216 protein-coding genes, 2 tRNA genes, 1 other RNA gene and 2 pseudogenes are annotated in these 228636 nt (G+C 63.1%); 115 read left to right on the forward strand and 106 right to left on the reverse strand.

What is annotated here, in order from left to right; genetic code table 11:
• From C9427_RS11305 to C9427_RS11330, 6 genes and pseudogenes are all read right to left on the reverse strand, one after another.
• A partial coding sequence (locus C9427_RS11305; RefSeq protein WP_107649267.1) for an ABC transporter ATP-binding protein occupies window positions 1-824 on the reverse strand: 824 nt, incomplete at its 3' end.
• 3 nt (window positions 825-827) lie between these two features.
• Window positions 828-1034: a hypothetical protein gene (locus tag C9427_RS11310; protein ID WP_097576794.1), complete on the reverse strand. Its 207-nt coding sequence runs from the start codon at window positions 1032-1034 to the stop codon at window positions 828-830.
• A complete protein-coding gene (locus C9427_RS11315) occupies window positions 1031-1981 on the reverse strand; it encodes a carbohydrate ABC transporter permease (RefSeq protein WP_107649268.1) in 951 nt (316 codons plus the stop codon). Before C9427_RS11315 ends, C9427_RS11310 begins: the two co-directional genes overlap by 4 nt.
• The gene (locus C9427_RS11320) at window positions 1978-2925 is read right to left on the reverse strand and encodes a carbohydrate ABC transporter permease (RefSeq protein ID WP_097576806.1); all 948 of its coding nucleotides are present in this window, start codon (window positions 2923-2925) and stop codon (window positions 1978-1980) included. Before C9427_RS11320 ends, C9427_RS11315 begins: the two co-directional genes overlap by 4 nt.
• Before the next feature lie 110 nt (window positions 2926-3035).
• Window positions 3036-4367 (reverse strand): ABC transporter substrate-binding protein, encoded by a 1332-nt coding sequence (locus tag C9427_RS11325; RefSeq protein ID WP_107649269.1) that lies wholly within the window; start codon window positions 4365-4367, stop codon window positions 3036-3038.
• A 295-nt stretch (window positions 4368-4662) separates the two neighbouring features.
• Window positions 4663-4992, reverse strand: a pseudogene (locus C9427_RS11330) (PIG-L deacetylase family protein); the annotation flags it as partial.
• Between the two features lie 26 nt (window positions 4993-5018).
• On the opposite strand from C9427_RS11330, the gene C9427_RS11335 reads away from it, so the two are divergent.
• The 5 genes from C9427_RS11335 (at window position 5019) to nhaA (ending at window position 11959) form a co-directional block, all read left to right on the forward strand.
• Window positions 5019-5909, forward strand: coding sequence for a DMT family transporter (locus C9427_RS11335; protein ID WP_107649271.1), 891 nt, complete (start codon window positions 5019-5021; stop codon window positions 5907-5909).
• 55 nt (window positions 5910-5964) lie between these two features.
• The gene (gene hrpB, locus C9427_RS11340) at window positions 5965-8421 is read left to right on the forward strand and encodes an ATP-dependent helicase HrpB (protein WP_425351644.1); all 2457 of its coding nucleotides are present in this window, start codon (window positions 5965-5967) and stop codon (window positions 8419-8421) included.
• Window positions 8422-8491: 70 nt separating this feature from the next.
• Window positions 8492-9817 (forward strand): ActS/PrrB/RegB family redox-sensitive histidine kinase, encoded by a 1326-nt coding sequence (locus C9427_RS11345; RefSeq protein WP_167434319.1) that lies wholly within the window; start codon window positions 8492-8494, stop codon window positions 9815-9817.
• A 76-nt stretch (window positions 9818-9893) separates the two neighbouring features.
• Window positions 9894-10457, forward strand: a complete 564-nt coding sequence (locus tag C9427_RS11350) for an ActR/PrrA/RegA family redox response regulator transcription factor (protein ID WP_107649274.1) — start codon at window positions 9894-9896, stop codon at window positions 10455-10457.
• Window positions 10458-10774: 317 nt separating this feature from the next.
• Window positions 10775-11959: a Na+/H+ antiporter NhaA gene (gene nhaA / locus C9427_RS11355; RefSeq protein ID WP_107649275.1), complete on the forward strand. Its 1185-nt coding sequence runs from the start codon at window positions 10775-10777 to the stop codon at window positions 11957-11959.
• Window positions 11960-12224: 265 nt separating this feature from the next.
• On the opposite strand, the gene C9427_RS11360 is transcribed toward nhaA, so the two are convergent.
• Complete coding sequence (locus C9427_RS11360; protein WP_107649276.1) at window positions 12225-12725, reverse strand: MmcB family DNA repair protein; 501 nt, start codon at window positions 12723-12725, stop codon at window positions 12225-12227.
• 114 nt (window positions 12726-12839) lie between these two features.
• Here C9427_RS11360 and C9427_RS11365 point away from each other — a divergent pair, with 114 nt between their 5' ends.
• The 6 genes from C9427_RS11365 to C9427_RS11390 are packed head-to-tail and all read left to right on the forward strand — an operon-like array spanning window position 12840 to window position 16006.
• Window positions 12840-13766, forward strand: a complete 927-nt coding sequence (locus C9427_RS11365) for an IS1595 family transposase (RefSeq protein ID WP_107649277.1) — start codon at window positions 12840-12842, stop codon at window positions 13764-13766.
• 8 nt (window positions 13767-13774) lie between these two features.
• Entirely contained in the window at window positions 13775-14629 is an 855-nt protein-coding gene (locus C9427_RS11370; protein WP_107649278.1) for a hypothetical protein, read from the forward strand.
• Window positions 14622-15128, forward strand: a complete 507-nt coding sequence (locus C9427_RS11375; protein ID WP_107649279.1) for a type II toxin-antitoxin system VapC family toxin — start codon at window positions 14622-14624, stop codon at window positions 15126-15128. Before C9427_RS11370 ends, C9427_RS11375 begins: the two co-directional genes overlap by 8 nt.
• A complete protein-coding gene (locus C9427_RS11380) occupies window positions 15125-15316 on the forward strand; it encodes a hypothetical protein (RefSeq protein ID WP_107649280.1) in 192 nt (63 codons plus the stop codon). Before C9427_RS11375 ends, C9427_RS11380 begins: the two co-directional genes overlap by 4 nt.
• Entirely contained in the window at window positions 15313-15714 is a 402-nt protein-coding gene (locus tag C9427_RS11385; RefSeq protein ID WP_107649281.1) for a hypothetical protein, read from the forward strand. The genes C9427_RS11380 and C9427_RS11385 overlap by 4 nt, the downstream gene beginning before the upstream one ends.
• Window positions 15704-16006, forward strand: coding sequence for a hypothetical protein (locus tag C9427_RS11390; RefSeq protein WP_107649282.1), 303 nt, complete (start codon window positions 15704-15706; stop codon window positions 16004-16006). Before C9427_RS11385 ends, C9427_RS11390 begins: the two co-directional genes overlap by 11 nt.
• 68 nt (window positions 16007-16074) lie before the next feature.
• Here C9427_RS11390 and C9427_RS11395 read toward each other — a convergent pair whose 3' ends face one another.
• The 4 genes from C9427_RS11395 to cueR form a co-directional block, all read right to left on the reverse strand.
• On the reverse strand, window positions 16075-16326 hold the full coding sequence (locus tag C9427_RS11395; protein WP_107649283.1) for a hypothetical protein: 252 nt from the start codon (window positions 16324-16326) through the stop codon (window positions 16075-16077).
• 66 nt (window positions 16327-16392) lie between these two features.
• A tRNA-Cys gene (locus C9427_RS11400) sits at window positions 16393-16466 on the reverse strand.
• Between the two features lie 136 nt (window positions 16467-16602).
• On the reverse strand, window positions 16603-17022 hold the full coding sequence (locus C9427_RS11405; RefSeq protein ID WP_107649284.1) for an OsmC family protein: 420 nt from the start codon (window positions 17020-17022) through the stop codon (window positions 16603-16605).
• 50 nt (window positions 17023-17072) lie between these two features.
• Window positions 17073-17495, reverse strand: coding sequence for a Cu(I)-responsive transcriptional regulator (gene cueR, locus C9427_RS11410; RefSeq protein WP_107649285.1), 423 nt, complete (start codon window positions 17493-17495; stop codon window positions 17073-17075).
• A 226-nt stretch (window positions 17496-17721) separates the two neighbouring features.
• Between cueR and C9427_RS11415 the strand changes: the two genes are divergently transcribed.
• Window positions 17722-18339, forward strand: a complete 618-nt coding sequence (locus C9427_RS11415) for a L,D-transpeptidase (protein WP_107649286.1) — start codon at window positions 17722-17724, stop codon at window positions 18337-18339.
• 111 nt (window positions 18340-18450) lie between these two features.
• Here C9427_RS11415 and C9427_RS11420 read toward each other — a convergent pair whose 3' ends face one another.
• From C9427_RS11420 to trpS, 3 genes are all read right to left on the reverse strand, one after another.
• Window positions 18451-19020 carry a NifU family protein gene (locus C9427_RS11420; protein WP_097576905.1) on the reverse strand — a complete coding sequence of 190 codons (570 nt, stop codon included), beginning with the start codon at window positions 19018-19020 and terminating at the stop codon, window positions 18451-18453.
• Between the two features lie 141 nt (window positions 19021-19161).
• Window positions 19162-19653 carry a universal stress protein gene (locus C9427_RS11425; RefSeq protein ID WP_107649287.1) on the reverse strand — a complete coding sequence of 164 codons (492 nt, stop codon included), beginning with the start codon at window positions 19651-19653 and terminating at the stop codon, window positions 19162-19164.
• 105 nt (window positions 19654-19758) lie between these two features.
• Entirely contained in the window at window positions 19759-20826 is a 1068-nt protein-coding gene (gene trpS / locus C9427_RS11430; RefSeq protein WP_107649462.1) for a tryptophan--tRNA ligase, read from the reverse strand.
• A 259-nt stretch (window positions 20827-21085) separates the two neighbouring features.
• On the opposite strand from trpS, the gene C9427_RS34065 reads away from it, so the two are divergent.
• On the forward strand, window positions 21086-21253 hold the full coding sequence (locus tag C9427_RS34065) for a hypothetical protein (RefSeq protein ID WP_167434318.1): 168 nt from the start codon (window positions 21086-21088) through the stop codon (window positions 21251-21253).
• Window positions 21254-21268: 15 nt separating this feature from the next.
• Here C9427_RS34065 and murJ read toward each other — a convergent pair whose 3' ends face one another.
• The 3 genes from murJ to C9427_RS11445 are packed head-to-tail and all read right to left on the reverse strand — an operon-like array spanning window position 21269 to window position 26600.
• Complete coding sequence (murJ, locus tag C9427_RS11435; RefSeq protein ID WP_107649288.1) at window positions 21269-22867, reverse strand: murein biosynthesis integral membrane protein MurJ; 1599 nt, start codon at window positions 22865-22867, stop codon at window positions 21269-21271.
• A gap of 46 nt (window positions 22868-22913) precedes the next feature.
• A complete protein-coding gene (locus C9427_RS11440) occupies window positions 22914-25715 on the reverse strand; it encodes a [protein-PII] uridylyltransferase (RefSeq protein WP_107649289.1) in 2802 nt (933 codons plus the stop codon).
• Window positions 25716-25748: 33 nt separating this feature from the next.
• Window positions 25749-26600 (reverse strand): glycosyltransferase family 25 protein, encoded by an 852-nt coding sequence (locus C9427_RS11445; RefSeq protein WP_107649290.1) that lies wholly within the window; start codon window positions 26598-26600, stop codon window positions 25749-25751.
• Between the two features lie 201 nt (window positions 26601-26801).
• Between C9427_RS11445 and C9427_RS11450 the strand changes: the two genes are divergently transcribed.
• From C9427_RS11450 to C9427_RS11465, 4 genes are all read left to right on the forward strand, one after another.
• Window positions 26802-29306, forward strand: coding sequence for a heavy metal translocating P-type ATPase (locus C9427_RS11450; RefSeq protein WP_107649291.1), 2505 nt, complete (start codon window positions 26802-26804; stop codon window positions 29304-29306).
• A gap of 42 nt (window positions 29307-29348) precedes the next feature.
• Window positions 29349-29738, forward strand: a complete 390-nt coding sequence (gene copM / locus C9427_RS11455) for a CopM family metallochaperone (protein ID WP_107649292.1) — start codon at window positions 29349-29351, stop codon at window positions 29736-29738.
• 82 nt (window positions 29739-29820) lie between these two features.
• Entirely contained in the window at window positions 29821-30666 is an 846-nt protein-coding gene (locus C9427_RS11460; RefSeq protein WP_107649293.1) for an aldo/keto reductase, read from the forward strand.
• A 97-nt stretch (window positions 30667-30763) separates the two neighbouring features.
• Window positions 30764-31522, forward strand: coding sequence for an MBL fold metallo-hydrolase (locus tag C9427_RS11465; protein WP_245437057.1), 759 nt, complete (start codon window positions 30764-30766; stop codon window positions 31520-31522).
• A 5-nt stretch (window positions 31523-31527) separates the two neighbouring features.
• On the opposite strand, the gene C9427_RS11470 is transcribed toward C9427_RS11465, so the two are convergent.
• The 3 genes from C9427_RS11470 to mutS all read right to left on the reverse strand — a co-directional run bounded on the left by C9427_RS11470 (window position 31528) and on the right by mutS (window position 35363).
• Window positions 31528-32082, reverse strand: a complete 555-nt coding sequence (locus C9427_RS11470) for a TetR/AcrR family transcriptional regulator (RefSeq protein ID WP_107649295.1) — start codon at window positions 32080-32082, stop codon at window positions 31528-31530.
• A gap of 7 nt (window positions 32083-32089) precedes the next feature.
• A complete protein-coding gene (locus C9427_RS11475) occupies window positions 32090-32554 on the reverse strand; it encodes a nuclear transport factor 2 family protein (protein WP_107649296.1) in 465 nt (154 codons plus the stop codon).
• A gap of 76 nt (window positions 32555-32630) precedes the next feature.
• Window positions 32631-35363 (reverse strand): DNA mismatch repair protein MutS, encoded by a 2733-nt coding sequence (gene mutS / locus C9427_RS11480; protein WP_107649297.1) that lies wholly within the window; start codon window positions 35361-35363, stop codon window positions 32631-32633.
• A gap of 136 nt (window positions 35364-35499) precedes the next feature.
• Here mutS and C9427_RS11485 point away from each other — a divergent pair, with 136 nt between their 5' ends.
• Together C9427_RS11485 and C9427_RS11490 are read left to right on the forward strand one after the other, a co-directional pair.
• Entirely contained in the window at window positions 35500-36693 is a 1194-nt protein-coding gene (locus C9427_RS11485; protein WP_107649298.1) for a glycosyltransferase, read from the forward strand.
• Window positions 36694-36828: 135 nt separating this feature from the next.
• On the forward strand, window positions 36829-39108 hold the full coding sequence (locus tag C9427_RS11490) for an NADP-dependent malic enzyme (RefSeq protein ID WP_107649299.1): 2280 nt from the start codon (window positions 36829-36831) through the stop codon (window positions 39106-39108).
• Between the two features lie 85 nt (window positions 39109-39193).
• On the opposite strand, the gene C9427_RS11495 is transcribed toward C9427_RS11490, so the two are convergent.
• The 4 genes and pseudogenes from C9427_RS11495 to C9427_RS11505 form a co-directional block, all read right to left on the reverse strand.
• Complete coding sequence (locus tag C9427_RS11495) at window positions 39194-40789, reverse strand: ATP-dependent nuclease (RefSeq protein WP_245437058.1); 1596 nt, start codon at window positions 40787-40789, stop codon at window positions 39194-39196.
• Between the two features lie 78 nt (window positions 40790-40867).
• Window positions 40868-41026: pseudogene (locus C9427_RS35400) on the reverse strand (AAA family ATPase); the annotation flags it as partial.
• Between the two features lie 275 nt (window positions 41027-41301).
• Complete coding sequence (locus tag C9427_RS11500; RefSeq protein ID WP_107649301.1) at window positions 41302-41979, reverse strand: hypothetical protein; 678 nt, start codon at window positions 41977-41979, stop codon at window positions 41302-41304.
• A gap of 211 nt (window positions 41980-42190) precedes the next feature.
• Window positions 42191-43183, reverse strand: a complete 993-nt coding sequence (locus C9427_RS11505; RefSeq protein ID WP_107649302.1) for an adenosine kinase — start codon at window positions 43181-43183, stop codon at window positions 42191-42193.
• Window positions 43184-43445: 262 nt separating this feature from the next.
• Here C9427_RS11505 and C9427_RS11510 point away from each other — a divergent pair, with 262 nt between their 5' ends.
• Together C9427_RS11510 and C9427_RS11515 are read left to right on the forward strand one after the other, a co-directional pair.
• Window positions 43446-44348 (forward strand): DMT family transporter, encoded by a 903-nt coding sequence (locus C9427_RS11510; RefSeq protein WP_107649303.1) that lies wholly within the window; start codon window positions 43446-43448, stop codon window positions 44346-44348.
• Window positions 44349-44444: 96 nt separating this feature from the next.
• Window positions 44445-45215, forward strand: a complete 771-nt coding sequence (locus tag C9427_RS11515) for a sulfate transporter family protein (RefSeq protein ID WP_107649304.1) — start codon at window positions 44445-44447, stop codon at window positions 45213-45215.
• On the opposite strand, the gene C9427_RS11520 is transcribed toward C9427_RS11515, so the two are convergent.
• The 6 genes from C9427_RS11520 to C9427_RS11545 all read right to left on the reverse strand — a co-directional run bounded on the left by C9427_RS11520 (window position 45146) and on the right by C9427_RS11545 (window position 49687).
• Window positions 45146-46144 carry a proline racemase family protein gene (locus tag C9427_RS11520; RefSeq protein ID WP_107649305.1) on the reverse strand — a complete coding sequence of 333 codons (999 nt, stop codon included), beginning with the start codon at window positions 46142-46144 and terminating at the stop codon, window positions 45146-45148. The two genes, C9427_RS11515 and C9427_RS11520, sit on opposite strands and share 70 nt — an antisense overlap.
• A 14-nt stretch (window positions 46145-46158) precedes the next feature.
• A complete protein-coding gene (locus C9427_RS11525; protein WP_107649306.1) occupies window positions 46159-46962 on the reverse strand; it encodes an isocitrate lyase/PEP mutase family protein in 804 nt (267 codons plus the stop codon).
• A 79-nt stretch (window positions 46963-47041) separates the two neighbouring features.
• A complete protein-coding gene (locus C9427_RS11530) occupies window positions 47042-47896 on the reverse strand; it encodes a hypothetical protein (protein ID WP_107649307.1) in 855 nt (284 codons plus the stop codon).
• Window positions 47897-47976: 80 nt separating this feature from the next.
• The gene (locus C9427_RS11535) at window positions 47977-48633 is read right to left on the reverse strand and encodes an HAD family hydrolase (RefSeq protein WP_107649308.1); all 657 of its coding nucleotides are present in this window, start codon (window positions 48631-48633) and stop codon (window positions 47977-47979) included.
• 13 nt (window positions 48634-48646) lie between these two features.
• Complete coding sequence (gene dut, locus C9427_RS11540) at window positions 48647-49132, reverse strand: dUTP diphosphatase (protein WP_107649309.1); 486 nt, start codon at window positions 49130-49132, stop codon at window positions 48647-48649.
• An 84-nt stretch (window positions 49133-49216) separates the two neighbouring features.
• Entirely contained in the window at window positions 49217-49687 is a 471-nt protein-coding gene (locus C9427_RS11545; RefSeq protein WP_107649310.1) for an Lrp/AsnC family transcriptional regulator, read from the reverse strand.
• A 116-nt stretch (window positions 49688-49803) separates the two neighbouring features.
• Here C9427_RS11545 and C9427_RS11550 point away from each other — a divergent pair, with 116 nt between their 5' ends.
• The 3 genes from C9427_RS11550 (at window position 49804) to C9427_RS11560 (ending at window position 52355) form a co-directional block, all read left to right on the forward strand.
• The gene (locus C9427_RS11550; RefSeq protein ID WP_107649311.1) at window positions 49804-50058 is read left to right on the forward strand and encodes a DUF6356 family protein; all 255 of its coding nucleotides are present in this window, start codon (window positions 49804-49806) and stop codon (window positions 50056-50058) included.
• Window positions 50059-50074: 16 nt separating this feature from the next.
• Window positions 50075-50869, forward strand: a complete 795-nt coding sequence (locus tag C9427_RS11555) for a class II glutamine amidotransferase (RefSeq protein WP_107649312.1) — start codon at window positions 50075-50077, stop codon at window positions 50867-50869.
• 112 nt (window positions 50870-50981) lie between these two features.
• Window positions 50982-52355 carry an amidase gene (locus C9427_RS11560; RefSeq protein WP_107649313.1) on the forward strand — a complete coding sequence of 458 codons (1374 nt, stop codon included), beginning with the start codon at window positions 50982-50984 and terminating at the stop codon, window positions 52353-52355.
• A gap of 94 nt (window positions 52356-52449) precedes the next feature.
• On the opposite strand, the gene C9427_RS11565 is transcribed toward C9427_RS11560, so the two are convergent.
• The gene (locus C9427_RS11565) at window positions 52450-53517 is read right to left on the reverse strand and encodes an NAD(P)/FAD-dependent oxidoreductase (protein WP_107649314.1); all 1068 of its coding nucleotides are present in this window, start codon (window positions 53515-53517) and stop codon (window positions 52450-52452) included.
• 141 nt (window positions 53518-53658) lie between these two features.
• On the opposite strand from C9427_RS11565, the gene C9427_RS11570 reads away from it, so the two are divergent.
• Window positions 53659-55251, forward strand: a complete 1593-nt coding sequence (locus C9427_RS11570; protein WP_107649315.1) for a peptide chain release factor 3 — start codon at window positions 53659-53661, stop codon at window positions 55249-55251.
• A gap of 148 nt (window positions 55252-55399) precedes the next feature.
• Here the strand turns inward: C9427_RS11570 and C9427_RS11575 are convergent, their stop codons facing one another.
• Entirely contained in the window at window positions 55400-55870 is a 471-nt protein-coding gene (locus C9427_RS11575; RefSeq protein ID WP_107649316.1) for a VOC family protein, read from the reverse strand.
• A 256-nt stretch (window positions 55871-56126) separates the two neighbouring features.
• Here C9427_RS11575 and ilvD point away from each other — a divergent pair, with 256 nt between their 5' ends.
• Window positions 56127-57971 (forward strand): dihydroxy-acid dehydratase, encoded by a 1845-nt coding sequence (ilvD, locus tag C9427_RS11580; protein ID WP_107649317.1) that lies wholly within the window; start codon window positions 56127-56129, stop codon window positions 57969-57971.
• Window positions 57972-58136: 165 nt separating this feature from the next.
• On the opposite strand, the gene C9427_RS11585 is transcribed toward ilvD, so the two are convergent.
• A complete protein-coding gene (locus tag C9427_RS11585; RefSeq protein WP_107649463.1) occupies window positions 58137-59891 on the reverse strand; it encodes an ABC transporter ATP-binding protein in 1755 nt (584 codons plus the stop codon).
• Window positions 59892-60068: 177 nt separating this feature from the next.
• Between C9427_RS11585 and C9427_RS11590 the strand changes: the two genes are divergently transcribed.
• The 3 genes from C9427_RS11590 (at window position 60069) to C9427_RS11600 (ending at window position 62815) form a co-directional block, all read left to right on the forward strand.
• Window positions 60069-61352: an amidohydrolase family protein gene (locus C9427_RS11590; RefSeq protein ID WP_107649318.1), complete on the forward strand. Its 1284-nt coding sequence runs from the start codon at window positions 60069-60071 to the stop codon at window positions 61350-61352.
• A gap of 121 nt (window positions 61353-61473) precedes the next feature.
• A complete protein-coding gene (locus C9427_RS11595; protein WP_107649319.1) occupies window positions 61474-61728 on the forward strand; it encodes a hypothetical protein in 255 nt (84 codons plus the stop codon).
• 163 nt (window positions 61729-61891) lie between these two features.
• The gene (locus C9427_RS11600; protein ID WP_107649320.1) at window positions 61892-62815 is read left to right on the forward strand and encodes a DMT family transporter; all 924 of its coding nucleotides are present in this window, start codon (window positions 61892-61894) and stop codon (window positions 62813-62815) included.
• On the opposite strand, the gene C9427_RS11605 is transcribed toward C9427_RS11600, so the two are convergent.
• Window positions 62812-63714 (reverse strand): phosphotransferase family protein, encoded by a 903-nt coding sequence (locus tag C9427_RS11605; protein WP_107649321.1) that lies wholly within the window; start codon window positions 63712-63714, stop codon window positions 62812-62814. The two genes, C9427_RS11600 and C9427_RS11605, sit on opposite strands and share 4 nt — an antisense overlap.
• Window positions 63715-63829: 115 nt before the next feature.
• Between C9427_RS11605 and C9427_RS11610 the strand changes: the two genes are divergently transcribed.
• Window positions 63830-64462 (forward strand): class I SAM-dependent DNA methyltransferase, encoded by a 633-nt coding sequence (locus tag C9427_RS11610; protein ID WP_107649464.1) that lies wholly within the window; start codon window positions 63830-63832, stop codon window positions 64460-64462.
• Window positions 64463-64464: 2 nt separating this feature from the next.
• On the opposite strand, the gene C9427_RS11615 is transcribed toward C9427_RS11610, so the two are convergent.
• Complete coding sequence (locus C9427_RS11615) at window positions 64465-66918, reverse strand: GcvT family protein (protein ID WP_107649322.1); 2454 nt, start codon at window positions 66916-66918, stop codon at window positions 64465-64467.
• Window positions 66915-67802, reverse strand: a complete 888-nt coding sequence (locus C9427_RS11620) for a phosphotransferase family protein (protein ID WP_107649323.1) — start codon at window positions 67800-67802, stop codon at window positions 66915-66917. The genes C9427_RS11615 and C9427_RS11620 overlap by 4 nt, the downstream gene beginning before the upstream one ends.
• Window positions 67803-68238: 436 nt before the next feature.
• On the opposite strand from C9427_RS11620, the gene C9427_RS11625 reads away from it, so the two are divergent.
• Window positions 68239-69015, forward strand: a complete 777-nt coding sequence (locus C9427_RS11625; RefSeq protein ID WP_107649324.1) for a DeoR/GlpR family DNA-binding transcription regulator — start codon at window positions 68239-68241, stop codon at window positions 69013-69015.
• On the opposite strand, the gene C9427_RS11630 is transcribed toward C9427_RS11625, so the two are convergent.
• Window positions 69012-69929: an NAD(P)/FAD-dependent oxidoreductase gene (locus tag C9427_RS11630; protein WP_107649325.1), complete on the reverse strand. Its 918-nt coding sequence runs from the start codon at window positions 69927-69929 to the stop codon at window positions 69012-69014. The two genes, C9427_RS11625 and C9427_RS11630, sit on opposite strands and share 4 nt — an antisense overlap.
• Window positions 69919-70368, reverse strand: a complete 450-nt coding sequence (locus C9427_RS11635; protein WP_107649326.1) for an RrF2 family transcriptional regulator — start codon at window positions 70366-70368, stop codon at window positions 69919-69921. The genes C9427_RS11630 and C9427_RS11635 overlap by 11 nt, the downstream gene beginning before the upstream one ends.
• Before the next feature lie 88 nt (window positions 70369-70456).
• Here C9427_RS11635 and C9427_RS11640 point away from each other — a divergent pair, with 88 nt between their 5' ends.
• Window positions 70457-71362 carry a LysR family transcriptional regulator gene (locus C9427_RS11640; RefSeq protein ID WP_107649327.1) on the forward strand — a complete coding sequence of 302 codons (906 nt, stop codon included), beginning with the start codon at window positions 70457-70459 and terminating at the stop codon, window positions 71360-71362.
• Window positions 71363-71368: 6 nt separating this feature from the next.
• On the opposite strand, the gene C9427_RS11645 is transcribed toward C9427_RS11640, so the two are convergent.
• Window positions 71369-71851 (reverse strand): helix-turn-helix domain-containing protein, encoded by a 483-nt coding sequence (locus C9427_RS11645; RefSeq protein WP_107649328.1) that lies wholly within the window; start codon window positions 71849-71851, stop codon window positions 71369-71371.
• A gap of 31 nt (window positions 71852-71882) precedes the next feature.
• Between C9427_RS11645 and C9427_RS11650 the strand changes: the two genes are divergently transcribed.
• From C9427_RS11650 to C9427_RS11680, 6 genes are all read left to right on the forward strand, one after another.
• A complete protein-coding gene (locus C9427_RS11650; RefSeq protein ID WP_245437059.1) occupies window positions 71883-72770 on the forward strand; it encodes a class I SAM-dependent methyltransferase in 888 nt (295 codons plus the stop codon).
• Between the two features lie 138 nt (window positions 72771-72908).
• Window positions 72909-74063 (forward strand): ABC transporter substrate-binding protein, encoded by a 1155-nt coding sequence (locus C9427_RS11655; protein WP_107649465.1) that lies wholly within the window; start codon window positions 72909-72911, stop codon window positions 74061-74063.
• 189 nt (window positions 74064-74252) lie between these two features.
• Window positions 74253-75251, forward strand: coding sequence for an ABC transporter ATP-binding protein (locus C9427_RS11660; protein ID WP_107649330.1), 999 nt, complete (start codon window positions 74253-74255; stop codon window positions 75249-75251).
• Between the two features lie 235 nt (window positions 75252-75486).
• Window positions 75487-76452: an ABC transporter permease gene (locus C9427_RS11670; protein WP_107649331.1), complete on the forward strand. Its 966-nt coding sequence runs from the start codon at window positions 75487-75489 to the stop codon at window positions 76450-76452.
• Complete coding sequence (locus C9427_RS11675) at window positions 76442-77257, forward strand: ABC transporter permease (RefSeq protein WP_107649332.1); 816 nt, start codon at window positions 76442-76444, stop codon at window positions 77255-77257. Before C9427_RS11670 ends, C9427_RS11675 begins: the two co-directional genes overlap by 11 nt.
• 41 nt (window positions 77258-77298) lie before the next feature.
• Complete coding sequence (locus tag C9427_RS11680; protein ID WP_107649333.1) at window positions 77299-78726, forward strand: gamma-aminobutyraldehyde dehydrogenase; 1428 nt, start codon at window positions 77299-77301, stop codon at window positions 78724-78726.
• Between the two features lie 186 nt (window positions 78727-78912).
• On the opposite strand, the gene C9427_RS11685 is transcribed toward C9427_RS11680, so the two are convergent.
• The 9 genes from C9427_RS11685 to C9427_RS11730 form a co-directional block, all read right to left on the reverse strand.
• Window positions 78913-79227 (reverse strand): hypothetical protein, encoded by a 315-nt coding sequence (locus tag C9427_RS11685; RefSeq protein WP_107649334.1) that lies wholly within the window; start codon window positions 79225-79227, stop codon window positions 78913-78915.
• Between the two features lie 57 nt (window positions 79228-79284).
• Window positions 79285-79707 carry a nuclear transport factor 2 family protein gene (locus C9427_RS11690; protein WP_245437060.1) on the reverse strand — a complete coding sequence of 141 codons (423 nt, stop codon included), beginning with the start codon at window positions 79705-79707 and terminating at the stop codon, window positions 79285-79287.
• On the reverse strand, window positions 79685-80077 hold the full coding sequence (locus C9427_RS34765; RefSeq protein ID WP_245437061.1) for an alpha/beta fold hydrolase: 393 nt from the start codon (window positions 80075-80077) through the stop codon (window positions 79685-79687). Before C9427_RS34765 ends, C9427_RS11690 begins: the two co-directional genes overlap by 23 nt.
• Before the next feature lie 130 nt (window positions 80078-80207).
• Window positions 80208-80516: a formate dehydrogenase subunit delta gene (locus tag C9427_RS11705; RefSeq protein ID WP_107649335.1), complete on the reverse strand. Its 309-nt coding sequence runs from the start codon at window positions 80514-80516 to the stop codon at window positions 80208-80210.
• A complete protein-coding gene (fdhD, locus tag C9427_RS11710) occupies window positions 80506-81336 on the reverse strand; it encodes a formate dehydrogenase accessory sulfurtransferase FdhD (protein ID WP_107649336.1) in 831 nt (276 codons plus the stop codon). Before fdhD ends, C9427_RS11705 begins: the two co-directional genes overlap by 11 nt.
• Window positions 81337-81338: 2 nt before the next feature.
• Complete coding sequence (gene fdhF, locus C9427_RS11715) at window positions 81339-84251, reverse strand: formate dehydrogenase subunit alpha (RefSeq protein ID WP_107649337.1); 2913 nt, start codon at window positions 84249-84251, stop codon at window positions 81339-81341.
• 10 nt (window positions 84252-84261) lie between these two features.
• On the reverse strand, window positions 84262-85818 hold the full coding sequence (locus C9427_RS11720) for a formate dehydrogenase beta subunit (RefSeq protein WP_107649338.1): 1557 nt from the start codon (window positions 85816-85818) through the stop codon (window positions 84262-84264).
• Window positions 85815-86294, reverse strand: coding sequence for a formate dehydrogenase subunit gamma (locus C9427_RS11725; RefSeq protein ID WP_107649339.1), 480 nt, complete (start codon window positions 86292-86294; stop codon window positions 85815-85817). The genes C9427_RS11720 and C9427_RS11725 overlap by 4 nt, the downstream gene beginning before the upstream one ends.
• A gap of 135 nt (window positions 86295-86429) precedes the next feature.
• Complete coding sequence (locus tag C9427_RS11730) at window positions 86430-87329, reverse strand: LysR family transcriptional regulator (RefSeq protein WP_097574772.1); 900 nt, start codon at window positions 87327-87329, stop codon at window positions 86430-86432.
• Window positions 87330-87517: 188 nt separating this feature from the next.
• Between C9427_RS11730 and C9427_RS11735 the strand changes: the two genes are divergently transcribed.
• The 3 genes from C9427_RS11735 (at window position 87518) to C9427_RS11745 (ending at window position 90494) form a co-directional block, all read left to right on the forward strand.
• Complete coding sequence (locus C9427_RS11735; RefSeq protein WP_107649340.1) at window positions 87518-88738, forward strand: sensor domain-containing diguanylate cyclase; 1221 nt, start codon at window positions 87518-87520, stop codon at window positions 88736-88738.
• Window positions 88739-88844: 106 nt separating this feature from the next.
• A complete protein-coding gene (locus C9427_RS11740) occupies window positions 88845-89486 on the forward strand; it encodes a DUF47 domain-containing protein (RefSeq protein ID WP_107649468.1) in 642 nt (213 codons plus the stop codon).
• A 3-nt stretch (window positions 89487-89489) separates the two neighbouring features.
• Entirely contained in the window at window positions 89490-90494 is a 1005-nt protein-coding gene (locus C9427_RS11745; protein ID WP_107649341.1) for an inorganic phosphate transporter, read from the forward strand.
• A 30-nt stretch (window positions 90495-90524) separates the two neighbouring features.
• Here the strand turns inward: C9427_RS11745 and C9427_RS11750 are convergent, their stop codons facing one another.
• Complete coding sequence (locus tag C9427_RS11750) at window positions 90525-90902, reverse strand: VOC family protein (RefSeq protein ID WP_107649469.1); 378 nt, start codon at window positions 90900-90902, stop codon at window positions 90525-90527.
• Between the two features lie 240 nt (window positions 90903-91142).
• On the opposite strand from C9427_RS11750, the gene C9427_RS11755 reads away from it, so the two are divergent.
• Complete coding sequence (locus C9427_RS11755) at window positions 91143-92324, forward strand: Mrp/NBP35 family ATP-binding protein (protein ID WP_107649342.1); 1182 nt, start codon at window positions 91143-91145, stop codon at window positions 92322-92324.
• 16 nt (window positions 92325-92340) lie between these two features.
• On the opposite strand, the gene C9427_RS11760 is transcribed toward C9427_RS11755, so the two are convergent.
• Window positions 92341-92790, reverse strand: a complete 450-nt coding sequence (locus tag C9427_RS11760) for an SRPBCC family protein (RefSeq protein ID WP_107649343.1) — start codon at window positions 92788-92790, stop codon at window positions 92341-92343.
• Window positions 92791-92940: 150 nt separating this feature from the next.
• Here C9427_RS11760 and C9427_RS11765 point away from each other — a divergent pair, with 150 nt between their 5' ends.
• Window positions 92941-94746 carry an IlvD/Edd family dehydratase gene (locus C9427_RS11765; RefSeq protein WP_107649470.1) on the forward strand — a complete coding sequence of 602 codons (1806 nt, stop codon included), beginning with the start codon at window positions 92941-92943 and terminating at the stop codon, window positions 94744-94746.
• Between the two features lie 70 nt (window positions 94747-94816).
• Here the strand turns inward: C9427_RS11765 and C9427_RS11770 are convergent, their stop codons facing one another.
• The 3 genes from C9427_RS11770 to C9427_RS11780 all read right to left on the reverse strand — a co-directional run bounded on the left by C9427_RS11770 (window position 94817) and on the right by C9427_RS11780 (window position 96097).
• A complete protein-coding gene (locus tag C9427_RS11770) occupies window positions 94817-95236 on the reverse strand; it encodes a GFA family protein (RefSeq protein ID WP_107649344.1) in 420 nt (139 codons plus the stop codon).
• Between the two features lie 65 nt (window positions 95237-95301).
• Window positions 95302-95769 (reverse strand): SRPBCC domain-containing protein, encoded by a 468-nt coding sequence (locus C9427_RS11775; protein WP_107649345.1) that lies wholly within the window; start codon window positions 95767-95769, stop codon window positions 95302-95304.
• Complete coding sequence (locus C9427_RS11780; protein ID WP_107649346.1) at window positions 95753-96097, reverse strand: ArsR/SmtB family transcription factor; 345 nt, start codon at window positions 96095-96097, stop codon at window positions 95753-95755. Before C9427_RS11780 ends, C9427_RS11775 begins: the two co-directional genes overlap by 17 nt.
• Window positions 96098-96359: 262 nt before the next feature.
• Here C9427_RS11780 and C9427_RS11785 point away from each other — a divergent pair, with 262 nt between their 5' ends.
• The 3 genes from C9427_RS11785 (at window position 96360) to C9427_RS11795 (ending at window position 99049) form a co-directional block, all read left to right on the forward strand.
• Window positions 96360-97178: a chromate resistance protein ChrB domain-containing protein gene (locus tag C9427_RS11785; RefSeq protein WP_107649347.1), complete on the forward strand. Its 819-nt coding sequence runs from the start codon at window positions 96360-96362 to the stop codon at window positions 97176-97178.
• Complete coding sequence (gene chrA / locus C9427_RS11790; protein WP_107649348.1) at window positions 97175-98572, forward strand: chromate efflux transporter; 1398 nt, start codon at window positions 97175-97177, stop codon at window positions 98570-98572. The genes C9427_RS11785 and chrA overlap by 4 nt, the downstream gene beginning before the upstream one ends.
• Window positions 98573-98650: 78 nt before the next feature.
• The gene (locus C9427_RS11795) at window positions 98651-99049 is read left to right on the forward strand and encodes a hypothetical protein (RefSeq protein WP_107649349.1); all 399 of its coding nucleotides are present in this window, start codon (window positions 98651-98653) and stop codon (window positions 99047-99049) included.
• A gap of 19 nt (window positions 99050-99068) precedes the next feature.
• Here the strand turns inward: C9427_RS11795 and C9427_RS11800 are convergent, their stop codons facing one another.
• Both C9427_RS11800 and pdxR read right to left on the reverse strand, forming a co-directional pair.
• Window positions 99069-100658 (reverse strand): trimethylamine methyltransferase family protein, encoded by a 1590-nt coding sequence (locus C9427_RS11800; protein ID WP_107649350.1) that lies wholly within the window; start codon window positions 100656-100658, stop codon window positions 99069-99071.
• Between the two features lie 197 nt (window positions 100659-100855).
• Window positions 100856-102349 (reverse strand): MocR-like pyridoxine biosynthesis transcription factor PdxR, encoded by a 1494-nt coding sequence (gene pdxR / locus C9427_RS11805; RefSeq protein ID WP_107649351.1) that lies wholly within the window; start codon window positions 102347-102349, stop codon window positions 100856-100858.
• Between the two features lie 271 nt (window positions 102350-102620).
• Here pdxR and pgi point away from each other — a divergent pair, with 271 nt between their 5' ends.
• Entirely contained in the window at window positions 102621-104270 is a 1650-nt protein-coding gene (pgi, locus tag C9427_RS11810; RefSeq protein ID WP_425351643.1) for a glucose-6-phosphate isomerase, read from the forward strand.
• 4 nt (window positions 104271-104274) lie between these two features.
• Window positions 104275-104997 carry an HAD family hydrolase gene (locus C9427_RS11815; RefSeq protein WP_107649353.1) on the forward strand — a complete coding sequence of 241 codons (723 nt, stop codon included), beginning with the start codon at window positions 104275-104277 and terminating at the stop codon, window positions 104995-104997.
• Here the strand turns inward: C9427_RS11815 and C9427_RS11820 are convergent.
• Both C9427_RS11820 and C9427_RS11825 read right to left on the reverse strand, forming a co-directional pair.
• Window positions 104981-105703, reverse strand: coding sequence for a class I SAM-dependent methyltransferase (locus C9427_RS11820; protein WP_245437062.1), 723 nt, complete (start codon window positions 105701-105703; stop codon window positions 104981-104983). The two genes, C9427_RS11815 and C9427_RS11820, sit on opposite strands and share 17 nt — an antisense overlap.
• Window positions 105704-105711: 8 nt before the next feature.
• A complete protein-coding gene (locus C9427_RS11825; RefSeq protein WP_208636361.1) occupies window positions 105712-107415 on the reverse strand; it encodes a long-chain fatty acid--CoA ligase in 1704 nt (567 codons plus the stop codon).
• 4 nt (window positions 107416-107419) lie between these two features.
• Between C9427_RS11825 and C9427_RS34415 the strand changes: the two genes are divergently transcribed.
• The 6 genes from C9427_RS34415 to C9427_RS11850 all read left to right on the forward strand — a co-directional run bounded on the left by C9427_RS34415 (window position 107420) and on the right by C9427_RS11850 (window position 113410).
• Window positions 107420-107929 carry a hypothetical protein gene (locus C9427_RS34415; protein WP_208636362.1) on the forward strand — a complete coding sequence of 170 codons (510 nt, stop codon included), beginning with the start codon at window positions 107420-107422 and terminating at the stop codon, window positions 107927-107929.
• A gap of 194 nt (window positions 107930-108123) precedes the next feature.
• Complete coding sequence (locus C9427_RS11830; RefSeq protein WP_107649355.1) at window positions 108124-109716, forward strand: ABC transporter substrate-binding protein; 1593 nt, start codon at window positions 108124-108126, stop codon at window positions 109714-109716.
• Window positions 109717-109775: 59 nt separating this feature from the next.
• Window positions 109776-110783, forward strand: coding sequence for an ABC transporter permease subunit (locus tag C9427_RS11835; protein ID WP_107649356.1), 1008 nt, complete (start codon window positions 109776-109778; stop codon window positions 110781-110783).
• Between the two features lies 1 nt (window position 110784).
• Window positions 110785-111702 carry an ABC transporter permease subunit gene (locus C9427_RS11840; protein ID WP_107649357.1) on the forward strand — a complete coding sequence of 306 codons (918 nt, stop codon included), beginning with the start codon at window positions 110785-110787 and terminating at the stop codon, window positions 111700-111702.
• A 5-nt stretch (window positions 111703-111707) separates the two neighbouring features.
• Window positions 111708-112583 (forward strand): ABC transporter ATP-binding protein, encoded by an 876-nt coding sequence (locus C9427_RS11845; protein WP_107649358.1) that lies wholly within the window; start codon window positions 111708-111710, stop codon window positions 112581-112583.
• Window positions 112580-113410: a dipeptide ABC transporter ATP-binding protein gene (locus C9427_RS11850; protein WP_097574789.1), complete on the forward strand. Its 831-nt coding sequence runs from the start codon at window positions 112580-112582 to the stop codon at window positions 113408-113410. The genes C9427_RS11845 and C9427_RS11850 overlap by 4 nt, the downstream gene beginning before the upstream one ends.
• A 37-nt stretch (window positions 113411-113447) precedes the next feature.
• Here the strand turns inward: C9427_RS11850 and C9427_RS11855 are convergent, their stop codons facing one another.
• The 18 genes from C9427_RS11855 to C9427_RS11945 all read right to left on the reverse strand — a co-directional run bounded on the left by C9427_RS11855 (window position 113448) and on the right by C9427_RS11945 (window position 132714).
• Entirely contained in the window at window positions 113448-114728 is a 1281-nt protein-coding gene (locus tag C9427_RS11855; protein WP_107649359.1) for a cysteine desulfurase-like protein, read from the reverse strand.
• 41 nt (window positions 114729-114769) lie between these two features.
• Complete coding sequence (locus C9427_RS11860; RefSeq protein ID WP_107649360.1) at window positions 114770-115444, reverse strand: amino acid ABC transporter permease; 675 nt, start codon at window positions 115442-115444, stop codon at window positions 114770-114772.
• 190 nt (window positions 115445-115634) lie between these two features.
• Window positions 115635-116432: an ABC transporter substrate-binding protein gene (locus C9427_RS11865; RefSeq protein ID WP_107649361.1), complete on the reverse strand. Its 798-nt coding sequence runs from the start codon at window positions 116430-116432 to the stop codon at window positions 115635-115637.
• 98 nt (window positions 116433-116530) lie between these two features.
• The gene (locus C9427_RS11870) at window positions 116531-117670 is read right to left on the reverse strand and encodes an aminotransferase class V-fold PLP-dependent enzyme (RefSeq protein ID WP_107649362.1); all 1140 of its coding nucleotides are present in this window, start codon (window positions 117668-117670) and stop codon (window positions 116531-116533) included.
• A gap of 170 nt (window positions 117671-117840) precedes the next feature.
• A complete protein-coding gene (locus tag C9427_RS11875; RefSeq protein WP_107649472.1) occupies window positions 117841-118569 on the reverse strand; it encodes a GntR family transcriptional regulator in 729 nt (242 codons plus the stop codon).
• 247 nt (window positions 118570-118816) lie between these two features.
• Window positions 118817-119215 carry a RidA family protein gene (locus C9427_RS11880; RefSeq protein ID WP_107649363.1) on the reverse strand — a complete coding sequence of 133 codons (399 nt, stop codon included), beginning with the start codon at window positions 119213-119215 and terminating at the stop codon, window positions 118817-118819.
• An 81-nt stretch (window positions 119216-119296) separates the two neighbouring features.
• Window positions 119297-120445, reverse strand: coding sequence for an acyl-CoA dehydrogenase family protein (locus C9427_RS11885; RefSeq protein WP_107649473.1), 1149 nt, complete (start codon window positions 120443-120445; stop codon window positions 119297-119299).
• 237 nt (window positions 120446-120682) lie between these two features.
• Window positions 120683-121495 carry an enoyl-CoA hydratase family protein gene (locus tag C9427_RS11895; protein WP_107649364.1) on the reverse strand — a complete coding sequence of 271 codons (813 nt, stop codon included), beginning with the start codon at window positions 121493-121495 and terminating at the stop codon, window positions 120683-120685.
• A complete protein-coding gene (locus C9427_RS11900; protein WP_107649365.1) occupies window positions 121492-121962 on the reverse strand; it encodes a MarR family winged helix-turn-helix transcriptional regulator in 471 nt (156 codons plus the stop codon). Before C9427_RS11900 ends, C9427_RS11895 begins: the two co-directional genes overlap by 4 nt.
• A complete protein-coding gene (locus C9427_RS11905) occupies window positions 121956-122729 on the reverse strand; it encodes an SDR family NAD(P)-dependent oxidoreductase (protein ID WP_107649366.1) in 774 nt (257 codons plus the stop codon). The genes C9427_RS11900 and C9427_RS11905 overlap by 7 nt, the downstream gene beginning before the upstream one ends.
• Window positions 122726-125020, reverse strand: a complete 2295-nt coding sequence (locus tag C9427_RS11910) for a bifunctional salicylyl-CoA 5-hydroxylase/oxidoreductase (protein WP_107649367.1) — start codon at window positions 125018-125020, stop codon at window positions 122726-122728. The genes C9427_RS11905 and C9427_RS11910 overlap by 4 nt, the downstream gene beginning before the upstream one ends.
• A gap of 163 nt (window positions 125021-125183) precedes the next feature.
• Window positions 125184-125783, reverse strand: a complete 600-nt coding sequence (locus C9427_RS11915; protein ID WP_107649368.1) for a VOC family protein — start codon at window positions 125781-125783, stop codon at window positions 125184-125186.
• Between the two features lie 84 nt (window positions 125784-125867).
• Window positions 125868-126698 (reverse strand): ATP-binding cassette domain-containing protein, encoded by an 831-nt coding sequence (locus tag C9427_RS11920; RefSeq protein ID WP_107649369.1) that lies wholly within the window; start codon window positions 126696-126698, stop codon window positions 125868-125870.
• Window positions 126691-127572: an ABC transporter ATP-binding protein gene (locus C9427_RS11925; RefSeq protein ID WP_107649370.1), complete on the reverse strand. Its 882-nt coding sequence runs from the start codon at window positions 127570-127572 to the stop codon at window positions 126691-126693. Before C9427_RS11925 ends, C9427_RS11920 begins: the two co-directional genes overlap by 8 nt.
• Window positions 127569-128417, reverse strand: coding sequence for an ABC transporter permease (locus tag C9427_RS11930; RefSeq protein ID WP_107649371.1), 849 nt, complete (start codon window positions 128415-128417; stop codon window positions 127569-127571). Before C9427_RS11930 ends, C9427_RS11925 begins: the two co-directional genes overlap by 4 nt.
• Entirely contained in the window at window positions 128410-129417 is a 1008-nt protein-coding gene (locus tag C9427_RS11935; RefSeq protein ID WP_107649372.1) for an ABC transporter permease, read from the reverse strand. The genes C9427_RS11930 and C9427_RS11935 overlap by 8 nt, the downstream gene beginning before the upstream one ends.
• A gap of 63 nt (window positions 129418-129480) precedes the next feature.
• A complete protein-coding gene (locus C9427_RS11940) occupies window positions 129481-131007 on the reverse strand; it encodes an ABC transporter substrate-binding protein (RefSeq protein WP_107649373.1) in 1527 nt (508 codons plus the stop codon).
• Between the two features lie 132 nt (window positions 131008-131139).
• Entirely contained in the window at window positions 131140-132714 is a 1575-nt protein-coding gene (locus C9427_RS11945; RefSeq protein ID WP_107649474.1) for a phytoene desaturase family protein, read from the reverse strand.
• Window positions 132715-132835: 121 nt separating this feature from the next.
• On the opposite strand from C9427_RS11945, the gene C9427_RS11950 reads away from it, so the two are divergent.
• The 5 genes from C9427_RS11950 (at window position 132836) to C9427_RS11975 (ending at window position 139782) form a co-directional block, all read left to right on the forward strand.
• Window positions 132836-133627, forward strand: a complete 792-nt coding sequence (locus C9427_RS11950; RefSeq protein WP_107649374.1) for a cyclase family protein — start codon at window positions 132836-132838, stop codon at window positions 133625-133627.
• 306 nt (window positions 133628-133933) lie between these two features.
• Window positions 133934-135505, forward strand: coding sequence for a phytoene desaturase family protein (locus C9427_RS11960; RefSeq protein ID WP_107649375.1), 1572 nt, complete (start codon window positions 133934-133936; stop codon window positions 135503-135505).
• Window positions 135505-135987, forward strand: a complete 483-nt coding sequence (locus tag C9427_RS11965) for a MarR family winged helix-turn-helix transcriptional regulator (protein WP_107649376.1) — start codon at window positions 135505-135507, stop codon at window positions 135985-135987. The genes C9427_RS11960 and C9427_RS11965 overlap by 1 nt, the downstream gene beginning before the upstream one ends.
• Window positions 135988-136034: 47 nt before the next feature.
• A complete protein-coding gene (locus C9427_RS11970) occupies window positions 136035-138188 on the forward strand; it encodes a thiamine pyrophosphate-dependent enzyme (protein ID WP_107649377.1) in 2154 nt (717 codons plus the stop codon).
• Window positions 138181-139782 (forward strand): indolepyruvate oxidoreductase subunit beta family protein, encoded by a 1602-nt coding sequence (locus C9427_RS11975; RefSeq protein WP_107649378.1) that lies wholly within the window; start codon window positions 138181-138183, stop codon window positions 139780-139782. Before C9427_RS11970 ends, C9427_RS11975 begins: the two co-directional genes overlap by 8 nt.
• A 90-nt stretch (window positions 139783-139872) precedes the next feature.
• Here C9427_RS11975 and C9427_RS11980 read toward each other — a convergent pair whose 3' ends face one another.
• A complete protein-coding gene (locus C9427_RS11980) occupies window positions 139873-140667 on the reverse strand; it encodes an FkbM family methyltransferase (RefSeq protein WP_107649475.1) in 795 nt (264 codons plus the stop codon).
• Window positions 140668-141000: 333 nt separating this feature from the next.
• Between C9427_RS11980 and C9427_RS33785 the strand changes: the two genes are divergently transcribed.
• Window positions 141001-141261 carry a GCG_CRPN prefix-to-repeats domain-containing protein gene (locus tag C9427_RS33785; RefSeq protein ID WP_146172532.1) on the forward strand — a complete coding sequence of 87 codons (261 nt, stop codon included), beginning with the start codon at window positions 141001-141003 and terminating at the stop codon, window positions 141259-141261.
• A 59-nt stretch (window positions 141262-141320) separates the two neighbouring features.
• On the opposite strand, the gene C9427_RS11990 is transcribed toward C9427_RS33785, so the two are convergent.
• Both C9427_RS11990 and C9427_RS11995 read right to left on the reverse strand, forming a co-directional pair.
• Window positions 141321-142328: a LacI family DNA-binding transcriptional regulator gene (locus C9427_RS11990; protein WP_167434321.1), complete on the reverse strand. Its 1008-nt coding sequence runs from the start codon at window positions 142326-142328 to the stop codon at window positions 141321-141323.
• Window positions 142328-143212 (reverse strand): alpha/beta hydrolase, encoded by an 885-nt coding sequence (locus C9427_RS11995; RefSeq protein WP_107649381.1) that lies wholly within the window; start codon window positions 143210-143212, stop codon window positions 142328-142330. The genes C9427_RS11990 and C9427_RS11995 overlap by 1 nt, the downstream gene beginning before the upstream one ends.
• Before the next feature lie 195 nt (window positions 143213-143407).
• Between C9427_RS11995 and C9427_RS12000 the strand changes: the two genes are divergently transcribed.
• From C9427_RS12000 to C9427_RS12025, 6 genes are read left to right on the forward strand one after another with little or no spacing between them, the layout of a single operon-like run.
• On the forward strand, window positions 143408-144400 hold the full coding sequence (locus tag C9427_RS12000) for a nucleoside hydrolase (protein WP_167434322.1): 993 nt from the start codon (window positions 143408-143410) through the stop codon (window positions 144398-144400).
• 15 nt (window positions 144401-144415) lie between these two features.
• Entirely contained in the window at window positions 144416-145429 is a 1014-nt protein-coding gene (locus tag C9427_RS12005) for a BMP family lipoprotein (RefSeq protein WP_167434323.1), read from the forward strand.
• 58 nt (window positions 145430-145487) lie between these two features.
• The gene (locus C9427_RS12010) at window positions 145488-147026 is read left to right on the forward strand and encodes an ABC transporter ATP-binding protein (RefSeq protein ID WP_167434324.1); all 1539 of its coding nucleotides are present in this window, start codon (window positions 145488-145490) and stop codon (window positions 147024-147026) included.
• The gene (locus C9427_RS12015; protein WP_107649385.1) at window positions 147026-148054 is read left to right on the forward strand and encodes an ABC transporter permease; all 1029 of its coding nucleotides are present in this window, start codon (window positions 147026-147028) and stop codon (window positions 148052-148054) included. Before C9427_RS12010 ends, C9427_RS12015 begins: the two co-directional genes overlap by 1 nt.
• A gap of 6 nt (window positions 148055-148060) precedes the next feature.
• Window positions 148061-149023 carry an ABC transporter permease gene (locus C9427_RS12020; protein WP_107649386.1) on the forward strand — a complete coding sequence of 321 codons (963 nt, stop codon included), beginning with the start codon at window positions 148061-148063 and terminating at the stop codon, window positions 149021-149023.
• A 17-nt stretch (window positions 149024-149040) separates the two neighbouring features.
• On the forward strand, window positions 149041-149967 hold the full coding sequence (locus C9427_RS12025) for an acetamidase/formamidase family protein (RefSeq protein WP_107649387.1): 927 nt from the start codon (window positions 149041-149043) through the stop codon (window positions 149965-149967).
• A 38-nt stretch (window positions 149968-150005) separates the two neighbouring features.
• Here the strand turns inward: C9427_RS12025 and C9427_RS12030 are convergent.
• Window positions 150006-150081: transfer RNA gene (locus C9427_RS12030), tRNA-Thr, on the reverse strand.
• Between the two features lie 333 nt (window positions 150082-150414).
• On the opposite strand from C9427_RS12030, the gene C9427_RS12035 reads away from it, so the two are divergent.
• Entirely contained in the window at window positions 150415-151623 is a 1209-nt protein-coding gene (locus tag C9427_RS12035) for a hypothetical protein (protein ID WP_107649476.1), read from the forward strand.
• 5 nt (window positions 151624-151628) lie between these two features.
• Here C9427_RS12035 and C9427_RS12040 read toward each other — a convergent pair whose 3' ends face one another.
• Window positions 151629-153227: a cisplatin damage response ATP-dependent DNA ligase gene (locus C9427_RS12040; RefSeq protein ID WP_107649388.1), complete on the reverse strand. Its 1599-nt coding sequence runs from the start codon at window positions 153225-153227 to the stop codon at window positions 151629-151631.
• A gap of 226 nt (window positions 153228-153453) precedes the next feature.
• On the reverse strand, window positions 153454-154464 hold the full coding sequence (locus tag C9427_RS12045) for a ligase-associated DNA damage response exonuclease (RefSeq protein WP_107649389.1): 1011 nt from the start codon (window positions 154462-154464) through the stop codon (window positions 153454-153456).
• A 105-nt stretch (window positions 154465-154569) separates the two neighbouring features.
• Between C9427_RS12045 and C9427_RS12050 the strand changes: the two genes are divergently transcribed.
• Window positions 154570-155487 (forward strand): methyltransferase domain-containing protein, encoded by a 918-nt coding sequence (locus tag C9427_RS12050; protein ID WP_107649390.1) that lies wholly within the window; start codon window positions 154570-154572, stop codon window positions 155485-155487.
• 98 nt (window positions 155488-155585) lie between these two features.
• Window positions 155586-155945, forward strand: a complete 360-nt coding sequence (locus tag C9427_RS12055; protein ID WP_107649391.1) for a hypothetical protein — start codon at window positions 155586-155588, stop codon at window positions 155943-155945.
• On the opposite strand, the gene C9427_RS12060 is transcribed toward C9427_RS12055, so the two are convergent.
• The 8 genes from C9427_RS12060 to C9427_RS12095 form a co-directional block, all read right to left on the reverse strand.
• Window positions 155942-156883, reverse strand: a complete 942-nt coding sequence (locus C9427_RS12060; RefSeq protein WP_107649392.1) for a 2-hydroxyacid dehydrogenase — start codon at window positions 156881-156883, stop codon at window positions 155942-155944. The two genes, C9427_RS12055 and C9427_RS12060, sit on opposite strands and share 4 nt — an antisense overlap.
• 40 nt (window positions 156884-156923) lie before the next feature.
• Window positions 156924-158555 carry an ABC transporter ATP-binding protein gene (locus C9427_RS12065; protein ID WP_107649393.1) on the reverse strand — a complete coding sequence of 544 codons (1632 nt, stop codon included), beginning with the start codon at window positions 158553-158555 and terminating at the stop codon, window positions 156924-156926.
• Window positions 158552-159691 carry an ABC transporter permease gene (locus tag C9427_RS12070; RefSeq protein WP_107649394.1) on the reverse strand — a complete coding sequence of 380 codons (1140 nt, stop codon included), beginning with the start codon at window positions 159689-159691 and terminating at the stop codon, window positions 158552-158554. The genes C9427_RS12065 and C9427_RS12070 overlap by 4 nt, the downstream gene beginning before the upstream one ends.
• Complete coding sequence (locus C9427_RS12075; RefSeq protein WP_107649395.1) at window positions 159691-160788, reverse strand: microcin C ABC transporter permease YejB; 1098 nt, start codon at window positions 160786-160788, stop codon at window positions 159691-159693. Before C9427_RS12075 ends, C9427_RS12070 begins: the two co-directional genes overlap by 1 nt.
• Window positions 160788-161081 (reverse strand): hypothetical protein, encoded by a 294-nt coding sequence (locus tag C9427_RS12080; RefSeq protein WP_208636363.1) that lies wholly within the window; start codon window positions 161079-161081, stop codon window positions 160788-160790. The genes C9427_RS12075 and C9427_RS12080 overlap by 1 nt, the downstream gene beginning before the upstream one ends.
• Window positions 161068-162945 carry an extracellular solute-binding protein gene (locus C9427_RS12085; RefSeq protein WP_107649396.1) on the reverse strand — a complete coding sequence of 626 codons (1878 nt, stop codon included), beginning with the start codon at window positions 162943-162945 and terminating at the stop codon, window positions 161068-161070. The genes C9427_RS12080 and C9427_RS12085 overlap by 14 nt, the downstream gene beginning before the upstream one ends.
• Window positions 162945-164822, reverse strand: coding sequence for an extracellular solute-binding protein (locus C9427_RS12090; protein WP_107649397.1), 1878 nt, complete (start codon window positions 164820-164822; stop codon window positions 162945-162947). The genes C9427_RS12085 and C9427_RS12090 overlap by 1 nt, the downstream gene beginning before the upstream one ends.
• A gap of 158 nt (window positions 164823-164980) precedes the next feature.
• Entirely contained in the window at window positions 164981-165685 is a 705-nt protein-coding gene (locus C9427_RS12095) for a c-type cytochrome (RefSeq protein ID WP_107649398.1), read from the reverse strand.
• Between the two features lie 193 nt (window positions 165686-165878).
• Between C9427_RS12095 and C9427_RS12100 the strand changes: the two genes are divergently transcribed.
• Together C9427_RS12100 and C9427_RS12105 are read left to right on the forward strand one after the other, a co-directional pair.
• On the forward strand, window positions 165879-166607 hold the full coding sequence (locus tag C9427_RS12100; RefSeq protein WP_107649399.1) for a 3-deoxy-manno-octulosonate cytidylyltransferase: 729 nt from the start codon (window positions 165879-165881) through the stop codon (window positions 166605-166607).
• A 24-nt stretch (window positions 166608-166631) separates the two neighbouring features.
• Window positions 166632-167495: a prephenate dehydratase gene (locus C9427_RS12105; RefSeq protein WP_107649400.1), complete on the forward strand. Its 864-nt coding sequence runs from the start codon at window positions 166632-166634 to the stop codon at window positions 167493-167495.
• Window positions 167496-167543: 48 nt separating this feature from the next.
• On the opposite strand, the gene C9427_RS12110 is transcribed toward C9427_RS12105, so the two are convergent.
• The 3 genes from C9427_RS12110 to C9427_RS12120 are packed head-to-tail and all read right to left on the reverse strand — an operon-like array spanning window position 167544 to window position 169264.
• Window positions 167544-167846 carry a Dabb family protein gene (locus tag C9427_RS12110; protein ID WP_107649401.1) on the reverse strand — a complete coding sequence of 101 codons (303 nt, stop codon included), beginning with the start codon at window positions 167844-167846 and terminating at the stop codon, window positions 167544-167546.
• 15 nt (window positions 167847-167861) lie between these two features.
• Window positions 167862-168803, reverse strand: a complete 942-nt coding sequence (gene nudC, locus C9427_RS12115) for an NAD(+) diphosphatase (RefSeq protein WP_107649402.1) — start codon at window positions 168801-168803, stop codon at window positions 167862-167864.
• Window positions 168804-168844: 41 nt separating this feature from the next.
• Entirely contained in the window at window positions 168845-169264 is a 420-nt protein-coding gene (locus C9427_RS12120; protein WP_107649403.1) for an HIT domain-containing protein, read from the reverse strand.
• Window positions 169265-169682: 418 nt separating this feature from the next.
• On the opposite strand from C9427_RS12120, the gene ffs reads away from it, so the two are divergent.
• The 13 genes from ffs to C9427_RS12190 all read left to right on the forward strand — a co-directional run bounded on the left by ffs (window position 169683) and on the right by C9427_RS12190 (window position 182687).
• Window positions 169683-169779: signal recognition particle sRNA small type (ffs, locus tag C9427_RS12125), an RNA gene on the forward strand.
• A gap of 106 nt (window positions 169780-169885) precedes the next feature.
• Window positions 169886-171727 carry a DNA polymerase III subunit gamma/tau gene (locus tag C9427_RS12130; protein WP_107649404.1) on the forward strand — a complete coding sequence of 614 codons (1842 nt, stop codon included), beginning with the start codon at window positions 169886-169888 and terminating at the stop codon, window positions 171725-171727.
• 31 nt (window positions 171728-171758) lie between these two features.
• Window positions 171759-172082, forward strand: a complete 324-nt coding sequence (locus tag C9427_RS12135; RefSeq protein ID WP_097576964.1) for a YbaB/EbfC family nucleoid-associated protein — start codon at window positions 171759-171761, stop codon at window positions 172080-172082.
• A 15-nt stretch (window positions 172083-172097) separates the two neighbouring features.
• A complete protein-coding gene (locus C9427_RS12140; protein WP_167434325.1) occupies window positions 172098-172517 on the forward strand; it encodes a hypothetical protein in 420 nt (139 codons plus the stop codon).
• Between the two features lie 132 nt (window positions 172518-172649).
• A complete protein-coding gene (locus C9427_RS12145) occupies window positions 172650-173618 on the forward strand; it encodes a cell wall hydrolase (protein ID WP_107649405.1) in 969 nt (322 codons plus the stop codon).
• Between the two features lie 105 nt (window positions 173619-173723).
• On the forward strand, window positions 173724-174329 hold the full coding sequence (gene recR, locus C9427_RS12150) for a recombination mediator RecR (RefSeq protein ID WP_107649406.1): 606 nt from the start codon (window positions 173724-173726) through the stop codon (window positions 174327-174329).
• 173 nt (window positions 174330-174502) lie between these two features.
• A complete protein-coding gene (locus C9427_RS12160; RefSeq protein WP_107649407.1) occupies window positions 174503-175777 on the forward strand; it encodes a lytic murein transglycosylase in 1275 nt (424 codons plus the stop codon).
• Window positions 175778-176028: 251 nt separating this feature from the next.
• On the forward strand, window positions 176029-177672 hold the full coding sequence (locus C9427_RS12165) for an ABC transporter substrate-binding protein (RefSeq protein WP_107649408.1): 1644 nt from the start codon (window positions 176029-176031) through the stop codon (window positions 177670-177672).
• 18 nt (window positions 177673-177690) lie between these two features.
• Window positions 177691-178758, forward strand: a complete 1068-nt coding sequence (locus C9427_RS12170) for an ABC transporter permease (RefSeq protein ID WP_107649409.1) — start codon at window positions 177691-177693, stop codon at window positions 178756-178758.
• Entirely contained in the window at window positions 178755-179675 is a 921-nt protein-coding gene (gene nikC / locus C9427_RS12175; RefSeq protein ID WP_107649410.1) for a nickel transporter permease, read from the forward strand. Before C9427_RS12170 ends, nikC begins: the two co-directional genes overlap by 4 nt.
• The gene (locus tag C9427_RS12180) at window positions 179672-180517 is read left to right on the forward strand and encodes an ABC transporter ATP-binding protein (RefSeq protein ID WP_107649411.1); all 846 of its coding nucleotides are present in this window, start codon (window positions 179672-179674) and stop codon (window positions 180515-180517) included. The genes nikC and C9427_RS12180 overlap by 4 nt, the downstream gene beginning before the upstream one ends.
• A complete protein-coding gene (locus C9427_RS12185; RefSeq protein ID WP_107649412.1) occupies window positions 180514-181263 on the forward strand; it encodes an ABC transporter ATP-binding protein in 750 nt (249 codons plus the stop codon). Before C9427_RS12180 ends, C9427_RS12185 begins: the two co-directional genes overlap by 4 nt.
• Window positions 181264-181409: 146 nt before the next feature.
• Window positions 181410-182687 (forward strand): 4-aminobutyrate--2-oxoglutarate transaminase, encoded by a 1278-nt coding sequence (locus tag C9427_RS12190; protein WP_107649413.1) that lies wholly within the window; start codon window positions 181410-181412, stop codon window positions 182685-182687.
• 233 nt (window positions 182688-182920) lie between these two features.
• On the opposite strand, the gene C9427_RS12195 is transcribed toward C9427_RS12190, so the two are convergent.
• Window positions 182921-183151 (reverse strand): type II toxin-antitoxin system ParD family antitoxin, encoded by a 231-nt coding sequence (locus C9427_RS12195; RefSeq protein ID WP_107649414.1) that lies wholly within the window; start codon window positions 183149-183151, stop codon window positions 182921-182923.
• A 36-nt stretch (window positions 183152-183187) separates the two neighbouring features.
• The gene (locus C9427_RS12200) at window positions 183188-184438 is read right to left on the reverse strand and encodes an NAD(P)/FAD-dependent oxidoreductase (protein WP_107649415.1); all 1251 of its coding nucleotides are present in this window, start codon (window positions 184436-184438) and stop codon (window positions 183188-183190) included.
• Window positions 184439-184881: 443 nt separating this feature from the next.
• Between C9427_RS12200 and C9427_RS12205 the strand changes: the two genes are divergently transcribed.
• From C9427_RS12205 to trmB, 18 genes are all read left to right on the forward strand, one after another.
• A complete protein-coding gene (locus C9427_RS12205; RefSeq protein ID WP_107649478.1) occupies window positions 184882-186171 on the forward strand; it encodes an imelysin family protein in 1290 nt (429 codons plus the stop codon).
• A gap of 96 nt (window positions 186172-186267) precedes the next feature.
• Window positions 186268-186579, forward strand: coding sequence for a (2Fe-2S)-binding protein (locus tag C9427_RS12210; RefSeq protein ID WP_006338010.1), 312 nt, complete (start codon window positions 186268-186270; stop codon window positions 186577-186579).
• Window positions 186545-187030 (forward strand): bacterioferritin, encoded by a 486-nt coding sequence (gene bfr / locus C9427_RS12215; protein WP_107649416.1) that lies wholly within the window; start codon window positions 186545-186547, stop codon window positions 187028-187030. Before C9427_RS12210 ends, bfr begins: the two co-directional genes overlap by 35 nt.
• Window positions 187031-187042: 12 nt before the next feature.
• The gene (locus C9427_RS12220; protein ID WP_107649417.1) at window positions 187043-188650 is read left to right on the forward strand and encodes a di-heme oxidoreductase family protein; all 1608 of its coding nucleotides are present in this window, start codon (window positions 187043-187045) and stop codon (window positions 188648-188650) included.
• A complete protein-coding gene (locus C9427_RS12225) occupies window positions 188650-189729 on the forward strand; it encodes an imelysin family protein (protein ID WP_107649418.1) in 1080 nt (359 codons plus the stop codon). Before C9427_RS12220 ends, C9427_RS12225 begins: the two co-directional genes overlap by 1 nt.
• Before the next feature lie 11 nt (window positions 189730-189740).
• Complete coding sequence (locus C9427_RS12230; RefSeq protein WP_107649479.1) at window positions 189741-190847, forward strand: DUF1513 domain-containing protein; 1107 nt, start codon at window positions 189741-189743, stop codon at window positions 190845-190847.
• Window positions 190848-191009: 162 nt separating this feature from the next.
• Window positions 191010-191702, forward strand: coding sequence for a tRNA (adenosine(37)-N6)-threonylcarbamoyltransferase complex dimerization subunit type 1 TsaB (gene tsaB / locus C9427_RS12235; RefSeq protein WP_107649419.1), 693 nt, complete (start codon window positions 191010-191012; stop codon window positions 191700-191702).
• Complete coding sequence (gene rimI, locus C9427_RS12240) at window positions 191702-192196, forward strand: ribosomal protein S18-alanine N-acetyltransferase (RefSeq protein WP_107649420.1); 495 nt, start codon at window positions 191702-191704, stop codon at window positions 192194-192196. The genes tsaB and rimI overlap by 1 nt, the downstream gene beginning before the upstream one ends.
• Before the next feature lie 57 nt (window positions 192197-192253).
• A complete protein-coding gene (gene olsA / locus C9427_RS12245) occupies window positions 192254-193054 on the forward strand; it encodes a lyso-ornithine lipid O-acyltransferase (RefSeq protein ID WP_107649421.1) in 801 nt (266 codons plus the stop codon).
• Between the two features lie 63 nt (window positions 193055-193117).
• Window positions 193118-194527: a tRNA (N6-isopentenyl adenosine(37)-C2)-methylthiotransferase MiaB gene (gene miaB / locus C9427_RS12250; RefSeq protein WP_107649422.1), complete on the forward strand. Its 1410-nt coding sequence runs from the start codon at window positions 193118-193120 to the stop codon at window positions 194525-194527.
• An 83-nt stretch (window positions 194528-194610) separates the two neighbouring features.
• The gene (locus C9427_RS12255) at window positions 194611-195603 is read left to right on the forward strand and encodes a PhoH family protein (RefSeq protein ID WP_245437063.1); all 993 of its coding nucleotides are present in this window, start codon (window positions 194611-194613) and stop codon (window positions 195601-195603) included.
• A gap of 17 nt (window positions 195604-195620) precedes the next feature.
• Entirely contained in the window at window positions 195621-196127 is a 507-nt protein-coding gene (gene ybeY / locus C9427_RS12260) for an rRNA maturation RNase YbeY (RefSeq protein ID WP_107649424.1), read from the forward strand.
• A gap of 27 nt (window positions 196128-196154) precedes the next feature.
• Complete coding sequence (locus C9427_RS12265) at window positions 196155-197228, forward strand: hemolysin family protein (protein ID WP_097574343.1); 1074 nt, start codon at window positions 196155-196157, stop codon at window positions 197226-197228.
• Window positions 197229-197242: 14 nt separating this feature from the next.
• Window positions 197243-197713 (forward strand): VOC family protein, encoded by a 471-nt coding sequence (locus tag C9427_RS12270; RefSeq protein WP_107649425.1) that lies wholly within the window; start codon window positions 197243-197245, stop codon window positions 197711-197713.
• A 93-nt stretch (window positions 197714-197806) separates the two neighbouring features.
• Window positions 197807-199399 (forward strand): apolipoprotein N-acyltransferase, encoded by a 1593-nt coding sequence (gene lnt / locus C9427_RS12275; RefSeq protein WP_107649426.1) that lies wholly within the window; start codon window positions 197807-197809, stop codon window positions 199397-199399.
• 141 nt (window positions 199400-199540) lie between these two features.
• Window positions 199541-199960, forward strand: coding sequence for a helix-turn-helix domain-containing protein (locus tag C9427_RS12280; protein WP_107649427.1), 420 nt, complete (start codon window positions 199541-199543; stop codon window positions 199958-199960).
• A gap of 352 nt (window positions 199961-200312) precedes the next feature.
• Window positions 200313-201590 carry a methionine adenosyltransferase gene (gene metK / locus C9427_RS12285; RefSeq protein WP_107649428.1) on the forward strand — a complete coding sequence of 426 codons (1278 nt, stop codon included), beginning with the start codon at window positions 200313-200315 and terminating at the stop codon, window positions 201588-201590.
• 11 nt (window positions 201591-201601) lie between these two features.
• Window positions 201602-202318, forward strand: a complete 717-nt coding sequence (gene trmB / locus C9427_RS12290) for a tRNA (guanine(46)-N(7))-methyltransferase TrmB (RefSeq protein WP_107649429.1) — start codon at window positions 201602-201604, stop codon at window positions 202316-202318.
• 75 nt (window positions 202319-202393) lie between these two features.
• Here trmB and C9427_RS12295 read toward each other — a convergent pair whose 3' ends face one another.
• The gene (locus C9427_RS12295) at window positions 202394-202558 is read right to left on the reverse strand and encodes a hypothetical protein (RefSeq protein WP_107649430.1); all 165 of its coding nucleotides are present in this window, start codon (window positions 202556-202558) and stop codon (window positions 202394-202396) included.
• A 330-nt stretch (window positions 202559-202888) separates the two neighbouring features.
• Between C9427_RS12295 and rimP the strand changes: the two genes are divergently transcribed.
• The 10 genes from rimP to C9427_RS12345 all read left to right on the forward strand — a co-directional run bounded on the left by rimP (window position 202889) and on the right by C9427_RS12345 (window position 215390).
• The gene (gene rimP / locus C9427_RS12300) at window positions 202889-203536 is read left to right on the forward strand and encodes a ribosome maturation factor RimP (RefSeq protein WP_107649431.1); all 648 of its coding nucleotides are present in this window, start codon (window positions 202889-202891) and stop codon (window positions 203534-203536) included.
• Between the two features lie 46 nt (window positions 203537-203582).
• On the forward strand, window positions 203583-205178 hold the full coding sequence (gene nusA, locus C9427_RS12305) for a transcription termination factor NusA (RefSeq protein ID WP_107649432.1): 1596 nt from the start codon (window positions 203583-203585) through the stop codon (window positions 205176-205178).
• A 38-nt stretch (window positions 205179-205216) separates the two neighbouring features.
• Window positions 205217-205867: an RNA-binding protein gene (locus C9427_RS12310; RefSeq protein WP_107649433.1), complete on the forward strand. Its 651-nt coding sequence runs from the start codon at window positions 205217-205219 to the stop codon at window positions 205865-205867.
• Complete coding sequence (infB, locus tag C9427_RS12315; protein ID WP_107649434.1) at window positions 205864-208434, forward strand: translation initiation factor IF-2; 2571 nt, start codon at window positions 205864-205866, stop codon at window positions 208432-208434. Before C9427_RS12310 ends, infB begins: the two co-directional genes overlap by 4 nt.
• A 189-nt stretch (window positions 208435-208623) precedes the next feature.
• A complete protein-coding gene (rbfA, locus tag C9427_RS12320; protein WP_107649435.1) occupies window positions 208624-209061 on the forward strand; it encodes a 30S ribosome-binding factor RbfA in 438 nt (145 codons plus the stop codon).
• Entirely contained in the window at window positions 209061-210041 is a 981-nt protein-coding gene (gene truB, locus C9427_RS12325; protein WP_107649436.1) for a tRNA pseudouridine(55) synthase TruB, read from the forward strand. The genes rbfA and truB overlap by 1 nt, the downstream gene beginning before the upstream one ends.
• A 45-nt stretch (window positions 210042-210086) precedes the next feature.
• Window positions 210087-211181: a magnesium/cobalt transporter CorA gene (gene corA / locus C9427_RS12330; protein WP_107649437.1), complete on the forward strand. Its 1095-nt coding sequence runs from the start codon at window positions 210087-210089 to the stop codon at window positions 211179-211181.
• Between the two features lie 297 nt (window positions 211182-211478).
• Entirely contained in the window at window positions 211479-211748 is a 270-nt protein-coding gene (gene rpsO, locus C9427_RS12335) for a 30S ribosomal protein S15 (RefSeq protein ID WP_006337962.1), read from the forward strand.
• Between the two features lie 406 nt (window positions 211749-212154).
• Window positions 212155-214302 carry a polyribonucleotide nucleotidyltransferase gene (pnp, locus tag C9427_RS12340; RefSeq protein WP_107649438.1) on the forward strand — a complete coding sequence of 716 codons (2148 nt, stop codon included), beginning with the start codon at window positions 212155-212157 and terminating at the stop codon, window positions 214300-214302.
• A gap of 74 nt (window positions 214303-214376) precedes the next feature.
• Entirely contained in the window at window positions 214377-215390 is a 1014-nt protein-coding gene (locus C9427_RS12345) for a class I SAM-dependent methyltransferase (protein ID WP_107649439.1), read from the forward strand.
• Between the two features lie 12 nt (window positions 215391-215402).
• On the opposite strand, the gene C9427_RS12350 is transcribed toward C9427_RS12345, so the two are convergent.
• The 4 genes from C9427_RS12350 to fabA form a co-directional block, all read right to left on the reverse strand.
• Complete coding sequence (locus C9427_RS12350) at window positions 215403-216944, reverse strand: putative bifunctional diguanylate cyclase/phosphodiesterase (RefSeq protein ID WP_107649440.1); 1542 nt, start codon at window positions 216942-216944, stop codon at window positions 215403-215405.
• A gap of 84 nt (window positions 216945-217028) precedes the next feature.
• Window positions 217029-217841 (reverse strand): enoyl-ACP reductase FabI, encoded by an 813-nt coding sequence (gene fabI / locus C9427_RS12355; protein WP_107649441.1) that lies wholly within the window; start codon window positions 217839-217841, stop codon window positions 217029-217031.
• A gap of 15 nt (window positions 217842-217856) precedes the next feature.
• A complete protein-coding gene (gene fabB, locus C9427_RS12360) occupies window positions 217857-219077 on the reverse strand; it encodes a beta-ketoacyl-ACP synthase I (RefSeq protein ID WP_107649442.1) in 1221 nt (406 codons plus the stop codon).
• 31 nt (window positions 219078-219108) lie between these two features.
• Window positions 219109-219627: a 3-hydroxyacyl-[acyl-carrier-protein] dehydratase FabA gene (gene fabA, locus C9427_RS12365; RefSeq protein ID WP_107649443.1), complete on the reverse strand. Its 519-nt coding sequence runs from the start codon at window positions 219625-219627 to the stop codon at window positions 219109-219111.
• 345 nt (window positions 219628-219972) lie between these two features.
• Between fabA and irrA the strand changes: the two genes are divergently transcribed.
• On the forward strand, window positions 219973-220404 hold the full coding sequence (irrA, locus tag C9427_RS12370; RefSeq protein ID WP_006337949.1) for an iron response transcriptional regulator IrrA: 432 nt from the start codon (window positions 219973-219975) through the stop codon (window positions 220402-220404).
• 10 nt (window positions 220405-220414) lie between these two features.
• Complete coding sequence (locus C9427_RS12375; RefSeq protein WP_107649444.1) at window positions 220415-220783, forward strand: DUF4260 domain-containing protein; 369 nt, start codon at window positions 220415-220417, stop codon at window positions 220781-220783.
• 39 nt (window positions 220784-220822) lie between these two features.
• Here the strand turns inward: C9427_RS12375 and C9427_RS12380 are convergent, their stop codons facing one another.
• Window positions 220823-221380, reverse strand: a complete 558-nt coding sequence (locus tag C9427_RS12380) for an SH3 domain-containing protein (protein WP_107649445.1) — start codon at window positions 221378-221380, stop codon at window positions 220823-220825.
• 158 nt (window positions 221381-221538) lie between these two features.
• Here C9427_RS12380 and C9427_RS12385 point away from each other — a divergent pair, with 158 nt between their 5' ends.
• A complete protein-coding gene (locus C9427_RS12385; protein ID WP_107649446.1) occupies window positions 221539-222540 on the forward strand; it encodes a 2-hydroxyacid dehydrogenase in 1002 nt (333 codons plus the stop codon).
• Between the two features lie 39 nt (window positions 222541-222579).
• On the opposite strand, the gene C9427_RS12390 is transcribed toward C9427_RS12385, so the two are convergent.
• The 6 genes from C9427_RS12390 to C9427_RS12415 form a co-directional block, all read right to left on the reverse strand.
• Window positions 222580-223068 (reverse strand): GNAT family N-acetyltransferase, encoded by a 489-nt coding sequence (locus C9427_RS12390; protein WP_107649447.1) that lies wholly within the window; start codon window positions 223066-223068, stop codon window positions 222580-222582.
• 3 nt (window positions 223069-223071) lie between these two features.
• On the reverse strand, window positions 223072-223821 hold the full coding sequence (locus C9427_RS12395) for a molybdopterin-synthase adenylyltransferase MoeB (RefSeq protein ID WP_167434327.1): 750 nt from the start codon (window positions 223819-223821) through the stop codon (window positions 223072-223074).
• 31 nt (window positions 223822-223852) lie between these two features.
• Entirely contained in the window at window positions 223853-224998 is a 1146-nt protein-coding gene (recF, locus tag C9427_RS12400; RefSeq protein ID WP_107649449.1) for a DNA replication/repair protein RecF, read from the reverse strand.
• Between the two features lie 199 nt (window positions 224999-225197).
• Window positions 225198-226316: a DNA polymerase III subunit beta gene (dnaN, locus tag C9427_RS12405; protein ID WP_097574385.1), complete on the reverse strand. Its 1119-nt coding sequence runs from the start codon at window positions 226314-226316 to the stop codon at window positions 225198-225200.
• A 346-nt stretch (window positions 226317-226662) separates the two neighbouring features.
• Entirely contained in the window at window positions 226663-228207 is a 1545-nt protein-coding gene (gene dnaA, locus C9427_RS12410; protein WP_107649450.1) for a chromosomal replication initiator protein DnaA, read from the reverse strand.
• A gap of 26 nt (window positions 228208-228233) precedes the next feature.
• Window positions 228234-228518, reverse strand: a complete 285-nt coding sequence (locus tag C9427_RS12415; protein ID WP_107649451.1) for a hypothetical protein — start codon at window positions 228516-228518, stop codon at window positions 228234-228236.
• Between the last annotated feature and the right edge of the window lie 118 nt (window positions 228519-228636).

Genomic DNA, 228636 nt, shown 5'->3' on the forward strand with positions numbered 1-228636 from the left:
TCGGCCGGCGCGATATCCTCGCGCACCTCCGGCACTGCCACCTTGGCGCCCTGCACGACGATCTCCCTGGATCCTTTCGCCAGCCCGCCGCCGAAGCCCAGGAAATTCATCGGTGGCGAACCGATGAAGTCCGCGACGAACATGGTCGCCGGCCGGTCGTAGATCTCGCGCGGCGTGCCGAACTGTTCGATGACGCCGTGGTTCATCACCGCGATCTTGTCGGCCATCGACATCGCTTCCATCTGGTCGTGGGTGACGTAGACGGTTGTGGCGTGGATGCGGTTGTGCAATTCGCGCAATTCGTGGACCATGAGATCGCGGAATTCGGTGTCGAGCGTGCCAAGTGGCTCGTCCATCAGGAAGCATTTCGGCCGCCGCACGATGGCGCGGCCGAGCGCCACGCGCTGGCGGTCGCCGCCGGCAAGGCCGGAGACGGATTTGTTGAGCAGATGATCGATGCGCAACAGCTTGGCCGTCTCTTCCACGCGCTGGCGGATTTCGGCCGACGGCATGCCCTGCGCCAGCAGTGGGAAGCCGATGTTCTTCCTTACATTCATGTGCGGATAGAGCGCGAAGAGTTGGAAGACGAAGGCGATGTCGCGCTCGCGCGCGCGCCGCATGGTGACATCCTCGCCGCCGAGCAGGATCTTGCCGCCGGTTGGCAGTTCGAGCCCGGCGATCATCCTCAGCGTTGTCGTCTTGCCGCAGCCCGATGGCCCCAGCATGACGAAGAACTCACCGTCCTCGACGACGAAGTTGGAATCCTGCACGGCGACGAAATCGCCGAACGCTTTCCTCAGATGCTCAACGCGGATTTCAGCCATCGTCTACTCCGGAAACTTCGAGACGATGATGAACATCACCGTGCCGGCCAGCATGGTGACGAAGGAATAGGTGTAGAGCGACAGCGCGAAAGGCTGGAACAGCATCAGGAAGCCGATGGCGATGATCGCCGTGGCGATGTTTTCCATCAGCCCGCGCCTTGCCCACACCGGCCAGCGCGATTTGCGTTTTGCGGGTTGGGACAGGCTCATTTGCGCACCGCGCCGAAGGTGATGCCGCGCAGCAATTGCTTGCGCAGCAGGATGGTGAAAACCAGGATCGGCACCAGGAAGATCGTCGTGCCGGCGGCCACCGCTGGCCAGTCCTGCCCGCCTTCACCGATGATGGTCGGGATGAAGGGGGGCGCGGTCTGCGCCGTGCCCGACGTCAGGAGCGCGGCGAAGGCATATTCGTTCCAGGCGAAGATCAGGCAGAAGATTGCGGTCGCGGCAATGCCGGTGGTCGCCTGCGGCAAAACCGTGCGCCAGAAGGCCTGCAGCCGCGTGTAGCCGTCGATCATCGCCGCTTCCTCATATTCGCGCGGGATCTCGTCAATGAAGCCTTTCAAGAGCCAGACGGCGAGCGACACGTTGACCGCCGTGTAGAGCAGGATCATGCCGAGCGCGGTATCGGAGAGGCCAAGCTCGCGATACATCAGGTAGATCGGAATCGCGACCGCGATCGGCGGCATCATGCGCGTCGACAGGATGAAGAACAAAAGATCGTCGGCCAGCGGCACCTTGAAGCGCGAGAAGCCATAGGCCGACAGCGTGCCGAGGAACACCGCGCAGAAGGTCGAGCCGAAGGCGATGATCAGCGAATTGACGAAGCGCGGCATGAAGTTGGACGGTCCGGCGATCACCATGTTGCGCTTGCGCACGGTCTCGTCGCAGAAGCCGGTCGCCGGCCCGAGCGAGTTGATGTATTCCGGCGTCTGCCGCGTGCGCGTCGTGAACAAATTGCAATAGCCCTCGATGCTCGGCTGGAAGACGATCTTCGGCGGATAGGCGATCGAGTCCGGTGGCGTCTTGAAGCTGGTGGCGAAGATCCACAGCAGCGGCACGATCGAGATCAGCGCATAGGCAACGATGATCGTGCCGGCGATAAGCTTCGCATTTGCCGAAGGTGCAACGACCGAATGGGCTGTGGTCAGGCTCATCTCTGCTTCACCTTGTTCAGCGCCTTGACGTAGATGTTGGCCAGCCCGAACACGGCGACGAACAGGATGATGGCGAAGGCCGAGGAATAGCCGGTGCGCCAGCTTTCGAAAGCCTGCCGCTTCAGCGTGATCGAGGCGACTTCCGTCGTCGAGCCCGGCCCGCCGCCGGTCAACAGAGTGACCATGTCGAACATCTTGAAGTTCTCGATGCCGCGAAACAGCACCGCCAGCATGATGAAGGGCAGCGCCATCGGCAGCGTGATCGACCAGAACTGCCGCCAGTTGGAGGCGCGGTCGACCTCGGCCGCCTCATAGATGTATTCGGGGATGGAGCGTAAGCCCGCGAGGCAGATCAACATCACGTAGGGCGTCCACATCCAGGTGTCGACGATGATGATCGACCACGGCGCCAGCGAGACATTGGACAGCATCTGGATATCGGTCGGCGGAATGCCCGACACGAAGGAGATGGCGTAGGCGAACAGCCCGATCTGCGGCTCGTAGAGGAAGCGCCAGAAATTGCCGACCACGGCCGGCGACAGCATCATCGGCACCAGGATGATGGTCGTCCAGAAGGCGTGGCCGCGAAACTTGCGATCGATCAGCCAGGCGAGGGTAAAACCGATCAGCGTCTGCAGAAGAATGGTCCAGAACACGAAATGCGCCGTCGTCTGCATGGCGATCCAGATGTCCTGGTCTCCGAGGATGCGCTTGTAATTGGCAAGGCCGACATTCTTCACCACCTCGTTGGGGCGGTTGGCGCGGTAGTTGGTGAAGGAAAGATAGATCGCCCAGAACAGCGGGAAGATATTGATGGCGAGCAGCAACAGGATCGTCGGCGATATGAACAGCCAGGCGAGGCCCTTGTCGCTGATGCCCCGTACCTTGCGGGCCAACGGCTCAGGCGTGGCCCGGGCAACGCTGTCCGCCGTCCGATTGAGCATGGTCAGTCCCGCTTCGGTCACTTCAAGTCGTCTCGACATTGGAATTTATCTGAACTGCGTCCCGTGCCAAGGGCGGCACGGGACGCGCGGGTCTAGGCTCGGGAGGAGCCTTACATCTTGCCATCGTCCTGGAAGACCTCGGTCCAGTCCTTGACCAGGCCGTCAAGCGCATCCTTGGCCGATCCCTGGCCGGCGACGACATAGTCGTGGAAGCGCTTTTGCGACGCCTGCAGCAGCGGCGCGTAGCTGGGCTCGGCCCAGAAGTCCTTCACGATGGCCATCGAGTCGAGGAAGGTCTGCGCATAGGGCTGGCTCGCCGGGAAGCTCGGGTCTTTCACCACGGCGTTGAGGCATGAATAGCCGCCGAGCGACCACCATTTGGCCTGCACGTCCTTGTTGGCGAACCATTTGATATATTTGAGCGCCGCCTCCTGCTTGTCGGAATAGGACACCACCGAGATGCCCTGGCCGCCGAGCTGGGCGAACTGGTCGCCGTCTGGGCCCTTGGGATTGACGAAATAGCCGATCTTGTCGCCGCCGACATTCTCGTCCTTCTGCAGGCCTGGCCAGGTGAAGGCGAAGTTCATGTGCATCGCGACCTGGCCGGATTTGAAGGCATCGACGCCTTCGCCCATATAGCTGTTCGAGGCGCCGGGCGGGGTGCAGCAGTCATAGAGCGCCTTGTAGAATTCCAGCCCCTTCACCGATTTCTCGGAATTGACGAAGCCTTCCATCTCGTAGGGCTTCTTGGGGTTCTCGTACTGGAAGCCGAAGCTGTAGAGCACGTCCATGGCGCCCATGGTGATGCCTTCGGAGCCGCGCTCGGTATAGATCGAGGCGCCATAGACGGTCTTGCCGTCGATCTCGCGTTTCTGGAAGAACTCGGCGATCTGCTTGAGTTGGTCGAAGGTCGTCGGCGCGGCGAGATCCCAGCCATACTTCTCCTTGAATTCCTTCTGCAGTTCCGGCTTGGAGAACCAGTCCTTGCGATAGGTCCAGCCGACGACGTCGCCCATCGCCGGCAGCGCCCAGTAGTTCGGCGTGTTCTTCGGCCATTCCGAATAGCCGACGACGGTTGCGGGCACGAAGTCGTCCATGCTGATCTTCTCCTTGTCGAAGAAGTCGTTCAGCTTGACGTAGTGGCCGTTCTCGGCCGCGCCGCCGATCCACTGGCTGTCGCCAATGATCAGGTCGCACAGCTTGCCCTTGGAATTCAGCTCGTTGAGAAAACGGTCGGCATAGTTGGTCCACGGCACGAACTCGAACTTCATGCCGATGCCGGATTCCTTGGTGAAGTCCTTGGACAATTCCACAAGCGCGTTGGCCGGGTCCCAAGCTGCCCAGCAAAGCGTCAGGTCTTCCGCATGCGCGACGTTCGAGACGGCTGTCGACGCCAACATCGCCGAGGCCAGACCCAACGTCAGTTTCAAGGTCGATTTCATGCCTTCCTCCCATTTGCGAAACGCGTCCGGATGACGGTTTCAAGAAACCTTGACCCCCCTCCTCAGGGGCCCAAACACGGCGGCGCGATCGCGCCGCCAATGTTTAGTAATTTGTTTAGTGATGCAATTTTTACTAAACAAGGCAAGCGAATTCGTTGCTGCGCCGCAGCAAACTCGCGGAACCTTGGTGCCGGCTAAGGAGAGTTGGCTGTCAGCGCGTTCGGCCGGCTCAGGTCACCGTCCTGGTGCTCACGGTTACAGGCCGGATCGCAGGCGCCGGCGGCAGCAGGGCGCCATGATAGTCGTTCGGCGCATGGGTGATCGCCAGATCCGGCTGCAAATCGCCGATCAGCGCCTTGAGGGCCGCGATCAGGGCGGCATCGGCAATCAGCGCACCATCCGGGAAATCGAGAAAGTGCGGCGTGGCGCCAAGCAGGCCCGCCGCGGCAGCCGCTTCCTCGCGGCGGACGCGGGCGAGCGCTGCCGGATCGCTCTTGCCACCCTTGGCCCCATCCGTGGCTATCGCAAAAATCAATTCCGCGCCTTGCGTGGCATAGGCGGCCATCGTACCGAACATGAAGATCTCGATGTCGTCGGGATGCGCACCCAGCGCCAATATTTTCACTGCTCTCTCCCCGGAAATGGAAGAACGTGACGAACGGAATCCTGCTCGCCCTGATCGCCTATGCAAGCTATTCGTGCAACGACGCCGTTGTCAAAAGCCTCGGCGGGCAGTTCACCGTGTTCGAGATCGGCTTCTTCTCGACGCTGTTTGCCGGCTTTTTCATGCTCTTCACCAGGCCGAATGGCGAGCGCTGGCGCGATTTCTGGCGCACGAAGCGGCCCTGGGCGGTGCAGGCCCGCGCCTGGGCGGGCATATTCTCCGGCGTGCTCAGCGTCTATGCCTTCACCACCATCCCGCTGACTGACGCCTATGCGCTGATCTTCCTGGCGCCGCTCTGCGTCACCATCCTCTCCACCGTCATTCTCAAGGAGAAGGTTGGCCCCTGGCGCTGGCTGGCGGTGGTCGCCGGCTTTGTCGGCGTCATGCTGGTGGTCAGGCCTGGCTTTCGCGAACTGCATCTCGGCCACCTTGCCGCCTTCTGCGTCGCTTTCCTTGCCGCCGCCAGCATCATCCTGATGCGCTCGCTTGCCCAGCAGGAGAAGCGCACGACCATACTCGGCGTGCTGATCGGCTATGGCCTGATCTTCAATGGCGTCGGCGCCGCGGCCACCTCGTTCACGCTGCCGGACGCTAGGCAATTGGTATGGTTCGTCATATCGGGCGCCTTCACCTCCTGCGGGCAATTGCTGCAGCTGCTCGCGGTCAAATATGCGCCCGCCAACCGCATCGCGCCGACGCATTATTCGCAGATCGTCTGGGCGGTGATCCTCGGCGCGCTGTTCTTCCAGGAGTATCCGGACGCGCTGTCGCTGGTCGGCCTGGCGATCGTCGGCGCTTCCGGGCTGCTGACCATGGTGCGCGAGGAGGTGCGGCTGGGTACGGTGCGCTGGAATCCGTTCACGCGCACGAGGCTGTAAGTTACCCCGCCGGTTGCGCGCCGGCCATGGCCGCTGATATGCGGGCGCGATGAAGATGAGAGCCTTGCCGGACCTTCCGGTGTCCGCCGTGCTGCCGGCCCTGAGCGAAGCGCTCGGCAGCGGCAACGCCGCCGTGCTGGTGGCGCCGCCCGGCGCCGGCAAGACGACGTTGGTGCCGCTGGCGCTGCTCGACGCGCCATGGCTTGGCACCGGCAAGATCGTCCTGCTCGAGCCGCGCCGGCTCGCCGCCCGCGCCGCCGCCCGCCGCATGGCCGAGCTTATCGGCGAGGAGCCTGGCGAAACCGTCGGCTATGCCATGCGCATGGAAAACCGCATTTCGGCGCGGACAAAAATCCTCGTCGTCACCGAAGGCGTCTTGTCGCGCATGATCCTCGACGATCCGGAGCTACCCGGCGTCTCGGCGGTGATCTTCGACGAATTCCACGAGCGTTCGCTCGACGGCGATTTCGGTCTGGCGCTGGCGCTCGACGTGCAGGGCGCGCTCAGGCCCGATCTGCGCCTGCTGGTGATGTCGGCGACGCTCGACGGCGCGCGCGTCGCCAGGCTGCTGTCCGCAGCGCCGGTGATCGAGAGCGAGGGCCGCGCCTTCCCGGTCGATGTCCGCTACGACGAGCGACCGGCCGGCATCGCTATTGAGGACGCCATGGCCAAGGCGATCCGTTCGGCACTTGCCGAGGAAAGCGGCAGCGTGCTCGCCTTTCTGCCCGGCCAGCGCGAGATCGAGCGCACCGCCGAGCGGCTGGCGGGCAGGGTCGGCGCCGACACCGATATCGTGCCGCTCTATGGCCAGCTCGACGGCAAGGCGCAGGATGCGGCGATCAGGCCGGCACCGCCGGGCCGCCGCAAGGTGGTGCTGGCAACCTCGATCGCCGAGACCTCGATCACCATCGACGGCGTGCGCGTCGTTATCGATTCCGGCCTGTCGCGTCTGCCGCGCTACGAGCCGGCCAGCGGCCTGACGCGGCTGGAGACGGTGCGTGTTTCGCGTGCATCGGCCGATCAGCGCGCCGGCCGCGCCGGCCGCACGCAAGCTGGCATCGCCATCCGGCTGTGGCGGGCCGAGCAGACGTCGGCACTGCCCGCCTTCACCCCGCCGGAGATCCTCGAGGCCGATCTTTCCGGCCTGCTGCTCGATTGCGCCGCCTTCGGCGTTGCCGATCCGGTAAGCCTCGCCTTCCTCGATCCGCCGCCGGCCCCGGCGCTCAACGAGGCAAGGGCACTGCTGCGCGCGCTCGACGCCATCGACGAAGCAGGGCGCCTGACGGACGCGGGTGCCGCGATGCGCAAGCTGGCGCTGCCGGTGCGGCTGGCGCATATGGTTGCCGAGGCCGCCAGGACCGGGCAGGCCTATGAGGCGGCCATGCTGGCCGTGCTGCTCACCGAGCGCGGTCTCGGCGGTGATGGCGCCGACCTCGAACGGCGGCTGATGCGGTTTCGCACCGAAAGATCGCCGCGCGCTACAGCGGCGCGGCAGCTTGCAGAGCGGCTGGCGAAACAGGCCGGTGGCGGGAGAAACAATGAGCAGGCCTTCGCCGGCGCCCTCCTCATCCATGCCTGGCCGGACCGCGTGGCGAGGGCGCGTGGCGAGCGTGGCCGGTTCGTGCTGGCCAACGGCTCCGGCGCCATGCTGGACGCCGCCGATCCGCTGGCCGGCGAGGCCTGGCTGGTCGTCGCCGACCTGCAGGGCAAGGCGCAGAACGCCCGCATCACCGCGGCAGCCGCGGTCGATGAGGCCGATATTCGTGCGGCACTCGCGGAGAAAATCGAGACCCGCCGGGAAACCGGCTTCGACCGCGACAGGCGTGCAGTGCGCATGCGCGAGATCGTCCGCCTCGGCGCCATCACGCTCTCCGAGCGCATGCTGCCGGCGCCATCGGGCGCAGATGCGGATCGCGCCATCCTGGACGCCTTGCGCGAACATGGCCTCTCGCTTTTGCCGTGGAGCAAGGAGGCGCAAACGCTGCGCCAGCGGCTTGGCTGGCTGCATCGCGGCCTTGGCGCGCCCTGGCCCGACATGTCCGATGCCGCACTTCTCGAACGCCTCGACGACTGGTTGCTGCCGTTTCTTGCCGGCGCTGCATCCTTCGCCGCGATCGATCAGGGCGTGCTTTCGGCCGGCCTCATGACCCTGGTGCCGCACGACCTCCAGCGCAAGGTCGAGGCGCTGGCGCCGACCCATTTCGACGCGCCGTCAGGCAGCCATGTACCGATCCGCTATGACGGGGAATGGCCGGTGCTGGCGGTCCGTGTGCAGGAGCTTTTCGGTCTCGATCGGCATCCGGCGATCGCCAATGGCACGGTGCCGCTGACGCTCGAACTCTTGTCGCCGGCGCACCGGCCGATCCAGACGACGCGCGACCTGCCCGGCTTCTGGCGCGGTTCCTGGGCCGATGTTCGCACCGACATGCGCGGCCGCTACCCCCGCCATGTCTGGCCGGAGAACCCGCTTCTCGCCACCGCCACCAGCCGCGCCAAGCCGCGCGGGACGTGATGTCCCAAACAGGAGATCGAAGCATCATGGACCATCGCACCATTCACTTTCCCGGCTATAATCCCTGGCCATGATCAACCTCCTGCGCGCGCCCGACTTCCAGCAAAGCCAGCGGCTGCGCCTCAACACGCTGATCAGGCTGCGCTGGCTGGCCATCGTCGGCCAGAGTCTGACGGTGCTCGTCGTTGCCTATGGGCTGAAGTTCCCGCTGCCGGTCAGCCTGTGCTTCGCGCTGATCGCCTGTTCGGCCTGGATGAACCTGCTGCTGACCTTCCGCTATCCGGCGGCGCATCGCCTGACCCCGCTTTCGGCCTTTGCCATCCTGACCTTCGACAGCCTGCAGCTCGCCGGCCTGCTCTACATGACCGGCGGCCTCACCAATCCCTTTTCCGTGCTGGTGACCGTGCCCGTGGTCATTTCGGCGGCGTCGCTGCCGCTGCGGCTGACCGCCGTCCTCGGCGCGCTGGTGATGGTGGCGGTGAGCCTTTTGGTCTTCTTCCATTTGCCGCTGCCCTGGCACGAGGGCGCGCCGCTGGAGATGCCGTTCATCTATGTCGCCGGCATGTGGATGGCGGTGTTTTCCTCGATCGCCTTCACCGCGATCTATGCCTTCCGGGTGGCCGAGGAAGCGCGCCTGCTCGCCAACGCGCTTGCCGCAACCGAACTGGTGCTGCAGCGCGAGCAGCATCTGTCGGCGCTCGACGGTCTTGCGGCCGCCGCCGCGCATGAGCTTGGCACGCCGCTCGCCACCATCGCACTGGTCTCCAAGGAGATGGAGAAGGCGCTCGGTAAAGACCCGAAATATGGCGAGGACGTCACGCTGCTGCGTTCGCAGAGCGAGCGCTGCCGCGAAATCCTGAAACGCCTCACCAGCCTGTCCTCCGAGGGCGAGGCGCATCTCTCCCGCCTGCCGCTGACCTCGCTGGTCGAGGAAGTGACGGCTCCGCACCGCGACTTCGGCATTTCAATCAAGCTTCGGCCCGGGGAGCGCATCGGCCCCGAGCCGGTCGGGCGGCGCAATCCCGGCGTCATCTACGGCCTTGGCAATCTGGTCGAGAACGCTGTCGACTTCGCTCGCAAGACCGTCACCATAAGCTGGAGCTGGGACGAGGCCGCGGTCACCTTCTCGATCATCGACGACGGGCCCGGTTTCCCGCCTGAAATCATCGACCGCATCGGCGAGCCCTATATGTCGACACGCCAGGGCACCGAAGCCGGCGGCGGCCTGGGTCTCGGCCTGTTCATCGCCAAGACCTTGCTGGAGCGCTCGGGCGCCACGCTCGATTTCCGCAATTCGAGCGGGCTGGGCGAGGGCGCCATCGTGCAGATAGCCTGGCCGCGCAGCGTCTTCCTCAATCCCGAGCAGGCTCCGGCCACCATGTTCGACACGGCCTGACAAGTGCTAAGAATTGGACATTGGCGCTTCAAAACTATATCTGCGTAAAATTCAGGCAGCAGGAATTCCAGAGACGATGAGTGGCGACGAAACGATTGGCGCAATGGTTGAAGGCGAGGACACCTCGCTGTTGATCGTCGATGACGACAAGCCGTTCCTGACGCGCCTTGCCCGCGCCATGGAAACCAGGGGTTTCCTGGTCGAAACGGCAGAGAGCGTCGAGGAGGCGGTGGCCAAGGCGCGCGCCAATCCGCCCGCCTATGCGGTGGTCGACATGCGGCTTGCCGACGGCAACGGCCTCGATGTCGTCGCCGCCATCCGCGAGAAGCGCGACGACGCCCGCACCATCATCCTGACCGGCTACGGCAACATCGCCACGGCGGTGACGGCGGTGAAGCTCGGCGCCGTCGATTATCTGTCGAAACCGGCCGATGCCGACGATGTTTTTGCCGCACTCACCCGCACGGCGGGCGAACGCGCAGCACCGCCGGAAAATCCGATGTCGGCCGACCGCGTGCGCTGGGAACACATCCAGCGCGTCTACGAAATGTGCGACCGCAACGTCTCCGAGACCGCGCGCCGGCTCAACATGCACCGCCGCACGCTGCAGCGGATACTGGCCAAGCGCGCCCCGCGCTGAACCCGGCTTCGTCATCCTTGGGCGTAGCGACGCGAAGCGGAGCGAAGACCCGAGGATCCATGCCGTGATGTCAGGCGCGGAACGCAACGGAGCAGAATTCTGTACCGTAGCAGCGCTCTGAAGGCCCGGCATGGATCCTATGGTCTGCGCTGCGTCGCTTCGCTCCTTGCTCCGCCATAGGATGACGAACTGATGGGCGTTTCGGCCAATCTCCGAGGCGCGATCTGCCAAGGTGAAGAGGCGACCTTGCGTCGTCTGCTACGCTTGCGCATCATCCCGCGAAGTGATTCCGTCCGACCGGGAACATGAGAGGCGACATGCAGGACGACAAACCGCGGCCGGTCTCCATTTTCCGCGAATTCCTCGACAGCGAGGCGGCCGGCGGCATCGTCCTGATGGCGGCCGCCGCCCTTGCCCTGATCGTCGCCAATTCGCCGCTGGCCGAGACCTATTTCTCCGCCCTTCACGCCTATCTCGGGCCGCTCAGCGTCTCGCACTGGATCAATGACGGCCTGATGGCGGTGTTCTTCCTGCTGGTCGGCCTGGAGATCAAGCGCGAGATGCTGGACGGCCAGCTTTCGACTTGGCCCAGGCGCGTCCTGCCCGGCGTCGCCGCCGCCGGCGGCATGCTGGTTCCCGCACTGGTCTATGTCGCCATCAACAGCGGCAATCCAGCCGCTCTGTCCGGCTGGGCGATCCCGACCGCCACCGACATCGCCTTTGCGCTTGGCGTGCTGTCTCTGCTCGGCAGCCGCGTGCCGGCCTCGCTGAAGATATTCCTCACCGCGCTCGCCATCATCGACGATCTCGGCGCGGTCATCATCATTGCGATCTTCTACACCAGCGGCCTGTCGCTCGCCTATCTGGGTGCGGCCTTCGCCGTCATCGCCGTGCTCATCGTGCTCAACCGCATGCGGGTGATGCATCTGCTGCCCTATCTCGTGCTTGGCGTCATCCTGTGGGTGCTGGTGCTGAAATCGGGCGTACACGCCACGCTGGCCGGCGTCGCGCTGGCGCTGACCATCCCGCTCGAGCGCTCGCCCGGCATCGGTCATGATCTCGACCATTCGCCGCTGCACCGGCTCGAACACGGCCTGCACGGCATAGTGCCGTTCGTCGTCATCCCGATCTTCGGCTTCGCCAATGCCGGCGTCTCGCTCGCCGGCCTCAGCCCCGCCGCCTTGGTCGAGCCGCTGACGCTGGGGGTGGCCGCCGGCCTCGTCGCCGGCAAGCTGGTCGGCGTGTTCGGCTCCTCCGCGCTTGCCATTCGCTTCGGCCTTGCCGATCTGCCGGTCAATGCCACCTGGCTGCACATGGTCGGCATTTCGCTGCTCTGCGGCATCGGCTTCACCATGAGCCTGTTCATCGGCCTGCTAGCCTTCGCCAACGACGTGGCGCTGCAGGACGCGGTCAAGGTCGGCATCCTCGCCGGCTCCTTCATCGCCGCCATCCTCGGCGCGGCGGTCTTGCTGATGGCGCCGGCGGTGGCGGACGAGGAGTAGAGCCGGTCGCAGCTCTTGGGTTCCTCGCCCCCGCCAAGCGGGGGAGAGGTGGCCCGGCGAAGCCGGGACGGAGAGGGGGGACGACGCTCGCGACATCAGAACCGATGACGGATAGAGCGCCTGACTGGCCGCGATACGAAGCCTGTCATCAACTCTTAAGGCGATGAAACTTCCGGTCGCCGCGAAGACCCCTCTCCGTCCCGGCTTCGCCGGGCCACCCCACTTCGTACCCACTTCGTGGGGCGAGGAATTCGAGTGCTGCCAACTACTCGCTCTCCCCGTCCAGCGCCGGCACCGACACGCCTGCCAGTTCCGCCGCCAGGAGCCGCGAAGCACCCGCCCGCGCGATCCGCAGCATCAGCGCCTTGCGCGTTGCCGCCGCCATGCGGTGCTCCGGCGCATCGCGCAGGATTTCCGCGCCATAGCCGTCGGAGAGGATGAAGCCGCACTCCTGGGGAAAGATCTCCGAGGGCACGCCGGGATGGGTGGCGAAGAAAAAGCGGTCGGAATGCAGCCGGTAGTCAGGCCATTTGCGGTCGACCCTGAAATCCTCGATCGAGGATTTGATCTCGATGATCCAGATGTCGCCCTGGCGGGTCAGCGCAACGAGGTCGGCGCGGCGACCGGTGGCCAGAGAGATTTCGGGCAGCACATGCGCACCCATTTCCCTGAGCAGCCCCTGCACGCCGCGCCGCACCAGCATGGCGCGTTCCGACTGGCGGCCGTCGATCAGGGGATTGAGGGGAATCGGGGAAATGATTGGCATAGCGAAACCATGCCAGATTTTGTTCACGGTTTGAACTCTTTTATCCAGGGCGATTATGTACTTTACAAACACGGCGAACGCTGATACCTTGATTTCACAGTAGGAATCCGGTTTATGAGCGTCCTTTCCGAGCCACATTTCCACAACGAAGAAGCTGCTTTCGAGCGGCTGGAAGCGATTGTGTGGCCGGAAGGTCCGGTTTGCCCGAAGTGCGGGAACTGCGAACAGAACCGCATTACCCGCGTCACCGGGACGACCGCTCGCACCGGCCTTCGCCGCTGCCTGGAATGCAAGAAACAGTTCACCGTGAAGGTTGGAACGGTGTTCGAAAGCAGCCATGTGCCGCTGCATAAATGGTGGCAGGCGGCGCATCTTCTGGCGTCCAGCAAGAAGGGTATTAGCGCTCATCAGCTGCACCGGACTTTGCAGGTCCAGTACAAGACAGCTTGGTTCATGTTTCATCGCTTGCGCGAGGCTATGCGCGATGGCGTCCTTTCCCCGATGGGCGGCGAAGGCAAGCATGTCGAAGTTGACGAGACTTACATTGGCCGTCTGAAAGGCGCGCCGGTAAAGGCTGGCGGCTCTCATAAGAACACGGTCGTTACGCTTGTCGAGCGCGGCGGCCGTGCCCGTTCCTTCCACGTCGATACCGCCCGCATGGGCAATGTCATGCCGATAGTTCGCGCCAACATCGCTCGCGAGAGCGCCTTGATGACTGACGAGAGCGGCATCTATCGCCGCGCCGAACAGGATTTCGCTTCCCACGATTTTGTCACGCACTCCAAAGACGAGTATATTCGCGGTGACGTAAATACGAATACCGTGGAAGGCTACTATTCGATCTTCAAGCGTGGCATGAAGGGCATCTATCAGCATTGCGGTGAGCAGCACTTGCACCGCTATCTTGCTGAATTCGACTTTCGCTACAGCAACCGCATCGCGCTTGGCGTCGATGACAACAACCGGACGGTAAGGGCTATGGCTGGCATCGTTGGAAAACGACTGAAGTACCGGGACTCATCGGGCGTCGGGGCGGAATAGGCGAGAAAATGGACCGTGTCGTCATAACGGTGCACCCCACCGTCTCCGACGAAAAGTTGCTGAGCGTCACCGACGCCATGCAGCAGGTTCTCGACCACATGAAGCTATTTGAGGCCGCTCAGCAGTCGATGGGCGACCCGCACTCGCGTTTTGAGTGGAGGCTAGAGAAAGCCAGCACCAATAGCCCGTTTACTGTCGTTGCCGTTGCGCAAGCGTCCAATCCTTCGGTCAATGTGTCGGCCATGGCTAAGCTCGTCAAAACCGAAGTCTCGCAAGGTCTTCGAAGCCTCATGACGCGCGGCACTCCTCCGGAATGGATGACGCAAGATACCTTCGCTGTTGCCAAAGGCATCTTCGCCAGAAATCTAAACGGCATCGGTGAGACTTATATTGATTTTGAAGACGGTGACGTGATCTCGATCACGCCCGATCAGGCGAAAGCCGGTATCAACACGCTTGATGCTTTCAACGTGATGGATTTCGAGCAAGATCTAGTGCCGCGACAGTCGTTCGGCGAGATTGAAGGAGTGATGCTTGCGGCTGGTCGTTATCGCAATAGAGAGGCTATCCAGATCAAAAACGAAATGTATGGCTTCATCTGGTGCACTCTTTCCAGAGACATAATCGAAAGGTTCGGTGACGAGCATTCCATGAGCGATATTTGGAAGGGAAAGACCCTTGGGGTACATGGGCGGCTCAACTACATCGCCGGCGGAAAATTGCAGACCATAGACGCGGTCGAAGTGCGGGAAATAGAGTTTGCCCCTCTTGTGAATTTGGAAGCGATACTTGATCCTGATTTTACGGCGGGGATGGACCCTCACGAATATTTAGAGCAATTGCACGAAGGGCGGCTTGGCTAAAAGAGTGTATTGGGATTCCTGTACGTTTCTCGGCCTCATAAACCAGGAGCCGGGCAAGCTGAATAATTGTGCCGCAGTGTGGAAGGAAGCCGAAGTCGGCGACGTACTGATCTACACGTCATTCTTCACCTTTGCGGAGGTCTTCAAGGCGAAGTGCGAGGACGCCGGCAAGCCGCTTTCTGAGGATGGCGATAAGCAAATCGAATTGTTGCTGCGGCAAAAATGGATTCGCGCGGTCGTCGTTGACGAAAAGATTGGTGTCGCCTGTCGAAGGCTTATGAGACATCACACCGAATGCAAGAAGCCATCCGATGGCATCCATTTGGCAACGGCGCTGGCCTTGAACGTCGATGAGATGCACACGTTCGATGGGGCCGATTTGCTCATGCTGGACGGTAAGGTGAACCGCGCTGATGGCAAGCCGCTGAAAATCTGCCCTCCAAAACCAACGCCTAAGCCACCTAAGCCGCAGCACGATATATTTGAGGGCGCCCAATGACCGCGAAGCACAAGTCCGCAGAGCGGGATGACGCAACACAGTCGCGCGCGTTCATAGAGAAGGCGCGCGAGATTGAAGCGGACGAAGGGAAATCCGATGCCGATGCCCTAATGGGCAAGCTGGCGCGGACGCCACCCAGTCAAAAGAAGGTTATGCCTTCGAAACACGGATCAAAGCAAAATAAATGATACGACATGACGCAAAGATCGATGACTTGGAGGTGCTAACGTCTGGAGTCCTTGTTTTCTATAAGGATCAAACTGTTGAAATATATCCGTTCGTGGAAGACGGGGATACGGACTATAAATTGGTTGTAACCGTCGCGCTATCTGACGACGCAGATGAAAGAGCAAATATAAAAGTCATTCCGGATACTGGAAAAGAGTCTATTGTGAATGTCACTGTATCTAGGGGATTCAAGCCCGGACCATTCTCTACAACCAGGCCGGTTGGTATCGCCAATGACAAAGATTCAGACTTTCTGCTGTCTTGTGTTGTAGATATTGTAGGGAAGAGTGCCGATCGATACACTGTTATTTTTACGTATACGGTCTTGAAGAAGGGCAGGGCGGGCGATGGTCGCTAAAAAAGTCGCCGGTCCGGCCAAGAGCGAAGTTCCTGTAAACACGCAAGTGACGGAAACCGACCTCAAGCATCACTCTCAGGAACTTGGCTACTTCGGGAGTCTATTTGGTTCCAAAGAGAATGCCCCGGTATATATCGCCGGCCTAATAGCCGTCATCGCGCTTTTCGGTGCCATTGGGGTCGGCATTTGGGGACCAACTCCAGAACGTGCGGAATATGTGAAAATGCTCGGCGGCATAGTTATTGCGGCGTTATCATTTATCGGCGGTGCGTCCGGACGCAATCAGAGTTGAACTGCGTTTGTTTGTAAAGTACATAATCGCCTTATCCAGGGCGATTATATATTTGACAGACCAAGTCCTCAACTCTCGGTCAGTTCCTTCCGGGCTCGCTGCCACTCTTCCCAGCAATTTTCTGGATCAATATCGCGGTAGCCTCGTGACTCATCCACCTGTCGAGCAACGTCGGGAGGCATCGCGATCGCCGGACAGGTGTCGCGGATTTGGATCACCTCTTCCTCTGTCAAAGGACTACCCTTTGTTCGCTCCCGGTTAAGCAGGGTCGCGACAAGGCTGGGTACCGGATATATAATAAGGCCGACGTTCTCGCTCATTGGACGCCCTAGCTGTCAGTCCTTTTTGCCCACGATACTTCCGCGGAACAAATCAGCGCCGGTGTATGGAGGTCTGAGTGGGAATTGAACCCACTCCGTCGGTTTTGCAGACCGGTGCGTCACCGTCCCGCCCTCAGACCTTGGTGCCTCTATGCCCAATCCATCAGCGCCTAGTCAACCTGGTCGATGCCCAGATGACGCTGGCAAAACTGGCGCGACGGCTTAACGCTCGGTTTCCCTCTTATGGCGCGCCAGGTCCTTTATGGCTTTCGGGCCTCAAGTCCTTCCGTCCCCCGCCATCTCGATCTCCACCGGCACGCCCCGCCGCAGCGAGTTGCCGACCGCGGTGATCGCGTTGGCGCCGTCGATGATTGTCCTGGGGTCGGAGCCGTCCAGTGTCTCGCAGGAAACCGTCATCCTTGCCGATGTCGCCAGCAAGGGCTTGCCTTCGAGGTTCACCGTAACGGTGACACCGACCTTTCCGAGCTTCACGCCCATGTCCTCGGCGACATAGCGAAGGTCGTTGCAGAAGCATCCGCCGATCGCCAGCGCCAGCAACTGGGCGCCATTGAAGCCGAGGCCCATGCCGCCTGCTCTGCCTTCGGGCCGGTCGACGACGATCGTGTGTCCGCCGGCCCAGCCCATCGCGGCTTGCGTGCCTTCCACCGTGCGCAGTTCGACGGTCATGGAAACCATGTGTGGATATCCCCCTCGTTGCGGATCTTCAACGCGTTGGCGTGCAGCACTTATACTGCCGACGAAGCGCCCTTGTCGCCATCCTGCGCATCACCCGCAATATCATCCAGGATCGGGCAGTCCGGCCGGTCGTCGCCGTGGCAGGCGTAGATCAGCTTCTGCAGGGTCGAGCGCATCGATTGCAGCTCGCGCACCTTCTCCTCTATTGCCGTGACATGGGCGGCCGCGATCTCGCGTACATCGTGGCTGGCGCGGCTGCGATCCTGGTAGAGCGCCATCAGCTGACGGCAATCGTCGATGGAAAAGCCCAGGTTGCGCGCGCGGCGCAGGAAAGCCAGCCGGTGGATGTCCTCGCCCGTATAATCGCGGTAGCCGTTACCGGCGCGCCGGGGACGAATCAGGCCGATCTCCTCATAGTAGCGGATGGTCTTGGCCGGCAGGCCGGAACGGTGGGCGGCATCCCCGACATTCATGGTGACTTCCTCGAATTCGGCAGCCCTAATGGGTTGCCCCATTGATTTTGCTTCACAATCCTGTGAGGCCTGTTGCCAAAATGCCATAGTAACGGGGTTACCGGCACGTAAGCTCTCGCATATAGGCATCGGGCGCTTGGCAAGCAAAGCAAATGCCAGCATGAATGATGACGACAAAGCGGCCGTAACGAGCCGCGCTATTTTAGGCGGGGCATCGGACCTTTTTATGCGCTTGAAGTCATTTGCAATCCTCGCCGCCCTCGCGCTGTCGACCGCTATCACCGGTTGCAGCACCATCGGCTCGCGGGTGTTCTCCAACGACTACGGCGCGATGACCGATGCCGGCTATTCATTGCCGCGTATTCCGATCGAAAAGGTGCCGTTCAAGTACCGCCGGCAAGTGGTGGAGTACGACACCAGGGAAAAGCCGGGCACCATCATCGTCGATACGCAGAACAAGTTCCTCTATTTCGTCATGGGCGACGGCGAGGCGATGCGCTACGGCATCGGCGTCGGCCGCGAAGGCTTTGAATGGCATGGCACCGCCCGCATCGCGCTGAAGCGCGAATGGCCGACCTGGACACCGCCTGGTGCGATGATCAAGCGCCAGCCGGAGCTCGCAAAGTTTGCCGGCGGCATGGAGCCGGGGTTGAAGAACCCGCTCGGCGCGCGCGCCATGTATCTTTTCAACAGGGGTGGCGATTCAGGCTATCGCCTGCATGGCAGCCCGGAATGGAACTCGATCGGCAAGGCGATGTCGTCAGGCTGCATTCGGCTGATGAACCAGGACATTATCGACCTCTACGACCGCACATCGGTCGGCGCCAAGGTCATCGTCTTGTAAGACCAATTCTACGCGGACCGTCTAGGCAACAACTGACGTCCAAAACAGAAAACCGGGCAATTCGGCCCGGTTTTTTGTTTTTGCCCGAAGGGCGAATTGTTACCGAGTCTCTCAGGAGACCTGTTCGACCTGCTGCACCTCGGGCACAAAATGCCGCAAAAGGTTCTGGATGCCGTGCTTCAACGTCGCCGTCGATGACGGGCAGCCGGCGCAGGCGCCTTTCATGTGCAGGAATACCGTGCCGTTCTCGAAGCCGCGGAAGGTGATGTCGCCACCATCCTGGGCGACGGCCGGGCGCACCCTGGTATCGAGCAGTTCCTTGATGGTGATGACCAGTTCCTCGTCGGCCTTGTCGTAGAATTCGCCGGTCTGGCTGGTTTCGGCGGCGGGGCCGGCCTTGACCATGACCGGCGCGCCGGACATGAAATGCTCCATGATGGCGCCGAGGATCGCCGGCTTCAAATGCTGCCAGTCGGGGCCGTCTTTGGTCACGGTGACGAAGTCATAGCCGAAGAAGACGCCGGTGACGCCCGGGATCTCGAACAGCCGGCCGGCCAGCGGCGAGGCAGCCGCGGCAGCGGCGGCGTCGCGGAAATCGGCGGTGCCTTCGACAAGCACTTCCTTGCCGGGCAGGAATTTCAGCGTCGCCGGGTTCGGCGTCGATTCGGTCTGGATGAACATGGCCGTCTCCATACCCGTTTCGGGCAATAGTTTGGAATAATTCTAAATAGGCTTTATCGGCTGGACATTCAAGCGAAACGCATCGCCGGAATGGCTGGCTGGCGGAATGTTTTGCCAGGGGTTCTAATCCCTGCGCCCGCACTAAGCGAGGCTGTCGATCTCCTCATCGGAAAGGTTCTGCGGCACCACGGTCACTGGAATCGGGAAGGCGGCGCCCTTGCCGGCTACCGCGCCGACCAGCGGCCCCGGCCCCTCCTTGCCGGCGCCGGCCGCCAGCACCAATATGGCGATGTCCTGGTCTTCCTCGATCAATTTGTGGATCTCTTCCGTCGGCTTGCCTTCGCGCACCACCAGTTCCGGCTCGATGCCAAGCTTCTGGCGCACCTTGTTGGCATAGCTGTCGAGAGCCGCGCGCGCCGTCGCGGTAGCTTCCTCGCGCATGATCTTCTCGACGCCCAGCCAGTGCTGGAAATCGTCCGGCTCGATCACATAGAGCAGCACCAGCACGCCGCTCGTGCTCTGCGCGCGCTTCGAGGCGTAGGCGACGGCGCGTTCGCATTCCGGCGTGTCGTCGATGATCGCCAGGAACTTGCGGCGATGACCGGCTTCGCGGCTGAGGCGTTTTGAGACCATGTCTATCTACTCGGTGGTTTTTCGACCGCAATCTGCCACCGCCGCAGACCGGCCGCAAGCGGCCGGCCATTGTGGCTGTGTTGGGTGGCAATGCCAGGACAGAGATCAGGCCTGCAGCAGCCCGATAATGTCGCGCACGGTCTTCATCGTCGTCTCGGCCAGGACGCCGGCGCGTTCGCCGCCATCCTTCAAGACGGCGTCGACATAGGCGCGGTCGCCGGAAATCCGGCGCATCTCGCTGGCGACCGGCGCCAGCCTTTCCACGGCAAGGTCGGCCAGCGCCGGCTTGAACACGGAAAACTGCTGGCCGCCGAACTCCTGGAGCACCGCCTCCTTCGACATTTCGGCGAGACCCGCATAGATGCCGACGAGATTTTCCGCCTCGGGCCGGCCGGCCAGGCCGTCCAACTCGCCCGGCAACGCTTCGGGATCGGTCTTGGCCTTGCGGATCTTCTTCGAGATGGCGTCGGCATCATCGGTCAGATTGATGCGCGACAGGTCCGACGGGTCCGATTTCGACATCTTCTTCAAGCCGTCGCGCAGGCTCATAATGCGCGCCGCCGGCCCGCCGATGACCGGTTCGGTCAGCGGGAAATAGCCATTCACCGTCTCCTCGCCGACCTGCATCTCGACGCCGACGCCAAGGCGCGCGATGCGGTCCGAGAAGTCATTGTTGAATTTCTGCGCGATGTCGCGGGTCAGCTCCAGATGCTGCTTCTGGTCCTCACCCACCGGCACGTGGGTGGCGCGATAGAGCAGGATGTCGGCAGCCATCAGGCTCGGATAGGCTAGCAGCCCGAGCGAGGCGTTCTCGCGGTCCTTGCCGGCCTTGTCCTTGAACTGCGTCATGCGGTTCATCCAGCCGATGCGCGCCACGCAGTTGAAGATCCAGGCAAGCTCGGCGTGCTGCATGACCCGCGACTGGTTGAAAACGATGTGTTTCTTCGGGTCGATGCCGGAGGCGAGGAAGGCAGCGGTGATCGAGCGCGTCTGGTCGGCAAGATCATCATAGACGAGCTGCGCGGTCAGCGAATGCAGGTCGACGACGCAATAGATGCAGTCGGACGTGTCCTGCAGGGCGACGAATTTCTTGATGGCGCCGAGATAGTTGCCGAGATGCAGGTTGCCGGTCGGCTGGACGCCGGAAAAGACGAGTGGCTTGAAGGCGGTCATGATGTCCTCATGGCTTGTGGAGGGCCGTTTCGCGCGCGGCGAAAGTCTTGCGACGGCGCGCTTATGGACGAGAGCGATGAGAGGATCAAGAGGCTGTAGGCGATCGCGGCGGAGCAATTGCTTCAGGCCGGATTGCTTGTTCCTTGTTGTTGGGCGTCGCGCTTGTGCGCCTGTCTCGTGCAGATACAAGGGGCGGCGCCGACATCGACATGTATGATATAGTTAGACGTGTCTTGCATATCATCTGATGAGAAAATGGATGACCATCACCATCAACAATGAGAAAGCTCTGGAGCGCCGACACGACCGCGAAACGCCGCTGGAGACGGCAGCACGGCTCCGGGCCGAGTTCGGCATTGAGTTGAGCGAGCAGGCGCGCAACCCGCTGCCACGCTCTGTCTACGACGAGTTGTCCGGCGAAGACTGATGTTTGAATTCCGGCTTACGGATCTGGAGACTGTTCCGTAACCGGCGGCGCACCCTTGCGTTTGATATTCCTCCGGATCATGCCGAAATCGGCGCCGCCGGTAGCGAAGGCGGTGACGAAATAGAGCAGCGCCCCGCCGGCGACGAGCCCGAGCACCGTCGTCGCCTTGATCAGCAGCGGCGACCCGGGGCCGATCCTGGCCGCGAACCAGTGCTCGGCGAAATAGAGCGCCGCCGCCATCACCGCCGCCGACAGCACCAGCCGCGGAATGCGTTTCAAAAGCGGCACGTCGCGGCCCCAATGGCCGCGCCGGATCAGCACGCCGAGCAGCATCAGCGCATTGACCCAGCCGGCCACGGCTGAGGCCACCGCTATGCCTGGCGCACCCATCGACGGGAACAGCGTCAGCGCGGTCGTCACGTTCACCGCCACCGAGATGGCGGCGAAGATCATCGGCGTGCGCGTGTCCTCGCGGGCGAAATAGCCTGGGGTGAACGCCTTGATCAGCACGAAGGCAGGCAGGCCGAGGCCGAAGATCGCCAGGATCGCCGCCACGGTGGGGGTCGAGTTGTTGGCGGCGAACGCACCGCGCTCATAGACCAGCCGCACGATCGGCTCGGACATGACCAGCAGTGCGGCGGCGGCCGGCAGGGTCATGAACAGCGTGAACTCGACCGAGCGGTTCTGCAGATTGGCCGCTTCGATGAGATTGCCCGACTTCAGCGCCCGCGACAGTTCCGGCAACAAAACGATCGCGACGGCGACGCCGACGACGCCGAGCGGCAACTGGTAGATGCGGTCGGCATAGGCAAGCGACGAAACCGCGCTGTCCTGCGCCGACGCGATCGCCGTGCCGATCAGCTGGTTGATCTGCGTGATGCCGCCGGTGATCGCCGCCGGCAGCGCCAGGACCAGGAGCCGCTTGACGCTGGGCGTCATCTTCGGCCGGCGAAAGCCGATCGAGATGCCGGCATGGCGCACCGCGACCCAGACGATGGCGAGCTGCACCAGCCCCGCCGCCAGCACGCCCCAGGCCAGCCCGAAGCCGACCGTGCGGGCGTCCGACCCCTTGTACCAGGCATAGGCGAGCACGCTGATCAGGATGATGTTGAGGAACACCGGCGCCACAGCGGCCGCGAAATAGCGGCGCAGCGAATTCAGCATGCCGGCCATCATGGCGCCCAGCGACATGCAGATCAGGTAGGGAAACATGACGGTCGCAAGCTCGACCGTCGTCTCGAACTTCCCCGGCGTGTCGGCAAAGCCCGGCGCCACCAGGTAGCGCACGATCAGCGGCATCGCCAGTTCCATCGCGATGGTCAGCGCCAAAAGTGCCGTGAACAGCACGCCGAACACTTCTTCGGAAAAGCGCTTGGCGCCGTCGGTGCCGTGGGTTTCGATCTCCTTGGCAAAGAGCGGCACGAAGGCGGCGTTGAAGGCGCCTTCGGCGAACAGCCGGCGGAAGGTGTTGGGGAACTGGAAAGCGGCGTTGAAGGCGTCGGCGACCGGCCCGGTGCCGAGTGCTGCGGCCATCAGCATCTCGCGGCCGAAGCCGAGGGCGCGGCTCATCAGCGTGCCGGAAGCGACGGTGGCGAATTTCTTGACAAGGCTCATTTGCGTGGAGATTGCCTGCGTGACGGGGAAAAATCGAGGACGGCGTTCACTCGGCCGCGGCCTTGGTCTTGCCGCCACGCTCGGGCGCTTTGCCTTCGAGTGCCGCGATCAGCCGGTTATGGATGGCGGCGATGCGCGCCGGGCTGTCGATCTTCTGGCCGGTGAGATCGGTGACGTAGAAAGTGTCGATGACCTTTTCGCCGAAGGTGGTGATATGGGCCGACGCGATGTCGAGCGACAGGTCCGACAGCGCCCCGGTGATCTCCGAAAGCAGGCCCGGCCGGTCCAGCCCCTCGACCTCGATCACGGAAAACCGGTTCGACAGCGTGTTGCGGATTTCGGCGCGCGGCGGGATGCGGAACACCTTGGAGCCACGCCGCGGCTTGGTGCGCTTTTCGATCATCTCGGGCAGCCAGCTCTTGCCCGACAGCACGTCCTCGATCAGCCGGCCGACGCGCTCGGCGCGACGGCGCTCGTCCTCGTCGCGGTCGAATTCGCGCGAGATCAGGATGGTGTCCAGCGCGCGGCCGTCCGAAGTGGTGAAGATCTGCGCATCGACGATGTTACCGCCGGCCCCGGCACAGGCGCCGGCAATGACCGAAAGCAGCCGGGGATGGTCCTGCGCCAGAACGGTGATTTCCGTCACCGCCTCGAACTGGTGGGTCTTGACCATGGTGGCGAGCTTCTTGCCCGCGGCATCCGCCTCGCGGATGAACTCGGCATGACGGAGCTGGTCGGCGAGATCGACCGTCAGCAGATAGTTCTCATAGTGCAGGCCGACATAGCGCTTGCGGGCCTTGTCGGGCCATTCGGCGAGCGCTTCGGCCAATAGCTCGCGCGCCGCCGCCGTCCGCTTGGCGCGCGACACTTCCGAGAACCCGCCGGTCAACAACAGCTCGGTCTCGTAGTAGAGCGTTCGCAGCAATTGGCCTTTCCAGCCGTTCCACACGCCCGGGCCGACGCCCCTGATGTCGCAAACGGTGAGGATCAGCAGCAGCTTGAGCCGCTCGACCGACTGCACGACCGCCGCGAAATCCTCGATCGTCTTGCGGTCGTTGAGGTCGCGGGTCTGCGCCGTCATCGACATCACGAGATGGTTCTCGACCAGCCAGGCGACCGTTTCGGTGTCGGCTGGCGAGAGCCCCATATGCGGACAGATGCGCCGCGCGATCCGGGCGCCCGCTTCCGAATGGTCCTCCGGCCGTCCCTTGGCGATGTCGTGCAACAGCACCGCGACATAGAGCGCCTCGCGGCTTTTCCGCAAGCCCGGCATCAGTGTGTGCGAGAGCGGATGGAGCTTTTCGCCGTCGCCGCGCTCGATCTCGGCCAGCACGCCGATGCAGCGGATCAGGTGCTCGTCCACCGTATAGTGGTGGTACATCGAGAACTGCATCATGGCGACGATCTTGCCGAAATCCGGGATCAGCTTGCCCAGCAGGCCCGCCTCGTTCATGCGCCTGAGATTGAGCTCGGCATTGCGGTCCGAGGTCAATATGTCGAGGAACAGCCGGTTGGCCTCCTCGTCGCGGCGCAGCGACTTGCCAACAAGGCCAAGCGACCGGGTCAGAAGCTTCAGCGCATCGGGATGGAATTCCAGCCCGTGCTTGTCGGCGAACCAGAACAGCCTCAACAGGTTGACCGGATCGCGCTCGAACACCTGGTCGTCGGCGATGTTGATGCGGTGATTGTCGACAATGAAATCGGAGGTGCCGGCAAGCTTGCGCTTGCGGCGCGAGAAAGTGAGGAAGATGCGGTTGAAACCCGGCACATGCTTGGCCTGTTCCTCCTCGAGCGCCGCGCAGAAGATGCGGGTGAGGTCTCCGACATCCTTGGCGACGAGGAAGTAGTGCTTCATGAAGCGTTCGACCGCCGACAGGCCCGGATGGGTGGTGTAGCCCAGCCGCTCGGCGATCTCGCGCTGGATGTCGAAATGCAGCCGCTCCTCAGCCTTGCCGGTGAGGAAATGCATGTGGCAGCGCACGGCCCAAAGGAAGTCCTCGGCCTTCTGGAATTCCCGGTATTCGGCATCGGTGAAGACACCTTTGTCGACCAGTTCCTCGCCGGTGCGCACCCGGTAGAAATATTTGCCGATCCAGAACAGCGTCTGCAGGTCGCGCAGTCCGCCCTTGCCGTCCTTGACGTTGGGTTCGACCAGATAGCGACTTTCACCGGCCTTGGCATGGCGCTCGTCGCGTTCGGCGAGCTTGGCCTGCACATATTCGGGGCCGGTCGTGCGCACCACCTCGCGGTCGAAGCGCAGCAGGAGCTCGTCATAAAGCTTCTGCTCGCCCCACAGGAAGCGTGCTTCCAGGATCGAGGTGCGGATGGTGATATCGGTGCGCGACAATCTCAGGCATTCGTCGATGTTGCGGGTGGCATGGCCGACCTTCAGCCCGAGATCCCACAGCATGTAGAGCATGTATTCGACGATCTGCTCGCCCCACGGCGTCTGCTTGTAGGGTAAGAGGAACAGGAGGTCGATGTCGGAGCCCGGCGCCAGCGTGCCGCGGCCATAGCCGCCGACCGCAACGACGGCCATGCGTTCGGCCGATGACGGGTTTTTCACGCGATAGACATGGTTGGCGGCGAAATCGTAGAGCGCGCGGATGATCTCGTCCATGAGATGCGACAGCCGGGCGGCGCAGGCGCTGCCGCTGCCATCCTCCATCAGCATGCGTTCGGCGATTGTGCGGCCCTCGTTGAGCCGGCTTTTGAGAAGCTGGAGCACGCCACTGCGCACTGCCTGCCCGGCGCCATTGCCTGCCGTGGCCGCGGTCAGAGCTGTCATGTCACGGCGCAAGGCTTCGCCGTCGATCAAATCGTCGAGTTTCAGGGCTATTTTTGCCATAAGTGCTGTTCGGCCTCGCCGTTTCGGCGGCGTCTATAGCGCGTTTTCGCGGCGCTGGGTATGGGGCGGGCGGATACGTTCTCCGCGATAGTCGAATGGGATGATTGTCTCTTGCCGCAGCCGGCAGAGGTCGGAAATCTGTTCGACTATCCGCTTGATCTCGGTGCTGATTTTGTTCAGTCCCGTCTTCCTGCGTCTTTTGATCATCTCGATTACGTCACGCTGCTCGCCGCGTTCCTGCTTGAGCATGCTCGGCAATCCGACAGCCCGCTCACCCAGGAACTGATCCTGCAGGCACAGTGCCGGAACGAGCTGATAGATGGTCTTGCTGGACGACGTTGCCAAGGCCGGATTGAAGACGACGTGGTCGACCGGTATACCGATATCCTCGGTGCCGGCGACGAGGTCGCGCGCGGCTTGCCTTGAAATTATGTAGCCCGCTGTCCCGATATGGAGCCCGTAGAGCCTGGAGACGGAAAAACCGTGGCCGGCCGAAACGCGCTTTCGGGCGACCTTGGTTTTCTTGAAGAATGTCTCCAGCTTGACGATGTCGGCGTCGGCCGGAATCCAGCCGGTATCGGCAAGCAATGCGCCGGCCTTTGCGGAAAAGACGATATCGTCTTCGAAGATGGCGCCGTAGGCATCGTCGCCGGCCGCGACGATCGCCCAGCAGGCCTTATGGCTGAGCAGGCAGCCGATCTCGGCGTCCGTCATGCGAAGCGGCGATTTGCGCTTGACGCGCAGCGGCATAAGGGCGAGGTCGGGCCGGTCCTGGGCGTCGATCGCCGCCAACCGCTCGAACCCAACGCCGATCCGGGCAAACTCGGCCGTCATATGGGCGAGCCTGTCGCCGGACCGATCGAGATTGATGACCAGACATTTCATTTGCCAGGCACTTCGTTTGGATGGGATCGACGCGGTTGCCCTAAAGTGGTCGCGTCCATAGCACACCGGCACAAATGCGTGCGGTTTTTTCCGCCATGCGGTTCTGCGAGGAGTAGGCTCGAAAAATTGTGACTGGCCCTTGACCTTCCAGTTACTGGAAGCACTACCTCCGCATCGTATCGAGACACCGAGGCAATTCGCATGACGCATTCCGACCACGATCATCACGCGCACAGCGGCTGCTGCTCGACGAAAGCAGCTCCATCCGCCGCGGAAGCCGTCATCCGCGATCCGGTCTGCGGCATGACCGTCGATCCAGCCGCCGGCAAGCCGACGGCCGAGCATGGCGGCCAACTCTATCATTTCTGCAGCGAGCGCTGCCGCCAGAAATTCGTCGCCGAGCCGGAGAAATATTTGACGGCCACCGATCCCGTGTGCGGCATGAGCGTCGACCGCGCCACCGCGAAGCACTTTTCCCGACACGAGGGCCAGGGCTTCTATTTCTGTTCGGCCGCTTGCCAGGCGAAATTCGAGGCGGAGCCGGCAAAATATCCTGGCGATCGGCCACAGGCACCGGCGATGCCGAAAGGCACGCAGTACACCTGCCCGATGCATCCCGAAATCGTTCGCGACAAGCCAGGCTCCTGCCCGATCTGTGGCATGGCGCTGGAGCCGATGGGCGTACCGACCGGCGATGAAGGCCCGAATCCGGAGCTGGTCGACTTCACCAGGCGCTTCTGGGTAAGTGCGGTGCTGTCCGTGCCATTGCTGATCACTGCCATGGCGCCGATGCTCGGTCTGACCTTTCAAGCCTTCATCGACGATCGGACGAAGGTCTGGGTGGAACTGGCGCTGGCCAGCCCGGTGGTGCTGTGGGCCGCTTTCCCCTTCTTTCATCGCGGTTGGGATTCGGTTCTCAACCGCAGCCCCAACATGTGGACGCTGATTTCGCTCGGCGTCGGGGCCGCGTATGTCTACAGCGTCGTCGCCACGCTGTTTCCGGACATCTTTCCGCACCAGTTCCGCGGTCATGGCGGCACGGTGCCGGTCTATTTCGAGGCGGCCGCCGTCATCGTGGCGCTGGTGTTCCTGGGCCAGGTGCTGGAACTGCGCGCCCGGGAAAAAACCGGCTCGGCGATCCGCGCGCTGCTCGACCTGGCGCCGAAGACGGCGCGGCGGATCTTCGAGGACGGTACCGAAAACGATGTGCCGCTCGATGCGGTCAAGGCCGGCGACCGCCTGCGCATCCGTCCCGGTGATGCCGTGCCGGTCGACGGCATCGTGCTCGAAGGTCGCTCTTCCATCGACGAATCGATGATATCGGGCGAGCCGCTGCCGGTCGAAAAAACCGAAGGCGATGCCTTGACCGGCGGCACGCTCAACAAGAACGGCTCGCTGGTCATGCGCGCCGACAAGGTCGGCGCCGAGACCACACTGGCCCGGATCGTCGAGCTCGTCGCCAAGGCGCAGCGGTCGCGCGCGCCGATTCAAGGGTTGGCCGACCGCGTCTCCTTCTATTTCGTCCCGGCCGTCGTGCTGGTCGCGATCATTGCCTTCATCGCCTGGGCGGTCTTCGGCCCGCAGCCCAGCCTCATCTTTGCCATCGTCTCGGCGGTCTCGGTACTGATCATCGCCTGTCCCTGCGCACTGGGCCTAGCGACGCCGATGTCGATCATGACCGCCACTGGGCGCGGCGCGCATGCCGGCGTGCTGATCAAGGAAGCGGCGGCGCTCGAAAGTTTTGCCTCCGTCGACACGTTGATAGTAGACAAGACCGGAACGCTGACCGAAGGCCGGCCGCGGTTGACCGATGTTGTCGCCCTCGACGGCATGCCGGACGATGAATTGCTGGCGCTTGCCGCTGCTTTGGAGAAGGGCTCGGAGCATCCGCTGGCCGAGGCGATCGTCGATGGCACCGGCGAGCGGGGATTGAAAATCGCCGACGCCAATGACTTCGAGGCGGTCACCGGCAAAGGCGTTTCCGGCACGGTGTCGGGCAAGAAGGTCGCGCTCGGCAATACGGCCATGATGGCCGATCTCGGCATCGACACCGCGCCGCTCGGTGAACAGGCCACGGCGCTGCAGGCGGACGGCAAGACGGTGATGTTCGTTGCCATAGGGAAAAAGCTGGCCGGCATTGTCGCCGTCGCTGATCCAGTCAAGGCGACGACTGCTGAGGCAATCAAGGCGCTGCACGACAGGGGCTTGAGGATCATCATGGCGACCGGCGACAATGAGCGTACGGCCAGGGCTATCGCCGGCAAGCTCGGCATCGACGAGGTTCGCGCTGGCCTGCTGCCGGAACAGAAGGCGACACTTGTCGAGGAATTGCGCTCGAAAGGCGCCGGCGTCGCCATGGCCGGCGATGGTGTCAATGATGCACCGGCGCTGGCCGCCGCCGATGTCGGCATCGCCATGGGTACCGGCGCCGACGTGGCGGTCGAAAGCGCCGGGATCACGCTGGTCAAGGGCGATCTCAACGGCATCGTCCGGGCCCGAACGCTCGCACAGGCAACGATCCGCAACATCCGCCAGAACCTGTTTTTCGCCTTCCTCTACAATGTGCTTGGCGTGCCTGTCGCGGCCGGTGTGCTCTACCCGCTCACCGGCACGCTGCTTTCGCCGATGATTGCGGCGGCGGCGATGAGCCTGTCTTCGGTTTCGGTCATCGCCAACGCTTTGCGGCTCAGGACGTTGAAACTCTGAGTGAAGCCCCCAAATACGAATCCATTCAACAGGAGATCATGGATGAGCTTGGCTAAAAAAATCGTGCTGTTGCTGATGGCGGCGGGGATGCTGGTTGCAGTGTTTCTCGAAAGCGTCCCAGCGCAGTCCGAAGAGATGAAACACGACATGGGCGCGATGGCGATGGGCGCCGATGGCCCCTCGACCGAAGGCTACAAGGCGGCGATGGACAAGATGCACACCGACATGATGATCGAATATTCCGGCGATGCCGATGTCGACTTCGTCCGCGGCATGATCCCGCATCATCAGGGCGCGATCGCCATGGCCAAGGTCGAATTGGCCAACGGCAAGGATCCGGAAATCCGCAAGCTGGCCGAGGCGGTCATTAAGGCACAGGAAGCCGAGATCAAGCAGATGCAGGATTGGCTCGCCGCTCATCCGGTGAAGTAGCCACCACGTTGAGTTCCGGGAAGGTCCTTTCCGGATTTCTCCCGCCGGCTATGATAGTTTCCGGCCCCGACTGGAGCACGTGATGCCATCAACGATTAGAACCACCACGCTGCCCTCTGGCGAAGCCGTTCAGGTGCTTGGCCAGGGCACGTGGAAGATGGGCGAGGACGCCCGCCGCCGTACCGATGAGGTCAACGCCCTCAAGCTTGGGCTGGACCTTGGCGTCACGCTGATCGATACGGCGGAAATGTATGCCAGCGGCGGTGCCGAGGAGGTGGTGGCGCAGGCTATTGCCGGGCGCCGCGACGAGACCTTCCTGGTCTCCAAGGTGCTGCCGTCCAACGCCTCGCGCGCCGGCGTGGCGCGTGCCTGCGAGAACAGCCTGAAGCGCCTCGCCACCGACCGCATCGATCTCTATCTGCTGCATTGGCCCGGCAGCGTGCCGCTGGCGGAAACAGTCGAGGCGTTCGAGGCCTTGAAGAAGGCGGGCAAGGTCCGCCACTGGGGCGTCAGCAATTTCGACACCCACGAGATGGAGGAACTGGTCGGCCTGCCGGGCGGCAGCAATGTCCAGACCAACCAGATCCTCTACAATCTGTCCCAGCGCGGCCCCGAATTCGACCTTTCGCCCTGGAGCCGGCAGCGCGGCATTCCGCTGATGGCCTATTCGCCGGTCGATCAAGGCACGTTGGCGCGCAACCCCAGGCTCGAAGCCATCGCTGCCCGCCACAATGCGACGCCGGCGCAAATCGCGCTTGCCTGGGTGATGCGCCAAGACGGTGTCATCGCCATTCCCAAGGCCAGCCGGCAGGAGCATGTCCGCCAGAACGTCGCCGCGCTCGATATCAGGCTCACCCCGGAAGATTTCGCCGACCTCGACCGCGCCTTCCCGCCGCCGACCCGCAAGCGTGGTTTGGAGATGATCTAGAATCCGAAAATTGGGAATCGGTTTTCGGAAGATGAGAGAGTGAGCATTGGAACGAATTTCAGCCGGGCATCATCACACGGCGTACAAAATCGGGGATATGACGGTCACGTCGCTGCGCGACGGTTATGTCGACATGCCAACCAGGCGGCTGCGCCAGCCCGGAAACATCGTATTCGGTGATGACCTGCCATCGCAGGTGGCGCTTGTCGACGGCGCGCTCAGGCTATCCGTCAACGCCTTTGCCATTGATGACGGCGACGAAATCACGCTGATCGACACAGGGGCTTCGAACGCCTGGCACCCGACAATGGGGCATCTGCCCGAGGCGCTGCGCGAGGCGAAGATCGCCGTCGGCCGAATACGCACTGTTGCCTTCACCCACACCCATCTCGACCATATCCACGGGCTCATCCTTGCCGACGGTCGGGACGGCTTCCCGCAGCTCTCTCGCCTGCTTGTCCCGCGAGCCGAGCTCGACATGTTCCGGGCGGAGGCGAGGCTGGAACGTTTCCACGGTCGCGCCCGGCCCTTCGACCCTGGGCAGCGCCTCAGCGCGTCTATCGATACGATCGCCACCCCTGGCCATGAAGTCGGCCACACCTGCTTCCGCGTCATGAGTGGAGGCGAAACATTGTTGACCTGGGGCGACATCGTGCATGTGCCGTCGCTTCAATTCGACCACCCGGAGATCACGTGGGAGTTCGACGCCGACCAGGAACAGGCGCGGGCAAGCCGGCTGCAAATACTGGCGATGGCAACCGGCAACGGCTGCTACGTCGCGGGAGCGCATCTCGATTCGCCCGGCGTCGGTAGGGTTTCCCGCACCGAAACAACCTTCCGCTTCGAGCCCTTGTAAGAACTCTAGCCCAGTGCCGCCCGTGCTCGCTGCAGGGCGCGAGAAAAGACCGCCGTATCGTCGAAAGCGCGTCCCAGCGTGAGCGCGCCCTGGATGGCGCAGACCGTCTCTTCGGCCAGTTCGTCCGCCCTGGCCGGGCTATGTCCGGTGCGGGTCAGCGCTTCGGCTAGATGCGCCACCCAGCGGCCGAAATAGCTTTTGATCGCCTTGGCAAAAAGGTCGCGGGACTCGTCAAGCGCGAAGGCGCCGATCAGACACACCCGCCGACCGGAGCGGAAATAGCGGTCGGTGGCCTCCAGCATGCGTTCGATGCCGGCATGCGGGTCAGCCCTGTCCTGCAGCGGCACGAAGACATTTTCCTCGAACCATCCATCTATATGGGCGATGATGGCCGCCGCCATCTCTTCCTTGCCGCCGGGAAAGAAGTGATAGAGGCTGCCTTTGCCTAAGCCGGTCGCCGCGCCGATCAGCGCCAGGCTTGCCCCTTCATAACCGTGCTCGCGGAAAACTTCGCCGATGATGGAGAGCAAGTCGGCGCGATCGGGCGCGATCCTGCGCATGCGCCCGTTACAATCCGAGCTCGGAAAGGCCGGGATGGTTGTCGGGCCGGCGGCCGAGCGGCCAGTGATATTTGCGCTCGCTCTCGCTGATCGGCAGATCGTTGATGCTGGCGACGCGCCTACGCATCAGCCCGGCGGCGTCGAACTCCCAGTTCTCGTTGCCGTAGGAACGGAACCAGTGGTCGCTGTCGTCGCGCCATTCATAGGCAAAGCGCACGGCGATGCGGTTTTCGTTCCAGGTCCACACCTCCTTGATGAGGCGGTAGTCGAGCTCGCGGGCCCATTTGCGCGCTAGGAAGCCGACGATCTCCTTTCGCCCGCTGACGAATTCTGCGCGATTGCGCCAAGCGCTGTCCTCGGTATAGGCGAGCGAAACCCGTTCGGGATCGCGGCTGTTCCAGGCATCCTCGGCAAGCCGCGCCTTTTGTGTCGCGGTCTCAAGCGTGAAGGGCGGCAGCGGTGGACGGCTCATGGCATTATCCCATCGATTGAAGCGATGGGGAGTATTGTACCAATCGGTACAGTAGCGTCAAGGGCACTGAATGGTGCTATGGTTTCCCCGCCATCCCCTTCAGCCTGTACAGCGCCTCCAGCGCCTCTCGCGGCGTCATCTCGTCGGGGTTGATCGCGCCCAGCGCCTCACCCAGCGCATCGTTCCTGGCCTGCTTCGGCGCCTCCCGCTTCAGCGCCACCGAAAACAGCGGCAGGTCGTCGACCAGCCGGTTGGCCTTGCCCGAGACTTCGCCGGCTTCGAGCTGGTGCAGCACTTCCTTGGCCCGGCCGACCACGGCTTCCGGCAGGCCGGCCAGCCGCGCTACCTGCACGCCATAGGAGCGGTCGGCCGCGCCCTTGCCGACCTCGTGCAGGAAGACGACGTCGCCCTCCCATTCCTTGACCCGCATGGTGACGTTGTGCAGCCGCGGCAGCTTGCCGGCTAGCGCCGTCATTTCGTGGAAATGGGTGGCGAAGATCGCCCGGCAGCGGTTCTTCTCGTGCAGATATTCGACCGCCGCCCAGGCGATCGACAGACCATCGAAAGTGGCGGTGCCGCGGCCGATCTCGTCGAGGATGACCAGCGCGCGCTCGCCGGCCTGGTTGAGGATCGCCGCCGTTTCCACCATCTCGACCATGAAGGTCGAGCGGCCGCGCGCCAGGTCGTCGGAGGCGCCGACCCGCGAGAACAGCCGGTCGACGACGCCGATATGGGCTGATGTCGCCGGCACGAAGGAGCCGGTCTGGGCAAGGATGGCGATCAGCGCGTTTTGCCGGAGAAAGGTCGACTTGCCGCCCATGTTGGGCCCGGTCAGCAGCCAGATCGCGCCATTCTTCGCACCGCCTTCCGGTGACAGGTCGCAATCATTGGCGACGAACGGACCTTCGCCCGAACGCCGCAGCGCCTGCTCGACCACTGGATGGCGTCCGCCCGAAATCTCGAAGGCAAGGCTTGCATCGACCACCGGCCGGCACCAGGCCTCGCTTTCCGAGAGCAGGGCGAGCGCTGCCGAGACGTCGAGCACGGCAAGCGCTTCGGCGCCGGCGCGGATTTTATCCGCCTCGCCGACGGCTTCAGCTGTCAGCCGGTCGAAGGCGGCAAGCTCGATCGCCAGCGCCCGGTCGGCGGCATTGGCGATCTTCGATTCCAGCTCGGCCAGCTCCGTCGTGGTGAAGCGCATGGCATTGGCCATGGTCTGGCGATGGATGAAGCGCGCCTTCGCCCCGTCGCTGCCGGTCATGATCGAATGGTGGTTGGCGGTAACTTCGATGTAGTAGCCGAGCACATTGTTGTGCCGGATCTTCAGCGAGCGGATGCCGGTCTCCTCGATCAGCGAGCGTTCCAGCCCGGCAATCACCTTGCGCGATTCGTCGCGCAGCGCCCGCATCTCGTCGAGCTCGCCGTGATAGCCGGAGCGGATGAAGCCGCCGTCGCGCTTCAGCAGCGGCAACTCCTCGCCCAGCGCTTGCATCAGATGCGCGGCGAGCTCGCGTGGCAGCGCTTCGATCGCCGCCAGCGCCGACACCACCTCCTTGGGCAGGGTGGCTTCTCCAAACAGTTCGGCAATCGCGCCCGCCGCCTCGAACCCGGCGCGCAGCGCGCCGAGATCGCGCGGGCCGCCACGGTTGAGAGCCAGCCTGGACAGCGCGCGCGGCATGTCGGCGACACTCTTCAGCCTCGCCCGCACCGCCTGGCAGAGCCGCGTCTCGGAGCGGAAGAACGACACCGAGTCCAGCCTCGCGCCGATGGCCGCCGGATCGGTCAGCGGTGCCGTCAGCCGGTCGGCGAGCAGCCGTGCCCCGCCACCGGTCACCGTGCGGTCGATCGCCTTGAACAGCGAGCCTTCGCGGTTGCCGGACAAGGTGCGAAGCAGTTCAAGATTGGCGCGCGTCGCCGGGTCGATGAACAGCGTCGAGCCCTGCTCCTCGCGTTCGGGTCGCGACAATGGTGGCCGCTCGGCCTTCTGCGTCTTCTCGACATAGGCGATCGCGCCCGAGATCGCCGACAGCTCGGCGCGCGAAAACGTACCGAAACTGTCCGGTGTCGCCACCTCGAAGAAGCGGGCGATGCGCCCTGCCGCCGAGGCCGAATCGAACAGCGAAGGCGGCTGCGGATTGGCGACGCGGCCAAGCACGTCGAACACCGGTTTCAGCTCCGGGTCATAAAACACCGGCTCGGCGACGATCAACTCGCGCGGGTCGACGCGGAAGACATCGGCGAGCAGCCGGTCGGCGGTGGTCTCGGCGACGCGAAAGCTGCCGGTCGAGATATCGATCCAGGCAAGCGCGAAGGAGTGCTCCGCTCCGCCCTTCACCCGTCCCAGCGCCATCAGGAAACTCGATTCCGACGGCGCCAGCAATTTGTCCTCGGTGATGGTGCCGGGCGTCACCAGCCGCACCACGTCGCGGCGCACCACCGATTTGCCGCCGCGTTTCTTCGCTTCCGCCGGATCCTCGATCTGCTCGCAGACGGCGACGCGGAACCCCTGTCCGATCAATTTCTGCAGATAGTCGTCGGCCGCATGCACCGGCACGCCGCACATCGGAATGTCGTGGCCCTGGTGTTTGCCGCGCTTGGTCAGCACGATGCCCAGCGCCCGGCTTGCCTTTTCGGCGTCGTCGAAGAACAGCTCGTAGAAATCGCCCATGCGGTAGAACAGCAGCGAATCCGGGTTCGCCGCCTTGATCTCGATATACTGCTCCATCATCGGCGTGACGGCGCCGCCCGTTACGGGCGCGGGCGTCGCCGCCTCGGGGGGGTCGGGCTCGGTTGGCATGTGCATGTTCATGCCGGCACGCTAGCAGATGTGACTGCCGGGTTTAATGCCGGCGGCTCGAAAAGCAGGGGAAAGGGGCGCCGGGTTCGCCACGTTGCCTGAAATCCAAATCGCGAATACTGAGGGATCGGAGCTTGGGCAGGGCACAGTGGACAAGGACAGGCACGAGACATTCGAGGAGATGATCGGCCCTGTCGGGTCGCCGCTGCAGCGCGTGCTGCTCAAGGCGGCGCGCCGCGCCAACCGAACCGCGGACAAGCTCAGGCTCTCGGCGCGAAAGCGGTTTCCCTTCATTCTTCCGTCCCGTGGTCCGCTGTCCGACCTCGATGGCGGCATCCAGGTTTCCGTGCACGTGGTCAGCCGCGATCCGCTGGTCTTGTATACGCCGGTCGGCGGGCCGCGCCCGTTTTACTCCGTTGCCGCCATCGGCCGGCGCCTGGCGTCGCGGCGCGCGGCATTCCTGCTGATGCCGAGCTGGACTTTGGAGCGGCCGGCCGTCGTCGAGCAGATCGGCCGGGATCTCGCCTGGTATGCCAGGCTTTGCCCCGATCACGAGGTCATCTTCCTCTGCAACACCGAGGAGGAGCGCCGCCTGATCGCCGCGGTTGGCGGCACCGCGATCTTTTCCAACCACAATCTGATGATATCCGACGACGTGTTCCGGCCATTGCCGGATGTGCCGGTCGAGTTCGACGCCGTCTACACCGGCCGCATATCGCATACCAAGCGGCATTACCTTGCCTTCGACATCGAAAAGCTGGTTCACATCGCCACGTCGATCGGCGAACTGCCGCCTTCCAGCGCTCGCGCCTTCATCCGCCGCCTCCAAGCGCAGTCGCCGCTCCATCGCATCGCCAACCCGATCGTCGAGGGCATGACCGCAAGCCTGTCGCAGGCGGAAGTCAATCGCGTCTACAACCAGGCCGCGGTCGGGCTCTGCCTGTCGGCGGCGGAAGGCGCGATGTATTCCAGCATGGAATATCTGATGGCCGGGCTGCCGATCGTCTCGACGCCGAGCCTCGGCGGTCGCGACGTCTATTTCGATCCGGACTATTGCCTGATCGCCGAACCGGAGCCCGCGGCGATCAGGAAGGCTGTCGAGACGCTGCGCGACCGTCGGATATCGCGCCAGGAGGTCCGTGCCCGTACTCTTGAAAAGGTGCGCGCGCAGCGGCTGGAACTGATGGCCTATCTGTCGGCGCTGCTGCGGCGCATGGGCAGCGACGCACCGCCGCTCTCGCAATGGCCATTTCCCCCGACCTCTGCGCTGATGCGATGGGCCCCGGTGCGTGACCACGCGCGAGAGCTTGCCATGCTGGCCTCCCCGGCCGATCGGGCCTGACCAAAGACGCCGCGCTCAACCACGATTCCCTGTCGCTTGGCGGTTTACAGCGGCGGCGTGTGGCCTTAATTCGGAACTCCACAAAAAAGCACCCGTCTCAAGCGGTGCTGTACCGGCGAGGAAATCGAAAGCATCATGGCCAGGAAAACTGAAAACAACGGCCCCTCCGTCAGTGCCCAGGAGGCGCTGGAGTTCCACGCCATGGGCCGGCCCGGCAAGCTGGAGATCGTTGCCACCAAGCCGATGGCGACGCAGCGCGATCTGAGCCTTGCCTATTCACCGGGCGTCGCGGTGCCTGTCCTTGCCATTGCCGAGGACCCAAGCCGCGCTTTCGACTATACGACGCGCGGCAACATGGTCGCCGTCATCTCCAACGGCACCGCCATCCTCGGCCTCGGCAACCTTGGCGCGCTGGCCTCCAAGCCGGTCATGGAAGGCAAGGCGGTGCTGTTCAAGCGCTTCGCCGATGTCGATTCCATCGATCTCGAGGTCGATACCGAGGATGCCGACGAATTTATCAACTGCGTGCGCTATCTCGGCCCTTCCTTCGGCGGCATCAACCTCGAGGACATCAAGGCGCCGGAATGCTTCATCATCGAGCAGCGCCTGCGCGAATTGATGGATATTCCGGTCTTCCACGACGACCAGCATGGCACCGCCATCATCTCGGCCGCCGGCCTGATCAACGCGCTGGAGATCACCGGCCGCGACATGAAGACCACCAAAATGGTCTGCAATGGCGCCGGTGCGGCCGGCATCGCCTGCATCGAACTGATGAAGGCGATGGGTTTTTCGCCGGAGAATATCATCCTGTGCGACACCAAGGGCGTCGTCTTCCAGGGCCGCACCGAAGGCATGAACCAGTGGAAGTCGGCGCATGCGGTCAAGACCGAGGCGCGCTCGCTGGCCGAGGCGCTCGACGGCGCCGACGTCTTCCTCGGCCTCTCCGCCAAGGGTGCGCTGACCGCCAAAATGGTACAGTCGATGGCCAAAAACCCGATCATCTTCGCCATGGCCAATCCCGATCCGGAGATCACGCCGGAGGAGGTGGCCAAGATCCGCACCGACGCCATCATGGCCACCGGCCGTTCGGACTATCCGAACCAGGTCAACAACGTGCTGGGTTTCCCCTACATCTTCCGCGGCGCGCTGGATGTACGCGCCACCACCATCAACGACGACATGAAGATCGCAGCCGCACGAGCGCTCGCCGAGCTGGCGCGCCAGGACGTGCCCGACGACGTCGCCGCCGCCTATCAGGGCAACCGGCCGAAATTCGGCCCCAGCTACATCATCCCGGTGCCGTTCGATCCGCGCCTGATCGCGGCCATCCCGATGGCGGTGGCCAAGGCGGCGATGGACAGCGGCGTCGCCCGCAAGCCGATCCTCGATCTCGACCGCTACGCGCAGGAACTGTCGGCCCGCCGCGATCCGATCGCATCGACCTTGCAGCGCATCTACGACCGCGTCCGCCGCCAGCCCAAGCGCATCGTCTTCGCCGAGGGCGAGGAGGAGCAGGTCATGCGCGCCGCCGTCTCCTATGTGAACCAGCGGCTCGGCACCGCCATCCTGCTCGGTCGCGACGACGTCATCAAGGAGAACGCCAGGCATGCCGGCATCGAGCTCAACAAGCAGGGCATCGAGATCATCAACGCCAGGCTGTCGCGCCGCAACAGCGTCTACACCGACTATCTCTACGAGCGCATGCAGCGCAAGGGCTTCCTGTTCCGCGACTGCCAGCGCCTGATCAACAATGACCGCAACCATTTCGCCGCCTGCATGGTGGCGCTGGGCGACGCCGACGGCATCGTCACCGGCGTCACCCGCAACTATTCGACCGCGCTCGACGACATCCGCCGCGTCATCGACGCCAAGCCCGGCCACCGTGTCATCGGCGCCTCGATCGTGCTGGCGCGGGGCCGCACCGTGATCGTCGCCGATACCGCCGTGCACGACATGCCGAATGCCGAACAGATCGCCGACATCGCCGAGGAGGCCGCCGGCTTCGCCCGCCGCATGGGCTACGAGCCAAGGCTCGCCATGCTCGCCTATTCGACGTTCGGCCACCCGCAGGGCGAGCGCTCCGAGCGCGTCCAGGAAGCGGTGCGTATTCTCGACAAAAGGCGCGTCGATTTCGAGTATGACGGCGAGATGGCCGCCGACGTGGCGCTCAATTCGCGCGCCATGGCGCAATACCCGTTCATCAGGCTCACCGGCCCGGCCAATGTGCTGATCATGCCGGCCTTCCACTCGGCCTCGATCTCGACCAAGATGCTGCAGGAACTCGGCGGCTCCACCGTCATCGGCCCGCTGCTGGTCGGCTTGAACAAGCCGGTGCAGATCGTCTCGCTCAACGCCAAGGACTCGGACATCGTGAATATGGCGGCCATCGCGGCTTATACCGCGGGGGCCTGAAATGCCAAAAATTCAACAGACACCTAACGTCAGAAAGGCTCTCTTAGCAAAGACCAGGGGCGACAACAGATCAACAGATAGCACGTTAGACGTCATTTTTCCTTACTTGGTCAACGAGCTCCTTCACATATTTAACTAAGGGAGAAAGTTGGTCAGGTTTTTTTAAAAAAATGTATTTTAGAAGAAATAAAGAGTCTGCCTTCTTTGAAAAAGTGACTTTACATTCAGACGTCTCAGAGCATACACGATTTATAAACCTCGCAGCATCAAGCGCGCCAAGCCAATTGGGATCCGCAATATCTCCCCGCCATTTGCGATTATTGAATTCCTTTTGTGGGCCCAGCTCCAGAATTTTCTTCCTAATGATCTCACCTGAGACCGAGGTCGATCCATCAACATCCTTTTCGGCAATAAATGCCGCGATAGCTTCTGGGTCCACTAGGTAGCATTCCAAGTGACGTCTAGGCAAGAAATGGACTAAACCCCCAGATTCTCTTCGCATTTCGGCGCACTGTTCAGGCGAGAGTTTCTCGGTATCGAAGCTGAATACGACAGAAACTCTAAGAGGCGTAGTTGCAGAGCTAAGTCGTTTGTACACGTCATAGACCAGTGCGCGGCTACGACGGCCAGTCATAAAATCCCCTGTAGCGGAAACCGCTGTAAAAATGATACCTCTTAGTTCAGAACTACCGCTATGCTGATAGATAAGTGGGAAACACAGTTCTTCGGTGGGACCTTCAACCCAAATTATCCGTTCTGCTGCAAAGACATCCGCCATGGAAACGCCAAGGTGCTCGGCAACGTTGCGAAACGCGTCAACATCATCAAGCTTGAGGGGTTCAATGCTTGACTCGTAACCTGTTCGTTTCACAATGTGAATGGTATCTGGATCACAGAAACTTATGACTTCCGGCGCGTGCGTAGAAATTATATACTGATGGCTACCGTAATGGGTCTTGATGACACGTATAAGAGACTTGACCGCCGATGGATGAAGAAAACTGTTGATCTCGTCAATAATGATCACGGAATCATTAATAGTCATAATGGCGGTAAGTATTGCAATTGCTTGAGCTACACCGGTGCCACTGGCATTTAACGGAAAGCTGAGTTCGACGGCGTTCATTTCCTCGGTGGGCCAAACTCGTATTTCGAGTTGGTTGTTGTTGGGATTAGGCCTGACGCTCAAATTACCTACGGTGGGGAAGATATCTCGCAAATGACTTACCAGTTTTTGGAACATAGTTCCACGGCTTCCGATCAAGGTATGAAGGACAGCCGGAAGGTTCTGTGCATCTGGAGTCAATCTATCAGCATGGGAGTGAGCCGACTCGCCGATGGCGAAGCGCTCCGCTGAAAAGTAAAACATGTTTCTCTGCCACAGCTCCCAGACAATTTGTGCTCCGTCGTCGGTGTCAGATCGCGTAACTGTGTGATACTTTATCTCTCCATTGACGGCAGATAAGGATATGGAATTCTTCTTGTGTTGGCCTAGAGAAAAATTGCCGCATGCTGGATAAGCGCGCGATTGAAAATTCGTGCTTGAGTGATTAATCACATCAACAATAATAGTTGGCCAGCTAAAAAGGTTTTTAATTTGGTCAGCAGGACTGCCATTTTGCTCGCTTTGATGTAGCACAGGTAGATTCGCTGAACCTCTAATAAGAATCGTCTCTTCCAATTCGGCTCCTGTAACCCGAATTGTCAACTCGACCCTCGGTTGAGGGACTTGATGATTACTATATCTCTGAGGGGCGCGATGCCTGTCGTCTTTCAAGGCGGGTTGCAGAGCACGCAGAACAGAACTCTTGCCAGAGTTGTTTTGCCCAACTATTAGATTTATTCCGGATTGAAATAATATATTGCCCGAATCGCCAAATGACTGAAAGCCGTGAATTCGCGCTTTTGATATCCACATCTGCCCCTCATGGTCGTTCTATCTTGCTTGTCGCCATTAATCGGGCGGTCATTTTGCACCAGGCTTAGCTGTTGTAAAAATGCCGCAGAGCCATGCGACTAGGACGTGATTCAGAAGGCAACGCCAAAAAGAATTCGTTGAGCGAGGATCCAGTCATATACTTCGACTTGGGCAGCTTGACGAGACCGTCGTGGCTCGGCCACCCAACAGAGGCAAAAGCCTTCCCCGCATGCGGGGAAGGCCAGATACATCCAGATACATGGTGATGGGATAGCTTACTGCCAGCCGCGGCAGCTCTGATAGGCATGCCGCCAGTAGCGCCAGCCGGTCGTCTTCCATTTCCAGAATTCATAGCCGCAGCCACCATGGTCGGAAGCGACGATCGTCACGCCGCCCCAGAACCAGGAGCCGTGCTTGTGATGGCCGTGGTGACTGCCGTGCGGGCCGTCATGGTCCTTGCCGGGTTTGCATCCGAACACCTTGCAATGCAGCTTGGGCCTATGCTTCAGGATCGGCGGCTTGGCCTTGCAGCCAGTCACGGCGCAGTCGATTTTCGCATTTATCCTGGGGCGGATCTTGTCGCCAAGGGACGGCAGCTTGCCTGCTGGGCTGAAGGTTTGGGTGCGACGGGCGAGGCGCGTTTGCGGCATTGCCGAATTCTGCTTCACGGCCTGTGAAATGCCGTGTTTCATCTTGAACTTGTTTTCTTCGGCCTGGGCGCCGTTGGTGACGGCCATGGCTCCGATGATTGTCGCCAGCAGCAGGACGATGCCGGGGAGGCGACGTCCGATGCTGAACATCGATGTCAGGCGCGCCATGCCCTTGGTGGGCACGGCCGATCTTTCCTGACGCGCGCGAGCCATCGCGCCGGTGTAGAGTTTTTCATGCTGCGTCGGCGTCAACGCGCCGGGATCGACGCCGCTGAAAGCGTCGACTGCTGCGGGAGTAAACATCTTCCTGATCCTTCAGTTGGTTAGCGGCCTCGACCGCGGAGCCGTCCCGACGGGTTCGCTCCATGGCGCGGTTTTTCGCTGCCGCCTGTTTCGGATGAATGCCGAAACTCGACTGAAGTGTTTCAATTGTTGCGGTTCGACCATGCAGCGTGAGGGCAAAAAGCCGCCGCCGGTACGCCACAACGTCCCCTCAAGGGGGAGGCAAAAATCCCTAAATCAGCCCCGCCTGCTCGGCCTCGTGGCGCAAATTCTGGCGCGGCCTTGGCCCGATCTGCTGGATGACCAGCCCGGCCGCCAGCGAGCCGAGATCGCCGCACGCCTTGAGACTGCGGCCTTGCGTGTAGCCGTAGAGGAAACCTGCGGCATAGAGGTCGCCGGCGCCTGTCGTGTCGACCAATTCCCTGATTCTCGTCGCCTGGATGGTGACGGTTTCGTCGCCGCGCACGATCACCGATCCCTTTTCCGAGCGGGTGACGGCGGCGATCTTGCAGTCCTTGCGGATCCGCGCCAGCGCCTCGTCGAAGGAGGCGGTCTGGTAGAGCGACTTGATCTCGTGGCTGTTGGCAAAGACGATGTCGACGGTGCCCGAGCGCATCAAATCGAGGAACTCGTCGCGGTAGCGGTCGACGCAGAACGAATCCGACAGCGTCATCGACACTTCGCGCCCCGCCGCATGCGCGAGTTTCGCCGTCTGCCGGATCGCTTCCTTGGCGCGCGGCGGGTCCCACAGATAGCCTTCGAAATAGGTGACCGCCGCACCCGAAGCCTTGTCCGCCTCGACATCCTCCGGGCCGAGCTCGATACAGGCGCCGAGATAGGTGTTCATCGAGCGCTCGCCGTCGGGCGTCACGAAGATCATCGAGCGCGCCGTCGGCGGTTCGCCCTGAAGCGGCCTTGTGTCGAAGGCGACGCCCTGCGCATGGATGTCATGGGCATAGATCTCGCCGAGCGGGTCGTTCGAGACCTTGCCGAAGAAGGCGGCGCGTCCGCCGAAGGAGGCGACGCCCGCCGCCGTGTTGCCGGCGCTGCCGCCGGAGGCTTCGATCGCCGGCCCCATGCGGCTGTAGAGCAGTTCGGCGCGGTGGGTGTCGATGAGGTTCATCGCGCCCTTGATGATGCCGTTCGTCTCCAGGAATGCCTCGTCGCACTGGGCGATGATGTCGACAATGGCATTACCGATGCAAAGCACGTCATAGTCCGGCATCAATATCTCCGCCAAGAACCCACCGGCTTTTCTGCCACGCCGGCCGCAGGCGGGTCTAGCGATTTGCTGCTACTTTGCCTACCCCGAAAATCATCGCACGCTTGGCGGCGGCGGTTGGTCGCCGGCTGCTGCAGCCATCGCATCGAACTGGATCATATCAGCCGCCAAGCCTGCGGGTATGGTTGCATCCACATCGAAGCGTTTCGCTTGGGTGGTAGGCTAGAAGCAGACCGATCGAAGTTTCCGAAGGCGCGGACAAGCTATGCCAGTAAAGATCAACATGACGACGGAACTGGCCCTGCTCGGCGTGCTGGCCGTCCTATGGGGCGCGTCCTATTCTTTCATCAAGGTCGGCGTCGAGACGATCCCGCCCGTGACCTTCATCGCGGGACGGACCCTGATCGCCGGCGGCATCCTGCTCGCGCTCCTCCGCTGGCGTGGCCTTGCCATGCCGAGGGATGCGGCAACCTGGCGCCGGTTCATGTTTCAGGCTTGCATGAACAGCGTGGTGCCGTTCACGCTGATCGCCGCCGCCGAACGCACCATCGACGCGGGTCTTGCCACCATCCTCAACGCGACGTCGCCGATCTTCACCTTCCTCTTGACTGCGCTCATCACCCGCCACGAGCCTGTGACCATGCGCAAACTGTTCGGCGTCGGGGCGGGCATCGCGGGCATATGCCTCATTGTCGGCACCCAGGCGCTGGGCGGTCTTGGCCATCAGCTCTGGGCGCAGCTCGCCGTCATCGCCGCCACCGTCAGCTACGCGGGCGCCGCTATTTTCGGGCGCAACTTCAGGGGACTCGACCCCATGGTGCCGGCGGCCGGCTCGATGATTTGCGGCGCGGCAATCCTCATCCCGCTGAGCCTTGTTTTCGACCGGCCTTGGACGCTCTCGCCGTCGACGGCCTCAATCCTTGCGCTGCTAGGACTTTCGGTATTTTCGACCGCGCTCGCCTTCTCGATCTTTTTCCGGCTCATCCACACGCTGGGCTCGGTCGGCACCACATCGCAAGCCTATCTGCGCGTGCCGATCGGCGTCGGCATCGGCGCGCTCTTCCTTGGCGAGAGCCTCGGCCCGACAGCCTGGTTCGGCATGGCCTTCGTCGTCGCCGGCGTGGCGGCGATGACCATCCCCGCCCGCAAGCCCGCGCTCGCGCGGTAGGGGCCCTATCAGCCCTAGTTGCGTTGGTGGCCGGTCCTTCCTATCTCGGGAGCGTCCTGCCCGAAATGGGCTTCACACATTGGGTTCGACAACGCCGTGATATCAGACGCCGCCCGCGCCGCCTTGAGCCGGCTGTTCTCACCCGAATTCCGCTCGGTTTTTGTCAAGACGCTGGGGCTCACCTTGCTGGCGCTGGTGGCCTTGTGGTTCGGGCTGACCAGCCTCGTGGAATGGCTGGCCCTGCCATGGCTTGAGGCACTGATGCCTGGCCTGCCGTCCTGGGCCGGCTGGCTGGGCGGCATCATCGCCGCTATCGCTCTTGCCTTTGGGATGGCGCTGCTTATCGCGCCGGTGACGGCGATCATTGCCGGCCTGTTCCTCGACGATATCGCCGAGGTGGTCGAGCGCACCGACTATCCCGGCGATCCGCCCGGCCGCACCATGCCGGCACTGCGCTCGCTGGTGCTGGCGATAAAATTCTTCGGCGTCGTCATCCTCGGCAACATCTTGGCTCTGCTGCTGCTGCTGGTGCCGGGCATCAACATCGCCGCCTTCTTCATCGTTAACGGCTATCTGCTCGGGCGCGAGTTCTTTGAATTCGCCGCCATGCGCTTTCGGCCTGAGGCCGAGGCCCGGGCGTTGCGCCGGAAATATGCCGGCACGGTGTTCCTGGCCGGCCTTCTCATCGCTGCCTTCCTCGCTGTGCCGTTAGTCAACCTTGTGACGCCGCTTTTCGCCGCCGCCATGATGGTGCATCTGCACAAGGCGATTTCGGCACGGGAGGGGCGGGAGACCGCTCAGAACAGCAAGAAGCCGCGTCCCAACTCGTCGTCGGGCTCGACGATGAATTCGGCTCGGCCCGAATAGTAGGCGCGGCCGCCGACGCGGGCGATGACGGCGTCATGCGGTCCGGCTTTTGCCGTCCGTGTCACGCTGCCGGAAAAACGCGAGCCGGCGATGCTCTCGAAGGTCCGTGCCTGCCCGATCGCGATCTCGCCCCTGGCATACATTGCCGCCAGCCGCGCGGTGACGCCCGAGCCGGTTGGCGAGCGGTCGACCTGAGCCTCGGCGAAGACGCAGATGTTCTTTGTCGCCTCGCCGGAAAACGCGTCCATGCCGTCGGTCAGGATGCTGCCATAGAGAAAGGCGAGATCGGCATGGTCGGGGTGCGACAGCGGGAATTCCGTCTTCAGCGTCTCCGTCAGCACCGTTGCCGCATCGACGAAATCGCGCACGCGGCTCCTGCCGAATTCCAGGCCGAATTGGTGGCAATCGGCCAGCGCGTAGAACGCGCCGCCATAGGCGATGTCGAAGCCGATCGCCCCATAGTCCGGCAGCTCGATCTGTTGGTCGCGGGCGAACAGGAAGGCCGGCACGCTCTCGAACGACACCGCACCCGCCTTGCCATCCCTGACCTCCACCGAAGCCACAACCAGCCCGCATGGCGCCTGGATGTTGACTGTCGTTACCGGCTCCCGCCGGGCCACCAGCCCCTCGTCGACGGCATAGCGGCCGAGCGCGACCATGGCGTGGCCGCACATGGTCGAATAGCCCTCATTGTGCATGAACAGCACCGCGAGGTCGGCGCCGGGCAGGTCGGGCTCGACCAGCAGCGCGCCATACATGTCGTAATGGCCACGCGGCTCGAACATCAGTATCTTTCGGAGATGGTCGAGGTGATCGCGCACATAGGCGCGTTTTTCCAGGATGGTGCCCTTGGGTAGCGCGGGGTAGCCGCCGGTGACGATCCTGAGCGGCTCGCCGCCGGTATGCATGTCGACGACGGTGAGCGTCATGCGTCGGGGCCTATCTAAGCCAGGGATTTGGAGAACAGCTCTTGCAGCTTGCTGAAAGGCATGGCGGCGCGAGTGAAGCCGAACGTGCCGTCCTGCTGGATCTCGCGTGCCGCTGTCTCCAGCATGCCGAAAGCGAAATTGGTCAGCCAAGGCCCGAGCGAAATGCGCTTGACGCCTGCCAGGGCAAGATCGGCAACGGTGAAGCCGGGCCTCGCCATGACGTTGACCGGCTTGCTCACCGACGAGCAGATAGTCTGCACCGTCTCGATATCGCCGATGCCCGGCGCATACAGCACGTCCGCGCCGGCCTTTTCGAAGGCTTGCAGCCGCTTGATCGTGTCGTCGATGTCGGGCCTGCCCCAGAGGAAATTCTCGGCCCTCGCGGTGAAGACGAAATCGTGCTTCAGCGCCCGCGCCGCCTCCGCCGCGGCAGCAACACGCTCGACCGCATGCGAAAAATCGTAGATCGGCTTGTCGGGTTCGCCGGTATGGTCCTCGATCGAGCAGCCGGCGAGGCCCGCCGCTTCGGCCGCGAAGATGGTCTCGGCGGCACTTGTGGCGCTGTCGCCCTTGCCCTTTTCGAGATCGGCCGAGACCGGCAGGGCGGTCGCCGCCGTCACCTCGCGGCAGTGATGGATCATGGCGTCGAAGGTCACCGCGCCGTCGGGCAGGCCGCGCGAAAAGGCAAAGCCGGCGCTGGTCGTCGCCAGTGCCTGGAAGCCGAACGAGGCGAGCAGCTTCGTCGTGCCGACATCCCACGGATTGGGCATGACGAAGGTCGAGGCATGCAGGTCGCGAAAGATCTTGCCCTTGTCCATGAATGCTCCTCTTCAGATGCAAAGATGTGAAAAGGATTCTAGCGTGCCGATTTGCGCCGGGCAAACGAATGCGATTGGTTCAGAAGCGTTTGGCGTTTTCTGCTGACAAACGCTCGAACGCATCGGAGTCCTTCGCGTAACGCGATGCTGCCTTGTCCCAACGATAGGTGACGGAAATGTCGTGCGACGAAGCCTCGGGTGGCGCGTCGTCGCAGCTTTCTCCGCTCGGCGCGGTGGCTTCGGTGACCGTAGCCTTGATGGCGGCATAGGGCTGGTCGTCCGCAAGGGTACTGAAGGCGACGTTCTGCGTGCGTTTATAGGCGCACAAATTTTCGTCGAACGTGTAGATCGTGTCGATCAGCTTGAATCTGTCGTTGCGGATCATGATCAGCGGCGTGCTGACATAGCCCTGATTTGAATTGAAATGCGTGCTCATGGTGATGATGGCGTCGTCGTTGGCGCTGAGTGACACCTTGCCGGGATCGCGGAAATAGGTGCTCCGGTCGGTGGCCACGTTGACCGCGTCGAGCAGTTTCGGCTTGCCGGTGAGATCGTAGAGCGCCAGCACTGCATAGCCCTCGGCGCTGTCCCCGGCTTGCCCGAGATCGAACAGCATCGTCAGCCGATCCTTGCCGCCGGCCTTGATGCCGAGCACGGCGGCATTGGGCAGGCTTGTTGTCGACGGTGGCGAGCCGCCGTCGTCGGCGCCGCTGATGTCACGCATCTCGATCGGCAAGGTGCCGCCGTAGAAGCCGTCCGCGCCGATCTTCAAGTCTGGTATGACCATCCGGCCAAGGTCGAGATAGGTGATGTCCTCGTGGCCGGGAACGGCGCTGCCGAGGTCGGGAAAGCCGACGGCCTGTGCGATGGCCGCTCCCCATAACCATGGCAACATCAGGCAAGCGAGGAGGAAGCGAAGCAGGATGGAAGTCATGGAGTGGCGCCCCTAAACCGAGCGCACGCTAGCACGGACCAATCCGACCTACAGCCGTTGCATCGGCTGAAAAAATCCGATCAGTGGATCGGCACCAGCCCGGCCAGCTCGCGCATGTCGTCAAACAGGATGCCACCGGCTCCGGCGAGGCCGTCACGGTCGGAATAGGGGTCGCCGTGATAGGAAAACACCCGCATGCCGGCGGCAATGCCGGCTTGTGTTCCGGCGACGCTGTCCTCGATGACGATGCAGTCGGCGGGCGCGAAGCCCATCGTGCTTGCGGCATGTAGGAACAGATCGGGGAATGGCTTGCCGCGCGAGACCATGGTGGAGCTGAACAGCGCATGCTCGAACAGCGGCAAAAGCCCGGTCTGGCCGAGCGTGATATGCATTTTCGACACGCGTGCCGACGATGCGACGCAAGCTGGGATGCCGGCAGCGTGAACGGCCTCGATGAAGTCCCTGACATAGGGGATCGCTTCGACGCCATGGGCGAACAGATCCGGCAGGCCGGCGTTCCAGCGATCGACGAAATCGACGCCGAGGCTGACGCCGGTCGCCTCGACCTCCTTCTGCACCGAGACCATGCTGCGGCCGGAAAAATGCTTGCGGCAATATTCGAAGCTGGCTGGATACCCGGCGGTAGTAAGCCATTCGGCGAGGCGGTGATTGGCCAGGTTCTCGGTGTCGACCAGAACCCCGTCGCAATCGAAGATGACGAGTTTGGGTATTTTCATCTCGCTACGCTCATCAGGCCGTGCCGGTCGATCCGAACCCGCCCGAGCCCCGCGCCGTGCCGCCGGCCAATGTGCGTTCCTCGACCGTCGCCTGCATCACCGATGCAAAGACGATCTGGGCAATCCGCATGCCGCGCGTCACCGCGAAATCCTCTTCGCCGAGATTGATCAGCAGCACCTTCACCTCGCCGCGATAATCGCTGTCGATGGTGCCCGGTGTGTTGAGGCAGGTGAGGCCATGCTTGAAGGCAAGTCCCGAACGCGGCCGGACCTGGCCTTCCATGCCTTCCGGGATTTCCAGGATCAGCCCCGTCGGCACCAGCGCGCGTTTCCCGGGCAGGATCAGCAACGGCCGATCGTCCGGCACAGCGGCGCGCAGATCCATGCCTGCCGCACCCGCACTTTCATAGGCCGGCAGCGGCAGGCCTTCGCCATGCGGCAGCCTGACGAAACCGACGGAGGGGCCGATGACGGGAGTGGGATAAAGGGCAGCACGCATAAAGCCACTCCTATCGGCACGAATGCCGATTCGGTCAACTCGGCCGCAGGGCTATCAACGGCTTTCTTTTTAGGTAGTTCCGCCTCAACGCAGTTCCACCGGAACGATTGTCGTCTCCTTGATCTCCTCCATGACGAAGGAGGCCGAAACATCCGACAGCGCCACCTTGGCGATCAGCCGCTGGTAGAGCCGGTCATAGGCTTTCATGTCGGCGACTCGGGCCCTGAGCACATAGTCGAGGTCGCCGGACATGCGATAAACCCCGGTGATCTCGGGGAAACCGGTCACCGCCGCGCGGAACTTCTGCAGCCAGCCCGGATCGTGGTTGGAGGTTCGGATCAGGATGAACACCGAGAGGCCGAGCCCAAGCTTGTCGGCATCGACCAGGGCCACCCGCCCGGTGATGACGCCACCTTCCTCCAGCCGCTTCACCCGACGCCAGCAGGCATTGCGCGACAAAGCCACCCGTTCCGACAACTGGTCGACCGACAGCGTGCCGTCGCGCTGCAACTCGGCCAGCAATCTTCGATCGATTTCATCGATATCGGGCGCCATTTGGGATATTTGTCCCAAAACATCACCGGGAACAAGGACAATTTGAGACCAATGCACCGCAAATCTGTGTCAGGTTACCCAGCATCGCGGGCTTATCCCGGCAGGAGGGGATCACCATGACAACACGGCTTGCAAGTCTCTTCACCTCTCACCCGGCCAAGGTGGGCGAGACCTATTTCAGCCATATGGCCTTTGCCGCGTGGTTCTGCTCGCGCCTGTCCATGGCCGCGGGCGCCGCGTTCGTTCACGCTTTCTTGCCATTTCTGTTCGAGACTACGGCCAGCCGAATCGTCCGTGAGCTCTACGAGCGCACGAACAACAGAGGCACACACACGGTCAAGGAGCCGGCGGCTCTCATGGATCGCGCATAACGAACGGTAGAAGCGAATGTGCCGATGGGCGGCCTATCTTGGTGAAGCGCTCTTCCTCGAAGACATCGTCACGGCGCCCTGCCACTCGCTGATCGCCCAGAGCCATTGCGCCCAGGAAGCCAAGTCGCCGACCAATGGCGACGGTTTTGGGCTCGCCTGGTATGGCGATCGTCCCGAGCCCGGCCTCTATCGCGATATCCTGCCGGCCTGGTCCGATCCCAACCTGAAGAGCCTGTGCCGGCAGATCCGCTCCGGCCTGTTCCTCGCTCATGTGCGCGCCTCGACCGGCGGCGCCACCAGCCGCATGAACTGCCACCCGTTCATCTCGGGCCGCTGGTCGTTCATGCACAACGGCCAGATCGGCGGCTTCGAGAAGATCCGCCGCGCGCTGGAAAATTCGCTTTCCGACGCTGTCTTCGACCAGCGCGAAGGCACCACCGATTCCGAACTCTTTTTCCTGCTGATGATCGACGAGGGTCTGGCCAGTGATCCGCAAGGCGCTGTCGCCCGCGCGACCAGCCGTGTCGTCGACGCCTCCCGCCGCGCCGGTGTTGAGCCGGCTTTGAAACTCACCGCCGCCTTCTCGGACGGGCAAGCGCTCTACGCTGTGCGCCATGCCAGCGACGGCCACGCGCCGACGCTCTACACCGCTGCCAAGGGCGCCGGCCGCTGCATTGTCTCCGAGCCGTTCGACCGAGACGGCGGCGACTGGCAGGCCATCCCGCCGTCGAGTTTCGTCACCATCACGACATCAGGCATGAGCATCCACCCCTTCGCCGCGGCCGTAGAGAAACTGGCGCTGGTAGGTTGAGCAGCACAATTCCGATCAAGCGCCTCTGACCGCCGAATGCTGAACTTGGCTTGAAGCCGCGCCGCAATCCTCCATTTGACAAGAGCACGGCCAGCAAGTCGGAGCATTCGTCATGGATATTGCCTTTTCCTCGACCATTGAACTCGCCGCCGCGATCGCCGGGCGAAAAATCTCCGCCGTGGAAGCGCTGGATGCGCATCTGGCCGAGATCGACAGGCACAACAAAACGGTGAATGCCGTCGTCACGCTCGATCGGGAAGGGGCCCGCGAGCGCGCGAAAAGGGCCGACTCCGCAGTGGTGCGAGGCGACATTCTCGGACCGCTGCATGGCGTACCGTTCACCTTGAAGGACACCCACGACACGACGGGCATGAAGACCACAGTAGGGTTTCCGCCCTTTGCCGGCTATGCGGCCGGACAAGACAGCCCAGTGGTCGCGAGGCTGAAGGCCGCTGGCGGTATTCTGCTCGGCAAGACCAATGTCGCGACAATGCTGGGAGATTGGCAATCGGACAATCTGCTGTTCGGCCGAACCAGCAATCCGTGGGATTTATCGCGTACATCAGGCGGCTCCAGCGGAGGCGCGGCGGCAGCACTCTGCGCCGGCATGACGCCGTTCGAGATCGGCACCGACATGCAGGATTCCATCCGCTTGCCGGCTGCTTTCTGCGGCGTATACGGCCTGAAGCCGACCGAGCATCGCATCTCACTCACCGGCGCCTTTCCCGATCCGGGCGGTGCTGCACGCAGCGTGCGGCTGATGTCCTGCCTCGGGCCGCTGGCGCGCAGCGTCGAGGATCTGGCGCTGATTTACAAAATTATCGCCGGACCCGACGGCCGTGACACTGACCTTGCGCCAGTTCCGGTAGAGGATATGCCGGAGCCTGATCTAAGGGCGCTGCGCATCGCCTTCGCACCGTCCTTCCCGGGTTTTCCGGTGGCTTCCGAGATAAGCGCGACCGTCGAAAATTTGGCCAAGCAACTCGAGTCTGCGAGCGCAAGCGTTGAGGAAGCAAGATTGCCGAAGCTCGATCTGCATGACGACCTGGCTGAGGGCGGTGCGCTGATCGGCATGATGCTGGAGACCGCGCAGCCTGAGCCGCCCGAGCATCCGACCTCGGTCACGCGCTGGTTCGCGACACTTGCCCGCCGTGACCGCTCGATCCTTGCCTGGGACCGGTTCTTAGAAAGCTGCGACGCCCTGTTGTGTCCCGTCGCCATGACCACGGCATTTCCGCATTGCGAGCCGGGGACGCCGATCGAGGTCGACGGCAAGGAGCAGAGCTACTGGATGCTGCCGGCCTATGGCGCGGTGTTCAACTATAGCGGCCACCCGGCGCTTGCGCTGCCGTGCGGGCAGGATCGCGACGGCCTGCCCATCGGCCTGCAACTTGTTGGGAAGCGCTGGTCGGAGTCGCGCCTACTCGGCATCGCCAAGGCGATGGCGCCGCTGACCGGCGGTTTTGTCCGGCCACCTGGCTATTAGAGCGCCGCGCGTCCAACTGGACGCGCAAAGGACGCTCTAACACTTTGAGTTGGCGCATGATCCTTCCGGAAACCGAGGCTTCCGGGGTCATGCGCTAAGTGAAGCGTGACAATCCGTATAGCGCCAACAGTGGATCACGGTCCCCGTCGAGGATCTCCCGGCTAGCGAACAGGCCGACGGCGGGCGCCAGCGTGATACCGGAATGCATGACCGCGACGTATAGGCCGGGCACGCCCTCGGCGCGGCCGATGATCGGAAAGCCGTCGATCGGCGTCGGCCGGTAGCCGACCGTATGGAAATCGAGTTCCAGTCCATCCGCGCCTCGCAACATGGCTTTCATCGCCGCGAACAGGTCGCGCGCGGTGGCTTCGGCATCCATGCCCGGATCGGCGCCGCCGAAATCCGAGCCGGCGATGATGCGGCCCTCCGCCGTCTGGCGCATATGCAGCCGCTCGGCCAGAACCAGGCCGTTGAGCAATTTTTCAAAGGGGCGTGAATGGACGATCAGGCCTGGCGGGGTCTCGATCGGCAATTTTACGCCAGCCGTCGCGGCTATGTCCGGTGATCCGACACCGGCCGCGACCACCACCTCGTCGGCGGCAATCAGCCCGGAAGACGTGTCCACCCCGACGACCCCGCCGTTAGTCTGCGCTAGCGCGGTCACAGCCGCCCCGGCCAGGATGCGGGCGCCGCGTCGTTCGGCATCGGCCAGCAGGGCGCGCGTAACGGCGACAGGTTCGGCAACGCCTTCCCCAGGTACATGAAGGGCGAAATCCGGAAGCTCCCGGAGATTGGGTTCAATGCGCGCCGCGCCCGCCCGGTCGACCCGTTCGATGCCGTAACCCCAGGCGGAATGCTCCGCGGCATAGGTCTCGAGCTCGGCCGCCGGCAGGTCCCAGCACAGGCCGCCGCACCATTCCAGCGGCATACCGGCTACGTCTTGCGCCAGCCGCGTCCATTCGGCCATCGAGCGGGTCCGCAGCCGGAAATAGGGTTGCGGATTGCCCCAGCTTGCATTGATCCAGGCAAAGGAATTCGGCGTGGCGACGCCGCCGGCGTCGCTTTCGGCAATGACCGTCACCCGCGCCCCGGCCTTCGCCAGATGCCAGGCGATCGAGGCGCCGACGATGCCGGCGCCGATGACGATGACTTGCTTGCTCATGCTGGACCTCTGCAGAACCGGGTCTTCTGATGCCATTGCGGCGAGCCTATCTCAAGTGTAGCCAGGGCCTGTTCGGCCAAAACCGTCGACAGGCCACAAAAGCGCTGCTAGAAGCCCGCGCCACAGACAGGATTCCAGACATTGGCTGAAGACATTGAAAACGCGGTATCGCGCCGCCGCACTTTCGCGATCATCGCGCACCCCGACGCCGGCAAGACGACGCTCACCGAAAAGCTGCTGCTGTTCGGTGGCGCCATCCAGCTTGCCGGCGAGGTCAAGGCCAAGAAGGACCGCATCCAGACCCGGTCCGACTGGATGAAGATCGAACGCGAGCGCGGCATTTCGGTCGTCACCTCGGTGATGACCTTCGAATATGAGGACAATGTCTTCAACCTGCTCGACACGCCCGGCCACGAGGATTTCGCCGACGATACCTATCGCACGCTCTCGGCGGTCGACTCGGCCGTCATGGTCATCGACGCCGCCAAGGGCATCGAGCCGCGCACGCTGAAACTGTTCGAGGTCTGCCGGCTGCGCGACATCCCGATCATCACCTTCGTCAACAAGATGGACCGCGAGAGCCGCGACCCGTTCGAGATCCTCGACGAGATCGAACAGAAGCTGGCGCTGGACACGGCCCCGATCACCTGGCCGATCGGCCGCGGCAAGACCTTTGCCGGCACCTACCATCTGGCGCTGAACGCCGTGCGCAGGGGCGACGCCGAAAAGGAGCGTACGCCGGTCAACGGTCCCGATTCCAACCGCGTCGCCGGTCTTTTGCCGGAAAACGAGCGCGAGGCCTTCATCGAGGAACTGGAACTCGCGCGCGAAGCCTGCCGTCCGCTCGATATCGATTCCTTCCGCGAAGGTCACCTGACGCCGGTCTATTTCGGCTCGGCGCTGCGCAATTACGGCGTGCGTGACCTGATCGAGGCGCTCGGCGCGTTCGGGCCGCCGCCGCGCGCGCAGGAGGCCGACACCCGCAAGGTCGAGGCGACCGAGGAGAAGATGACCTCCTTCGTGTTCAAGATCCAGGCCAACATGGACCCCAATCACCGCGACCGCATCGCTTTCGTCCGCGTCTGCTCGGGCAAGCTCGAGCGCGGCATGAAGGCCAAGCTGGTGCGCACGGGCAAGCCGATGAGCCTGTCGGCGCCGCAATTCTTCTTCGCCCGCACGCGCGTCACCGCTGATGAGGCGTTCGCCGGCGACGTCGTCGGCATTCCCAATCACGGCACGCTGCGCATTGGCGATACCTTGACCGAAGGCGAGGAAATCCTGTTCCGCGGCGTGCCCAACTTCGCTCCGGAAATCCTGCGCCGCGTCCGCCTCGGCGATGCGATGAAGGCCAAGAAACTCAAGGAAGCGCTGCATCAGATGGCCGAGGAAGGCGTCGTGCAGCTGTTCTCGCCGGAGGACGGCTCGCCGGCAATCGTCGGCGTCGTCGGCGCGCTGCAGCTCGACGTGCTGAAGGAGCGGCTGAACTTCGAATACACGCTGCCCGTCGATTTCGAGATGTCACGCTTTTCCGTCTGCCGATGGATCTCCGCCGACGACAAGGCCGAGGTGCAGCGCTTCATCGAGGCGCATCGCGGCGACATCGCCCGCGATCTCGACAACGACCCGGTGTTCCTCGCCCAGCACGCCTTCTCGCTCAACTACGAGGCGGAGCGCTGGAAGGCGATCCGCTTTGCAGCGGTCAAGGATTATCAGGTCCGTGACAAGGCGGCGTGAGCGGCCGCTTTCCTCGCCGAAGGCTACGGATGAGGGGTGTTCCAGGGAACGCCAACGTCTCACTTCGCTGGAACACCCCTCATCCGTCTCGGCGCTGCGCGCCGATCCACCTTCTCCCACAGGGGGAGAAGGGAAGATCGCGCAGTTCTCAGCCTTTAGCCGCCGCTTCGATCTTGGCGATGTCGATCTTGCTCATCTGCATCATCGCTGACATCACCCGGCCTGCCTTGGCCCGGTCCGGATCCAGAAGCAGGCGCGGCAGTTGCTCAGGCACGACTTGCCAGGAGATGCCGAATTTGTCCTTCAGCCAGCTGCATTGCGACGGTTCGCCACCGCCTTCGATGAGCCTGTCCCAGAAATAATCGACCTCTTCCTGCGTCTTGCAGTCGATCGACTGCGACATCGCTTCGTTGAACTTGAATTGCGGTCCGCCGTTGAGCGCCTGGAACTGCACGCCGTCGAGTTCAAACGTGGTCACCAGCACTTTGCCTTCATCGGCGTGGCCTTCGGGCCAACGCAGCACGCTCAGCACCTTCGAATTCTTGAAGATGGAGACGTAGAAATTCATCGCCTCTTCGGCCTGGTCGTCGAACCACAGGCAGGTGGTGATCTTTTGCATGTCTTGCTCCTCGGGCTGTTTCAGTTGGCTATCGCAGGGAAACGGCCTGGCTTGACGTTTGGCGTCATTTGCCCTGCCGTTTGTCCAAGGACGTCCGGGCGGCACGCAATCCGACAGTGGGATCAAATTTTCGTGGGAAAATCTGGCGCATTGCAAAATTGTGGCCAGACCAGGCTTCGGCGTCTATAACGCCTGCGGTCCGAATTCAGCGCCGCCGCGCCATCCCTCGGCGTGGCCAGCCAGCTAAGGAAAGTTCATGCCCGCCTACCGTTCCCGCACCACCACTCATGGCCGCAACATGGCCGGCGCCCGCGGCCTGTGGCGCGCCACCGGCATGAAGGACAGTGATTTTGGCAAGCCGATCATCGCCGTGGTCAATTCCTTCACCCAGTTCGTGCCGGGCCACGTCCATCTCAAGGACCTTGGCCAGTTGGTGGCGCGCGAGATCGAAAAGGCCGGCGGCGTCGCCAAGGAATTCAACACCATCGCCGTCGATGACGGCATCGCGATGGGCCATGACGGCATGCTCTATTCGCTGCCGTCGCGCGAGCTGATCGCCGACTCCGTCGAATACATGGTCAACGCGCACTGCGCCGACGCCATGGTCTGCATCTCCAATTGCGACAAGATCACGCCCGGCATGCTGATGGCCTCGCTGCGCCTCAACATCCCGACCGTCTTCGTTTCGGGCGGACCGATGGAAGCCGGCAAGGTGGTGCTCGCCGGCAAGACGCAGGCGCTCGATCTGGTCGACGCCATGGTTGCGGCCGCCGACGACAAGATTTCCGATGAGGACGTCAAGGTCATCGAGCGCTCGGCCTGCCCGACCTGCGGCTCCTGCTCGGGCATGTTCACCGCCAATTCGATGAACTGCCTGACCGAGGCGCTGGGCCTGTCGCTGCCCGGCAATGGTTCGACGCTGGCGACGCACGCCGATCGCAAGCGTCTCTTCGTCGAGGCCGGCCATCTGGTCGTCGATCTCGCCCAGCGCTATTACGAGCAGGACGACGAAACCGCACTGCCGCGCTCCATCGCTTCCAAGGGCGCCTTCGAGAATGCCATGACGCTCGACATCGCCATGGGCGGCTCGACCAACACCGTGCTGCACATATTGGCTGCCGCGCATGAAGGCGAGGTCGATTTCACCATGGAGGACATCGACCGGCTGTCGCGGCGTGTCCCGGTGCTGTGCAAGGTGGCGCCGGCGAAATCCGACGTCCATATGGAGGATGTCCATCGTGCCGGCGGCATCATGGCGATCCTCGGCCAGCTCGACAGCGCCGGACTGATCAATCGCGATCTGCCGACCGTGCATACGGCAAGCCTCGGCGAGGCGCTCGACCATTGGGACATTTCGCGCACGACGAGCCAGAATGTCCGCGACTTCTTCCTCGCGGCACCGGGCGGCGTGCCGACACAGGTCGCCTTCAGCCAGGACCGCCGCTGGGACGAGCTTGATCTCGACCGGGAGAAGGGTGTCATCCGCTCGGCGCAGACGCCTTTCTCGAAAGATGGCGGCCTTGCCGTGCTGAAAGGCAATCTGGCGCTGGACGGCTGCATCGTGAAGACCGCTGGCGTCGATGAGTCGATCCTGAAATTCACCGGCCCGGCGCGTGTGTTCGAAAGCCAGGACGCCAGCGTCAAGGCGATCCTGTCGAACGAGATCAAGGCCGGCGATGTCGTCGTCATCCGCTACGAGGGGCCGCGCGGCGGCCCCGGCATGCAGGAAATGCTCTACCCGACCAGCTATCTGAAGTCGAAGGGCCTGGGCAAGGCCTGCGCGCTGGTCACCGACGGCCGCTTCTCCGGCGGCACGTCGGGCCTGTCCATCGGCCATGCCTCGCCGGAAGCGGCGGAAGGCGGGCTGATCGGGCTGGTGCAGGAGGGCGACACGATCGAGATCGACATCCCCAACCGCACCATCCGCCTTGCGGTCGATGACGCCGAACTGGCTGCCCGCCGCATCGCGATGGAGGCGAAGGGCGCCGCTGCCTGGAAGCCTGAGGAAAAGCGCAAGCGCAAGGTGACGACGGCCCTGCGCGCCTATGCCGCGTTCGCCACCAGCGCCGACAAGGGTGCTGTGAGGCACGTGCCGGAATAGCGCAGTTCTTCCCTTCTCCCCTTGTGGGAGAAGGTGGCCGAGCGAAGCTCGGTCGGATGAGGGGTGTTCCAGGGAACGCTGGCGTCTCATTCCGGCCAGCACCCCTCAACCGTCTTGGCGCTGCGCGCCAATCCACCTTCTCCCACAAGGGGAGAAGGGAGGACGCTACGGCATCAGCTGATATTCATAAAGCTTCTGATAAAGCCCGCCCTGCTTGAGCAAGGTCTTATGCGGGCCGCTTTCCACCACCTTGCCGGCCTCCAGCACCACGATCGTGTCGGCCTGGTGCACGGTCGACAGCCGGTGCGCGATGACGATCGTCGTGCGCCCGACCGTCAGTTGCTGCAGTGCGTCGCGGAACAATGCCTCGGATTCCGCGTCGAGCGCGCTGGTCGCCTCGTCGAGCAGCAGGATCTCGGCATTGCGCAGCATGGCGCGCGCGATCGAAATGCGCTGGCGCTGACCGCCGGAAAGCAGCGCGCCGTTCTCGCCAACATCCGTCTCATAGCCTTTGGCCAAGGCGGTGATGAAGTCATGCGCATTGGCCGCCCTGGCGGCGGCGATCACCTCGTCGTCGGTGGCGTCCTGACGCCCAAGCCGGATATTGTGCATGATCGTGCCCGCAAACAGGAACGTGTCCTGGCTGACATAGGCGATCTTTTCCCTGAGCGAAGCGATGGTTGCGTGGGAGATGTCCTGGCTGTCGAACAGCACCTTGCCGCTCTGCGGATCGTACATGCGCATGATCAGGTTGAGGATGGTCGACTTGCCGCCGCCCGATGGCCCGACCAGCGCCGTCATCTTGCCGGCCGCCAGCGTCAGGTCGAGCCCATCGAACACCGGCGGACTTTCCGGATAGGCAAAGCCGACATTGTCGAACCGGATTTCGCCCGGTCCCGCCCGCAGCGGCTTGGCGTCCGGCTTTTCGGCCAGCGTCAGCGGCCGGTCGGCGAGCTGGAACATCATGCGCACGCCGACGATGCCGGTTTCCAGCGAGATGCGCACGCGGGCCAGGCGTTTGGCCGGTTCATAGGCAAGCAGCAGCGCCGCGATGAAGGCCATGATGTTGCCCGGCATCTGGCCGCCCCCAAGGACCAGAAGGCCGCTGACCAGAATGGCGCCGGAGATCGCCAGTCCGGCAAGTGTTTCCATCACCGGGCTGGTGGCGGCCTCCAGCGTGGCAATGTTGTTGGCGCGGTTTTCGACATCGGACACCGCCTTGTACATGCGCTTGCGCATCGCGCCTTCGAGACCGAAGGATTTGACGACACGCACGCCGATTGCCGTTTCCTGCATCACCTGCACGATCTGGCCGAGCGAGCGGAATTCCTGCGCGGCGATCTTGCGCACGCGCTTCAGGATGCGGTTGACCCCGTAAATGGCTATTGGCCCGACGACGAAGCAGATCAGGGACAGCGCCGGCTGCTGCCAGACCATCACCCCCACCAGGACAAGCAAGGTCAGCAGGTCGCGCACATAGGACGTGACGACGAGGTCAAGCACGCTGCGTGCCGCCTGCGCGTTGTTGGTCATGCGGGTGATCAGGTCGGATGACGAGGTCGAATGGTAGAACTCGATGCCTTGCTCCAGGATACGGTCGTAGATCTTGCGTTGTCGTTCGGCGATGATGCTGTTGCCGACCCGGCTCATGAAATAGGCCTGGACGAAATTGGCGATGCCCTTGGCGACGAAGATCCCGGCAACCGCCGCGGCAATCCAGTTGACGCGCTCTACCCTCTTGTAGATCACGAACTCATTGGTGATTTCGCGCAGGATCCAGGCGCTGGCGCCCGTCATGGCGGCCACCACCAGCATCGACAGGATGGCGGCGCCATATCCGAACTTGTGCTCGTGGAAGGATTCCCTCACCAGCCTTGCGATGAGGCGCTGGTTTTCCGTCGAACGGAAGAAGCGAAACAAATGGCTGATCCCATGCCTGGCTGAGACGGATTTCGGATTCGCCACGGGGGCGAAAGGCGGCTTATAGAGCGAGTTGCGTCCGGATGGAACCTGCCACCCGCTTTGAAACAAACGGCTGCGGCAAGCTGTCTTTTGCGCCACGATGGCACGGTGATTCCTTAGAGAGGATGGCTACAGATGGATTTCGACCTTATCGTGCGAGGCGGCACGCTGCCCGACGGCACGATTGCCGACATCGGCATTATCGGCGAGACGATTGCGGCGATCGAGCCCGAACTGAACGTCACTGCAGGCATGGCGGTCGATGCCCAGGGCAATCTGGTCTCGCCGCCCTTCGTCGATCCGCATTTCCATATGGACGCCACGCTCTCCTACGGCATCCCGCGCATCAATGCCTCGGGCACGTTGCTGGAAGGCATTTCGCTGTGGGGCGAGTTGAAGCCGCTTTTGACCCACGAGGCGGTGCGCGACCGCGCGCTCGCCTATTGCGACTGGGCGGTATCTATGGGCCTGCTCGCCATCCGCACCCATGTCGATGTCTGCGACGACAGGTTGCTGGCGGTCGAAGCCCTGCTCGACGTGAAGAAGACGGTCGCGCCCTATATCGACCTGCAACTGGTCGCCTTTCCGCAGGACGGATTCTACCGCTCGCCGACCGCACGCGACAACACCATCCGCGCGCTTGACCTCGGCGTCGACATCGTTGGCGGCATACCGCATTTCGAGCGCACCATGGCCGACGGCACGCGTTCGGTGACGGAACTGTGCGAAATCGCCGCCAGGCGCGGCCTGATGGTCGACCTGCATTGCGACGAAACCGATGACCCGCTGTCGCGCCATATCGAACAACTGGCCCATGAAACGCAGCGCCTTGGTTTGCAGGGCAGGGTGGCCGGCTCGCACCTCACCTCCATGCATTCGATGGACAATTACTACGTCTCCAAGCTGTTGCCGCTGATCGCCGAGGCCGGTGTCTCGGCAATCCCCAATCCGCTGATCAACATCATGCTGCAGGGCCGCCACGACACCTTTCCCAAGCGTCGCGGCCTGACCCGCGTCAAGGAAATGCTGGCCATGGGCATCCGCGTCGGCTGGGGCCAGGATTGCGTGCTCGACCCCTGGTATTCGCTCGGCACCGCCGACATGCTCGACGTCGCCTTCATGGGCCTGCATGTCGCCCAGATGTCGAGCCCCGCCGACATGGCGCGCTGCTTCGACATGGTCACCAATGTCAACGCCGCCATCATGGGGCTTGATCATCTGGGTCTCGGCGTCGGCAAGCGTGCCAGCCTCGTCGTCCTCGATGCCGGCAATCCGGTCGAGGCCATACGCTTGCGCCCCGAACGTCTGTGCGTCATTGCCAGGGGCAAGGTGGTTGCGGAGCGGACGAAGCAGGAGACACGGCTGTCGATCGCCGGCCGGCCTGCACAGGTGAACCGCCGGCATGGGGCGGCCGGTTGAGCCGGGCCTGGCGGGCCCCAACAGGCCCGGCCTCTCTGCATCAAGGCTCTCCGCTTCGCTTGGCCACAATTAAGTCTACAATAACACTCCACTTTAGGTGCGTCGAGAGGAGGATTACGCGATGTGGCAGAAGACGATGATCGTGGTCGCGCTGGTGGTGCTCTGCGCGGGCTGCATGACGGCGCAGGATCGTCGCGCCGCCGATGAGGCGAAATGCCGGTCCTATGGCTTCACCAGGAAGAATGACGCCTTCGCCGAATGCCTGCAGCGCATCGATCTCGATCGGCGCGCGGAACTGCGAAGCGCCTCGGCCTTCGATCCGTGGGAGAGGCCGGTGATCTACCGCCCGGTCATCATTCGGCCGCGGCCAAAGTAGGCGGAATCGCGATCCGGCCAGCAAAGCGGCCATTCAAGCCGCGATCTGCGTCATAGGCCCAGCCGATTTCCGGCTCTGGTCCGGCCAGGTTTCAAGATTTCCGCTCGTCAAGCCGACTGCTTGCGTCTACGAGGCGATACGTGCGGGAGGAACTGATAACGGCATGGCACAGCCGATAGTCCAGAATCCGACGATCAGGAACGTGCTGCTGGCGGGCATTCTGCTGATGCTGGCCGGCGATTTCCTGTTTGCGTTGAACGATGCGATGGGCAAATGGCTGGTCGCCAGCTTTTCCGTCGGCCAGGTCGTGCTGATCCGTTCCGTCGGCGCCTTTTTCGTGCTCGGCCCGATGATCGCGCATCAAGGTACGGCCAAGCTGTTCCGGATGGAGCGTCTTGAACTGCAGGCTTTGCGCGTCCTCATGACGACGCTCGACACCGCGCTGTTCTACGCCGCCGTCGTCTATCTGCCACTGGCCGACGTCATGAGCTTCTACATGGCCGGGCCGATCTACGTCGCGGCGTTGTCCCACCTTCTGCTCGGTGAAAAGGTCGGCTGGCGCCGCTGGGTGGCGATCCTTGTCGGCTTCTGCGGCGTGCTGATCATGCTGAAACCATCGTCGTCGGCGTTTTCGCTGTCCTCGATCTTCGCGCTGGTCGGGAGTATTTCATTCGCCTTCGCCATCATCCTCAACCGCCGGCTGCGTGGCACCAGCGACACCTCGCTCGTCACCTGGCAGACCATCGGCACGCTGCTGGTCGGCGCGGTGCTGACCGTCGGCAACTGGCAGACGCCGTCCGCGCTCGATTTTGGCGCCATGCTGCTGCTCGGCATCGTCTCCTGCGGCGCGCATCTGATGATCACCAGGGCGCTGAAACTGGCGCCGGCCTCGACGCTGGCGCCGCTGCATTATACGCTGCTCTTGTGGGCGGTGGTCTTCGGGCTGGTTTTCTTCGGCGACGTTCCCGGCCCCCGCATCCTGATCGGCTCGGCCGTCATCGTGCTGGCCGGCTTGTTCATCTTCCACCGCCAGAAGGTGGTCGATACGACGGTGCCGCCCGAAAACGTGCCGAAGGGTGTAAATTAGCCCGCGCGCACGGCCGCCAGATGCCCTGAAAACTCCGGCGTTTCCATCAGCGCCTTGCAGCGCGAAAAACGCCCGTCGGCATAGGCGCGGAAATCGTCGACCGGATTGTTGTTGGCAAGCTGGATCAGCCCCCACAACGTCCACAGGAGATCGCACATCGCCTTGTAGATGACGACACGGCCGCGCTCCACCGGCGTCGGCTCCGCGCCGAAATACGCGCGCATCATCTCCTCATCTTGCGCCGCATCGAACTTTCCTTCGACGCTGAGGTCGCCAAGGTCCCAGAGCGGATCGTTCATCCCCGAATACTCCCAGTCGACGATCCACATTCGCTCGCCCGTATCGAGAAAGTTCTCGCACAGCGGATCGCAATGGCAGGCGACAATCGACAGGGGATTGGCGGCAAGGGCCGAGCGCACGGTTTCGGCCTCGCGCACGACGTCGTGGTAGCCCGCGGGCAGGGCAACATCCTTGGTCGACAGCACCTTCAGATAGTCGTCGATCATCGCAAACAGCTCGAAGCGAAAGGGGAAGACCGCACCCGATGTATGCAGTTTGCGTAAGGCTTCGGCGGCGCGCGCCGGGCTGCCCGGCCGGGACTTGAACTTTTCCGGCGACATCGTCTCGGCGCCGGCGATGAAGCGCGTCACCATCACGCCCGTGGCGCCGTCGACATGCAGCACATCGGGGCTGACGCCGGCCCTGGCGGCTTCCTGCGCCGCCACCGCCTCATTGGCGCGGTTGATATACTCCTCGGTACCCTTGCCGGGGATGCGCAGGCAGGCATCCCCGGCCTTGAAGACGAGATTGGTGAGGCCGCCAAGGCGCTCCAGCGGCCCGTCATAGCCGACCAGCACCGGAATGTCCGCAAGCCTGGCGCGCGCCTCGTCAACCTCCATCGCCTTGCCCCCTATTCACACATCGTTATTTTCTTGCGGCGACGGTTCCACAATTTTCGCCATTTGGCTATCATTCGGATGGCGTATGAGCCACGAGTCGGCGGACGGGACCGGGATGACGGACAAGAAGAACAAAAGCCCGCTCGCCGCGGCCTATGCGGCAAAGCGCCCCGAGGACGTGGCGGCCCTCTATGACAGCTGGTCCGACACTTACGACGCCGACATGTCGGCGGCCGGTTATCGCCATCCGACCATCTGCCTTGCCTTGCTGGCCCGCCATCTGCCGCGCGGCGCGGCACCGCTCCTCGATGCCGGGGCCGGCACCGGCCTCATCGGCGAATGGCTTGCCATCACGGGCTACCCACGGGTCGAGGCGCTCGACATCTCCGCCGGCATGCTAGCTCAGGCCTCGCGCAAGGGCGTCTATTCGGCGCTGCATTGCCTGGCGCTCGGCGGGCCGCTGCCTTTCGCCGACGGCGCCTATGCCGGGATCGTATCGGCCGGCGTCTTCACCTCGGGCCATGTCGGTGTCGAGGGGCTGGATGAACTGATCCGCATTTGCCGGCCGGGTGGCATCATCGTGCTGACGGTCAAGAACACGCTGTGGGACGCGGGATTTGCCACGCGGATCGCCGAGCTTGAGGCGAGGGGCGTCATAACGCGCGCCGAGGAAACGCCGCCCTATGTCTCGATGCCGGGTGAGGCGGATACCGTGCCCAGCCGCGGCCTCGTTCTGCGCGTGAGCTGAAGCTACGCTTTGACCCTGTCTCCGGCTGGATCGTAAAGCGACTGAAGGTGAATCCGTGCCGGTGTCCGCTCCATTGCCACCACCAGCTCGTAGTCGCCGGAGGCGAGGAAATCGTCGCTGATGCCGTCGGCATTGCGCACATAGCCATAGCCGATGTTCTTGCCGACCGTGTAGCCATAGCCGCCGCTGGTGAGATAACCCACGGGCTCGCCATTGCGCAGGATTGTCTCGCGTCCGAGCAGCACGGTCTCCGGATTGTCCACCGTGAAGCCGGCAAAGCGTTTTTTCAGCGCCGCGCCGCTGCTCTTTTCAAGCGCCCGCCGGCCGACGAAATCCGTGTTCTTTCGGAGCTTCACCGCCCAGCCAAGGCCCGCTTCCTGAGGCGTGTCGTTGGGTGTGATATCGGCGCCCCAGGCCCGGTAGCCCTTTTCCAGCCGCAATGATTCCAGCGCCCGATAGCCAACCGGACGAATACCGTGCCTTTTGCCAGCCGCCATCAGCGCATCGAAGACCTCGCCCGCCGCCGCGATCGGCACATGCAGCTCCCAGCCGAGTTCGCCGACATAAGTGACGCGCAGCGCCCGGATCGTATTGCCGGCGACTTCAATCTCACGCGCATGGCCGAACGGGAAGCTGGTGTTCGACACGTCCGCCTCGGTCACCGCAGCCAGCACTTCACGGGCGCGCGGCCCCATCAGCGACAGCGTACCGAAGTCCTCGGTGACATCGATCAGCGTAACGTCAAGATCCTTGCCGACATGGTCGCCGATCCAGGAGAAATCATGCGTGCGGAAACCGGTGCCGGTGACGATGTAGAATTTCTCTTCGCCGAGCCGCGCCACCGTCAGGTCGGCCTCGATGCCGCCGCGCGTGTTGAGAAGCTGCGTGTAGGTCAGCCGGCCGACCGGCTTGGCGACGTCGTTGGCGCAGATCCAGTCCAGCGCCTTCTGCGCATCGGCGCCGGACATTTCGTATTTGGCGAAGGACGATTGGTCGAAGATGCCGACGTTTTCGCGCACCTGCCGGTGCTCGTCGCTGACGGCGGAGAACCAGTTCTGCCGGCCCATCGAATAGACATCCTCAGGTTCGACGGCTTCGGGCGCGAACCAGTTCGGCCGCTCCCAGCCGAGCTTCGAGCCGAACACCGCGCGATGCTCTTGCAGCCGCTCATAAAGCGGTGAGACGATGCGCGGCCGTCCCGAAAGATATTCCTCGTGCGGGAAGCCTATCGTGTAGTGCTTGCCATAGGCTTCCAGCGTGCGGTCGCGGACCCATTGCCGGTCGCGGTGCAGGCCCGAAAAACGCCTGATGTCGACCACCCACAGGTCGAGCGGCGCCTCGCCGTCGACCACCCACTGCGCCAGCACCCAGCCGGCGCCGCCGCCGGACGCGATGCCGAAGGCGTTGAAGCCGGCGCCGACGAACATGTTGGCGCATTCGGGTGCGACGCCGAGGATGAAATTGCCGTCAGGCGTGAAGCTCTCCGGCCCATTGATCATCTGCTTGACGCCGGCGTTTTCCAGGGCGGGGATCCGCGCGATCGCCTGGTTCATATGCTGCTCGAAATGATCGTAATCGTCATCGAACAGCCGGAATTCCCAGTCATCAGGCACGTCGCCGCCGGGCAGGCCGGTTGTCCAGACCTGCGGATTGGGCTCATAGCCGCCCATCACCAGCCCGCCGACTTCCTCCTTGAAATAGGTGCGGCGGTCCGGGTCGCGGATGGTCGGCGCATCGGTCGCCAGTCCCTCGATCTTCTCGGTGATGATGTACTGATGTTTCACCGGCTGCAGCGGCACGTTGATGCCGGCCAGCGCCCCAACCTGCCGCGCCCATTGCCCGGCGCAGTTCACCACCTTGTCGCAGGCGATGTCGCCCTCGGCTGTTTTCACCGCGACGATGCGGCCGTCCTTCATCTCGAAGCCGGTGACGCGGACGTTCTCGAACAGCCTGGCGCCATGCATGCGTGCGCCCTTGGCCAGCGACTGGGTGATGTCGGAAGGGCTTGCCTGCCCATCAGTCGGCAACCAGGAGGCGCCGACGAGATCGCCTGTTTCCAGGAGCGGCCACATCGTCTTGACCTCGGCCGGCGACAGCAACTGCATGTCCATGCCGAAGCTTTTTGCCGTCGTCGCCAGCCTCTTATATTCGGTCCAGCGGTCGGCATTGGTCGCCAGCCTGAGGCACCCGGTCATCTTCCAGCCGGTGGCCAGCCCGGTTTCGGCCTCCAGCCCCTTGTAGAGATCGACCGAATATTTGAGCACGCGCGTGATCGAGGCCGACGAGCGCAACTGACCGACCAGTCCGGCGGCGTGCCAGGTCGAGCCGGAGGTCAACTTGCCCTGCTCCAGGAGTACGACATCGGCCTTGTGGTCGCGCGCCAGATGATAGGCCGTCGAACAGCCGATAATGCCGCCGCCGATGACCACGATCTCGGCATGGCTGGGCAAGGTCATGATGTCTGCATCCCGTATTTTGTTCTGTAGTTGTCCAGCGCGGCGTCCAGCCGCGTCAGGTTTTCGTCGGTATAGGCGACGTAGTCGATGCCGGGCGCATCGAGGTAAAGTTCGGAAACCATGCTCCACATCGCCTCGCGCAGCAGCGACGCGCATTGCATGGCCGCGTGCGAGCGGCGGATCGCCTCGTCCGGCTCCTTCATGAAATAGGCGGTGAGGAAGGCGAAGGATTCCTCGTCGCTCATGCTGGCGTTGGAGGCGACGCCGGCAAGGTCGAACATCGCCGTGTTGAAGCCGGCATATTCGAAATCGATCAGCCACAATCTGTGGCCATCGTCGAGGATATTGGCTGGCAGAAGATCATTATGGCCGAAGACGATCGGCAGCAGTTTCTGCGCCCGTTCGAGTTCGTCCGCCAGGGTCAGAAAGCGCGGCAGGTCGTTCAGCTTGCGGCTGCCGCCTTCCTCCAGCGTGCGCGCATAGTCGCGGATGACGTGGAACACCCAGAACATGAAGCCGGCGCCCGAGACATGGTTGGGCATTTCGCGGTGGAAGCTGCGCATCAGGGCGGCGACGCGGCCGATATTGGCCCGCACATCTTCGGCGACATAGGCCTTGGCGCCGAGAAATTCCGTCACCACGATGCCGGGCTCGTCATAGCGTACGGCCGGCCCGAAGCCAGCGGCCTGCGCCGCGCGCGCCGTCATCACCTCGCGCTCGCGAAAGACGTGGTGGAACGGAAAATCCTGGCCGATACGTACGACATGCCGCCCGGCCGCATCCTTGACCACATAGTTGGCGTTGCTCAGGCCGCCCGGCAGTGGCTCAATGTCGATGCTGCCGGTCCAGCAGGGCAGGGCGCGGATGCGGTCTTCGGCAGTCAAGAACTCATCCCTCGTTTGGCGGAGGTTTAACAAGGCCGCGGGTGAGCCGAAGATGGCAGCCGGTCGGAGGGGGGAAGGTGAAAATCTCGTCGGTGCGGGATGCCAGGATTGGTATCCCGCACCGCACCGACGAGCCCCTTTGCCGGGTTCTTTGGCACCGGCGTCCGCCCCCGCGGATTCCCAAAACTCTATTCCCCTGTGCCGAGCGCTTTGCAGGCGTTCGGAAAGGCGAATTCTTGTGCGGCTCAGCCATCGTTCTCCCGCAGCAGTTACGAGCCTGTCACAACGACAATCTCGCGCCATCTGGTCCGGCCTGTCAACAAGAATCTGTGGCTTTTTATGTCTTTTTGCCCGAAGTAGTTCGAAATTCTTGTAAATATGGGCATATTTGCCATAAAAGCAGACAGTATCGCAGCAACGCGAGCGGAAAAGCCTGATGGTTCATTCGAAGCGGCATGGTGAGATCCTGCGTCTCCTGCAGGAGGAGGGCACCGTCACAATCGCCAGCCTGGCCGACCGGCTGGGCGTCTCGCTGGAAACCGTGCGCCGCGACGTCAAGCCGCTCACCAATGACGGCTCCATTCTGAAGATGCACGGCGCGGTAGGCCTGTCGTCCATGGTCGGCGAGGCGCCGTTCGAGCGACGCATGCGCGAAAATGCCGATGCCAAGCGGACGATCGCGCGCATGGTCGCGACGACCATCCGCGACGGCGAATCGGTCATGCTCGACACCGGCACCACGACCTCGTTCCTGGCCCGCGAATTGCTCGGCCATCGGCGGCTGACCGTCGTCACCAACTCCTCCGACATCGCCCGCACACTGGCCACCGTCAACGGTAACAAGGTCTACATGGCCGGTGGCGAGTTGCGCAGCGATTCGGGTGCGGCCTTTGGTGCCTCGGCCATCGAATTCGTCAGCCGCTTTTCCGTCAGCCACGCGGTGATCTCCGCGGGCGCCGTCGATGCCGTCACGGGCGTCATGGATTACGATCTGGAGGAAGCCGAATTCGCCCGCATGGTGCTGTCGCGCGGCCAGCGTTCACTGGTCATCACCGACCACACCAAGTTCGGCCGTCAGGGTCTCGTCCAGGTCTGCGGTTTCGACGGTTTTTCCGAGCTCGCCACCGACCGGCAGCCGCCGCGCGACATCGCCGCGGCCCTCGCCCAGTCCGGCGCGCGGCTGAGCATCGCAGGCGCGGAAACCGGGTCTTAGTCAAAAACCATCGATTGGTGTGCGCATACGCCCGCGAAGGCGCCGCTGGATACGGCGAAGGCGATGTTGTGCATCGATCGTGCCGCGTCTCCGGCGGCATAGACACCGGAAACTGTCGTGCGCTGCCTTTCATCGACGGTGATTACCGGACCGAGAAGACCTTCCGTGAAAGCACAGCCAAGCTGTTCGGCAAGCGGGCTCGCCATGGTGTTGCGTGGCGCGGTGAACATCGCCTTGACGCCGACCTGACGGCTGTCTTCAAGGTGGACGATCAATCCGCCAGCGCCGTCGTTTTGCAGTTCGGCCACGGCGGCCGGCTCAAACCTCACCTTGCGCCTTTCCAATGCGTATGCTTGCTCGGCGTCAGGCTCGAACAGGCCGTTGGCGAACAGCGTGACATCGCCCCAGTCGGCGATCAACTGCGCCTGATGCATGGCCATCGGGCCGGTTGCGAGCACGCCAAGTGGTCCGCCTGCCACCTCGAAGCCATGGCAGTAGGGGCAGTGCAGCACGCTCTTGCCCCATTGCTCGGCAAGCCCGGGAACATCCGGCAGGACATCGCGCACGCCGGTGGCAAGCACCAGTCGGCCCGCGCCGAATGTCTCGCCGCGATCCGTGGTGATCTCGAAGCCGCGGCCGGCGGCAACGGCTTTGTCCGCCAATCCGGCGGTGACCTTGGCCGTCGGATAGGCCAGCAGTTGCTGCCTTGCGTCGTCCAAGATGGCGCCGGGCGTGCGCCCATCCTGCCCCAGGAAGCCGTGCGAATGCTCCGCGAAACGGTTGCGCGGCCGGCCCGCATCGATCACCAGGACATGGCGCCGCGCCCGCGCCGCCTGGATCGCGGCCGACAGGCCGGCAAAGCTGCCGCCGACGACAATCAGATCATACTGCGTGGTTGGCAGATCATACTGCATGGCTGGTCACTCCAATCAGTTCGTAACGGCGACGGAAATCGGCGGCGAGGTCGGCAAGCGTGATGCGGCTGAGCTTTTCCGCCAGCAACCTTTCGGCTTCGATCCGAAAATCATCGAGCGCCGCTATCACCGCTTGTTCGACAAGGCAGCCGGGGCTTTCCGGCTCGTTGCTGAAAGGCAGCAGCGTTTCGCCGAGGGCAGCGCTGATCTCGGCCAGCGAAATCTTCTCGGGCGCACGGCCAAGCTGCCAGCCGCCGCCATGGCCGCGCGCCGAGGTGACGATGCCCGCGTCGCGCAGGCCGGCGATCGTCCGGCGGACGACCACCGGGTTCGTGTGGATGAAGGTGGCGAGTTGCTCGGAGGTCAGCGCGTGCTCCCGCGTCTCGGTCATGTGGACGAGAATATGCAAGGTGGAGGACAGTCTGCTGTTTCGTTTCATGTAACTTACTTAGTTACGAATCTTGTTGTGTCAAGCCTTCGCCGTCCTCCCACTTCCCAGCGTGGCCTTCGCCGTGTTTAGTCCGGCGATGGCCTTCACCATCCGCCAGTTGCAGTTCTTCATCGCCGTTGCCGAGCAAGGCACGGTGTCGGGCGCCGCGCAGAACCTGTCGATCTCGCAATCGTCGGTCACCGAGGCGATCAAGGAGCTGGAAAGCGATCTTGGCGTCGAGCTGTTCGAGCGCCACCCGCGCGGCCTCAACATCACCCACAAGGGCCACCAGTTCCTGCGCCACGCGACCAAGATCCTGGCCGACGTGTCCGATGCGCGCCGCGCCTTCTTCGGCGAGCAGGTCGTGGCCGGCGGCCGCCTGCAGCTCGGTGTCACCTCGCTGGTCGCCGGCTATGTGCTGTCGGACCTTCTCGCCCGCTACCGCCGCGCCTATCCCGGCGTCGAAGTGTCGGCCATCGAAGACAATGGCGACTATCTCGAACACCTGCTGATCGGCGGCAAGCTCGATATCGCCGTCATGGTCACCTCGAACCTGCGCGACCGCACCGCGCTGCAGTCGGAAATCCTCGAAGTCTCGGCCTATCGGTTATGGGTGCCGCTCGGCCACAAGCTGGCCGGCGCCGACATTATCGGCGTCAGTGACATCGCCTCGGAGCCGCTGATCATGCTCACCGTCGACGAGATCGAGGAAAATACCGGAAAATTGCTGGCCGCGATCGGCGCCAAGCCGCATGTCGCTTTCCGCACCCGTTCGGTCGAAGCGGTACGCAGCCTTGTCGCTACCGGCGCCGGCGTCGCGCTGCTGCCCGACCTCGTCTACCGGCCCTGGTCGCTGGAAGGCGACCGCATCGAATCGCGCGATATTTCGGGTTCCTTGCCGGTTGTGCAGGTCGGCATGGTCTGGCGGCGCGGCTCCGGCCTGCCGCAGGCTGCGCGCGACTTCATCGGGCTTGCCCAGTCGCAGCGCATGGTGCGCCGCTGATGCAGCCTACGCCAGGCTGACGTCGTCAGTCTTGCGCTTGCGCCTTGTGACGGAAACCGCCTCCGCCTTGAAAGGCCCGATCGGAGCAACCTCGAAGCGGCCGGTGCCGGCAAGCCTGACGGCGCGGCGGAACGTCGGACACTCCATCGGCCGGGGGGCCGGACATCGGGCGGCGTGACGCAAAGCCTCTCGGATCGCGGTCAGGCGCTGGATGGTGCGGTCCAGTTCGTCCGCCTTGGCGGCCAGGCGCTCTCGATCCATTTGCGGCAGGCCGTCGGGCGTCAGCATCGCGGAAATCTCGTCCAGTGCGAATCCACCGGCGCGTCCAAGCGCGATCAAGGCGAGTCGTTCGAGGACGGCCGGATCGAACAGGCGACGCAGGCCGCGACGGCCGACCGAGGCGATGAGGCCCTTCTCCTCGTAGTAGCGAAGTGTCGAGGCGGGCACGCCGGTGCGGCGCGACACTTCGGCAATGTCCATATCTTTCATGCTTGACCTCAAGTCGACTTGAACTCGTAGAGTGCTCGCGACGATCGGTGGGAGCAACAAAAAAGCGAGGTCCGTTATGCCGAAATCCGCGCAGCCGAACACGCAGCAAGCCGCACTCTGGAACGATGCGAGTGGAAAGGCCTGGGTCGAAATGCAGCCAATTCTCGACGAGATATTGGCGCCGTTCGAGCGGCTGGTAGTCAATGCCGGCTATCCCGGGGAAGGGGGCAATGTCCTGGACATCGGCTGCGGTGCCGGCGCCACAACTCTGGCGATGGCGCGCCGCGTGGGCGACGGACATTGTGTTGGGCTCGACATCTCGCAGCCGCTTGTCGCCTTGGCGACGGAGCGCGCGCGGGTGGAAGGGGTAGCAAACGCAAGCTTTGAAGGGGGCGATGCCCAGGCGTATGCGTTCGAATCCGGGCGCTTCGATGCTGTTGTCTCGCGCTTCGGTGTCATGTTCTTCGACGATCCCGTAGCAGCGTTCGCCAATGTAAGACAGGCCGCAAGGCGCGGCGGCAAGCTCGCCTTTGCCGCCTGGCGCAGTCCGGCCGAGAATGACTTCATGACGACCGCCGCACGAGCGGCTGCGCCTTTCCTGCCGCCCGCACCCGTGCCGGACCCCGATGCGCCGGGGCAGTTTGCCTTTGCCGACGGCGCCAAGGTCAAGCGGATCCTTGAAGCGAGCGGTTGGTCGTCAATCGAAGTCGAACGGGCGGACGTGCCGTGTCGGATCGCCGAAGGCGATCTGATGACGTATGTCACCCGGCTAGGGCCGGTCGGCGCCGCGCTGCGCGAGGTTGACCGGGCAACGGCCGAAAAAATCACTGCGGTGTTGCCCACTGCGTTCGCGCCTTTCGTGAAGCACGGTGAGGCCCACTTCAATGCCGCCTGCTGGCTGGTGACGGCGCTGGCTTGAAAGAGCGTCTAGCTATCGGTAAAACCGATATCGGCCTTCTGATAAATGAATTTGCGAAACCGGGATTTTCGCAGCACTTTTCAGCCAGGGAACCAAAGTCGCCGTCAACAGTGCGGCTTTTCAAAGGGGAGATCGATGATGAATTCATTCCTGAAATCATGCACTGCATTGACGGTAGCACTTGCCTTCTCCGGCCAGGCCGTCGCCCAGGTCAAGGAACTCGGCAAGGGCGAAGGCGAGGTCAATATCGTCGCCTGGCCGGGCTACATCGAGCGCGGCGAGACTGACAAGGGCTATGACTGGGTGACATCCTTCGAGAAGGAAAGCGGCTGCAAGGTCAACGTCAAGACCGCCAATACGTCCGACGAGATGGTCTCGCTGATGAACGAGGGCGGCTTCGACCTTGTCACGGCGTCGGGCGACGCCTCGCTGCGTCTGGTCGCCGGCAAGCGGGTGCAACCGATCAACACCGATCTCGTTCCGAGCTGGAAGACGGTCGACGACCGGCTGAAGGACGCGCCCTGGTTCACGGTCGACGGCGCCCACTACGGGGTTCCGTACCAGTGGGGACCGAACGTGCTGATGTACAACACGGAAGTCTTCAAGGAAGCGCCGAAGAGCTGGAACGTCGTCTTCGAGGAGATGAACCTGCCCGACGGCAAGTCGAACAAGGGCCGCGTCCAGGCCTATGACGGTCCGATCCACATTGCCGACGCCGCCAACTATCTGATGTTCCACAAGCCGGAGCTCGGCATCAAGGATCCCTACGAACTGACCGAGGACCAGTACAAGGCGGCGCTCGATTTGCTGCGCGTCCAGCGCACGCTGGTCGGCCGCTACTGGCATGACGCAGCCATCCAGGTCGACGACTTCCAGAACGAGGGCGTCGTGGCCTCGGGCTCGTGGCCCTATCAGGTCAACACGCTGGTCGCAGCCAAGAAGCCGGTCGCTTCGACCGTTCCCGAGGAAGGCGTCACCGGCTGGGCCGACACCACCATGATGGAGGCGGACGCGGCCCACCCGAACTGCGCCTATATGTGGCTGGAGCATTCGCTCTCGCCGAAGGTGCAGGGCGATGTCTCGGCCTGGTTCGGTTCGCTGCCCGTGGTGCCGGCCGCCTGCAAGGGCAACGAATTGCTCGGCGACGAGGGCTGCAAGACCAATGGCTACGACAATTTCGACAAGATCAAGTTCTGGAAGACGCCGGTGACCAAATGCGCCAGCCAGAACAACCAGTGCGTGCCCTATTACCGCTGGGTGTCGGACTATATCGGCGTCATCGGCGGGCGGTGATTCCGCTTCGCTGAGAGCAATAGCGCTGCCCTCACCCTTACCCTCTCCCCGTGAAGAACGGGGAGAGGGGGTCGCCAGCGTTTCCGCCAAGTCCCTTCTCCCCATCACTATAGCGGAGAAGGTGCCGGAAGGCGGATGAGGGGCAGCGCAGCGCCCGAACTTGACGAGCCTGACAGATCAGGACAACCCATGACATCCGCCGTCTCTTTTCAAAAGGTCTCCCGCCATTTCGGCGCAGTGCGCGCGGTCGACGCGGTCGATCTCGACATCGCGCCGGGCGAATTCTTCGCCATGCTCGGCCCCTCGGGCTCCGGCAAGACGACCTGCCTGCGCCTGATCGCCGGCTTCGAGCAGCCGACAGCGGGCTCGATCTCGATCTTCGGCGAGCGCGCCGAGGGCGTCCCGCCCTATCGCCGCAACGTCAACACCGTGTTCCAGGATTATGCGCTGTTCCCGCATCTCAATGTGCTCGACAACGTCGCCTATGGGCTGATGGTCAAGGGCGTCGGCAAGCCCGAGCGGCGGAAGGCGGCGGAGGAGGCGCTGTCGCTGGTCAGGCTTCCCGGCTATGGCGCGCGTCGACCGGGCCAGCTCTCCGGCGGCCAGCGTCAGCGCGTTGCGCTTGCCCGTGCACTGGTCAACCAGCCCAAGGTGCTTTTGCTCGACGAGCCGCTCGGGGCGCTCGACCTCAAGCTGCGCGAGAACATGCAGGAAGAGCTGAAATCGCTGCAGAAGGCGCTCGGCATCACCTTCGTCTTCGTCACCCATGACCAGGGCGAGGCGCTGTCGATGGCCGACCGCGTCGCCGTCTTCAATGAAGGCAGGATCATGCAGATCGGCACGCCGGAAGACATCTACCAGCGCCCGAAGACCCGCTTCGTCGCCGATTTCGTCGGCTCCTCCAATGTCTTGCCGCCGGATTTCGTCCAGCGTTATTCCGGCCAGCGCCGCTGGGGCAGCCTGCGCCCCGAATCCATCCGTATCGGCCGCGCTGCGAAAGGCGACGGCGTCGCTGCGCGCCTGGTCTCGACCAACTATCTCGGCGCCACGACAAGACTGGCGCTCGACGCCGATGGGCTGAGGCTGCACGCCATCGTGCCGGCTGGTGCGAAATTGCCCAGGGAAGGCGAGACGGTCGTGCTCACCTTCAACCGCGAGCATTTGCATCTGATGGATGAGCCGTCATGATGGCGCTCAAGGCAGTCGTGGGCAATAGGTCAGACGAAGCGCTCTACGGCGCCCCCCTCTGTCCTGCCGGACATCTCCCCCACAAGGAGGGAGATCGGATGTCACGCCGGCTTTCGCCAATCACCAAAGTTGAAGGAAGGGCGGCGGCGCCGAAGCTGCCAATCTCCCCCCTCGTGGGGGAGATGTCCGGCAGGACAGAGGGGAGCGCGAAGGATCGCGGCCTCTCGATAATACCATGACTCTGACCGCGACCCAGGCAAATCCCGCCCCTGCCATCCTGCCGGGCAATGGCGGCATGCGCGGCGCGTTGTCGGATCTTTTCTGGCGCCGGCCGCAATTCCTGTTGTTGCTCATGCTGTTGCCGCCGGTTCTGTGGCTTGGCATCGTCTACATCGGTTCACTCTTCGCCCTGCTCTTGCAAAGCTTCTTTTCGATCGACGAGTTCTCCGGCCTCATCAACCGACAGTTCACGTTGAAGACCTACGGCGATTTGTTGCAGGCAGCCAATCTCGACATCATCCTGCGCACGGTGACGATGGCGGCCCTGGTCACGCTGGCCTCGGCGATCATCGCCTTCCCCATCGCCTATTACGCGGCGCGCTATGCGCGCGGCCGCTGGAAGGCGCTGTTCTATCTCGGCGCCATGCTGCCGCTGTGGTCGAGCTACCTGGTCAAAATCTACGCCTGGAAGCTGATCCTCGCCAAGGAAGGCATCCTCACCTGGCTGCTCGCCAAATTGCACCTGTTGTGGCTGCTCGATGGCTGGCTGTCGCTGCCTGTGGTCGGTGGCAACTCGCTGTCGGTGTCCTCCACCGGCACCTTCATCGTCTTCGTCTATGTCTGGCTGCCCTTCATGATCCTCCCCGTGCAGGCCGCCCTCGAGCGCGTGCCCGGCAATCTGGTCGAGGCGTCGTCCGATCTCGGCGCTTCGCCTGGCCAGACCTTCCGCAACGTGCTGTTCCCGCTGGCACTGCCCGGCATCGTCGCCGGCTCGATCTTCACCTTCTCGCTGACGCTTGGCGATTACATCATCCCGCAGATCATCGGCACCTCGCGGCTGTTCATCGGCCAGGCCGTCTATTCGCAGCAGGGCACCGCCGGCAACATCCCGCTCGCCGCCGCCTTCACCGTGGTGCCCATCGTCATCATGGGCTTCTACCTCTGGGGCGCCAAGCGCATGGGAGCCTTCGATGCGCTCTGACCGCGGCCAATCCGCTCCGCTCGGTCTGAAGATCGCCGCCACCATCGGCCTGCTTTTCCTGCATTTGCCCATCCTGCTGATCTTCGTCTATGCCTTTACCACCGAGGAGAAGAGCTTCGTCTGGCCGCCGCCCGGGCTGACCACGCAATGGTTCGCCGTCACCTGGAACCGGCCGGATGTCTGGCAGGCGTTGTCGCTGTCGGTCAGGGTCGCCGCCATCTCGACGGCGATTGCCCTGGTGCTGGGCACGCTTTGCGCCGCAGCCGTATCGCGAACAAAATTCTTCGGCCGCGAAACCATTTCGTTGCTGGTCATCCTGCCGATCGCACTGCCCGGCATCATCACCGGCATCGCGCTGCGTTCGGCCTTTTCGCTGGCCGAGATTCCGTTCTCCTTCTGGACGATCGTGCTCGGCCACGCCACTTTCTGCGTGGTCGTCGTCTACAACAACGCAGTCGCCCGCTTCCGCCGCACCTCAGGCTCGATGATCGAGGCCTCGATGGATCTCGGCGCCGACGGCTTCCAGACTTTTCGACATGTCGTGCTGCCCAACATCGCCACGGCGCTCCTTGCCGGCGGCATGCTCGCCTTCGCTTTGTCCTTCGATGAGGTCATCGTCACCACCTTCACCGCCGGCCAGCAGCAGACCGTGCCGATCTGGATGCTGGAGGAACTGATCCGGCCGCGCCAACGCCCGGTCACAAATGTCGTCGCCATGGTGGTGGTGCTGGTGACGCTGCTGCCCATCCTTCTTGCCTATTACCTGACCCGCGACGGCGACCAGATTGCCGGTTCGGGCAAATAACCCAAGCAGTGAACAAGAGAGTTCATAGGGGAGAGACGTCCATGGACACGAAGATGCTGATCGGCTCGAAATTCGAGAACGGCACCGAAACCGAGGAGCCGATTCTCAATCCGAAGACCGGGGCGACCATTCTCAACCTGCCGGAGGCCAGCCAGGCGCAGATCGAGGCGGCGGTGCTGGCGGCGGAAAAGGCGTTTGCTACCTGGTCGCGCACCACGCCGGCGCAGCGTTCGGGCTATCTCCTCAAGATCGCCGATCGCATTGAGGCCGCGGCCCCGGAATTCGCGGCACTCGAGGCGCTGAACTGCGGCAAGCCGATCAATGCCGTGCTCAATGACGAGATCCCGGCCATCGTCGATTGCTATCGCTTCTTTGCCGGCGCCGTCCGCTCGATGCCCGGTGTGGTCGCCGGCGAATATCTGCCCGGCCACACCTCGATGGTGCGGCGCGATCCGATCGGCATCGTCGCCTCGATCGCGCCCTGGAACTATCCGCTGATGATGATGGCATGGAAGCTGGCGCCGGCGATCGGCGGCGGCAACACCGTCGTCTTCAAGCCGTCCGAACAGACGCCGCTGACAGCGCTGAAGCTGGCGAAGATCCTGGCCGACATCCTGCCCGAGGGCGTCGTCAATGTCGTGCTCGGCCGTGGCGACAGCGTCGGCAACGCGCTGATCAACCACGCCAAGGTCAACATGATCTCGATCACCGGCGACGTTGCCACCGGCAAGAAAGTGCTGCAGGCGGCGGCCAAGTCGGTCAAGCGAACGCATCTGGAGCTTGGCGGCAAGGCGCCGGTCATCGTCTTCGACGACGCCGATCTCGGCGCGGTGGTAAACGGCCTGCGCGCCTTCGGCTTCTACAATGCCGGCCAGGACTGCACGGCCGCGTGCCGCATCTATGCCGGCAAGAAGATCTACGACAGACTGGTCGCCGACCTCTCCTCGGCTGTCTCGACCATCAAATACAACCGTCCCGACGACACCGAAAACGAGATCGGGCCGCTGATCTCCCGCCGCCAGCGCGACCGTGTGTCAAGCTTCGTCGAGCGCGCCTCGGAACTGAAGCACATCGAGATCACCACCGGCGGCAAGCCGGGCGAGGGCTCCGGTTTCTTCTACCAGCCGACGGTGGTCGCCGGCGCGTTGCAGGAAGACGAGATCGTGCGCCGCGAAGTGTTCGGGCCGGTCGTCTCGGTCACCCGCTTCTCGGAAGTCGACGAAGCCGTGAACTGGGCCAATGACAGCGACTACGGCCTAGCCTCATCGGTCTGGACGAAGGACGTCTCGCGCGCCATGGCAACCGCCGCGCGCCTGCAATATGGCTGCACCTGGATCAACACCCATTTCATGCTGACCAACGAGATGCCGCATGGCGGGCTGAAACAATCCGGCTACGGCAAGGACATGTCGCTCTACGCGCTCGAGGACTACACCGCCGTGCGGCATGTCATGGTGGCGCACGGGTAGACCAGCGCGTTTCCTTCTCCCCCTGTGGGACAAGGTGGATTGTCGCGAAGCGACAAGACGGATGAGGGGTGTTCCAGCTTGGCGCTAGCTTACCCCTCACCCGGATTGCCAACCGATTTGTGAAGGACAAATCGGGGCAATCCGACCTCTCCCACAAGGGGAGAGGTAAGACCGCTGCGCTAGCCGCTACTCCACAATGCGATAGATGTTCCACAGGCTGGTGCCCGACACGACATAGGGCTCCATCTCCTTGCCCCATTTGGCGTGGGCCTCGATCTTGCTGATCTTGGCGAAAAACTCCTCCAGCTTCGCCAGGCTTTCAACCTGATGATGCGACTCGACCGTCGCCTCCCGCGCGCCGATCGATCCGGTCATGATCTGGAACTCCAGATCGGCGATGCCGACTTGCGAGCCGATCTCGCGCTCCCATTTTTTCAACAGTTCGAGCACGGTCTGCTTGTGTCCGAACTTGGCGTCGATCTGCCATCTGGCGCTAAACATCTTCCACTCTCCTCCAAAGATTGCGGCCGAGGCCGCGGTTGCTCCATCAGCGGTTGACTACTCGTCCCAGGCCTGCACGACGGTCTGCCGCGCGATCCGACCGTTCTTCAGTTCCAGCATTGCCGCGCAGAACACCTTGGTGCCGTCCGGATAGGCGCAGGCCTGGGTGAAGGCCAGGCTGTCGCCGTTGGCGATGGTGGTGTCGACCTTGTGGGTCATCGCCCGGCTGCAGATGTCATCCCAGAACGTGCTGATCGCCGCGCGCCCGCGGATTTCGCGCGGCTTGCTCGGCGGATTGTTGCGGTCGATCACCCGCACCAGCGCGTCGTCGGCATAGAAGCTCGCCAGCATCTTTCCATCACGGCCTTCGATCGCTTTCTTGATCGCCGCTCCGTCCACGGCTTGAGTCTTGGTCAGCATTTTCTCCTCCATGTGCCCGCCTTCGGGCGATTGATGATCAAAGCGCCGCCCGGCGCTCATCGCCAGGCGGGATCGTTTCACTGCGACTTGGCCTTGACGGCCGCGAACACCTCATCGGCCTGCTGCTTGAAAGTGGCGGGATCGACCTGGCTGCCGTTGAGCATTGTCGACCAGTGGCGGTTTCGAGACTGGGCAGGTGATGGGTATCGACACGATCGGAAAGGCCGGTGCCGCGCTTGTCGAACAGGATCAGCCGCGAGAAAGCCGAAAGCCGCTTCAGCAGCCGGCTGTAGCCCTCGTCTTCCCACTGCAGGTTGAGATTGGAGATGAAGCCCGGCACGAAAACGAGATCGAACAACCCCTGGCCGACCACCTGATAGGCGATCCGCACATCACCGCTACGGGCATATCTGGTCTCGATCGGCCTCACGCAACCACCCCGCCCGGCCAGACGATTTCCTGTCGTCAACCATAGCAGAGCCAAGCCGTTTGCGGCAGACAAACTTTAGCGGGCTGGAATATAAGACCTCTGGCGGCCGGAAGGGTGCGCCAAGGCTATTTCAGTGGGCCGCGCTCTCGGCCTGGGTAGTCTGGCTGTAACCAAGGCTCATGTCGGCCTGTTCGGGCGACTTTGGCCGCTTGATCCTGGCCGAAGCGGCCACCACGAGCTCGTCGAAATTCTCGGTGCCGCTGTCCAGCATCTCGAAGAACTGCCGCCGCATCCTCGGCTCCCAGAACTTGTTGATGTGCTCGGCGACGCCGGCAATGCCTTCCTCGCGCGATTTGGAATGGAAGAAGGCCGCGATCTGGTTGGCCATGCGCACCAGCTTTTCCCTGGTGCTGGTGATGTGGTCTTCGTCATGCGACATGCTTGGCAACTCCGCAAACCACCCGTTCGGGGTGGGTGAAAATATCGAAATCATCGCCGCGCACCAGCGCCACCAGCGTCATCCCGGCGGCCTCGGCGGTGCGGATGGCAAGGGCGGTCGGCGCCGAAACGGCGATGATGATGGCCGCGCCGATGGCCGCCGTCTTCTGCACCATCTCCACCGAAACGCGCGACGTCACCACAACGGCGCCAGATGCGCCGTCAATGCCGGCCTTGGCCAGCGCACCGGCCAGCTTGTCCAGCGCATTGTGGCGGCCGACATCCTCGCGCGCCATGACGATGCCCTTGCCGGGTACGTAGAAGCCGGCGGCATGCACGGCTCCCGTTTCCGTGTGCAGCGGCTGCACTTTCGACAAAAGCTTGACCGAGCGGGTGATGTCTTGGGCATCAAGCGTAAGTTTCGACGAACCGACCATGTCGACCGAGCGCATCGCTTCCTCGATCGATTCGATGCCGCAAAGCCCACATCCCACGGGGCCGGCTAGCCGCCTGCGCCGCGCCTCGAAGCGCGTATTGGCCTGATCCCTGAGCCGTATCTGGATATCGATGCCGGCGCCGAGATTCTCGACTTCGATCGCCTCGATCTCCTCCGGCGCAGCGATAATGCCTTCGGTCAGCGAGAAGCCGAGCGCGAAATCCTCGAAATCGGCGGGACTCGCCATCATCACCGCATGCGTGGTGCCGGCAAAGGAGAACGCCACCGGCGTCTCCTCCGGCACCATGCGATTCGCCGCCACCGTGCCGCTGGCGCGGTGCGCCAGCCGCGATATCTGCGTCGTTGCTTTGCGGCGCGCGGCCAAGACTATTCCGCCGCTTCCAGCGGGGCGATGCGCCGGCTCTGGCGGGCCTGCTCGTTATAGTCCCTCTGCCAGTCGGTCGGACCGTTGGACGGCGTCACCTGCACCGCGGTGACCTTGTATTCCGGACAGTTGGTCGCCCAGTCCGAGAAGTCGGTGGTGATCACGTTGGCCTGGGTGTCAGGGTGATGGAACGTCGTATAGACGACGCCCGGCGACACCCGGTCGGTGATCAGCGCGCGCAGCGTCGTCTCGCCGGAACGGCTCGCCAGCCGCACCCAGTCGCCTTCGCGGATGCCGCGGTTCTCGGCATCGTGCGGATGGATCTCCAGCCGGTCCTCGGCATGCCACATCACATTCTCGGTGCGCCTCGTCTGCGCGCCGACATTGTACTGCGACAGAATCCGGCCGGTGGTGAGCAGCAGCGGGAAGCGCGGTCCTGTCCTTTCGTCCGTCGCCACATATTCGGTGCGGATGAACTTGCCCTTGCCGCGCACGAAACCATCGACATGCATGATCGGCGTGCCAAGGGGCGCCTTTTCGTTGCAGGGCCATTGCACCGATCCGACACGGTCGAGCAGCTCGAAGGAGACGTTGGCGAAGCTCGGCGTCGTCTTGGCGATCTCGTCCATGATCTCGGAAGGATGCTGGTAGTTCCAGTCCAGACCGATCGCGCGGGCAAGCTCCTGCGTCGCCTCCCAGTCGGCGTAGCGCGCCTTCGGCTCCAGAACCTTGCGCACCATGTTGATGCGGCGCTCGGCATTGGTGAAGGTGCCGTCCTTCTCGAGGAAGGTCGAGCCCGGCAGGAACACATGCGCATAGTTCGCGGTCTCGTTGAGGAAGAGATCGTGCACGACCACGCATTCCATCGCCGCAAGGCCGCCCGCGACATGCTTGGTATCAGGGTCGGACTGCAGAATGTCCTCGCCCTGGATGTAGATGCCCTTGAATGTACCGTCGACGGCGGCGTCCAGCATGTTGGGGATGCGCAGGCCGGGCTCGTCGTCGAGCTTCACGCCCCACAGGCTCTCATAGATGTCGCGCACGGCTTCACCGGAGATGTGGCGATAGCCCGGCAACTCATGCGGGAAGGAGCCCATGTCGCATGAGCCCTGCACGTTGTTCTGGCCGCGCAGCGGGTTCACGCCGACGCCTGGCCGGCCGATGTTGCCGGTGGCCATGGCGAGGTTGGCGATCGCCATCACCGTGGTCGAACCCTGGCTGTGTTCCGTGACGCCGAGGCCGTAATAGATCGCGCCATTGCCGCCGGTGGCGTAGAGACGCGCGGCACCCCGGATCAGCTCGGGGTCGACGCCGGACAGCTTGCCGACGGTTTCGGGGCTGTTTTCCGGCAAGGCGACGAAAGAGGCCCAGTCCTGGAACTCCGCCCAGTCGCAGCGCTCGCGGATGAAAGCCTCATTGAAAAGACCTTCGGTGACAACGACATGCGCCAGCGCCGTCAGCACAGCCACATTGGTGCCGGGCTTCAGCGGCAGATGATAGTCCGCTTCGACATGCGCCGACTTGACCATCTCGGTGCGGCGCGGATCGAGCACGATCAGCTTTGCGCCCTGGCGCAACCGCTTCTTCAGCCGCGAGGCAAACACCGGATGGGCCGAAACCGGATTGGCGCCGATGACCACGGCGACGTCGGTGAATTCGACGGAATCGAAATCCTGCGTGCCGGCCGAGGTGCCATAGGTCTGACCGAGCCCATAGCCGGTCGGCGAATGGCAGACGCGCGCGCAAGTGTCGACATTGTTGTTGCGGAAGCCCTGCCGCACCAGCTTCTGCACGAGATAGGTCTCCTCGTTCGTGCAGCGCGAGGAGGTGATGCCGCCGATTGCCGTGCGTCCGTACTGATACTGGATACGGCGGAATTCCTTGGCGGTATGGGCGATCGCCTCTTCCCAGCTTACCTCCCGCCAGGGATCGCTGATCTTTTCGCGGATCATCGGCGACAGGATGCGGTCCTTGTGGGTGGCGTAGCCGTAGGCGAAACGACCCTTCACGCAGGAATGGCCATGGTTGGCCTTGCCCTCCTTGTAGGGCAGCATGCGGATGACCTCGTCGTCCTTCACCTCGGCCTTGAACGAGCAGCCGACGCCGCAATAGGCGCAGGTGGTGACGGCCGAGCGCTCCGGCAGGCCCTTCTCAAGCACCGTTTTCTCGCGCAGCGCATCGGTCGGGCAGGCCTGCACGCAGGCGCCGCAAGACACGCATTCGGAAGTGATGAAATCCTCGTGCATGCCAGCGACCATGCGCGATTCGAAACCGCGACCCTCGATGGTCAGCGCGAAGGTGCCCTGCACCTCCTCGCAGGCCCGCACGCAACGCGAGCAGACGATGCATTGCGCCGGATCATAGGCGAAATAGGGGTTGGATTCGTCACGCGCGATGTAGTCGACCGCCAACGAGCCGTGGCCGGGCGCGACCCCATTCTCCTGCTTGACGTGGTTGCGGCCTTCGACGCCGTAGCGGTTCTCGCTGAGGCCGACCGACTTCGCGACCGCGTCGAATTCGCTGGCGCCGGTTCCGGCCTTTTCGTTCCAGCCAGTCGGATGGTCGGAGACATAGAGTTCCATGACGCCGCGGCGAATGGCGTCGAGCCGCTCGGACTGCGTGTTGACCACCATGCCTTCGCCGACCGGCGTCGTGCAGGACGCCGGCGTGCCGCCGCGTCCTTCGATCTCGACCAGGCAGACGCGGCACGAACCGAACGAATCCAGCATGTCAGTGGCGCAGAGCTTCGGGATTTCGACCCCACCCTCCATCGCCGCACGCATGATCGACGTGCCTTCCGGCACGGTGATGCTGCGGCCGTCGACGGTCAGCGTGACCTGCTTTTCCGCATTGGATTGCGGAGTTCCGAAGTCGATCTCTTCGATGAGTGACGGGAAGTCGGCCTTGATGTTCATCTGCCAGCTCCTATTCAGCAGCGACGCGCGTTGGCGCCGGCTTGAAATCCTCGGGGAAATGCGTGATCGAGCTCATCACCGGGTAAGGCGTGAAGCCGCCCAGCGCGCACAGCGATCCGAACTTCATCGTGTTGCAGAGGTCGGTAACCAGGGCGAGGTTCTTCTCCGGCTCGATGCCGGCCGCGAGCCTGTCGATGGTCTCGACACCGCGGGTCGAGCCGATGCGGCAGGGCGTGCACTTGCCGCAGCTCTCGATGGCGCAGAACTCCATGGCGAAACGCGCCTGCTTCAGCATGTCGGCGGTGTCGTCGAACACGGTGATGCCGGCATGGCCGATCAGCCCGTCCTTGGCGGCGAAGGCTTCATAGTCGAACGGCGTGTCGAACAGGGCGCGCGGGAAATAGGCGCCGAGCGGCCCGCCGACCTGCACCGCCTTGACCGGACGCCCCGAGGCCGTGCCACCGCCGATATCGTCGACGATCTCGCCCAGCGTCATGCCGAAGGCCGCCTCGAACAGGCCGCCATGCTTGACGTTGCCGGCGATCTGGATCGGGATCGTGCCACGCGAGCGGCCCATGCCGTAATCCTTGTAGAAGGCCGCACCCTTGTCCATGATGATGGGCACCGAGGCCAGCGAGATGACGTTGTTGATCACCGTCGGCTTGCCGAACAGCCCCTGGATCGCCGGCAGCGGCGGCTTGGCGCGCACCACGCCGCGCTTGCCTTCCAGGCTGTTCAAGAGCGAGGTTTCCTCCCCGCAGACATAGGCGCCGGCGCCGACGCGGATTTCCATGTCGAAAGTGTTGGGCGAACCCAGCACATTGACGCCGAGCACGCCGGCCTTGCGGGCGACCTCGACAGCCTTGTTCATTGTCGCCACCGCATGCGGATATTCCGAGCGGATATAGACAAAGCCCTTGGTGGCGCCGGTGGCGATGCCGGCGATCGCCATGCCTTCGATCAGCACGAAGGGATCGCCCTCCATGATCATGCGGTCGGCGAAAGTGGCGCTGTCGCCCTCATCGGCGTTGCAGACGATGTATTTGCGGTCGCCCGCCGTATCGAGCACCGTCTTCCACTTGATGCCGGTCGGGAAGCCGGCGCCGCCGCGGCCGCGCAGGCCGGACTCGGTGACTTGCTTGACGATGTCGGCCGGCGCCATGGCCACCGCGTTCTGCAATCCCTTCAGCCCGCCAAGCGACTTGTAGGCATCGAGCGACAGCGGGTCGTTGATGCCGCAGCGCGCGAAGGTCAGCCGCGTTTGCTTGGCCAGGAACGGGATCTTGTCGGGCGCACCCAGCCAGCGCTTGTGATGGCCGCCGGTGAGAAAGCCGCAATCGAACAGGCTCTTGACGTCCGATGGCTTGACCGGTCCGTAGGCGACGCGGCCATTGGCGGTTGCCACTTCGACCATCGGTTCGAGGAAATAGGCGCCGCGCGAACCGTTGCGCACGATCTTGGCCTCGATGCCGCGATCGGCCAGTTCCTTCGCGATCGCCTTGGCGACCTTTTCCGCGCCGAGCGCCAGCGCGCCGGAATCGCCGGGAATGTAGATGCGGGGGATCATGAGCGCACCTCCGCGGCGATCTCTTCGATCTTCTCGTCATCGAGCCGCCCGATCACCTCGCCATCCAGCATCGCCGATGGCGAACAGGCGCAAAGCCCGAGGCAATAAACCGGCTCGAGTGTCACCGAGCCATCGCGGGTGGTCTCGTGAAAACCGATGCCGAGCAACTGCTTGAATTTGGCGGCGACAGCGTCCGAACCCATCGACTGGCAGGCTTCCGCCTGGCAGAGCTTGAGCACATGCCGGCCGGCCGGACGGGCGCGGAAATCATGATAGAAGGTGACGACGCCATACACCTCGGCCCTGGAGAGGTTCAGCCCATCGGCGATGACGGGCAGTGCTTCCTGCGGCACATGGCCGAACTCTTCCTGGATGCCGTGGAGGATCGGCAGCAGCGGGCCTTCGAGGCCCTTCATCTCCTGGACGATCGCCGCCGTGCGCGACGCAATCTCGGTACTTGCTAGCTGCATCGTCATGCAGCGCCCTCCCTGGTCGATAGCGATTTGTCGCTAAGTCTTTACAAAATCAGAGGAAACCCGTGGAATCAATAAAGCTGTTTCGTCGCTTGATAGAAATTTTCTATCAAGCTCCCTCAGCACGCATTGTTTAGCCTAGTGCTGGGCGCGGAAATCGTCCGCCAGCGCCATCGCCTCGTCCAGCAGCGCCGAGACCAGCGGCGTGTGCGGTTCGCGCGGCGTCGCCACCAGCCCGACTGTGTGGCTGGCATCCGGCTCGACGATCGGGATGGCCCGGATCGGTTCGGAAAAGCCGAATGTTTCCGCAAGGTTGAGCGGCATGATCGACGACCACTTGCCAGTCCGGATATGTGAAAACAGCACGATCATCGAATTGGATTCGAGCGTCGGCCGCACCTGAACGCCGGCTTCGGCCAGATGCTGGTCGATGATGCGGCGATTCTGCATGTCCGGCGTCAAAAGACAGAGCGGCAGCTGGCTGAGTTCGGCCCATGTCACTTTGTCGCGGTCGGAATAGGTGTTTCCGGTCGCGGTGATCAGTTGGTAGCGCTCGTCATAGAGCGGTACGCTGGTCACCCGGCCGAGCGGCTCGTTATCGAGATAGGTGATGCCTGCGTCGATGTCGAAATTGCCCAGCAGCGTCAGCACCTCGATCGAGGTCCGCGACAGCACCGAGAAGGTGACGCCCGGATGCTTTTCGCGGAAGGGCGTCGTCAGCCGCGCCACCATGGCGAGCGCGGTCGGTACGGCGGCGATGCGGATGCGGCCGGACAGGCCGTGGCGCGCCGCCCGCATCTCCTCGCGCATGGTGCGGCTGTCGCCGACGATGCGTCGCGCCCACACCAGCACCTGCTTGCCTTCCGGCGTCAGCCCCTGGAAGCGTGAGCCGCGCAGCACCAGCATCACGCCGAGCTGGCCCTCGAGCTGCTTGATCCCGGCCGAAAGCGTCGGCTGAGTGACGCCGCACAGCTCCGCCGCCCGGCCGAAATGCTCTTCCCTGGCCAGCGCGATGAAGAATTCCAGCTTGTCGATCATGCCGCGAGCCCTTCTGCAAAGGTCGAACGGCCGAGCCGTTTGCTAGATATCGTCTATCAGGCCGCGGGTGGCGGCAACATGCAATAACCAATTGATAAGATTTGCCTTGTCATCATGGGCGATATCAACACTGCAGCGGCCTGCTGGAGGTGAGATTGGTTAGCACGCTCCATCAGCATCCGCCAGAAATGCAAACCGCAGCGGATCTGCGCGAAGCGGCGCGCCTGCAGGCGCTCGATCGTTTCGACATACTGGACACGCCGCGTGAAGCCTCATTCGACCGCATCACGCGATTGATACGGACCGTCCTCGATGTCCCGATTGCCATTGTGTCGGTCATTGACAGGCATCGGCAATGGTACAAAGCTTGCGAAGGTCTCTCCACCGGCGAAGCCGAGCGCAAGGACACATTTTGCCGCCATACGGTCCTCATGGACGGCCCGCTGATCGTTCGCGATGCAACAAAAGATCCGCGTTTTGCCGACAACCCTCATGTCAGGAACGATCCTCACATCCGGTTCTACGCAGGCGTGCCTTTGCGCACACGCGATGGCCACAACATCGGCAGTGTCTGTGCCATAGGTTACAAGCCGCGAGAATTCGGCTCGCTTGAGACGGCCATACTGCAGGATTTCTCCGACCTGGTCATGGATCAGCTGGAAATGCGCCAGCATGCTTCCAGCGATGCGCTCACCGGTGTGCTCTCGCGACGGGCTTTCATGGAGCAGGGTCGCAGGGCGTTTGCGCTGGCGAAACGGCAGCGCTTCGATCTCTCCTGCATCGTCTTCGATGTCGATCACTTCAAATCGGTCAACGATACATTCGGCCACGCCGTCGGCGACGAGGTTTTGAGCGGCGTTGCCAGGCGATGCGGCGCGGCCTTGCGCGATGTCGACATATTCGGGCGCGTCGGCGGCGAGGAGTTCGCCATATTAATGTATTCCAGCCGCAAAGGTGCGCTTGAATCGGCCGAGCGACTGCGCGGCGCAATCGAAGCGATGAAGCTCGCGCATGGCACGGTTGAGATAGCGGTTACCGCAAGCCTGGGCGTTGCGCCGCTCGATTCCACAATCTCCAGCCTGCATGACCTGATCGAACGCGCCGACACGGCCATGTACAGCTCGAAGCACGCTGGCCGCAATCGGACGACCGTCTGGAACTCGCTGGCAAACGACGAGGCACGGCCACGTCGAAGGGTACTCAAGGCTGGCCAGATCGTGTTCAACGCGCGCATGTCTACCATCGACTGCACGGTCCGCAGCCTCGGCGAGGACGGCGCCACTATCGACGTCTCGAATATCGCCGGTATTCCTGAGCAGTTCCTGCTGGTTATCAGGGCAGACAAATTCGAAACGAAATGTCGTGTCGTTTCCCAGAAGGAAAGACGTCTGGAACTGTCTTTCGACTGAGCGGGCACTAGTCAGCCGGCAAATCCACATCTTTAAGCCGGCTTAGCGGTTTCCACCGGCTGCTCGCAGCGCTATGTGGATGAAACGGCACGACGGGAGATCGAACATGCTGGGCTGGTTCCGCAAGCTGCTGCCGCGCGAAGATCGCTTCTTCGATCTGTTCGAGCAGCATTCCCGTACCGTGGTCGGCGGCGCTGAAGCGCTCCAGCAGCTTCTCCAGGGCAAGGACATCGACCGCTGGTGTCAGAAGATCATCGATCTCGAGGACGAGGCCGATCACATCACCGCCGAAGTCCTGCTTTCCGTGCGCCGCTCTTTCATCACGCCGTTCGATCGCGGCGACATCAAGGATCTGATTCAGTCGATGGATGACGCCATCGACATGATGCACAAGACCGTCAAGACGGTAAGATTGTTCGAGAAGAGGGAGTTCGACCCGCTGATGCAGGAGATGGGTGGCGTCATCGTCGATACCGCCAAGCTGGTCGCCGAGGCGATCCCGCTGCTCAGCAAGGTCGGCGCCAACAGCGCGCGCCTCAACGCCATCGCCGAGGAGGTCATGCGTGCCGAGGGCCGTGCCGATGATCTGCACGAACAGGGCCTGAAGGACCTGTTCAAAAAGCATGGCCGCAGCGACCCGATGGCCTACCTGATCGGCAGCGAGATCTATGGTCAGCTCGAAAAAGTGGTCGACCGTTTCGAGGACGTCGCCAATGAGATCAGCGGCATCGTCATCGAGAACGTGTAGGCGATGGAAGCGACAATCGCCTTTCCCCTGCTGATCGGCCTTGTCGCCGTCGCGCTGTTCTTCGATTTTCTCAACGGCCTGCACGACGCCGCCAACTCCATCGCCACCATCGTCTCCACCCGGGTGCTGAGGCCACATTATGCGGTGTTCTGGGCGGCTTTCTTCAACTTCATCGCCTTCATGTTCTTCGGCCTCCATGTTGCCGAGACTGTGGGAAAGGGCATCATCGATGCCAGCATCGTCACGCCGGCTGTGATCTTCGCTGCCCTTGTCGGCGCCATTGTCTGGAACATCGTCACCTGGATTGCCGGCATCCCTTCGAGCAGCTCGCATGCGTTGATCGGCGGCCTGGTCGGCGCCGGGGTTGCCAAGGCTGGCGCCGGCGCCATCGTCTGGTCTGGTCTTGGCAAGACCATTGCGGCCATCGTGCTGTCGCCAGCGACAGGGTTCCTGCTGGCTCTGCTCCTGGTCCTTCTCGTTTCCTGGCTGTTCGTGCGTCAGACTCCGTTTGCCGTGGACAGTACCTTCCGTGTCATGCAGTTTGTCTCCGCCTCGCTCTATTCGCTCGGGCACGGCGGCAACGACGCCCAGAAAACCATGGGCATCATCGCCGTGCTGCTCTATTCGCAAGGCATGCTGGGCGGAAGTTTCCATGTGCCGCTGTGGGTCGTGCTCACTTGCCAGTCGGCATTGGCGATGGGCACATTGTTCGGCGGCTGGCGCATCGTTCACACGATGGGCTCGAAGATCACGCGGCTGAACCCGATGCAGGGCTTCTGCGCCGAGACCGGCGGCGCGATCACGCTGTTCGCCGCCACCTGGCTCGGCATCCCAGTCTCCACCACGCATACGATCACCGGCGCCATCGTCGGTGTCGGTGCTGCTCGCCGCGTCTCGGCGGTGCGCTGGGGCATCGCCAGCAACATCGTCATCGCCTGGGTGGTGACCTTGCCTGCCACCGCCGCGATTTCGGCACTCACCTACCTGGCGGTCAGCCTCGCAAGTTGACGTCGCGCCGTTGCCAGCCGAATGGACGAACTATCTGTCCACAAGGTTCAGGATATTGCCGTCCGGATCCTTGAACCAAGCAACCTTCATGCCGTGACCGACGTGGATATCGCCTTCGATCGTCGTATGAGGCATGTCGTAGTGCTCGAAAACAACACCCTTCGATTTCAGCGCCTTGACGATATTGCCGATCTCGTCGCCGACCATCCAGGTCACTGCCGTCGCCTTGTTGGTGCCGGCGAAATCCGAGTGGTACACATTGATGCTGGTGTCGCCGCTTTTGTAGACGATCAGTTCGCCGCCCTCATCGTGAACCTCCGTCAAACCCAGGATGTCGTGGTAGAAGGCCTTGGCCTTGGCAAGGTCCTTCACCGCGAGGTTTGCTGTTGCGTTGCTGTTTGCGAGCATGACAGTCTCCTTTTCCTTGTGGGCACGTCCGAAAGCCATGCAGGAAATAGGGCCGCTTCGTCTTCGGGCGACCGCTGCCTGCACGACTGGCGGGCGTCTTCCCAAGGACGTTCGGCTTCCGCAAAATCCTACAAGCCAACGCAGGTTTTTGGGCGCATGTCACCCGGCGTGTCGTTCCGCCGCTTGGTTCTGCCCGGGAACTGCATTATCTCATGCGCAAGTTGCGTAAGGAAAAAGCTGATGCCCGCTCTCCAGGAAAACGTCACCAAGGAAATCGTCACCGAGCGCCTGAAGACGGTCAACGGGCCGGACTTCACCGGCAACATCGTCGATCTCGGCATGGTGTCCGAGATTTTCATTGCCGACGCCAAGGTCTTTTTCTCCATTACCGTTCCTGCGGCCCGCGCCCAGGAAATGGAGCCGCTGCGCGCCGCTGCCGAACGGGTGGTGAAGGCGATTCCAGGTGTCGCCGGCGCGGTGGTTGCGCTGACGGCGGAGAAGAAGGGTGGCGGCATGGAGGCTCCTGTACCGCAGCGGCCCGCACCCAGGCCCGCGCCGCAGCCCGCGCCCGCCCGGCCGCCTCAGGCACCCGCTTCGCACAGCCACGGCAAGCGTGGCGTGCCCGGCATCGAGACGATCATCGCGGTGGCCTCCGGCAAGGGCGGCGTCGGCAAGTCGACCACCGCCGTCAACCTCGCGCTCGGCCTCGCCGCCAACGGCTTGAAGGTCGGCGTGCTCGATGCCGACATCTATGGCCCGTCCATGCCGCGGCTGCTGAATATCCATGGCCGTCCGCAGACCGTCGACGGCAAGATCCTGAAACCCATGCAGAATTACGGTCTGAAGGTCATGTCGATGGGTTTTCTCGTCGACGAGGAGACGCCGATGATCTGGCGCGGGCCGATGGTGATGTCGGCGCTGACGCAGATGCTGCGCGAGGTCGAGTGGGGCGCGCTCGACGTGCTCGTCGTCGACATGCCGCCCGGCACCGGCGACGCCCAGCTCACCATGGCCCAGCAAGTGCCGCTGGCTGGCGCCGTCATCGTTTCGACGCCGCAGGACCTGGCGCTGATCGATGCGCGTAAGGGTCTCAACATGTTCAAAAAGGTCGACGTGCCGCTGCTGGGCATCGTCGAGAACATGAGCTACTTCCTCGCTCCCGATACCGGCAAGCGCTACGACATTTTCGGCCATGGCGGCGCCCGCCGCGAGGCCGAGCGTCTCGGCGTCACCTTCCTCGGCGAAGTGCCGCTCGAAATGGGCATCCGCGAGAGCTCGGATGCCGGCACGCCGGTGGTCGTCTCGAAACCGGATGGCGCCGAGGCCAAGATCTACCGCGACATTGCCGCGAAGGTCTGGAGCCGGGTCAACGAGGAACGCGGGGCGGCGGAAGCGGCGGTGCCGAGCATCGTGTTCGAGTAACTCCTCGACGGGAAGCTCAGCCGCCCACTTTTTCGCCGAAGCTCGAAAAAAACTGTCCCGCCAGTTTCTTCGAGGTCGATTCGATCAGCCGGCTGCCAAGCTGGGCGATCTTGCCGCCGACATCGGCCTTGGCCGCGTATTTGAGGATTGTGGTATCCTCCCCATCTGATGTCAGCGTAACGTCGGCGCCGCCCTTGGCGAAGCCGGCAATGCCGCCCTTGCCCTCGCCCTGGATCGTGTAGGAATGCGGCGGCTTGAGGTTTTTCAAGGTTACCTCGCCCTTGAACGTCGCCTTGATCGGCCCGATCTTCAGCACGACGGTCGCCGCCATCTCTGTATCCGACTTCTTCTCCAGGCTCTGGCAGCCGGGAATGGTTTGCCGCAGAATGTCCGGATCGTTCAGCGCTTCCCACACTTTCTGCAGGGGTGCGGCGATGCGCTCCTCGCCTTCAATCACCAAAGCCATCTAAATCTCCCCGGAAAAGACAGGCCCGAAGCCCTAGCGCAGGGGTGGGGACATGTCTATCGCACCAAAGTGCGGGTCAGGATTGCGCGAGCCCCTTGCTTGCACTCGCGCATTGTCATATCGATTTGTCCTACAAATACGGAGACCATGATGGCAGGCGCCCCCACGGACAAGAAGAAATTTCGCTCGCAGGAGTGGTTCGACAACCCCGACAATCCGGGCATGACGGCGCTTTATCTCGAGCGCTACCTGAATTACGGACTGACGCGCGCCGAACTGATGTCGGGCAAGCCGCTGATCGGCATCGCCCAGACCGGCTCGGATCTGTCGCCCTGCAATCGCCATCATATCGAACTGGCCAAGCGCGTACGCGAGGGCATCGTCTCGATGGGCGGCATCCCGTTCGAATTCCCGTGCCATCCGATTCAGGAGACCGGCAAGCGTCCGACCGCCGCACTCGACCGCAACCTCGCCTATCTCGGCCTGGTCGAGGTGCTCTACGGCTATCCGCTCGACGGCGTCGTGCTCACCATCGGTTGCGACAAGACCACGCCGGCGCTGCTGATGGCGGCCGCTACTGTCAACATTCCGGCGATCGCGCTCTCGGTCGGCCCGATGCTGAACGGCTGGCACAAGGGCAAGCGCACCGGCTCCGGCACCATCGTTTGGGAATCGCGCCAGCGCCTGTCGGCCGGCGAGATCGACTATGACGAGTTCATGGACATTGTCGCCTCCTCGGCGCCGTCGACCGGCTATTGCAACACCATGGGCACCGCCACCACGATGAATTCGCTGGCCGAGGCGCTCGGCATGCAATTGCCGGGCTCGGCCGCGATTCCGGCACCCTATCGCGAGCGCGGCCAGATCGCCTATGAGACCGGCAAGCGCATCGTCGACATGGTGCATGAGGACCTGAAGCCGTCCGACATCATGACCCGCAAGGCCTTCGAGAATGCCATCGTCGTCAACTCGGCCATTGGCGGCTCGACCAACGCACCGATCCATCTCAACGCGATTGCCCGCCATCTCGGCGTGCCGCTCGACAATGACGACTGGCAGAAGGTCGGCCTCAGTATCCCGCTCATCGTCAACCTGCAGCCGTCGGGCGAATATCTCGGCGAGGACTATCATCATGCCGGCGGCGTGCCGGCAGTGGTCGCCGAACTGATGAAGGCCGGGCTGCTTCCGCATCCCGATGCCATGACCGCCAACGGCAAAACCATGGGCGACAATTGCAAAGGCGCCGTCAACGAGAATCTCGATGTCATCCGCACCGTCGCGGAGCCGTTGAAAGCCAATGCCGGCTTCATCAATCTCAGGGGTAATCTCTTCGATTCGGCGATCATGAAGACCAGCGGCATCTCGCCGGAATTCCGCGAGCGCTATCTGTCCAACCCGAAGGACCCCGAGGCTTTCGAGGGCAACGCCATGGTCTTCGACGGGCCGGAGGATTACCACGCCCGCATCGACGATCCGGCGCAAGGCATCGACGAGCATACCATCCTGTTCATGCGTGGCGCCGGCCCGATCGGCTATCCCGGTGGCGCCGAGGTCGTCAACATGCAGCCGCCGGCCTATCTCATCAAGAAGGGCATCCACGCGCTGGCCTGCATCGGCGACGGCCGCCAGTCGGGCACATCGGGCTCACCGTCGATCCTCAACGCTTCGCCCGAGGCGGCAATAGGCGGCGGGCTGGCGCTGCTGAAGACCGGCGACCGCGTCCGCATCGACCTGCGCAAGGGCACCGCCGACATCCTCGTCACCGATGACGAGATCACGCGGCGCCGCGCCGAACTGCAGAACAATGGCGGCTATCACTATCCCAAGCACCAGACGCCCTGGCAGGAGATCCAGCGCGGCATGGTCGACCAGTTCTCGGCTGGCATGGTGCTGAAGCCGGCGGTGAAATATCAGGATGTCGCGCACACCAGCGGCGTGCCAAGGGACAATCACTGAACGCTGGAGCGCCGCGGCTGCACAAACGGCGGCTTGATCCGGATCGAGCCGCCGCCGGTGCGTCCCTGCTCTACAAATAGCTGGTGACCGCAGGCGCTTCCATCTGCCGGTCGCGCTTGCCATCCTCATAGACGATTGGTGCCGCGTCTAGTTCCTCTTCGGTGACGTCGTCGAGACAGGCGACGTTCACCGCCCAGAAGTTCCCGCCCATGAAGTCGAGATAGCCGCGCGAGAGAAAATTCGCGCCGCAGTTCGGGCACATATAGTGGTTGATGTCGCCTTCCGGCCAGTTGGACGGCGTCGCCTGGTACTCCCGCATCCGGTCGCGGCCGTCCGTCACCCGCACAGCCTCATAGGCTGCGAACGACTTTCGGTAGCCGAGTTTCCAGCAGAAGCTGCAATTGCATTTGCGGATGCCGTCAGTGAGGTCGATATCGGCCTCGAAATGCACCGCGCCGCAATGGCAGCTGCCGTGATAGGTCTTTTTCATCGTCTTGCCTCGTGGGTTTGAATTGTGCTGGCCGCGCCCGACAAGCCGCCGAGCGAGACTTCTTCTCAATTGCTCGCCAGATAGACGCCGAGCTTGTCCAGGCATTCGCTCCAGCCCTCAATATGAGAATCCCGGGTTTCGATGTCGGCGAACGACTCCTGCCTGAAAGTCAGCCGTGTGCGGTCGCCTTCGGCGGTGATGGAAACCGTCACCAGGGTCTCGACCCGGTCCTGGAAGTCGCCTTCGTCCCAAGAGAAGGTGAAGGCGATGCGCTTCGGCTCGACAATCTCCTGGAATATACCCGACATCGCATAGGTCTGGCCGTCTGGCCCGTGGATGAGGTGACGGTAGCGCCCGCCTTCGCGGAATTCGAGCGTCTCCGTGGTCGAGGAAAAATTCCTTGGCCCCCACCAGCGCACCAGATGCTCCGGCGTCGTCCACAGCTTGAACACCAGACCCGGCGGTGCATCGAACAAGCGCGAGATCTCCAGTGCGTATTGCGGTGCTTCGGCTGTCTCAGTTCTTGCGGCCATCCGGGTCTCCCTTGGTCTGGATTTCCTTGAGATAGTCGGCCATGCGATCGAAACTGTCGTCCCAGAAGCGGCGATAGTGCTCCAGCCAGCCGGCAACTTCCTTCAGTGGCCCGGCTTCCAGCCGGCATGGTCGCCACTGCGCCTCCCGTCCGCGCGTGATCAGCCCGGCATGCTCCAGCACTTTGAGGTGCTTAGAGACTGCCGGCAGGCTCATGGCGAAGGGGGCTGCCAGCTCATTCACGGTCGCTTCGCCAACTGCCAGCCTTGCCAATATGGCGCGCCGCGTCGGATCGGCCAGCGTGGCGAATGTCGTCGAGAGGTGGTCCATTGGCATATCGATTAGCCTTAAAGTTAATTAACCAATGAGTTAAATATAAGTGACCTATCCGCCTGTCAACCCACGCAAGTGCAATCGAGCTGTGTCCTTTCTCCTGAACCGCTTGGCAACGGAATGGGACAAGGGCGCCGGATGATGCTTGACAAGCGGGCGCGACAAACCCACCATCATCGCAAGGGGTGCATCGCGACGACCCCGTGAGGCGTCAGCCCAACGTTCGCGTCCAAGCTTCTCTTTCAAGGAGGTGGACGCCATGCCGTCAACAACCGCTATCACCGTATCGCAATTGTCCCGTTTGATTGGTCTGCCGGGTGCGCCCGCGATCGTCGATGTTCGCGTCGATGATGATTACAACGCCGATCCGCGCCTGTTGCCGGCCTCAAGCCGGCGTCATTTCAAAACCGTCCAGGCCTGGGCGGCTGACTTTGCCGGCAGTCGGGTGGCGGTCGTCTGCCAGAAAGGGCAAAAGCTCTCGCAAGGCGTGGCCGCGTGGCTGCGGCATGAGGGCATTGCCGCCGAATCCCTCGAAGGCGGGTTCGAGGCCTGGCGCGATGCCAAGGGGCTCCTGGTCCGCACCGACAAGATGCCGCCCCGCGACCATAAAAGCCGCACGGTATGGGTGACGCGGGCTCGCCCGAAGGTCGATCGCATCGCCTGTCCCTGGCTGATCCGGCGTTTCATCGATCCGGGCGCGGTTTTTCTCTTTGTCGAGGCCGCCGAAGTGGCGGCCGCCGCGGATCGCTTTCAGGCCGTGCCTTTCGACATCGACGATGTGTTCTGGTCGCACCGGGGCGAACGCTGCACCTTCGACACGATGATCGAAGAGTTCGGGCTCGAATCCGAGCCGCTCGACCGTCTCGCCATGATTGTGCGCGCGGCCGATACGGCAAGCCTCGATCTGGCTCCCCAGGCGGCCGGTTTCCTGGCCGCCTCGCTTGGTCTGTCACGGATGTTTCGCGACGATCTGGAACAGTTGCAGGCGGGCATGCTGCTTTACGACGCGTTTTTTCGCTGGTGCCGCGACGCCACCGAGGAGACGCACAACTGGCCAAGCGCGGGCAAACCAGCATGAGTGTCCAGACTTCTGGCAAAACGGGGGCTTCCGAAAATTTGGGCGAGGCCGCCTTGGCGCCGACGTTCAGCGAGGCCGTGAAGGTCTGGGCGAAAATCGGCTTGCTCTCCTTCGGCGGGCCGGCCGGGCAGATCGCGCTCATGCACAGGGAACTGGTCGAGGAGCGGCGCTGGATCGGCGAACAGCGTTTCCTGCATGCATTGAATTACTGCATGCTGCTACCCGGTCCGGAAGCCCAGCAGCTTGCTATCTACATCGGCTGGCTGCTGCACCGGACGCTCGGCGGTCTGGTCGCCGGCCTCCTGTTCGTCGTGCCGGGCGCGGTTGTGATGCTCGCCTTGAGCACCCTCTATGCGCTGTATGGCGACGCGCCGCTTGTGGAGGCGCTGTTCTTCGGGGTGAAGGCGGCCGTGCTCGCGATCGTCATCGAGGCGGTCATCCGGATCGGGCGGCGTGCCTTGAAGAACCGGGCAATGGTGTCGATCGCACTCGCCGCCTTCATCGCCATCTACGCATTGAATGTGCCGTTTCCGCTCATCGTCCTGCTTGCGGGCCTGACAGGCTGGATCGGCAATCGCGTTGCGCCGGGCCGTTTCTCCGGTTCTGCGCACGGCAAGGGCGATGCTCCAGACATCAAGGGCGCGGTCGACCTGATGTTCGAGCGTGGTGAACTGACCCATACCAGGCCGACGAGATGGCATGCGCCGCGCACCTTGGCGACCTGGTTGCCGATCTGGCTCGGGCCTGTGCTTCTGATCTGGGCGTTCACCGGATCCGCCAGCGTTTGGAGTGAGATCGGCAGGTTCTTCAGCATCATGGCAGTCGTCACCTTCGGCGGCGCTTACGCAGTCCTTGCCTATGTCGCGCAGGCAGCGGTCGGCTCCTTTGGCTGGCTGGCACCCCGTGAGATGGTCGATGGCCTTGGGCTCGCAGAAACGACGCCCGGTCCGCTCATTCTGGTCCTGCAGTTCGTCGGCTTTCTTGCCGCGTTCCGCCAACCCGGCGCGCTGACCCCGCTGCTTGCCGGGTCGCTTGGGGCGTTGCTTACGTTGTGGGTCACATTCACCCCGTGCTTCCTCTGGATATTCCTCGGTGCGCCCTACATCGAAGCGCTGCGCGGCAACAAGGCGCTGTCGGCGGCGCTCGGTGCGATCACCGCCGCCGTCGTCGGCGTCATCATGAATCTTGCCCTATGGTTCGCCTTGCACGTCATTTTCGGTGAGGTGCGCAGCATGGGTGGAATGAACGTTCCTGTACTTTCATCCATCGACTGGCGCGCGGCGCTGCTGTCATGCGCCGCCATGATCGCCATCCTGAAGCTGAAGATCGGCATGCTGCCGACGCTGGCGGGATCGGTCCTCGCCGGTGTCCTGTTGCTGGCCGCAAGCGGATAGAGGCGCTTCGCCGCGCCCAGCCTGCGCGTGCATAACAGCGATCGCGGTGCCATATGACTGGAAACGGATAGGAACATCATGGCCCGACGGCGCTCTTCTCCAGGTTTCCTCGGAATGTTCGGCCGCTCGGGTGATCTCAGGCAACTCGACGCGGCGTTGCGGGGTGCCGACCTCCATCCCGCCCTTGTGCCGGAGGGCGTAAAACTCACCATCGTCAATCTGATGAAGGATCATTGGTCCGACGAGCCGCCGCCGCAGGCCTATCCATCGGTGGCGCGGCTGTTCGGCTATTGTATTGCCGGACCGGAAGCGTTCGAACGGTCCAATGGCCGTGAAAACATGCTGGATGCGGAGCGCCGGATCGAGGCGGCGCTTGAGACCGGCGACAGCTTCGATGCGCAGATCGTGCTGATGACGCTGCATGCCAAGCTGATCAGCGCCGAAGTCGTCGAACGCTATGGGCTGAGCGCGGACTAATTGTCTAGGCGAGGCGGGCTCACCCGCCCATATTGCCGCGCGGCAGCTTGATCATCTCGCCGAAGCGGGCGCGCAGTTTGTCGTCGATCATCTTCGGCACATGGCGGGGAAAGCGCTCGGCGAGGATGCGTTTCTTCTCGATGATCGCCCGCTGCAGGATGTCGGGCCGGCCTTTCTCGTTCCATTCCTTCGGCGAAAAGCGGTCGCCGACGGCCGGATAGAAATATTCGGTCTGCATCAGCCTCAGCGTCTGTTCGTTGCCGAGATAGTGACCCGGTCCATTCAGGCAGACCTCGGCGATCGTGTCGATCGACAGCGCTTCGTCTGTCACCTCGATGCCGCGCACGCAGCGCAGGCAATGGCCGAGCATGTCATTGTCGATGATCAGGCTTTCCAGGCAGAAGCCGAGCAGCGAGGCATGCATGCCGGCCGATTCATAGACGAGGTTGAGGCCGGCAAGACCGGCCATCACGTCGGTGATGCCCTTTTCGTAGCCGGACTGGATATCGGGCAATTTCGAATCCGTCATGCCGGCGGCCGAACCGCCGGGCAGGTCATAGAATTGCGCCATCTGTGCGCAGGCCGCGGTCAGCACCGCCTGCTCGGCCGAACCGCCCGACATGGCGCCGGTCCTGAGATCCGACACGAACGGCCAGGTGCCGAAGATCGCCGGATGTCCCGGCTTGATGGCGTTGACATAGACGAGGCCGACCAGCACTTCTGCCACCGCCTGCACCACCGCACCGGCAATAGCCGCGGGAGCGGTGGCGCCGGCCTGGCCGGCGGAGAGCAAAAGAATCGGGATGCCGCCTTCGACACAGGCTTCGAGCACGCCGCAGGCATCCTCGGCGAATTTCATCGGCGGCACCACGAAGCAGTTCGAATTCGACACGAACGGCCGTGCACGGAAATTCTCCTCGCCGCCGGCGATCGCGTAGAGCATGTCGAGCGCCGGCTTGACGTTCTCGCGCACCGTGAACGAGGTGCCGACATGTTTCGAAGTTCCCATCACGCAGGCGTAGAGCGTGTTGAAATCCATATCGAGCGGATCGGGAATGTCGCGCGGCACCATTGGCCGCTGGAAGAAATGGATGTTGTCCAGCCCTTCGACGATACGGGCGGCGTCATAGATGTCCTGCAGCAGCGACTCGCGGTATTCGCGCTTCTCGACATCCACCAGGTGCACGGCGGCCCCTGCCGTGCCGTAATGCACGCGCTTGCCCTTGATCAGCATGTCGTGTTTTGGATCCTGACCGTGCAGGGTGAAATGCCGTGCCGCTCGTCTGATGGTGTCGAGGACCAGCGCGCGAGGGAAGCGGATGCGGCCATCGTCGCCATAGGTGGCGCCGGCCTTGGTCAGCGCCTCGATGCAGGAGGGGATGGCGTTGGCGAAGCCGACAGTCTCGAGCAGCGTCAGCACCGCCTCGTGGATGCGCTCGCGGTCGTTTTCGCTGAGCGGTCCGTAGCTGCCGCCCTCGAGGCCGGCGCGCACCGGCTTGATGTCGTCGGCAAGGGGGGCTGCCCGCATGGCGCGGCGCGCTTCGCGCCCGCCCGATCGCCGCGAACGCTGGTCCGCGGGCGAATCCGGCTTCTCAAGAGCCACTGACATCGAGGCACTCCACCTTTAGCTGCGAAGCGGGAGGCGGCGGTAGGTCCACCATCGGCCTGCTTCGTCCCCTTTATCCCTCGACTATGCCGCCGGCATTGGCACAGCCTATGGGCCAGCCGACATGGTCGCATATGCCAGAGTGCTAAAGGACCTCTCCAAGGGAACGGAGCCGGTTCCGGCTCCGTTCGGGAGAAGGATCAGGCCGCCGCTGGCCTGCGGCCCGCCGCTGTCGCCAGTTCGCGGATGCCGGGCTCGATATGCTGCAGCGCGATCGAGGAAATGCCCAAGCGCATGAAACGCGAAGGCTTTTCGGTGCGGTCGAAGAAACGGTCGCCGGGCTCGATGATGACGCTGCGCGAGGCGGCGGCCTCGGCCAGGCCGCGCGAATCGGTGCCGCGCGGCCCCTCGAGCCAGAGCGATGTGCCGCCGGCCGAATCGGTCGAACGCCACTCCGGCAGGAAAGCGGAAATCGCATGGACCAGGCGCTTGCGCCGCTCATCGAAGGCGGAGGACAGCCGCCTCACCAGCGCCTCGTGATGGCCAAGCGAAAGGAACAGCGCGACCGCGCGCTGGTTGTTGGCCGGCGGATGCCGCAGCATGAAGCGGCGCAGCGCGCGAAGCTCCGAGATCAATCCGGCCGAGGCGACGATGTAGCCGAGCCTCAGGCCAGGAGCCAGCGTCTTCGACATCGAGCCGACATAAACGACGCGGCCTGAGCGGTCGAGGCTCTTCAGCGCCTGCTGCGGCGCCTCGTCCAGGAGTTGGCTGTCATAGCCGTCTTCGATGATGATCTGGTTGTAGCGGTTGGCCCGCGACAGCAAATCCTGCCGGCGCTCCGCCGACAGCGGCACCATGGTCGGGCAATGATGGCTGGGTGTCACGAAGACGAAGCCGGAATCGTTGGGGATGGAAGTGGTTACGATGCCGGACTGGTCGACCGGAACCGGCGCGATATCGGCGCCGGCCAGCCGGAAGATCGAACGTGCGTCGGGGTAGCCGGGATCCTCCATCGCCACCTTGGAACCCTTGGTCATCAGCAGCGTGGCCAGCATATAGAGCGCGTTCTGGGCGCCGAGCGTCACGATGATCTCGTCCGGATTGGCGAAGATGCCGCGGCGCGGCAACAGCCGCGCCTGGATCTGTTCGATCAAGAGCGGATCGTCGCGGTCGACCATGTCGGAGGCCCAGTTACGGATTTCGAGCACGGCCAGCGCCATGCGGTTGCACTCGCGCCATTCGGCGGTCGGGAACAGCGCCGGATCGAACTGGCCGTAGACGAAGGGGTAGGACGACTTGATCCAGTTGTCGTGCTTGGCCGGTGGCGGCATGTCGCTGGCGGCGATCTGCCGGCGCGCCTTCCAGTCGATCTCATTGGCCTGGTCGGGCGCCTTCTGGTGCGGCTTGGCCGGCGTCGCCAGCACGTCGGGATTGACGAAATGGCCGCGCCGTTCGCGCGCCACAAGAAACCCCTGGTCGACCAGCTGCTGGAAAGCCAGCACCACAGTGCCGCGGGCGACGCCGAGCTTTTCGGCCAGAATCCGGCACGACGGCAGCGGCATCGAAGCGGCAATCTGCCGGTCCAGTATGGCGGCGACGATCGCCTGACGGATCTGCGCCTGCAAGGTCTGGCCGGATTCCGCCGAAATCCGGAACAGGCCAGACCATATGGCCGTATCGTTTCGCTGTGGCATGGAAGATGTTTCCTCGATGGCCAGCCTTTTTTGCTTGGCTGGACCAGTCGAATGTAACGGTGGCACAAGGTGTTGCGCCAATCAATTTTTCTGATCGCTGGGATTTATGCCAGTGATCCTTCACGGCTTTTTGCTGCATCGCAACACAGCAGTGTGATGCAGTGCGGCATCCCCGCGCATTGAAACGAATGGAATTCGGCTCGATACAGTGGCGCGACGACATGCGCCGGAAACATCCGGTCATTAGGGATGACATGTTAAGGCTCGGAGTTTGGCAGTGGATCAATCGTCCTTTCAAGAACAGCTCGCCGCGTTGCGCGATCACCGCGCGACCGCGTCCGGCAGCATGCGCGAGGTTTTCGCCGCCGATCCCAAGCGCTTCCAGACATTCTCTGCCACCGATGGCGACCTGCTGCTCGACTGGTCGAAATGCGCGGTCGATGCGCGCACCATGGACCTGCTGGAGAAGCTGGCGGGAGCGGCCGACCTCGAGGGCCGGCGCGCCGCGATGTTCGAAGGCAAGAAGATCAACATCACCGAGGATCGCGCAGTGCTGCACACGGCGCTGCGCAACCTCAGCGGCAAGGGCGTGGTGCTCGACGGGCAGGACGTGAAGACCGAGGTTCTCGCCGTGCTCGACGCCATGGGCGCTTTCGCCGACGCCGTGCGTTCCGGCAAGGCGGCGGGCGCCACCGGCAAGAAGATCACCGACATCGTCAATATCGGCATCGGCGGTTCCGATCTTGGCCCGGCCATGGCGACGCTGGCGCTGGCGCCCTATCACGACGGGCCGCGCGCGCACTACGTCTCCAACATCGATGGCGCCCACATCCACGACACGCTGAAAGGCCTGTCCGCCGAAACTACCTTGTTCATCATCGCTTCGAAGACCTTCACCACGGTCGAGACGATGACCAATGCCGAGACGGCGCGCAAATGGATAGAAAAGGCGCTCGGCAAGGAAGCCGTCGGCAAGCACTTCGCCGCCGTTTCAACCGCGCTCGATCTGGTGGCCAAGTTCGGTATCGAGGCTGACCGTGTGTTCGGCTTCTGGGATTGGGTGGGTGGCCGCTATTCCGTCTGGGGCGCGATCGGTCTGCCGGTCATGATTGCCGTCGGCCCGAGGAATTTTCGTGCCTTCCTCGATGGCGCCCACGAAATGGACGAACATTTTCGCACCGCGCCGCTGGGCAAGAACCTGCCGGCGCTGTTGGGGCTGATCGGCTGGTGGCATCGGGTGATCTGCAAATATCCCGCCCGCGCGGTTATTCCTTATGACCAGCGGCTGTCTAGGCTACCGGCCTATCTGCAGCAGCTCGACATGGAATCGAATGGCAAGAGCGTCACCCTCGACGGCGGCGCGGTGACGACACCGACAGGCCCGCTGGTCTGGGGCGAGCCCGGCACCAACGGCCAGCACGCCTTCTTCCAGTTGCTGCACCAAGGCACCGATTTCATTCCGGTCGAATTCCTCGCCGCCGCGATCGGCCATGAGCCCGATCTCAAGCACCAACACGATCTGCTGCTCGCCAACTGTCTGGCGCAGTCGGAAGCCTTCATGAAGGGCCGCACGCTCGAGGAAGCGCGCGCGCAGATGCTGGCCAAGGGCATGAAGCCTGCCGATGTCGACAAGATCGCGCCGCATCGCGTCTTCTCCGGCAACCGTCCTTCGGTGACGATCCTCTACAAGAAGCTTGATCCGCATACGTTCGGGCGGCTGATCGCGCTTTATGAGCACCGGGTCTTCGTCGAAGGCACGCTGTTCAACATCAATTCCTTCGACCAGTGGGGCGTCGAGCTCGGCAAGGAACTGGCGACCGGACTGCTGCCTGTCGTGGAAGGCAAGGAGAGTGCCGCAAAGCGGGACGCTTCGACGGCTGGCCTAGTGGGGCATATCCACCATTTGCGTGCATCGGAGTAAAAGCTTGGGCGACATCAAGGGAATTTTGTTCGACAAGGATGGGACGCTTGTCGACTTCAACGCAACATGGCTCGGCATCGCGGATTTCATGGCGTTGGAAGCGGCCGAGGGCGATCGCTGGAAGGCCGACAGGCTGCTCGCCGCGGCGGGCTTCGATTTCGCCGCCAAGCGCTTCAAACCCGACTCGATCTTCGCATCCGGCTCAAACCTCGACGTCGTTGAACTGTGGTTTCCCAGGCTGTCCGACGAAGACCAGATGAGCGCCGTTGCGCATTTCAACGAGATTACCTCGATGAAGGGTTCGGCATTGGCCGTGGCGCTGCCAGGCATTGTCGAGACGCTTGGCGTCCTCCACAAGAAAGACTACCGGCTCGGCGTCGCCACCAACGATTCGACCAGCGGCGCGGAAAAGACGCTGGTTACGCTCGGCGTCGCACAGCTGTTCGACGCCGCCTATGGCTATGACGCGGTGGCCAACCCGAAACCGGCGCCGGATACGATCCTCGCCTTTTGTGACCTGACTGGCCTGAGGCCGGGCGAGATCGCCATGATCGGCGACAACCGTCACGATCTGGAGATGGCGCGGGCCGGCGGCTGCGGGCTGGCGATCGGCGTCCTCTCCGGCACCGGCACGCGCGAATCTCTGTCGCAAATCGCCGACGTCATTCTGGATTCGGTGGCCGATCTGCCCGATTTTCTCTCGACGCGGGTCAAGGAAACGATTTGACCGGCTGGAGCGAGAAGACGCCGCTCGGTTTCGTTGCGGCGTGCCTAGCCTCGCCGAAATCCGGCACGATATATTCGGCGAGCAGTTGAAGCCGTGACCGGGGCAGCCACGCGCGGCCAGGGTCGCCAACCAGCACATCGATGCCGGCCGCCAGGCAGCGGTCGAGGAAGGGCATGACCCGCTCACCGACATGCTGGTCGTAGAAAACGTCGCCGGCCACAATGAGATCGGCCGCGGGCGGTGGTCCGGCGGTGATGTCTTCGCCGATGACCGTGATCGTAACGCCGTTGGCCGCGGCATTGAGGCCGAGCGCGGCAACGCCGTTGCGATCGATCTCGGCGGCGATCACCTCGCTGGCGCCGGCCTTTGCCGCGGCGATGCCGACGAGGCCTGAACCGGCGCCAAGGTCGAGCACGCGGCGCCCCATCACCGTCCGCGGCCGGTCGACTATGTAGCGGGCAAGCACCGCGCCGCCGGCCCAGGCATAGGCCCAATAGGGTGGCTGCGGCTCGTTTCCGTCGGCTTCGGTGTCTTCTTCTTCCGGATCGGTGAGCCGTCTGAGACCGCTTCCCGGATGGGCCGTGTAAAGCCGGATTTCGGGAAGCGGGGGCACCGGCATCAGGCGCATGTTCGCCCTGATGAACGCGACCGGGTCAGGGCTGGAACGCGGGTCGACCGCTTCGCCGCCGGCAAGGCAATCGTTCAAGATAGCGCCTATTCCCGCAGCGCCCGCCGCAGGATCTTGCCCACCGGCGTCTTCGGCAATTCGGTGCGGAACTCGATATATTTGGGCCGCTTGTAGCCGGTCAGGTTCTCGCGGCAATAGGCGGCCAGCGCCTCAGTGGTCAGCATCGGATCCTTCTTGACCACGAACAGCTTCGGCGCCTCGCCTGAATGCTCGTCCGGCACGCCGATCGCCGCCACTTCGAGCACGCCCGGATGCAGCGCCACGACCTCCTCGAGTTCGTTCGGGTAGACGTTGAAGCCGGACACCAGGATCATGTCCTTCTTGCGGTCGACGATCTTGGTGTATCCGCCCTCGTTCATGAAGCCCATGTCGCCCGATTTGAAGAAGCCGTCCTTGGTCATCACCTTGGCTGTCTCGTCCGACCGGTTCCAGTAACCGGCCATCACTTGCGGTCCGCGAATGCAGATCTCGCCGACCTCGCCGAGCGGCAGATTGTTGCCGTCGTCGTCGCGGATGGCGATCTCGGTCGAGGGCAGCGGCAGGCCGATCGTGCCGGTGAAATTGCCGTCGCTGAATTTGTTGGCCGTGGCCACCGGCGAGGTTTCCGAAAGGCCGTAGCCCTCGGTGACCGGGCAGCCGGTCAGCGCTTTCCAGCGCTCCGCGACCCCCTTTTGCACCGCCATGCCGCCGCCCAGCGTCAGGATCAGCGGCTTGAAGTCGAGTTTGCGGAAATCCTCATTGTTGAGCAGCGCGTTGAACAGCGTGTTGAGGCCCGGAAAGATGTGGACCGGGTATTTCTGCAACTCCTTCACAAAGCCGGGAATGTCGCGCGGGTTGGGGATGAGAATGTTCTGGCCACCCATTTGCATGCCCATCAGCGCATTCACCGTCAGCGCGAAGATGTGATAGAGCGGCAGTGCGCAGACAAGGTTGAGATGCGCCGGTTTCGGCTTGACCGTGTAGGCGTCCTCGATCCAGAGCGCGTTCTGCGTGACATTGGCCAGCACGTTGCTGTGCAGCAGCGTCGCGCCCTTCGAAATGCCGGTGGTGCCGCCCGTATATTGCAGGAAGGCGACATCGTCGGCCGCCACCCTGGCGGGCTTGAAGCTTATACCGGCGCCCGTCTTCAGCGCCGCGTTGAACTTGACATGGCCAGGCAACGACCATGCGGGCACCATCTTCTTCACCCGGCGTACGACGAAATTGACGATCGTTCCTTTCAGCGTGCCAAGCATGTCGCCCATTGAGGCCACCACGACATGCTTGACCGCCGTCCTGGCGATGACCGCTTGCAAGGTGTTGGCGAAGTTCTCGAGAATGACGATGGCCTGCGCGCCGGAATCCTTGAGCTGGTGTTCCAGTTCGCGCGGGGTGTAGAGCGGGTTGACATTGACCACGACATAGCCGGCGCGCAGCACCGCCATCATCGCCACCGGATATTGCAGCACGTTCGGCATCATCAGCGCCACGCGTGCGCCCTTCTGCAATCCCTTCGACTGCAGATAGGCGCCGAAGGCTGCCGACTGCCGCTCGAGTTCCGCATAGGTGATGGCCTTGCCCATGCAGGTAAAGGCTGGCTGGCCGGCGAACTGTTTGCAGGCGGCGACAAGAAAGTCGCCGATCGAACTGTGGGGCAGCGGACCGATCTCGGCCGGAACGATTTTCGGATAGTTTTTGAGCCATGGCTTTTCCGGCAGCCCGGCGGCAAGCGCCGTTAGCGCCTTCGGCAATCTCTTGACCGGCGCTGATTTTGGTGTCGCCGTTTGTTTGGCGGCAACGGGCTTCGCCGCCGCTGCGGTCTTTCCGGCCGCTGCCTTGGCCGCACCTTTCGCGGCGGGCTTTGCGATTGTTTTGGCAGTCCCTTTGGCGGCAGCTTTGGCAGATGGCGCTTTTGGCGTGTCGGCGCCGGTCTGTTTTGCTCCGGCTTTGGCCTTCGCCGGAGTCTTTGCGGATTTTGCCATCTGTCCCTCCCTCGTCATTCTTCTTGTTGTCGCTGCTTGCCTGATGTCGCGTCATCTCCCGGATGACAGGGACGGCGGCGTTGCGGATTCCCCAAGAAATCCAGTGTACCATCTATGTATTGCGACTATCGGCGACCGTGCAAGTCTTGCCCCTGCGGCAAGGCAGGAAAGATTTGCCGTCAAAATCTTTCGCCGACAACGCCTTGGGAAGCTGCTTCCTGTTCTGTTGGCGGCGAGCTCGAAGTCAGTGGATTATTGTATCGGCGAGATCGGCGATCAATAAAAAAATGCGGTCGTTAATAATAGTGTGATTAGCAGGTTTTGCTATTTTTTTCTGAAATTTAGCAAAACCAAAGAATTATTTTCTGCTTACGGTGGGTTAGGCAAACGGGGAGTTCCAAAGCCGGAGAAACGGTGCTTATATGCGCGCTTCGCGAGCCTGATAGAGGGGCTTGGAAGAACATCAGGGAGTGCTCAATGAAAAAGAAACTGACTTTTGCGGCCGCGTTGCTGGCCGCAAGCGTCATCGGCGGCATGGCTAACGCCAAGCAGCTGGTCTATTGCTCGGAGGCGGCGCCGGCCGGTTTCGACCCGTCGCCATGGAGCGGTGGCAACGACTTCGACGCGTCGTCACGCACCATCTATTCGCGCCTGGTCGAGTTCGAACATGGCAAGACCACCATCTCGCCCGGCCTCGCTGAGAGCTGGACGGTTTCCGACGACGGTCTCGAATACACGTTCAAGCTTCGGCCCGGCGTGAAGTTCCAGACCACCGACTATTTCACGCCGACGCGCGACCTCAATGCCGACGACGTGATCTTCTCCTTCGAACGGCAGTGGAAGAAGGAGAACCCGTGGTACAGCTATCTGGAAGGCACCGGCTGGGAATATTTCACCGGCATGGGTTTCCCGGATCTCCTGAAGGAAATCGTCAAGGTCGACGACCTGACGGTGAAGTTCGTGCTGAACAAGCCTGAAGTCGCCTTCCTGCCCGACCTCGGCATGGATTTCGCATCGATCGTCTCCAAGGAATATGCCGACCAGCTCGACAAGGCCGGCACCAGGCAGCAATTCACCCAGAAGCCGATCGGCACCGGTCCGTTCCAGTTCGTCGACTATCAGGTCGACGCGGTCGTGCGCTATGCGGCATGGGACGGCTACTATGGCGGACGCCAGAAGATCGACGATCTGATCTTCGCCATCACGACCGACCCGGCCGTGCGCGCGCAGAAGCTGAAGGCAGGCGAGTGCGATATCATGTCGTACCCGGCGCCGGCCGACATTGCCGGCCTGCAGGCTGACACGAACCTCAAGGTCGACGAGCAGGAAGGCCTCAACATCGGCTACCTGGCCTACAACACCACGATGCCGCCCTTCGACAAGGTCGAGGTCCGCAAGGCTCTCAACATGGCGGTCAACAAGAAGGCGATCATCGACGCCGTCTATCAGGGCGCCGGTCAGCCGGCAACCAACCCGATCCCGCCGACCATGTGGTCCTACAACAAGGACATCAAGGACGATCCCTATGATCCCGAAGCGGCCAAGAAGACGCTGGCCGACGCAGGCGTCAAGGATCTGTCGATGAAGATCTGGGCAATGCCCGTCAGCCGTCCGTACAACCCGAACGCCCAGCGCGTCGCTGAAATGATCCAGGCCGACTACGCCGCCGTCGGTGTCAAGGCCGAGATCGTCAGCTACGAATGGACCGAGTATCGCGAGCGCGGCAAGCAGAAGGATCGTGACGGCGCCTTCCAGCTCGGCTGGACCGGCGACAATGGCGATCCGGACAACTTCCTGTTCCTGCTCGGCTGCGACGCCATCGGCCAGTCCAACTACGCGATCTGGTGCAACAAGGAGTTCGAGGACTTGCTCAAGAAGGGCAAGGCCACCACGGACGTTGCCGAACGCACCAAGATCTACGAAGAAGCTCAGGTCGTGTTCAAGCGTGAGGCCCCGTGGCTGACCATCGCCCATTCCAAGGTCTTCATGCCGATGAACAAGAGGGTCTCGGGCTTCGTCATGGATCCGCTCGGCATTCACCGGTTTGACGGCGTCGACGTCACCGAATAAGTCCATGAGAAATTGGGCGGCGGCGCTGGACTTCCAGCGCCGCCGTTCTATGAAGTAAGATGCTCCGTTATCTCCTCCATAAGCTCGCCCTGATCGTTCCGACCGTGTTCGGCATATCGCTGGCGGCGTTTGCTTTCGTTCGGCTGCTGCCGGGCGACCCGATCCTCGCCCTGGCCGGCGAGCGCGGCGTCAGCCCCGAGCGCTATGCGCAGCTTCTCGAGCAATTCGGCTATAACAGGCCCTATGTCATCCAGTATCTCGAATATATCGGCAGAGTCCTGACCGGCGACTTCGGCATTTCGATCGCCACCAAGCGGCCGGTGCTCGGCGAGTTCCAGGCGCTGTTTCCGGCAACGCTGGAACTGGCGACGATCGCATTGATCATCGCCGTCCTGCTCGGCATTCCCGCCGGCATCTTCGCCGCGATCAAGCGCGGATCATGGTTCGACCAGGCGACGATGGGCGTGGCGCTGACCGGCTACTCCATGCCGATCTTCTGGTGGGGCCTGCTGCTCATCATCTTCTTTTCCGGTTATCTCGGTTGGACCCCGGTCTCCGGCCGCATCGGCCTGCAGTATTTCTTCAAGCCGACCACGGGTTTCATGCTGATAGACAGCCTGATCTCCGGCAAGAGCGGCGCTTTCAGGTCCGCTGCCAGTCACCTGGTCCTGCCGGCCATCGTGCTGGCGACGATTCCGCTCGCCGTCATAGCGCGCCAGACGCGGTCGGCGATGCTGGAGGTACTGGGCGAGGATTATGTCCGCACCGCGCGCGCCAAGGGTCTGGCGCCGCGCCGCGTCATCGGGCTCCATGCCTTTCGCAACGCGCTGATCCCGGTCGTCACCACCATTGGCCTGCAGGTCGGCACGCTGATGGCCGGCGCCATCCTCACCGAGACGATCTTTTCCTGGCCCGGCATCGGCAAATGGATGATCGACGCGATCGGCAAGCGCGACTATGTCGTCGTTCAGAGCGGCCTGCTGATCATCGCGCTGATCGTCATGGCGGTGAACCTGATCGTCGACGTGCTCTATGCCGTCATCAACCCACGCATCCGGGTGCAGTGAGATGACAGACCAGTCCGCGGCCGAAGCCACCGCTGCCTCCGTTCAACCCGGCGGCCGGCAACGCGCCTTTGCCGAGTTCTGGCACTACTATTCGATGAACACCGGCGCCGTCATCGGCCTTGTCGTGTTCGCTCTGCTCGTGCTGGTGGCGATCTTCGCGCCGCTGGTCGCGCCGCATTCGCCCGACGAGCAGTTTCGCGATGCGCTGCTGGCGCCGCCGGCCTGGCAGGAGGGCGGCAAATCGATGTTCCTGCTCGGCACCGATGCGGTCGGCCGCGACATGCTTTCGCGGCTGATCTTCGGTGCGCGTTTCTCGCTGTTCATCGGCCTGGTGGTCGTCGTCTTCTCGCTGACCAGCGGCATCATCCTCGGCGTGCTCGCCGGCTATTTCCGCGGTTGGGTCGATACGCTGATCATGCGCGTCATGGACATCATCCTGGCCTTCCCGTCGCTGCTGCTCGCGCTGGTGCTGGTGGCGATCCTTGGGCCTGGCCTGTTCAACGCCATGCTGGCGATCGCGCTGGTGCTGCAGCCGCATTTTGCCCGGCTCACCCGTGCGGCGGTGATGGCCGAAAAGAACCGCGAATATGTGGTCTCCGCCAAGGTCGCCGGCGCCAGTCACATCAGGCTGATGCTGGTGACGATCCTGCCGAACTGCGTGGCGCCGCTGATCGTCCAGGCGACGCTGTCCTTCTCCAACGCCATCCTCGAGGCCGCCGCGCTCGGCTTCCTTGGCGTTGGCGCGCAACCGCCGACGCCCGAATGGGGCACCATGCTGGCTTCGGCTCGCGAGTTCATCCTGCGCGCCCCATGGGTGGTAACCTTCCCCGGCCTTGCCATCCTGATCACGGTGCTGGCCATCAACCTGATCGGCGACGGCCTGCGCGACGCCTTCGATCCCAAGCTGAAGAGGTCGTGAGCCCCATGCCTCTTCTCGAGATCAGGAACCTGACCGTCTCCTTCGACACCGCCGCCGGTCCGTTCATGGCCGTGCAAGGCATCGACCTGTCGATCGAACCGCGCGAGGTGCTGGCGATCGTCGGCGAATCCGGTTCCGGCAAGTCTGTGGCGATGCTGGCGGTGATGGGGCTGTTGCCCAACACGGCGACGGTGAAGGCCGACCGCATGGCCTTCGACGGCATCGACCTGCTCGGACTCAGCCCGTCGCAACGGCGCAAGATCGTCGGCAAGGACATCTCGATGATCTTCCAGGAGCCGATCGCCAGTCTCAACCCGTGCTTCACCGCCGGCTTCCAGATCGAGGAGGTGCTGCGCTTTCACATGGGCATGGATCGCGCCCAGCGCCGGGCTCGCGCCATCGAACTGATGACGCTGGTCGGCATCGCCGATCCGGAAGAACGGTTGAACTCGTTCCCGCACCAGATGTCGGGCGGTCAGTGCCAGCGTGTCATGATCGCCATTGCCATCGCCTGCAATCCGAAGCTGTTGATCGCCGACGAGCCGACGACAGCCCTTGATGTCACCATCCAGAAGCAGATCCTCGATCTGCTGGTCTCCCTGCAGGCCAAATATGGCATGGGGCTGATCATGATCACCCACAATATGGGCGTGGTGGCAGAGACGGCGGACCGTGTCATCGTCCAGTACAAGGGCCGCAAGATGGAAGAGGCCGACGTGCTTTCACTCTTCGAATCCCCGAAGAGCAACTACACGCGCGCGCTGCTGTCGGCGCTGCCGGAAAACGCCGTCGGCGACCGGCTTCCGACCGTTTCCGACATGCTGTTCGAGCCGGCCCCCTCTGCCGCGAGATCTGGGTCGCCAACGGGGGCTGCCTCATGAGTGTGACGGTTCTCGAAGGCAAGAACATCGTGCGCGACTATCATGTCGGCGGCGGCCTGTTTCGCCCCAGCCGCACCGTTCATGCGGTCAAGGGTGTCTCTTTTACCGTGCAGAAAGGCAAGACCTTGGCCATCGTCGGCGAAAGCGGCTGCGGCAAGTCCACGCTCGCCCGCATCATCACGCTGATCGATCCTGCGACATCAGGCGAACTCTTCATCGACGGCAACAAGGTCGACATCGCCAAGGACGGCCTGACGAAGGAGATGCGCCGCAAGGTGCAGATCGTGTTCCAGAACCCCTATGGCTCGCTCAACCCGCGCCAGAAGATCGGCGATGTGCTCGGTGAGCCGCTGATCATCAACACCGACAAGCCGGCCGAAGAACGCCGCGACCTCGCCATGAAGATGCTGAAGAAGGTCGGCCTCGGCCCCGAGCATTACAACCGCTACCCGCACATGTTCTCGGGCGGCCAGCGCCAGCGCATCGCCATTGCCCGCGCGCTGATGCTGAACCCCAGCCTGCTGGTGCTGGACGAACCGGTCTCGGCGCTCGATCTTTCGGTGCAGGCGCAGGTGCTCAATCTGCTCGCCGACCTGCAGGACGAGTTCCAACTCACCTATGTCTTCATCAGCCATGATCTGTCGGTGGTGCGCTACATCGCCGACGACGTGATGGTGATGTATTTCGGCGAGGCGGTCGAATACGGCTCGCGCGACGAGGTTTTTGCTGACCCCAAGCACAACTACACCAGGACGCTGTTCGCGGCGACGCCGCGCGCCGACGTCGCCTCGATCAAGGCCAGGCTGGCGAAGAAGAAGGCCGCCTGACGCCCGCGCCGCGACCGTCAGGCCGGCGCCGGAACCATCAGGACAGCTTGGCGATAGTGGCGCGTAGCGCCTCGCCGAAGCGGTGCACTTCCTCGACCGTGTTGTAGTGCACCAGCGAGGCGCGGATGGCGCCGCTGTCCATCGAGAGGTTGAGGCGCTTCATCAGCCGCGGCGCGTACATGTGCCCGTCTCGAATGCCAATCTGCATCTCGGCCATCTCCTCGACGATGCGCTGCGGCGACAGCTTGCCGATGTTGAAGCACAAGGTCGGCACGCGTTCGTTGATGCGGGCCTCATCGGCGACGCCGTAGATCGTGGCATCGCAATCCTTGAGCACCTTCAGCATCTCGCGCGCCAGCACCAGCTCGTAATCGCGGATGGCGCCCATGCCGGCGACGATGTTTTCGCGCCGCGAGCGGTTGTTTGAAGGCGCGAGATTGCGGCCGATCAATTCCAGATATTGCACCGCGGCATCCATGCCGGAGACGTTCTCGTAGATGAAGGTTCCGGCCTCGACCTTGTAGGGCGGCTCGTCGGGGATGAAATCCTCGCGGAAGGTCGGCAGCCGCTTCAGCGTTTCGAAGCGCCCCCAAAGGAAGCCCATATGCGGCGAGAAATTCTTGTAGCCGGAACAGACGAGGTAATCGCAGTCCCAGGCCTGCACGTCGATCAATCCATGCGGTCCGTAATGCACGCAGTCGAGGAACACTTCCGCACCCGCCGCGTGCGCGATCCTGGCGACGGAAGCGACGTCGACGATCGAGCCGATCGAATGCGCCGTCACCGTGCAGGCGACGAGCCTTGTGCGATCCGAGACCAGCGGCCTGAGGTCGTCGACATGGAGGTTGCCGTCCTCGCGCATGCGCCACCACCGAAACTTCGCGCCGGCCTGCTCCAGCGCCAGCCAGGTCGCGATGTTGGCATCATGGTCCATGTCGGTGATGACGATCTCGTTACGCTCCTTCAGCATCTGGCCGATGCCGAGGCTGACGAGGCGGATGAACGAGGTGGCGTTCATGCCGAAGCAGATTTCCGACGGACTATAGGCGTTGATCAGCAGCGCCACGCTCTCGCGCGCCTCAGTGACCGATTGATCGACCGTGACGCTGCGGCTATAGCGGCCGCCGCGCTGCACATTGTGCGCCACCAGATGGTTTGTCACTGCGTCGAGCACGCTTTGCGGGATCTGCGCGCCGGCGGCATTGTCCATGAAGATGAAGTCGCCGGCCTGCAGCAAGGCGGGGAACATGGCGCGGATCGTATCGACCGGGAAGGCTGCGGAGACGGTGCCTGCATTGTGGGTCTGATGCTTGTTCAAGATGGCTCCTGCGAAATTGACAGATGGGGGAACTGGCGATGTCAGCGGGTCTTTTCGGTTTTGAAGCGGCGTTCCAGCAGACTGACGAGGCGGACCATCGGCCAGAGGAAGAGGAGATAGACCAGCGCCGCGCCGATCAACGGCGAGGGGTTGGCGTAGAGTGACTGCGCATTGGTCGCCTCCTTCAGCAGTTCGGGCAGCGCCACGGTTGAGGCGAGCGAGGTGTCCTTGAACATCGAAACGCAGTTGCTGGTCATCGGCGGAATGACCACGCGGATCGCTTGCGGCAGCACCACCTTGCGCAAGGTTAGCAAAAACGGCAGGCCAAGTGCCTGCGCCGCCTCGAACTGGCCGCGCGGAATGCTCTCTATGCCGGAGCGGAACACCTCGGCCGAATAAGCCGCCATGATGATGGCGAATGCCGTCACCGCCGAGGCCCAGGACGACAGGCGTATGCCGAGGAACGGCAGCGCGTAGTAGATCAGGATCAGCACGACCAGCACAGGCATCGCCCGGAAAATATCGATATAGCCGACCGCCAGCAGCCGCAGCGGCTTTGGCGCATAGAGCCGCATCAGGCTGATCGCCAGGCCGACGGGGATACCGATGCCGATGCTGAAGAGCCCGAGCAGCAACGTGTTCAGGAAGCCGCGCAGCAGCGCCGGCAAGCTGGAGATCATGACATCGGCGTTGAAGAAGGTCTCGATCAGCGACATGGGAGCATTCCTGAAAGATTGGCGTCCCGCGACGCTAAAGCATGACTCCCGAAACCCCGAAATCGGCCTTCGGAGCGATTCATGCGTGAAAGAAGGGCTACGGCGTCCGCTGCGCGTCCAGGAGGCGCGCAACGCTATCCCATGAAATCGTGCCGACGTGGAAAGCCGGCACGATTTCAGCAGCTGCCGCTCAGGCCTTCGGCATAGGCATTTCCTTGACGGTCGAAGAATCGGCGGGTGCGTCGCTGCCGAACCACTTCTTGTGGATCGCGGCCAGCGTGCCGTCCTTCTTCATCGCGGTCAGCGCGTCGTTCAGCTTGCCGAGCAACGGGTGGTCCTGGGCCATCATCAGGCCGTACTGCTCGCCGGTCTTGATACGCTCTTTCACAGCGAGATCCTTCATCCTGGTGAAGGAGTATTCCAGGCCTGGAACGTCGCTGACCGCGGCGTCGACGCGGCCGGCGCTGAGATCGAGCAGCAGGTTCTGCTGCGTGTCGTAGCCCTTCACCTCGCTGAACCCGTCGGCCTCCTGGTGCTGCTTGGTCCAGGCCTCGCCGGTCGAGCCGGACAGCACGCCGATGATCTTGCCCTTGAGGTCGGCCTCGGTCTTGATCGGGCTGTCGGCCTTTGCTGCGATGCCCATGTCGGAATCGTAGTAGGGCTGCGTGAACGCCTGCGATTTCAGCCGCTCCGGGGTGATCGTGATCGACGAGATGGCAACGTCGATGCGCTTCGACGTCGTGGCGGCGAACAGCGCCTGAAATCCGAGATCGGCGATTTCCGTGATCATGCCGATACGCTTCGCCGCCTCGTTGACGATATCGACTTCAAAACCTTCGAAAGTGCCGCTTTCATTCTTGTATTCGAAGGGCGGATTGGTCGGATAGGCACCGACATTCAGCACGTCCGCGGCATAGGCGGCGGTTGGGCCGACGGCGATGCCGATGGCGGCAGCGAGAAGAAGCAGGTTGCGACGAGTGAAGCTCATTTTTGTTCCCTCTGGTTTGGCCACTCCCTGTGGCGTTTTCCACTTCCGCCCCTTTCAGCGCCGTATTTTTCGGACGCTGCAGGCGAGGCGACCTGAAATCAGGATGCGCGGCGTTGCCGCGCGCCGATAACGTCTTGCAGACGCGCAAGCAGGGCATCGACCGCGTCGCCTGATGTGACCATGCCGGGCGATAGCCTGAGCGTCGCGCCGCGCGCGTCGCAGTAAAGTCGCTCACTGCGCAGCGTCGACACTGTCTTCGCCGGGTCGACGCCTTGCGGCAAGGTCAACATGACGCTGCCGCCGCGCTTGTCTGGATCGAGCGGCGAGCGAACCGCCCAGCCATTGTCCAGAGCGCAGCCGATAATGCGCCCGATCATGCTGGCGTTCTGTGCGCGCATAGCCTCGACGCCTGTGTCGGCGACCCATTCGAGGCCGGGCAGCGATGCGACACTGGCCAGGATGGCCGGCGTGCCGTGGTCGAACCGGCGTGCATTGTCGGCATAGGCGAAACTGTCGAGATCCCAGGAGAACGGGTTTGGCTGGCTGAACCAGCCGCGAAGCTCGGGCCGGCATGTTGCCAAGAGATCGGGCGTGACCTGCAGGATGCCGGCGCCCGAAGTGCCGCACAGCCATTTCAGCGAGGTCGAGACGACGAAATCGACCGGCGTCTCGACAACCGAGAAGGGTGCGACGCCGGCGCCTTGCGTAATGTCGACACCGACGATGGTGCCCATCTTCCGGCCATGCGCGGCAAGCCGCGCCACGTCGCAGCGGTGCGAGGCCGTCGAGGTGACGAAGGTCAGCAAGGCCAGGCCGACATCGTCCTGCCAGCGGGCGATGAAATCCTCGTCGCGCACCCAGCTCTCGCCGGGACGCAGCGGCACGGTGTCGAGGGTGAAGTCGAAGCGCTCGGCCAGACCAGCAAGCAGGAAGTGCAGGCTCGGGAAACAGTCGGCGGCGATCAGCAGGCGCTTTCCCTTCAGGCGCTCGGATGGCAAGGCGCCGATCAGGCTGTAAAGGGCCGACGTGACATTCTCGGCGGTGGTGAGAGTATTTTGTGGAGCATCGATCAGCGAGCTCCAGGCATCGATGAAGCGCTGCCGCGCGGCAAGCGCCGCCGGCCACTGGCCGTCATCTTCCGCCGCCCAGGTCCCGGAGAATTCCGCCAGGGCAGCAGCCATACGCTCCGCCTTGCCGGGAAACGTCCCGATTGAATGGTAGAGAAAATAACCAGACACTGCGCTTTTCGCTCCTTGTGATCATGTGATCACAAAATGGAACACGGATCAATCGCTGCCTGCGAAGAAATGCGATTCAATCGGGAAAATCGGGGCGGTCTTTTGCGACCGCGAACGATCGCGAATCGGCGCCTTCCGGCGTCGATTTGTCGTTCGACTGCACCGGAGCTTCAGGAGGCCCTGCCGAAACCGGCGAACTCGACGGGCTTGGATTCCGGCACGTCGGGGCAGATCGCGCGCAGCGTCTCCTGCGTTGTCTGGATGTCTGCAACCACCTCTTGGCGGGCACGGCCAAAATCGCCATCCTTCAGTGCTGCGATGATCGCTGTGTGCCGCCCGGAGGGCTCCATGGTGCCGGCGCGCATCAACGGCGCGACATGGTTTGACAACAGCCGCATATAGGGGCCGAAGCGCAGCCACAGCGTCTCGATCAACTGGAACAGCACGTCGGAGCCGGAGGCACGGTAGATGGTGAAATGGAACTGCTGGTTCTTGGCGATCAGTTCGTAGATGCTGCCATTGCGCCCGATCGCCTGCTGCTCGGCGGTGATCTTCTCCAATGTGGCTATATCGGAAGCGGCCAGGCGTGGCGCCCCGAGTTCGGCCGCCAGCCCCTCGACGGCGACGCGAGCCCGGCAGAGGTCGTCGAGCCGCGCCCGGGTGACGACCGGCACGCAGGCCGAGCCGTTCTGCGAGATCTCCAGCGCATTTTCAGCGGCGAGCCGCCGCAAGGCCTCGCGCACCGGCATGTTCGAGGTGCCGAAGGCTTCCGCCAGCGAAGCAATGGTCAGCACCTGAGCCGGATCGAAACTGCCGACCATCAGCGCATGCCGAAGCTGCTGGTAGACGCCGTCCTGGACGGTCACACGTCCCGATACAGGTTCAAATCCCAGAGCCACGGTTTCGCTTTCCTTGGGTTCCGACAAAAGCTATGTGCAAACAGACTCACCTACCGAAGCAGTGTGATCATCTGATCACAAAATGTGCAGCGAGCCAAGCTGGCCGCTGCTTCGGCCTTGGTTCCGCAGCGCTGGTGATTGGTGAGATCGCTGGTGAAGCGTCCCTCGCCCCGTTTACGGGAGAGGATGCCGGCAGGCAGGTGAGGGGCGGCGCCTATTTCGACAATTGGCTACCTCAAGAGGTCTATCATTCCTCCGGAATTACTGCCGTCGCCTGGATCTCCACCTTGGCGCGATCCTCGACCAGTGCCACCACCTGCATGGCGGCCATGGCTGGAAAATGCCGGCCGATGACGGTGCGATAGGCTTCGCCGATACCTCTAAGGTTCGCCAGATATTCCGCCTTGTCGGTAAAATACCAGGTCATCGAGGTAATATGCTCAGGCTTGCCGCCAGCCTCGGCAAGCACGGCGACGATGTTGGCGAGCGTCTGCCGCACCTGGCCGACGAAATCGTCGGTCTCGAACCGGCATTGTTCGTTCCAGCCGACCTGACCGCCGACGAACACGAGCTGGCCACGCGCGGCGACGCCGTTGGCGTAACCGATGGGTTTAGCCCAGCCTTCCGGCTGCAGGATGGTGTGCATGTCTGGCCTCCCGATATTCAATCTGCTTCTCAAATGTCAGGTTTGAAAAACAGCCCGGTCTGTAAATCCGCTGAGCAGCCCTCAAGCCGCTCCCATCACTTGTCTGGCGATCACCACCTTCTGCACATCCGACGCGCCCTCGTAGATGCGCAACGCTCGGATCTCGCGATAGAGGCTCTCGACGATATGGCCCTTGCGCACGCCGTCGCCGCCATGCAGTTGCACGGCCTTGTCGATGACGCTCTGGGCGTGGTCGGTTGCAAATAGTTTCGCCATGGCCGCCTCCCGTGTCACCCGCGCGGCGCCCATGTCCTTGGTCCAGGCGGCGCGGTAGACCAGCAGCGCTGCTGCATCGACGTCGAGCGCCATGTCGGCGATATGGCCCTGCACCATCTGCAATTCGGCCATCGGCGCCCCGAAAAGCTTGCGCTCCGCCACCCTGCCTATGCTTTCGTCCAGCGCGCGGCGCGCAAAGCCGAGCGCCGCGGCACCGACCGTCGAGCGGAACACATCGAGCACCGACATGGCGATCCGGAAACCGTCGCCCGGTTTGCCGATCAGCGCCGAGCCGGGAACACGAACGCCGTCGAAGGACAGGCGTGCGAGCGGATGCGGGGCGATGACTTCCAGCCGCTCGGCAATGGTCAACCCCTTTGTGTCTGATGGCACGATGAAGGCTGAAAGCCCCTTTGCGCCCGGCGCTTCGCCGGTACGGGCAAAGACGATGTAGAGGTCGGCAATGCCGCCATTGGAGATCCAGGTCTTCTCGCCCGACAGCACATAGTCGTCTCCGTCGCGCGTGGCCGCCATCTCCATATCTGCGACATCAGATCCCGAGCGCGGTTCCGACAGCGCGAAAGCGGAAATCGCCTTGCCGGCGCGGGTCTTTGCCAGCCAGCGCTGCTGGTCAGACGTGCCGAACAGGCTGAGCGCACCGGTGCCGAGCCCCTGCATCGCGAAAGCGAAATCGGCCAGCCCGTCATGTCGGGCCAGCGTCTCACGCGTGATACACAGCGCACGCACGTCGAGTGGTCCCGGATTGTCGGCGTCGATCGCGGTTGGTTTCAGCCAGCCCTCCTTGCCAAGCTTTGCCACCAGCTTGCGGCACGCCGCATCGACATCGTGATGATCGACCGGCAGGTTTTTCGCGCACCACGCCTCCAGCCGCTCGGCCAGCTGGCGATGGCGGTCCTCGAAGAAAGGCCAGGAGAGGAAGGAACGGTCAGGCATTTCTGCCCCCGCTATTCTTCTGCCCCTGTGCTCTACGGCGCCCCCCTCTGTCCTGCCGGACATCTCCCCCTCTAGGGGGGAGATTGGCAGCTCCGCCTGCGGTGCTCGTCTTGCGACGTTGGTGATTAGCGAAGGCCGAGAGGAAGGTTGATCTCCCCCCTAGAGGGGGAGATGTCCGGCAGGACAGAGGGGGGCGCTGTCCCGCCAACATGTCCATCTTGATCGAAGAGGCCATCCTCAATTGCCCTCGAACACTGGTTTTCCCTTGGCCACAAAAGCCTCGTACGCCCGCTCGAAATCGCCGGTCTGCATGCAGATCGCCTGCGCCTGCGCCTCCGCTTCGATTGCCTGGTCGAGCCCCATCGACCATTCCTGGTTCAGCTGCGTCTTGGTGATGCCATGGGCAAAGGTCGGTCCGGAAACGATGCGCGCTGCCATGTCGAGCGCGTCGGCTTCGAGCGCAGTGGCGTCGACCAGCCTGTTATAGAAACCCCAGCGCTCGCCTTCGGCGGCACTCATGGTTCGGCCGGTGTAAAGCAGTTCGGCGGCGCGGCCCTGGCCGATGATACGTGGCAGGATGGCGCAGGCACCCATGTCGCAGCCGGCAAGGCCGACGCGGGTGAACAGGAAGGCGGTCTTCGCCTCGGGCGTGGCGATGCGGATGTCCGACGCCATGGCGATGATGGCGCCGGCTCCGACCGCCACGCCGTCGACCGCCGCAATGATCGGCTTGCCGCAATTGAGCATCGCCTTGACGAAATCGCCGGTCATGCGGGTGAAGGCGAGCAGCGCCTTCATGTCCATCTTGACCAGCGGGCCGATAATGTCGTGCACATCGCCGCCGGAGCAGAAATTGCCGCCATTGGGCAGGAACACCACGGCGTCGACATCCTCGGCATAGACCAGGTCGCGAAAAGTGTCGCGCAATTCGGCGTAGCTGTCGAAGGTCAGCGGGTTCTTGCGCTCCGGCCGGTCGAGCCGGATCCTTGCGACCTTGCCTTCGACCTGCCACAGGAAATGCTTCGGCTTGCGGTTTGCCATCCTTGTCATTCCCGTCCCTCCCAATTGCTGCGGAAGGAATTCAGCATGCCGATCAGCCGGCGCGCCTCTTCCTCGCTCACAGTGCCCAGCAGCTCGCCGACCCAGCCTTCATGCGCGGCGGCGATTACGGCGAAGGCTTTCGAGCCTTCCTCGGTCAGCCGCACCATCGAAGTGCGACGGTCGCCATTGCGCCGGGCGCGGGCGACCAATCCTTCCGAGACCAGCCGGTCGACGATGCCCGTCACATTGCCGTTGGAGACCAGAAGGAAACGCGACAGGTCGCTCATCAGCATGCCTTCAGGCGACCTGTAGAGCGCCGCCATCACATCGAAGCGCGGCAGCGTCGTGTTGAATTCCTTCTTCAGCCGCTCGCGCAGTTCGGCTTCGATCGTGCGCGAGGCGCGCAACAGCCGTATCCACAGGCGCAGCCGATCCTTGCCAGCTTCGGAGCGCGCGGGCAGGGGGCCGGCTACCATGTCTCGCCTCCCGAAACAGAGATCGCCTGGCCGGTGATAGACCCGGCTGCATCGCTGCACAGCCACAGCACCGCGGCGGCGACTTCCTCTGGCTGGATGAAACGTCCTTGCGGGTTTGTCGAGGCAAGGCTCGTCCGGGCCTCCTCGACTGATCGGCCGGTCTTTTCGACGATGCGCTGGATGGATTCTTCCAGCATCTCGGTTTCGACGAAGCCCGGGCAGACGGCATTGACTGTAACCCCGGACTTGGCGGTCTCGGCGGCCAGCGCTCGCATCAGCCCGACGACGCCATGCTTGGCCGCGACATAGGCCGAGACGTAGGCATAGCCCTTCAGCCCGGCCGTGGAGGCGACGAAGACGATCCTGCCTGTCTTTCGCGCCGCCATGCCGGCCAGCGCCGGCTTCACCGTCAGGAACGCCCCGGTGAGGTTGACGTCGAGCGTGCGCTGCCAGTCCGCCAGGGAAGTCCTATGCGCCGGGGCGCTGCCGGACATACCGGCATTGGCGACAACAATATCGAAATGTCCGCGCGCCGCTTCCGCGTTGCTGTAGAGCGACGCCATCGAGGCCTCGTCGGTGACGTCGGCGGCAATGCCGAAGATGCGGTCGCTTTCCCCCGCGACCTCGGCAAGCGCCGCCTCGCGCCGGCCGCAGATGGTGACAGTGATGCCGGCCCTTGCCAATGCCAATGCGATGGCCCGGCCGACGCCGGAGCCGCCACCGGTGACAAGGGCGTGCCTGCCCGCGATTGCTCCGGCCGCGCTCATACTTTCAGCCCCGCAGCGGCGTCGCGTTCGGCCAGCCGGTAAATCTGGTCGCGGCCGGGCAGATAGGGATCCGGCCATTTGACGCCGCGATCGCCAAGCGTCACCGCCGCATGGAGAGTCCAATAAGGATCGGTGAGATGCGGTCGTGCCAAGGCCACCAGATCGGCGCGGCCGGCCATCAGGATCGAATTGACATGGTCCGGCTCATAGATGTTGCCGACCGCCATCGTCGCCATGCCGACCTCGTTGCGGATACGGTCGGAAAACGGCGTCTGGAACATGCGGCCGTAGACCGGCTTGGCGTTGGCCGAGGTCTGGCCGGCCGACACGTCGCAGATGTCGACACCGGCCTCGTGCAGCATGCGCGCGATCTCGACTGCATCGGCCGGCATCACCCCTTCAATGCCGACCCAGTCATTGGCTGAGATGCGCATGGAAACAGGCTTTTCCGCTGGCCAGACAGCGCGTACGGCGCGGAAAATTTCCAGCGGATAGCGCATGCGGTTTTCCAGCGAACCGCCATAGGCATCGGTGCGCCGGTTGGTCAGCGGCGTGATGAAGGAGGAGAGCAGATAGCCATGCGCGGCATGGATCTCCAGCATGTCGAAGCCGCAACGATCAGCCATCTCGGCCGAGGCCACGAACTGATCGCGTACCAGATCCATGTCGGCGCGGTCCATTGCCTTCGGCACCTGATTCTCAGGCGACCACGCGACCGCCGACGCCGCCATGACAGGCCAGTTGCCGGATGGCAGCGGCACATCGGTTCCTTGCCAGCCGAGCCGGGTCGAACCCTTGGCGCCGGAATGGCCGATCTGGGCGCAGATCTTGGCTTCCGTCTCGGCATGGACGAAGTCGACCAGCCGCTTCCACGCCACCTCGTGCTCTGGCGCGTAGAAGCCGGGACAGCCGGGTGTGATGCGGCCTTCCGGGCTGACACAGGTCATCTCGATATAGAGAAGGCCGGCACCGCCCTTGGCGCGTTCGGCATAATGGGAGAAATGCCAGTCAGTCGGGCAGCCGTCGACGGCCTTGTACTGTGCCATCGGCGAGACGACGATGCGGTTGTTGAGCGCCATGTCGCGCAGCTTGAACGGCGCGAACATCGGTGCGCGGCGCAAGCTGTTGCCGCCGGCGCCGGCCTGGCGCTGGAACCATTCTTCCGCACCGGCCAGCCATTCGGCGTCGCGCAGCCTGAGATTCTCGTGGCTGATGCGCTGCGAGCGCGTCAGCAGCGAATAGTTGAACTGCACAGGATCGAGGCCGAGATAGCGCTCGACCTCCTCGAACCATTCGAGCGAATTGCGCGCCGCCGACTGCAGCTTCAGCACTTCGGTGCGCCGTGCATCCTCATATTTGCGGAACGCCGCCTCGAGATCAGGCTCGGACTTGACATAATCGGCCAGCGCCACCGCGCTTTCCAGCGCCAGCTTGGTGCCTGAACCGATAGAGAAATGCGCCGATGCCGCCGCATCTCCCATGAGCGCCAGATTTTTGTACGACCAGCGCTCGCATAACACCCGCGGAAAATTGATCCAGGCCGAACCCCTGATGTGATTGGCATTGGTCATCAGCGCGTGGCCGCCGAGATGCTTGGCGAAGATCCTCTCGCAGGCGGCGATCGATTCCTGCTGCGTCATGGCGCCGAAGCCGAAGCGCTCCCAGGTCTGCTCGCTGCATTCGATGATGAAGGTCGCTGTCTCGCTGTCGAACTGATAGGCGTGCGCCCAAACCCAGCCATGCTCCGTCTTCTCGAAGATGAAGGTGAAGGCGTCGTCGAATTTTTGCCGTGTGCCAAGCCAGACGAACTTGCATTTACGGGTGTCGATGTCGGGCTTGAAAACATCCGAGAATGTGGCGCGCGCTTTCGAATTCAGCCCGTCGGCGGCAACCACCAGGTCGTGCGTTTCCATATAGGGTCGGGGGTCGGAGATATCGGTCTCGAAGACGAGCTTGACGCCGAGTTCGCGCGCCCGCCGTTGCAAGAGAATGAGCAGCCGCTTGCGGCCAATGCCGCAGAAGCCGTGCCCGGTCGAGACCGTGCGCACGCCGTCATGGATGACGGCAATGTCGTCCCAATAGGCGAAGTGCTTTTTGATCCAGACGGCGCTGACCGGATCGTTCCTGGTCAGATTGTCGAGCGTCTCGGCTGACAGCACCACGCCCCAGCCGAATGTGTCGTCGGCATGATTGCGCTCGAACACCGTCACCTCGTGGGTGGCGTCGCGGAGCTTCATCGAGATGGCAAAGTAGAGCCCGGCCGGTCCGCCGCCGAGAACCGCAACCTTCATATCTGCGATCTCCTCTTCGCCTCGGGCCACCGGCAAGGCCGGCGATCCCGACTTTCAGTATCGCGCCGCAGGCAAATTATTTCAAGCTTAAAGTTTCATATCGAAACAATTCGGGCGCGTATCTGGGGCGTGCTTGCGGGTGGCCCGCAAGCACGCTCCCGGATTACTTTTCCGGGCTCTTGGGGCTCCACAGCACCGTTTCGGCACCCTTCTCGTAGGCCATGCCCTCGGGATAGCTGATCGCTTCCAGTTGCAGTCCCCAGGGTGCCTGGAAATAGAGGATGGTCTGCCCGGCGGCCGGCCCCTCCTTGACTGGCAGCGGCCCCATCCGTGTCTTCACGCCCTTGGCGTCGAGATATGCCTTGGCGGCGGCGACGTCATCGACATAGAAGGCGATGTGATAGCCACCGATATCGCTGTTCTTCGGTGTCGCGTCCTTCTGGTCCGGCGCGGTGTATTTGAACAGTTCGATGTTTGATCCGTAACCGCAGCGCACCAAGGTGATCTCCTCGATCACCGCCTTGGGGTCGACGCCAAGCAGATCCTGCATGAACGTGCCCTTGTCGTCGGCGAACGGTCCGAAGGACATCGCCTTCTTGCAGCCGACCACTTCGGTGAAGAAATCGACGGCCTGCTTCATGTCGGGCACGGTGATGCCGGTGTGGTCGTGGCCGCGCATGCCGGGTATCGTATCAGCCGAGGCCGCACTCATTGAGCCAAGCAAGGCGGCCGCAAGCATCGTGTTTCTGATCGCGTATTTCATTCCAGTCACCCTCCGTTTCGCGGGCTGTCTTGTCGGCGCACGTCCGGGGCCCGATTTTTCGGCGTGCGGATGCGTTGAGCTTTCTCATGCCGTGGATCTCGCGGCGGGTTGCAGCCAATCAGCATCGATCTCGGGCAGCGGAATGGCCGCGATGAGGTCGCGCGTGTAGGCCTGCTGTGGATTTTCGAACAAGGCATTGGTGGCGCTGGCTTCGACGATCCTGCCTTCGCGCATGACGATCACCTGTTGGCACAGCCGCCGGATCACCGACAGATCATGGCTGATGAAGGCAACGGTCAGGCCCATCTCTGCGGCCAGCTTTTCCAGCAGCGTCAGGATCTGCGCTTGCGTCGACACATCGAGCCCGGAGACGATCTCGTCGGCCAGCACGAATCTAGGCGACAGTGCGAGCGCTCGCGCAATGCCGACACGCTGGCGCTGGCCGCCCGACAGTTCGTGGCGGTAGCGGCTGGCGAAGCTTTGCGGCAGACCGACGCGCTGCAAGGCCTCCGCCACACGCTCCTTGAGCCTGTCGCCGAGACCGTTCTGCTTGAGCGGGGCGGCGATGATGCTGGCAATGGTGCGGCGCGGGTTGAGCGACGACATCGGATCCTGGAAGATCATCTGCAGATTGCGGCGCAGCGGCCGCAGCTCCGCTTCCGGCAGATGCGTGATGTCGCAGCCGTCGAATGTGATGCTGCCGGCGCTCGGCTCCAGCAACCGCACCAAGGCGCGCCCGAGCGTCGATTTGCCTGAACCGGATTCGCCGACGATGCCGGTCACCGATCCCCTGGGCAGGTCGAAATCCAGGCCTTTCAGGATTTCGGCCAAGGGCGCACGGCCGATCAGCGGCTTGCGCGTCATGTCGGGCAGCGCGACCTTCAGCCCGCGCACGGAGATGAGCGGCTTAGCCATGCGGCGGCCTCCAGGCCTGTTCGGCGGCGGCGATCTCCGCTGCCAGTCCGGCCAGCACCGCCTCATCCACCGGTTTCAGCGAGGCGAGCGGATCGGTGTAGCGCGGCGTCGCCGCAATCAGCGCCCGCGTATAGGCGTGCTGCGGCGCGGCGAAAAGCGCCGCCGTGTCGGCTTCCTCCACCACCTTGCCGGCATAGAGCACCGACACCTTCTGGCTGATTTTAGCGACGACGCCGAGATCATGGGTGACGAACAGGATCGCCGTGCCGTGCTCGCGCTGCAATTGCGCGATCAGCCGCAAAATCTGTTTCTGTACGGTCACGTCGAGCGCCGTCGTCGGCTCGTCGGCAACGATCAGCCGGGGCTCGGCGGCAAAGGCAGCCGCGATCAGCACACGCTGGCGCATGCCGCCGGAAAGCTCGTGCGGATAGCTTCTCAGCACGCGGTCCGGGTCGCGGATCTGCACCTCGTCCAGCAACTGGCGGATGCGGGCGTCCGCCCTCTGTCCGCTCCAGCCAAGGATGCGCACCAGCCTATCCGTCATCTGCGGGCCGATGCGGCGCGACGGGTTGAGCGCGGTCAGCGGATCCTGCGGGATCAGCGCCGTGCGGGCGCCGATCAGCGTGCGCCGCGCCTTCGGTTGAAGCCGGCCGAGATCCTCGCCTTCCAGCAGCATTTCGCCTTCGACGATGTGCACGCTGGACGGCAGCACGCCGAGCACCGCTTTGCCGATCATCGTCTTGCCGGCGCCGCTCTCGCCGACCAGCGCGCGCACCTCGCCGGGCTGGACGGCGAGCGATACCGAACGCAGCACGCGCTGTCCGTTCGCCAGCACGGCGCTGAGGTTTCGAATATCGAGGCAAGCGGCGCTCATCGCAGCACCGGATCGAAACGAGCCTTCAGCGCCTCGCCGAACTGGCTGAATGACAGCACGGTCAGGATCAGCGTGATCAGTGGAAACACCAGCACCCACCAGGCCTGATGGATCGACAACCGGCCCTCGGCGATGATGCCACCCCAGGTCGGGTCGTCGGTCGAGATCGACAGATTGACGAAGGACAGGATCGCTTCGACGATCACGGCAATGCCCATTTCCAGCGACAGCAGCGCCACGATCGACGGCACCACATTGGGCAGCACTTCGCGCAGCATGATGCCGATGCGGCCATAGCCGGCGATACGTGCATTCTCGACATAGTCCATGCGCGTCTGCCCCATCGCCTCGGCACGGATCACCCGGCAAAAGCGCGTCCAGTCGATGACGGCGATGGCAATGATGACAGAGCTCAGGCCAGTGCCGAGCACGGCAACCAGGAGGATGGCGAACAGCACCGGCGGAAACGCCATCCAGATGTCGACGATGCGCGAGATGATACGGTCGGCCCAGCCGCCGAAATAGCCGGCGATCAGCCCGAGCGTCGAGCCGACCAGGCAGGCGGCAATGGCCGCTGCGAAGGCGACGACAAAGGCTACGCGGCCGCCGAAGATCAGCCGTGACAGGAGATCGCGGCCGAGGCTGTCGGTGCCGAGCCAGTAGCCCGGCTCGGCGCCGTTCATCCAGAAAGGTGGCAGCCGCTCCAGCATCAGGTCCTGCGCCAGCGGATCCTGCGGCGCGACCAGCGGTGCAAAGATCGCTGCGAGAAGCGCGAGCAGCAGCCAGCCGCCGGCAAGCCGCAGCCTTGGCCCCAAGCCACGCCTGGCGATGCGTGCCTCATCCATGGCGCAGCCTCGGATTGAGCAGCGCGTACATCATGTCCACAGTCAGGTTGATCAGCACGAACAGCAGCGCGAAGACCAGCACGATGCCCTGGATCAGCGGCAGGTCGCGGTTGATCACGGCATCGATCGCCATGTTGCCGAGACCTTCATAGGAAAACAGCCGCTCGACGATGACCGTGCCGCCGATCAGGAAGGTGAATTGCACGCCGACCAGGGTCAGCGTCGGCAGCGCCGCGTTCTTAAGCGCCTCGCGCAGGATGACCTGCGTCTCCGAGAATCCCTTCACCCGCGCGAGCACGACATAGTCGAGGTCGAGCACCTCCTTCAGCGATTGTTTCAGCAGTTGCGCGATGATTGCCGCGAGCGGCAGCGCTAGCGCAACCGCCGGCATCAGCATGTGTTTCAACAGATCCCAGGTCAGGTCGAAGCGCAGCCGCAGGATGCTTTCGAACAGATAGAACTGGGTGACGAACGGCAGGTCGAGCTGCGGCGACACGCGGCCGGAAATGTCGAACACCGGGATCAGCACGCCGAACAAGAGGATCAGCACCAGGCCCCACAGGAAATCGGGAATGGAAAGCGCCGTCCCGCTGGCAATGTCGATGCCGGCCTCGACCGCGGTGCCGCGTTCGCGTGCGCCGAGGATCGCCGCCGTGCCGCCGATCGCCACTGCCATCAGAAGCGCTGTGATGGCGAGCTCCAGCGTCGCCGGCAGCCGGTTGAACACCAGCCCCAGCACATCCTGGCGCAGCGAGATCGATGTGCCGAAATCGCCTCTGATGACGCCGGACAGCCAGATGAAGAATTGCTGCACGATGGTCTTGTCGAGCCCATAAAGCGCGCGCAACCGGGCGATGTCGGCATCGGTGGCACCTGGCGGCAACATCATCGCGATCGGGTCGCCGGGCGCGACGCGAATGACGACGAAGACCACGACGGCCACGCCAAACAGCGTGATCGCCATCGTCAGCAGGCGGATCAGAAATCTTTGCAGAAGCATGGTCGCCTGTACATCTGGCGAAAAGGGGCGCGCCACCTTTTGCGGTGGCGCGCATGCAGTCTATCAGGTCGGGGTCATCAGCGCCGGCAGCAGCGCGCCGGAGACATGCTGCACCACATTGATGCCCTTGGCATGCACGATCGGCTGCGCATATTGCATCAGCGGCAGCACATAGGCCTGCTCGGCGATGTATTTGTCGACGGCCTTCCAGCCGGCAATGCGCTTGGCCTCGTCCTTCTCGCCCCACAGCGGGTTGATCATGTCGATCAGGTCCTGGCTGTCCCACACCGAATGCGGGCTCGGCCCGTACATGGCAAAGCCGGTCGACGTCGTCGGATCGCCGATGGCGTTGCCCCAATTGTAGAAGGCGGCCGGCGCCAGCTTGTCGGCGGCGCGCAGCTCATAGTGCTTGGCGATCTCGTAGACCTCGATCGTCGCCTCGATGCCGACCTTGCGCCACATGCCCACGATCGCCTGGATCATCTCGTAATCCTTGGGCTTGAAGCCCTTGGTCGTCTGTATCGTGAACTTGACCGGCTTCTCCGTCGAATAGCCGGATGCGGCGAGCAGTTCCTTGGCCTTTTCCGGATTGTGCTCGACCTTGATGGAGGGATCGTAAGCTGCGTATTCCGGCGTTTCCAGCGTGTCGATCGGCTGGCCGTAGCCGCGCAGCAGCCGGTCTACCAAAAGCTTTTTGTCGACGGCCATCACCGCGGCCTGGCGCACATTCTTGTCCAGCATCACCTCGATGTCGTTGAAGAAGATCATGCCGATGTCGGAAACGTTCTTGCATGAGCCGGCCAGCCCGTCCTTGGCGATCAGCCGGTCATACTCCTCATAGGGGATTTCGAGCGTCACCTGCGAGGAGCCGGATTCGATTTCGGCGACGCGGCTCGCCGCGTCGGTGACGAACTTGATCGTCACGTTTTCGAAGGCCGGCTTGCCGCCCCAGTAGTTCGGATTGGCCTTCAGCCGCAGGAAGGCGTTGCGCTCGAACTTGTCGACCATGTAGGGGCCGGTGCCGATAGGCGCCTTTTCGAAGCCTTCGGCGCCGACCTTCTCGTAATAAGCCTTCGGCATGATGTAGCCGGTCAGGAACGACATCCACTTGAAATACACCGGGTCGAACTGCACCACGTCGCCGGTGATCTTGTTGCCGTCGATCTTGAAGTTGTTGACGTTCTTCCAGACGAACTGGATGGGGTTTCCGGTCTTTTCGTCGCCCGCCCGCTGCAGCGACCACACCACGTCCTCGGCCGTGAAGGGCGAGCCGTCATGCCAGGTCACGCCCTCGCGCACCGTCATCATCACCTTGGTGCGGTCCTCGTTCCAGCCCCATTCGGTAAGCAGGCCGGGCGCGAAGGACAGGTCCGGCTTTTGCGGGATGAACTGGTCGAACACCGACTGGTAGAGACCCTGGATGGTCGGGTTGACCGCCGAAGGCCCCGTGGTCGGATCCCAGGACGGCAGGTTGACATTGTAGGCGATGGTGAGTTCCCCCGCCGCCTTGGCGATCTGCGGCAGGCCGATGGCGGCTGCACCAAGTGCCGCCGCACTGTATCCAAGCAATTCGCGTCTGTTGATTGTCATGGTCGTTCCCCTGTTGGTTGTATTTTCTTTGCGCGGCGTCTGTGACTGATCAGTGGGTTCAGGCTCCTTGGGCGACCGCGCCTCGCCCCTCCTTCACACCAGAAGTTTCCTTCACCCGGAAGAATCCCGTTTCTACCTCCCGCCAAGCTGTTGCGCGAGCATGTAGCCCGAGGCCGCGCCGGTGCCGGCGCCCGGCCAGGTCGCCGCGCCCGTGAGATGCAGATTGGCGACCGGCGTGTTCCAGCCGGCGTATCCACGTGCCGGGCGAAATAAAAAATTCTGCGCCAGATGGTGGCTGCCGCAGACCTGGTCGCCGCCGACGAGGTTGGGATTTTCCCGCTCGAGGTCGAGCGGCGAGAACACGGCGCGGCCAAGGATCTTCTGGCGCAGGCCGGGCGCGTAGCGCTCGATGATGTCGAGCACGCGCTCGGCATAGTGCTCCTTGACCAGATCCCATTGTCCCGGGGCGATCTGGCCTGCCGCATCGCCCGATATTTCGGCCGGCAGCATGCGCACCTGCAGCCACAGCACATGCTTGCCCTCAGGTGCGCGCGAAGGATCGATCGCGGTCGGCTGGCCGACGACCAGCACCGGCTCGTCCGGCAGCATGCCCGCCATCGCCTGCTGATAGGTGCGCGACATGGCGTCGAGCGACGGCGACAGATGCACATAGGCGAACTGCCGAAGCTCAGGCCCGGCGCGCCAGTCCGGCAAATCGTCCAGCGCCAGGTGGATCATCATCGTGCCCGGCGCGTGGCGGAATTTTTTCATTGCCATGTCGAAGCCGGCGTCACCGGAACCATCGGGCAAAAGCCTGCCGGGCAGCGCCCTCGGCGCAACGCCGGCGATGACTGCCTTGCTGGCGACATGGAAGTCGCCGGACGCAAGCCGCACGCCGGTCGCCTTGCCGGCGGCAACGGTGATCTCGGCCACCTCGGCGCCGGTGGCGATCTTGCCGCCGGCTGATGTGACCATGCCCGACAGGGCGCGGATGATGGTGTCGGCGCCGCCCTTGCCCAGCACCATGCCGAAGCACTGGTTGGCCATCGATTCCAGATAGGGGAACACGGCGCCGCCGGCGATGTCGGGGGCGAAATCGAGATGCATGCCCCAGGCGGCGAGTGTCGTCCTGACATGCGCAGTTTCGAAATTTTCCTCCAGCCAGGCGCGGGGCGACGACAGCAACAACCGCCCGGTGTCGAGCGCACCGGGCATGCCTTTCTTGCGCCACAGGTTCCACGCGGTGCCGGCAAGAGCGCGGGCACTCATCGGTGAACCCAGCACTCTAAACAGATGCTCGGCTTCTCCAGGGAAGGCCGCGACCAGCCGCCGCCAGGTGGCGGCGTCGGCCTGCGAGAAGGCGGCGAGGCGCGAGGCGGTCTTTTCCAGATCGTTGCTGACGCCGAACCAGCGACCGTCAGGGAAGGCGCTGGCGAAGCAGTCGGCTACGGGGGAGAATTCCAGCCCGTGGGTTTTCAATTCATTTGCATATTTCCGGTGGAAGGCAGATCCGGCGAACAGGCTCAGATTCATCGCACCGAAATCGTGCCGGAAGCCGGGCAGTGTGAATTCGCGAGTTTGGACGGCGCCGCCTATCGCTGCGTTGCGCTCGAAAATCGCTGTTTTCCAACCCTTGACCGCCAGATGCGCGGCGCATGCCAGACTGTTGTGGCCCGCACCGACGAATATGGCGTCAAACTCGCTCACGCCCACCCAACCCATTTCCTTTATGCTTAAAGATAATTGCAGATGCATATGTTTTCGTCTAGTAGGATATTAAGGGCCGCAACGAGCCTTCAGCATCATCGACAAAGAGGGAACAGAGACCATGGACACGCAAAAACTTCTCGGCGAGGTCGCCGGCCAGCTTCTTTCCGGCGCCATCCAGGTGGTCGACCTGTCGGCACCGCTCGGGCCGGACACGCCGCTGATCAAGTTGCCGCCGGAGCTTGCCGTCGATACGCCGAAGGTCGAGATCCATTCGATCTCCCGCTATGACAAGAACGGTCCGTGGTGGGCGTGGAACTGGCTTAAGCTCGGCGAGCATTCGGGCACGCATTTCGACGCGCCGCAACACTGGATCACCGGCAAGGATTATCCGGACGGCGCCACCGATACCATTCCGGCGCAGAACTTCGTCGGCCCGGTCAACGTCATCGACTGCTCCAGGGAAGCCGCCGCCGATCACGATTTCCTGCTCACCGTCGACCACATCAATGCATGGGAAGCCAAGCATGGCGCGATCAATGCCGGCGAGTGGGTGGTGATGCGCACCGACTGGTACAAGCGCAACGGTTCGGAAGCCGAGTTCCTCAATGCCGACGAGACCGGCCCGCATACGCCCGGACCGACGGCGGAAGCCATCCAGTTCCTGATAAGCAAGGACATCAAGGGCTGGGGCAGCGAGACGATCGGCACAGATGCAGGCAAAGCAGGGGGGATGGAGCCGCCATTCCCGGCGCACACGCTTATGCACAAGGCCAATCGCTACGGCCTCGCCAGCCTCTGCAACCTTGATCGGCTGCCGCCCAAGGGCGCCATCCTGATCGCCGCGCCGCTCAAGATCGAACACGGCACCGGCAGCCCGATCCGCGCGCTAGCGCTGGTGCCAGGGAAATAGGGCAGTTGGCGGTCTTCGGGAGAAGATCATGCTCGCAGGCAACGCTGTAGTGACGAGGTGGGGGCCGCAGCCTTGCAAAGCTGTCTCTCTACGGCGCCCCCCTCTGTCCTGCCGGACATCTCCCCCTCTAGGGGGGAGATCAGCGGCCTCGGCGCCCCGTTTATTCCTGCCACGTTGGAAATTGGCGAAGGCAGTGGTGATGGCCGATCTCCCCCCTAGAGGGGGAGATGTCCGGCAGGACAGAGGGGGGCGCGAAGGAACGCCAACTTGCGAGATTGAATCTCAGCTTCCAGCGAGCAACCCTCTATGAACGCGCCCGATCACATCATCGTCGGCAGCGGCATCAACGCGCTGGTCTGTGCGGCGATGCTGGGCGGCAAGGGCGCGAAGGTGCTGGTGCTTGAGCGCAACGACCGCATTGGCGGCTGCATGCGCACCGAGGAAGTCACCGTGCCGGGCTTCGTCCATGATGTGATGGCGACGACCTTTGTCCTGTTCATCACCTCGCCGGCCTTTGCCGCGCTTGGCAAGGATCTGGCGCGGCACGGGCTCGAGTTCTGCCACACCGCCACGCCTACTGGTGTGCTCAGGCCAGATGGCAGCCATGCTGTGCTTAGCACCGACCGTGCCGCCAATGTCGCCGTGCTCAATGAGATTGCGTCCGGTGATGGCGACAGGCACGCAAACGATGTAGGCGAGATAGAACGCAATGCCGGCTTGCTGTTCGGCCTGCTCGGCGGCAGCCTGTGGTCCTATCCGACAACCAGGCTTATGGCAGGCGAGGCCTGGCGGCGTGGTCCGCGCAATCTCGCCGCCTTCCTCGGCGACGCGTTGGCGCCAGCGCGGGGCTGGCTTGAAAACAGCTACCAATCCGAAACCGCCCGTGCGCTTTGGGCGCCCTGGGTGCTGCACGCCGGCCTTGGGCCGGAGGATGCCTTCTCCAGCCAGATCGCCAAGGTTATCGCCTTCGCGCTGGAGGCGGCCGGCGCGCCGATCGTCAAGGGCGGCGCCAAGAATCTGCTTTCTGCCTTCGAAGCGCTGATCAAGGAGCGCGGCGGCGTGATCCGGACTGAAGGCGACGTTGCCTCCATTGTCCAGAGTGAAGGCCGGGCCACGGGCGTGCGACTTGCGTCAGGCGAAATCGTCACGGCAAGAAAAAGCATCATCTGCTCGGTCACACCGACACAGCTTTACGGCCGGCTGTTAGGCAAGGACGCGCCGGCGGCTGCCGTCGAGGCGACCCGGAAATACCGCTACGGCAAGGGCAATTTCCAGATCCACTATGCGCTGGACCGGCCGCCCGCATGGCGCGGCGAGGGCCTGGGCAATGTCGCGCTGCTGCATCTGACGCCGGGACTCGATGGTGTGTCCAAGGCCTGCAACGAGGCGGTGCGTGGCCTGCTGCCGGAGGTACCGACCATCTGCGTCGGCCAGCCGCATGCGCTCGACCCGTCGCGCTGTCCCGACGGCAAGGCGATTCTGTGGCTGCAACTGCCCGAGGCGCCACGCCACATCAAGGGCGATGCCGCCGGCAAACTTGAGGCACCGGCCGACGGGCAATGGACCGAGAAGCTTCGCGAGGCCTATGCTGATCGCGTCGAAGCGATCCTCGGCAACCATATCGATGGCTTCAAAGACAGCGTGATCGCGCGCCGCGCTTATTCGCCGGCCGATCTCGAAACCATGAACATCAACCTGGTCGGCGGCGATCCCTATGGCGGCTCCTCGACCATCGACCAGTCGTTTCTGTGGCGGCCGTTCAAGGCGAGCCGCAACCACGACACCGGCATCAAGGGCCTCTATCATATCGGCGCCTCCACTCATCCCGGCGCCGGGCTTGGCGGCGGCTCCGGCTTCCTGCTGGCGGGGAGGCTGTGATGGAGCAGAGCGTTCCCGAAAAACGCCAGCGCATCTCGACACTCGGCCAGATCGGCCTGCAGCAATTCGCGCCCTATCTGATGAACCGCATCATGGGCCGCTACAATGCCACCTTGCGCGACGATTTCCGCAAGCAGGGCCTGACCATTCCGCAGGTTCGCACGTTGGCCGTGCTGTCGGTCACCGACGGCGTCACCGTCAACGACCTCTCGGTCTATACGGTGATCGAGCAGTCGACCTTGAGCCGCACGCTCGACACGCTGGAAGGGCAGGGCCTTGTGCGGCGCGAGCAGGGCGTTACCGACAGCCGCATTCGCCATGTATTCCTGACCGACGATGGCCGCGCCGAGTTCACCCGCGCCTGGCCGGCCATGCATGACGCGTTCGACGCGATGTTCGATGGCATCGACGATGCCGAATACGCCGCCCTTATCGCCACGCTGCTGAAGATGCTGACGAACATTCGCAAGCACGAGATTTGAGTTGAAGTACGCGCCGCCCTGGCGGGCGGCAACGGAAGGAGGCCACCATGGCCGAACGGTCTTTTGCCAAGGAAGTCGAAAAACTCCGGCTCGGCGCCGGCGAGGAGTTTGCCGGCGAAGGCATCCTCGCCATTACCAAGGCGCTGCTGCAATGCGGCGTCGGCTATGTCGGCGGCTACCAGGGCGCGCCGATCAGCCACCTGATGGACGTGCTGGCTGACGCGCAGGATATCCTTGGCGAGCTTGGCGTCCATTTCGAGGCCAGTGCCTCGGAAGCCACCGCCACCGCCATGCTGGCCGCCTCGGTGCATTATCCGATCCGCGGTGCGGCCACCTTCAAGTCGACGGTCGGCACCAATGTCGCCTCCGATGCGCTCGCCAATCTGGCGTCGGGCGGCGTCACCGGCGGCGCGCTGATCATCGTCGGCGAGGATTATGGCGAGGGCTCCTCGATCATGCAGGAGCGCAGCCATGCCTTTGCCATGAAGAGCCAGGTCTGGCTGCTCGATCCGCGTCCCAATCTGCCGTCGATCGTCAAGGCGGTGGAGGACGGATTTGAGCTGTCGGAAGCATCCAACACGCCCGTCATGCTGCAGGTGCGCATCCGCTGCTGCCATGTGCACGGCCATTTCATCGCCAAGGACAACAAGCGGCCGCCAATGTCGGTGGCCGATGCGCTGGACGCGCCGCGTCGCGACACTGGCCGCATCGTGCTGCCGCCCGCCTCCTTCCTGCATGAGAAGGAGAAGGTGCAGAAGCGCTGGCCGGCGGCGGTGGATTTCATCAAGAGCCGCAAGATCAACGAATTCTTCGGCTCGGATCACGGCTCGGTCGGCCTCGTCATGCAAGGCGGCATGTACAATGCGGTCATCCGCGCGCTGCAGCGTCTCGGCCTCGCCGACACCTATGGCGACACTGACGTGCCGCTTTATGTGCTCAATGCGGTCTATCCCCTGATCGACGACGAGTTCCTGTCCTTCTGCGAGGGCAAGGACGCCGTGCTCGTCGTCGAGGAAGGCCAGCCCAACTATATCGAGCAGGCCTTTGCCGCGATGCTGCACAAGGCCGGACGCGGCACGAAGCTCGTCGGCAAGGAGCACCTGCCGATGGCCGGCGAATACACCGGCCAGGTCATGCTCGACGGCATCGGCTCCTTCCTGCGCACCGAGGCCCCGTATCTGCTGCCGGGCGAGGTGCGGGCGCCGAACAAGTCAGGCGAGGGGGTCGACACCGCCGACCTGATCAACGTCGTTCCTGGCCGTCCGCCCGGCTTCTGCATCGGCTGCCCGGAGCGGCCGATCTTTGCCGCGACAAAGCTGGTCGAACAGGAGCTTGGCAAGCATCACATCGCTTCCGACATCGGCTGCCATCTGTTCTCGATCATGCCGCCCTTCGAGCTCGGCGCCACCACCATGGGCTACGGGCTGGGGCCGGCCTCGGCCTCGGCCTTCAATTCGCCTGACGCCAAGCGCCGCTCGATCTCCTTCGTCGGCGATGGCGGCTTCTGGCATAACGGCCTGACCTCCTCGATCGGCAATGCGGTGTTCAACAAGAACGACGGCGTCATCGTCATCGTCGACAATTTTTATTCGGCTGCGACGGGGGGGCAGGACATCCTCTCGTCTCGCGCCGGCAACAAGACCAAGTCGACCAAGCATCCGATCACCGAAGCGGTGAAGGGCATGGGCGTCAAATGGCTGCGCCACATCGACCGCACCTATGATGTCGGCAAGATGCAGGACACGCTGCGCGAGGCGCTGACGACGGACGAGAAGGGGCCGAAGGTTATCGTCGCCTCGTCCGAATGCATGCTCAACCGGCAGCGGCGTGAAAAGCCGCTGGTCGACAAGGCGATCAAGGGCGGCGAGCGGATAGTGAAGCCGAAATTCGGCGTCGACGAGGACATCTGCACCGGCGACCATGCCTGCATGCGGCTTTCCGGCTGCCCGTCGCTATCGGTGAAGTCGCTCGACGATCCGCTGCGTGACGATCCGGTGGCGCATATCGACCAGAGCTGCGTCGGCTGCGGCAATTGCGGTGAGGTGGCGGATGCCGCGGTGCTGTGCCCGTCCTTCTATCGCGCCGACGTTGTCCACAACCCAAGCCGCTGGGATCGCTTTCTCGAAAGCGCACGTCGTTCAACGATCGGCATGCTACAGCGGCGGCGCGAAAGCCGGCGCCTGACCTTCGCCGATGCTTGACGCCGTCCCATCATCTCGCCCTGGGGCCGACGCTTCGGACGAGCCCGTCATCAAGCTTGCCGTGCTGGCGGTCGGCGGCCAGGGCGGCGGCGTTCTGGCTGACTGGATCACCGATGTCGCCGAGCGCAACGGTTATGTCGCGCAATCGACCTCGGTCGCCGGCGTCGCCCAGCGCACCGGCGCCACCATCTACTATGTCGAGATGGCCAGAGACACCGGCCGGCTGCCGGTCTTTGCGCTGTCCCCGTCGCAGGGTGATGTCGACATCTTGATTGCGGCCGAATTGATGGAAGCCGGCCGCGCCATCATCAGGGGCTTCGTCACGCCCGAACGCACCACGCTGATCACTTCCTCGCACCGCATCGCCGCCGTGTCGGAAAAGATCGAACCCGGCGATGGCCGCGCCTCGTCCGCCAAGGTCCAGGCGACTGCCGAAGCAGCCGCCAAACATTTTATCGCCTTCGACATGGAGAAGATCGCCGCCGACAATGGCTCGATGATCTCGGCCAGCCTGCTCGGCGCGCTTGCCGGCTCCGGCGCGCTGCCGTTCACCCGCGAAAGCTACGAACAGGCGGTCGGTGCCGGCGACCGCGGCGTCAAGGCCAGCCTCGCCGCCTTCGGCGCTTCCTTTGACCGCGCGCGTGGCATTGCTGGCGCTGCCTCTTCGGAAACGGTGGAGAAGCCGGCGGCTACCGAAACCGGTTCTGGCATGAAGGCGAAGGTGAGCGGGCCGGAAAACCTCATGCAGGGCTGGCAGCAACTGGCTGCTCGCATCGATGCTTTGCCGGCTGCTGTTCGCGACATGGCAATGCTTGGCCTGAAAAAAATCGTCGACTATCAGGATATCGCCTATGGCGGCGAATATCTCGACCGGCTCGACAAGGCTATCGCTCTGGACAATGCCGATCGCTACGGGGCCGACCATGCCTACGCGCTGTCGATATCAGCGGCAAAGCATCTGGCCAACGCCATGTGCTACGACGACATGATCCGCGTCGCCGATCTCAAGACCCGCTCGACCCGCGACAGACGGGTGCGCCGCGAGGTCGGCGTCAAGGACGGGACGGTCCTGCAGGTGACCGAATACTTCCATCCGCGCATCGAGGAATTCTGTGGCACGCTGCCGGCAGGCCTTGGCAGCTACATCGAGAACCGGCCGAAGCTCGCCGCCTTTCTCGACCGCCGCATCAATCGCGGCCGCCACATCCGCACCGACAGCTTTGCCGGCTTTGCCGCGCTCTGGTTCATCGGTGGCCTGCGCCGCTGGCGTCGTCGCCTGCTGCGCCACAAGGTCGAGACCGCGCATCTCGAGCGCTGGTATGATCTGGCGCTTGGCCATGTCCGGCAAGACTACGCCCTGGCCGTCGAGATCCTCAATTGCCGCCGGCTGATCAAGGGTTACAGCGACACCCATGCCCGCGCGCAATCCAAGTTCGATCGCGTGCTCTCGGCGCTCGATCTGGTCAAGGGCCGGGACGATGCCGCCGACTGGATCAGGCGCCTGCGCGAAGCAGCGCTCAAGGACGAGAGGGGCGACATGCTGGACGGTGCGCTGAAGACCGTGGCGTCGTTGGGCTCGGATCTGGAGAATTGAAACGCCCGGTTCGGTACCGAACCACTCAGGGGTCCGGGCAAGCCGGTCATATCGAGATAACCGGCTTGCCCGTCCTTTTGATCATAGCGCCTATATCCACTCGCGAAAGCGCGTGCCCGCCTTGCGGAATGCATCCATGACTTGGAATTCTGCGATGCGTTTCCTTCGTCTCTCGGGAGTCCGCATTTTGAGAGAGTGGAATTCCACATATGCGGCATAGAGATCGCGATGGCTTCCGGACCGGATCATGTCGTCAAGGATCTCGTACTCTGCCCCTTCGACATCGAGCTTGAGAACGACCACGTCATACACTTCACGCTTCGCTCGGATCATCTGCGATAGCGAAAACGTTTCGACTAGGTCCGGACTAAATCGTAGCGATTGATACAAGCTTTCGTTGTGGTCAAAGACGATCGAGCAACCTTGGTGGGTGGGCCCCGACCGCTCCGGAGGGGGACCAAATAGTTCGGCAAAGCCATCTTTGACGCTTGCCGCCTTGACGATGATCTCCATGGTCGCATTTTCTGAACGCAAGGCGTCAAGGTGCGGCAGGCAATTCCTGTTGGGCTCGACCAGAACGTAGTCGAAGCGGTCGGGTGTGTAGTACCGAGAAAAGTATCTATATCCTTGGCCGACGTTTGAACCACAATCGATAAACAATCCGCGATTTCGCTCTGCCGCCCTGAGCTTGGACGATGCCTGCCTTGCATCGGCCGCAACACGGCGGCGGAGCCATACCGACCTAAGTGGTTCGCTCAGCGACCAGGCAGACAATTGCAGGAATCGACCGAACCCTTCTGCTCTCAGGACGTGTGTTGCTTGCTGGATCTTTCTATTGAGCTTTGTTGCTAATTGGACAACAGGTGCGGTTGCTGAAATTAACATTCTCTGCCTCCGGATTGCCTCCCGCCCAAGGTTGACCATTCCGTTGCATGTAAATGCTTGAACTTCGTACAGAGCTTCCGGTCCGCAATGCTACTTGGGAAGCGAGCGTGGGAAATTACGCTTAAATCCGGGCCTGTCTTCGTCCGTTTGAGGGAAGGCCCCTCTTGTGCTGGCGCTCGGCCATGTCCGGGAAGACCATGCGCTGGCCGTCGAGACAGTCAACTGCTGCCGGCTGACCAAGGGCCAACGAACTTTTGATTGCGATGTCATCCGGCGTTCAGCCGATCGGGTGGTATTTATTCCCCAGGGGTGTGAACCATGGAGAATACAGTCATGCTCACCAAACACATTCTGCCCATCGCCCTTGCGGCGGGCACCCTGATGTTGTCGAGCACCGGTTCGCAGGCGATGCCGGTGGCAAGGCCAGGCGCGGCCCAGATCCCCGTCGAAACGGTCGGCTGGCGATGCGGCCCCGGCTGGCACATCAACAATTGGGGCAATTGCGTGCCGAACCGGCGGTTTCGCCCAGTCCACCGTTGGCATCGAGGCGTCTGGTTTCATCACCGCTGGCACCCCGGGTACTGGGCCCGGTAGGCGCTGACGGGTCGAAAAAGCGCCCGCGTCGGATAAGGCGCGGGCGTTCCTGTCGCGCTCTATCCCTGTGGCGTGAGCCCGCCGCAACTCTCCCGCACGATCAGCCTCGGCGCGATGAATTCCATTCCGAACTTGACTTCGATATTGCCCTCGACCAGGCCGATCAGATGTCTGGTCGCACTGTTGCCCAGTTCCTCGGTGGGCTGGGCGACCGTCGTCAGGCGAGGGACGGTGTATTGGCCCTCCAGAATGTTGTCGTAGGCGACAACAGCAAGATCCCCGGGGATGTTCAACCCGACATCCGCCGCGGCGCGCAGAATGCTGATGCCGGCAAGATCGTAGCTGGCAAAGATCGCGCTCGGCCTGTCCGGCCCCGACAATATGGTGCGCGCGAGCGCATGCGACGACTGCCGGTCATATTCGTCGCTGTGATGGAGAACCGGCTTCAGGCCCGCTTCGGTCATCGCATGCGCATAGCCGCGCGCGCGCTCGCTGGCGATGCGCGCCGGTCCGCAAAGTGCTGCTATGTCGGTATGCCCGAGCGAGAGCAGATGGCGGGTCGCGGTGATGGCGCCGGCAAAGCTGTCCGTCGCCAGAAGAAAGGCGTTCGGGGCGTAATTGATACGGCGATCGAGCAGGATGAACGGAACAGCAATCTCCGGAAACAGGGCGGTCAATTCTTCGGAACTGCTGCCGCTGATCAGGATCAGCCCGTCGACCTGCCGGTCGAGGAATGTATGGACGTAGCGCAGCTCGCGTTGCGCGTCCTGCTCGCTATTGCCAAGCACAAGCGTGTATCCAAGCAGGTCGGCGCAGTTCTCGATCACCCGGGCCAGTTCGGCATAGAATGGGTTGGAGATATCGGGCACGATCAGGCCGAGAACGCGCGATCGCTGTCCTCGCAGCGCCTGCGCGACGCGGTTTGGACGGTAGCCGAGCGCGGCGATGGCGTCGAGCACGCGTTGCCGGGTCTCGGCCGCGACAGGCCGCGGGCCGTCATTGACGACATAGCTGACGACGGCTGTCGAAGTCCCTGCGCGCCTTGCAACGTCTGATCGGGTGACCATCAGGCCCAGCATTCCTGCATGTGATCCATGACCTTCCTCAAGAAGGAGCTCTCCTTGTCGGCATAGCCGCTGATCGCCGTGAAATGGTCGCGGCCCTCTTGTGGCAGGGGCTTTGCATCATTGCCTTTGGCCTGCCAGGCCGCGCAGAATTCCTGCGACTGCCGCCAGAACTCGGCGCTCTCGTTCGAACCCCAGCTGACGAGCAGCGGTATCCCGTTCTCCGGCACATGCAGTATCGGGCTGTTGCGCCTGATCTGCTGGCCGTTGAACTGGATCTTCGGCTGGATCCAGGTGTACCGGAAAGGCTCGATGTCGTAGAGGCCGCTGATCGGACAGGCTCCCTTGATGACGTCCGCCGGCAGCCCGTACTCGTTGACCCAATCGGTCACCGCCATCATCGCGGTCAGGTGGCCGCCGGCGGAATTGCCCGTCACATAAATCCGGTTGCTGTCGGCGCCGAAGGTCGCGGCGTTCTTGTAGGTCCAGGCGATCGCCGCCCGACACTGACGCACAATCTCGTCGACGGTGACCTTCGGGCACACATCGTAGTCGATGATGACGGTGGTCACGTCATTGCCGGTGAAACCCTTGGCCACCCAGATGTAGTTTTCCTTTTTCAGGCGGCCATCGAACCAGTAGCCGCCATGGATGAAGATCACGATCGGGGCGTTGGCCGTGCTGGCCGGATAGATGTCGAGCTTTTCCATCCGCGTCGGCCCGTAATAGACATCCGGCGTGCGGCTGAGGGTTTTTCTCGCCTCTTCAGCCTCGGCGATCCGGCCGGCAATGATTTTCTCGAAGGCCTTCGGATCGTCTATCCTGAGCTCCGGCCTGTATTCCCAGTCGAGCTGTTCCTGCGTTTCGAACTGGCGGTACAGCGGCATTCGAAAAGTCCTCTTCAAAAAAACCGACGGTCGGCAGATTGGTGTAACGGACCTATCACGTCGGGCTCGCGCTTCGAAGCTCCGTCTCGCGCCGATGTTTCGGCCAACTGGCTTGCAACCATCATTCTACTCGTGTAGATAGCAGGCAGGCATGGTTCTGTCGAGCGTCTGGACGGGTCGCGGTTAATGGCATCGATGATTGATCTCCTCCATGATTGCGACCCGGGAAACGACGACGCGCTCGCCATCCTGGCAGCACTCGGACACCCGGCGGTCCGTCTTCTCGCCGTGACGACAGGCGCCGGCCATCTTTCCAGCGACCGCACCGCCATCAATGCCGCGATCACCGTCGCCATGGCCCACCCACTGGCTGCGCCGGTATGCGAGGGTTCTGTCGGGCCGCTGCTTCGCGAACGTCTGATCGCCCGCGTCCTCGACATGGAGAGCGCACTCGATCCGGTTCGCGACGATCTTGCGCGCGTCGAGCTCGACCCGCAGCATTCCGTCGACCGCATCGCAGCCGAGGCCGCCGCGCGGCCCGGCCTGACCATCGTCGCGACCGGACCGCTGACCAATATCGCCCTGACGCTGCGCCGCTACCCCCATATCCAGCCGCTGATCGGCAGGATTGTTACCCTTAGCGGTGCCTGGGGCCTGGGGACAAAATCGGCGGCGGCCGAGTGGAACATACTGTGCGATCCCGAGGCGGCGGCCATCGTCTATGGCTCCGGCATTCCCCTGACCATGGTGCCGGTGGACGCGAGTGGGACAGTGCCGATCACGCCCGCGCTGATCGATCGCGTAGCAGCGCTCCGCGCCCCGGTTGCCAAGCTGGCGGCGGAATTGCTGGCGTCGCTGCGTTCGACACACCGGCCGAATGTCCTGACGCCGATCGAAACGCCGCTGCACGATCCCTGTGCCGTGCTCGTGGCGGCGCAGCCGGGCATTGCGAAGACCGTCAAGGCCCGCGTCGATATCGAGACGGCGCCGGGGCTGAATTACGGCCGCACGGTCGTCGATTTTCACGGCCGGTCCGTCACTCCAGCCAATTGCGACGTCGTCATCGAGTTCGACGTCGACGCCACGCAAGAGGCGCTCATCGCGTCGATCGCCGCGATTGCGGCACTCCAGCCCGGCGATCTCGAGAGCGGCAACGCAATTCCAGCAGCAGCACATCAAACGACATAACAAGGGAACATGATGATGATGACAATCCTATCGAAATCATTGGCCAGCGTTGCCGGCGCATTGCTGTCCGTCTCGATCCTGGCCGGCGCGGCGAACGCGGCCGACAAGCTCAGCGCCGTCTATGTGATGAGCGACAATCTGGGCGACATGGGTTTCAACGACAATGCCGCGACCGGCTTTGCGCGCGCCGAAAAAGATGGCGTGCGCACGCGTCTGCTGCAGGCCTCGCCGAGCGATCCACAACTGTGGCGGCAGAACCTGGAAGCGGTCTCCAATTCCGGCGAATGGAGCATCATCTTCACCGGGCCGAACATGCACGACAATCTGGCGGCGGTCGCGCCCCAGCATCCCGAACAGAAATATGTCTTCTTCGACGATCAGCTGGATCTGCCGAACGTCCTTTCGGTGAAATACGCGCAGAATGAGGGCTCCTATCTCGCCGGCGCGCTCGCCGCGATCGCGGCGACGGACAAGGCCGATTTCCCGCTGTCCTCCGGCGAGCCGAAGATCGCCGTGGTTGCCGGCATGGATCTGCCGGTCATCCAGGACTTCATCGTCGGCTTCAAGCAGGGCGCCAAGACCGTCGTGCCCAATATCGAGGTCCAGGTGATTTTCATCGGCAATTTCAACGACGCCCAGAAGGCCTATGACCTTACCAAGACCGCCATCGAAAATGGCGCCAACGTCGTCTACAACGTGGCCGGTCCGGCAGGCCTTGGCATATTGAAAGGCGCGGCTGACGCCAAGAAATATGCCATCGGCGTCGATTCCGATCAGAACGGACTGCACCCGGAGAATGTCATCGCTTCGATGCTGAAGCAGATCGGCAACTCGATCTACGATTCGATCGGCCAGGTCCGCGACGGCAAGGCCGAGTTCGGCAAGCTCAAGATCTATGGCCTGGCCAATGATGGTGTCGGTCTGGTCTACAACGATGCCCTGGTGCCGGCATCGGTAAAGGCGAAGATCGACGAGGCGAAGGCGAAAGTCGTCAGCGGCGAGCTTAAGGTCGAGACCGCCTTCAAGTAGACTTGTAAAACAGATGGGTGGGTTCGCTCCCGCCCATCGCCTTGTTGGCGGACTTGCAATGACCGGCCCGGATGAAATCCTGCACCTTTCGGCCATCGCCAAGACATTCGGCGAGAAGGTGGCGCTGCGGGATGTCGAGCTGAGCGTCCGGCGCGGCGAAGTCCATGTCATCTGCGGCGAGAACGGCGCCGGCAAGTCGACCTTGATGAATATTCTGGCCGGCATCCACCAGCCGAGCGCGGGTGTCATCCAACTCGACGGCCGCAAGGTCGAGATCGCCAGCCCGATCGTCGCCAGCCGGCTCGGCATCGGCATGGTCCACCAGCATTTTACCCTGGTTCCGTCGATGACGGTCGCGGAAAACGTCTTCCTCGGCCGGCACCTGACCCGCCTGGGAATCTTCTCCGATCGCCAGGCAATGATTGCGCAGGCCGCGGCACTCATCGAACGCTACAATTTCGGTCTCGATCCGCGGACGCCGGTGCGCGAACTCTCAGTCGGACAACGTCAGCGCGTCGAGATCCTCAAGGCGCTGGCATTCGACGCGAAGCTGCTGATCCTGGATGAACCGACGGCGGTGCTGACGCCTCCGGAAGTCGACGAACTGATCGGTGTCATCGATGGGCTGCGTTCTCGCGGCCGCACGATCCTTTTCATCACCCACAAGCTGCGTGAGGTGAAGGCGGTGTCCGACCGGGTGACGGTGCTGCGGCACGGCAAAACCATATCGACCCACTTCACGCGCGACGTCAGCGAGGCCGATATCGCCCGCGACATGGTCGGCCGCGATGTCTTTCTGGTCGGCCGCGCCGGCCGGCCGCGCACGCGCGCCTTCGGCCCGACCAGGCTTAGGCTTCGCCACGTCGCAATAACCAATGCCGCCGGAAGGCGGCTGCTCGACGATGCTTCGTTCGAGGTCCGCGCCGGCGAGATCTTCGGCATCGCCGGCGTTGACGGCAACGGCCAGACCGAACTGTCGGAAGTCATCGCCGGCTTCACCGACATCCAGGCCGGATCGATCGAATTCGACGGCCGCGACGTCACCGCTGTCGGCGTCCCGGGCCGCCAGAAGGCGGGCCTCGGCTTCGTACCGGAAGACCGCCTCGATCGCGGCCTCAGCGTCACCATGAGCGTCGGCGAGAACCTCGCCGCGACCAACTATGCGCTGGCAGGCCTGACCAGGCACGGGTTCGTGCGCACCGACAGGGTCGAGGCCTTCACCGCAGGCAAGATCGCGGAGTTCGACATTCGCGGCGCGCAGCCCTCGACACCGGCCGGCAGCCTGTCGGGCGGCAACATGCAGAAGGTCGTCATCGCCCGCGAACTCAATCGCGATCCGCCGCTTCTCGTGGTCAGCCAGCCGACGCGTGGCCTCGACATCGGCGCTGCCGAGTTCATCTACGAGCGCATCATGGCGGCGGCCGACCGCGGCCGCGCCGTCCTGTTGATATCGTCGGAACTGTCCGAGATCCTGGCGCTCTCCGACAGGATCGGCGTGATGTATTCGGGCAAGCTGCTGCGGGTTCTCGAACGCAGCGCCGCCGACGAAGTGACGATCGGTGCGCTGATGAACGGCTCCGTCGGGGCGGTCAACTGATGCGCCGCGCCGTCGTCGACTTGCTGAAGGCCATTCGCGCGCCGGTCGCCGCGATCGCGCTGACCCTTGCCATCGGCTTCGTGCTGGTTGCCGCCATCACCGACGAACCGGTCCGCGCTTATCGCGATCTGCTCTTCGCCAATTTCGATTCCCTCGGCAATTTCGCCCTGTTCCTCAACCGTGCCACGCCTCTGACGCTGATCGCGCTGGGGGTGATCTTCTCGTTCCGTGCCGGCGTCTTCAATGTCGGCGGTGAAGGCCAGCTCTATGCCGGCGCGATTGCCGCCACTGTGGTCGGTGTCTTCCTGTCCGGCCTGCCGGCGATCGTGCTGTTTCCGCTTGCGGTCGCGGCGGGCATTCTGGCCGGTGCATTCCTCGGCTGGATTCCAGCGGTGCTGAAGGTCAGGCTTGCCGTCGACGAGGTCGTGACAACGCTGATGCTGAACATCATCGTGCTGTTGTTCACCTCCTATCTCGCCAATCAGGTCATCCGCGACCCGACCAGCTACGGCGCGGTCAGCCAGATGCTGCCGCAGAAGATATGGCTTCCGGCGTTCCCGGGCGTGCCCGGCGCCACCAGCGGCATCATCGTTGCCGTCCTGCTTTCCATCGTCAGCTGGGTGGCTCTCTTCAGGACGGAATGGGGCGCGCAGCTGCGTGCATCCGGCACCAATCTGCGCTTTGCCAGGACGATCGGCGTTCCCGCCGACAGGCGCATCATCACGGCGATGCTCCTGGCCGGCGGTTTTGGCGGCCTCGCCGGCACGCTCTACGTTCTCGGGATCGGCCACCGCTTCGAGCAGAATTTCTCGCCTGACTACGGGCTGGTCGGCCTCACCTGCGCCCTCCTGGCCCGCATCCATCCCATCGGCGCGCTGGCGACGGCATTGTTCTATGCCATGATCATCAACGGCGCCGCCTATATGCAGATCTCCACCGACGTGCCGCGCTCGCTCGTCGATCTCCTCACCGGCCTTCTCGTGCTGTTGATGACGGCGCGGCTTGGCCTCCGGCAGCGGCAGGGCTAGAGCGGCATGGCCTACATCTCGTTCCTCGCCTCGGTGCTCGAGCAATCCTCGCCGATCATGCTGGCGGCTCTCGCGGCGATGATCACGCTGCGCGCCAACATCCTCAACGTCGCCGTGGAAGGGATGATGCTGGTCGGCGCCTTCACCGCCATCGCCGTAGGCAATGCATCGGGGAGTGCCGCGCTTGCGCTTTTGTGCGCTCTGGTCGCGGCAATCGTCATGTCCCAGCTTCTGGCGCTGATGACCTTGCGGTTTTCCGCGGATTTCATCGTTGCCGGCCTCGGCATCAACCTTCTGGCCGCCGGTGGCAGCCTGTTCGCACTGGAATGGTTCTACCGCAGCCCGGGCGGCCTGCGACCGATCACCTTCCCCGATCTCTGGCATATTCCGGCCGGCGCGCTTTCCTGGCTGCCGGTGCTCGGTCCGGCGCTGGAGGGGCAGAGCATCATCGTCGTGCTCTCCTTCCTGGCCGTGCCGGCATGCTTCGTCTTCCTCTACAAGACGCCGACCGGCTACTATCTGCGCGCTTCGGGCGAGGACGAACACGCGGCCCGCTCGGCCGGTATCGACGTCGCGCGCATGAAGGCGCTGGCGCTCGCCATAAGCGGATTGCTGGCCGGTCTGGCCGGTGCGCAGATCTCGATGGACAAGCTTCACTTCTTCCTCCCCGAAATGACCAGCGGCCGCGGCTTCATTGGCCTCGCCGCGACCCTGTTCAGCGGCGGCCTGCCCTGGACGACGGCTGCCGCGGCCGTGCTGTTCGGCTTCTTCGGCGCTCTGGGAGACCGCCTTCAGGCGCTCGACATCCCCTCGCAGTTCGTCCTGATGCTGCCTTATCTCGCGGCCATTCTCGGACTGACATTCGCGCGCTGGCGGCTTCACATCCGCAACCGGCCGGCCAGGATACTCAAGCCGCAGGCGACGAGCGAGCCGTCCGGTTCGCACCGTGCGGACCTCGAACCATCATGACGCAAGGCGCCTGACAGATGCAGGGACAAGACGGCTTCGTGTTTCATTTCGGCGGCCATGCGCCCTCAAGAACCGTGCGGTCCGGCGAGGTCTTCACCGTGTTCACCGAGGACTGCTTCTGCGGCAAGCTGACCGATGTCGACGGCCGGCCGCGCGAAGTGGCGCCCTACCCGAAAGTCAATCCGCTGACCGGGCCGATTGCCGTCGACGGCGTCGTGGCGGGTGACATTCTCGCCATCCGCCTGATCGCGCTGGAGCCCGCTCGCGACTGGGGTGTCGCGACGATCTCGCCGGATTTCGGCCTGCTCTCGGGCACGCGTGCCAATCCGAACCTGCAGCGGCCGCAGGACGAGCGCGTCTGGATCTGGACCTTCGATCCCGGCCGGACGTCGCTCACGACACCGACGCGCTCCGGCCCCCCGCTGCAGGTGCCTTTCCGGCCGTTTCATGGAACGCTCGGTGTCGCGCCGGCGCATGGCGAAGTTCGTCTCGGCGTCGTCCCCGGCGACTTCGGCGGCAATCTCGACATCCCGGATCTCGGACCGGGCACTACGCTCTACCTGCGCGCCAATGTCGATGGCGGGCAGGTCTATATCGGTGACGGCCACTATGCGCAGGGTGACGGCGAGATATCAGGCACCGCGATCGAAGGCGCCTTCAACACCACGCTTTCGATCGACCGGCTTGCGCCGGAAGAGGGCTTCGATTGGCCGAGGCTGGAAACCGCGAGCCATATCGGCGTCATCGGCTGCGCGCGACCTGTCGACGATGCCGTCCGCATCGCCGCATCCGGTCTGGTCCGCTGGGTCGCGCGGCGGACAGGGCTGGACCTGATGGACGCGCACCAGCTCGTCAGCCAATGCTGCAAACTGCGCATCGGCAATCTGGTCAACCCGTCTTTCAGCGTGCTGTGCTCGATACCAAAGCGCGCTTTGCCTGCTTGAAGGCAATCTGAAAGAGCGTGATTGCGGGATGAAACAACTGGTGCCGCTTAGGTGACTCGAACACCTGACCCCATCATTACGAATGATGTGCTCTACCAACTGAGCTAAAGCGGCCCGGGAAGCCCGAGGCCTCCAAGATGCGCTGGGTGATAGACGCAACCTGCCGCGAATTCAAGATGGGACTTGGCAATTCGTATCGATCCCTTGTTTGACCGAAACGAAGCGCGCGCGGCCGCTTCGCCATTGTTCGTGTGATGCCACACCAGCAGGTTGTTTGCCGACGCGGCGGAAAAATCGGCGAAAAATGTTGATTTCTTTACCGAAAAGCCGCCGAAATGGGCTTTGGGGGCATCGGCAAGGCAGAATGCGGGTGCTCGCCCGTTGATTGATTGGTCGCCTGCGGCTAACGATCATGACAATGTGAGCGAACGTGCAGAGGGATCCGGCTTGGACGCCATCGAAAAAGCGATCCGGAATGCTTTCGAAAAAGGCAATGCCGAGGACCGCGCGTTTCGCGAGAGGGTCTATCGGTCGGCCTTCGCGGCACTTGACCGGGCCCTCCAGGCCAATCCGAACGTGACGGTGGAGGTCGCCATCAAGCGCCGCAAGGCGGTGCAGGCCAAGATCGCCGAAATCGAATCCGAATTCCTGCCGGCCGTACCCGACATTGCCGCGCGGGCGGACAGCGCTGCGGTAGCGCCGGGGGACAACGCTGCAGCAGCAGTGCCGGAGGACGACGCTACGGCGGCGCCCGCAGTCGAGCTTCCGGCAAATGGCGACCCCGCGGTCGAACCTGCCGAGCCGTCGCCCGACATCGTTGTCGACGGGCCGGTGGAACCTCCTCCATCCGACGAACCCAGGTCGCGCGTGCTGCCCGTCGTCCCCGATATCATGCCCGAAGCGGTTTTTCCCGGCGTTCCGGAGATCGACATGTCGGCCCCCGCACCGACCGGAACCGACGAGGCCGAGGTGACGCCCGACCGCGACGAGAGGCGGGTGGTGGGGCGCCGCTTGCCGCTGACGGCCATCTTCCTTGGCGTCACGCTGCTCGCGGCAGCCGGCATCGGCCTGTATTTCGCCGCGCAGACCGGCGTCTTCAAGACACCGGCAGAGCTCGATACGGCGCCGCCGCAGGAGCCGCCGACGGTGGGCGACGACGATTTCGCGCCGCCGGCGGACACGGCCTCGCCGCAGAAGCCCGGCGAGGCGGATCAGGCGCGCGACTGGATCAATGTGTTTTCGCCGAGCGACCCCACGCTCGTCAGTGCACCCTCGGATGCCAAGGCCGAAGTCATGCAGGACGACAGTGGTTCCTTCCTGCGCATCCGTTCGGGTGCTTCCGGCTCGGCCATCAGCTTCGATGTCGGGCAAGGCGTGCTGGACAAGCTCGCCGGCAAGCATGCGACGTTCGACATCCTCGCCCGCTCCGAGGAAGGCAAGGAGACGCAGATCTCCATCGACTGCAATTTCGGCGAACTCGGCGACTGCGGCCGCAAGCGCTATGCAGTTGGCCGCGAGCGCAACGAATATCTGTTTGACGTGCGGTTCCCCGACAAGCGTCCGGGTGCCGCCGGCACCATCGCCATCAATTCCGACTTCGACAAGCAGGGCAAATCGGTCGACATCTACGAGATCCGCGTCTCGGTGGTGCCGTAGAAAATCTAGCTATCGAGCAGCGCCTGCAGCGTCTCGATGCGGTCGGCTTCGGCCGCCGGCTTGTCCCAGCGCAGCCGTGATATACGCGGGAAGCGCATGGCGACGCCGGATTTATGCCGTGTCGAGCGGTTGAGCCCTTCGAACGCCACCTCCAGCACCAGGCCTTGTCTGCGATCGGCCCGCACCGAGCGGACCGGGCCGAAACGCTCGACCGTGTTGTCCCTGACATATTTGTCGATCTGCTTCAGCTCCTCGTCGGTGAAGCCGAAATAGGCTTTGCCGACCGGCACCAGCTCTTCAGCGCCTTCGGGGCCTGACCAGACGCCGAACGTGTAGTCGGAATAGAAGCTCGAACGCTTGCCATGGCCGCGCTGGGCATACATCAGCACCGCGTCGACCGTATGCGGATCGCGCTTCCACTTGAACCACGGGCCCTTCGGCCGTCCTGCGAGATAGGGTGAATCCCAGCGCTTCAGCATGACGCCCTCGATGATCGGGTGCGGCGGCGCGCTGCGCAATTCCTCGAGGGTCGGCCAGTCGGCGAACTCGACCAGCGGCGACAGGTCGAAGCGGCTAGGATCGAGTGTTCCCACAAAGGCTTCGAGGCGGCCGCGCCGCTCGCGAAACGACAGCGCGCGCAAATCCTCGTCGCCGATCTGCAGGACGTCATAGCAGCGCATGAACGCCGGAAATTGCTGCTGTATCTTCGCTGACACGCTCTTGCGGTTCAACCGCTGCTGCAGATCCGAAAACGTGCCGGTCGCCTGGGGATCGCCGACCAGCAGTTCGCCGTCGAGCGCGGCTGAAAAATCCATGGCTTCGGCAAGGTCGGGGAAGGCGCCTGAGACATCGTCGCCGGTGCGCGAATAGAGCCGGCGAACGCCACCTTCGCAAACCGCCTGGACGCGGATGCCATCCCATTTCCACTCGGCCGCATAGTCGGCCGGATTGAGCTTTTCGAGATCGCCGTCGCCGACAGCATTGGATAGCATCACCGGCCTGAACAGCGCCAGTGCGGTCTTCTCGGGTCTTTCGGCCTTGCCTTCCAGCCAGGCGAAGAGGCCGGCATAGGGCGGCGTCAGACCGTGCCAGAGCTCCTCGATCTCGGCGACGTCGACTTGGCCGAGGTCGGCCAGCGCCTGCTTGGCCAGCCGTGCCGAGACGCCGATGCGCAGGCCACCGGTCACCAGCTTGATGATGGCGAAGCGCGCCGAAATGCTGGCGCTGTCCAGCAGCCTCGCCAGCACCTTCGGTCCGTCGGAACGGCTGGCCGCCTGCAGCTTGGCCACGACTTCGGCGAGCGTCGGCGAATGGTTCGGCATGTCTCCGGGTGGCTGCGGCCAGACCAGCGACACGGTTTCGGCGAGGTCCCCGACATAGTCGTAGGAATAGCCGAACAGCACCGGGTCCATGCGCTCGATGACCAGCGTGCGCAGCATGGCCGGCTTGACCGCGGCGATCGAAAGGTCGCCGGTGATCGCGGCCAGCGCCAGCCCGCGATCCGGATCCTCGATGCCGCGGAAATAATCGGTCAAAAGCGTCAGCTTGCCATTGCGCGACGGCGTCAGCACCAGGCGGTCGAGGAGTTCGGCGAAGCGGTTCATGACGGCGCGCGCCGTGGGCCAGCGTCGCGCTCTACGATGCCCCCCTCTGTCCTGCCGGACATCTCCCCCTCAAGGGGGGAGATTGGCAGCTTTGGCCTTACCGCCCATTCTGCATCGTTGGAGATTGGCGAAAGCAGTCGCGACAGCAAATCTCCCCCCTTGAGGGGGAGATGTCCGGCAGGACAGAGGGGGGCGCCGTAGAGCGCTGCATCGGCCATGAGCGCCATCAATCGCCCTCGTCCTCATATCCCACGAGATGCAACGGCCGTGCGGCAATGCCTTCGAGCTCGCACCAGCGCACCAGGGCTTCCTCGCGTCCATGCGTGACCCAGATCTCCTCGGCGCCGGTCTCCTTGATCGTAGCAATCAGCTCGTCCCAGTCGGCATGGTCAGAAATGATCAGCGGCAGCTCGACGCCGCCCTGCTTGGCGCGCTGGCGGATGCGCATCCAGCCGGAGGCAAAGCACGAGATCGGATCGGGAAAGCGCCGCGCCCAGCGGTCGGCGAAGGCCGAGGGCGGGCCGATGACGATTGCTCCGGTGAAATCGTCCTTGGCGCCGCTTTCGACGGTTGCCGGCTCCAGCATGCCGAGGTCGATGCCCTGGCTCTGGTAATACTCGCTGAGCTTGGCCAGCGCGCCATGGATGTAGATCGGCCTGTCGTAACCGGCATCGCGCAGCAGTCGCATCACCCGCTGCGCCTTGCCGAGCGCATAGGCGCCGACCAGATGCGATCGTTCGGGGAACTGCGCCGCCGATTTCAGCAGCCGGGCGATCTCTTCGCTGTCGGGCGGATGGCGAAACACCGGCAGGCCGAAAGTCGCCTCGGTGATGAAGACATCGCATTGGACCGGTTCGAACGGTTCGCAGGTGGCGTCCTTCTGGCGTTTGTAGTCGCCGGAGGCGACGATGCGCCTGCCCATGTGCTCGACGGCGATCTGCGCCGAGCCGAGCACATGGCCGGCCGGATGAAAGGTGACGGTGACCCCGTTGAGCGCGATTGTCTCGCCGAGTGTGGCGGCTTGCGTCGTCCCGGCGAAGCCCTCGCCATAGCGCAACCCCATGATGTCGAGCGTCTGCCTGGTGGCCAGCACGCAACGGTGGCCGGAACGGGCATGGTCGGAATGCCCATGCGTGATCAGTGCCCGGTTGACCGGTCGCACCGGGTCGATGAAGAAATCGCCGGGCGGACAATAGAGGCCTTCGGGCCGGGGGTGAAGCAGGTCGCTGTCGCGCATTTTTCCAAGATAGTTGCTAATTCCGCCGCGGGAAGCCTGTTGCAAGAGACTGCTGACTCCAGCATACACGCCTGCCGGCTTCATCTGCTGGCGGAACAACCGTCCATGAAACCGCTCCACACCTCTTCCGGCGACCTCAACACCGATCGTCGTGCCGATTATGCTGAAATGCTTCACGCATCTGGCGATCATCCGGCAGCCGCCGAGCTGCTGCTCGGCGCGCTGGAACTGGCGCCGCAATGGGTGATGGGCTGGTTCCGCCTCGGCGAGATGCAGGAAGCCGCGGGCGCCTTCGAGCAGGCGGCGCAGGCCTGGACTATGGCGCTCAAGCTGGAGCCGGTGGATAGGCTTGGTGCGGGGCTGAAACTGCAATTGATAGGCAAGGCGCCAGCCAGCGCGGCACCCCCCAGCGCCTTCATCGAAACGCTGTTCGACCACTACGCCGGTACCTTCGACGAGGCGCTGGTCGACAAGCTCGGTTACCTGCTGCCCGATTTCCTCGACCAGGCCATTCGGGCGGCAAGGCCGGGCCGTTTTCGGCTGGCGATCGACCTTGGCTGCGGCACCGGGCTGATGGGGCAGAGGCTGCGGCCGATCGCCGATCGCCTGGAAGGTTACGACATCTCCGCCAGGATGTTGGGCAAGGCGCGGGCCAAAGGCGTCTATGATCATCTCGCCAAGGCGGACCTGCAGGACTTTTCGCATGCCGGCGAAAGAGCGGATCTGGTGGTGGCGGCCGACGTGTTCATCTACGTGGGCGCGCTCGAAGGCATCGTCGGCACGGTTGCAAAGATGCTTGCCGGTAATGGTCTGTTCGCGTTCTCGGTCGAGACGCTCGCCGGCACCACTGACTTCGCGTTGCAGCCGTCACGCCGCTATGCGCATTCGGCAATTTATGTGCGCAAGGTGCTGGCCGCCAATGGCTTTTCGATCCTGTCGGCGCAAACAACCGTCATCCGGCAGGATCGCCGCCTGCCGATCGAGGGGCTGGCCGTGGTCTGCGCTTCACTGGGCGATGTGTGAACAGGATTTTGGTATACAGGCCACGCCGTCGTTGCATTGGCTGCGAAAAAGTCCGATTCCCTTGCCCGAGAGATAGAACATTGACACGGAGCACGCCCATGCGCTGGAACTTGGTGGTCTTGGCATCTTGCCTGGCAATGGCCGGCTGCGCCGGCTCTTCGCTGGCCGAACGGCAGGATGAAAACGTCGAGTCGTCGCTGCAATTCGACAGCGTGCCTTGCGACCAATTGCTGGCGCAACGCAACGCCTTGGCGCAGCAATATCACCTTTCGCAGGATGCCAAACCCGCCTTCTCCAATTCGGGGGTAGGCTTCGGCCCGTTCACGCCCGATGTCCGTTCCAAGGCCCAGCGCGATGCCGAACAGGCCAGCGGCCGGATCGACGCCATGAACCGGTCGATCACCCGCCGCGAATGCGGCAAGCCGGCCAAGCAGAACAAATTCGCCTTGCCGAGCTAATATCCCGCCTTGCGATCCACCAGGTTGTCGAGCGTCTCGCCACGCTCGAACGCCGCCATCTGCCGCAGCATGATCGGCACCAGATGCACGGGATCGGAGGTCGCCGCCGCATGCGGGGTGACGAACACCTTCGGGTGGCTCCACAGCGCGCTGGTTTTGGGCAGCGGCTCGACCTCGAACACGTCGAGGCTCGCTTCCTTCAGCGTGCCGTCCTCCAGCGCGCGCAGGATGTCGGCGTCCTTCTGCAGGCGGCCGCGCCCGGCATTGATCAGCACCGAGCCGCCAAGGCCGTTGCGCTTGCGCAGCTCCTTCAGCACACCATGGTTGATCATGCCTTGCGTCTGCGGGGTGAGTGGCAACAGCACCACCAGAATGTCGGTGGCATTGAGGAAAGGGATCAATCCGGCCTCGCCCGAATAGGTCGAGACGCCTTCCATCGGCCGGTCGCTGCGCGACCAGCCATTGACCGCAAAGCCGAGCGACTTGAGCGCCGATGCCGCGGCGCGACCGAGATTGCCAAGCCCCATGATGCCGACGGAGATGTCGCCGGCCGGCCGCTGTGGCGGCTCGTGCCAGATCTTCTTGGGCTGCTGCGAGCGGTAGAGCATGCCCTGGCGGTGGTGGTCGAGTACCCGCCACACGACATATTCGGTCATGTGCTGGGTCAAATTGTCGGCGACGATCTTCACGATCGGCACATCGGGCAAGGTGGGATCGGCAAAGATGTGGTCGACGCCGGCGCCGATGGAGAAGATGGCGCGCAGATTGGGCAGCGACGACAGAAGGTTCGGCCGCTGCTTCCACACCACCGCATAGGTGATCGAGGGGTCGCTGGCGCCTTCCGGCTCAAGCACGACTTCGCGCTCCGCCGACAGCAGCTCTTGCCAGCGCCGTGGATGGATACCGCTAAGGGCAAGCAGGATACGGCCTTTTTCCATTCGTGGAGTATTCTTCCCTGTTGTCCGAGCCTTTTGCAGCCTACTCGCTGACGATGCCGACCGGCGCCGTCTCGATCTTGAAGGCGGCGGAGATCAGCGCCCGAGTATAGTCGGTTTGCGGGTTTCCAAAAATCTGTTCGGAAGGACCGGCCTCGACGATCTTGCCATTGCGCATGACGATGACGTCGTTGGCAAGGGCGCGGATGACCTTCAGATCATGGCTGATGAACAGATAGGCGAGATCGTGCTTGGCCTGCAGGCTGCGCAGGAGGTCGACGACCTGCGCCTGCACACTCATGTCGAGCGCCGAGGTCGGCTCGTCCAGCATGACGAAGCGCGGGTTGAGCACCATGGCGCGCGCAATGGCGACCCGCTGCCGCTGGCCGCCGGAGAATTCGTGCGGATAGCGATTGCGCGTGGCGGGGTCGAGCCCGACCTCCTTCAGCACATCGACGATGCGCTTGTCGCGCTGATCGGGCGACAGTTTCGGTTCGTGGATCTTCAGCCCTTCCTCGATGATCTCGGAGATCGACATGCGCGGGCTGAGCGAGCCGAACGGATCCTGGAAGACGATCTGCAACTCGCGCCGGAGCGGCCGCATGTCGTTGAAGGTCAGCTTGTTGATGTCGCGTCCGTTGAACTGGATGCTCCCGGTCGACGAGATCATCCTGGCCAGCGCCAGGCCGAGCGTCGTCTTGCCCGAACCGGATTCGCCGACGACGCCGAGCGTCTGCCCGGCGCGCACTGTGACGTCGATGCCGTCGACTGCCTTCACATTGTCGACGGTGCGCCGGAAAAAGCCTCGTTTGATCGGAAACCAGACCTTTATGTCCTTGCCCGTCATCACAGGCTTGGCGGCATTGTTGGCGGCCGGCGGCTTGCCCTTCGGTTCGGCGGCTAGCAAATGCCTGGTGTAGGCGTGCTGCGGATTGGCGAAAATGTCCTTGGTCGGACCGGTCTCGACGATCTTGCCCTTGGTCATCACGCAGACCCGATCGGCGATCTTCCTGACGATACCGAGATCGTGCGTGATGAACAGCATCGACATGTTCTTGCGGCTCTTCAGGTCCGCCAGCAGTTCGAGGATCTGCGCCTGCACGGTCACGTCGAGCGCCGTCGTCGGCTCATCGGCGATCAGAAGCTCGGGCTCGTTGGCCAGCGCCATGGCGATCATGACACGCTGGCGCTGGCCACCGGAAAGCTGGTGCGGATAGGCGTCGAGCCGTTTCTCCGGCTCGCGGATGCCGACTTCGTTCAACAATTCCAGCGTGCGCGCCTTGGCCTGGCGGTCGCCCAGCCCCTGATGCAGCTTCAGCACCTCGACGATCTGCTGCTCGATCGAGTGCAGCGGATTGAGCGAGGTCATCGGCTCCTGGAAGATCATGGTGATGTTGTTGCCGCGCACGCGGCGCAGTTCCTTCTCGTTGGTGGCGAGCAGGTCGGCGCCCTGGAACAGGATCTGCCCCGACGGATGGCTGGCTGTCGGGTAGGGAAGCAGCTTCAATACCGACAGCGCCGAGACCGACTTGCCGGATCCGGATTCGCCGACCAGCGCCACCGTCTCGCCCTTGGCGATGTCGAAGGAGATGTGGTCGACGGCCATCGACTGGCGCCCTTCCTGCACGAAGGCGACGCTGAGATCCCTGACGGAGAGGAGAGGGGCTTCGGTCATCGGAACGTCTTGCGCGGATCGAACGCGTCGCGGGTCGCCTCGCCGACGAAGACCAGCAGCGACAGCATCAGCGAGATGACGACGAAGCCGGAAATGCCAAGCCATGGCGCGTTGAGGTTGCGCTGGGCCTGCTTCAGGAGTTCGCCGAGCGAAGCGGAACCGGGCGGCAGGCCGAAGCCAAGGTAATCGAGCGAGGTCAGCATCGAGATCGAGCCACTGAGCAGGAATGGCAGGAAGGTCAGCGTCGCCACCATCGCATTGGGCAAGAGGTGCCGGAACATGATGGTGCGGTTTGGCACGCCGAGCGCGCGCGCCGCGTTGACATATTCGAAATTGCGGGCGCGCAGGAATTCGGCCCGCACCACGCCGACCAAAGCCACCCAGGAGAACAGCAGCATCAGCCCGAGCAGGATGAAGAAGCCGGGGGGCAGGATGGCGGCGACGATCAAAAGCAGATAGAGCACCGGGATCGCAGACCAGATCTCGATGAAGCGCTGGAACAGAAGGTCGGTCCAGCCGCCGAAATAGCCTTGCAATGCGCCCGCCGTCACGCCGATCAGCGCCGAGCCGGCGGTGAGGATCAGGCCGAACAGCACCGAGACCCTGAAGCCGTAGATGACGCGCGCCAGCACGTCGCGTGCCTGATCGTCGGTGCCCAGCCAATTCCAGTTGCCGACGATGCAATTGGGATCGGCCGCACCTTGCGGATACTGGTTGCAAAGGGTCTTCTTGTCATAGAGCCAGGAAGGCTTGGTCGGCGCCGCCTCGGGAATGGCGTTGTTGACGGTCTGGTAGGAGTAGCGGACCGGTGGCCAGATCATCCAGCCATGGGCCTTGATCTCGTCCTGGATGACCGGATCGCGATAATCGGTGACCGCATAGAAGCCGCCGAACTTCTCCTCGGGATAGGCGACCAGAACCGGAAACAGGATTTCGCCCTTGTAGGAGGCGACGATCGGCTTGTCGTTGGCGATGAATTCGGAAAACAGCGATAGCACGAACAGCACGAGGAATATCCACAACGACCAGTAGCCGCGCCGGTTCGCCTTGAAATTCTGCCAGCGGCGCTGGTTGAGCGGCGACATCCGGGGCCGGGCGATCCGGTCCGGCGTCGTTTCGGCGGCAGCTTCCGCCATCAGATGTCTCTCCGCTCGAAGTCGATGCGCGGATCGACCCAGGTGTACATCAGGTCGGACAGCAGCCCGACGAACAGCCCGAGCAGCGAAAAGATGTAGAGATTGGCGAAGACCACCGGATAGTCGCGCTGCAGCACCGAGTTGAAGCCGAGCAGGCCGAGACCGTCGAGCGAGAAAATGTTCTCGATCAGCAGCGAACCGGTGAAGAAGGCCGAGATGAAGGCGCCGGGAAAGCCGGCAATGACGATCAGCATGGCGTTGCGGAAGACATGGCCGTAGAGCACCTGCCGTTCCGTCAGGCCCTTGGCGCGGGCGGTGACCACATATTGCTTGCGGATCTCCTCGAGGAACGAATTCTTGGTGAGCAGCGTCGTGGTGGCGAAGGCCGACAGCACCAGCGCCGTCAACGGCAGCGCCATATGCCAGAAATAGTCGACGATCCGCGCCGGCCACGACAGCTGGTCCCAGTTGTCGGAGGTGATCCCGCGCAGCGGAAACCAGTCGTAGAACGAGCCGCCGGCAAACAGCACCATCAACAGGATGGCAAATAGGAAGCCGGGAATGGCATAGCCGACGATGACGACGCCGCTGGTCCACACATCGAACGCCGAGCCATCCTTGATCGCCTTGCGGATGCCAAGCGGGATCGAGATCAGGTAGGACAGAAGCGTGATCCACAGCCCGATCGAGATCGACACCGGCATCTTTTCGAGGATCAGGTCGAGCACCGAAATGTCGCGGAAATAGCTGTCGCCGAAATCGAACCTGATATAGTTCCACAGCATCATGCCGAAGCGCTCGAGCGGCGGCTTGTCGAAGCCGAACTGCTTTTCCAGCTTGGCGATGAATTCCGGATCAAGCCCTTGCGCGCCGCGATATTTCGAACCGACGTCGCCGGCGACATCGAAATTGCTGCCGCCTGTGTCCCCGCCACCGCCGCCGCCCAGGCGATCGTTGCCGCCCTGGTTGGTCAGCCTGGCAATGACCTGCTCCACCGGTCCGCCCGGCGCAAACTGGATGACGGCGAAGGATATCGCCATGATGCCGAACAGGGTCGGGATCATCAACAGGATGCGGCGCAGTATATAGGCGCCCATCAGATCGTGTCCTCCTTGAGGAGAATCATCGTGTCGGAAGGTGCCTCCGAGGCAATTGCTTCAGGCCAGTTGTCGACGCCGGCGCAGCCCCTCATTGTCCTGCCGGACATTTCTCCCCGTAAAGTGACGGGGAGAAAGGGGTTGGCCGCAGTCTCGGCACTTTTACTACAACGTTTGTGATTGGCGAAACCATCGATGATAGCGCCCCTCTCCCCGTCACTATGCGGGGAGAGGATGCCGGCAGACAGGTGAGGGGCGGCGCCGACGCCCACAAGAAATTCACCCTTTGCCAATTTTTGCCGCCTTGCCCTTGTCGAACCACCACAGCGTTTCGACCGGAAAGCCAAAATCGGGTTTCTGCTCGGGAAAGCCGAACATGTCCCAATAGGCAACGCGGTGATTCGCACCGTAATATGTTGGAATCCAGTCTAGCCGCGCGCGCAAGACCCGGTCGAGCGCCCGGAGCGCCGTGACGAGTTCCACCCGGCTGTTCGCCTTGCCGGCTGCCTCGATCAGCGCGTCGATGGCAGGGCTTTCGGTACCTGGATAGTTGCGCTGCCCCGGCGTCTTCGCCATCCGGGAGTCGTACAGCATCTCCAGGCTGTTGGCCGTGGGCGTCGCCCCGATCGACCAGTGGAGCAGGTTGAAATCGAAGTCGAAATCGCTCTGCCGCTTTTCATATTGTGTCGAATCGACCTGCCGGATCGAAGCGTCGATCCCGATCGCCTTCATATTCTCGGCCCATGGCGTGAAAATGCGCACCAGGCCATCGTCCTCGGCCAGCATTTCCACCCGCAGCCGTTCGCCTTTTTCATTGACGACGAAATTGCCCGCTCGCTTCCAGCCGGCCGCGGCAAGCAGTTTCGAAGCCGCGCCCAGCAGCTTGCGGTCGTGGCCCGAACCGTCGGACACAGGTTGCATCACCGGTTCGCCGAAGGTTTCTGGTGGCAACTCGGCTCGAAACGGCTCGAGCAAGGCCAATTCTCCAGGTGAGGGCAGGCCCTCGGCCTTGTAGTCCGATCGTTCGAAGTTCGATTGCGAGCGCTCGTAGGAGCCGAAAAACAGAACCCGCTGGATCCACTCGAAATCGAAGCAATTGGCGATCGCTCTTCTCACGCGCGCATCGCGGAATTGCGGACGGCGCTGGTTCAGCGCCACGGCCTGCATGTCAGGCGACTTCTCGCCGGGAAACTCCCGTTTGACGACCTTGCCGTCCTTCAGCGCCGGAAAGTCGTAGCCCGTCGCCCATACACGCGAGGTAAATTCCTCACGAAAATGCGTGTCGCCTTTCTTGAGGGCTTCGAACGCTGCCTGGCGATCAAGATAAAAGTCGATGCGGATTCGGTCGAAATTGTAAAGGCCGCGGTTCACCGCGAGATCGCTGCCCCAATAGTCGGCGACGCGTTCATATTCGACCGTCTGTCCGGCTGCCGCCCGCCCGATTTTGTATGGTCCCGAGCCGAGTGGCGGTTTCATTGTCGAGGCATCGAACTCATTGGCCGTATAGAAGGCCTTGGATACGATCGGCATTACGACGACCGAAAGGATATTCTGCGCGGACTGTTTGCCGTCGAAGGTGAGGTCGACGGTAACCGGATCGACCGCGACCGCTTCCGTCATATGCCGCAACGCTTGGGAAAGGTTCGGGTGGCCCTTGTCCTTGTAAAGCTTCAAGGCGAAGGCAACGTCCTCGGCGGTCAGCGGCGAGCCGTCATGGAAGCGCGCTTGCGGTCGCAGGCTGAAGCGGAAGCCGTTGCGGTCCTGCGACAAGGTGACGGACTCGGCAAGCAGCCCATAGACCGCATCCGGCTCATCGAGTGTGCTTGTCATTAGCGAATCGAAGCAGAGTTCGGTCCGCGGCGGTGAATCTCCCTTCAACACCAGGGAATTCAACGTGTTGAAGGTCAGGAAGCTCTGATTCAAGGTGGAGTTGGGCGGTGCGAAATTCATCTGGCCGCCCTTTGGGGCGTCCGGATTGACATAGCCGAAATGCTTGAAATCCGCAGGATACTTAAGATCGCCGAAAGCCGACAGACCGTGCAGTTTTACGCCGGTCGGGATGGTGGCGAAGACCCGGCCGGGCAACAGCGCGACCGCCGCGGCCGCGGCGCCGAGCGCCAGGAAGTCACGGCGGGGTAGTGCCGATTGAGGTCCCATCAATTGGTACCCTTGTATTTCGCGGCCAGCGCCTTTTCCTTGTCCGGGTCGATCCACCAGGAATCCTGATCCACACCAAGATAGGCAGGCTGCTTCGTGGGCATGTCGAACTTGTTCCAATAGGCCAGCCAGACCGCCGAGCGATAATACTGAGGCACGACGTAGAAATTCCACAACAGCACGCGGTCGAGCGCATGGGTGGCGGCGACCAGATCGTCGCGGTCCTTGGCGAAGATCACGCGGTCGACCAGCGCATCGACGACCGGATTCTTGATCCCCATCAGGTTGCGGGAACCCGGCTTGTCCGCTGCCTTCGAGCTCCAGAAATCACGCTGTTCGTTGCCCGCCGAATCCGACTGCTGGAGCATTCCGGTCACCACGTCGAAATCGAAATTGTTGACACGGTTCACATACTGCGACTGGTCGATGATGCGCAGCGTGGCGTCGATGCCGATCTTGCGCAGATTGGCGATGTAGGGGCTGGCGATGACCTCGTCCGTGTCATACCAGCCGAGGATTTCGAACTTGAATGGCTCGCCGGTCTTGGCGTTGACCATCTTGCCGCCCTTGATCACCCAGCCCGCCTTGGTGAAAAGATCGACCGCAGCTTTCAGATTCCTGCGCTCGGCTTGTGGCGAGTCGTAGACTGGCAGCTTGAATTCCTGGGTGAACAGTTCGGGTGGCAGCTTGTCGCGATAAGGCTCGAGGATTTCGAGTTCCTTGCCTTGCGGCAGCCCGCTCGACGCCAGTTCAGTGCCTTGAAAGTAGCTGCTGGTGCGGGTGTTGAAGCCGAAGAACAGCGTGCGGTTCATGCTCTCGAAGTCGAAGGGATAGGTTAACGCCTCGCGCACCAGACGGTTCTGGAACAGCGGCCGCCGCTGGTTGAGCACAAACGCCTGCATCGGCTGCGGCGACTGGGTCTGGAAATCCTTCTTGATGACGTCGCCAGCCTTGACGGCTGGGAAATTGTACGCGGTCGCCCATTTGCGGGAACTGTATTCCCGGTTGATGTCTTCCAGCCCGCCTTTGGTGAAGGCCTGCCATGCGGCGTTGTTGTCGAGAATATAGGTGAAACGTTGCTTGTCGAAATTCTCGCGGCCGATCTTCACCGGCAGCTTGGCGGCCCAATAGTCGGGCACGCGCTGCCAGACGATTTCCGACCCCGGCTTGAAACTGACGATCTTATAGGCGGCCGAACCGAGTGGAATTTCCAGCGTCGGCTTGGTGACGTCGCGCTTTTTGCCGTTGGCGTCGGTGCCCTCCCACCAGTGCTTCGGCAGCACGGCGAGATCGCCTAGAATTTGCGGCAGTTCGCGGTTGCCCTTCTGGTTGAAATGGAATTCGACCTCGCGGTCGGAGATAGCGACCGCGTCGGTGACATTCTCGAAATAGCGGCTGTATTGCGGGCTGTTGGCCTTCAGTACCTGGAACGACCAGATCACGTCGTCGACGGTGATCGGCTGGCCGTCATGCCATTTGGCGCGTGGGTCGAGGCGGTAGGTCGCCGAGGAATAATCGTCAGGATATTTGTAGGCGTCCGCGATCAGCGGATGGCTGGTACCGCCTTCGTCGGTCGCTTGCTCCATCAGGGTGTCGTAGAGCATGCCGCCGCCGAACGCGGCGAAGCCTGCGGCTGGCGATCCCTGGACGATATAGGGGTTGAAACTATCATAGGTGCCGAGCACCACCGAATTCAGCGTGCCGCCCTTCGGCGCGTTCGGATTGACGTAGTCGTAGTGCTGGAAATTGTCGCCATATTTGGACTTGCCGATCAGCGACGAGGTGGTGCGCCATTCATCCGCGTGAGTTGCCTGCAATCCGGCGGTCAGTAGGACCGCCGTCAGCAGCGACCTCAGAAGCGTTCGGCCAACCGTCATGCGTTCTCCTCTTGGCGATGCACGTCCTCAGGCAATCTAGATCATTTGACGCCCATGAAAACCGCCGCAGGCCGGCTTTGTCGCCGCATATGCGGTTTTCCTAACAAAAAAGCCGGGCTGAACCCGGCTTTTCTATGGATATGCCCATTACAATTCTGTCATTGGGCGGGGGCGGGCGCCGCAGGAGCCGGCGCAGCAGGTTCGGCGGGCTTGGCCGGTGCGGCACCTTCCGCAGGCTTGGCTGGCGCGGCACCCTCGGCTGGTTTGGCCGGAGCCGCACCTTCAGCCGGCTTGGCCGCATCGGCCGAAGCGCCGGGCGTCGGCAGCGGCTTGGGATTGTCCGACAGCGTGCGCAGATAGGCGATGACGTTGGCGCGGTCCTCGTCCTTCGGCAGGCCGGCAAAGCCCATCGCCGTGCCCTTAATGAACTTCTTCGGCGAGGTGATGAAGTGGTTGAGGTTGTCGTAGGTCCACTTCTCGGCGCCGCCCTTGGAAAATTCCTTCATGCCGGCCGAATAGGCAAAGCCTGCATGCTCGGCCACCGGACGGTCGATCAAGTCCCACAGGTCGGGGCCGACCTTGTTCGGGCCGCCCTTCTCGCCGGAATGGCAGGCCTGGCATTTCTTGAACACGGCCGCACCAGCTTCGACATTGGCGGTGGCGAGCAGATCGGCGATCGGCTTGGCTTCCGCCGCGGGAGCTGCCGGACCGCCTTCGGTGGGCTCGGTGGCCTCGATGATGAAGCCGGGCTTTTCCGGGGCGGGGGAGGCAAACAGCGCATCGGACACAAGGCCGACCGAGAAGACCACGAACACGGTTCCGAGCAGCCCGCCGATCAGCTTGTTGATTTCGAAAGAGTCCATACGCCCCAGGCTCCCTTTTCCGGCGGACCGATCCGTCCACTCCGTCCGTCGGTATCGTGACCCAGCCCTCGGAGCCGGTCAAATCGGGCGGAAACTAGGTCTTTTGCTCCGGCGTTGCAACACCTATAAGGGCGCTTCCAGTGAGACCTTTTGCCACTTTTCCCATCCTCTTTTTCGAACGCTTGCCGTCGTCATGTCCACACTGATCCTCATCCCGGCCCGCATGGCCTCGACCCGCCTGCCGGGCAAGCCGCTGGCCGACATCGCCGGCGCTCCGATGATCGTCCATGTCGCCCGCCGCGCGGCGGATGCCGGGCTTGGCCGGGTGGTGGTCGCCACCGATACGCAAAGCGTCGCCGACGCGGTGCGCCTGCACGGCTTCGAGGCTGTCATGACGCGCACGGACCACGAATCGGGCTCCGACCGCATCTTCGAGGCGCTGACCACCCTCGACCCCGGGCGCAAGGTCGAAACCATCGTCAACGTGCAGGGCGACCTGCCGACGATCGATCCCGATACGATCAATGCCGCGCTGAAGCCCTTCGATGATCCGGCGGTGGACATCGCCACGCTCGGCGTCGAGATCGTCCGCGACGAGGAAAAGACCAATCCCAATGTCGTCAAGATCGTCGGCTCGCCCCTGTCAGGGACGCGGTTGCGGGCGCTCTATTTCACCCGTGCCACCGCACCTTGGGGCGAGGGGCCGCTCTATCACCACATTGGCCTCTATGCCTACCGCCGGTCAGCGCTAGAGCGCTTCGTCGCGCTGAAGCCATCGCCGCTGGAGCGGCGCGAGAGACTGGAGCAATTGCGGGCGCTGGAGGCCGGCATGCGCATCGACGCCGAGATTGTGCAGTCGCTGCCGCTCGGCGTCGACACGCCGGAAGATCTGGAACGCGCCAGAACCATCCTTTCAATCTGAGACATTTCAACCGAGACATTTGGCATGCCTGAAAAGACCAACAGAATATCCTTCCAGGGCGAGCCGGGCGCCAATTCCGACACCGCCAGCCGCAACATGTTCCCTGATATGGAGCCGTTGCCGTGCCCGACCTTCGAGGATGCCTTCAATGCCGTCGAGACCGGCAAGGCCGACCTCGCCATGATTCCGATCGAGAACACCATCGCCGGACGCGTCGCCGACATCCATCATCTCCTGCCGGAATCGAAACTGCACATTATCGGCGAGTATTTCCTGCCGATCCATTTCCAGCTCATGGTTTTGCCTGGCGTCAAGCGCGACGAGATCAAAACCGTGCACAGCCATATCCATGCGCTCGGCCAATGCCGCAAATACATCCGCAAGAACGGCTGGAAGGCGATCGTCGCCGGCGACACGGCGGGCGCCGCCAAGCAGGTCGCCGCGGTGAAGGACCGCACCATGGCGGCGCTTGCGCCGGCCCTGGCCGCGACGCTCTATGGGCTCGACATCATCGAGGAGAATGTCGAGGACACCGACAGCAACGTCACCCGCTTCGTCGTGCTGACCAAGAACAGGCAATGGGCCGAACGCCCCTCGGCCGACACCAAGATGATGACGACGTTCATCTTCCGCGTCCGCAACGTGCCGGCCGCGCTCTACAAGGCGATGGGCGGTTTCGCCACCAACGGCATCAACATGACCAAGCTGGAGAGCTATCAGCTCGGCGCCTTCACGGCGACGCTGTTCTATGCCGATATCGAGGGCCATCCCGACGATCCGCTGGTCAAGCTGGCGCTCGACGAGCTGCGCTTCTTCTCGCGCGAAATGCGGATCTTGGGTGTCTATCCAGCCAGCGAATCGCGCGAGCAATGGAAGGTGGCGGATTGAGGCGCGTAACCCGCGTGCCCTCGGCCCGGGCGTCGGCGCAAGCCAAAATCAGAGCAGGCCGAGCGGCACGTAGTCGATCTCCATGAAGGCCTCGACCTCCGGGATCCAGCGGTCGCGAACGAAGGCGACATGGTCGGGATGGTCGTTGTAGCCGGTATAGGCCCGCTGGTCGGCGAACTCCATCGAGAAGCCGAAACGAAAATCGTTCTTGGGGCTGACCTGCCGCAACTGCTCGAAATGCGTGACGCCCTTAATCCCCGTGAGGATCTTCTTGGCGTCGGTCAGGAACCGTTTCTCCTCGATCGAGTGCGGCTTGTGCTTCAGCGTGAACACGACGGTGTGACGGATCATTTCGTTCTCCCTGCGTTACGCGCTGTCTGCCCAGGCGCGGATGAGGTTATAGGCGATCGCTCCCTTCGGCGGCGTGAACAGATTGCCGGGATGCTCCTTGGCGAGCATCGAACGCACCTCGTCGCGATAAAACCAGCGGCAGTCTTCCAGCTCGTTGAGATCGGCCTGGATGTCGTCGTTGAGCGGCTCGCCGAAGCAGCCGATCATCAGCGAATAGGGGAACGGCCAGGGCTGGCTGGCGTGGTAGACGACGCGGCCAAGCCGGATGCCGGCTTCCTCCAGCGTTTCGCGGCGCACCGCCGCCTCGATCGTTTCGCCGGGTTCGATGAAGCCGGCAAGTGCCGAATACATGCCCGGCGCGAAATGCCGCCCGCGGCCGAGCAGGCATTTTTCGGGCGTCGCCGTCAGCATGATCGCCACCGGGTCGGTGCGCGGAAAATGCTCGGTGCCGCAGGCCGGGCAAAGCCGCTTGTAGCCGCCGGCCCGCATTTCGGACTCCGTGCCGCATTTGCTGCAGAAGCGGTGGCTCGCATGCCAGGCGAGCAGTGCGGCCCCTTGCGCCAGCGCGCCGGCCGCCGCTTCGTCGATCAGCCCCTGCATATAGACCGAACGGTAGTCGATGGCCTTGATCGCCTCCGGCAATTGTTCGGGCTCGATGCCAGCGGGCACGGCAAGCACCGGGCCATGTTCGGAAAAGCCGAGCAGGACGCCACGGTCGAGCGGTGCCTGAAGCGGCTGGCTCTCGTCGGCGCCGAACCAGGGATCGAAGCCGCCGTCTCCGGGTTTCAGATAGAGCCGCCCACCATGCATCAGCAAAAGCCTTGTCGTTGGATCGGCGAGCGCCTTTTCGACGGAATCGTCGGCGCGGTTTTCGGATTGCCGGTCAATTGTGTTGCCGGCGAAGCCGACGAACTGGCTCGGCTCGCGCAAGGGCGCGTCAAACAGGCGGAAGCTCATGGGGGACTCGGGCAAAACTCAGGGATGGACACAAGACAGGCTTATAACGCTGCCTTGATCGTTTCGGCAAACCGGCGCAGGTCCGAGCGCTGGTAAGGCTCGCGCATGCCGTGCCCCCACACCGGGCCTGGCCAGCCGGGATCGCCTTCCGAGCGGGCAATGACGTGGACATGCAACTGGCGCACGATGTTGCCGAGCGCGCCGGTGTTGATCTTGGTGCAGCCGGTCACGCGCTTCAGCGCCTGCGCCACCATATTGGTCTCGAAGGTCAGCATCGCCTGGTCGAGCGGCGTCATGTCGTGGATTTCCTCCGCGCCCGGCCGCTGCGGGACCAGCAGCAGCCACGGCCAGCGCCGATCGTTCATCACCCGCAGCTCGCACAGCCCAAGCCACATGAGCTGCTCGCTGTCTGCCTCCAGGCGGGTATCCAGCGTGAATCCGGCCTTGAGGCCCGGCAGCATCGGCGTTTTCCTCGCTTTGTAGTTTTTTTCTCAAGCTCATGAACGCTAGAGCGGCTGCCAAGAGGCCGCAAGAGGCCTGCAAGCGAATCATTGGAGCAATCGCTTCAGGTCGGCGCTGCCCTCGTCGCTCTGCCGGGCACCTGGAACATTCCGAAACAGGCGCCATCGGCGAAGCCGTCGATCATTCCCGCAAGGAAGTAGATCGGATGTCGCCTTGGTTTTCGCCAATCTCCAAAACCGAAGGCGTGCAAATTTGTTCTCGCTTTGTGCCCGCAATTATGCTACACATTTCGGCAGGGTGCTGATTTGCGCCGATGACCTGCCGCCAAGGCGGGTTTTGTTTCAGCCTTTGGCTCCATCCCGGCTGATTGGTCCTGCGCTCTTGCATTTCACCGCCGAATTGCCGATATGGAAAGCGGGAGGTTGGTGGTGGACGATCCACTCGCCAACCGGGTCAGGTCCGGAAGGAAGCAGCCCTAACGAGCCCGGAACGGGTCATTGTTCCAGCCTCCCGCCTCTTCGCCTTTCTCCCGCGACATTGACGGCGCCAAGCCCTGCGGGCGAGACTACGGGCAGGAATCGGCCGCCTTGCAGACGTGGCCTTTGGAGCTTTACGGGCGAATGAGCGAAGCCGGAAATTCGGGAACCGACCGAGCGATTCAAGGCGGGGCCGTCGCCTATCGCGTTCTGGCGCGCAAATACCGTCCTTCGAATTTCTCCGAACTGATCGGCCAGGAGCCGATGGTCCGAACCCTGACCAACGCCTTTGCAACCGGCCGCATCGCCCAGGCCTGGATGCTGACAGGCGTGCGCGGTGTCGGCAAGACGACGACGGCGCGCATCCTGGCGCGGGCGCTCAATTACAGGACGGCCGAGATCGACCAGCCTTCGGTCGACCTTTCCGTGCCCGGCGAGCATTGCCAGGCGATCATGGAAGGCCGCCATGTCGACGTCATCGAAATGGACGCCGCCTCCCACACCGGCATCGACGACATCAGGGACATCATCGAGCGCGTGCGCTATGCGCCGGTCTCGGCCCGCTACAAGGTCTACATCATCGACGAAGTCCACATGCTCTCCACCCAGGCCTTCAACGGCTTGCTGAAGACGCTGGAAGAGCCGCCGCCGCACGTCAAATTCATCTTCGCCACCACTGAAATCCGCAAAGTGCCGATCACCGTGCTGTCGCGCTGCCAGCGCTTCGATCTCAGGCGTATTGATCCGGCGGTAATCAAGACTGATCTTGGTCGCATTGCCGGCCTCGAAGGCATCGATGCCGAGGATCAGGCGCTGGCGATGATTGCGCGGGCCGCCGAGGGGTCGATGCGCGACGCGCAATCGATCCTGGACCAGGCGATCGCCCACGGCGCCAGCAAGGTCACTGCCGAGGCCGTGCGCGCCATGCTGGGGCTGGCCGACCGCGCCCGCATTGTCGACCTGTTCGAACATGTGATGAAGGGTGACGTGGCCGCTGCCCTTGCCGAGTTCCGGGCCCAATATGACATCGGCGCCGATCCGGCCGCGGTGCTGACCGACCTTGCCGAGTTCAATCACCTCGTCACCCGTCTGCGTTTCGTGCCGACAGCCCTTGAAGATGCCTCGCTGTCCGAGGACGAGCGCCGGCGCGGCGCCGACTTCGCCAGGGCGCTGTCGGTCAGGGTGCTGTCGCGGACCTGGCAGATGCTGCTCAAGGGCATTCCCGAAGTGCAGTCTTCCAACCGGCCGGTCAGCGCCGCCGAAATGGTGCTGATCCGGCTGGCGCATGCCGCCGACTTGCCGACACTGGACGAGGCGCTGAAGTCGCTGGAGGGCGCGGGCCCGAACGGCGCGCCGCGTTCGAACGGGGCGCCGGCAAGCTCCGGCCCGATAAATTCTGGCCAGGCAAGTTCTGGTAATGGCGGCGGCGCCAGCACCGTGACCCAGACGCGGATGCCAGCGGCCACTGGCGGCGCGCAGACGATGCGGCTGGTCGAGCCCGAACCCATGCCGGTTGCCTTTGTTGCACCGCCAGAGCCGGTCGTCGAGACCCCGCCGGTGCCGGTCAAATCGCTGGCCGACATCGTCGCCCTTGCCGACGCCAATCGCGACATGGCTTTCAAGGTGCTGGTGAAGCGCTGCGTGCGCCCGGTGCGCATCGAGCCCGGCCGCATCGACGTCAGCCTGACCGCCGACGCGCCGAAGATGTTGCTCAACGATCTGACCGCCAAGCTGCGCGCCTGGACCGGCCGCAACTGGCTGGTGTCGCTGTCGAAGGAAGAAGGCGGCCAGACGCTGGCCGAGATGGAATCGACAAAGCGCGAAAATGCCTTCCTCGATGCCAAGAGCGACCCGACCGTTGCCGCCATCCTCGCGCGGTTTCCCGGCGCCAAGATCATCGATGTGCGCATTCCCGACGCGCCGGAAGCCGATGAGGCCGAGGCCGAAATGCCGGTCGAGCCGGCGGCGGACGACGACGAAACCTGACCAACCGTGTGAACCTGCAAAGGATCGGACCATGAAAGATCTTCTCGGCTTGATGGGCAAGGCGAAGGAAATGCAGGCCAAGTTCCAGGCCATGCAGGATGAGATCGCCACGCTGGAGGCTACCGGCCAGGCCGGCGGCGGACTGGTCAACGTGACGCTGACCGGCAAGTTCGAGATGAAGTCGCTGAAGATTGACCCGTCGCTGTTCAAGGAGGACGAGGTCGAGATCCTGGAGGATTTGCTCCTCGCCGCTCACAATGACGCCAAGAACAAGGTCGAGCAGGTCATGCAGGAGAAGACCAAGGCGCTGACGGCGGGATTGCCGATACCGCCGGGAATGAAGCTGCCGTTCTAGGATCGGGATCCGGCCATGCCAGCGGCGCCCGTGACCGAAGACCCTTCCGCCAGGCTGATAGAGCAGCGCGTCCGAAACAGGATCTATGAGATCCTGGAAATCCTCGCCGACTGCGACAACGGCGTGGATCTGGTCGGGATCAGCGGTTATCTCAATCTCTTCGAGGATTTCGTCCACCGCCCATCGATCGAGTCCGGCATGTCGGCTCTTTCGAGGGACGAACGCGCGATCGTGCTGGAAATCGCCGATTTTCTCGAAGCAGCCTGCGCGGCAACCCCTGACTTCACCAAAGCCGAGTTCGTCGAGAGTGACTGGCCGCGTCAGATAGCGCCCAAAGCAAGGGATGCACGGCTGCTGTTCCTGCAACGCGGGCTGTTTTCGGAGGCGTTCGAAGAGGCCGAACCCGGGCAACGGTTCGTGCCGTCAGCCAATTGAACCTGCTCCTTATCGGGTGTGGCTATTCTGCCACCTTCCACTTAATAACCCTTTAGCCATCTTTTTGCCTGAAAGTGTCTCATTCTTGCCGCAACCAGGGGCGGGCTGGGCAGCAGAAACGAGGGGACACTTTTGATCTCTACCCCATGGAAGATGCCGTTGTTGCTCGGCGTCGTCACTTCTCCGTTGTTTTTGGCCGCCTGCAGCCAGACCACTTCGCACGGCATGTCCAGCCTGACTGATGCGATAACGCCGAGCTTCCTGAGTTCGCGGGCCTATGGTTACACGCCGAAGGACAAGGAATGCCTGCAGCGGGCGATGTTTTTCGAATCCAACCGGTCGAGCCGTGACGGCATGATTGCCGTCGGCACGGTGGTCATGAACCGGCTGCGCTCCGGCAAGCACGGCAGCACCATATGCCAGGTGGTCGGCGAGCGCGGCCAGTTCGCGCCGGGCGTGATGACGCGGCCGATGAATTCCAAGGCGATGCCCGATGTCGAGGAAGCCGCCGAGGCCGTCCTCAAGGGCGAGCGCAAGGCCAAGCTGAAGAACACGATGTTCTTCCACACCGCCGGCCTGCGTTTCCCCTACAAGAACATGCACTACACCATGGTTGCCGGCGGCAACGCCTTCTACGAGAAGCGCGGACGCAACTGGCAGCCGCTGCCCGACGAGCCGATGGTCGCCGTGGCCCAGGCTGCGCCGCGAACGTCGGCGCCCACCGCTCCGGTAACGCTCGTCGCCTCCGCCGCGCGGGTGAGGGTGGCCAATGCAACATCCTCCAGGATGACTTCGGACAAGGCGACCCCCACCCAGGCAACCTATGTGACTGCAGCCGCATCATGGCCGGCAAGGCCCGCAAAGGCCGCTCTCGTGAACGCGACCGCCAAGCAGGAGAGGCCTGAGACCATCGTGGCATTGCAAGAGCCGATGCAGGAACCGGACGCGGCCCGCTTCGGTGGCACTGCCGCACCGCCACCTGTCACCGCATCCCAGGCGGCGCCGGCCGAGCCGACAATGGCGTTTGAATCGACGCCCGAGAACACCGATGCCATCGCTGCGATGATCGTCGGCCAGACCCGTCCGCTGGAGGAGAACTGACGGCCAAGGGTTCTTGCGATCGCCTTGGCAGCAGTGTGCTTGCCGTTGATTGGGATACGCTGTTGTAGTGTTCCAAAGCGCGCGGAAAAATCCTAAACCGATGCGATGTCCAAGCGAATCGCCGGTCCCGAGATCGAACGCCTGATCCAGCTCCTGGCCAAGGTGCCGGGGCTCGGTCCCCGCTCGGCCAGGCGCGCGGCACTCCATCTCATCAAGAAGAAGGAGCAGTTGCTGTCGCCGCTCGCCGTCGCCATGAGCGAGGCGGTCGACAAGGTGCGCATCTGCTCGACCTGCGGCAATGTCGATACTTCGGACCCTTGCATGATCTGCACCGATCCTCGCCGCGATGCCGGCACGCTCATCGTCGTCGAGGACGTCTCCGACTTGTGGGCGCTGGAGCGGGCGGCGGCCATGAATGTGCGCTACCACGTGCTTGGCGGCACGCTGTCGCCGCTCGACGGCATCGGCCCCGAGCAGCTCAACATCCGCTCGCTGGTCGATCGTGTCGCCGGTGGCGAGGTCAAGGAGGTCATCCTCGCCGTCAACGCCACGGTCGAGGGCCAGACCACGGCGCATTACCTGACTGATCAGCTCTCCGGCTTCGAGATCAAGGTGACACGGCTGGCGCATGGTGTGCCGGTCGGTGGTGAGCTCGATTATCTCGACGAAGGCACGCTGGCCGCGGCGCTGCGCTCGCGGACGGCGTTTTGACGGGGTGGGGGAAGGAACCTGAGATGACTGCGTTCCTTCGCGCCCCCCTCTGTCCTGCCGGACATCTCCCCCACGAGGGGGGAGATTGGCAGCTTCGCGGGCGGCGCTTCCCTTCCAACGTTCGTGATTGGCGAAAGTGGAAACGACAGCCAATCTCCCCCCGCGTGGGGGAGATGTCCGGCAGGACAGAGGGGGGCGCCGTAGAGCGCGCGCTTCGCGGATTGGTCCTCATTCCCTTTCTGGTTACACTCGTCCTCCTTCTCGCCACCCCTGCCTCCGCAGCACCAATCGACGACCAGTTCCGCGCCTGGCTGCAGAACGACCTCTGGCCCGAAGCCAAGGCAAAAGGCATCTCCGAGAAAACCTTTGATACCGCCTTCGACGGCGTGAAACCGAACCTCAAACTGCCCGACCTCGTGCTGCCGGGAAAGAAGGCGACGACGCCGCGGAAGCAGCATCAGGCGGAGTTCGGTTCGCCCGGCGCCTATTTCGCCGAAAAGACGGTTCGCGCCGTCACATCGGGCGGCCGGACGCGTGAGGCGGCCAATGCCAGGACGCTGGCCGCGATCGAGGAGCGCTACGGCGTGCCGGGCGAGGTGCTGCTGGCGATCTGGGGCCGCGAGACCGGCTTTGGCGCGGCGAAGATGCCCTACGACGCCTTTGAAGTGCTGGGCACCAAGGCGTTCATGTCGACAAAGAAAGCGTTCTTTCGCACCGAGCTTTTGGCGGCGTTGGAAATCGTCGAGCGCGGGCTGGCTCCGGTCGGCGCGATGAAATCGTCCTGGGCGGGCGCGCTCGGCCAGCCGCAATTCATGCCGACCTCCTTCCTCAAACACGCTGTCGATTTCGACGGCGACGGCCGCGCCGACATCTGGAATTCGGTACCGGACACGCTGGCCTCGATCGCCAATTATCTCGTGCACTACGGCTGGGTGAAGGGCCGTGGCTGGGGCTTCGAGGTGACGGTGCCCGAGAGCGTTTCCTGCTCGCTCGAAGGCCCCGACCAGGGCAAGAAGATTTCCGAGTGGGCGGCGATGGGCATCAAGCGCGTCGGCGGCAAGGCGTTCCCGGCGAGCGAGTTGAAGAAGGAAGGATTTCTCTTGATGCCGGCCGGCCGCAGCGGTCCGGCCTTCATCGCCACGCCGAATTTCTACGTGCTGAAGCAATACAACACCAGCGACCTCTATGCCCTGTTCATCGGCCATGGAGCCGACCGCATCGCCAATGGCGACAGCAATTTTTCGGGCAGCTGGGGCGCGGTCGGCGGTTTGCACAGGTCTGATATCGCCGCCCTGCAGCGGGCACTGGAAGCCAAGGGCTATGATGTCGGCAGCGCAGACGGCCTGCCCGGGTTCAAGACGCGCCGGTCGATCGGCAAATGGCAGGCCAAGAACGGCCAGGCAGCCACCTGTTTTCCCGACGCCGATCTGGTCGCGGCGATTAAGTAGCTGGGAAAACAGCACATTTCCTGTTTACCGACGACCATTGATGGGTATTGCCGGTCGCTCGCCGTAGCTATTTTGGCTGCGGTGGGCGGGTTGCAAAATGCTCGTTGCCGGGCTTGCGGTCGCCGGATATGGTGTGGACCAACTGGACAAAAATTGCCACGATAACGGGTCCAGGGCCATCGTTCGGGCCGGCATGAGAACATTTCAACCTGAGCCGGGAACTCAGGTCAACAAAACAGGGAACAATCGCCATGATGATGGAAAAGTTTGCTCTTCGCTCGCGTACCTTGCTCGCCGGCGCGGCCATGTCCGCGCTGCTTCTGGCCGGCGCGCCCGCCCTTGCCGTGACCCCCGCCGATACGCTGGTCGAAGGCTTCGCGATCGACGACATCATCTCCATGGATCCGGGCGAGGCGTTCGAGCTGTCGACCGCCGAGGTCACCGGCAACACCTATGATCTTCTGGTCCGCCTCGACCTCAGCGACACCTCCAAGGTCAAGGGCGATCTCGCCGAGAGCTGGACCGTCTCCGACGATGGCCTGGTCTATACCTTCAAACTCAAGCCCGGCCTGAAATTCGCTTCGGGCAATCCGATCACGGCGGCCGACGTCGCCTATTCCTTCGAGCGCGCCATCAAGCTCGACAAGAGCCCGGCCTTCATCATCGGGCAGTTCGGCATCAGCGGCGACAATGTCGCCGAAAAAGCCAAGGCCGTCGATGACACCACCTTCCAGTTCACGGTCGACAAGGCCTATGCGCCGAGCTTCGTGCTGAACTGCCTGTCGGCGACCGTCGCCTCGGTCGTCGACGCCAAGCTGGTCAAGGAACATGTGGCGACGGTGACGCCGAGCGCCGACTACAAATGGGACAATGATTTCGGCAATGCCTGGCTGAAGACCGGCTATGCCGGCTCCGGGCAGTTCAAGCTGCGTGAATGGCGCGCCAATGAAGCCGTCGTCATGGAGCGCAATGACAACTATTTTGGCGAAAAGGCCAAGCTCGCCCGCGTCATCTACCGCAACATGAAGGAAAGCTCGGCACAGCGCCTGGCGCTCGAGGCCGGCGACATCGACGTTGCCCGCAACCTCGAGCCGAACGACCTCGACGCCATCGCCAAGAACGCCGATCTCACCTCGACCAGCGCGCCGAAGGGGACGGTGTACTACATCAGCCTCAACCAGAAGAACCCGAACCTCGCCAAGCCGGAAGTTCGCCAGGCGTTCAAATACCTGGTCGACTATGACGCACTGAGTTCAACCATCCTCAAAGGCATCGGCGAGATCCACCAGACCTTCCTGCCCAAGGGCGTCCTCGGCGAGCTCGACGAGAACCCGTTCAAGTTCGACGTCGCCAAGGCCAAGGAACTGCTGGCCAAGGCCGGCCTGCCGGACGGCTTCAGCGTGACCATGGACGTGCGTACCGGCCAGCCGACCACCGGCATGGCGGAATCGATCCAGCAGACGCTGGGACAGGCCGGCATCAAGCTGGAGATCATCCCCGGCGACGGCAAGCAGACGCTGACCAAGTATCGCGCCCGCAACCACGACATCTATATCGGCCAGTGGGGCCAGGACTATTTCGATCCGAACTCCAATGCCCAGACCTTCGCCTCGAACCCCGACAATTCGGATGAAGGCAAGACCAAGACGCTCGCCTGGCGCAATGCCTGGGACATCCCGGATCTGACCAAGGAAACCGAGGCCGCCCTGCTCGAGAAAGATTCGGCCAAGCGCGCGGCGATGTACCAGGAACTTGAAAAGAAGATCCTCGACACCAGCCCCTTCGTCGTCATTCACCAGCAGCTGGAAGTGGCCGGCCTGCGCAAGAACCTCAAGGGCTTTGCGCTCGGCCCGAGCTTCGACACCAACTTCGTCGGGCCGGTCTCCAAGGAGTGATGCCGGCGGACGCGCCGCGTGAGCGTGGCTGAAAACCAGGCGACGGCCGGGCGCGGCAGCGCCCGCGCCACCGCCATTCTTTCGTCGATCGGCCGTTTCCTAGTCATCGCGATAACGACCTATCTCGGCCTGCTCGCGGTGACCTTCTTCATCGGCCGCGTCATTCCGATCGACCCGGTGCTGGCCGTGCTGGGCGACCGGGCTCCTACCGCCGTCGTCGAGCGCACGCGCCGCGAGATGGGCCTCGACCTGCCGCTGATCGAGCAGTTCTACATCTATGTGAAAAATGCCCTCAATGGCGATTTCGGCACATCGGTGCTGACCACCAATCCGGTGATGACCGATATTCGCCGCGCCTTTCCGGCGACCATCGAGCTGGCGACGCTTGGCACGCTGATCGGTGCAATCATTGGCGTGCCGCTTGGCGTTCTGGCGGCGGTCAGGCGCGGCAGCCTCATCGACCAGGTCGCGCGCATCATCGGCCTGATCGGCTATTCCGTGCCGGTCTTCTGGCTGGGGCTGCTTGGGCTCGTGCTGTTCTACGCCAAGCTCCGATGGGTCGCCTTTCCGGCCAGGCTCGATGTCGTCTACGAATACACTTTCACGCCGATCACCGGCTTTTACCTTCTCGACGCCGCGATGCAGGGGCAATGGGACGTCTTCTACGACGCCTTCCGCCACATCGTCCTGCCGGCCTCGTTGCTCGGCTATCTGTCGCTCGCCTATATCAGCCGCATGACCCGCTCCTTCATGCTGAACGAGCTGGGGCAGGAATATATCGTTGCAGCGCGTGCCAAGGGCCTGTCGGAAACGCGCATCATCTGGGGCCACGCGCTGCGTAACGCCGCGGTGCCGATGGTGACCGTGATTGCTCTTTCCTACGCCAACCTGCTCGAAGGCTCGGTGCTGACGGAGACCGTCTTTTCCTGGCCCGGCATCGGCCTCTACATCACCAATTCGCTGCAGAACGCCGACATGAACGCCGTGCTCGGCGGCACCATCGCTATCGGCTCGGTCTTCATCGCCATCAATCTTCTGTCCGACCTGCTCTACCGGCTGCTCGATCCAAGGACCAAGGCCGGATGAGTACCGAAGCAATCCAGAGCCGCCGCGACTGGCTGCTCAGCGAGCGGCCGGCCTCACGCATGCAGGCGCGGCTCGGTCGCGCCTATGTCGCCTGGCGGCGCTTTTCCGCCAACCGGCTGGCGTTTGTCGGCCTGCTCATCATCCTCGCGCTACTGGTGGTCGCGGCTTTCGCCGATGTGCTGGCGCCCTATTCGCCGACCATCGGCGACTTGAAGAACGCGCGCCTGCTGGCGCCGAGCGCCGCGCACTGGTTCGGCACCGACGACCTCGGCCGCGACATCTATTCGCGCATCATCTACGGCTCACGCTGGACGCTTTATGTGGTGATCCTGGTCGCCATCATAGCCGCGCCCGTCGGCCTGCTGGTCGGCACCGTCGCCGGCTATGCCGGCGGCTGGACCGACGCCATCCTGATGCGCATCACCGACATCTTCCTGGCCTTCCCGAAGCTGGTGCTGGCGCTGGCCTTCGTTGCCGCTCTTGGCCCCGGCATCGAAAACGCGGTGCTCGCCATCGCCATCACCTCCTGGCCGCCTTATGCCCGCATCGCCCGCGCCGAGACGCTGACGGTGCGCAATTCCGACTACATCAAGGCGGTGCAACTGATGGGTGCCTCGCCCTTCCGCATCGTGCTGCGCCACATCATGCCGCTGTGCATCTCCTCGCTGATCATCAGGGTGACGCTCGACATGGCCGGCATCATCCTCACCGCCGCCGGCCTTGGTTTCCTCGGCCTCGGCGCCCAGCCGCCGCTGCCCGAATGGGGCACCATGATCGCATCGGGCCGCCGCTTCATTCTCGACCAGTGGTGGGTGGCGGGTGCGCCGGGCTTCGCCATCCTCATCGTCAGTCTCGGCTTCAACCTGCTCGGCGACGGCCTGCGTGACGCGCTCGATCCCCGGAGCGGCGACCAATGAGCGGCAAGACGAGCACGTTGCTGGAGGTCGAGGACCTGCGCGTCAACTTTCCGACGCGCATCGGCCAGGTCCAGGCGGTGCGCGGCGTTTCCTTCTCGCTTGGCCGCGAGCGGCTGGGCATTGTCGGCGAGAGCGGCTCCGGCAAGTCGCAGACCGGCCGCGCCATCATGGGCCTGACGCCGCCGCAGGCGCAGGTGACGGCCAGGACGCTCGCTTTCGACGGCATCGACCTGCTTGCCGCGCCGGCGCGCGAGCGCCGGGCGCTGCGGGGAAAACGCATCGCCATGATCCTGCAGGATCCGAAATATTCGCTCGACCCGGTGATGAGCATCGGCCGCCAGATCGTCGAGACGCTGCGCACGCATGAGAAGGTCGGAAAGGCGGAAGCCCGCGACCGCGCGCTCGCCATGCTGGAGGCCGTGCAGATCCGCGACCCTTCGCGGGTTTTCGACCTGCATCCGCACGAAGTCTCCGGCGGCATGGGCCAGCGCGCCATGATCGCCATGATGCTGATTGCCGGTCCCGAGATGATGATCGCCGACGAGCCGACCTCGGCGCTCGACGTCACCGTGCAGCTCGACGTGCTCGGCATCCTCGACCGGCTGGTCAGCGAGCGCGGCATGGGGCTGATCTTCATCTCGCACGATTTGCGCCTGGTCTCCTCCTTCTGCGACCGGGTGATCGTCATGTATGCCGGCAAGGTGGTCGAGCAGCTCAAGGCATCGGAGCTCCGCGACGCGCAGCATCCCTACACGCGCGGCCTGCTCAACTGCATGCCCAGGATCGGCTTCGAACGCCACCCGCTGCCGGTACTCGACCGCAAGCCGGAGTGGGCGGTATGAATGCGGCGCTTTCCGTCGACGGGCTGGAGGTGATCTTCGACCGCTTCCGCGCGCTGAAGGGCGTCAGCCTCGAAGTCAGGTCAGGCGAGTCCTATGGGCTCGTCGGGGAATCCGGTTCCGGCAAGTCGACGCTGCTGAGGGCAATCGCGGGACTCGCGCCCGTCGCCTCCGGCAGCATCACCGTCAACGGCAAGAACCTCGGCAAGGGCCGCGACAAGGCCTTCTATCGCGAGGTGCAGATGGTCTTCCAGGATCCCTATGGCTCGCTGCATCCGCGCCAGACCGTCGACCGGCTGCTGCAGGAGCCGCTCGCCATCCATGGCTTCGCCGACGGCGAGAAGCGCATCGAGCGCGCGCTGGACGAGGTGGGCCTGGGCACCGGCTTCCGCTTCCGCTATGCGCATCAATTGTCAGGCGGCCAGCGCCAGCGCGTGGCGATCGCGCGTGCACTCATCCTCGAGCCGTCGATCCTGCTGCTCGACGAGCCGACCTCGGCGCTCGACGCGTCCGTGCAGGCGGAAGTGCTCAACCTCCTGGAAGAGGTCCGGCGGCGGCGCAAACTGACCTTCCTGATGGTCAGCCACGACCTCGCCATCATCACCCATATGTGCGAGCGGCTGATGGTCATGCAGAGCGGCGAGGCGGTGGAAAATCTCACGGCAAGCCAGCTTGTCGGACACCGCGTGACCAAGGATTATACGCGCAACCTGCTCAGGGCGAGCGAGGGGTTTGTAAGGACGGCGTGAGTCAAACTCAACTGTCAGCGACGCTAATGGCGGCAGGCCCAATCGCCTCCCGCCGGTGCCAACTTGAGGAAAACGTGAAATAAGGTCAGAACAACTCCCAGCAGTCATCCAAACGAGAACGGGCGCCGGCCCGGCGAGGGGCAAAAATGAAGAACTCAGCCATTTCCGAACGCAAGAACCAGTCGATCTCGCGCGGCGTCGGCATGACCACGCAGATCTATGCCGACCGCGCCGAGAATTCGGAGATCTGGGACGTCGAGGGCCGCCGCTATATCGACTTCTCGTCCGGCATCGCCGTCGTCAACACCGGCCACCGCCATCCCAAGGTGATCGAGGCGGTGAAGGCGCAGCTCGACCGCTTCACCCACACCTGCCACCAGGTGGTGCCCTATGAGAGCTATGTCAGGCTGGCCGAGCGGCTGAACGCCATGCTGCCCGGCAAGTTCGACAAGAAGACGATTTTCGTCACCACCGGCGCCGAGGCGGTCGAGAACGCCGTCAAGATCGCCCGCAACGCCACCGGTCGCCCAGCCGTCATCGCCTTTTCCGGCGGCTTCCATGGCCGCACCTTCATGGGCATGGCGCTGACCGGCAAGGTCGTGCCCTACAAGGTCGGCTTTGGCGCCATGCCGGCCGACGTCTTCCACGCACCGTTCCCGGTGGCGCTGCACGGCGTTTCCGTCGCCGACTCGCTGGCCGCACTCGACCGGCTGTTCAAGGCCGATGTCGACCCGGCCCGTGTCGCCGCCATCATCGTCGAGCCCGTGCAGGGCGAGGGCGGCTTCTACGAGGCGCCGCGCGACTTCATGACGGCGCTGCGCAAGATCTGCGACCAGCACGGCATGCTGTTGATCGCCGACGAGGTGCAGACCGGCTTTGCCCGCACCGGCAAGATGTTCGCCATGGATCACCATGAGGTGGCCGCCGACATCACCACCATGGCCAAGAGCCTGGCCGGCGGCTTTCCGCTGGCGGCGGTCACCGGCCGCGCCGAGATCATGGATGCGCCGAACCCCGGCGGGCTCGGCGGCACCTATGGCGGCAGCCCGATCGGCGTCGCCGCGGCACACGCCGTGCTCGACGTGATCGACGAGGAAAAGCTCTGCGACCGCGCCAATGCGCTGGGCGCCCGGCTGAAGCAGCGGCTGCAGTCGATCCGCGACGATGTGCCCGAGATCGTCGATATCCGGGGTCCGGGCTTCATGAACGCGGTCGAGTTCAACGACGTCAAGAAAGGCCTGCCCTCGGCGGAAATCGCCAATGCGGTCAGGCTGAAGGCGCTCGACAAGGGGCTGATCCTGCTCACCTGCGGCGTCTACGGCAATGTCATCCGCTTCCTCGCGCCGATCACCGTCCAGGACAACGTGATGAACGAAGCGCTCGACATTCTGGAAAGCTCGATCCGCGAAGTCTGCGCTGCCTGAACGGGCAGCGCCTCATTTCTCCTGGCGGCCTATGCCGAACGTGCCGTCAGGAGTTCGGATTCTGTAACCAGGCCGGATGCCGGATGGCTGGCTATCAGTTTGTAGGCATTCTGAAGGTCTTCGACATAGCTCAACGTCACATGAGAACCGACTTCGCGTGCATAAATCAAAAGCGTCCTCGATATCCCGCAAGGCAAGGTGTCGAGGAATAATTGTCTTTGTGGCCACCTGATTTATTGGTCCTGCGCTCGTTTTCGCAGCGCTGCGAAATAGTCGTCGTCAATGGGAGTGCCCGGCGCGGATGACGCGCCCTCAAGGAGCAAACCGCGCAGCCGTTGACGATCCTGATCGTGGCGGATCAATTCACGCACATACTCGCTGCTCGACCCATAGCCGCGATCCGCCACTTGCCGATCGACAAAATGCTTCAAGCTGTCAGGCAGGGAGATATTCATTGTGCTCATTGAGAGATCGTATTGCCGATGGCAAAATTGGCAACCCTAAGCACTCGCCTTGGCTGGCTCCTTCTGGAAGGCGGCCAGTGCCGCCTTCAGCCCATCGGGTCCCTCAGCCACGCTCTGCGGCGGCGGCGAGAAGCCGGCGCCGAGCATCTTGCGGCCGAGCATATGGTCGCCGGGCCGGTTGACCGATTCGATGCCGAGCAACCGGTCTGCGGCATAGTGGTAGATCGAGAATCTGTTCTCGCCGAGGTCGCCCAATACGACATGGCTGTCACCGCCCGAGGTCAGGCCGACCATCTGCAGCTTCATGTCGCCAATGTCGGACCAGAACCACGGCACCGCGGCAAAGGCGTCCGCATGGCCGAGAATGGTGCGCGCGGCAAGCCGCGCCTGGTCGGTGGCGTTCTGCACCGATTCCAGCCGCACATCCGCGCCGGTGAACCAGTGCCGGTAGGACGCCGCATCGCCGATGGCGAGGATTTCGGGCACCGAACTCCGCATCTGCTGGTCGACGCGGATGCCGTTGGCGATCGCGATGCCGGCGGCTTGCGCCAGCTCGACATTCGGCACCACGCCGATGCCGATGATGACCATTTGCGCCGGCAGCCTTTCGCCGGACGACGTCACCGCTGCCGAGACGCGGCCGTTTTCGCCTTCCAGCCGGGAAATTGTGGTGCCGGTGAGGATGCGCACGCCGCTAGCTTCCAGGCGCTGCCGCACATGGCTGGCGATGACCGGCGCTACCGCGCGGCCGAGCAGCCGGTCGACAGCTTCGACGACGGTCACCTTGCGGCCGGCGGCCTTGAGCGTCGCGGCGATCTCCAGCCCGATGAAGCCGCCGCCGAGAATGACGACATCCTCGCTTTGCGCGCTCAGCTCGCGGATCAGCCGCGCGTCGGCGAGCGAGCGCAGCGAGACCACGCCGGCAAGATCGACGCCTGGCAAAGGCAGCACGCGCGGCCGCGAGCCGGTCGCCAGGATCAGCCGGTCGAAGGGCAGCATGCCGCCGCCCGATATTTCCAGCCTTTGGCCTGCGGCATCGATGCGCTCGACCTTGATGCCTGGCCGGTAGTCGATGGTGCTGCCTGTGTAGAACGCCTCGCCGCGCAGCGGCTGCGGTTTGGCTTCCTGGTCCTTGATGAAGGTCTTCGACAGCGGTGGCTTGTGGTAAGGCAGCTCGCTCTCGTCGCCGACAAGGATCACGGGCCCGTCGTAACCCTCCTCGCGCAGGCTGGCGGCCGCTTGTACGCCCGCGTGACCCGCACCGACAATGACCACACCGTTCTTCATCGCAGCCCGATTTTCTTTTTCGATTCTACGATTCTAGGACGTCCCGCCAGGTGGCGATTGTCTGGCGCCGCCGCAAGAGCCCTGGTCGGGGTCGCACCCGGAATGGCCGCCTGTCAATCGCGATCTCATCGCAAACCCGGTGCGTGAGGCATTTAAAGTTGATATTTCTAGTTTAGAATTATTCTAAACTGTTGTTTCAATTGATTTTTCTCTTCGATGCCAGTTGACTTCCGGCTCCTTCATCGTGTTATGGAAGCTTGCGCGTCAAGCGCATCCCTTTGATGTCTGGGCCTTGAACCCTTTCGATTGGAGGCATTTCGGTGTCTTTCTTACGCGAACCGCGCAATGGCGCGGCGTCTCTTGCCTTTGAAGGCATGCGAATGCCTTGGGGCCCGTCGGCGCGTGCGCCTTTTACTGAATTTCCAAGAAACTGGAGAACGATGATGACAGTACGCAATGGCGGCAGGCTGGCTGCGATCTGCGCTACGGCTATGTTGACGGCGGCGGTGTTCATGCTGCCGGCCAAGGCCGAAACCGATGCCAAGGCAGTCATCAAGACCTATTCCGACATCGCGCTGGCCAAATATGAGGATTCGCTGACCACCGCCCAGGCGCTCGACAAAGCGGTCGACGCGCTGCTCGCCAGGCCGTCGGTGGAAACGCTGAACGCCGCCCGCGAGGCCTGGAAGGCGTCGCGCGTTCCCTATCAGCAGACCGAGGTCTACCGTTTCGGCAACAAGATCGTCGACGACTGGGAGGGCAAGGTGAATGCCTGGCCGCTGGACGAAGGCCTGATCGACTATGTTGCCAAGAGCTACGGCACCGAGTCCGACGCCAACTCGCTCTACTCCGCCAATGTGATCGCCAACAAGGAGATCGAGATCGACGGCAAGAAGGTCGACGCCACGAACCTGACGCCGGAGTTCCTCTCCGGCACGCTTCAGGAGGCCGGCGGCATCGAGGCCAATGTCGCCACCGGCTATCACGCCATCGAATTCCTGCTCTGGGGCCAGGACCTGCACGGCACCGGCCCGGGCGCCGGCGAGCGGCTCTATACGGACTACGACCTTGCCAATTGCACCGGTGGCAATTGCGACCGCCGCGCGCAGTACTTGAAGTCGGCGAGCGACCTTCTGGTTTCCGACCTGCAGGACATGGTCAATGACTGGAAGGAAGGCGGCGCCGCCCGCAAGAACCTCGTCGACGGCGAACCCAATGCCGGCATCTCGACCATCTTCACCGGCATGGGCTCGCTGTCCTATGGCGAATTGGCCGGCGAGCGCATGAAGCTCGGCCTGCTGCTGCACGATCCGGAGGAAGAGCACGACTGCTTCTCCGACAACACCTACAACTCCCATCTCTATGACGTGATCGGCATCCGCGCCGCCTATCATGCCAGCTACGTCAGGCTCGACGGCAGCGTCGTCGAGGGGCCGTCGGTGTCCGACATGGTCAAGGCCGCCGATCCGGCGATCGACAAGGAACTCTCGGACAAGCTGGATGTCACTGTCGCCAAGGTGGAGGCGATCAAGGCGCGGGCGGTTGCCGGCGAGGCCTATGACCAGCAGATCGCCGAAGGCAACACCGAAGGCAATGCCACCGTGCAGGCGGCGATCGATGCGCTGATCGACCAGACCAAGTCGATCGAACGCGCCGTAGGCTCCCTGAAACTCAATGCCATCGCCTTCGAGGGCTCCGACAGCCTCGACGCGCCGGACAAGGTGTTCCAGTAAGCCTTGAGCACGATCCCGAAGGGCGGACCTTCAGGATCGTCCTCCATCAAAACCAGCCACACGGCGCCTGGGAACGCCGTCAGCCAGAGCAAATAAATGCTGATCTGCCATTGCAACATCATCACCGAGAAGGAGATTGAGCAGACGATCGTCGGCCTGCTGGATCAGGATCCCTGGCAACTTATCGTGCCGGCGAAGATCTATCATGCCATGCAGAAGCGCGGCCGCTGTTGCGGCTGCTTCCCAAATGTGGTCGAAACGATCATTCGGGTAACCGAGAACTACCACGCCCGTTCGGAGGCGAGCGGCGTGGACATCGTTTCACACCTGGATCGCGTCAGAGGCCTGCGCATCCAATACGGGAGCAGAACCCATGAAGGGCGAAAAGCAGATCATCGAGCGGCTTAACGAGGCTCTGTTTCTGGAGCTTGGAGCCGTCAACCAGTACTGGGTGCATTTCCGGCTGCTGGAAGACTGGGGATACGCCAAGCTGGCAAAGAAGGAACGCGCCGAATCGATCGAAGAGATGCACCATGCCGACCGGCTCGTGGCCCGCATCATCTTCCTGGAAGGGCACCCTAACCTGCAGTCCGTGGCGCCGCTGCGCATCGGGCAGAATGTCAAGGAAGTGCTCGAATCCGATCTTGCCGGCGAATATGACGCGCGCACCGCCTACAAGCGGTCGCGCGAGATTTGCGAAGAAGCAGGCGACTACGTGTCGATGAAACTGTTCGAGGATTTGCTGTCGGACGAGGAAGGTCACATCGACTTCCTCGAGACCCAGCTCGACCTGCTCGCCTCGATCGGCGAGGAAAAATACGGCCAGCTCAACGCCGCATCGGCGGACGAATCGGATTAAGGACATGCGGGAATGCGGCGCCCCCTAGCATTCTTGCGCCGCTTGCGGCGGGCCGGGAATTTCGGCCTGCCGTCCCTTCAGAACCCGCGATATCGATTGCTTCGCGGGCTTTCGTTTGCCGTTTTGGCGTCGTTTGCCGCCTCGGCCCTGGCCGGCCCGCCGGAATCGGCGGGCCTCGCCACCAGCCGCACCGACCTGACGCCGAAGGATCTGGCGCGCGTCATCGCCGTCACCAGGCCGACCACTGATTTTTCCAGGCCCGAGCAGTTCGAGCTTATGCAGGGCGGCGCCGGCACGTCGCGCAAGGACGTCAACCGCGACGCCTTCTCGCAATCCTCCGCAAACATCACCTTCGAGGAAGAAGGCACGTTCAAGCTCGGCAACGCCCTTTTCCGCAAGAACTGGGTGTCGTCGCCCTCCTCGACGCAGGCCTCGGACGGGCTTGGCCCGCTATTCAACGAACGGGCTTGCCAGAATTGCCATCTGAAGGACGGCCGCGGCCATCCGCCGGAAGGCGACACGCGCACCACCTCGATGTTCCTGCGGCTGGCGCGCGATGCGAGCAATGAGGAGGAGAAAGCCGCGCTCGCCGACCGTAAGGTGCTCAATTTCCCCGATCCGGTCTACGGCTCGCAACTGCAGGAACTGGCGGTGCCGGGCCTCAAGGGCGAGGGCAGAATGCATGTCGACTACAGGGAAGAAAAGGTGACGCTCGGCGACGGCAGCATCGTTTCGCTACGCAAGCCGAGTTACACCGTGGACAGTCTGGGATACGGGCCGCTCGACCCGCACACTAGGCTGTCGCCGCGCCTCACGCCGCCGATGATCGGCCTCGGCCTGATCGAGCAGATCGCGCCGGCCGACATCCTTGCCCATGCCGATCCGGACGACCGCGACGGTGACGGCATTTCCGGCAAGCCCAACATCGTGCGCGATAGCCGTAGCGGCGAGCTGACGCTCGGCCGCTTCGGCTGGAAGGCGCAGACGCCATCGATCCGCGAGCAGGCGGCGGATGCATTCTCGGGCGACATTGGCATCTCGACGCCCGAAATGCCGAAAAGCGAGGGCGACTGCACCGCTGCCGAAAAGCCATGTCTTGCCATGCCGAACGGTGTGCAGAAGCGCCTCGGTCCGGTCGAGGCGCCGCCGCCGGTCATGGACCTCGTTACCTTCTACTCGCAAAACCTTGCGGTCCCGGCGCGGCGCGATCTCGATACGCGGCAAGTGCTCGCCGGCAAGAAGCTGTTCTACGACATGGGCTGCATCTCCTGCCACGCGCCGAAATTCGTCACCCGTCGCGACGCGCCCAACAAGGCGCAAGCCTTCCAGCTGATCTGGCCGTATTCCGACTTCCTGCTGCACGACATGGGGCCGGGTCTGGCCGATGGGCAGGCCGTGGGCGAGGCGACGGGCAGCGAATGGCGCACTCCGCCGCTATGGGGGATCGGCCTGACCGAGATCGTCAACGGCAACAATTTCTTCCTGCATGACGGGCGCGCCCGCACCTTGGCCGAGGCCATTCTTTGGCATGGCGGCGAGGCACGGAAGGCGCGCGACCGCTTTGCCGCCGCCGATGCGGTCGCCCGCGATGCGCTGGTCAAATTCCTGGAGTCGCTCTGATGCTGAAACGTCTTTTGCCTGCGCTTGTTCTGCCGTTGGTTCTGTTTGGCGCCCACCCGGCGTCGGCGGCGGTGAAGGCCCCTGAAATCATCCAGCGAGCAATCGACGGCTTTGTCCGACCGGCCTACGCCAGCTTGCACCAGCACGCTGAAACCTTGACCAGATCGATGCGCAATCTGTGCGCCGCGCCCTCGCAAAAGGAGCTCGATGCGGCGCGCGCCGCGTTTTCGGCCACGGTCGATGCCTGGTCGGTCGCCGAGATCATCGGTTTCGGACCGATCAAGGAGAACAACCGGCTGGAACGCATGCTTTACTGGCCGGACCGCAAAAGCATCGGCCTGAAGCAGGTGCAGGCGGCATTGGCCGGCAAGGATCCAACCGCCACCGACCCGGTGCAACTGGCCGGCAAGAGCGTCGCCATGCAAGGGCTCGGCGCCCTGGAATTCGTGCTTCACGGCGACGGCGCGGAAACGCTCGCCGGCAAGGACGATCCCTATCGTTGCGCCTATGGCGCGGCCGTCGCCGGCAACATCGAGACGATTGCCGCCGATGTCAGCGATGCCTGGAACAAGCCTGACGGATTTGCCGCGCTCTGGGCCAATCCGGGGCCGCAAAATGCGCTTTACCGCGACGGCACTGAAGCCGTGACCGAACTGGTCGGCGTCTTCATCAACGAGCTGGAGATGGTCCGCGACGTGCGGCTGAAAGGGTTTTTCGGCGGCAGCCCGGAGACCGACAAGCCGAAGCAGGCGATCTACTGGCGCTCCGAAAACACGACACCTTCGCTGGCCGGGAATCTGTCGGGGATGGACGCGCTGTTCCAGGCCTCGCGGCTCGGCGACGCGCTGCCGCCCGACGCGCGCTGGATGGCGGAATCGATCCATATCCAGCTCGTCAACGGGGCCGCCGACGCCACGGCCATCAAAGGCCCGATTGGCAAAGCTCTTGCCGACCCCGCGCAACGCCAGAAGCTCGACCACTTCTCGCTGGTGACATCCAGCCTGACGACCCTGATCGGCACAAGGCTGACCGCTGAATTCGGCCTGACCGCCGGGTTTTCCTCGCTGGATGGGGACTGAGCATGGTTGCCATGCGCACACCTTTGATCGACCGCCGTGATTTCCTCAAGGCCGCAGGCGCGGGTTTCATCGCGGCGATGGCGCCTTCGGCCTGGGCAAGGACGCTTGGCACGGATGCCGTCTTCGCCACCGCCTTCGTCAAGCGTGACGGCAGCTATGGCGCGGCGGTCCTGTCCGAGGCCGGCAAGCTGCTGCACGCGATCGATCTGCCCGACCGCGGCCACGACGTCACCTTCGATCCGGTATCGAAGCGCTCGGTGATCTTTGCCAGGCAGCCCGGTACCTTTGCCGTGGTCTTCGATCACACCGGCCGCGCCGCGCCGCTGACCATTGCCAGCATCCCCGGCCGGCATTTCTTCGGTCATGGCGTATTCTCGGTCGACGGTACGCTGCTCTATGCCACCGAGAACGATTTCGACAATGCCGCCGGCGTCGTCGGCGTTTATGACGCGCGCGAAAAATTCAAGCGTGTGGGCGAGTTCCCGACCTACGGCATGGGGCCGCACGAGCTTTTGCTGCTGGGCGACGGCCGAACGATCGCCGTCGCCAATGGCGGCATCGAAACCCATCCGGACTATGGCCGCGCCGAGCTCAACATCGCGACGATGAAGCCGTCCTATGTGCTGGTCGACAGGATCACCGGTGACCTCATCGAAAAGCACGAACTGCCGCCGAAGCTGCACCAATTGTCGATCCGCCACATGGATGCCGACCAGTCCGGCACGATCTGGTTCGGTTGCCAGTACCGGGGGCCGGGCACCGATAGTCCGCTGCTGGTCGGCCGCGCCGCGCGCGGCAAGGAATTGCAACTGCTCCACATGCCGCAAGACGTGCTCTCGGGCTTCAGGAATTATATCGGCTCGGTCGCGGCGAACCCTGCCGCCGGCACTGTTGCCGTGTCCTCGCCGGAAGGCAATTCGCTGGCCGTCATCGACGCAGCCAGCGGTCGCATCCTTGCTACCAGCACACTGGTCGAAGTCTGTGGCGTGGCGCCGGATGGAACGAGCTTCATGGCAACGACAGGCACGGGCGAAATCGTCGAGGCGGGCGGTGCGACGCGCTCCGAGCCGGACTATGTCTGGGACAACCACATGTTGCGCATCGAGCAGGTTGCTTAGCGCTCCTGGTTTTCCCGAAGGTTATGTTCGTCGAACCTTACCTTCGGACCAGGCCGAAGCGAAGCCGTCAAACGATTTATGCATTATCCCCTTGCGGGCACGGGCCATGGCAGGCAGAGGGGAACCACTGTCTTTCGAACCCATGCTCCAACCGGCCGCCTCATGAAGTTGCTTGCCATCGACTGTGCCGCCAATCTTTGCGCCGTCTGCGTCTATGACGCGGTGGCCGGCAAGGAGCTTGGCCGCTCGGTGCTCGATCTCGGCAAGGGGCATGCCGAGCATCTGATGGCAGTCATCGATGAGGCGTTGAAAGCCGCTGGAACCAGTTATGCCGGCCTTGGCGCCATCGCTGTCTCCGTCGGCCCAGGTTCCTTCACCGGCCTGCGCGTTGGCGTGTCGGCGGCGCGTGGCCTGGCGCTGGCGCTGAAAATCCCGGCAATTGGCGTCACGACGCTGGAAGCACTGGCGGCGGAGGCGGTGACGACGTTTCCCGGCCGCGCGGCCCTTGCCGCCCTTGACGCCGGGCGCGAGGAAATCCACGCGGCATTTTACGACGAAGGCTCGGTTCTGCGCTATGGTCCGGCGGTGACCACGCTCTCGGAAGTAGTCGCCATGGCGGTTGACGGTTCTGCGATTCTTGCCGGCACGGCGGCAACGCAGGTCGCCGCATCGGCTGGCCGAACCTTCGACATCGGTCCGACAAGCGCCACTGCCGACATCGCCGTCTATGCCCGGCTGGGTGCTGCCCAATATGCCGATAAAAAGCGCCAAGGCGAAAAGCCAAAGCCGCTTTACTTGCGCGGAGCCGATGCAAAGCCGCAGGCGGGTTTTATTCTAGCGAGACAAAAAAACTGATGCGCATTCCTTTCCTCCAGCCTCGCCGCAGGGACTATGCGCTCGAACCGCTGACGATTGCCGACAGCCCGGCCGTTTCCGTGCTGCATCGCGAGGATTTCGTCCGGCCGTGGACAGATGGCGAGTTCGCCGCGCTGCTCGAGCAGGACACGGTGTTCGGCTACGCTGCCCGCGAGACCGGACAGGGCGGCAAGCCGCCGGTCGGCTTCGTGCTGGCGCGGTTGGCGGCCGGCGAGGGCGAGATCCTCACTGTCGCGGTGGCGCGTTCCCATCGCCGCCAGGGGCTCGGCTGGCAATTGATGGATGCCGTGCTGCGCGAGCTGCATGCGCAGCGCGCCGAAGCGCTTTTCCTCGAGGTCGACGAGACCAATACCGCCGCCATCGCGCTCTACCGGCGGCTGGGCTTCCGCGAGGTCGGCAAGCGCGCCAATTACTACAGATCGCCGGAGCACGGCCCCACCGGCGCGCTTGTCATGCGCCGCGATCTTCGCTAGCGCAGGCCCGAAAGTGGACGCACGTAGTTCTAGAAGCTGGGACAGGGCCAGGACCGCATGATCGGAAAAATCAGGATTTCGATGGCGCTGGGCCTCGTCGTCGCCGGCTCATCGATCCTCGTGCCGTTGCAGATCCTGTCGATGAAGACCGGCTGGTGGCCGGAAACCATCATCCTCAAGATATGGCACAGGCTGATCGTCAGGGCGCTGGGCATGCGCATCCATGTCAGGGGTGCGTTGTCCGACAGGCGTCCGCTGCTGGTTGCGTCCAACCACATCTCCTGGACCGACATCATGGTGCTCGGCTCCATGGTCGACGTGAAGTTCATCGCCCGGGCTGACATGGAAGGCTGGCCGCTGATCGGCATGCTGTCCAAACTGCAGCGCACTGTCTTCATCGAGCGCGAGCGCAAACGTTCATCGGGCGACCAGGCGAGCGAGATCGCCAGCCGCATGGCCAAGGGCGACGCCATGGTGCTGTTTGCCGAAGGCTCGACCGGCGACGGCAACATGGTCCTGCCGTTCAAGAGCACGCTGTTCGGCGCCGCTTCGATGGCGATCTCCGAAGGTGCTGCGGAACAGGTCTTCATCCAGCCGGTGGCGATCGTCTATACGCGCCTGCACGGCGTGCCGCTCGGCCGCCGCCACCGACCGATCGCCGCCTGGATCGGCGATGAGGATCTGATGCCTCACCTCAAGGTGCTGATGGCGCAAGGCGGTCTCGACGTCGAGGTGCATTTCGGCGATCCCGTTGCCTTTTCCAAGGGCTCCAACCGCAAGGAAACGGCAAGGCTGATGGAAAGCCAGGTGCGTGACATGATGCGGGCGGCGCTCGCCGACCCGCGTCCGAGCCGGTAAGCCGGAACAGGATCAGGCAGAATCGTCTGTTTTTTGTCACGGAAAGGCGTTAAAAGCCGCCGGATGGATTTGAACACGATAGAGCGGAACGACACCGACATTACCGCCGAAAGCACGGCGTTGCCGTCCGCCGCAGCCAAAAAGGTCTTCGTCAAGACCTATGGCTGCCAGATGAACGTCTACGATTCGCAGCGCATGACCGATGCGCTGGCGGCCGATGGCTATGTCGCCACGGACGCCATCGGCGAGGCCGATCTGGTGCTGCTCAACACCTGCCATATCCGTGAAAAGGCGGCGGAAAAGGTCTATTCCGAGCTCGGCCGCATCCGCGAGATGAAGGCCGAACGGGCTCAGGCCGGGCGCGAGATGCTGATCGGCGTTGCCGGCTGCGTGGCGCAGGCCGAGGGGGCCGAGATCATCCGCCGCTCGCCGGCCGTCGATCTGGTCATCGGCCCGCAGACCTATCACCGTCTGCCCGATGTCCTGGCACGGGTGCGCGGCGGCGAAAAGATCGTCGAGACCGACTACGCCATCGAAGACAAATTCGATCATTTGCCGCAGCCCCGGCGCGCCGAGATCATCAAGCGTGGCGTTACCGCCTTCCTCACCGTTCAGGAAGGTTGCGACAAGTTCTGCACCTTCTGCGTCGTGCCCTATACGCGCGGCTCCGAGGTTTCACGGCCGGTTGCGCAGATCGTCGCCGAGGCCGAACGGCTGGCGGCAGCCGGCGTGCGCGAGGTGACGCTGCTTGGCCAGAACGTTAATGCCTGGCATGGCCAGGGCGACAACGGCCTGGAATGGGGCCTTGGCCGGCTGCTGTTCAGGCTGGCCGAGATCCCCGGCCTGGCGCGGCTGCGCTACACCACCAGCCATCCGCGCGATATGGACGACGAGCTGATATCGGCTCATCGCGACCTGCCTTCGTTGATGCCTTATTTGCATCTGCCCGTGCAATCGGGCTCGGATCGCATCCTCAAGGCAATGAACCGCAGGCACACGGCAAAAGACTATCTGGCGCTGCTCGACCGCATCCGTGCCGCGCGGCCGGATATCGCGCTTTCCGGTGATTTCATCGTCGGCTTCCCCGGCGAGACGGAAGCGGATTTCGAGGCGACGATGGAACTCGTGCGCCAGGTGAACTACGCCTCGGCGTTCTCGTTCAAATATTCGCCGCGCCCCGGCACCCCGGGGGCCGAGATGGCCGACCACGTGCCGGAAGCGGTCAAGGACGAGCGCCTGCAGCGGCTTCAGGCGCTGCTTTTGCAACAGCAGCAGGAATTCGGCTTGAGCCTGGTCGGCCGCACCATCGATACACTGATCGAGAAGCCGGGCCGCCAGGCCGGCCAGAAGGTCGGCCGCTCGCCCTGGCTGCAGCCGGTTATTGTTGATGAAAAGGCCGGCGAAATCGGTGACATTATCCAGGTGCGAATCACGAAGACGGGCTACAACAGCCTGTTCGCCGAATTGGCCTGAGGGTCTCGGCAGATGAGGAGAGACGGTTGAGCGCTGCGGAAGTGAAGAACCTGCCCCAGAATCCACCTTCAGGGGCCTCAGATATGGCGCACATCGTTCTGACTTTCGACAACAACAAGCTTGCCAGCGCCCTTTACGGCCAGTTCGACGAGAATCTGGCCAGGCTTGAGCAGAAGCTCGGCGTCGACATCCGCTCGCGTGGCAACCAGTTGACCATCAAGGGGTCCGCCTCGGCCGCCGAACAGGCGCGGCGCGCCCTGGACAATCTCTACGGCATTCTCCAGAAAGGCGTCGACATCGGCCAGTCGGACGTCGATGGCGCCGTGCGCATGGCGATCGCCGCCGATGATCAACTGACGCTGCCGACGCTGGAGCGCAAGGGCAAGGTGTCCGCGGCCCAGATATCCACCCGCAAGAAGACGATCTACGCCCGTTCGCTCAACCAGGACGCCTATATGCGCGCGCTGGAGCGGTCCGAGCTTGTCTTCGGCATCGGCCCGGCCGGCACCGGCAAGACCTTCCTGGCGGTGGCGCACGCGGCGATGCTGCTCGAACGCGGCATGGTCGAACGCATCGTGCTGTCGCGCCCCGCCGTCGAGGCCGGCGAACGGCTTGGCTTCCTGCCTGGCGACATGAAAGAGAAGGTCGATCCGTATCTGCGGCCGCTCTATGACGCGCTTTACGACATGATGCCGGCCGACAAGGTCGAGCGCGCGATCGCCGCCGAGGTGATCGAGATCGCGCCATTGGCCTTCATGCGTGGCCGCACGCTGGCGCACGCCGCCGTCATCCTCGACGAGGCGCAGAACACCACGCCGATGCAGATGAAGATGTTCCTGACCCGGCTCGGCGAGAATTCGCGCATGATCGTGACCGGCGATCCAACCCAGATCGACCTGCCGCCAAACACCAAGTCGGGTCTGGTCGAGGCGTTGAGGATCCTTGACGGGGTCACTGGCATGGTGACGGTGCGCTTCAACGAAGGCGATGTCGTCAGGCACCCGCTGGTCGCCGAGATCGTCAAGGCCTACGATCGCGACGGCAAGCTGGCGCGTGGCCTGGACGCCGAGAGCTGATGTGACGATGCGGCCGCATGGCTGAAGACAGAAAGTCCGGCGACGGGGATTTTTCGGTTCCCGCCGACATCGATATCTCGATCGAAGCAGGAGACTGGCCCGACGAGGCGGCGCTGACGCGGCTGGTCGATCGCGCCGTGCTGGCCGCCTTTGCCGAAACCGGCGTGGCCGGGCATTCCGAACTCAGCATCGTTTTTTCCGACGACGCCCATATCCGCGGTCTCAATGCCAACTGGCGCGGCAAGGACAAGCCGACCAATGTTCTGTCCTTCCCGGCTTTTCCTTTTCCCAAGGGCGGTCCGCTGCCGCCGATGCTGGGCGACATCGTGCTCGCCGCCGAGACGGTGGCGCGGGAAGCGGCACTGGAAGACAAGCCCCTGGACAACCATATCACCCATCTCGTCATCCACGGCCTGCTGCATCTGCTGGGCTACGACCACGAGACCGACACCGAAGCCGAGGAGATGGAAGCGATCGAGCGCTCAGCACTTGCGAGGCTTGCCATTCCCGATCCCTACGCGTAACTAAAAAGACCAATTGACCGGACGACGATGAACGACAAACCAGAAACTGCCGCCCGCCCCGACGCCGGCAGTGCGACCAAGCCTTCCGAAACGGCGGAAGAGGGCTCGAGTCCGAGTACCACGACCGGCAGCATCGCCAGCGAGCCATCGCCTGCCGGTCCTTCCCTGTTCGATCGTGTGCTCGGCCTGTTCAGGCAGCGCAATGGCACCAGCCTGCGCGAGGAGATCGCTGGCGCGCTCGCCGAGACGACGAGCGATGCGGAATCTTTCTCGCCCGGCGAGCGGGCAATGCTCAACAACATCCTGCGCTTGCGCGAAGTGCGCGTCGAGGATGTCATGGTGCCGCGCGCCGACATCGAGGCGGTCGAGATCACCACGACGCTCGGCGATCTTCTGGGGTTGTTCGAGCAGTCGGGCCATTCCCGCATGCCGGTCTATTCCGAAACTCTCGACGACCCGCGCGGCATGGTCCACATCCGCGACGTGCTGGCCCATATCACCAAGATCGCCCGCGTCAAGAAGGGCAGGACGACCAGGAAGACGCCGGTCGCGACGGTTCTCGATCTCGCGAAGGTCGATCTCGCGCGCACCATCGGTGACCTCAACCTGATCCGCCCCGTGCTGTTCGTGCCACCGTCCATGCTCGCTTCCGATCTCATGGCGCGGATGCAGACGACGCGCACCCAGATGGCGCTGGTCATCGACGAATATGGCGGCACCGACGGCCTCGCTTCGCTGGAGGACATCGTCGAGATGGTCGTCGGCGACATCGAGGATGAGCATGACGACGACGAGCCGATGATCACCCAGACCGGCGAGGGCGTGTTCGTTGTCGATGGCAAGGCTGAAATCGATGATGTGACCAAGATGATCGGCGAGGATTTCGCCGCCGGCGAGCATGGCGAATATGTCGACACCATCGGCGGCATGATCTTCAACACGCTTGGCCGCGTTCCGGCCCGCGGCGAGGTGGTGCAGGCCATACCCGGCTTCGAATTCCATGTGCTGGATGCCGATCCGCGCCGGGTCAAGCGCGTGCGCATCGTGGAGACCCAGAAGAGCGAGCGCCGCCGACGCGCAGCGCGCGCCGAACAGGCCTGAGCACCGATTGGCTGATGACGGTCAGCGACCCCTTCAAGCACTCGACCCTGGGTTCGGGTGTCTTCTACAAGGACCCGCGCGCCGCACTGGCTTGGCTTGAGGCAGCCTTCGGCTTCGAACCGAGCATGGTGGTCAGCGACGCCAACCGAAAGCTCGTCCATGCCGAAATGCGGTTTGGTGATTGCTACATCATCGTCGATTCCGAATGGGCCGATTACGTCGCCAGCCCGGCTTCAGTCTCGGGCAAGAACACACAGTCGGTCTATGTGCGCCTGAAGGACGGCTTGGATGCACATTGCGAGCAAGCGCGGGCGGCCGGCGCGAAAATCGTCCAGGAACCCACCGACCGGTTCTACGGTGAACGGCAATACCGGGCGCGCGACCCCGAAGGCCATGTCTGGACGTTCACGCAGACCATACGCTCCGTTCCACGTGAGGAAGCCGAGCGGCTGAGCGGCCTGCGGATCGAGGGCTGGCACCGGTAGCGCTTCGATCGGATTTCGCTCCCCCGGGGTTTGGTACGCGGGGCGCAGCCTGATAAATCTTGCTCCCTGATTCGCGCGACTCGGGAAATGTGCATGGAGCGCCTGGCCGGCCGGATAATTCTGCTATGGGGTTGGCGGCGCGCACTGGTGGCGTTCCTTGCCGGGGCGCTGGCGGTTCTTGCCCAGGCGCCTTACGATTTCTTCGCCGTCTGTTTCGTTTCGTTTCCGCTGCTGGTCTGGCTGCTCGATGGCGCGACCGGCGAAGCTTCCGATGGTTGGCTCAGGCGTCTGCGGCCGGCTTTCGCCATCGGCTGGTGGTTCGGCTTCGGCTATTTCCTCGCCGGCCTGTGGTGGATCGGCCAGGCGCTTTTGGTCGAGGCTGACAGCTTCGCCTGGGCACTCCCCTTCGCCGTGGTCGGAATTCCGCTGGCGCTCGCCTTCTTCTACGGCTTCGCGACTGTGGTTGCCCGGCTGCTGTGGAGCAACGACATCGGCCGCATCGCAGCCCTTGCCTTCGGCTTTGCCCTGGCGGAATGGCTGCGCGGCTTCCTGTTCACCGGTTTTCCCTGGAATGCGATCGGCTACGCCGCGATGCCGGTGCCCTTGCTGATGCAGAGCGTGTCGGTGACCGGTATGGTCGGCATGAACGCGCTGGCGGTCTTCGTCTTCGCGCTGCCTGCCCTGCTTGCGGCGCGCCGGCATGTCCGCCTGGGTACCGCATTGCTTGTCGTCCTCGTCGCGGGCCATGTCGGCTTCGGCTATGTCAGGCTTGCCGCTCCGCAGAAGCCGGCTGAGCGGAGTCTCGATGTCCGTATCGTGCAGCCGGCTGTCGACCTCTCGGAGAAGTGGGACGCTTCGGTGCGCGACCGCATCTTCGCCACCATGATGGGACTTTCGGCCAAGACGCCCGAGCCTGGCCACGGCAAGCCGCAATTGATCCTGTGGCCGGAAACCTCCGTGCCGTTTCTTTTCACCGAACGTCCCGATGCGCTGACCGCGCTGGGAAATATGCTCAGCGACGGCCAATTGCTGATCGCCGGCGTCGTCCGGGAGGAGGGCGGCTCGGCGGCAAGCGCCGACGCCCGGTACTACAATTCCGTGGTGGCCATCGACGACAAGGGCGAAATCGCAGACGCCGTCGACAAGGTTCACCTGGTGCCGTTTGGAGAATATCTGCCTTTCGCCGGATTGCTCGGTCGCTTCGGGCTCGAGCAGCTGGTCGCCGGGCCGATGAATTTCGCGGCCGGCAATGAACGGCATCCGATCACGCTTCCCGGCGGCATCCGTGCGCTTCCGTTCATTTGCTATGAAGTCATCTTTCCCGACCTCGTAGCGGTTGACGCAACGTCAGCCGAGCTTATTGTGAACGTCACGAACGATGCGTGGTTCGGGGACACGCCTGGCCCCTACCAGCATTTCAGACAGGCGCAGGTTCGTGCGGTGGAGAACGGGGTGCCCCTCTTGCGCGCAGCCAATAACGGCATTTCCGCCGTGGTCGATCCGCGCGGACGCATCGTCGACGCGCTGGCGATCGACGCCCGCGGAGCCATAGATGTCCGCGTGCCGATTTCCAATCAAGCCATCGTCTCCTCCGGCCAAAGACGCATTAACGGAATGCTGATCATGTTGCTGCTTGCCCTTGCGGCATGCGCATTGAATGTAAGGCAAAGGCTACGGGTGAATTGACAGTCGACACATTAGAAACTCATACTGTAAGCGCCTGAAATTTCTCGAAGTCGGTGGGTCGTAGTGTTGGGGCACTGGCCGCCAGATTAGGTTGGGCGGAAAAAAATAGAAAAAGCCGGAAAAATTCGGCGAGGAAAAATAATGACAGAAGAGAACAAGAAGAAACCGAATCCTATCGATATCCATGTCGGAAGTCGTGTCAGGCTTCGGCGCAACATGTTGGGAATGAGCCAGGAAAAGCTGGGTGAGAACCTCGGCATCACCTTTCAGCAGATCCAGAAATACGAAAAGGGGACCAATCGCGTCGGCGCCAGCCGCTTGCAGGCAATCGCCTCGATTCTCGGCGTGCCTGTCGCCTTCTTTTTCGAGGACGCGCCGGGCCAGGAGGCCGTGGGTAACCGCGGGTTTGCCGAAGACGCATCGATGACTTTTGCCGTTGAATTCTGCGGCAGTCCGGAAGGTCTCCAGCTCAACCGGGCCTTCGTCAAGATCGCTGACGTGAAGGTTCGCCGCAAGATCATCGAGCTGGTGAAAGCCCTTTCCGTCGACGAAGTTGATTGATCCGGGAAGTTGATTGATCTGGCAGGCCGCTGAGAAGGTCGAAAAAGACCGGGGCGTTGTGGCGGGGCACGCGAATTCCCGCGGTCGCGGGCATTGTGGAATTCGCGTTCCATAGACACCACGGGACGGGATCGGTTTTGCTCGACACGCGTCCCCAAAGCCCTTTTTCTTGCGACCTGTGAAAAAGCATGGGACGACGGCTGCGCCCTGCCCGCTGTCCAGGATACCAAGATAATAGCATCGAAATTCACGCCAGGGCGGAGACCCCGCTTGACGAGCGGCGGCTGGCACCGCTAACACGTGGCGCGCCAGGATCGGCAGCCTGCCGATACTTTTTCGAGAGGGGACACCCGTGACGCGGCAGAACTACTTCTTTACCTCGGAATCCGTTGCCGAGGGCCATCCCGACAAGGTTTGTGATCGTATCTCCGACGAGATCGTCGATCTGGTTTATCGCGAGGCCAGGAAGACCGGCATGGATCCCTGGAAGGTCCGCGTCGCCTGCGAAACGCTGGCGACCACGAACCGCGTCGTCATCGCCGGCGAAGTGCGCGTCCCCGATACGCTGCTCAAGAAGGACAAGGAAGGCAACATCCTGAAGGATGCCGCCGGCCATCCGATCGTCAATCCGGCGAAGTTCAAATCGGTCGCCCGCAAGGCCATCCGCGAAATCGGCTACGAACAGGCCGGGTTCCACTGGAAGACGGCAAAGATCGACGTTCTGCTGCATGGCCAGTCGCCGGATATCGGCCAGGGCGTTGATAATGCGTCCGACCGCCAGGGCGAGGAAGGGGCCGGCGACCAGGGCATCATGTTCGGCTATGCCTGCCGCGAGACGCCCGACCTGATGCCGGCGCCGATCTACTACAGCCACAAGATCCTCGAACTGCTGGCTGCCGCGCGGCATGAGGGCAGTGGCGATGCCGGCCGGCTTGGCCCGGATGCCAAGAGCCAGGTCACGGTCCGCTATATCGACGGCAAGGCGGCCGAGGCAACGCAGATCGTCCTGTCGACCCAGCATCTCGATGCGAGCTGGGATTCCCAGAAGGTCCGCAAGGTCGTCGAACCCTATATCCGCGAGGCGCTTGGCGATCTCAAGATCGCCGACAATTGCAACTGGTACATCAACCCGACCGGCAAGTTCGTCATCGGCGGCCCTGACGGCGACGCTGGCCTGACCGGCCGCAAGATCATCGTCGACACCTATGGTGGCGCGGCGCCCCATGGCGGTGGTGCTTTCTCCGGCAAGGACACCACAAAGGTCGACCGCTCCGCCGCCTATGCGGCGCGCTACCTCGCCAAGAACGTCGTGGCGGCCAAGCTCGCCGACCGCTGCACCATCCAGCTTTCCTACGCCATCGGCGTCGCCCAGCCATTGTCGGTCTATGTCGACCTGCACGGCACCGGTAAGGTCGACGAGGCAAGGCTCGAGCAGGCTCTGCGCAGCGTAATGGACCTGTCGCCGTCCGGCATCCGCCGCCACCTCGATCTTAACAAGCCGATCTACGCCAAGACGTCGTCCTACGGCCATTTCGGCCGCAAGGCCGGCCGTGACGGGTCGTTCTCCTGGGAGAAGACCGATCTGGCCAAGGCGCTCAAGGACGCGGTCGCCGACCCGGTCGCCGCCTAACCGCGGCGCCCATGGACCCGAAGGACCGGGATCCGAAAGACCGGCCAAGCCGTGCGACCGAAGCGTTTTTCGGCCGCCGGCGCGGCAAGACCATCCGCCCGCAGCAGCAGGCGGCACTGGAAACCGGCTTCAGGACATACAGGCTCGAATTGACGGCGGCACCACCGCCCGATCTGCGCAGCCTGTTCGAAGCCGATGTCGGCGCCATCCACCTCGAAATCGGTTTCGGCGGCGGCGAGCACCTCTTGCATCGCGCGACGGCGGCTCCGGCGACCGGCTCTATCGGCGTCGAGCCTTTCGTCAACGGCATGGCCAAGATGATGATGGCGGTCAGGGAACGGCCGCTTGCCAACCTTCGGGTTTATGATGACGACGCCACGCGCCTGCTCGACTGGCTGCCGCAAGCCTCGCTCGACGGCATCGACCTGCTCTATCCCGATCCCTGGCCGAAGAAGAAACACTGGAAGCGACGCTTCGTCAGTCCGCTCAATCTCGACCGTTTCGCGCGCGTGCTGAAGCCTGGCGGAAAATTCCGCTTTGCCTCCGATATCGACAGCTATGTGAACTGGACGCTGCTCAACTGCCGGGCGCATGATGCGTTCGCCTGGCAGGCCGGCGAAGCGGCCGACTGGCATCAGCCTTATGAGGGTTGGCCGGGGACGCGCTACGAGGCAAAGGCCATTCGCGAGGGCCGGCGGCCGGCCTATCTCACCTTCATCAGAAAATAGCGCCTTTTCGGAAATACCGCAGCATGACGCTCGGACGCCCAATTGGCCCAGGCGTCACGCCGGCAGCAGGCTGCCTCAGAAGCGGCCGATCTTGTCGAACGCGGCTGGATCCATGCCGAGCCTGCGCAGATCGTCGGCGCGCGGCTTGCGGCCAGCTTCGACGGCTCTCGACGCGGCAACGGCGCTGCCGAATGTGGTGAAGATGTCGCCAATGGCGGAAAACAGTTTACGGCTGCTCATGATATCAAACCTTCCGCGCGCCACCGCGCGCTCTTTGTGCGATGCAACATAGATAGGTGTGGCGCACCTCCAATCACAGCCGCGTTACTGCATGGTCGCCCTGCGTCAGGCGCAAGGCTGCCCGTCTCCTCCTCGGTCAGTCGCATCATTGCCGGGCTACCCATCTGCTGCCCGACCCACACAGGACTTCTAAGCAGACTTGAAACGCCGGCCGGTATCGTCTATATCAGCCTCAAATTCTTGGTCGGTATGACGAAGAGTGGGTCCACCCGGTCCCGCTCTTTTTTATTACCTGCCGGCCAGTCACGGAAAAGATAGCGACAGGATCGAATGACAGCAGCGGCAAGCCAGGCCGACGACCGCATCATCCGCGAAAGCGGCATCGATGCGCGTATCGCGCTGATCGTGCAGCCGGTGCTGCGCGGCATCGGCTTCCGCCTGGTGCGGGTGCATCTGTCGGGCCAGAACGGGCTGACGCTGCAGATCATGGCCGAACGCGAGGACGGCACCATGACCGTCGAGGATTGCGAAGAGGTCAGTCGCGCGGTTTCGCCGGCGCTCGATGTCGATGATCCGATCGAAAAGGCGTATCATCTCGAAGTGTCGTCGCCCGGCATCGACCGGCCGCTGGTGCGCAAGTCGGACTTCGTCACCTGGACCGGCCATCTGATCAAGATGGAAACCTCGGTCCTGGTCGCCGAGCGCAAGCGCTTCAAGGGCAAGATCGCCGAGGCCGGTGAAGACGACGTGCTGATCGCTCGCGACAAGGCCGCCTATGGCGAGGAGCCGACGGTGCGCGTGCCCTACGACGCGATTGCCGATGCGCGGCTGGTGCTGACCGACGATCTCATCCGCGATGCCCTGTCGAAGGACAACAGGGCGCGCAAGGAAGCAAAAAAGCGCCGCGGCGAACCCGAAGACGACGCGCCAGAGGGCGCGGAAGCGGACGCCACGGAAGAAACCGAACAGGAAATGTGATTGGGCTGCCGGGCGAAGGCTCGGCAACAAGCTCGGGAGAAAAGAAATGGTTGTAAGCGCCAACAGGCTTGAACTGCTGCAGATCGCCGACGCGGTCGCGCGTGAAAAGTCGATCGACAAGTCGATCGTCATCGCCGCCATGGCCGATGCGATCCAGAAGGCCGCGCGCTCGCGCTACGGCCAGGAGACCAATATCCGCGCTGATATCAACGCCAACACCGGCGAGATGAAGCTGCAGCGGCTGATGGAAGTGGTCGAGAAGGTCGACGACTACGCCACGCAGATCGCCATTTCCTCGGCGCGCGAGCGCAACCCCGATGCCCAGCTTGGCGACTTCATCGCCGAACAGCTGCCGCCGATGGATTTCGGCCGCATCGCCGCCCAGTCGGCCAAGCAGGTCATCGTGCAGAAGGTGCGTGAGGCCGAGCGCGATCGCCAGTATGACGAATACAAGGACCGCATCGGCGAGATCGTCAACGGCACGGTCAAGCGCGTCGAATACGGCAACGTCATTGTCGATCTTGGCCGCGGCGAGGCGATCATCCGCCGCGACGAGCTGATCCCGCGCGAGAACTACAAATATGGCGATCGCGTCCGCGCCTATGTCTATGACGTGCGTCGCGAGCAGCGCGGCCCGCAGATCTTCCTGTCGCGCACCCATCCGCAGTTCATGGCCAAGCTGTTCACCATGGAAGTGCCGGAGATCTATGACGGCATCATCGAGATCAAGTCGGTGGCCCGCGACCCCGGTTCGCGCGCCAAGATCGCCGTCATCTCGCGTGACTCATCGATCGACCCGGTCGGCGCCTGCGTCGGTATGCGCGGTTCCCGCGTCCAGGCGGTGGTCGGCGAATTGCAGGGCGAGAAGATCGATATCATTCCGTGGTCGCCTTCGGCCGCGTCCTTCATCGTCAACGCGCTGCAGCCGGCGGAAGTCGCCAAGGTCGTCCTCGACGAGGATGCCGAGCGCATCGAGGTCGTGGTGCCGGACGACCAGCTCTCGCTGGCCATCGGCCGCCGCGGCCAGAACGTGCGGCTTGCCTCGCAGCTCACCGGCTGGGATATCGACATCCTGACCGAGCAGGAAGAGAGCGAACGTCGCCAGAAGGAATTCGTCGAGCGTTCGGCGCTGTTCATGGAAGCCCTCGACGTCGATGAGATGGTAGGCCAGGTGCTCGCCTCCGAAGGCTTCACCAGCGTCGAGGAGGTCGCCTATGTCGATGCCGACGAGATCGCGTCGATCGACGGCTTCGACGAAGACACCGCTTCGGAAATCCAGACCCGCGCCCGCGAATATCTCGAGAAGATCGAGGCCGAGCACGACGAGAAACGCAAGGCGCTGGGCGTGACGGACGAATTGCGCGAGATCCCCGGCGTCACCACCGCCATGATGGTGACGCTCGGCGAGGATGGTGTGAAGACGATCGAAGACTTCGCCGGCTATGCCGCCGACGATCTGACCGGATGGAAGGAACGCAAGGACGGCGAGACGAAGGTTTTCCCCGGGGTGCTTGCCAGTCACGGTGTGTCGCGCGCCGATGCCGAGCAGATGGTTCTGGCTGCCCGCCTCAAGGCTGGCTGGATCACCGAGGACGAGGTTGCGGCCCAGGAAGCGCCGGCTGACGAAGCCGTTGGTGCGTGAGGTGAAACCGCATCGCACACAACCCGCCCTTGGACGAGATGAACGATCGCACCTGCATCGTCACGCGCAGACAGGCCGAACCGGATGAATTGATCCGTTTCGTCGTCGGCCCGGATTCGGCCGTCGTTCCGGACATCAAGAAAAACCTGCCCGGCCGTGGTTGCTGGGTGACGGCCGACCGCCTACATATCGACAAGGCGGCTGCGAAAAACCTGTTTGCCCGCGCCTTCAAGGCGCAAGTGACCGTGCCGGCCGAACTCGGTGGCATGGTCGACGGGCTGCTTTCCAGATCCGCTTTGGGTATGCTGGGCCTTGCTCGCAAGGCAGGCGCAATCGCGCTCGGCGCCACCAAGGTCGAGAGCGCGGTGCGCGGCGGACTGGCGCTTTTCGTGCTCCACGCAGCCGAGGCGTCCGATGATGGGGTTCGCAAGATCAACCAGGCGCGGCGGGCAACCGTCCATCTTGGTGGCCCCGCCATCCTTGCCTACAAACTTTTCTCCGAAGCCGAGTTGAGCTTGGCATTGGGGGGTACAAATGTGATACATGCTGCCGTTCTCGCGGGAGACGCGGGCAGGGCGGTCCAGAAGCGCATGGTTGCGCTCGACCGGTATCGGGGCGGTTCCCCGGACGATCTGGCAATGCTTGCGGCCGTTGCTGACGAAGATGATGCCGCAGAGGATATGGAATGAGCGATACGAAATCTGGCGACGACAAGACGTTGAGTGTTACGCCGAAGAAGACCTTGACGCTGAAGCGCCCTGGTATGGAACAGGGCACGGTGCGCCAGAATTTCTCGCACGGCCGCACCAAGTCGGTCGTCGTCGAGACCAAGAAGCGCAAGTTCTCGCTGCCCGGCGACAAGCCGGAGCCGGCCGCTGCTCCTGTGTCCGTCTTCACGCCGAAGCCGCCGGTCGCGGCGGCACCCGTCGTACAGGAAGCGCCCAAGGCGCCGCCGCCTCCGCCGCAGGCCGAACGCAGCGGCATGGTGCTGAACGAATTGTCCCGCAATGAGATGGAAGCGCGCCGCCGGGCCCTGGAAGGGTCGAAGGTGCGTGACGTCGAGGATCGCCAGCGCGCCATCGAAGAGGCCAAGCGCCGCGCCGATGATGAAGAGCGCCGCAAGCGCGAGCGCGAGGAATCCGCGCGCCGTCAGGCCGAGGAAGAGGCGCGGCTGCAGACCGAGGCCGAGTCCCGTCGCCGTGCCGAAGAGGAGGCACGCCGCCGCGCCCCGTTGGCCGCCGAACTGGCGACCGCCGACGAGGAAGAGGACGTCAAGCCGAAACGCACCGGCGCCGGTGCTCCTGTGCGCCGTCTGGTTACGCCCGAAGTGGCGCGTCCGGCCAAGCCCACCAAGGGCGAAGAAGATCGCCGCCGTGGCAAGCTGACGTTGAACTCGGCGCTGTCCGACGAGGATGCGCGCGCCCGTTCGCTGTCGTCAATGCGTCGGCGTCAGGAGAAATTCAAGCGCGCGATGCACAACGAGCCGCGCGAGAAAGTCATGCGCGAAGTGATCCTTCCCGAAACCATCACCATCCAGGAACTGGCGCAGCGTATGTCCGAGCGCGCCGTCGACGTGGTCAAGTTCTTCATGAAGCAGGGCCAGATCCTGAAGCCGGGCGACGTCATCGACGCCGACACGGCCGAGCTGGTGGCCACCGAATTCGGCCATACGGTCCGCCGCGTCGCCGAGTCCGACATCGAGGAAGGCCTGTTCAACATCGCTGACCGTCCCGAGGATCTTGAGCCGCGTCCGCCGGTGGTGACGATCATGGGCCATGTCGACCACGGCAAAACCTCGTTGCTCGACGCCATCCGCAACGCCAATGTCGTGTCCGGCGAGGCCGGCGGCATCACCCAGCACATCGGCGCCTATCAGGTCGAGAAGAACGGTCACAAGATCACCTTCATCGACACGCCCGGCCACGCCGCCTTCACGGCGATGCGCGCCCGTGGCGCCCAGGCCACCGATATCGCCATCCTCGTGGTGGCGGCCGACGACAGCGTGATGCCGCAGACGATCGAATCGATCAGCCACGCCAAGGCGGCCGGCGTTCCGATCATCGTGGCGATCAACAAGATCGACAAGCCGCAAGCCGATGCGCAGAAGGTGCGTTCGGAACTGCTGCGCCACGAGGTCTTCGTCGAATCGATGGGCGGTGAGGTGCTGGACGTCGAGGTGTCGGCGACCAAGGGCACCAATCTCGACAAGCTGCTTGAAGCGATCCTGTTGCAGGCCGAAATCCTCGACCTCAAGGCCAATCCGGATCGTACCGCCGAGGGCGTCGTCATCGAGGCCCAGCTCGACAAGGGCCGTGGTCCCGTCGCCACCGTGCTGGTGCAGACCGGCACGCTGATGCCGGGTGACATCCTTGTCGCCGGCAACGAATGGGGTCGGGTGCGCGCGCTGGTCAACGACCGCGGCGAGCAGGTCAAGGAAGCGCCGCCGGCGATGCCGGTGGAAGTGCTCGGCCTGCAGGGAACCCCACTGGCCGGCGACCGCTTCGCCGTCGTCAACAACGAGGCCCGTGCCCGCGAGATCACCGAATATCGCCAGCGTCTGGCGCGTGAGAAGGCGGTGGCCAAGCACGCCGGCCAGCGCGGCTCGCTCGAACAGATGATGTCGCAGTTGCAGACAAGTGGGCTGAAGGAATTCCCGCTGGTCATCAAGGGCGACGTGCAGGGTTCGATCGAGGCGATCAATGCCGCGCTCGACAAGCTCGGCACCGACGAGGTGCGGGCACGCATCGTTCATGCCGGTGCCGGCGGCATCACCGAAAGCGATGTGTCGCTGGCGGAGACCTCCGGGGCCGCGATTATCGGCTTCAATGTCCGCGCCAATGTACAGGCGCGCGCCGCTGCCGCGGCGGCGGGTATCGAGATCCGCTACTACTCGATCATCTACAATCTCGTCGATGACGTGAAGGCAGCGCTTTCGGGCCTGCTCTCGCCGGAGCGTCGCGAGACCTTCATCGGCAATGCCGAGATCCTCGAGATCTTCGACATCACCAAGGTCGGCAAGATCGCCGGCTGCCGTGTTACCGAGGGCAAGGTCGAGCGTGGCGCGGGCGTGCGCCTGATCCGCGACAACGTCGTCATCCACGAAGGCACGCTGAAGACCCTCAAGCGCTTCAAGGACGAGGTCTCGGAGGTCCCCGGCGGCCAGGAATGCGGCATGGCCTTCCAGAACTACGAGGACATGCGCGTCGGCGACGTCATCGAGTGCTTCCGCGTCGAGATGGTGACCAGGACGCTCTGAGTTCGTGGACTGTCGAATGACCGGGCGGTGGTCGAAAGGCCGCCGCCTAGAGCCATGATCCCGAAAAGTGGAATCCGGTTTTCGGATAAGATCATGGTCAGACAAGAAGATAGAGCCTGATCCATGGATCAGGCTATGAGACATGCGGTGCGGTCCCATCCCGAGCCTCACGATTCCAGGACAAGAAAAATGCCTCGTTCAACCACATCAGGCCCGTCCCAGCGCATGCTCCGCGTCGGCGAACAGGTGCGCCATGCGCTGTCGGAAACCTTGCAGCGCGGCGAGATCATCGATCCGTTGATCGAGAATGCCGTGGTTTCGGTATCCGAAGTGCGCATGTCGCCCGATCTGAAGATCGCCACAGCCTTCGTCTCGCCACTCGGCGCCGGCGATGCCGCGGCAGTGGTCGAAGCGCTCAACAAGCATGCTAAATTCGTGCGCGGCCGCGTTTCCGGCGCGCTCCGGCAGATGAAGTACATGCCGGAATTCCGCTTCCGGCTCGACACCAGCTACGACAATTTCCAGAAGATCAACGAATTGCTGCACTCGCCCGAAGTGGCGCGCGATCTCGGCCCCGACGCCGGGATTGACGGCCAGCGCAAAGGCAACGACGAGGACGAAAAGTAGTGGCGCGCCGTGGCAAGAAGAAGGGCCGGCCGGTCTCCGGCTGGCTGGTGCTGGACAAGCCGGTCGGCATGGGCTCGACCGAAGCCGTCTCCAAGATCAAATGGCTGTTCCAGGCGGAAAAGGCCGGCCATGCCGGCACGCTCGACCCGCTCGCCTCCGGCATGCTGCCGATCGCGCTCGGCGAGGCGACCAAGACGGTGCCCTACGTTCAGGACGGCGCCAAGATCTATCGCTTCACCGTTGCCTGGGGTGAGGAGCGTTCGACCGATGACCTCGAAGGTCCGGTGACGAAGAGTTCCGAGCAGCGGCCGGCGGAAGCCGATGTGCGGGTGCTGCTGCCGAAATACACTGGCATCATCATGCAGACGCCGCCGCAATTCTCGGCCATCAAGATCGCCGGCGAGCGCGCCTACGACTTGGCTCGGGAGGGCGAGACCGTCGACATACCGGCGCGGGAGATCGAAATCGGCCGCTTGGACGTCATCGAGCACGCCGCCGACCACACCATTTTCGAGGTCGAATGCGGCAAGGGCACCTATGTCCGCTCGCTGGCCCGCGACATGGGCCGCGACCTCGGCTGTTTCGGCCACATCGCAGAGCTGCGCCGGATCGAGGTCGAGCCGTTCACGCAGGAAGACTTCGTCACCATCGCCGAATTGGAGGCAGCGCGTTTCGGTGAACGGGGCGATGAGGAACCGGATACGGCCGATGATGCATCCGACGCTCCCGATCTGCCGGTCGACTTCACGGCCATCGATGCGCTTCTGGTCGACACATCGGCGGCGCTCGATTGCCTGCCGCAGATTGCGATCAGCGACGATGCCGCGACGAAAATCCGGCTCGGCAATCCGGTTATCATCCGTGGCCGCGACGCGCCGGTGGAGGCCGAGGAAGCCTGCGCCACCGCTCGTGGCAAGCTGGTCGCCATCGGCGCCATCGAGCAAGGGATGTTCAAGCCGAAGCGGGTCTTTGCCGGGTGACGGCTCTCATCGTGATCTCGGCCAGAGAGTACACCCGAGGGGCCTATGGCAAAGGTTGAGACGATCAAGAAGCGGGCGCCGATAGTAACGCGACGACCGCCGGTCGGCGCTTCGCCCGGCACGCTGATTGCAGATCCCGCGGCCCGCCGGTCCGAACTGCGGCTGACATTGATCGCTCCCGACAAGTTCGAGACGATCGAAAATGCCAGCATCGACGATCTCAACACACATTGCGACAATTGGCCGGTCATCTGGCTGGACTGCACCGGCCTTGCCAACATCCCGCTGATCGAGGAGATCGGCCGGACCTTCAGCCTGCATCCGCTGGCGCTGGAGGATGTCGTCAACACCGGCCAGCGGCCGAAGGTGGATTTCTTCGAGGACCATGCTTTCGTTGTCGTCAGGATGATCGACGATGTCACGGCGCATCGCTACGAGCAGATCGCTGTCTTCTTCGGCAAGAACTTCGTCGTCACCTTCCAGGAGCGCGAAGGCGACCCGTTCGATCCCGTGCGCAAGCGCATTGAAAGCTCGGTGCCCAACCGCTTGCGCTCGCGCGGCGCCGATTACCTTGCCTATGCGCTGATCGACGCCATCGTCGACAGCTATTTCCCCCCGATAGAGACCGCTGGCCAAATAGTCGACAGCATCGAGGACCAGATGCTGCACACGCCGCACAAGCACCAGATGCGGCAACTGCACGAATTGCGGCGCGACGCCAACGTGCTGAAGGGCGTGCTCTGGCCGATGCGCGATGCGCTGGCGACGTTGATCCGCAACGACGTGCCCTATGTGAAGGCCGAGACCAAGGTCTTCCTCAATGACACGCTCGATCATTCGCTTCGGCTGATCGAACTGGTCGAGACCCAGCGCGACATGCTGACCGGCCTGATCGAGATGCATCTGTCGCTGAGCCAGGCGCGCACCAACGACGTCATCTCCTATCTTACCATCGTCTCCGTCATCTTCATGCCGCTCACCTTCCTCGTCGGCGTGTGGGGGATGAATTTCGATCCTGAGAGCTCGCCATGGAACATGCCGGAGCTGAAGGCTCACTATGGTTATCCGGTCGCGCTCGTCTTCATGTTGTTTGTCGCGTTTTCTCTCGTCGCCTTCTTCAAATGGAAGAAGTGGCTTTAAAGCGCGTCAGGTTGAACAGATTCATGCGATGCGCTTTAAATTCTTGTTTGATGCATGTCGTTATCCCAAAACCGTTGCGCACTTTTGCGCGCCATGCATCAACGTCAGCTTGAAAGTCTTCGTTTCTCTCGCGAAAGCCGCGCGAAAGCCGGCTTGTGAATTGGGCTGGTGTTTTCCGGGGAATTGCACTATATGCGCCGCAGCATCGCGCTCTGACGCCTTGCTTGCACCGGCCCCTGCTGGACGACATCCCGGCTGAGGGCGACCCGTTTCCTCAAACAGATAAGGAAAAACACGATGTCGATTACTGCCGAGCGCAAGAAGGAACTGATGGGTGAATTCGCAACCGCCAAGGGCGACACCGGGTCTCCGGAAGTCCAGGTGGCCATCCTTTCCGAGCGCATCAAGAACCTGACCGACCATTTCAAGGACCACAAGAAGGATAACCATTCCCGACGTGGTCTGCTCGCTCTCGTCTCCCAACGCCGCAGCCTGCTTGACTATCTCAAGCGCAAGGATGACGCGCGCTATCAGACGCTGATCGAGAAGCTCGGTCTGCGCCGTTGACGAATTGGCCGGCGGGCTTTCCTTGGGAGAGCCCGCCGGTCGCGCATTTGAGTGTCGGATGTTGCTCAAATGAAGGAACAGAGCGCCGCGCCTCGATCTGATGGGCAAAGGACGCTCTGAAAATTGAATTTGCGCATGACGCTTGCCGAAAGCCGTGGTTTTCGGGGTCACGCGCAAGGCCAGTCGGATCGATTGGCCAGACCCGGTTTCGAGACAGCAGAGGGCCATTCGAAACCGCCCATGGACGGTCATGGGGCAGGATTGCAGGACGCTCGTTGCGGCCATCGTGCCGGACTACCCGAGCTTCCCGTTGTCTTGCCCGTGGCTGCCCGAGAAAGGAAGCCAGGGAAAGGGCATCCGCGCACGCTGAAACGGCGCGGCCCTTTCCGCATAGTAAGGACAAGACATGTTCAATCACCACAAAGTGGAAATCGAATGGGGCGGTCGCCCGCTCATCCTGGAAACCGGCAAGATCGCGCGCCAGGCTGACGGCGCCGTGCTCGCCACTTACGGCGAAACCAAGGTTCTCGCCACCGTCGTTTCGATGAAGGAGCCGAAGCCCGGCCTCGATTTCTTCCCGCTGACCGTCAACTACCAGGAAAAGACCTACGCCGCCGGCAAGATCCCGGGTGGTTATTTCAAGCGCGAAGGCCGTCCGAGCGAGAAGGAAACGCTGGTTTCCCGCCTGATCGACCGCCCGATCCGCCCGCTTTTCGCCGACGGCTACAAGAACGACACGCAGATCGTCGTCACCGTCGTCCAGCACGACCTCGAGAACGATCCTGACATCCTGTCGATCGTCGCCACTTCGGCGGCCCTGACGCTTTCCGGCGTGCCCTTCATGGGACCTGTCGGCGGCGCCCGCGTCGGCTACATCAACGGTGAATACGTTCTCAACCCGCATGTCGACGAGATGCAGGAATCCAAGCTTGACCTCGTCGTCGCCGGCACCGCCGACGCCGTGCTGATGGTCGAGTCCGAAGCCAAGGAACTCGGCGAGGATTTGATGCTCGGCGCCGTCATGTTCGGCCACAGGGGCTTCCAGCCGGTGATCGACGCGATCATCAAGCTGGCCGAAGTCGCCGCCAAGGACCCGCGCGATTTCACCGCGCCGGACTATTCGGCGCTCGAAGCCGAGATGCTGAAGATCGTCGGCGACGAGCTCCGCGACGCCTACAAGATCACCGACAAGCAGAAGCGCTATGCCGCCGTCGACGCCGTCAAGGCGAAGGTCAAGGCCGCGTTCGCGCCGGCCGAAGGCGAAGAGGCCAAGTACACCTCCGAGCAGATCGGCAGCGTGTTCAAGGAGCTCCAGGCCAAGGTCGTGCGCTGGAACATCCTCGACACCGGCTCGCGCATCGACGGCCGCGACCTGAAGACGGTTCGCAAGATCGTCTCCGAAGTCGGCGTCCTGCCGCGCACCCACGGTTCGGCGCTGTTCACCCGCGGCGAAACCCAGGCGCTGGTCGTTGCCACGCTCGGCACCGGCGAGGACGAGCAGTATGTCGATTCGCTGACCGGCATGTACAAGGAGAAGTTCCTCCTGCACTACAACTTCCCTCCCTATTCCGTCGGTGAGACCGGCCGCATGGGTTCGCCGGGCCGCCGCGAAATCGGCCATGGCAAGCTCGCCTGGCGCGCCATTCGTCCGATGCTGCCGAGCGCCGACCAGTTCCCCTACACGCTGCGCGTGGTCTCGGAGATCACCGAGTCCAACGGCTCGTCGTCGATGGCCACCGTCTGCGGCACCTCGCTGGCGCTGATGGATGCCGGTGTGCCGCTGGCCAAGCCCGTTGCCGGTATCGCCATGGGCCTGATCAAGGAAGGCGAGCGCTTCGCGGTTCTGTCAGACATCCTGGGTGACGAAGATCACCTCGGCGACATGGACTTCAAGGTCGCCGGCACCGCCAACGGCATCACCTCGCTGCAGATGGATATCAAGATCGAGGGCATCACCGAGGAGATCATGAAGATCGCGCTGGACCAGGCCAAGGATGGCCGCCAGCATATCCTCGGCGAAATGGCTCATGCCCTGACCGGCGCCCGCCCCGAACTCGGTGAGTTCGCGCCGCGCATCGAGGTCATGCACATCCCGACCGACAAGATCCGCGACGTGATCGGCTCGGGCGGCAAGGTCATCCGCGAGATCGTCGAGAAGACCGGCGCCAAGATCAATATCGAGGACGATGGCACGGTCAAGATCGCTTCGTCCAACGCCAAGGAAATCGAGGCGGCGAAGAAGTGGATCCACACCATCGTCGCCGAGCCGGAAGTCGGCGAGATCTACGAAGGCACGGTCGTCAAGACCGCCGACTTCGGCGCTTTCGTCAACTTCTTCGGTCCGCGTGACGGCCTCGTCCACATCTCGCAGCTTGCCAACGACCGGGTCGCCAAGACCTCAGATGTCGTTAAGGAAGGCGACAAGGTCTGGGTCAAGCTGATGGGCTTCGACGAGCGCGGCAAGGTCCGCCTGTCGATGAAGGTCGTCGACCAGGCCACCGGCAAGGAAATCGCTCGCGACAAGAAGGCCGAAGGCGAAGAAAACGCCGCCTGAACTGTCATACAATGAAGTTGAAACGGGCGCGGCACATGTCGCGCCCGTTTTCGTTTAAGACATGAGATCGAAGAATGTCCGTCGAGCCGCTGAAGACGCTGTTCCATCCGTTCGAGGCCGAGGCGATCGCCTTGCCGCGAAAGGGAGAGCGTGTGCTCTTTCTGGGTGCGGAGCCCGGCTTTCGTTTGCCCGAAGGCTTTGAGGCAGCGCTCCATCTCGTGCAGGGTTTCCGGCCGCATTTTCGCGCCTTGCAGGCTTCGGGTTTCAGCGTCGCTCCGCAAGCCGAAGGCAGCGCATTTGACATGGCGCTGATCCTTGCCGGCCGTCATCGGGGACAAAACGAATTGCGCATCGCCGAGGCGCTGGAGCGCGTGGCATCAAACGGATTGATCGTGGTTGCCGGTGGCAAGGACGACGGCATTGCCAGCCTTCGCAAGCGCATCGACGAGTTTGTGCCACTCGACGGTCATCTGCCGAAACATCACGGCATCGCCTTCTGGTTTCGCCGGGCGGCCGCCGCAGAGGTCGCGGCAGCGCTTCGCGCCGGCAATCCGGACCTTGTGTTAGAGGGCCGTTTCCACACTGCGCCGGGTATGTTCTCCTTCGACAAGGTCGATAACGGCTCCAGATTGCTCGTGGAAAACCTGCCCGTGGACCTACGTGGCAACATCGCCGATTTCTGCGCCGGCTGGGGCTATGTGGCGGCCGAGGTGGCGGCACGCTCGCCTGGCATATCGGGGCTCGACCTTTACGAGGCGGACTTCGCCTCGCTCGAAGCGGCAAAGCGCAATGTCGGCAAAGGCACCGTTGAACCGCGCTTCTTCTGGATTGATTTGCTGAGCGAACCGGTCGAGCGCCGCTACGACGCAATCGTCATGAACCCGCCCTTCCACCGCAGCCGGGCCGCCGAACCGGAAATCGGCGCCGGCATGATCCGCGCAGCGGCGAAGGCGCTGAAACCGGGCGGGCGGCTGTTCATAGTGGCAAACCGTCAGCTGCCCTACGAGCCGGTGTTGGCAGCCGCCTTCTCCAGCCACGCCGAACTCGCCCGCGACGGCATGTTCAAAGTCTTCGCCGCGCGGCGTTAAGGAAAGCAAAATTCAGTTCAGGTTGGCGACGCGCTGTTCGCGGGCAGTGAGCGCTTCAGCAAACTCGATCTTGAGCGGCGCTGGCCGTCCGTACAGAAAGCCTTGCACCACTTCGCACCCGGCTGCCCTGAGCAGCGTCGCCTGGTTTTCGGTCTCGACGCCTTCGGCGATGATGCTGACGCCGAGCGCCCGCGAGAGCCCGACAATGGTCGAAACCACCGCACCGGAGCTCGCATCGGTGTCGATGCGGCTGACGAAGGAACGGTCGATCTTCAGCTTGCCGAATGAGAAATCGATCAGATAGCTGAGATTGGAATAGCCGGTGCCGAAATCGTCGACGGCGACCGAGATGCCCATCTCGGCAAGCTGCCGCAGGATCGTGGCGGCGCGGTCGCGGTCCTGCATCATCGCCGTCTCGGTGACTTCCAGCTCCAGCCGTGACGGCCGGATGCCGGTGCTCGCCATCGTATCGCGCACGATGCCGACGAAATCCTTGGTCATGAACTGGACCGGCGAGATGTTGACGGCAACAAAGCAGTCTTCGGGCAGATGGCGGGCATCGCTGCAGGCCTTGCGCAGCACCCATTCGCCGATCGGGCCGATCATGCCGGTTTCCTCGGCGATCGGGATGAATTCCATGGGCGCGATCATGCCGCGTTCGGGATGCCGCCAGCGGATCAGCGCCTCATAGCCGACGATACGGCCGCTCGGAAGGTCGAGTTGCGGCTGGTAGTGGAGATCGAAATCGCCGCGATCGAAGGCGATGTGCAATTCCGATTCGATCCACTGGCGATAATCCGCGACCTGGCCCATGTCGGAATGGAAGACCGACCAATTGCCTACCCCGCTGGCGCGCGCATTCTGCAGCGCCAGATTGGACCGGCGCAGGACGAGCACGGGATCGACGCCATCCTTCGGCATGGCCACGATGCCCACCGACAGGCTGACCGATTGCAGGTGGGAGCCGAGCTGGTAGGGCTCCATCATCTTCTCGATGAGCTTTTCAACGGCGCTTTCCAGCGGCCCCTCTATCTGCCGGTCGGTAATGAGCACGGCGAACTCGCCAGCGCCGATGCGCCCGATCACCGCGCCCTCCGGCATGGATGCCTTCAACCGGCTGGTGAAGGCGCTGATCAGCTCGTCGCCCTGGCTGTAGCCGATCGCGTCGTTGATCTGCTTGAAACGGTCGATATCGATGTCGATGAGAAACACCGGTTCGCCGGTTTTCATGGTCGCGGATGCGGCGTCGGCTATCCTGCCGACCATTGCCGGGCGCGCCAGCAGGCCGGTCAGCTTGTCGAGATGGGTTTCCTTGAAGACATAGTCCGCCGATTCATCGACGCCGGCAAAGAAGGACAACGCTGCTCCCGCCGAAGCGAGCGCGCAAAGTGCCGCGATGATGCCGATCATCGTTCCGGTCTGCACGCCGGCAAGGCTGTCGCCGAAACCGAACCTGAGGCCCCACAGCCCGAGGATGAAACTGCCGATGCCCGAACTGGCAATGGTGAGCAATCGGAATATCGGTGTTCGCGTCGGATTGCCAGCAACAGCCATTACAAAGTCCCCAGTAACGGGACCTTCTAGCGGACACATCCTTAAAATTAGTTGCAGCGAATATTAATAATTTTACTGGACCTGCTAGTCCTTACCGTCGTCAGTCTGCTTCAATTCGTCGAGTGTCGGCATGGAGACGATGTGATAGCCGGAATCGACGTAGTGGATTTCGCCGGTGACGCCCGACGACAGGTCGGACAGGAGATAGAGCGCGGAGCCGCCAACCTCGTCGATGGTCACGGTGCGGCGTAGCGGCGAGTTGCGCTGCTGGTAGGAAAACATGTGGCGTGCATCGGAAATGCCGGCGCCGGCCAGTGTCCGCACCGGTCCCGCCGATATGCCGTTCACCCTGATGCCGCGGGGGCCGTAGTCATTGGCGAGATAGCGAACGCTGGCCTCCAACCCGGCCTTGGCGACGCCCATGACGTTGTAATTCGGCATGACGCGGACGGAGCCCGCATAAGTCAGCGTGATCATCGAGCCGCTGTCCCCCATCAGCCTGGCGGCGTGGCGGGCGATCTCGGTGAAAGAGTAGCAGGAGATGACCATGGTGCGGATGAAATTGTCGCGGCTGGTGTCGGCGTAAAGGCCCTTGAGCTCATTCTTGTCGGAAAAGCCGATGGCATGGACGACGAAGTCCAGCCCGCCCCATTCCTTGCCCAAAGTCTCGAAGGTGGCGCTGACCGATGCGCTGTCCTCGACATCGCAAGGCACCACCAGGGATGCGCCAAGCCTGTCGGCGAGCGGCTTGACCCGCCGCCCGAACGCTTCGCCCTGATAGGTGAAAGCGAGCTCCGCCCCATGTTCGGACAATTTCCTGGCGATGCCCCAAGCGATCGAGTGGTCGTTGGCGACACCCATGACAAGCCCGCGCTTGCCCTTCATCAATCCGTCCATGGCCGGCGAAATCCCTTATGCGGAATAGCGCTGGAAAACCAGCGTTGCGTTGGTGCCACCGAAACCGAACGAATTGGACAAAACAGTGTCGATACTGGCGTTATCGATGCGCTTTCGCACGATCGGCATGCCCTCGAATTCAGGGTCGAGGTTCTCGATATGGGCGCTTTCGCCGATGAAGCCGCCTTGCATCATCAGGATCGAATAGATCGATTCCTGCACGCCGGCCGCGCCCAACGAATGGCCGGTCAGCGATTTCGTCGAGGTGATGAAAGGCATCTTTTCGCCGAACACCTCGCGGATCGCGCCCATTTCCTTGGAATCGCCGACCGGCGTCGAGGTGCCGTGCGTGTTGATGTAGTCGATCGGCGAAGAGACGGTCGCGATCGCCTGCCGCATGCAGCGCACCGCACCTTCGCCCGAAGGCGCCACCATGTCGTGGCCGTCGGAGGTCGCGCCGTAGCCGACGATCTCGGCATAGATCTTGGCGCCGCGCGCCTTGGCATGTTCGAGCTCTTCCAGAACCAGCACGCCGGCGCCGCCGGCAATGACGAAACCATCGCGATCGACATCGTAGGCGCGGGACGCGACCGATGCCCTGTCGTTGTATTTCGACGACATGGCGCCCATCGCATCGAACAGGTCCGACATCGTCCAGTCGAGATCCTCATGCCCGCCGGCGAAGACCATGTCCTGCTTGCCCCACTGGATCAGCTCGTACCCATTGCCGATGCAATGCGCCGAGGTCGAGCAGGCCGAGGAGATCGAATAGTTGACGCCGTGGATCTTGAACCAGGTGGCGAGCGTCGCCGAGGCGGTCGACGACATCGCCTTCGGCACCGCGAACGGGCCGATGCGCTTGGGGCTGCCGTTCTTGAGGGTGGTCTCGGCGGCCTCGACGATGGTTCGGGTCGACGGTCCGCCAGACCCCATGACGATGCCGGTGCGTTCATTGGTGATGTCGTTCTCGCCAAGCCCGGCATCCGCGATCGCCTGATCCATGGCGACATGGTTCCAGGCGGCTCCTTGCGACAGGAAACGCATGGCCCGGCGATCGATCATGGCCGAGGGGTCCAGCGTCGGCGCTCCCCAGACCTGGCAGCGGAAGCCGTGCTCGGCGAAGGAATCGGAGAAGCTGATGCCGGATTTGGCATCGTGGAGCGAGGCCTGCACCTCGTTGGCATTGTTGCCGATCGACGACACGATGCCGAGGCCTGTTACTACGACCCGTCTCATGGGCTGCTCCTTCCAGAGTGTCCGGTGACGGTCAGGAGACCGCCGATTGCTTCGACAGACCCACTTTGAGATCCGTTGCCGCGTATATGGGCTCGCCATCCGCTTTCAGCCAGCCATCGGCAATGCCAAGCACCAGCCGCCCGCGCATCACACGCTTGAAGTCCACGCCATACTCCACCTTCTTGACCGATGGCGTGACCATTCCCTTGAACTTCACCTCGCCGGTCGACAGCGCCATTCCCTTGCCCGGCTCGCCGAGCCAGCCGAGGTAGAATCCCGTCAGCTGCCACATGGCATCGAGGCCGAGGCACCCCGGCATGATCGGATTGCCGATGAAGTGGCAAGCGAAGAACCAGAGGTCAGGCTTGATGTCGAATTCGGCGCGGATGAAGCCCTTGTCGAAGGCGCCGCCCGTCTCGCTGATCTCGGTGATGCGGTCGAACATCAGCATCGGCGGATAGGGGAGCTGGGCGTTTCCTGCTCCGAACAGCTCGCCACGGGCGCAGGCAAGCAATTCCTCGTATTCGTAGCTGGATTTCGAACCCGCCATCAATCGTCCCCGTAATCATCCCGGGCGGTAGGTGCCCTTGTCGTTGGTTTCCTAACACAATCTGTTTCAGGCCGGAAACCGGCGTCTGCGCTTAACCTGCCCGTCTGCCCGGGTCAATGCGCGCGGTCGCATCGGCCCGGAAATCGGAATCGATTTCCGGAAAGCACGATGCGAGGCTAAGAAAGTGATAGAGCGTATTTTTGTGCGTCCAACAGGACGCACTTCGCTCTATTGATCGTATTCGGCCGACAGAATATATGTCAGGAGGTGTCCAGCTTCGGCCGATATGGGTTTCTTGCCATTCTGGGCACGTCTTGGGGCGGAACTGAGAGCTTCGACGAATCGATGGATCTGGGCTGCCGGAAGGAAAATGTCGCTGTGGACAAGCGGGTTCGCGAAGCCGGCCTGAGGCCGACGCGTCAGCGCATTGCGCTGGCCGATCTGCTTTTCGCCAAGGGCGACCGTCATCTGTCGGCGGAGGAACTGCACGAGGAGGCGATCGCCGCCGGCGTGCCGGTGTCGCTGGCCACCGTCTACAATGCCCTGCACCAATTCACCCAGGCTGGCCTTCTGCGCATCCTCGCCGTCGAAGGGTCGAAGACCTATTTCGACACCAACACCTCCGACCATCATCATTTCTACATCGAAGGCGAAAACAGGATCTTCGACATCGCCAGCGGTCCCGTCACGGTTTCCAACCTGCCGGAGCCGCCGGAAGGCATGGAGATCGCCAATGTCGACATCGTGGTGAGGCTGCGCCCCAAACGCTGCGATTGACCAATTCCCAATGAAATCAGTCGATCTGGCGATCAGGCTTGAATGGATCGCCGTCACGGTAATGGCGGTCGTTCTCTACACGATGACCGGCGTTTCCTGGTGGCTGTTTGTGCTGCTCATCCTGGTGCCAGATCTGTCGATGCTGGGGTATCTGGCTGGGCCGCGCGTCGGCGCCATCGCTTACAACGCCCTGCACATATTGATCGTCCCGCTGATCCTGGCAATTGCCGGATATGTCTTCGCCAATTCGACGGCGACGGCGGTTGCACTCATCTGGATCGTCCATATCGCCATCGACCGTGCGCTTGGGTACGGCCTGAAATTGCCGAGCGGGTTCCAGGACACTCATCTCGGGCGCATCGGCAGGGCAAGAAGATAGAGATCATACCCCGATCTGTCGGGATGGATCCGAGTTTGGTCAGTTCTTGACCCGCTCGCCCGGATAGGCGCCCCAGACGAGTGACTGGGCGAGCCAGCCGGTGTGGCCGTCGAAAGTCATCTCGCACCACTGGCCGTCGCAGGACTTGATCGTGCCCATCACGCCGGGCTCGACGATGGCGACGACGCTGGCACCCTTCTCCGGGTCGTCGAGAAGGTTGATTCGGCCACCCTTGCCGCGCTGCCAGGGCGCCACGATCGCCGTGCGGCGGCCCGAGAGCAGCGACTGGTTGATCCAGCCTTCCGAGCCGTCGGCGTCGCGCACGCGACGCCAGGTATCGAATTCCTGGATGATTTCCATCGGCAGGCCAGGCTTCATGTACATCCAGTCGACGGAGTAGTTGACGCCTGGTCCGACGCGGGAGTTGACGCGGCCTGATTTCAGGCTGACGAAGCGCGGCAGCGGCAGGCCGCTCGGCCCGAGCGTGATCGTCTGTGCGGGTGCTGCCGCACTTTGCGCCGCCGCAACAGGGGTGTAGAGCAGAGCGCCGAGAAATGCTGCGCAAATGGTCAGGCGGAGCGACGCGAAACCAGACACTTTCGTTCCTTTCGGCGCTCGCCCATCGGCCCCGGCGCCCCTTTTTCTTTGTCTTCGGCGGCACCGCTTGTTACATGGATGACCGGCGCCGTGATCGGTTCGCAGTTTCGCCGGTCTTGGTTAAAGAGGTCTCAACGGGATCGGGATTCGAGGGAACAATGGCAGGCAAAAAAAAGCCGCTCGTGGTCATAACGCGCAAGCTGCCCGACCCGGTCGAGACCCGCATGCGCGAGCTGTTCGACGCCCGGTTGAATGTCGAGGACAGGCCGATGACGCAGCCGGAGCTGGTCGCGGCGGTCAAGGAAGCCGACGTGCTGGTGCCGACCGTGACCGATCGGATCGACGCGGCGCTGATCGCCCAGGCCGGCGAGAATCTGAAGCTGATCGCCAATTTCGGCAATGGCGTCGACAAGATCGACGTGGCGGCGGCGGCCAAGAAGGGCATCACCGTCACCAATACGCCCAACGTGCTGACCGAGGATACGGCCGACATGACGATGGCGCTGATGCTGGCGGTGCCGCGGCGGCTGGCGGAAGGCGCCAATGTGCTGACCGGCGACAAGAAATGGGCCGGCTGGTCGCCGACCTGGATGCTGGGCCGGCGTATCTGGGGCAAACGCCTCGGCATTGTCGGCATGGGCCGCATCGGCACCGCGGTTGCCAGGCGGGCCAAGGCTTTCGGTCTTTCGATTCACTACCACAACCGTCATCGCGTACTGCCGGCCGTCGAGGACGAGTTGGAAGCGACCTACTGGGAAAGCCTCGACCAGATGCTTGCCCGCATGGACATCATTTCGGTCAACTGTCCATCAACGCCGGCAACCTTCCACCTGCTTTCGGCGCGGCGGCTGGCGCTTATGCAACCGTCCGCTTACATCGTCAACACGGCGCGCGGCGATATCATCGACGAGGAATCGCTGGTCAAGCTGGTCCAGGACGGCAAGATCGCCGGTGCCGGCCTCGATGTCTACGAGCACGAGCCGGCGCTGAACCCGAAACTCTTGAAGCTCGCCGCCAAGGGCAAGGTCGTGCTTTTGCCGCATATGGGCTCGGCGACGCTCGAGGGCCGCATCGACATGGGCGAGAAGGTCATCATCAACATCCGTGCCTTTTTCGATGGTCACCGCCCGCCGGACCGCGTGCTGCCGTTACGGGCGTGATCGGCTGACAGCGCTTACTCATCTGCGATCAGCGCAGGCTTACGAAAGCACCTTGCGCATGGTGATCGAGGTCGCTCGGCTATAGCCGTCATGTGCCGTCCGATCCGTTTCGCGAAAGCCGAGGCGGGCGAAGGCCGCGTGATTTCCGGTCAGTTCGATCCGCGTCTGCAACTCGATCGCGCGCTTGTCTCGGCTGCGGGCAAGAGCTTCGGCAGCCTGCATCAGTCCCCTGCCGATACCTTGTCCCTGAAAGCCCGGGTCGACCGCCAACTTTCCGACGTAGAAATCCTCAGTCCGCTCCAGAACGAACACACAGCCAATGATTCTGCCGCCTTTCAGCGCCGCGAAGATTGTTTCCCGCCCGGCCTTGTCCCGGAGATCTTCCGCGGTAAGGCGATGCGCCGAGGATGGCGGATCGATGACGCCGTCCATCGTGGCAAAGGCACGCATGATCAGCGCCAGCACCTCGTCCCAACGACCGCAATCGGCCGGAAGCTGCGTGACTGCAACACCCGCGGTGCGGTCCATGGTCTAGTTCTTCTTGTAGCGGATCGTGTCGAAACGCGCGGCCAGTGCATCATAGAGCAGCAGCCGGCCGACGAGCGGCTCGCCGATGCCGGCGATCAGCTTGATCGCCTCCATAGCCTGCAATGTGCCGATCACCCCGGTCAGCGCGCCGAGCACGCCGGCGACGGCGCAGGACGGCACCAGTCCGGGCGGCGGCGCCTCGGGAAAAAGATCGCGATAGCTCGGATTCGGCCTGCCGTCGGTGCCGGTCTCGAACGGTATCAGCACCGTCACCGAGCCGTCGAAGCGGCCGACGGCGGCGTGCACCAATGGCCGTTTTTCCGCCGCGCAGGCGTCGGCCACGGCATAACGCGTCTCGAAATTGTCGGAGCCGTCGACGACAACATCATAGCGGGCGACGAGGGCAGGGGCGTTGTCCGCCGTCAGCCTGAAATTGTGCTCTTCCACGGTGACGTGGGGGTTGATACGGGCGATCGCCGCCTTGGCGCTTCCGGTTTTCGCCATGCCGACCGTGTCGGTGCCATGGATCACCTGCCTTTGCAGGTTTGACAGCGAGACGGCGTCGTCGTCGACGATGCCGAGCGTGCCGACGCCGGCGGCCGCCAGATATCCGAGCACTGGCGCACCCAGTCCGCCGGCGCCGATGATCAGAACCCGCGCACGTTTCAATTTTTGCTGGCCGGGCCCGCCGATTTCGGGCAGCACGATGTGGCGGGCATAGCGTTCGAGTTCTTGGTCGGTCAGAGAGGTCATCTGCAAACCTTACTGCGGTGCAAAAAACTTGTCAGGCGTCTTCCGTTGGCCCAACCATGCCGTGGTCGACCGTCAGGAACTGTGCCCGTCCCTTGATGCTGGAAAACAGCGCCGCGTCGGTTCCCGTCATGAAGGCCTGGCAGTTCAGCTCTTCCAGGATCGAAAACAGCGCGGCGCGCCGGCCGCTGTCGAGATGGGCTGCAATCTCGTCGAGCAGCAGGATCGGCGTCATGCCGGACATCTCGCCGGTCAGCCTTGCATGCGACAGCACGATGCCGACAAGCAGCGCCTTCTGTTCGCCGGTCGAGCAGAGTTCGGCCGGCATCGCCTTTGGCCGGTGCCGCACCACGAGATCCGAACGGTGCGGACCGTCGAGCGTGCGCCCGGCGGCGCGGTCGCGATCGCGGCCTTCGGCAAGGGCGCGGCGAAACCGTTCTTCGACATCGACAGCTGGCGAGTTGGCGAGTTGGCCTTCCAGTTCGCCGAACAGGCCGATATCGGCTTGCGGAAACGGACTGTCGCCTGGCAGCCTGTCGATCATGGCGGCGAGCAGGCGCACCAATTCGGCACGAGCCGCGGCAATCGCCACGCCGGTTTCGGCCATCTGCGTCTCGATCGCGTCGAACCATGCGCCGTCGCGCGAATTCTCCGTAAGCAATCGGTTACGGCCGCGCATCGCCTTTTCATAGTCGAGCGCGCGCTGGCCATGGCCGGGATCGATCGCCAGCACCAGGCGATCGAGGAAGCGCCGCCGGTCGGCGGCCGGGCCAGGAAAAAGGCCATCCATCGCCGGCGTCAGCCAGACGACGCGCAGCCATTCAAGCATGTCGTCGGCCGAGCGCGCTGCGGCGCCGTTGATCCGCACCCGCCGGCCGCCGTCGCCAGCGTTGTCGCCGCCCGAAATCCCGGTGCCGATCTCGACCGGGCCATCCGGCCCGTCGAGCCGGGCATGCAGCGCGAAGCCACCATCGCCGCCCTCGCGAGCCACATCGGCGTAAGGGGCGCGGCGCAGGCCACGTCCCGGCGTCAGCAGCGATATCGCTTCCAGGAGATTGGTCTTGCCTGCGCCGTTGTCGCCGGAAAACACCACGGCTCCGGGCGCGAGTTCGATCGACAGCGCGGCATAGTTGCGGAAATTAGTAAGTGTAAGCTTACTTATATAGGTTTGTTCCGGCAACCGCTATCCGCCTGTTATGCATGTCGCGCAAAAGCATGCCCACGGGTCTGACCCGAGGGTGTGGAGCGGTTTTGCGATAACGACATGCATAAAACAAGGATCTAAAGCGCATCGCATAAGGCCGGTCGAATGCGGCGCGCTTTTAGAAGTTGCCGCAATCATTGTCGTCTGGCGCGGCCGGATCACCGACGCAGCGCGGCTACACCCGCATCGGCATCAGCACATAGAGTGCGGTTTCGTCGGCCATGTCGTGGATCAGCGTCGGCGAACCGGCGTCCGCCAGCATGAATTTTGCCTCCGTGCCGGTCAGCTGGGCGGCGACGTCGAGCAGATATTTGGCGTTGAAACCGATCTCGATCGGATCGGATGAATAGTCCGCGGCCAGTTCCTCGGTGGCGCTGCCCGAATCCGGATTGTTGACCGCAAGCGTGACCTGCCCCTCGGCGATCGAAAGCTTCACGGCTCGGCCGCGTTCGGAAGAAATGGTCGAGACACGGTCGACGGCGGCGGCGAAACTCTGGCGGTCGATGATCAGCTTCTTGTCGTTGCCTGTCGGGATGACGCGCTGATAGTCCGGGAATGTGCCGTCGATCAGCTTCGACGTCAAAACCACGCTGCCGATGGTGAAGCGGATCTTGGTGTCGGACAATTCGGTGGTGACGGCGACATCGGGGTCGTCGACAAGCTTTTGCAGCTCGCTGACCGTTTTGCGCGGAATGATGATGCCCGGCATACCTTCGGATCCGGCCGGCGCATCGATCTCGGCGCGCGCCAGGCGATGGCCGTCGGTCGCAACCGAGCGCAGCTTCAGCTTGCCGCCGGCCTCATGCGTGTGCAGATAGATGCCGTTGAGATAGTAGCGCGTCTCTTCGGTCGAGATGGCGAACTGGGTCTTCTCGATCAGTCCCCTCAGCGCCACCGAATCCAGCCGGAAGATATGCGAAAACGATCCGGCCGAAAGCTCAGGGAAATCGGACTGCGGCAGGCATTGGAGCCGGAAGCTCGAGCGGCCCGAGGTCACGGTCATGGCGTTGCCGTCCTCGTCGGTCTTCAGCATGACCTCCGCTCCATCGGCCAGCTTGCGCACGATGTCGTAGAGCAGGTGCGCCGGGACCGTCGTCGCGCCACCGCGCTCGACCTTGGCGGGCGTGGCTTCGGTCACCTCCAGATCGAGGTCGGTCGCCTTCATTTCGAGAGTGGCGCCTTCGGCGCTCAACAGCACGTTCGACAGGATCGGTATGGTGTTGCGCCGCTCGACCACGCGGTGAACGTGATTGAGCGACTTCAGGAGATTTGACCGTTCCAGGATAACACGCATGACGAAACAGGCTCGCTTGAATGAATGAACGGGTCTCCGGCAAGCGGCTCCCCGCGAAAGGTCTGAACAGGCTCAGAATCTGCACAAACTGACAGGAAAAACCCCGCAAACGCAAGCCCGCGCTACCGGTTCGGGCCGGTTACGCGGGCTTTCTGGGGATAAAGCCTGCCAATGCATGTCGCGCAAAAGTGTGCGGCGATTTTGCGACGACGACATGCATGAAAACAAACGCATGTCGCGCAAAAGTGTGCGGCGGTTTTGCGACGACGACATGCATGAAAACAGAGATCTCAAGCGCGTCGCATGAACCAACCAAACGCGACGCGCTTTCGTTCTTTGGAGCCGATCAAGCCTGATCGTTGATCAGTCTTCTCAGCAATTCGAGCTCCTGCGCCAGCGTGTTGTCGACGCCCGAGAGATCCTCGATCTTGCGCACGGCATGCAGCACCGTCGTATGATCGCGGCCGCCGAAACGCCGGCCTATCTCCGGCAAGGAGCGTGGCGTCATCACTTTCGAAAGATACATGGCGACCTGACGCGGCTTGACGATGGTGCGCGTGCGCCGGTTGGACAAGAGTTCGGTCTTCGACACATTGTAGTGGCGCGCCACGATGCGCTGGATGTCCTCGATGCGCACCCGCTTGGGTTCGCCCGAACGATAGATGTGGCCGAGAATCTCGTCGATACGGTCGATGGTAATCTGCGGTTCGAAGGACTGGCGAAACAGAAGCTGGTTGAACGCGCCTTCGAGTTCGCGCCCGCTGCCGGTCACCGTGCGGGCGACATGGTTGAGGATCTCCTCGGAAATGTCGAGCGAGGCGTCATCGGCCTTGGCAGTGGCAAGACGCAGCTTGAGCATGCCGATGCGCATGGCGAAATCCGGCGCCGACATTTCGAGCGCGACGCCGCCATTGAGGCGTGAGCGGACGCGCGGCTCCAGCGATTCCAACTCCGACGGTGGCCGGTCGGCGGCAACCACCACCTGCTTGGCACTGTCGAGCAACATATTGATAAGGTGGCAGAATTCGTGCTGGATCGATTTGCCCTGCAGGAACTGCATGTCATCGATGATGAGGAGATCGATGTCGCGCAACTGTTCCTTCAGCGTCAGCGCGTTGTTGTCACGGATCGCGGTGGCGAAGCGCCACATGAAATATTCGGCTGTGAGATAGACGACGCGCGATTTCGGATTCTGCTTCAACGATTCCGCTGCGATCGCCTGCAAAAGGTGCGTCTTGCCGAGCCCGACCGTCGCATGGAGAAAGAGTGGATTGAAGCGCACCGCGCTCGATTGCGATTCCGCCACCGCTTTGGCGGCGGCGAACGCCACCCGGTTCGACGGTCCCTCGATGAAGGAGCCGAACGTGTAGCGCGGGTCTAGCGGGGAACCGAGCACATTGTGCCTGAACTCGGTCTCGGTCGGCATGCCTGGGCGAGGTGTCGGTGCACGCTCGACCCTGCCTGGACTTGCCGTTCCGGCGGCCAGCGCCGTCTGCGCCTGCCTTGTCATCTTGCGCGCCGGCGCCGCTTCGGGCTCGACGCCATTGCGCCCCGGGCGGGTAGCGTTGCGCACGACGATCTCAATCTTGAGGATTTCGGGATCCTCGTGTTTCCAGAGCTCGGCGATGAGGTCGAGGTAGTGGCCGTTGATCCACGAGCGCAGGAAGGCGGTGGGCACGGAGATACGGACAATCCCCCGGGAAGCCTCGGCGACCTTCATGCGTCCGAACCAGCTCGAATAAACCTCGGTTCCCAGACGCGCCTTCAACTGGGCCTTCACCCGGTCGAACTTCTGTTCCGCGTCGTTGGAAGCCGACATGTCGTCCCCTCCGATCAAGGTTCCAGGAAATGGGAGGTCGCTCGTAAGCTCCCTTTCGATGCCGCTCTGCATGATAGAGTTCCTTGTCCTTTTGTACCTTATTTCCGCCGGGGATACGCCTCCTGCATCCATGTTTCCGGCGACCGTGTCTTCGCTGCGACATCATCACCGCCGCCGGCAATGATGTCGTCTCGTTGCCAAGGGACCGGCGCCGACCTCTGAAGAGTCAGCCCGCTTTGGTCATGCCAAGGCAAAGCAATTCCACCCGGCGAAAACGCCGGCGCGTCGTTGACCTGCCATGTACAGTTACGCCAGTCCCCTACCGCATCGAAAGACAAACCAAACCCGTGCGCGGAAACGATCCACGTCATGAATTCCGCCATTTTCAGCTGGCCGATTCAGGCTGGGTTCAAGGGCCAATGGCCCGTCCCTCTCGATAGGGAGACATTAACGAAATCGTTGTGGATAGGGCAAGGCCACGACTAACGGATTTTTAAGGAA

The sequence above is a fragment of the Mesorhizobium helmanticense genome, assembly GCF_003034915.1.
Classification (GTDB): Bacteria; Pseudomonadota; Alphaproteobacteria; order Rhizobiales; family Rhizobiaceae; genus Mesorhizobium; species Mesorhizobium helmanticense.

Coding starts and splice junctions, on each gene's coding strand:
- fabB (WP_107649442.1), bottom strand. CDS start 219,077: ATGAGACGGGTCGTAGTAACAGGCCTCGGCATCGTGTCGTCGATCGGC.
- pnp (WP_107649438.1), top strand. CDS start 212,155: ATGTTCAATCACCACAAAGTGGAAATCGAATGGGGCGGTCGCCCGCTC.
- C9427_RS12265 (WP_097574343.1), top strand. CDS start 196,155: ATGAACGACAAACCAGAAACTGCCGCCCGCCCCGACGCCGGCAGTGCG.
- rimP (WP_107649431.1), top strand. CDS start 202,889: ATGACAGCAGCGGCAAGCCAGGCCGACGACCGCATCATCCGCGAAAGC.
- C9427_RS11500 (WP_107649301.1), bottom strand. CDS start 41,979: ATGTTTACTCCCGCAGCAGTCGACGCTTTCAGCGGCGTCGATCCCGGC.
- C9427_RS11405 (WP_107649284.1), bottom strand. CDS start 17,022: ATGGTTTCCATGACCGTCGAACTGCGCACGGTGGAAGGCACGCAAGCC.
- C9427_RS12010 (WP_167434324.1), top strand. CDS start 145,488: ATGACCGGCCCGGATGAAATCCTGCACCTTTCGGCCATCGCCAAGACA.
- C9427_RS11740 (WP_107649468.1), top strand. CDS start 88,845: ATGCTGGGCTGGTTCCGCAAGCTGCTGCCGCGCGAAGATCGCTTCTTC.
- C9427_RS33785 (WP_146172532.1), top strand. CDS start 141,001: ATGCTCACCAAACACATTCTGCCCATCGCCCTTGCGGCGGGCACCCTG.
- C9427_RS11895 (WP_107649364.1), bottom strand. CDS start 121,495: ATGACAAGGATGGCAAACCGCAAGCCGAAGCATTTCCTGTGGCAGGTC.
- C9427_RS12375 (WP_107649444.1), top strand. CDS start 220,415: ATGAAATCAGTCGATCTGGCGATCAGGCTTGAATGGATCGCCGTCACG.
- lnt (WP_107649426.1), top strand. CDS start 197,807: ATGGAGCGCCTGGCCGGCCGGATAATTCTGCTATGGGGTTGGCGGCGC.
- fabI (WP_107649441.1), bottom strand. CDS start 217,841: ATGGACGGATTGATGAAGGGCAAGCGCGGGCTTGTCATGGGTGTCGCC.
- C9427_RS12120 (WP_107649403.1), bottom strand. CDS start 169,264: ATGCTGCCGGGCCTCAAGGCCGGATTCACGCTGGATACCCGCCTGGAG.
- C9427_RS12200 (WP_107649415.1), bottom strand. CDS start 184,438: ATGAAGAACGGTGTGGTCATTGTCGGTGCGGGTCACGCGGGCGTACAA.
- C9427_RS11910 (WP_107649367.1), bottom strand. CDS start 125,020: ATGAAGGTTGCGGTTCTCGGCGGCGGACCGGCCGGGCTCTACTTTGCC.
- C9427_RS11630 (WP_107649325.1), bottom strand. CDS start 69,929: ATGCAGTATGATCTGCCAACCACGCAGTATGATCTGATTGTCGTCGGC.
- C9427_RS11880 (WP_107649363.1), bottom strand. CDS start 119,215: ATGCACACCATCCTGCAGCCGGAAGGCTGGGCTAAACCCATCGGTTAC.
- cueR (WP_107649285.1), bottom strand. CDS start 17,495: ATGAATGTCGGGGATGCCGCCCACCGTTCCGGCCTGCCGGCCAAGACC.
- C9427_RS11345 (WP_167434319.1), top strand. CDS start 8,492: ATGATCAACCTCCTGCGCGCGCCCGACTTCCAGCAAAGCCAGCGGCTG.
- C9427_RS11565 (WP_107649314.1), bottom strand. CDS start 53,517: ATGAGCAAGCAAGTCATCGTCATCGGCGCCGGCATCGTCGGCGCCTCG.
- C9427_RS11920 (WP_107649369.1), bottom strand. CDS start 126,698: ATGGCTAAGCCGCTCATCTCCGTGCGCGGGCTGAAGGTCGCGCTGCCC.
- C9427_RS12100 (WP_107649399.1), top strand. CDS start 165,879: ATGTCCACACTGATCCTCATCCCGGCCCGCATGGCCTCGACCCGCCTG.
- C9427_RS11975 (WP_107649378.1), top strand. CDS start 138,181: ATGCTTGACGCCGTCCCATCATCTCGCCCTGGGGCCGACGCTTCGGAC.
- C9427_RS11520 (WP_107649305.1), bottom strand. CDS start 46,144: ATGACGCTCACCGTCGTCGACATGCATACCGGCGGCGAGCCGCTCAGG.
- C9427_RS11900 (WP_107649365.1), bottom strand. CDS start 121,962: ATGGTAGCCGGCCCCCTGCCCGCGCGCTCCGAAGCTGGCAAGGATCGG.
- C9427_RS12310 (WP_107649433.1), top strand. CDS start 205,217: ATGAACGATCGCACCTGCATCGTCACGCGCAGACAGGCCGAACCGGAT.
- C9427_RS11370 (WP_107649278.1), top strand. CDS start 13,775: ATGGACCGTGTCGTCATAACGGTGCACCCCACCGTCTCCGACGAAAAG.
- irrA (WP_006337949.1), top strand. CDS start 219,973: ATGGATCTGGGCTGCCGGAAGGAAAATGTCGCTGTGGACAAGCGGGTT.
- C9427_RS11590 (WP_107649318.1), top strand. CDS start 60,069: ATGGATTTCGACCTTATCGTGCGAGGCGGCACGCTGCCCGACGGCACG.
- C9427_RS11535 (WP_107649308.1), bottom strand. CDS start 48,633: ATGAAAATACCCAAACTCGTCATCTTCGATTGCGACGGGGTTCTGGTC.
- C9427_RS12105 (WP_107649400.1), top strand. CDS start 166,632: ATGCCTGAAAAGACCAACAGAATATCCTTCCAGGGCGAGCCGGGCGCC.
- C9427_RS11450 (WP_107649291.1), top strand. CDS start 26,802: ATGACGCATTCCGACCACGATCATCACGCGCACAGCGGCTGCTGCTCG.
- C9427_RS12415 (WP_107649451.1), bottom strand. CDS start 228,518: ATGGCGGAATTCATGACGTGGATCGTTTCCGCGCACGGGTTTGGTTTG.
- C9427_RS11990 (WP_167434321.1), bottom strand. CDS start 142,328: ATGGTCACCCGATCAGACGTTGCAAGGCGCGCAGGGACTTCGACAGCC.
- C9427_RS11660 (WP_107649330.1), top strand. CDS start 74,253: ATGACATCCGCCGTCTCTTTTCAAAAGGTCTCCCGCCATTTCGGCGCA.
- C9427_RS11720 (WP_107649338.1), bottom strand. CDS start 85,818: ATGATCCCCCGCATCTACATTCCCGGCGATTCCGGCGCGCTGGCGCTC.
- C9427_RS12045 (WP_107649389.1), bottom strand. CDS start 154,464: ATGCGCGACAGCGACCTGCTTCACCCCCGGCCCGAAGGCCTCTATTGT.
- C9427_RS12385 (WP_107649446.1), top strand. CDS start 221,539: ATGGCAGGCAAAAAAAAGCCGCTCGTGGTCATAACGCGCAAGCTGCCC.
- C9427_RS12090 (WP_107649397.1), bottom strand. CDS start 164,822: ATGACGGTTGGCCGAACGCTTCTGAGGTCGCTGCTGACGGCGGTCCTA.
- C9427_RS11575 (WP_107649316.1), bottom strand. CDS start 55,870: ATGCAAAAGATCACCACCTGCCTGTGGTTCGACGACCAGGCCGAAGAG.
- C9427_RS11680 (WP_107649333.1), top strand. CDS start 77,299: ATGGACACGAAGATGCTGATCGGCTCGAAATTCGAGAACGGCACCGAA.
- C9427_RS11785 (WP_107649347.1), top strand. CDS start 96,360: ATGCCGTCAACAACCGCTATCACCGTATCGCAATTGTCCCGTTTGATT.
- C9427_RS11995 (WP_107649381.1), bottom strand. CDS start 143,212: ATGCCGCTGTACCGCCAGTTCGAAACGCAGGAACAGCTCGACTGGGAA.
- C9427_RS11845 (WP_107649358.1), top strand. CDS start 111,708: ATGCCTCTTCTCGAGATCAGGAACCTGACCGTCTCCTTCGACACCGCC.
- C9427_RS12015 (WP_107649385.1), top strand. CDS start 147,026: ATGCGCCGCGCCGTCGTCGACTTGCTGAAGGCCATTCGCGCGCCGGTC.
- chrA (WP_107649348.1), top strand. CDS start 97,175: ATGAGTGTCCAGACTTCTGGCAAAACGGGGGCTTCCGAAAATTTGGGC.
- C9427_RS11950 (WP_107649374.1), top strand. CDS start 132,836: ATGGACACGCAAAAACTTCTCGGCGAGGTCGCCGGCCAGCTTCTTTCC.
- C9427_RS11925 (WP_107649370.1), bottom strand. CDS start 127,572: ATGAGCGCCGCTTGCCTCGATATTCGAAACCTCAGCGCCGTGCTGGCG.
- C9427_RS11655 (WP_107649465.1), top strand. CDS start 72,909: ATGAATTCATTCCTGAAATCATGCACTGCATTGACGGTAGCACTTGCC.
- dut (WP_107649309.1), bottom strand. CDS start 49,132: ATGCGTGCTGCCCTTTATCCCACTCCCGTCATCGGCCCCTCCGTCGGT.
- trmB (WP_107649429.1), top strand. CDS start 201,602: ATGGACCCGAAGGACCGGGATCCGAAAGACCGGCCAAGCCGTGCGACC.
- C9427_RS12230 (WP_107649479.1), top strand. CDS start 189,741: ATGCGCACACCTTTGATCGACCGCCGTGATTTCCTCAAGGCCGCAGGC.
- C9427_RS34065 (WP_167434318.1), top strand. CDS start 21,086: ATGACCATCACCATCAACAATGAGAAAGCTCTGGAGCGCCGACACGAC.
- copM (WP_107649292.1), top strand. CDS start 29,349: ATGAGCTTGGCTAAAAAAATCGTGCTGTTGCTGATGGCGGCGGGGATG.
- C9427_RS12005 (WP_167434323.1), top strand. CDS start 144,416: ATGATGACAATCCTATCGAAATCATTGGCCAGCGTTGCCGGCGCATTG.
- C9427_RS11960 (WP_107649375.1), top strand. CDS start 133,934: ATGAACGCGCCCGATCACATCATCGTCGGCAGCGGCATCAACGCGCTG.
- C9427_RS11460 (WP_107649293.1), top strand. CDS start 29,821: ATGCCATCAACGATTAGAACCACCACGCTGCCCTCTGGCGAAGCCGTT.
- C9427_RS11795 (WP_107649349.1), top strand. CDS start 98,651: ATGGCCCGACGGCGCTCTTCTCCAGGTTTCCTCGGAATGTTCGGCCGC.
- hrpB (WP_425351644.1), top strand. CDS start 5,965: ATGAGAGCCTTGCCGGACCTTCCGGTGTCCGCCGTGCTGCCGGCCCTG.
- pdxR (WP_107649351.1), bottom strand. CDS start 102,349: ATGCCACAGCGAAACGATACGGCCATATGGTCTGGCCTGTTCCGGATT.
- C9427_RS11750 (WP_107649469.1), bottom strand. CDS start 90,902: ATGCTCGCAAACAGCAACGCAACAGCAAACCTCGCGGTGAAGGACCTT.
- rbfA (WP_107649435.1), top strand. CDS start 208,624: ATGCCTCGTTCAACCACATCAGGCCCGTCCCAGCGCATGCTCCGCGTC.
- C9427_RS11490 (WP_107649299.1), top strand. CDS start 36,829: ATGGCCAGGAAAACTGAAAACAACGGCCCCTCCGTCAGTGCCCAGGAG.
- C9427_RS11775 (WP_107649345.1), bottom strand. CDS start 95,769: ATGGCCGCAAGAACTGAGACAGCCGAAGCACCGCAATACGCACTGGAG.
- C9427_RS11385 (WP_107649281.1), top strand. CDS start 15,313: ATGATACGACATGACGCAAAGATCGATGACTTGGAGGTGCTAACGTCT.
- C9427_RS11525 (WP_107649306.1), bottom strand. CDS start 46,962: ATGGACAAGGGCAAGATCTTTCGCGACCTGCATGCCTCGACCTTCGTC.
- C9427_RS12255 (WP_245437063.1), top strand. CDS start 194,611: ATGGCGCACATCGTTCTGACTTTCGACAACAACAAGCTTGCCAGCGCC.
- C9427_RS12000 (WP_167434322.1), top strand. CDS start 143,408: ATGATTGATCTCCTCCATGATTGCGACCCGGGAAACGACGACGCGCTC.
- tsaB (WP_107649419.1), top strand. CDS start 191,010: ATGAAGTTGCTTGCCATCGACTGTGCCGCCAATCTTTGCGCCGTCTGC.
- C9427_RS11965 (WP_107649376.1), top strand. CDS start 135,505: ATGGAGCAGAGCGTTCCCGAAAAACGCCAGCGCATCTCGACACTCGGC.
- fdhF (WP_107649337.1), bottom strand. CDS start 84,251: ATGAACATCAAGGCCGACTTCCCGTCACTCATCGAAGAGATCGACTTC.
- C9427_RS12390 (WP_107649447.1), bottom strand. CDS start 223,068: ATGGACCGCACCGCGGGTGTTGCAGTCACGCAGCTTCCGGCCGATTGC.
- C9427_RS12165 (WP_107649408.1), top strand. CDS start 176,029: ATGATGATGGAAAAGTTTGCTCTTCGCTCGCGTACCTTGCTCGCCGGC.
- C9427_RS11640 (WP_107649327.1), top strand. CDS start 70,457: ATGGCCTTCACCATCCGCCAGTTGCAGTTCTTCATCGCCGTTGCCGAG.
- C9427_RS11415 (WP_107649286.1), top strand. CDS start 17,722: ATGCGCTTGAAGTCATTTGCAATCCTCGCCGCCCTCGCGCTGTCGACC.
- C9427_RS11940 (WP_107649373.1), bottom strand. CDS start 131,007: ATGACAATCAACAGACGCGAATTGCTTGGATACAGTGCGGCGGCACTT.
- C9427_RS11395 (WP_107649283.1), bottom strand. CDS start 16,326: ATGAGCGAGAACGTCGGCCTTATTATATATCCGGTACCCAGCCTTGTC.
- C9427_RS11625 (WP_107649324.1), top strand. CDS start 68,239: ATGGTTCATTCGAAGCGGCATGGTGAGATCCTGCGTCTCCTGCAGGAG.
- C9427_RS11530 (WP_107649307.1), bottom strand. CDS start 47,896: ATGACTTCCATCCTGCTTCGCTTCCTCCTCGCTTGCCTGATGTTGCCA.
- C9427_RS12040 (WP_107649388.1), bottom strand. CDS start 153,227: ATGAACCGCTTCGCCGAACTCCTCGACCGCCTGGTGCTGACGCCGTCG.
- C9427_RS11440 (WP_107649289.1), bottom strand. CDS start 25,715: ATGGCAAAAATAGCCCTGAAACTCGACGATTTGATCGACGGCGAAGCC.
- C9427_RS11840 (WP_107649357.1), top strand. CDS start 110,785: ATGACAGACCAGTCCGCGGCCGAAGCCACCGCTGCCTCCGTTCAACCC.
- C9427_RS12095 (WP_107649398.1), bottom strand. CDS start 165,685: ATGGACTCTTTCGAAATCAACAAGCTGATCGGCGGGCTGCTCGGAACC.
- ilvD (WP_107649317.1), top strand. CDS start 56,127: ATGCCCGCCTACCGTTCCCGCACCACCACTCATGGCCGCAACATGGCC.
- C9427_RS11325 (WP_107649269.1), bottom strand. CDS start 4,367: ATGAAATCGACCTTGAAACTGACGTTGGGTCTGGCCTCGGCGATGTTG.
- rpsO (WP_006337962.1), top strand. CDS start 211,479: ATGTCGATTACTGCCGAGCGCAAGAAGGAACTGATGGGTGAATTCGCA.
- C9427_RS11555 (WP_107649312.1), top strand. CDS start 50,075: ATGTGCCGATGGGCGGCCTATCTTGGTGAAGCGCTCTTCCTCGAAGAC.
- nikC (WP_107649410.1), top strand. CDS start 178,755: ATGAGTACCGAAGCAATCCAGAGCCGCCGCGACTGGCTGCTCAGCGAG.
- C9427_RS12135 (WP_097576964.1), top strand. CDS start 171,759: ATGAAAGATCTTCTCGGCTTGATGGGCAAGGCGAAGGAAATGCAGGCC.
- C9427_RS11765 (WP_107649470.1), top strand. CDS start 92,941: ATGGCAGGCGCCCCCACGGACAAGAAGAAATTTCGCTCGCAGGAGTGG.
- ybeY (WP_107649424.1), top strand. CDS start 195,621: ATGGCTGAAGACAGAAAGTCCGGCGACGGGGATTTTTCGGTTCCCGCC.
- C9427_RS12140 (WP_167434325.1), top strand. CDS start 172,098: ATGCCAGCGGCGCCCGTGACCGAAGACCCTTCCGCCAGGCTGATAGAG.
- murJ (WP_107649288.1), bottom strand. CDS start 22,867: ATGAGCCTTGTCAAGAAATTCGCCACCGTCGCTTCCGGCACGCTGATG.
- C9427_RS11735 (WP_107649340.1), top strand. CDS start 87,518: ATGCAAACCGCAGCGGATCTGCGCGAAGCGGCGCGCCTGCAGGCGCTC.
- C9427_RS11475 (WP_107649296.1), bottom strand. CDS start 32,554: ATGAGCCGTCCACCGCTGCCGCCCTTCACGCTTGAGACCGCGACACAA.
- C9427_RS11600 (WP_107649320.1), top strand. CDS start 61,892: ATGGCACAGCCGATAGTCCAGAATCCGACGATCAGGAACGTGCTGCTG.
- C9427_RS12350 (WP_107649440.1), bottom strand. CDS start 216,944: ATGGCTGTTGCTGGCAATCCGACGCGAACACCGATATTCCGATTGCTC.
- miaB (WP_107649422.1), top strand. CDS start 193,118: ATGGATTTGAACACGATAGAGCGGAACGACACCGACATTACCGCCGAA.
- C9427_RS12070 (WP_107649394.1), bottom strand. CDS start 159,691: ATGGCGGAAGCTGCCGCCGAAACGACGCCGGACCGGATCGCCCGGCCC.
- nudC (WP_107649402.1), bottom strand. CDS start 168,803: ATGAGCTTCCGCCTGTTTGACGCGCCCTTGCGCGAGCCGAGCCAGTTC.
- dnaA (WP_107649450.1), bottom strand. CDS start 228,207: ATGCAGAGCGGCATCGAAAGGGAGCTTACGAGCGACCTCCCATTTCCT.
- C9427_RS11465 (WP_245437057.1), top strand. CDS start 30,764: ATGACGGTCACGTCGCTGCGCGACGGTTATGTCGACATGCCAACCAGG.
- C9427_RS11930 (WP_107649371.1), bottom strand. CDS start 128,417: ATGGATGAGGCACGCATCGCCAGGCGTGGCTTGGGGCCAAGGCTGCGG.
- C9427_RS11800 (WP_107649350.1), bottom strand. CDS start 100,658: ATGTCAGTGGCTCTTGAGAAGCCGGATTCGCCCGCGGACCAGCGTTCG.
- C9427_RS12280 (WP_107649427.1), top strand. CDS start 199,541: ATGACAGAAGAGAACAAGAAGAAACCGAATCCTATCGATATCCATGTC.
- C9427_RS11905 (WP_107649366.1), bottom strand. CDS start 122,729: ATGAGCGCGGCCGGAGCAATCGCGGGCAGGCACGCCCTTGTCACCGGT.
- C9427_RS12345 (WP_107649439.1), top strand. CDS start 214,377: ATGTCCGTCGAGCCGCTGAAGACGCTGTTCCATCCGTTCGAGGCCGAG.
- C9427_RS12295 (WP_107649430.1), bottom strand. CDS start 202,558: ATGAGCAGCCGTAAACTGTTTTCCGCCATTGGCGACATCTTCACCACA.
- C9427_RS11980 (WP_107649475.1), bottom strand. CDS start 140,667: ATGTTAATTTCAGCAACCGCACCTGTTGTCCAATTAGCAACAAAGCTC.
- C9427_RS12050 (WP_107649390.1), top strand. CDS start 154,570: ATGAAACCGCTCCACACCTCTTCCGGCGACCTCAACACCGATCGTCGT.
- C9427_RS11310 (WP_097576794.1), bottom strand. CDS start 1,034: ATGAGCCTGTCCCAACCCGCAAAACGCAAATCGCGCTGGCCGGTGTGG.
- C9427_RS12180 (WP_107649411.1), top strand. CDS start 179,672: ATGAGCGGCAAGACGAGCACGTTGCTGGAGGTCGAGGACCTGCGCGTC.
- C9427_RS11685 (WP_107649334.1), bottom strand. CDS start 79,227: ATGTTTAGCGCCAGATGGCAGATCGACGCCAAGTTCGGACACAAGCAG.
- C9427_RS11595 (WP_107649319.1), top strand. CDS start 61,474: ATGTGGCAGAAGACGATGATCGTGGTCGCGCTGGTGGTGCTCTGCGCG.
- C9427_RS12055 (WP_107649391.1), top strand. CDS start 155,586: ATGCGCTGGAACTTGGTGGTCTTGGCATCTTGCCTGGCAATGGCCGGC.
- C9427_RS11755 (WP_107649342.1), top strand. CDS start 91,143: ATGCCCGCTCTCCAGGAAAACGTCACCAAGGAAATCGTCACCGAGCGC.
- C9427_RS12395 (WP_167434327.1), bottom strand. CDS start 223,821: ATGACCTCTCTGACCGACCAAGAACTCGAACGCTATGCCCGCCACATC.
- C9427_RS12130 (WP_107649404.1), top strand. CDS start 169,886: ATGAGCGAAGCCGGAAATTCGGGAACCGACCGAGCGATTCAAGGCGGG.
- C9427_RS11510 (WP_107649303.1), top strand. CDS start 43,446: ATGCCAGTAAAGATCAACATGACGACGGAACTGGCCCTGCTCGGCGTG.
- C9427_RS12195 (WP_107649414.1), bottom strand. CDS start 183,151: ATGAGCACAATGAATATCTCCCTGCCTGACAGCTTGAAGCATTTTGTC.
- C9427_RS12185 (WP_107649412.1), top strand. CDS start 180,514: ATGAATGCGGCGCTTTCCGTCGACGGGCTGGAGGTGATCTTCGACCGC.
- C9427_RS12205 (WP_107649478.1), top strand. CDS start 184,882: ATGACAGTACGCAATGGCGGCAGGCTGGCTGCGATCTGCGCTACGGCT.
- C9427_RS12065 (WP_107649393.1), bottom strand. CDS start 158,555: ATGACCGAAGCCCCTCTCCTCTCCGTCAGGGATCTCAGCGTCGCCTTC.
- C9427_RS12075 (WP_107649395.1), bottom strand. CDS start 160,788: ATGGGCGCCTATATACTGCGCCGCATCCTGTTGATGATCCCGACCCTG.
- C9427_RS12060 (WP_107649392.1), bottom strand. CDS start 156,883: ATGGAAAAAGGCCGTATCCTGCTTGCCCTTAGCGGTATCCATCCACGG.
- C9427_RS11670 (WP_107649331.1), top strand. CDS start 75,487: ATGACTCTGACCGCGACCCAGGCAAATCCCGCCCCTGCCATCCTGCCG.
- C9427_RS11380 (WP_107649280.1), top strand. CDS start 15,125: ATGACCGCGAAGCACAAGTCCGCAGAGCGGGATGACGCAACACAGTCG.
- C9427_RS11705 (WP_107649335.1), bottom strand. CDS start 80,516: ATGTCGCATGACGAAGACCACATCACCAGCACCAGGGAAAAGCTGGTG.
- C9427_RS12160 (WP_107649407.1), top strand. CDS start 174,503: ATGTCCGGCAGGACAGAGGGGGGCGCCGTAGAGCGCGCGCTTCGCGGA.
- C9427_RS11865 (WP_107649361.1), bottom strand. CDS start 116,432: ATGAGCTTCACTCGTCGCAACCTGCTTCTTCTCGCTGCCGCCATCGGC.
- C9427_RS11425 (WP_107649287.1), bottom strand. CDS start 19,653: ATGGTCTCAAAACGCCTCAGCCGCGAAGCCGGTCATCGCCGCAAGTTC.
- C9427_RS12190 (WP_107649413.1), top strand. CDS start 181,410: ATGAAGAACTCAGCCATTTCCGAACGCAAGAACCAGTCGATCTCGCGC.
- C9427_RS11850 (WP_097574789.1), top strand. CDS start 112,580: ATGAGTGTGACGGTTCTCGAAGGCAAGAACATCGTGCGCGACTATCAT.
- dnaN (WP_097574385.1), bottom strand. CDS start 226,316: ATGCGTGTTATCCTGGAACGGTCAAATCTCCTGAAGTCGCTCAATCAC.
- C9427_RS11550 (WP_107649311.1), top strand. CDS start 49,804: ATGACAACACGGCTTGCAAGTCTCTTCACCTCTCACCCGGCCAAGGTG.
- C9427_RS11315 (WP_107649268.1), bottom strand. CDS start 1,981: ATGAGCCTGACCACAGCCCATTCGGTCGTTGCACCTTCGGCAAATGCG.
- nusA (WP_107649432.1), top strand. CDS start 203,583: ATGGTTGTAAGCGCCAACAGGCTTGAACTGCTGCAGATCGCCGACGCG.
- C9427_RS12220 (WP_107649417.1), top strand. CDS start 187,043: ATGCGGCGCCCCCTAGCATTCTTGCGCCGCTTGCGGCGGGCCGGGAAT.
- C9427_RS11835 (WP_107649356.1), top strand. CDS start 109,776: ATGCTCCGTTATCTCCTCCATAAGCTCGCCCTGATCGTTCCGACCGTG.
- C9427_RS11420 (WP_097576905.1), bottom strand. CDS start 19,020: ATGTTCATCCAGACCGAATCGACGCCGAACCCGGCGACGCTGAAATTC.
- rimI (WP_107649420.1), top strand. CDS start 191,702: ATGCGCATTCCTTTCCTCCAGCCTCGCCGCAGGGACTATGCGCTCGAA.
- C9427_RS12020 (WP_107649386.1), top strand. CDS start 148,061: ATGGCCTACATCTCGTTCCTCGCCTCGGTGCTCGAGCAATCCTCGCCG.
- trpS (WP_107649462.1), bottom strand. CDS start 20,826: ATGACCGCCTTCAAGCCACTCGTCTTTTCCGGCGTCCAGCCGACCGGC.
- C9427_RS11675 (WP_107649332.1), top strand. CDS start 76,442: ATGCGCTCTGACCGCGGCCAATCCGCTCCGCTCGGTCTGAAGATCGCC.
- C9427_RS11780 (WP_107649346.1), bottom strand. CDS start 96,097: ATGGACCACCTCTCGACGACATTCGCCACGCTGGCCGATCCGACGCGG.
- C9427_RS11445 (WP_107649290.1), bottom strand. CDS start 26,600: ATGAAATGTCTGGTCATCAATCTCGATCGGTCCGGCGACAGGCTCGCC.
- C9427_RS11725 (WP_107649339.1), bottom strand. CDS start 86,294: ATGACGATGCAGCTAGCAAGTACCGAGATTGCGTCGCGCACGGCGGCG.
- C9427_RS12270 (WP_107649425.1), top strand. CDS start 197,243: ATGACGGTCAGCGACCCCTTCAAGCACTCGACCCTGGGTTCGGGTGTC.
- C9427_RS11935 (WP_107649372.1), bottom strand. CDS start 129,417: ATGCTTCTGCAAAGATTTCTGATCCGCCTGCTGACGATGGCGATCACG.
- C9427_RS11470 (WP_107649295.1), bottom strand. CDS start 32,082: ATGCGCAGGATCGCGCCCGATCGCGCCGACTTGCTCTCCATCATCGGC.
- bfr (WP_107649416.1), top strand. CDS start 186,545: ATGAAGGGCGAAAAGCAGATCATCGAGCGGCTTAACGAGGCTCTGTTT.
- C9427_RS11320 (WP_097576806.1), bottom strand. CDS start 2,925: ATGCTCAATCGGACGGCGGACAGCGTTGCCCGGGCCACGCCTGAGCCG.
- C9427_RS11560 (WP_107649313.1), top strand. CDS start 50,982: ATGGATATTGCCTTTTCCTCGACCATTGAACTCGCCGCCGCGATCGCC.
- C9427_RS11615 (WP_107649322.1), bottom strand. CDS start 66,918: ATGACCTTGCCCAGCCATGCCGAGATCGTGGTCATCGGCGGCGGCATT.
- C9427_RS11505 (WP_107649302.1), bottom strand. CDS start 43,183: ATGCCGGACTATGACGTGCTTTGCATCGGTAATGCCATTGTCGACATC.
- C9427_RS11690 (WP_245437060.1), bottom strand. CDS start 79,707: ATGAGCGCCGGGCGGCGCTTTGATCATCAATCGCCCGAAGGCGGGCAC.
- C9427_RS11970 (WP_107649377.1), top strand. CDS start 136,035: ATGGCCGAACGGTCTTTTGCCAAGGAAGTCGAAAAACTCCGGCTCGGC.
- C9427_RS12225 (WP_107649418.1), top strand. CDS start 188,650: ATGCTGAAACGTCTTTTGCCTGCGCTTGTTCTGCCGTTGGTTCTGTTT.
- C9427_RS11350 (WP_107649274.1), top strand. CDS start 9,894: ATGAGTGGCGACGAAACGATTGGCGCAATGGTTGAAGGCGAGGACACC.
- C9427_RS11635 (WP_107649326.1), bottom strand. CDS start 70,368: ATGAAACGAAACAGCAGACTGTCCTCCACCTTGCATATTCTCGTCCAC.
- mutS (WP_107649297.1), bottom strand. CDS start 35,363: ATGAACATGCACATGCCAACCGAGCCCGACCCCCCCGAGGCGGCGACG.
- C9427_RS11605 (WP_107649321.1), bottom strand. CDS start 63,714: ATGGAGGTTGACGAGGCGCGCGCCAGGCTTGCGGACATTCCGGTGCTG.
- C9427_RS11770 (WP_107649344.1), bottom strand. CDS start 95,236: ATGAAAAAGACCTATCACGGCAGCTGCCATTGCGGCGCGGTGCATTTC.
- olsA (WP_107649421.1), top strand. CDS start 192,254: ATGATCGGAAAAATCAGGATTTCGATGGCGCTGGGCCTCGTCGTCGCC.
- C9427_RS11915 (WP_107649368.1), bottom strand. CDS start 125,783: ATGAAATACGCGATCAGAAACACGATGCTTGCGGCCGCCTTGCTTGGC.
- recR (WP_107649406.1), top strand. CDS start 173,724: ATGTCCAAGCGAATCGCCGGTCCCGAGATCGAACGCCTGATCCAGCTC.
- C9427_RS11730 (WP_097574772.1), bottom strand. CDS start 87,329: ATGATCGACAAGCTGGAATTCTTCATCGCGCTGGCCAGGGAAGAGCAT.
- C9427_RS11390 (WP_107649282.1), top strand. CDS start 15,704: ATGGTCGCTAAAAAAGTCGCCGGTCCGGCCAAGAGCGAAGTTCCTGTA.
- C9427_RS12210 (WP_006338010.1), top strand. CDS start 186,268: ATGCTGATCTGCCATTGCAACATCATCACCGAGAAGGAGATTGAGCAG.
- C9427_RS11360 (WP_107649276.1), bottom strand. CDS start 12,725: ATGCCAATCATTTCCCCGATTCCCCTCAATCCCCTGATCGACGGCCGC.
- C9427_RS11365 (WP_107649277.1), top strand. CDS start 12,840: ATGAGCGTCCTTTCCGAGCCACATTTCCACAACGAAGAAGCTGCTTTC.
- C9427_RS12085 (WP_107649396.1), bottom strand. CDS start 162,945: ATGGGACCTCAATCGGCACTACCCCGCCGTGACTTCCTGGCGCTCGGC.
- infB (WP_107649434.1), top strand. CDS start 205,864: ATGAGCGATACGAAATCTGGCGACGACAAGACGTTGAGTGTTACGCCG.
- fabA (WP_107649443.1), bottom strand. CDS start 219,627: ATGGCGGGTTCGAAATCCAGCTACGAATACGAGGAATTGCTTGCCTGC.
- C9427_RS11745 (WP_107649341.1), top strand. CDS start 89,490: ATGGAAGCGACAATCGCCTTTCCCCTGCTGATCGGCCTTGTCGCCGTC.
- nhaA (WP_107649275.1), top strand. CDS start 10,775: ATGCAGGACGACAAACCGCGGCCGGTCTCCATTTTCCGCGAATTCCTC.
- C9427_RS11610 (WP_107649464.1), top strand. CDS start 63,830: ATGACGGACAAGAAGAACAAAAGCCCGCTCGCCGCGGCCTATGCGGCA.
- C9427_RS11830 (WP_107649355.1), top strand. CDS start 108,124: ATGAAAAAGAAACTGACTTTTGCGGCCGCGTTGCTGGCCGCAAGCGTC.
- C9427_RS11860 (WP_107649360.1), bottom strand. CDS start 115,444: ATGTCGCTGATCGAGACCTTCTTCAACGCCGATGTCATGATCTCCAGC.
- C9427_RS11885 (WP_107649473.1), bottom strand. CDS start 120,445: ATGCCTGACCGTTCCTTCCTCTCCTGGCCTTTCTTCGAGGACCGCCAT.
- C9427_RS12110 (WP_107649401.1), bottom strand. CDS start 167,846: ATGATCCGTCACACCGTCGTGTTCACGCTGAAGCACAAGCCGCACTCG.
- corA (WP_107649437.1), top strand. CDS start 210,087: ATGGCAAAGGTTGAGACGATCAAGAAGCGGGCGCCGATAGTAACGCGA.
- C9427_RS11545 (WP_107649310.1), bottom strand. CDS start 49,687: ATGGCGCCCGATATCGATGAAATCGATCGAAGATTGCTGGCCGAGTTG.
- C9427_RS12025 (WP_107649387.1), top strand. CDS start 149,041: ATGCAGGGACAAGACGGCTTCGTGTTTCATTTCGGCGGCCATGCGCCC.
- C9427_RS11760 (WP_107649343.1), bottom strand. CDS start 92,790: ATGGCTTTGGTGATTGAAGGCGAGGAGCGCATCGCCGCACCCCTGCAG.
- C9427_RS11645 (WP_107649328.1), bottom strand. CDS start 71,851: ATGAAAGATATGGACATTGCCGAAGTGTCGCGCCGCACCGGCGTGCCC.